Origin of the sequence: Variovorax sp. Root473 (assembly GCF_001426505.1) — a bacterium.
In the GTDB taxonomy this organism is placed as follows: domain Bacteria; phylum Pseudomonadota; class Gammaproteobacteria; order Burkholderiales; family Burkholderiaceae_C; genus Variovorax.
Window position 1 is genome coordinate 1263440 of the sequence record NZ_LMEV01000017.1, and the last position, 226254, is coordinate 1489693.

Sequence of the window (226254 nt, forward strand, 5' to 3'; positions counted from 1 at the left end):
AGGGCGACCGCATCAGCGGCATTCCGGCGGAAGCGCCCGATGCCGTGGTGTTCCATGCGGGCACCACGATTGAAAACGGCGAACTCAAGACCAGCGGCGGCCGCGTGCTCTGCGTGACCGTGCTGGCCGACAGCGTCAAGCAGGCGCAACAGCGCGCCTACGAAGTCGCGGCGCGCGTGCAGTTCGACGGTGCGCAGTACCGCAAGGACATCGGCTACCGCGCCGTCAACGCGCGCAACACGCCGCAATCCTGATGCCAGCCACCCAGCCGAAGGCGGTCGGCGACTACCTGCGCGGGCTGCAGCAATCGATCATCTCGGCGGTCGAGGCGGCGGACGGCGGCAGCGCGGTGCGCGATGCCTGGCAGAAAGAGCCCGGCGAGCCGCTGCAAGGCAGCGGCCTGACCTGCATCCTCGAAGGCGGCGCGCTGTTCGAGCGCGCCGGTGTCGGCTTCTCGCAGGTGCGCGGCGCCAAGCTGCCGCCCTCGGCCACGCAGAACCGCCCCGAGCTGTCGGGCGCGCCGTTCGAGGCCATGGGCGTGTCGCTGGTGTTCCACCCGCGCAACCCCTACGTGCCGATCGTCCACATGAACGTGCGCATGCTGGCCGCGCAGCCCGCGGGCGGTGGCGAGCCCGTGTGCTGGTTCGGCGGCGGCATGGACCTCACGCCGTGCTACGGCTTCGAAGAAGACGCGGTGCACTTCCACACCGTGTGCCGCGACGCGCTCGCCCCCTTCGGCGCCGACAAGTACCCGCGCTTCAAGACCTGGTGCGACGCGTATTTCTTTTTGAAGCACCGCAACGAACAGCGCGGCATCGGCGGCATCTTTTTCGACGACTTCGCCGAAGGTGGCATCGAGAACGGCTTTGCGCTGATCCGCTCGGTTGGCGATGCGTTCCTGCAGGCCTACCTGCCGATCGTCGAGCGCCGCCGCGGCATGCCGTACGGCGAGCGCGAACGCGCGTTCCAGCTGTACCGGCGCGGGCGCTACGTCGAGTTCAACCTCGTGTGGGACCGCGGCACGCACTTCGGCTTGCAGTCGGGCGGGCGCACCGAATCGATCCTGCTGTCGATGCCGCCGCTGGCGAGCTGGGCCTATCGGCAGCAGCCCGAAGCGGGCAGCCCCGAAGCTGCGCTGTACAGCGACTTCATCGTGCGGCGGGACTGGGTGTGAGTTCCTCCGGTTCCGCTTTGCGCATCGGCGTCTTCGGCGGGGCCTTCGACCCGCCGCACAACGCGCACGTCGCACTTGCTGATGCTGCCTTGGCGCAACTCGATCTGAGCGAACTGCACGTCATTCCCACGGGGCAGGCCTGGCACAAGAGCCGCACGCTCACGCCGAAGGAAGACCGCCTGGCGATGGCGCGGCTGGCCTTTGGCAACCTGCAAGGCAAGGTCGTCATCGACATCCGCGAAGTGTTGCGCGACGGCCCGACCTACACGCTCGACACGCTGCATGAATTGCAGAAAGAACAGCCCGGCGCACAGCTCGTGCTGGTGATGGGCGCAGACCAGGCCAGGGCCTTGCCGACCTGGCACGGCTGGCAGGATATACTCGGCATTGCTATCGTTTCTGTAGCGTATCGCGCACTATCGACGGGTGACGTCACTCGTTTTGATCCGAAACAGCTGCCCGGCCTCCCGGCTGGCGCGCGTTTCGAGGCGCTTGAACTGCCTGCCGCCATGGACACCAGCGCCACCGATATCCGGCGGCGTGTGGCGTCGGGTGTGGACATTTCCTCGCTGGTTCCGCCCACGGTTGCACGCTATATTGACCAACACCACCTCTACCGCCCTGCCTGATGACCACTGAAGCCGCCGCCAAAAAAGACATCCAAAAACTCCAGCGAGCCATCATCGATGGTCTCGAAGACGTCAAGGCGCAGGACATCCAGGTATTCGACACGGAGCACCTCTCGCCGCTGTTCGAGCGCGTGATCGTGGCGTCGGGCACTTCCAACCGCCAGACCAAGGCGCTCGCCTCGAGCGTGCGCGACGCCGTGCGCGAAGCCGGTTTCGCCAAGCCGCGCACCGAGGGCGAGGAAAACGGCGAGTGGATCATCGTGGACTGCGGCGCGGCCGTGGCGCACATCATGCAGCCCGCCATCCGTCAGTACTACCACCTCGAAGAGATCTGGGGCGACAAGCCGGTGCGCGCCAAGCTGGGCGCCACCAAGCCCGCGCTGGCCACCGCTTCGTCCGTGAAGGGTGCCGAAGAAAAGAAGACGGCCGCCGCCAAGACGCCGAGCCTGCGTCGTTCGAGCGCCGCCAAGACCGCGATCCGCGCGGCCGAGCAGGAAGCCAAGGCCGCCAAGGCTCCGGCGAAACGCGCGCCCTCGAAGACCGCGGGCAAGACCGCCGCCAAGAAGGCGCCTGCGAAGAAGTCCGCCACGGGCACCGCACGCGTGCCGGTGAAGGTCGTCGGCAAGCCGGCCGCCAAGAAGGTCGCTGCAAAGAAGGCGCCGGCCAAGAAGGCGCCAGCCCGCCGCGCATGAAGCTGCTGGTGGTCGCCGTCGGGCAGCGCATGCCCGACTGGGCGCAGACCGCCTGGGACGACTACGCCAAGCGCTTCCCGCCGGAGCTCAAGCTCGAGTTGCGCGCCGTCAAGACCGAGCCGCGCGGCTCCAAGACACTCGAGACGCTCTATGCCGCCGAGCGCGAACGCATCGAGGGCGCCATCGCCCGCGGCATGCGCATCGTCGTGCTCGACGAGCGCGGCACCGCGCTCACCACCAAGGCGCTGGCCACTCGGCTGCAGACCTGGCAGATCGAGGGCGACGACGTGGCGCTGGTCATCGGCGGTCCCGACGGGCTCGACCCGGCCTTCAAGGCCGCGGCGCACGAACGCATCCGCCTGTCCGACCTGACCTTGCCGCATGCCATGGCGCGCGTGCTGCTGGTCGAACAGCTCTACCGGGCGTGGTCGGTCAACGCGGGCCATCCGTACCACCGCGAATGATCTTGGGGCCGGCGGTGGGGCCCACCTCGGAGACCTGAACTTGCCTGACTTCATCTACCTCGCGTCGCAAAGCCCGCGCCGCGCCCAATTGCTCGGCCAGCTCGGCGTGCGCCACGAGTTGCTGCTGGCCGGCCCCGACGAAGACGCCGAGGCGCTCGAAGCCTTGCTGCCGAACGAATCGCCGACCGCCTACGTGCAGCGCGTCACGGCCCTCAAGCTCGATGCCGCCGTTGCGCGCCGCAAGCGCCTTGGCCTCGCCGACGCGCCTGTGCTCTGCGCCGACACCACGGTCGCGCTCGGCCGCACCATCCTCGGCAAGCCCGAGGACGCGCGCGATGCCGAGCGCATGCTGGCGCACCTGTCCGGCGCCACGCACCGCGTGCTCACCGCCGTGGCGCTGCAGCACGGCCGTCGGCGCCATGCGGCGCTCAGCGTGTCGCGCGTGCGCTTCGCAACGCTCACGAAGAAGCAGATCGCGGCCTACGCCGCCAGCGGCGAGCCGCTCGGCAAGGCCGGCGCGTATGCCATTCAGGGCGCGGCGGCGGCGTTCATCGAGCACATCAGCGGGTCCTATTCGGGCATCATGGGACTTCCCATGTTCGAGACCGCGCAGCTGCTTCGAAGCGCAGGTTTCAATACTTAAGACTTCCATGCAAGACATCCTGATCAACTGGTCTCCGCAGGAGACCCGTGTGGCGCTGGTCGAGCACGGCGCGGTGCAAGAGCTGCACGTCGAGCGAACGCTCGAGCGCGGGCTGGTCGGCAACATCTACCTGGGCAAGGTCTCGCGCGTGCTGCCGGGCATGCAGTCGGCCTTCATCGACATCGGCCTGGAGCGCACCGCCTTCCTGCACGTGGCCGACATCGTTTCGCCGTTCACGCCGGGCTCGCGCCCGAGCGCCACGCCGCCAGAGCGCGACCACCGCAACGGCGGTCCAATGGTGCCCATCGAGAAGCAGGTGTTCGAGGGCCAGTCGCTGCTGGTGCAGGTCATCAAGGACCCGATTGGCACCAAGGGCGCGCGGCTGTCCACGCAGATCAGCATCGCAGGCCGGCTGCTCGTGTTCCTGCCGCAGGACAACCACATCGGCGTGTCGCAGAAGATCCCGCCTGACCAGCGAGAGTCGCTGCGCAACCGCATGCTCGCGCTCATCGAAGCGGCCGCGGCCGCGGAGAGCGGTGGCGTGGTGCCCGTGAACACGGGTGGCTTCATCCTGCGCACCAACGGCGAAGACGCCGCCGACGCCGAGCTGGCCGAGGACATCGCCTACCTGCGCAAGACCTGGACGCGCATTCGCGAGGCCTCGAGCCGGATGCCGGCCATGTCGCTGCTGCACCAGGACCTGAGCCTGCTGCAGCGCGTGCTGCGCGACATGACCTCGGAAGACACGCAGACCATCCGCATCGACTCGCGCGAGCAGTTCGAGGTGCTGCTGAAATTCGGCCTCGAATTCATGCCGCAGGCGGCCGGCAAGCTGCAGCACTACAAGGGCGAACGGCCGATCTTCGACCTGTACTCGGTGGACGAGGAAATCGCGAAGGCGCTGGGCCGGCGCGTCGACCTGAAGTCGGGTGGCTACCTCGTGGTCGACCAGACCGAGGCACTGACCACGGTCGACGTGAACACCGGCGGCTTCGTCGGTGCGCGCAACTTCGACGACACCATTTTCAAGACCAACCTGGAGGCCGCGCAGGCCATCGCGCGGCAGCTGCGCCTGCGCAACCTGGGCGGGATCATCATCGTCGACTTCATCGACATGGCGCGCGACGACCACCGCGAGCAGGTGCTGGCCGAGTTCCGCAAGCAGCTCGCACGCGACCGCGTGAAGACCACGGCCGGCGGCTTCTCGCAGCTTGGCCTCGTCGAGATGACGCGCAAGCGCACGCGCGAATCGCTGGCCCACATGCTGTGCGAACCCTGCGTGGCCTGCGGCGGGCAGGGCATCGTGAAGACCGCGCGCAGCGTGGCCTACGACGTGATGCGGGAGATCCTGCGCGAGGCACGGCAGTTCACGCCGCGCGAGTTCCGCATCGTCTCCTCGCCGCAAGTCATCGAGCTGTTCCTCGACGAGGAGAGCCAGCATCTCGCGGGGCTGAGCGATTTCATCGGCAAGCCGATCTCGCTGCAGTCCGAGCCTGCGATTGGGCAGGGGCAGTACGACATCGTGCTGCTGTAGCGCGCCGCGTCAGAGCGTCGGGTCTTGTCCCGGGGCCGCGCTGCGCACTGCCAGCGTTTGCAGCCGCGCATAGAGCCCGTCGCGTGTCATGAGCTGTTCGTGGCTGCCTTGCTCGGCGATGCGGCCTTGCTCCATGACGATGATGCGGTCGGCGTGCTGGATGGTCGACAGGCGGTGCGCCACGATCAGCGTGGTGCGGCCCTGCATCAGGCGCTGCAGGGCGTCCTGCACCAGCCGTTCCGATTCGGTGTCGAGCGCCGACGTGGCTTCGTCGAGCAGCAGCACGGGCGCGTTCTTGTAGAGCGCGCGGGCAATCGCCAGCCGTTGGCGCTGGCCGCCCGACAGCTGCGTGGCGTTGTGGCCCAGCACGGTGTCGATGCCCTGCGGCAGCGTCTGGACGTGCGTGCTCAGGTTGGCCGCCTCAAGGCAGGACTGCACGCGCGCGATGTCGATGTCGCCGCCCAGCGCCACATTGGCGGCGAGCGTGTCGTTGAGCATGACCACGTCCTGACTCACCATCGCAAACTGGGCGCGCAGGCTCTTGAGCTGCCATTCGCTGGTGTCGTGGCCGTCGAGCAGCACCTGGCCGCCGCTGGGCTGCACGAAGCGCGGCAGCAGGTTGACCAGCGTGGTCTTGCCCGAGCCCGAGGGGCCGACGAAGGCCACCACCTGGCCCGGCTCGATGACGAGGTTCACGCCGTCGAGCGCGCGCTGTTCGTCGTCGCCGCGATAGCTGACCTGCACGTTGCGCAGTTCGATGTGACCTTGTGCGTGCTCGACGCGGTAATCGCCCTGCGATTCGGGGGCCACTTCGTCGATGAGGATCAGCCCGCGCTCGAGCGCAGCCAGGCCCCGCGTGATGGGGCCGGCCACCTCGGCCAGGCGGCGGATCGGCGCGATCAGCATCAGCATGGCCGTGATGTAGGCGACGAAGCCGCCCACCGTGAAGCCCTGCTTGCCGCTTTGCCACAGCGCGATCATCACCACCACCGACAGCGCCAGCGAGGCCATCATCTGCGTCAGCGGCGTGGTGGCGGCCTGGGCGATGGTGGACTTCACGGCCAGCCGGTTCAGGCGCTGGCTCAGCTGCTCGAAACGGCGCTCCTGCGCCTGCTCCGCGCCGTGCAGCCGCACCACGCGGTGGGCCAGCACGTTTTCCTCGACCACGTAGGCCAGTTCGTCAGTGGCCTGCTGGCCTTGCTGCGTGAGCTTGTACAGGCGCTTGGAGAACACCTTCATGATCCAGGAGATGCTGGGCACCAGGAAGGCGACGATGAGCGTGAGCTTCCAGTTCAGATAGACCAGGTAGCCCAGCAGCGCAATGAGCGTGAAGCCGTCGCGCGACAGCCCGAGCAGCGCCTGCACCAGCAGCATGGCACCGGTCTGCACCTCGTACACGACGGTGTTCGACAACGCACTGGCCGACTGCCGCGCGAACAGCGCCAGCTCGGCGCCGAGCAGCCGTTCGAACAGCACGCGGCGCAGCTTCTGCATGCCTTCGTTGGCGATGCGCGAGAGCGCGTACTGCGAAATGAACTGCGCGATGCCGCGCACCGCGAACAGCAGCAGCACGGCCGCCGGAATGAACCACAGCGGCATCTCGCCGCGCGTGAAGCCCCGGTCGAGCAGCGGCTTGAGCAGGGCGGCCATGAGCGGCTCGGTGAGCGCGGCCAGCAGGGCGCCGATCAGCCCCACGGCCCACCATTGGCGCGAGCTGCCGAACCAGGTCATGAGTCGCGCCAGCCGGCGCATGAGGGGAGGGCGGGCGCTCTCGCTGCCGGGGGATGCTTGCATATGGCGGCGGATTTTACGGGGCGGCACCCGCCGCCTTTCGGAGGCCCTGTAGGACCATTTCGCCGGATAAACGTTTTGTGACGGCGTGTCCAAACCAGTGTGTAACATGTGGCCCGTGAAACGCCGGGGAGAAACTTTTTACCCGGAAACCTCTCCGAACCGCATGAACAAGCCGTTGCCAGATCTTTCCCCAACTCCTTCTTCATCGTTGATTGCGCGCCGCAGCGTCATCGCGGCTCTTGCTGCCTCTCCCATGCTTCCTGCCATGGCCCAGTTCCGGGTCGAGGTGTCAGGTGTGGGGCTGACGCAGTTGCCGATTGCGCTCGTGCCTTTCCGGGGGCAGGACGCTTCCCCGCAGAAGATTTCCGACATCGTCCAGGCCGACCTCGAACGCAGCGGCCAGTTCCGTGGCGTCGATGCCTCGGGCCAGGCACTCGACGAATCGTCGCGTCCCGACCTCGCCCTGTGGCGCCAGCGCACCGCGGATTCGCTCGTGGTGGGCAGTGTCAGCCGCCTGGGCGACGGCCGCTACGACGTGCGCTTCCGCTTGTGGGACGTGGTCAAGGATCGCGACCTCGGCGGCCAGAGCTACACCGTGCCGCAGGGCGACCTGCGACTGGCGGCGCACCGCATCGCCGACTACGTGTATGAAAAGCTGACCGGCGACAAAGGCATCTTCTCGACCCGCATTGCCTACGTCACCAAGGGCGGCAGCCGCTACTCGCTGTGGGTGGCCGACGCCGACGGCGAGAACGCGCAGGCCGCGCTGGCCAGCCCCGAGCCGATCATCTCGCCCTGCTGGTCGTCCAACGGCCAGCAGTTGGCCTATGTGTCCTTCGAGTCGCGCAAGCCCGTGGTCTACGTGCACAACGTGGCCAGCGGCCAGCGCCGGCTGCTCGCCAACTTCAAGGGCTCCAACAGCGCCCCGGCCTGGGCACCCGACGGGCGCTCGCTGGCCGTCACGCTCAGCCGCGACGGCGGCTCGCAGCTGTTCACCATTCCGGCCAGCGGCGGTGAACCGCGCCGCCTCACCCAGAGTTCGAGCATCGACACCGAGCCGGTGTACTCAGCCGACGGCGGCACGATCTACTTCGTGAGCGACCGCGGCGGCGCGCCCCAGATCTACAAGATGGGCGCCGGCGGCGGCAACCCGACCCGGGTCACCTTCAGCGGCACCTACAACATTTCTCCATCTGTCAGCGGCGATGGCCGGTGGTTGGCCTACATCTCGCGGGTCGGCGGTGCGTTCAAACTCCACGTAATGGAGTTGGCCACCGGCAACGTCGCCGCAATCACCGACACCACGGCCGACGAGAGTCCGAGCTTCGCGCCCAACAGCAAGTTGATCGTCTATGCCACCCACCTGCAAGGCCGCGAGGCGCTCATGACGACCACGCTGGACGGAAAGATCAAAGCCCGTTTGGCTGGCCAGGCGGGAGACATCCGCGAACCGGACTGGGGTCCGTTTCAAAAGCAATAAGCATTGACCAGATAAATTTACTTGAGGAGTTCGAAAATGTTGAAACGTACGATCTATTCGCTCGCCATCGTGGCGCTCATCGCTGGTTGCTCGTCGGGCACCAAGCTCAACGAAACGCCGGTCACTGACCGCAGCGGCACGGCCGGCGGCCAGCAGGGCGGCGCTGCCGCCGTGGCGCCCGTGACCATCGACCCCAACGCCAACACGGCGCAAGGTCCGGTCGGCGTCGAGCGCATCGTGTACTTCGACTACGACAGCTACACGGTCAAGCCCGAGTTCCAGTCGGTGATCGACGGCCATGCGCGTTTCCTCAAGGGCGCCACGCAACGCCGCATCTCGATCGAAGGCCACACCGACGAGCGCGGCGGCCGCGAGTACAACCTGGCCCTGGGCCAGAAGCGTTCCGAGGCCGTGCGCCGTGCGCTCACGCTGCTGGGCGTGAGCGACAGCCAGATCGAAGCGGTGAGCTTCGGCAAGGAAAAGCCCGCGGCCCAAGGCTCGGGTGAAGAAGTCTGGGCGCAGAACCGCCGCGCCGAAATCCGCTACACCCGGTGATGCAGCCACGTGCACTGTGGCGAGGCGCGGCCCTCGCCGCTGCCTTGCTCTGCGCGTCGGCCGGCTCGCAGGCTGCGCTGTTCGAGGACGACGAGGCGCGCCGTGCCATCCTCGACCTGCGCCAGCGCGTCGAAGCCATGCGCCAGCAGACCGACCAGCGCCTGGCCGATGAAAACGGCCAATTGCGCCGCAGCCTCCTCGACCTGCAAAGCCAGATCGAGCAGATGCGCGGCGAACTGGCACGCATGACCGGCCAGAACGAGCAGCTCACGCGCACGCTGAGCGAAATGCAGTCGCGCCAGGCCACCATCGACGACAAGCTGCGCCAGAACGAGCCTTCCAAGGTCTCGATCGACGGCCGCGAGTTCAACGCCGATCCGAAGGAAAAGGCCGATTTCGAAGCTGCCCTGGGCATTTTCCGTTCGGGTCAGTTCGCACAGGCGCAAACCGCTTTTGCCGAGTTCGTGAAGCGCTACCCGCAAAGCGGCTACAACGCGTCCGCGCTCTTCTGGCTCGGCAATGCGCAGTACGCCACGCGCAACTACAACGAAGCCATTGCCAATTTCCGCTCGATGCTCTCGCTCGCGCCCGACCATGCCAAGGCGCCGGAAGCCGTGCTGTCGATCGCGAACTGCCAGATCGAACTGAAGGACACGCGCGCTGCACGCCGCACGCTGGAAGACCTGACCAAGGCCTACCCGCAATCGGAGGCTGCACAGGCCGGTCGCGAGCGTCTGTCGCGCCTGCGTTGACGCAATGACCGTTTCAGCGGAGCTTTCCGCTTGAGCGCCTTGCCCGAAGCCTCACCGCTCCCCATGGCCGCCGCGGATGTCTTGACCGACACCGCGGCGCCTGATTTTGCGCGCCGCTTCGGCGGTCTCGAGCGCCTGTATGGCGTGACCGGTGCCGCACGCATCCGCCATGCCCATGTGCTGGTCGTCGGCATCGGCGGCGTGGGCTCCTGGGCGGTCGAGGCGCTGGCGCGCAGCGGCGTGGGGCGCCTGACGTTGATCGACTTGGACCACGTGTCCGAATCGAACATCAACCGCCAGATCCACGCGCTCGACTCCACGGTGGGGCAAGCCAAGGTCGAGGCCATGCGCGAGCGCATCGCGCAGATCAACCCTGATTGCCAGGTGCTCGCCATCGACGAGTTCGTCGAGCCCGACAACTGGACCTCGCTGCTCGAAACCGCGCAAGCCGTCCACGGGCCGGTGCACGCGGTCATCGACGCCTGCGACCAGGTGAAGGCCAAGCTCGCCATGGCCGCATGGGCGCGCGCGGCGTCGCGCGGCACCGCGTTCATCACGGTGGGGGCAGCGGGCGGCAAGCGGCAGGCGCACAAGGTCGACATCGACGATCTGTCGCTCGTCACCCACGACCCGCTGCTGGCCCAGCTTCGCCAGCGGCTGCGCAAGCTGCATGGTGCGCCGCGCGAAGGCCGCAAGATCGGCCTGTCCTGCGTGTTCAGCCGCGAGAGCGTGGCACCGCCGGACGCGTCCTGCCAGATCGATTCGGGCGATGGCTCGCTCAACTGCCACGGCTACGGATCGGTGGTCAGCGTGACCGCCACCTTCGGTCAATGTGCAGCGGGGTGGGTGCTCGACGAAATTGCGAGAAACAGCACGCTATAATTCAAGGCTTTGCCGGATTCGACGCCGGCAAGAAGCAAGAAAAATGGTTCCGGGACGTTAGCTCAGTTGGTAGAGCAGCGGACTTTTAATCCGTTGGTCACTGGTTCGAATCCAGTACGTCCTACCAAACCTCTTGATTGCCAGAAGGCCGCTATTTCCAAGAATGGCGGCTTTTCTTTTTTCTGCGGCTCGGATCACGATGGCGCTCGAGTTGTCGTGCGCTGTGTCGGAGGCGTGGTCACCAAAGCAGCGGCCGCCTGCGTCGCAGGTGCTTCCCCTCGTTCAAGCTCCCGTGCTAGGCTGAAATCAGGAGGCCTGTCATGGTGATTGTTTCGCGCTTGTTCTCTGTCCTGGTGATCCTCATGGGGCTGGGCCTCGCGATCGGCGGCGCTCAGCTGGTCTGGCTCAAGGGCTCGCCTTACTACCTGCTGGCGGGGTTGGTCCTTGTCGTGGCCGCGCTGCAGATCTGGCGCGGCCGCCGCAGTGGCGCCTTGCTGCTGGCAGTGCTGGCTGTGCTCACGGTGCCATGGGCACTGTGGGAAAGCGGCGCCGATTTCTGGGCACTGTTTCCGCGCGTGATGGCGCCGTTCGCCCTGGCAGCGATCGGCCTGTGGCTGGCGCCTTCCGCGAGCGATGGGACGCGGCCTGCGCCGTGGCGTGTGGGGGGCGTGGTGTTCGCGTTGCTCTTCGTGATGGGCTTCGGCCTGGCCTTCATGCCGCATGGCGTGGTCCGCCCCGATGCATCGATGGCCTACCAGCCGCCCACCGGAGACAACCAACCCGTCGACTGGAGCGCCTACGGCCGCACCACCGAGGGCCGGCGCGATGCACCGTTCAACCAGATCAACCGCGAGACGGTCGGCAAGCTCCAGCTCGCGTGGAGCTATCGCACCGGTGACCTCAAGCCCGGGGTGGACCAGCACACGCCGCTGCAGCTCGGCGACACCGTGTACAGCTGCACACGCAACGACAAGATCATTGCGCTCGATGCGGACACGGGCAAGGAACGCTGGACCTTCGACCCGCAGGCCAAGTCGCCGTTCTGGCAACGCTGCCGCGGACTGGGGCACTACCGCGCCGAGGCGGCGGCCCCGGCCGCTGCCAGCACGACCGCTGAAGGCCAGTGCCGGGACCGCATCATCCAGACCACCATCGATGCCCGCCTGATCGCGCTGGATGCGCGCACAGGCAAGCCCTGCAAAGACTTCGGCGACAAGGGGACCGTGGCCCTGTCGCAGAACATGGGACTCGTACGGCCCGGTTTCTACTTCCAGACCTCGGCGCCGCTGGTGGCGCGCGACCTGATCGTCGTGGGTGGCTGGGTGGTCGACAACCAGATGCGCGGCGAGCCCTCGGGCGTGATCCGCGCCTTCAGCGCGCGCACCGGTGAACTCGTGTGGGCCTGGGACCTGGGCAACCCCGACACCACGCGCCTGCCGCCCGAGGGCCAGACCTACACCCTGGGCACGCCGAACATGTGGACCACCGCGTCCTACGACGACAGGCTGGGCCTCATCTATGCACCGCTGGGCAATGCCACGCCCGACTACTACGGCGTGGGCCGGCCCGCGCATTCGGATGCCTACAACGCCACGCTGGTCGCACTCGATGTGGCCACGGGGCGGCCGCGCTGGAAGTTCCAGACGGTGCACCACGACATCTGGGACTACGACTTGCCGTCGCAGCCGGCCCTGATCGACCTGCCCGACGGGCAGGGCGGCAGCACGCCGGCCGTCCTGCAGACGACCAAGCGTGGCCAGATCTTCCTGCTCAACCGCGCGACGGGCGAACCGCTGGCCGAAGTGACGGAGAAGGCCGTGACGCAGGAAGGCGCCGTGCCGGAGGAAAAGCTGTCGCCCACGCAGCCTTATTCGACCGGCATGCCCTCCATCGGCGCCGAGCGCCTGAGCGAGCAGCGGATGTGGGGCATGACGATGTTCGACCAGCTCCTGTGCCGCATCGAGTTTCGCAAGCTGCGCTATGACGGCGACTTCACGCCGCCGGGTCTCGTGCGCTCCATCCAGCATCCGGGCAACGTGGGCGGGCTGAACTGGGGCAGCGTGTCGGTCGACACGGCCAACCAGCGCGTGTTCCTCAACGACATCCGCGTGCCGAGTGTGTTCCAGCTCGTGCCGCGCGACGACTACGCAGCTTTCTCCAAGAAGTACCCGCCGGTCAGCGACGGCCACGGCCCGTCGGCGCAGCTCGGAACGCCGTACGGCATCTACACCAACATCTGGTTCTCCGCGCTCGGCGTGCCCTGCGTGCAGCCGCCGTTCGGCACCCTCACCGCGATCGACCTGAAGACGCGCAAGGTGGCCTGGCAGGTGCCCGCCGGCACGGCCCAGCAGTTGGGCCCGATGGGCGTGAAGCTGAACATGCCCATGCCCATCGGCATGCCGACGTACGCTGGCACGCTGTCGACGGCGGGCGGCCTGGTGTTCTTTGCGGGGTTCCAGGACTTCTACTTGCGCGCCTACGATGCACAGACCGGTGCCGAGGTCTGGAAGCACGAGATGCCGGTGGGCTCGAGCGCCACGCCGATGACGTATGTGTCGCCCAGGACGGGCAAGCAGTACATCGTCGTTTCGGCGGGCGGAGCGGCCTATTCGGCGGAGCGGGGCGACTACGTGCTGGCGTTCGCCTTGCCTTGAGTCGGGTAGTGCAGGCGACGGCAGGCGCTACGCCGAGGCGCGCCGGTCTTGCGCTGCTGTCTGCGTTGCGAGGTTGGCGGTGCCTTCATTGCAGGGCTGGACCTCCAACGGATCGCACGGGCTGCTGATCTGGCGCCCGTCGAACTTGATCCGGATGTGTGAATTGCTCGCGCCGGCGACGGTGCCGAGGCGGCCGCCGCAGATGACGCGGCTTCCTCTTTCAAAGCTCACGCCGTAGCGCTCGCGGATATCCTTGAGGCCCATGTGATTGATCCCTTTTTCCCTGTGCTGACAGTGGATGAATCATCCTTTGAGCCTGCGCGGAACCGCGTAAGCCGCATTCCGTTACATCGTGTAGGAAACGAGATGGGTGGACGGAAGGCGGGCGCCTCGCGGCAGCGTGGCAAACGCGCATGAAAAAGCCCTCGCGAGGAGGGCCTGTTCGGAATGTGGTCGTGAACTCTTACGCGGTCCACGCTACGGCAAAGATTCGTTTGCGGAAGTCGTTGTTGTTTTTCTCGTCGCTATGACTTCGACGCGCTGGTGTGAGATTCAGCTTGCCTGGCCAGGCAATGCCCGAGCAATTCGGGCAACCGACGATTATATACCAGGATCAGCCGATCTTTCCCCGAGCTGCCAACCGCGTAGCGTGCGGGCAAAAAACAGCCCGCACAAGGGCGGGCTGGAAGATGACCTGCTGGAGGAGGGAGGATCAGAGGTGCAGGCCACCGGGAGAAACCTCACTGTGCCCGGCGAATCTGTACGCAACCTGACCTCTCGAAGAGAAGCCCTTTGCGGCCTCAGTCTTCGTCCTCCCACTTGCCGATCACGGACCTCCGTGCGGTGAGGGGCACGCGCACCGCTTCGTGTGCGGAGGGGCTGTGGCAGCAAGCAGCGGCGCATCACGTCCCGCCTGCGGCGACTGAGAAGGCTCAGGCTGGCTTGAGCCGTTCGACAGGTTCGGGCGGCGTGAGAGCCAGTGTGGTGCTCACGCGCACGCAGTCCTTGATGTGCTGTTCGCCCAGCGCGCGCAGCGCGGCATACCCGAGCGCGGCCGACACGACCTGCCCGGCAATGGGCACGTACTTGGTGGCCTGCTTGGCGGTGAGGCGGATGCCGGCATGGCGGGCGAGCTTCATGAGAAGGTCGCGCGTGACGAGGCGCCCGACGAGCAGGGCGCCGAGCGTGGTGGCGGCCTTCTGGATGCGCTCGCGCTGGTGCGGCGCGAGCTTTTCGACCTGGGTGACCGAGAGGCCGAACTCGGCGCTGATCTGCGGCACGAGGCGCGAGAGCAGCGCTGCGTCGGCCATCCAGTCGATGCCGGGCAGTGGCACGGCGCTGGCGGCGGCGGCCATGAGGGCCTTGCGGCCGATCAGGCGTCGGCTGCGGTGGATGGCCGCGATGAGTTTTTCATCGCCCCGGGCGAGTTCGATGGCAGATGGCATGCAGCGTGGCTCCTTGGCGTTCCCTGACCTTGCCATGCTACCCGGCTCGCGCCGGCCGGCCGGTAGCCAGCCGCGCGCGGCCAGGGGGCTTAGGCGGCCAGCGCTTCGAGCTGGTCGGACAGTGCCAGCCAGCGCTCTTCGAGTTGCGCGATCTCGTCGTTGAGCGCCTTCAACCGCTTGCCGGCTTCGGCGATCTCGGCGGGCGGCAGCGGCTCGGCCAGTTTGGCTTCGAGCGTGCTGCGCTCGGTGCTGGCTGCCGTCATGCGCTCGTCGATCTTCGCGATCTCCTTCTTCAGCGGCTTGGCCTGCTCGCTGCGCTGCTGGCGTTCCTGGGCGTCCTGCTTGCGCTGCTCGGGGGTGTTGCTGCTCTTCACGGGCGCTGCTGCTGCGGCGGCCGCAGCAGCAGCAGCCACGGCGTCCGCCTCGCGCACGGCCACCTTGGCCTCTTCGCGCAGGCGCTTGGATTCGTCGAGCAGGTAGCGCTGGTAGTCGTCCAGGTCGCCGTCGAAGTCGGTGACGACACCACGGCCCACGAGCCAGAACTCGTCGCACACCGAACGCAGCAGCGCACGGTCGTGGCTCACCAGCATCAGCGTGCCTTCGAACTCGTTGAGCGCCACGGCCAGGGCCTCGCGGGTGGCCAAGTCCAGGTGGTTGGTGGGCTCGTCCAGCAGCAGCAGGTTGGGGCGCTGCCAGACCATCATCGCGAGCACGAGGCGGGCCTTTTCGCCGCCGCTCATGGTGCCCACGGGCTGCTTGACCATGTCGCCGCTGAAGTTGAAGCTGCCCAGGAAGCCGCGCAGGGCCTGCTCGCCGGTGGCTTCCTTGGCATTGCTGCCCAGCTCGCGCGCCATGCGCACCATGTGCTCCAGCGGGTTGTCCTGCGGGCGCAGCACGTCGAGTTCCTGCTGCGCGAAGTAGCCGATGTTCAGGCCCTTGCCTTCGGTGACCTGGCCGGCCAGCGCGCCCATTTCGCGCGCGATGGTCTTCACCAGCGTCGACTTGCCCTGGCCGTTGGCGCCCAGGATGCCGATGCGCTGGCCCGCCAGCACCGAGCGGCTGACACCGCGCAGGATGGTCTTGGGCGCTTCGCCTTCAACCTCATAGCCGAAGCTGGCGTTGTCGATCGAGAGCATCGGGTTCGGGATGTTGCCCGGCTCCTTGAACTCGAAGGTGAAGTCGGCCTCGGCCAGCAGCGGCGCGACCTTCTCCATGCGCTCCAGCGCCTTGACGCGGCTTTGCGCCTGCTTGGCCTTGCTGGCCTTGGCCTTGAAGCGGTCGATGAACTTCTGCAGGTGGGCGATCTTGTCCTGCTGCTTGCTGAATGCCACCTGCTGCTGCTCCATCTGCAGCGCGCGCATGTCTTCGAACTTGCTGTAGTTGCCGCCATAGCGCGTGAGCTGGGCGTTGGCGATGTGCAGCGTGACGTCGGTCACGGCGTCGAGGAACTCGCGGTCGTGGCTGATGACGATCATGGTGCCGGCGTACTTCTGCAGCCAGGCTTCCAGCCACACGAGGGCGTCCAGGTCCAGGTGGTTGGTCGGTTCGTCGAGCAGCAGCAGGTCGCTCGGGCACATCAGCGCGCGGGCCAGTTGCAGGCGCATGCGCCAGCCGCCCGAGAAACTGTTGACGGGCTCGTCGAGCTCGTGCGACTTGAAGCCCAGCCCCAGCACCAGCGCCTGCGCGCGCGGCACGGCGTCGTGCTCGCCGGCGTCGGCCAGGTCGGTGTAGGCGTGGGCCAGCTCCATGCCGATGTCGGCGTCGTCGGGGTTCTCTGCGTAGGCGGCCTCGATGGCGGCCAGCGTGGCGCGCAGCTCGGTCAGGCGGGTGTCGCCGCCGACCACGAAGTCGGTGGCCGACTCTTCGGTCTCGGGCATGTCCTGCGCGACCTGCGCCATGCGCCACTGCTTGGGAATGTAGAAGTCGCCGCCGTCTTCGTGCAGCGTGCCGTTGAACAGCGCGAACAGCGACGACTTGCCGGCGCCGTTGCGTCCCACCAGGCCGACCTTTTCGCCGGGGTTGAGATTGACGGTGGCGCCGTCGAGCAGTTTCTTGGCACTGCGGCGAAGAATGACGTTTTTGAGAGTAATCATGAAATAGGAACCGTAGGGGTGATTATCCCGCCCGGCCTTTGGCGAGCCGGCGCGAAGGGGCAAAGGCGGACATCACCCTGAGAAAGGTGGGCGCAGCGCGGGCGCTGCGCGCAAGGCTGTGAAGGGGGCTTGGGCAGGCGCCGCTAACGCACGCCGGCGCCGGCCAGTAGCGCCGTCCGGGTGACCAGCAACACCTGGTCTTCGCCGGCCGAGGTTTCGAGCCAGACCACCTCGAGCTGCGGAAACGCCGCCTCGAAGTAGTCGCGCTCGTTGCCGATCTCCAGCACCAGCACGGCCTGCTCGCTCATGCGGGCGGGCGCGTCGGCGAACAATTGCCGCACGAAGTCCATGCCGTCGGCGCCGCCGGCCAGCGCCAGTTCGGGCTCGGCGCGGTATTCGGCGGGCAGCGCAGCCATGCTGGCGCTGTTCACGTAGGGCGGGTTGCACAGTACGAGGTCGTAGGTGCCGGGCACGTTCTTCAGGCCGTCCGATTCGATCAACTTGATGCGGGCATCGAGCGCGTGGCGCGTGACGTTGATGGCGGCCACTTCGAGGGCTTGCACCGACAGGTCGGCCGCATCCACCGTCACATCCGGGTAGGTGAGCGCCGCGAGCACGGCGAGGCTGCCGTTGCCGGTGCACAGGTCGAGCACGCGCTGCGTGTGCTCGCCCAGCCAGTAGTCGATGCTGCCGTCGGCGATGAGCTCGGCAATGAAGCTGCGCGGCACGATGGCGCGCTCGTCCACGTAAAAGGGCACGCCCTGCAGCCACGCCTCTTTCGTGAGGTAGGCGGCGGGCTTGCGCGTGGCGATGCGTTCGTCGATGAGGGCCACGACCTTGGCAGCATCGGCCGGCGACACGGGGATGTCGGCCACGGCATCGATGTCGTCCAGCGGCTGCTTCAGGCGCCACAGCACGAGCCAGGCGGCTTCGTCGAAGGCGTTGGCGGTGCCATGACCGAACGCGACGCCGGCATCTTCGAGCCGCTTGGCGCCGGCCTCGATCAGTTCGATGACCGTGCTCATCGCGCGCCTTGGGCGAGCGCCGCGTCGAGCCGGCGCAGCGTGCGCAGGTAGATGTTCTTCAGCGTCTCGATCTCGGCGACCTCGATGTGCTCGTCGATCTTGTGGATGCTGGCGTTCACCGGGCCACACTCGACGACCTGCTTGCAGATCTTGGCAATGAAGCGCGCGTCGCTGGTGCCGCCACTGGTCGACAGCTCGGTGTCCAGGCCGGTTTCTTCGCGGATCGCCGCCTGCACCGCCGTGACGAGTTCGCCCGGCGTGGTCAGGAAGGGCAGGCCGCCGACGGTCCAGGCCAGCGTGCAGTCGACGCCGTGCGCGTCGAGCACGGCGTGCACGCGCTGCTGCAGCGACTCGGGCGTGGACTCGGTCGAGAAGCGGAAGTTGAAGTCGATCACCGCGCTGCCCGGAATCACGTTGCTCGCGCCGGTGCCCGCATGGAAATTGCTGATCTGCCAGCTGGTCGGCTGGAAGTAGGGGTTGCTTTGTGCGTCCCAGCCACCGGCGGCGTTGATCGCCACGAGTTCGGCCAGCGCAGGCGCCACCGCGTGCACCGGGTTCTTCGCCAGGTGCGGGTACGCGATGTGGCCCTGCACGCCGTTCACCGTGAGCTTGCCGCTCATGGTGCCGCGGCGGCCGTTCTTGATCATGTCGCCGCAACGCGCCACCGAGGTGGGCTCGCCGACGATGCAGTAGTCGATGGTCTCGCCGCGCGCGGCCAGCGCGTTGCAGACGATCACGGTGCCGTCGACGCCCGGGCCTTCTTCGTCGCTGGTCAGCAGCAGCGCCAGCGTAAGCGCCGGGTCGGGCTCGCCCTGCAGGAACTCTTCGATGGAGGTCACGAAGGCCGCGACCGAGGTCTTCATGTCGCAGGCGCCGCGGCCGTAGAGCTTGCCGTCGCGGTGCGTGGGCGTGAACGGGTGGCTGCTCCACTGGTCGAGCGGGCCGGTGGGCACCACGTCGGTGTGGCCGGCAAAGACCAGCGTTTTTGTCGACTTGCCGTTGGTGGGGCGACGCACGGCCCAGAGGTTCGTCACCCGGAAATCGGCCGGGCCGCTTTCGATGGTTTCCAGCGTGAAGCCCAGCGCGGCGAGACGTTCGCCCAGGATCTGTTGGCAACCCGCGTCGTCGGGGGTGACGGAAGGGCGCGAGATCAGTTGTTCGGCGAGCTGGAGCGTACGGGACATCGAGGGAGCGGGGATTAAGGGGCGGTCAGAACTTCACGTCGAGCGTGATGTCGGTGAAGGTGGGTTCGTCGAGCTGGTCGGTCAGGTCGCGATCCTCGGCCTGCTTCTTGGGCGCGTCGCGGTTCTGCAGGCGCCACATCAGGTTGGTGGGCGAGTCGGCGTTGGCCAGGCCTTCCTCGCGGGTCACGCGCTCCTCGGTGATGAGGCGGGCGATGTCTTCCTCGAAGGTCTGCGAGCCTTCGGCCATCGACTGCTCCATGGCCTCCTTGACGCCGGAGAAGTCGCCCTTTTCGATCAGGTCGGCCACCAGCGCGGTGTTCAGCATCACTTCGAGCGCGGGCACGCGGGCACCGGCCGGCGTGCGCAGCAGGCGCTGCGACACCACGGCGCGCAGCGCCGAGCCCAGGTCGCCCAGCAGGGTGGGGCGCACCTCGACCGGGAAGAAGCTCAGGATGCGGTTCAGCGCGCGGTAGCTGTTGTTGGCATGCAGCGTGGCCACGCACAGGTGGCCCGACTGCGCGTAGGCGATGGCGGCCGTCATGGTGTCGCGGTCGCGGATTTCGCCGATCTGGATCACGTCGGGCGCCTGGCGCAGTGCGTTCTTCAGGGCCACCTGCAGCGAGGTGGTGTCGCTGCCCACGTCGCGCTGGTTCACCAGCGATTTCTTGTTGGTATAGGTGAACTCGATCGGCTCCTCGACCGTGAGGATGTGGCCGCTGGCGTGCTCGTTGCGGTAGTCGAGCATCGAGGCCAGCGTGGTCGTCTTGCCTGCGCCGGTGGCGCCCACCATCAGGATCAGCCCGCGCTTTTCCATGATGAGCGACTTCAGGATGTCGGGCAGGTGCAGGTCGTCGAAGCTGGGGATGACCGAGGCGATGTGCCGCACCACCACCGCGTAGCTGCCGCGCTGGCGCATGGCGCTGATGCGATAGTTGCCGGCGCCTTCGAGGGCGACGGCCATGTTGAGTTCGCCCGTGTTTTCCAGTTCCTGGATGCGGGCTTCGGGCACCACTTCCGACAGCAGCGCCAGCGGCGCGGTCGGCGGCAGCACCTGCGCATTGATCGGCAGGCAGTTGCCGTTGATGCGGATCATCACCGGGGAGTGGGCCGAGAGGTAGATGTCGGAGGCCTTGCGCTCGGCCATCAAACGAAGAATCCGTTCCATCATGTTCATCGGTCTCTCTCCTCGGTTGTTCTCTGAATTATTCGCAGGCTGCGCAAGCACCGGATTCTTCGCGCGGAACGCCGCGGAACCGGCTTTGCCGGGCCGCTGGCGTTGCCCCCTGCAAGGGGGTGTGCGAAGCGACACGCAGTGCGCGCAGCATGGGGGTGTGCCTATAAGGTCAGTCGCGCAGCAGGTCGTTCAGGCTGGTCTTGGAGCGCGTCTGCGCGTCGACCGTCTTCACGATGACTGCAGCGTAGGTGCTGTAGTCCTGGCCCGACTTGGTCTTCTTGGGCAGGCTGCCGCTGATGACCACGCTGCCGGCGGGCACGCGGCCGTACGAGATCTCGCCGGTGTCGCGGTTGAAGATCGGGGTGCTCTGGCCCAGGTACACGCCCATGCCCAGCACCGAGTTCTCTTCGACGATTACGCCTTCGACGACTTCGGAGCGCGCGCCGATGAAGCAGTTGTCTTCGATGATGGTCGGGTTGGCTTGCAGCGGCTCGAGCACGCCGCCCAGGCCCACGCCGCCCGACAGGTGCACGTTGGCACCGACCTGTGCGCACGAACCGACGGTGGCCCAGGTGTCGACCATGGAGCCTTCGCCCACGTAGGCGCCGATGTTCACGTACGAGGGCATCAGGATCGCGCCCTTGGCGATGAAGCTGCCGCGGCGGGCCACGGCCGGCGGCACGATGCGCACGCCCGAGTCCTTCAGCTCGGCGGCCGACAGGTGCGAGAACTTGGTCGGCACCTTGTCGTAGAAGCCCAGCGAACCGGCCTGGATCTGCTCGTTGTCCTTCAGGCGGAACGACAGCAGCACGGCCTTCTTGATCCACTGGTGCACGGTCCACTGGCCCACGCCCTGGCGGGTGGCGACGCGCAGCTTGCCGTTGTTCAGCTCGGTGATCACGTGCTCGACGGCGTCGCGCACTTCGGCGGGGGCGGCGTTGATCGAGATGTTGGCGCGGTCTTCCCACGCGGCGTCGATGATTTGTTGCAGTTGCTGTGTCATGGAGAGAGTCTCGGGTGAAAAAGGGGGGCAGGGACGCGGGGCGACGGGGGTCAGCGGCGGCCGTCCCTGACGAACCGGACGATGCGCTGGGCGGCCTCGACGCACTCGGCGGTTTCGGCCACCAGCGCCATGCGGATGCGACCGCGGCCCGGGTTGGCGCTGTGGTCGGTGTCGCGCGCCAGATAGCTCCCCGGCAGAACCGTGACATTGTATTGAGCGTAGAGCGCGCGGGCGAAGGCTTCGTCGTCGCCAGCCCACACTTCGGGCACGCCGGCCCAGAGGTAGAAGCTGGCGTCGGGCAGGCGCACGTCGAGCGCGGATTCGAGCAGCGGCGTGACGGCCGCGAACTTGGCGCGGTACTGGGCGCGGTTGTCGACCACGTGCGACTCGTCGCCCCAGGCCGCGATGCTGGCGGCGGCCACGGTGCCGCTCATGGCGCTGCCGTGGTAGGTGCGGTAGAGCAGAAACTGCTTGATGAGGGCCGCGTCGCCGGCCACGAAGCCGCTGCGCAGGCCGGGTACGTTGCTGCGCTTCGAAAGCGAGGTGAGCGCGATGAGGTTCTTGAAGTCGGGGCGGCCGAGCTTCACCGAGGCTTCGAGGCCGCTCAGCGGCGGCTCGTCGCGGAAGTAGATCTCGCTGTAGCACTCGTCGGCGGCGATCACGAAACCGTGGCGGTCGGACAGCGCGAAGAGCTTGCGCCACTCGTCCAGCGGCATCACGGCGCCCGTGGGGTTGCCCGGCGAGCAGACGAACACGAGTTGCGTGCGTGCCCAGACGGCCTCGGGCACGCTGTCCCAGTCGACGGCGAAGTTGCGCGCGGGCACGCTGGGCACGTAGTACGGCTCGGCGCCCGAGAGCAGCGCCGCGCCCTCGTAGATTTGATAGAACGGGTTGGGAGACATCACCACCGGCTTCGGGTGGGCGCTGGCGTCGACCACGGTCTGGGCGAGCGAGAACAAGGCCTCGCGCGAGCCGTTGACCGGCAGCACCTGCGTGGCCGGGTCGAGTGTCAGGTTGTAGCGGCGATGCAGCCAGTCGGTGAACGAGGTGCGCAGTTTCAGCTCGCCGGCGGTGGCCGGGTAGGCGGCAAGGGCGCCGAGGCCGGCGCTCAGGGCGTCCTTGATGAAGCCCGGCGTGGCGTGCTTGGGCTCGCCGATGCCCAGGCTGATGGGCGCGAAGTCAGGGTTCGGGGTGACGCCGTGAAACAGGCGCTTCAGCCGCTCGAAGGGGTAGGGCTGGAGCTTGGAAAGCAGGGGATTCATGGGGTGGGATTATCGGCGACCGGCGCCGCCCGCTGCGGGCGTACGGGACCGGATCAGGTGCTGCCGCGCCGGTAGAACGCGAGCGAGCCCGCCAGCGCCAGCAGCATGCCGCCGCAGGTGCGGTCGATCCAGCGCGTGGCCGACACCGTGAGCAACCGGATCGCGCGTGCGCCGACGAAGGCATAGGCCAGCATCACCGCCATGTCCAGGCCCGCGAAGATCAGCGCAATGATCAGGTACTGCGGCGCCTGCGCGGCGACCGGGTCGATGAACTGCGGCAGCAGCGCCGAGCAGAAGATGTAGCCCTTGGGGTTGGTCACCGCCACCAGGAACGACTTGACGAAGATGCGCCGGCTTTCACCCACCGCCACGGTGGCCGCGCTGTCTGCATTCGGCAACTGGAAGCCGCCCTTGGAGCGCAGCATGCGCAGCCCGAGCCAGGCCAGGTAGGCCGCGCCCACCCACTTCAGCATCGAGAACCAGAACTCCGACGCCGCGAGCAGCGCGCCCAGGCCGAGCGCCACGGCGCCGACGAGCACGAAGTCGGACAGCACCGCGCCGAGCATGCCCGGCAGCGCCCGCCGCACACCGTGCCGCGAGCCGTTGCTCAGCGCCAGCAGCACCGTGGGGCCGGGCGTGGCGATGGCCGCGAAGGCCACGATGGCGAACAGCATTGCGGTGGCGAGCGTCATCGGGGCGCCTTTCTCAGATTTTCTTGACCAGCACCTGGCTCTTGCGGTCCCAGTTGTACTTGCGCTTGCGCGCCTCGGGCAGCCAGTCGGGGTTGACCTGCTGGAAGCCGCGCTTGAGGAACCAGTGCATCGTGCGCGTGGTGAGCACGAAGATGCTGTCCAGGCCCATGGCCTTGGCGCGGTGCTCGATGCGCTTGAGGATGCGTTCGCCGTCGCCCTGAGATTGCGACTGCGGCGACACCGTGAGCGCGGCCATCTCGGCGGTTTTCGCCTCGGGGTACGGGTACAGCGCCGCACAGCCGAAGATCACGCCGTCGTGCTCGATCACCGTGTAGTGGCCCACGTCGCGCTCGATCTCGGTGCGGTCGCGCTTGACCAGCGTGCCGTCGCGCTCGAAGGGCTCGATCAGCTGCAGGATGCCGCCGATGTCGTCCACCGTGGCTTCGCGCAGGCTCTCGAGCTTCTCGTCGATCACCATGGTGCCCACGCCGTCGTGCACGTAGATCTCGAGCAGCAGCGAGCCGTCGAGCGCGAACGGCAGGATGTGGTTGCGTTCCACGCCGCCCTTGCAGGCCTTCACGCAGTGCTGCAGGTAGAAGGCGGTGTCGGTCGGCTTCTGCGCGGGCGGCAGCGAGGCCAGCAGCTTCTCGGCGGCGGCCAGTGGCAGCTCGGTGTCGATCGGGTTGTCCTCGCTCTCGGGCAGCTCGCTGTCCACGCGGATGCCCGGCACTTCGGTCAAAAAGATCAGCTTGTCGGCCTGGATCGAGATGGCCACGCTGGTCGCCACTTCTTCCATCGTCAGGTTGAACGCCTCGCCGGTCGGCGAGAAGCCGAACGGCGACATGAGCACCATCGCGCCGAAGTCCAGCGTGCGGCGAATGCCGGCCGCGTCCACCTTGCGCACCAGGCCTGAATGCTTGAAGTCCACCCCGTCGACCACGCCCACGGGGCGCGCGGTGATGAAGTTGCCCGAGATCACGCGCACCGTCGAGCCGGCCATGGGGGTGTTCGGCAGGCCCTGGCTGAAGGCGGCCTCGATCTCGTAGCGCAACTGGCCCGCGGCCTCTTGCGCCGAGTCGAGCGCCACGGCGTCGGTGATGCGGATGCCGTGCGAGTACTTGGCCTCGTGGCCCTTGGCCGCGAGCTGTTCGTTGACCTGCGGTCGGAAGCCGTGCACCAGCACGATCTTGACGCCCATGCTCTGGATCAGGGCCAGGTCCTGCGCGATGTTCTGCAGCTTGCCCGCGGCGATGGCCTCACCCGCGAGCGCGACCACGAACGTCTTGCCGCGGTGCGTGTGGATGTAGGGCGCGACCGAGCGGAACCAGGGCACGAAGGTGAAATTGAAGACGGTGGACATGGGGCGTGATTGTGCATTCTTGGCAAGGTTTTGGTGCAGCGGTCATGCCAAGGCGCGCAGCAATCGGGCGGCCCCGGCCGCGGGCGGAGTGCCGCGGGCCTTGAAGGCTTCCAGTTGGTCGGCGTAAGTGTCCAGCGGCTCGACCGCCGCCTCGGCCGAGCCCGTCGGTGCGGTCGGCGTCAGCGGCAGCCCCAGCAGTCCCGCGAGCTCGTCCGGCGCAATCGAACCGTGCGCCATCAGCGCATCGACCACCGCCATGAAGGCGGTCGCGTGCGCTTCGAGCAGACCGAGCGCGCGCGTGTGTTCGCGCGCCAGAATCGCCTCGATCTCGCGGTTGGTGGCGGCCACGTCGGTGTTGAGGTTGTCGTTCGAATCGGTCGTCACGTCGGTGCGGCTCCAGCGCGTGCCGAAGCCCAGGTGGCGCACATGGCGCGCTGCCGTGGCGGTGGCCTGCATCAGGTCGCGCTCGGCGCCGGTGGTGCAGCCCGATTCGCCGAACACCAGCCGCTCGGCTGCGCGGCCGGCCAGGCTCACGCACACGCTGTCCAGCAGGTTGCGTTTGGACCACGCCTTGCGCTTCACGTAGCTGTTGTAGCCACCCTCGAACGAGGCCACGTTGATGCGGATCTCCTGCGGCGCGCGGCCGAAGAGCAGGGCGTACACCAGGCCATGGCCGGCCTCGTGCACCGCAAGCAGCGCACGGAAGTCGGCGTTGGCGCGCTGCTTGAGCCGGTTCAGCTCCAGCGCCACCGGGAACTCGCGCCGCGCCAGCCGGAAGCGCGCGACCAGGCGCGGGCCGCCGGGCGTGACCTCGCCGGGGTCGAGCATCAGCCACACAGGTTCGCTGCCGTGGGCGCCCTGTTCGAGCGCCCACAGCGCGGCGTTGACCAGCGTCGCGCTCAGGATCGCGTGGATCGACGAGAACAGCGGGCGCGTGCCTTGCGCCGGGAACACGGCGTTGGCGTAGATCTGCTCGTACACGCTCGCGTCGAGCACGAAGCGCACGCCCGAGCTTTCCTGGATCTCGCTCACGTAGCGGTCGCAGATCGACAGGATCAGGCGCACGTAGGTGGCGCGGCTGAACGACGGGTAGATCACGTGGTTGTTGCCCAGCCGCGCGACCTGCTCGGGCTTGAAGCGCTCGGCCAGCGCCTTCTTCACGTCGATGAGCGAGAGCTTCTTCGTCAGCGCGTGGAAGATGTCGGCGTCGGTGTCGCAGTCTTCCACCCGCTTGGCGGTCTCGGCGTACATCTCGTCGAGGTTGCCCGAGACGAAGACGAGCAGCTTGGAGTAGTCGGTTTCCCAGTGGTCCTGCGAGGCGCGGAAGGCGCGCAGCCGCGCCTGGATCTCGTCGGGCTTCCAGGTCATGATGTCGAGCAGCGATTCGCGCAGCTTCAGGCAGCGCTTGAACTCCTGCGCTTCCCAGGGCGAGAGCTGCAGGCGGCGCTTGCGCTTGGCTTTGCCAGTCTGGCCGGCCTTGGCGCCGTCTTCGTCGTCTTCTTCGTCGTCGTCATCGGTGCGGCGGTCCTGGTCGTACTCGGCCCAGGCCAGCGACGACTCGATCTCGCTGAGCACCGACAGCGACGGCGGCAGGCGACCGTCCGAGAGCAGCGCCCACACGTCCTGGTAGCGCTCCACGCGCGCTTCCTTGCCGTTGGCGTCCACGGTGCGAAAGCGCTGGAACTCGTCGAGCACGAGGATGCCGGGCGCACCCTCGGCGATGCCCGACTCGGCCAGCATGGCCGAGATGGAGCCGGCGGTGCGATGGCCCGAGCCGTGGCTGAAACCGTCCATCTGCACTTCGATGAATCGGTCGTAAAAGCCCAGGTGCTGCGCCAGCCGGCGCACGAGCTGCGTCTTGCCGGTGCCGGTCAGGCCCCACAGGCAGATGACGACCGGGCGGCTGATGAGCTGCGGCAGCACGTACCAGGCGCGCAGCGAATCGATCACGCGATCGATGATCTCGTCGATGCCGAACAGCTCGGCCTTCAGCGAATGGGCAATGGCCTGCAGGTGGCGCGTGCGCTCGGCCAGCGTGGCGTGCAGGTCACGGGAAATGTCTTGTTGCGACATGTGGTTCTTTTTCTTCGAATGATTCGGGGACACGGAAACAGGAATGCGGCCGCTTCTCCTCGCGAGATGCGAAGAGGGCGGGGTGCAGGCGCTGTGCGGGTCAGGCTGGCGCGCTTCGACCTGAACGGTGAAGCGCGAGCGGTGGGCGTTCAGTTCCGCGAAGGAAGCTGAAGCCGGCGCGCGGGGGCTTCGTCAGGCCGGGCGGGTCGCCTTGACCCCGCCACGTGCAGACACGTGGCTTGCGCAGCGGATGCGCATCGAGAGGGGGGCAAGGAAGGAGGTCATGGCCGCGATCGTAGCGGCGGCATGCGGTAGAGTAAAGAGTCTTTACGAAATTTCCTGCGTCACCCGCCGCCTGCGGCCTTGCTGTGGGCACCATGCAACAGCGACGGGGCCCCGCGATAATTGGCGGTTTGCCCGCCTGCCGCCGCGCGCAACGACCGACGACTGCCTTGCCTTGACGACCCTCACACCTCCCGCCCCCCTGCGCATCGAGTTCCCCGAATCGCTCCCGGTTTCCGGCCGGCGCGAGGAGATCATGGCCGCCATTGCGGCGCACCAGGTCGTGATCGTCTGCGGCGAAACGGGCTCGGGCAAGACCACGCAGCTGCCGAAGATCGCGCTGGCGCTCGGGCGCGGCAAGCTCAACGCCGAGCCCGGCAAGGGCCGCCTCATCGGGCACACGCAGCCGCGCCGCATTGCCGCCAGCTCGGTCGCCAAGCGCATCGCCGAAGAGCTGAAGACGCCACTGGGCGACGTGGTCGGCTTCAAGGTGCGCTTTCAGGATCGCCTGAGCCGCGATGCCTCGGTCAAGCTGATGACCGACGGCATCCTGCTGGCCGAGACGCAGACCGATCCGCTGCTCAAGGCCTACGACACGCTCATCATCGACGAGGCCCACGAGCGCTCGCTGAACATCGATTTCCTCTTGGGCTACCTGCGCGAGATTCTTCCGCGCCGGCCCGACCTGAAGGTGATCGTCACCTCGGCCACCATCGATGCCGACCGCTTCGCGCAGCACTTCGCTTCGGCGAAGGGGCCCGCGCCGACGATCATGGTGTCGGGCCGCACCTTCCCGGTGGAGCAGCGCTACCGTCCCTTCGAGGAATCGCGCGAACACGACCTGAACGACGCGATTGCCGATGCCGTCGATGAGCTCTGGCGCGACCCGCACAACGCGGGCGACATCCTGATCTTCCTGCCCGGCGAGCGCGAGATCCGCGAGGCAGCCGATCACCTGCGCCGTCATGTCAGCCACCAGCCGCTGTTTCGCAGTGCCGAAGTGCTGCCGCTGTTCGCGCGGCTGTCGGGCCCCGAGCAGGACCGCATCTTCGAAAGCCACCACGGACGGCGCATCGTGCTGGCCACCAACGTGGCCGAGACCTCGCTCACCGTGCCGGGCATCCGCTACGTGATCGATACCGGCACGGCGCGTGTCAAGCGCTACAGCTTCCGCAGCAAGGTCGAGCAGTTGCTGGTCGAGCCGATCAGCCAGGCCGCGGCCAACCAGCGCGCGGGCCGATGCGGGCGCGTGGCGAACGGCATCTGCATCCGGCTGTACGACGAGAAAGACTTCGCGGGCCGCCCGCGCTTCACCGACCCGGAAATCCTGCGTTCGTCGCTCGCGGGCGTGATCCTGCGCATGAAGTCGCTGCGGCTGGGCGATGTGGCGCGCTTTCCGTTCCTGGAGGCGCCGTCGCCGCGCGCCATCGCGGACGGTTACCAGCTGCTCAACGAGCTGGGCGCGGTCGATGACGGCAACGAGCTCACGGGCACCGGCGCCGAGTTGGCCAAGCTGCCGCTCGATCCGCGCGTGGGCCGCATGATTCTGGAAGCCCGCACGCGTGGCGCGCTCGAAGAAGTGCTCATCATTGCCTCGGCGCTCAGCGTGCAGGACGTGCGCGACCGCCCCATGGACGCGCAGCAGCAGGCCGACCAGGCGCACTCGAAGTTCGACGACGAGAAGAGCGAGTTCAGCGGCTACCTGCGGCTGTGGAAATGGATCGCCGACGCGCGCGGCGGCCACGGTGCCGCGCCGCGCGGTCGCGTGGCGCCTTCTGGCGCATCACCTGTGATGGGGGCCGAAGGCCCTCATCACAAGCTCAGCAACCGCCAGTACGAGCAGCTGCTGCGCCAGAACTTCATCAACATCCGCCGCGTGCGCGAATGGCGCGACATCCATTCGCAGCTGCTCACGGTGGTCACCGAGCACAAGTGGCGCATCAACGCCACGCCGGCGGGCTACGAGCCGCTGCACCTGTCGATGCTCGCGGGCCTGCTCGGCAACGTGGGCTGGAAGCTGGAAGACGAGGAAGCGTATCTCGGCGCGCGTGGCATCAAGTTCTACAAGCACCCGGGTGCGCACCTGAAGAAGAAGCCCGGCCGCTGGATCGTCGCGGCCGAACTGGTCGAGACCACGCGCCTGTTCGGGCGCGGCATTGCCAACATCGAGCCGCAGTGGCTCGAACAGGTGGCGGGGCACCTGCTGAAAAAGCAGCTGCTCGACCCGCACTGGGAGAAAAAGGGCGCGCAGGTCTCGGCGCTGGAGCGCGCGACGCTCTACGGCCTGGTGGTCTACAGCGGGCGGCGCGTCGACTTCACGCGTGTCGACCCGGTCGCCGCGCGCGAGATCTTCATCCGCGAAGCACTGGTCGGCGGGCAATGGGAAAGCAAGTTCCCGTTCCTCACGGCCAACCGCAAGCTGGTGCGCGAGGTCGAAGGGCTGGAGCACAAGGCGCGCCGGCAGGACGTGCTGGTCGACGACGAACTGATCTTCGCCTTCTACGACGCGCAGCTGCCACCCGACGTGGCCAGCGGCATCACCTTCGAGAACTGGTACCGCCACGCCTCGAAGGACCAGCCGCGCCTGCTGTACCTCACGCGCGACGAGCTCATGCGCCACCAGGCGGCTGGCATCACGACGCAGTCGTTCCCGCCCACGCTGCGCCTGGGTGGCGTCGACTGCGCGGCGAGCTATCTGCACGAACCGGGCGATGCGAAGGACGGCCTCACGGTCAGCGTGCCGCTGTTCGTGCTCAACCAGGTGAACGAGGAGCGCTGCGAGTGGCTGGTGACGGGCATGCTCAAGGACAAGATCCAGGCATTGCTCAAGAGCCTGCCGCAGCGCCCGCGTTCGCGGCTGGTGCCGCTGCCCGAGTCGGCCACGAAGCTGGCCGAGGAGCTGTCGGCGCCCGAGCTGTTCGGCACCGGCTCGCTCACCGACGTGCTGCTCAAGCGCGTGCGCGACCTGACCAGCATCGACGTGAAGCGCGCCGATTTCAAGCTCGACATGCTGCCGCCGCACCTGTTCATGAACCTGCGCGTGGTCGACGAGCACGGCCGCCAGTTGGGCATGGGCCGCAACCTTGGTGCGCTGAAGGCCGAGCTGGGCGCGCAGGCACGCGGCGCTTTCCAGGCGCTCGCGGGGCTCAACGTGAAGGCGTCGCCGACTCCCAAGGCTGCGCCCGCAAATGACGGTCGGGCACCAGCGAAGAACGCCGCACCCGAGAAGGCCACGCCCGCGCTGCCCGCCGGCCAGCGCTACACGACCTGGACCTTCGGCGAACTGCCTGAACTGATGGAAGTGCGACGCGGTTCGCAATCGCTCATCGGCTTCCCGGCCCTGCGCGACGAGGGCGATGCCGTGACCATCGAGGTGTTCGACGAGCCCGCCGTGGCCGCCGCGAAGCACCGCGCCGGCCTGCGCCGCCTGTTCGCGCTGCAGCTGAAGGACGCGCTCAAGTACCTCGAGAAGAACATCCCCGACCTGCAGAAGATGTCGGTCGCCTACATGCCGCTGGGCACGTCGGAAGAACTGCGCACGCAGATCATCGACGTGGCGATCGACCGCGCGTTCCTGCAGGAGCCGCTGCCGACCGACGAGTTCGCGTTCAAGAAGCGGCTGGAAGAAGGGCGCGGGCGGCTGACGCTGATCGCCAACGAGGTGGCGCGGCTCGCCGGCGTCATCCTCGTGGAATACGCGGCGGCCGCGCGCAAGATCAAGGACACGAAGATCCAGCCCGAGGCGGTGCAGGACGCGGCGCAGCAGTTGCAGAAGCTCGTCGGCAAACGCTTCATCGCCGATGCGCCCTGGACGCAGCTGCAGCACTTTGCGCGCTACCTGAAGGCGATCGTTTTGCGCCTGGACAAGCTGCGTGCCGACCCCGCACGCGACGCCGCCAAGCTGGCCGAACTGAAGCCGCAGGACCAGCGCTACTGGCGCCTCGTGGCCGAACGCAAGGGCGTGGTGGACGATCGCATGCTCGAGTTCCGCTGGCTGCTCGAAGAGTTGCGCGTGAGCTTCTTCGCACAGGAACTGCGCACGCCGCAGCCGGTGAGCGTGAAGCGTCTCGACAAGGCCTGGGCGCAGCTTCAGGCATGAAAAAAGCCCGCGGCGACGCGGGCTTTTTCATTGAAGGGCGGCGGCTATATGCGACCCATGAGCACGAGGATCACCACGATCAGTACCACCAGCCCGAGGCCGCCACTGGGCCCGTAGCCCCAGGACCGGCTGTAGCCCCAGCTCGGCAGCGCGCCGATCAGCAGCAGGATCAGGACGATCAGCAGAATGAACGAGAGGGACATGGTTTTCTCCTGGGACGTTTGTTGTTACGAGCTTTCATGCTCGACGTCCGGAGGCGCCGCAAGCGCCGGAGAGCCGCCCCTTCGGCGGTCAGGACTGTCCTACCGTGCGCGTCGGCGTTTGGCTTTCAGCCTCGCACGAATTCGATCGACAAGGTGCCCACGGCTGCGAGAACGAGGCTTATCGCCAGGAATGCCGCGGCCCCCAGCGTGCAGAGCAAAGCCCGTTGCCAAGGGCGTGTGCGGAAGAAGTAGACCGGAACGCCCAGCACCGGAAAAACGCCTGCGAGCAGTGCGGAGCGGCCGGGTGCGGGCACGCCGCGCGCGAGGCCATCGGCCCGGCACCACGTGTAGCACAGCGCCGAGATCAGGAACACATGCACCACGTCGAACGCCGTGTAGTCCTTGCCCCGCACTGGCGCCACGAAAGCATCCGCCACGCCCACCACGAGGAACGAGAGGGCCAGGGCCAGCAGGATCCAGCGCGGCCGGCTCATCGTCATCGCGGCGCCCGGATCGTGCCCGCTGGCGTCAGAGCTTCGCGAGCCGATCGAGCGCGGCGAGCAGCGTCTCGTCCTTCTTGGCGAAGCAGAAGCGCACCACGCGCTGGTCGAAGCCGTCGCCGTAGAAGGCCGACAGCGGGATCGCCGCCACGCCGATCTCGCGCGTGAGCCAGAGGCAGAACTCCGATTCCGACAGGTCGCTCACCGCCGAGATGTCCACGCACTGGAAGTAGCTGCCCTCGCTGCGCAGCAGCTTGAAGCGGGTCTTCTCGGCCAGGCCAGCCGCGAACAGGTCGCGCTTGCGCTGGTAGAAGGCCGGCAGCTCCAGGTAGGGCTCGGGCTGCGCCATGTACTGCGCCAGTGCGTGCTGCATCGGCGTGTTCACGGTGAACACGTTGAACTGGTGCACCTTGCGGAACTCGGCCATCAGCGGCGCGGGCGCGGCCACGAAACCGACCTTCCAGCCGGTGACGTGATACGTCTTGCCGAAGCTGCTGACGATGAAGCTGCGCGCCGCCAGGCCGGGGAAGCGCGCCACGCTTTCATGGCGCGCGCCGTCGAACACCATGTGCTCGTAGACCTCGTCGCTGATCACGAACACGTCGGTGGGCGCGAGCAGGTCTTCGAGCTTTCGCATCTCGGCCTCGGTCCAGACCGTGGCGCTCGGGTTGTGCGGCGTGTTGATGATGATCGCGCGCGTCTTCGGCGTGAGCGCGGCGGCGATCTTGTCGAAGTCGGGACGGAAGGTGCCGGGCACGAGCGGCACGCGCACGACCTTGCCGCCGGCCAGGTCGATGTTGGGCACGTAGCTGTCGTAGCAGGGCTCCAGCACGATCACTTCGTCGCCGGGCCGCACGAGGGCCAAGATGGCGGTGATGATGGCCTGCGTGGCCCCGGCCGTGACCGTGATCTCGGTCGCGGCGCTGTAGCTGCGGCCGTAGAGCGCTTCGATCTTGGCGGCGATGGCATCGCGCAGCGACGCAATGCCCGGCATCGGCGGGTACTGGTTGTGGCCGGCCGCCATGGCGGCGGTCACGTCTTCGAGCAGCTTCGGGTCACAGTGGAAATCAGGGAAGCCCTGGCCGAGGTTCACGGCATTCTTCTCGGCCGCGAGCGTGGACATCACGGTGAAGATGGTGGTGCCGACAGCCGGCAGCTTGGTGGTGATCTCGGGCGTGCGGGGAGAAGACGAAGGGGTGGCAGTGCTCATGGTCGGTCGTCGCGGGGGAAAAAGCGAAAGGTCAGAGTTCGTAATCTTGTTGATGGCCGCTCAGGGCCTTCGCGATCAGGTTGCGGTCGAGACGGTCGCTCAGCAGCTCGGCGAACTTGAAGACGAAGTTGCGCAGGTAGGCGCTGCGCTTGAAGGCGACGCGTGCGATGTTCTGGCCGAACACGTGGCCCATCGGGCGCACCACGAGGTCGGCGTTCGACTCGTCGCGCACGGCCATCTCGGCCACGATGCCCACGCCCAGGCCCAGGCGCACGTAGGTCTTGATCACGTCGGAATCGATGGCTTCGAGCGCGATGCGCGGCGTGAGCTTCTTCTGCGCGAAGGCGTGGTCGATGCGCGTACGGCCGGTGAACGACGGGTGGTACGTGATGATCGGCTCGAGCGCCAGGTCTTCAAGCGACACGCGCTCCTTGGCGGCCAGCGGATGGTCCTTGGGCAGCACCAGCACGTGCTGCCATTCGTAGCAGGGCAGCGTGACCAGTTCGGCATAGCCGTCGAGCGATTCGGTGGCGATGCCGATCTCGGCGATCTCGTCGATCACCATGCGCGCCACCTGGTCGGGCGAGCCCTGGTGCAGGCTCACGTTGACCTTCGGGTAGGCCTCGCGCAGGTTGGCCACAGGCACCGGCAGCACATAGCGCGCCTGCGTGTGGGTGGTGGCGATGGAGAGGGTGCCGCTGTCCTGCGCACTGAACTGCTCGCCGATGCGCTTGAGATTGCCCACCTCGCGCATGATGAGTTCGATGCTCGCGATGACGTGCTGGCCGGGTTCGGTGATGCGCTTCAGGCGCTTGCCGTGGCGGGCGAAGATCTCGACGCCGAGTTCTTCCTCGAGTTCGATGATCGCCTTGGAGACGCCGGGCTGCGAGGTGTGCAGTGCCTTGGCCGCCTCGGTGAGGTTCAGGTTGCGCCGCACGGCTTCCTGAACAAACTTGAACTGGTGCAGATTCATATCAAATTCCGTCTTATTGCGGAATTCATTATGCCTTTGAAGTCTATAAAAATGACCCGGACTTCAGGATTTGATGGCAAGCCGGGCCAGCAAAGCGACCAGTTCAGGCGATTCGCCGACGATGGGCGCCAGCAAGAACGCAACCTCGGGCCAACGCCGGCGCAGGGCATCGAGCTGCAGCGGCAAATCTTCGCGGGCGTGCTTGCCCATGCCCAGGAACAGCGGCACCACATGGACGGCGGTGGCGCCATCGGCAATCAGTGCGGCGGCGGCGGTGAGCAGGTCGGGCGCGGCCAGTTCCATGTAGGCGCAACTCACGCGCACGGTGGGGTCGTCCTCGCGCATGCGGGCAGCAACGGCCTCGATGGGCTCGCGCCAGCGCGCGTCGCGCGAGCCGTGCGCCAGCAGCACCGTGCCCCGCAGCGACGGCGCGGTCATCGCCTGAGAACCAGCCAGCTGAAGGCTGTGAGCGAGAGCACCGAATAGATGAGTCCCGGCGCCGCCGCCGTGAGCCAGGGCGACCAGTTGCTGAGGTTGCCGAGATAGCCGAACACGTTGTTCAGCAGGAAGAAGCTGATGCCGATCATCACGCCGCCGAACACGTAGGTCGTGATGCCGGCCTGGCGGAAGTGCAGGTAGGCGAAGGGCAGGGCGAGCACCACCATCACCAGGCACGACAGCGGATAGAACACCTTGCGCCAGAACTCGATCTCGTAGCGCTGCGCGGTCTGCCCGTTGGCGTTCAGGTGCCGGATGTAGTCGAACAGGTCGATGGTGCTCATGCGGTCGGGCCGCAGCAGCGCGACCGACACCATTTCGGCGGTGAGCGAGGTGGGCCAGTCCATCGTCTCGACATGGGTGGTCGTGATGCGGGCCTTGTCCGCGGCGCGGGTTTCGTAGTCCTGCTGCTCGACTTCGGACAGCACCCAGCGGTCCTCGTGGATGCGCGCCGACTTGGCCATGAGCTGCTTGCTCACGTAGCCGTTGCCGTCGAACTCGAAGATGCGCGTGTTCTGCAGCGTGCCGTCGCGCGAAATCGACAGCACGTTGACCGCGTACGACGTGTCGCCGCGCTTTTCCTTGAGCCAGGCGCCGGTGTTGCCCACCAGCGAATAGGTGCCCTGGTAGCGCGACTTGAGCAGCTGCCCGGTGCGCCCCGACAACGGCGCGATGTAGTCGCCGATGGCAAAGGTGAGCACCACGAAGCCCAGCCCCAGCAGCAGCAGCGTGCGCAGCGCGCGCCACGGTCCCAGGCCGCTGGTGCGCAGGATGGTGTATTCGGAGCTTTGCGCCAGCCGCGCCATCACGAAGATGCAGCCAATCAGCACCGTGATCGGCAGCAGTTCGTACAGGTGGCTGGGCACCAGCAGCAGCACGTAGATCAGCGCCTGCACCGGGCCGTAGGCCAGGCTTTCGGGCTTGCCCACGGACTGCAGCTCGTCGACGAAGTCGAAGAAGAAGAACAGGCTCAGGAAGCCGAGCGTCACGAAGGCCACGGCCTTCAGTGCCTCGACATAGATCAGTCGGCGGATGGTTTTCACGAGGACGGGTCGATGCGGGAAGGCGGCACGGCCGGCGGGTCGCCCGCGGTGGCTGCGCCGGCGCGGGCCTGGCGGCGGGCCGACCAGTTGTTGTTGCGCAGCGTGAGCCAGGCCGTGGCGAACAGGAACACGCCGCCGTGCAGCAGCAGCATGAAGGAGCCCATGCCGTAGCGGCCCGAGCTGATCCAGCTCTGGCCCAGGTTCAGCAGGTTGTAGTAGACGACGAAGGCGAACAGCGCAAACACGAGGTTGCCGCTGCGCCCCACGCGCGGGTTGACGCTGGACACCGTCAGCGCCAGCAGCACGAAGTTGATGGCGGCCAGCAGCATGCCGAAGCGCCAGCCCAGTTCACCCATGCTCGCGTCGCTGGGGTCGCGCATCAGCGAGAGCGTGGAGCGCGCGCGCGTGGGCGTGCTGTCGCCGGTGGCGTTCGAGCTGCCGCCGGCGCGCGTACCGTAGGTCTTGAACTCGCTGATCTTGAGGCCGGTGGCTTCGAACAGCGGGCGCTCCAGGCGCTGGCCGTTGCTCAGCAGCAGGAAGCGGTGGTTGTCGATGTCCTCGATGCGGCCGCTGCGCGCCGAGGTGGTGATCTGCAGGCCGCGCTCGACGGCCCAGATGAACACGTTGGTGGCGGTGGCGCCGTCGGGCGTGTCCTTGTCGATGAAGAACACGCGCAGCCGGCCCGAGGACTCGCGGAACTCACCCGGCGTCACGCGCTCGATGTCGCTGCGCGCCTCGTACTGCTGGCGCATGCCGATGGTCTGCGAGTTGGCCCAGGGCCAGCCCACCAGCGCCATGACCGCGATGAGCAGCAGCACCGGCCAGGCGAATCGGAACAGCGGCTGGACGAAATCGGCCAGGCCGCGCCCGCTGGAGAACCAGATCACCATTTCGCTGTCGCGGTACATGCGAGAGAGCGTGCCGACGATGGCGATGAACAGGCTCAGGCTCAGGATGGTCGGCATGTAGCCGAGCACCGTGTACGCCATCACGAGGAACACCTCCTGTGGGTTCACGCTGCCCTTGGACGCCAGCCCGAGCGTGCGGATGAGCATCATGGTCATCACGATGGTGACCAGGACGACGAGGGTCGCTCCGAAGCTGCGCGACAGCTCCTTGCGTAGGGAAGAATGGAATAACATCGTTCGAGGAAAAAAAGGATTATGGACTTTCAACTCAAGACCCTCACCGTCGCCCAGGCCGCCGCCGAGAAATCCGACCTCCTCATCGTGCTGGTCGGCAGCGCTCTCCCCACCGCCAAAGACCCTGTTTCCGTGCTCGCCGCCAGCGCCCGCAAGGCCGGCGACCTGCCCGACAAGGCCGGCAAGCTGCTCGCGTTGTATCGCCCCGAGGCCGTGGTGCCCTCGCGCGTGCTGCTCGCCGCCATCGGCGACGGCAAGGCTGTCTCGGTGCGCAGCGCCGTGAGCGCGGCGGTTTCAGCGGCCAAGGCCAACGGACCCAAGCGCGTGGTGATCGTCTTCGCGCAGCCGGCCGACGCGGCCGCGGTCGCTGCGGCCGTCACGGCCGCGGCCGACGCCAGCTATGTCTACACCACGACCAAGTCGAAGGCCGAGCCGCGCAGCATCCGCCTCCTGACGCTGGGCGTGCCCGACGCCGCCACGGCCGTCAGCAAGGCTTTCGACGACGCCCGCGCCACGGTCGCCGGCATCGAGCTGGCCAAGGAGTGGGGCAACCGTCCCGCCAACCATGCCACGCCCACGCTGCTGGCCGAAGCCGCCAAGGGATTGGCGAAGCTGCCGCGCATCAAGTGCGAGGTGCTGGGGCCCAAGGAAGTCGAGAAGCTCGGCATGGGCGCGTTCGCCGCCGTGGCCCAGGGCTCGGCCGAGCCGCTGCGCTTCATCGTGCTGCGCTACCAGGGCGGCGCCAAGGACGAGGCCCCCGTGGTGCTCGTGGGCAAGGGCATCACCTTCGACACCGGCGGCGTCTCGCTCAAGCCCGCGGCCGAGATGGACGAGATGAAGTTCGACATGTGCGGGGCAGCGAGCGTGCTCGGCACCTTCCGCGCGCTCGGCGCCATCCAGCCGGCGATCAACGTGGTCGGCCTCATTCCCTCGTGCGAGAACATGAACGACGGCAAGGCCGTCAAGCCCGGCGACGTGGTCACCAGCATGAGCGGGCAGACCATCGAGATCCTGAACACGGACGCCGAAGGCCGGCTGATCCTGTGCGACGCGCTCAGCTATGCCAAGCGCTTCAACCCCGCCGCCGTCATCGACATCGCGACGCTCACGGGCGCCTGCGTGGTGGCACTGGGCGGCGTGCGCAGCGGCCTGTTCGCGAGCGACGAGCCGCTGGCCTCGGCGCTCGAATCGGCCGGCGAAGCCTCGCAGGACCGTTGCTGGCGCCTGCCGCTGGACGACGACTACGCCGAAGGCCTCAAGAGCAACTTCGCCGACGTGGCCAACATCGCCGGCCGTGCCGGCGGCGCAATCACGGCGGCCAAGTTCCTGCAGCGTTTCACGGCCGACTACGCCTGGGCGCACCTGGACATCGCGGGCACGGCCTGGAAGGGCGGGGCGGCCAAGGGTTCGACCGGCCGACCCGTCGGCCTGCTGGTGTCGTACCTGACGAACCGTGCCGGCAGCAGCAATGCGGCTGCTGCACCGAAGGCCGAGAAGGCCGCCAAGCCGGCGAAGACAGCCTCGCCCAAGGCCCCGGCCAAGCCGGCCCGAAAGGCCCGGTCCGCGCAGTGACCGACATCGGCTTTCACTACAACGCGCCGGACAAGCTCACCTACGCTTGCCGGCTCGTTCGCAAGGCCGTGAACACGCGCGGCCTGCGCGTGGTGGTGGTGGGCGATGCGCGCGCGCTCGACACGGTCGATGCCGCACTCTGGCAGCTGTCGCCGGTCGACTTCGTCGCGCACTGCCGCGCTGATGCGCCAGCCCATGTGATCGCGCGTTCGCCCGTCATTCTGTGCGCCGAAGGTGCGGACGCGTCTTCGCTGCCGCATTGCGAGATGCTGGTCAACCTCGGCCTCGAAGTGCCCGCCGGCTTCGAGCGCTTCGAGCGCATGATCGACATCGTGAGCGACGAGGCCAACGACCGCCAGGTCGGCCGCACGCGCTGGCGCCATTACGCCGACCGCGGCTACGCGATCCAGCCGCACGATTTCGCAAGGAGCGCTTCCTGATGGCCAGCACGCTGCGAACGCCGCCGCGGTTCGTCCCCACGCTGACGACCGTGCTCGAGATTCCGGCCGAGCCCGTGCCGGTCGCCGAGACGGTGCGACCTACGGGCGCACCGGTGTCGCAGCCTGCGCCGCCCGAGCCTGCGAGCGCTGTTGCGTTGTCGCCTTCGGCGTCGCTCACGCCGGCTGAAATCGTCAGCCTCGAAGAGCAGCTGCTGCACCGCGTATTGCAGCGTGTCGACCTGTCGCTCGAAGAGCGATTGAGCGACGCCGTGTCAGCTGCCGTTCAGCATCAACTCGACGAAATGGTGCCGCGTCTGCGTGGCGAAATCGAGGCCGTGCTGCGTGCGCTCGTCATCGAATCCATGGCCGCTGAACTCTGTGAAAACACAGGGGAAAACACAGGGTCTACGCCAACTTCCGGCGCATAAATCCTCGGCTAAACTGCGCCGCAGGTCGGAAGGGCGTGAGGGTGCCGCTGGTCTGCGGCGCGAAACTTGCGTGGTCTGAACGCCCGGATCGAACGACCGGTTTTTATATCTTTTCATCCAAGTTCTGGAGGTTCTCATGCAATTGAAATGGACTGCGGTCGCACTGGCTGCACTCACGCTCGTGGCTTGCGGCAAGAAAGAAGAAGCTGCTGCGCCGGCAGCGACGCCGGCACCCACGGCTGCGGCCCCGGCCCCTGCTGCACCTCCTGCCGATGCCCTGATCGTCAAGATCGGCCACGTCGGCCCGACCAGCGGTCCCATTGCGCACCTCGGCAAGGACAACGAGCTCGGTGCCAAGATGGCCATCGAAGACCTGAATGCCAAGGGCATGAAGATCGGCGACAAGGTCGCCAAGTTCGTGCTGGTTCCCGAAGACGACGCAGGCGATCCGAAGCAAGGCACGGCTGTTGCCCAGAAGCTGGTCGATGAAAAGGTCAACGGCATCGTCGGTCACCTGAACTCCGGCACCACCATCCCCGCTTCCAAGCTGTACAGCGACGCCGGCATTCCGCAGGTCTCGCCGTCGGCCACGAACCCCAAGTACACCCGCCAGGGCTTCAAGACCACGTTCCGCGTGGTGGCTGACGACACGCAGCTGGGCGGCACGCTGGGCAAGTACGCCGTCGAAACGCTCAAGGGCAAGAACATCGCCGTGATCGACGACCGCACGGCCTACGGCCAGGGCGTTGCCGAAGAGTTCGAGAAGGCAGCCAAGGCCGCCGGCGCGACCATCGTGGGCCACGAGTTCACCACCGACAAGTCGACCGACTTCAACGCCATCCTGACCAAGCTGAAGGCTTCCAAGCCCGACGTGCTGTTCTTCGGCGGCATGGACGCCGTGGGCGGCCCGATGCTCAAGCAGGTCAAGCAACTCGGCCTGAACGTCAAGTTCATGGGCGGCGACGGCCTGTGCACCGGCGAACTGCCGAAGCTGGCAGGCGATGCCATCGGTGAAGACATGGTGGTCTGCGCTGAAGCCGGCGGTGTCGACGGCGACTTCAAGCAGCCGCTGGAAGACTTCAAGGCCAAGTTCAAGACCAAGAACGGCGTCGAAGTGCAAATCTACGCACCGTACGTGTACGACGCGGTCAACGTGCTGGCTGAAGCCATGGCCAAGGCGGGCTCGTCGGACCCGGAAAAGTACCTGCCTGAAGTCGGCAAGGTGCAATACAAGGGCGTGACCGGCCCGATCGCCTTCGACGAAAAGGGCGACATCAAGAACGGTGCCCTGACGCTGTACACCTACAAGGGCGGCGTGCGCACGCAGATCGCCGTGGTGCGCTGATCGCGGCAATGCAAACGGCCCTGTGGGTCGTTCAATGAAAAAGGGCCCTCGGGCCCTTTTTTTCATGGGTGCGCGCAACCGCCGCGCCGGCGTGTGGTCAGAGCGCGGCCAGGCCCGAGGGACGATCGGCGTTGCAGTACTCGATGAAGGCATCGAGGTCGCGCGACTTGTCGAACACCGCGTCGGCGCCCAACGCCAGGCAGCGCGTGCGGATGTCCGAGGTGATGTAGTTGCTGAGCACCACGATGCGCTGGTCGGGGCGGCGGTCACGGCAGCCCGACAGCACGCCGAGGCCGGAGCCTTCCTTGAGGAACAGGTCGACGATCAGCAACTGCCAGGCGTCGGGGTGGGCGGCGAGCCAGGCGAGGGCGCCCGATTCGGTTTCGGCGTAACCGACGACATGGCCGTTGACGAGGTCCTCGAGCGCTGGGACCAGGTTGTCCCTGATGGTCTTGTTGTCCTCGACGAGGAACGTGATGAGGGCCATGCCGCGGATTTGTTCTGTGAACCAATAGCGTAGCGTGCCGCAAGCGGTCTCCGCGTAGGAGAAGGGAGAACGACGCACGTAAACCGTGCGGAAACAACGGCGATCAGCGCTTGTCCGGCTGCCCCTGGGTGCGGATGCGGGCCTTGAGCTTTTCGGCCTGCGCCTGGCTCTCGTCGCGCTCGGCGGTCACCTCCCGGCGCTTCTTGATCTCCTTGCTGAGTGCCTCATTCACCTCGGCCAGTTTCTCGGCCGACTGGGCGAGCTTTTCCTCGAGTTGGCTGGTGTGCTCGATGGCTTGCGCCACCTCGCCGACCTGGACTTCTTCAGGCAGTTCCTGTTCCAGCACCGTGCTCACGACGGCAAGGTCGTCCGAGGCGCTCTGCACATCGGCGGCCACCTCTTCGCTCTTTTTCAGGGTCTTGTTCAGCGTGGTGGTGCCGCGCGTCAAGGTGGGGGAAGGTCCGGCCATCGAGGCTCCTTTTGCGGCAGGCGAAGTGGGGTGGAATGCGGCGGTCAACGTGGCGCATCGTACCGCCAGATGGGGTCTTGTTCATCTTTGACAACAGTTGTTGGGCGGCAACAGGTTCGGCCGCCGTTCTACGGGCGAGGCGGCGACCTTCGGACTGGGCTGGCGGCGCGGTGCCGTCGTGGCAAGGCCAAATCCGAAGAGGCGCTGCAGATCGCCGGGTGTCATGGTGCCCGTGTGGCCAGCCAGGGAGAAGATGCCCGTCATGGCAAGGCGCAGGCAGGCCGCGTCAACGGCCTGGTGGATCGAAGCGGTAGAACAGGTTGGGTTCGGACAGCAGGTAGAGCTTGCCGTCGGGGCCGATCGCCGCGCCTTCGGGCTGCGGCACCTTGCGCTGCAGGCCATTGAACCCGCGCCACAGCGGCAGCATGCTGACGGGGCGGCCGTCCGACGCGTACTCCGCCACCAACGCCGATTCATCGCTGAGCAGCAGCAGATGGCCGGTCTCGTCGTGCACCGTGACCGAGGAGAGATCGCTCATGAACAGCGACGACGCGCGGGAGGATTTCCATTCGCTGATGTCGATGTTGAAGCCACTGGACGTCGCGGCCGCCGGGTCCAGCCCGGTGATCACGAGTACGCGCATCGGCAGTTTCTCGCGCACCACGTACAGGCGCTTGTGCACGCCGTCCCACGAGATGCCCTCGAAGCTGCTGTTGTGCAGCTTGTCGATCCCGATGCCCAGGCTCGGCGTGCCGGCCACCGACACCCGCTGCGTGCCGTGGCCGATCTGCACCCAGTGCATGCGATGGCTGCCTTCGTCCGAGATCACATAGCGGTCGTCGTGCAGGTAGGTGATGCCTTCGGGATCGTTCACGCCGTCGAGCGCGATGACGCGCAGCAGTCGGCCGTCCGTGGTGAGCTCCGCGATCTGCGGCGGACGGTTGATCACCGTGAAGAGGGTGCCGGTTTCCGTGTTGAAGGTCAGCCCCGAGGTGTTGCGCGTGAGGCCCTGGATCGGCATGCCCTCGATGGCGACCTGGTAGCCCGGCAGCCACAACGATGCACCTGCCCACTGCGATGCGCCCATCGTCGTGCTCAGCCAGTAGTAGCCGAGTGTCAGCACCTTGAAATACCAGACGATTAACGCGCCCAAGCCCAGAGCGACGGCGTAGAAGAGGGGCTTGCGGGACCTCGTGCGCGTCATGCGGTCGAGTCTTGAGCCTTCGAAGAGGGCGGAAGGGAAGGTGCGCCACCAGGGGACGCTGAAGGGCGGGGGCCAAAGAAAAACGGGGCACAAGGCCCCGTTTTCATGACTTCTCTGGCGGAGCAGGCGGGATTCGAACCCGCGGAGGGCTATTAACCCTCACACGCTTTCCAGGCGTGCGACTTAAACCGCTCATCCACCGCTCCTGAGCCCACGATTGTAGCGCGGGTTTTCAGCGGTTTCAGTTCGGGCCGGCGCTTTTGCCGGTTTGGATCATGCGCATGGCCGAGGAGATCAGCGCGGCCGTCTCGGTCATGTTGCTCGGCACGATGAGCGTGGTCTTCGAGTCGGCGGCGACCTTGCCGTAGGCATCGACGGCGCGCTCGGCCACCTTCAGCTGCACGGCCTGTTCGCCGCCCGGCTGGCGGATGGCGGCGGCCACGCGCTCGATGGCGTCCGCGGTGGCCGTGGCCACTGCGGTGATGGCCGCAGCCTCACCTTGCGCGTTGTTGATCTGCGCTTGCTTCTCGCCTTCGGAGCGGGCAATGAAGGCTTCGCGTTCGCCGGTGGCGATGTTGATCTGTTCCTGGCGACGGCCTTCCGAGGCCGCGATGAGCGCGCGCTTGCCGCGTTCAGCGGTGATCTGCGCCTGCATGGCCAGCAGAATTTCCTTCGGCGGCGTCAGGTCCTTGATTTCGTAGCGCAGCACCTTCACGCCCCAGTTGAGCGCGGCCTCGTCGATCGCGGCCACCACCTGGGCGTTGATGACGTCACGCTCTTCGAAGGTCTTGTCGAGCTCGAGCTTGCCGATCACGCTGCGCAGCGAGGTCTGTGCGAGTTGGGTCACGGCCACGATGTAGTTCGACGAGCCGTAGCTCGCGCGCATCGGGTCGGTCACCTGGAAGTACAGGATGCCGTCGACCTGCAGCTGCGTGTTGTCGCGCGTGATGCAGATCTGGCTGGGCACGTCGAGCGGGATTTCCTTCAGGCTGTGCTTGTAGGCCACGCGGTCGATGAACGGGATCAGGAAGTTCGGGCCGGGCGTCATGGTGCCGTGGTACTTGCCCAGGCGCTCGCGCACCCACGCGTTCTGCTGCGGCACGAACTTGACGGACTGGCTGATGAAAATGATCGCGATGACCAGAATGATGAGAGGAACGGAAAATTCCATGGTGTGCTTCCTTTTCGAATGCGTTGTTCTGACTGACTGACTGAATGATTGAACTGCTAGATCTTGTCGACCACGAGCCGGCTGCCGACCACCTCGACCACGCGGTGCTCGCCGGTGGAGGGCGCATGGCCCGCGCGCAGCACGACGGTCCATTGCGAGCCGCGGTAGCGCACGGTGGCGGTGCCGTCGGGGTTCCAGGCATCGACGAACACGCTCTCGCCGATGTCCAGGTTAAGGTCGCTGGAGGGCGCAGCCGGACGGTTGCGCCGGATGAGGTACCACGTCACGACCGAGCCCACGCCGACCACGGCGGCCACGAGCAACTGCGTGACGAGCCCGAAGCCCAGGTGCGCGGCGATGGCGGCGGCCGCGAAGCCCGTGGCCAGCAGCAGCAGGTACACCGTGCCGGACAACAACTCGGCCACGATGGCCGCTCCTGCGATCAGCCACCAGACGGTGGGATTTCCCATGGCAACTCCTCTCTTGTTTTGTTACTTGGACCGTCGCCATTCTGCGGCATGGCGCGCCATGCGCCTGTGTCGCGTAGGGGTATGGTGCCCGCTGGCGCGCCCCCGGCCGCATGCCCCGCGGGGCTTGCACGGGGCCGGCGCAATGCGTCATCCGAATTCCGTACACTTCGCGCCTCGCTCATTGCCTGTCTGACCGCCTGTCCGGAGCCCCGCTCATGAAATTTCGCTTTCCCATCGTCATCATCGACGAGGACTTCCGCTCCGAAAACACTTCGGGCCTCGGCATCCGCGCGCTCGCGCAGGCCTTCGAAAGCGAGGGCTTCGAGGTGCTGGGCGTCACGAGCTATGGCGACCTGAGCCAGTTCGCGCAGCAGCAAAGCCGCGCCAGCGCATTCATCCTGTCGATCGACGACGAGGAATTCTCGGTCGGCCCCGACCTCGACCCGGCCGTGCTGAGCCTGCGCAGCTTCATCGGCGAGGTGCGCCGCAAGAACGCCGACGTGCCGATCTACATCTACGGCGAGACCAAGACCTCGCGCCACATTCCGAACGACATCCTGCGCGAGCTGCATGGCTTCATCCACATGTTCGAGGACACCCCCGAATTCGTGGCGCGCCACATCATCCGCGAGGCCAAGAGCTACCTGGAAGGCGTGCAACCGCCGTTCTTCAAGGCGCTGATCGACTACGCCGAAGACGGTTCGTACTCATGGCACTGCCCGGGCCATTCGGGCGGTGTGGCGTTCCTGAAGAGCCCCGTGGGCCAGATGTTCCACCAGTTCTTCGGCGAGAACATGCTGCGCGCCGACGTCTGCAACGCGGTGGAAGAACTGGGCCAGCTGCTCGACCACACCGGCCCGGTGGCGGCGAGCGAACGCAATGCGGCGCGCATCTTCAATGCCGACCATTGCTTCTTCGTGACCAACGGCACGAGCACCAGCAACAAGATGGTCTGGCACCACACGGTGGCGCCCGACGACGTGGTGGTGGTCGACCGCAACTGCCACAAGTCGATCCTGCACGCGATCATCATGACGGGCGCGATTCCCGTCTTCATGAAGCCCACGCGCAACCACTTCGGCATCATCGGCCCCATTCCGAAGAGCGAGTTCGAGCAAAGCGCCATCAAGGCCAAGATCAAGGCCAACCCGCTGCTGGCCGACGTGGACCCGAACAAGGTCAAGCCGCGCGTGATGACGCTCACGCAGTCGACCTACGACGGCGTGATCTACAACACCGAGACCATCAAGAACATGCTCGACGGTTACGTCGACACCTTGCACTTCGATGAAGCCTGGCTGCCGCACGCCGCCTTCCACCCGTTCTACGGCGCCTACCACGCGATGGGCAAGCGCCGCGTGCGCCCGAAGGAATCGCTGGTGTTCGCCACGCAGTCGACGCACAAGCTGCTCGCCGGTATCAGCCAGGCCAGCCACGTGCTGGTGCAGGATTCGCAGAACCGTGCGCTCGACCGCGACCTGTTCAACGAGGCCTATCTGATGCACTCGTCGACCAGCCCGCAGTACGCAATCATCGCGAGCTGCGACGTGGCCGCCGCCATGATGGAGCCGCCCGGCGGCACCGCGCTGGTGGAAGAAAGCATCCTGGAAGCGCTGGACTTCCGCCGCGCCATGCGCAAGGTCGAGGAAGAGTTCGGCAAGGACGAGTGGTGGTTCAAGGTCTGGGGCCCCGAGAAGCTCGTCGACGAAGGCATCGGCCGCGCCGAAGACTGGATCATGACGGGCGAGAAGAACGGCAAGCCGGGCAAGACCAGAAGCAAGAGCAGCAAGTCGCCGCGCAACTGGCACGGCTTCGGCGAACTGGCCGACGGCTTCAACATGCTCGACCCGATCAAGTCGACCATCGTCACGCCGGGCCTCGATCTCGAGGGCAACTTTGCCGAGACCGGCATCCCCGCCAGCGTGGTGACCAAGTTCCTCGCCGAGCACGGCGTGATCGTGGAGAAGACGGGCCTGTACAGCTTCTTCATCATGTTCACCATCGGCATCACCAAGGGCCGCTGGAACACGCTGCTCACGGCGCTGCAGCAGTTCAAGGACGACTACGCGCGCAACCAGCCGATGTGGCGCATCCTGCCCGAGTTCTGCCAGCAGCACCCGGGCTACGAGCGCCTGGGCCTGCGCGACCTGTGCCAGCACATCCACCAGCTGTACGCGCGCTACGACGTGGCTCGCCTCACGACCGAGATGTACCTGAGCGACCTGACGCCGGCCATGAAGCCCAGCGACGCCTTCGCCCACATTGCGCATCGCAAGACCGAGCGCGTGGAGATCGACGAGCTCGAAGGCCGCATTACCACCAGCCTGATCACGCCGTACCCGCCGGGCATTCCGCTGCTGATCCCTGGCGAAGTGTTCAACAAGAAGATCGTCGACTACCTGAAGTTCTCGCGCGAGTTCAACCTGCAATGCCCGGGTTTCGAGACCGACATCCACGGCCTGGTGGCGCGCATCGACGAGACGGGCAAGAAGCGCTACTACGCGGACTGCGTGCGCCGGGTCAGCTGATCGAGCGACGTGCCCCGTGAAATGTAGGGGCACGGCCCGCGAAGGCTGGTCTAGCCTTCGCGCACGCGCATGAAGCGCGCGAACTTCGGCAACCCGCTCGGGTGCGTGCCGTTGTAGCGGTAGGTCACCAGGCTGCCGATCGGCGGCGGGTGGTCGCGTTCGGCGTCGGTCAGGCCGGTGCCGAGCCGAAAGCGCAGGCCGCCCGGCATCTCGACCATCAACGCGCCGAGCCGGCCGTGGTGCTTGCCCTTGCCGGGCAGGTGCGCCACCACGCGGGCCTCCGCGTCTTCGAAGGGCTTGACCTTGAGCAGGTCGTTGTTGCGCTCTGCGCGGTACATCGACGTGCCCCGGTGCAGCATCAGGCCTTCGCCGCCCATCTTCACAGTCTTGTCGAGGAGCGCCTGCAGGTCCTCGTGCGTGGTCACGGGCTGCTGCGGTACGGCCACGACCCACGGGGCGTCAGTGATTGGCAGCAGTTTGCGCAATGCTGCGAGGCGGGTGTTGAAGTCGCCGCCCTGGGCCGGGAGGTCAAACACCATGAAGCGGATCTCCTGCCAGGCGGCGTCGTTGGGCGTCTGGCTGCGAACGGTCGACAGCGCGTGATTGAAGCGCCCGCGCCCGGCCCACAGTTCGCCGTCGAGCGGCTGCCTGGGCAGCGAGGCGGTGAACCAGATCGGTGCCACGACGGGCTCTCCACCACGCGTCCAGAGTTTCTGGCCGTCCCAGTAGCCGCGCAGGCCGTCGAACTTCTCGCTGACCCAATAGCCCGCGAGCGACATGCCGGGGCGATACACCTCGGCCAGCATCAGGGCAGGCGCGGCCGCGCGCGCGAAGGTGGCATGGCCGAAGAGGGCCGTGCCCAGTCCCGCGAGCAGGAGAAGGGAGCGTCGATTCAACACGGTGTTGCGCTGGAAGTGATGGCTGTTGGCGCCCGCTCGGCGGACTGTGCGAACGGGTACGAATTACTCCGCCATGCCTCCGACCACGTTGCTGAAGCCGCCGTCGACGTAGGTGATCTCGGCGGTCACGCCGCTGGCGAGGTCGCTCAGCAGGAAGGCGGCCACGTTGCCGACTTCCTCGATGGTCACGTTGCGGCCGATGGGCGATGCGTCGGCCACGGCCGCGAGCATCTTGCCGAAGCCCTTGATGCCGCTGGCGGCGAGCGTCTTGATCGGGCCGGCGCTGATGCCGTTCACGCGCATGCCCTTCGGTCCGAGCGACGCGGCGGTGTAGCGCACCGAAGCTTCGAGCGAGGCCTTGGCCAGGCCCATGGTGTTGTAGTTGGGCAGCGCGCGCGCGGCGCCCAGGTAAGTCAGCGTGAGCAGGGCCGACTTGGCGTTGAGGTAGGGCAGGGCCGCCTTGGCCATGGCCGGGAAGCTGTACGCACTGATGTCGTGCGCGATCTTGAAGCCTTCGCGCGAGAGGCCGTCCAGGAAGTCGCCGGAGATCGATTCGCGCGTGGCGAAGCCGATGCTGTGCACGAAGCCGTCGAAGGTGGGCCAGGTCTGGGCGAGGTCGGCGAAGAGCTTGTCGATCTGCGCGTCGTCGCTCACGTCGCAGTCGAAAATGAGTTTCGAGCCGAAGTCTGCGGCATATTCGGTGATACGGTCCTTGAATCGCTCGCCGACGTAGCTGAAGGCGAGTTCCGCGCCCTGGTCGTGACAGGCCTTGGCAATGCCATATGCAATGGAGCGATTGCTCAACACACCGGTGATCAACAGTTTCTTGCCGGAAAGAAAGCCCATGAAGTTGCCTCGTGAAAATCTTGGGCAGAATTCTCGCATGCGAGGTTGGCTGCTCTGGATGTTGGCGCTCCTGGCGCTGCCCTCGTGGGCGGCGCACGGGCTGGGCATGGGTTACGAACCCAAGTACCCGGCGTCGTTCACGCACTTCGACTACGTGAACCCCAGCGCACCGAAGGGCGGCGACCTCACGTTGTCGGCCGCCGGCGGCTTCGACAAGCTCAACCCCTTCACCCTGCGCGGCGTGCCGCCGGTGGGCATGGGCTACAGCGCCAATGGCTTCGTGTTTTCCGAGTACGGCCTGCTCTTCGACTCGCTGACGACGCCGAGCGAAGACGAGCCTTTCTCGCAGTACGGCCTGCTGGCCGAAGACATCCAGCTGGCGCCCGATCGCCTGAGCGTCACGTTCCGCTTGAACCCCAAGGCGCGGTTCTCCGACGGCTCGCCGGTGCTGGCGCAAGACGTGAAGTACTCCTTCGACACCCTGCGCAGCAAGGCGGCGGGGCCGACCTTCCGATCGTACTGGGCCGACATCAAGGAAGCCGTGGTGACGGGCGAGCGCACGATCCGCTTCGACTTCGTGCGCCAGAACGCCGAGCTGCACATGATCATCGGCGGGTTGCCGGTGTTCTCCCGCGCCTGGGGCAAGGGCAAGCCTTTCGACCAGATCGTGACCGAGCCGCCCATTGCGAGCGGGCCGTATGTCGTGGACAAGGTCGACTATGGCAAGTTCATCTCGTACCGCCGCCGCCCGGACTACTGGGCCGCCAACCTGCCCGTGCGCAAGGGGATGTTCAACTACGACACGGTGTCGTACCAGTACTTCAAGGACGCGCTCGGCGAGGAAGAGTCGCTCAAGGCCGGCGCGCTCGACGCGATGGAAGAGCGCTCCATCATCGCGTGGGTGCGCCGCTACAAGGGCCGCCGCTTCGACTCCGGCGAACTGGTCAAGGAAGAGATCGATCACCGCCGCTTCACCGGCATGCAGGGCCTGGCGCCGAACCTGCGGCAGCCCCGCTTTGCCGACATGCGCGTGCGCAGGGCGCTGGCGCTGGCCTTCGACTTCGACTGGCTCAACGCCCACCTGTTCTATGGGCGCCGCGGGCGCACGCAAAGCTATTTCCAGAACAGCGACGACCTCATGGCGCAGCCCGTGATCAGTGCCGAGGAGCAGGCGCTGATCGACAAGCTCAAGAACAGGCAGCGCTACATCGACAACACGAAGGGCGAACTGCCGCGTCCCGACAGCAGCGGCGACACCGCCGACGGCCTGCGGCGCAACCTCGTGAAGGCGCAGGCGTTGCTGAAGGATGCCGGCTGGACCTACCGCGACGGCGCGTTGCGCGACAAGGCCGGCGCGCCGTTCGTGATCACCATCGACATCGCCGACCGCAGCTCCAATGTGGTGTTGGCGCCGTATGCGCGCAACCTCGGCAAGCTGGGCATTCGCCTGGAGTACCGCCTGCGCGACCCGAGCCTGTTGAAGAAGAAGCTGGACGACTTCGATTTCGACATGGCCATCAGCCTCGTGGGTGGGTCGTCGAGCCCGGGCAACGAGCTGTACGACGACTTCGGCTCGAAATCGGCGAGCGAGAAGGGCAGCCAGAACCTGAGCGGCATCAGCGACCCCGTGGTCGACGAGATTGTCGAGGTGATCGTCAACAGCCACGACCGCGCCTCGCTTGCGGCGGCTGCGCGGCTGCTGGACCGCTACTTGCTCCACCAGCACTACATGACCCCGATGTACTACGGCAAGCAGTATTTCATTGCCCACAAGCGAAAGCTGCGCCGACCGGACGCGCCCCTGCCGCAGCGCCTGCTGGCAGGCTCGGCGATGCTGACGATGTGGTGGATCGACCCGAGCGCCAAGTAAGAGAACAAGAACACGCATGGCCGCCTACCTGATCCGACGCCTCCTGCTGATCGTTCCCACGCTGTTCGGCGTGCTGCTGCTCAATTTCGCCATCGTGCAGTTCGTGCCGGGTGGACCGGCCGAGCAATTGCTCTCGCAACTCACCAACAAGGAGAACCGCATCTCGGGCGGCCCCACCGGCCGCACGCTCGACGCCAAGCAGGTGGCCGAGATCAAGGCGCTCTACGGCTTCGACAAGCCGGCCCCCGAGCGCTTCTGGCAGATGCTCAAGCAGTTCGCCCGCTTCGACCTGGGCAAGAGCTTCTTCCAGAGCAAGGACGTGTGGCAGCTCATCAAGGAGAAGCTGCCGGTGTCGATCAGCCTGGGGCTGTGGACCTTCTTCATCAGCTACCTCATCGCGGTGCCGCTGGGCGTGGCCAAGGCCGTGCGCGCGGGCTCGCGCTTCGACTTCTTCACGACGCTGCTGGTGCTCGTCGGCTACGCCATCCCGGGCTTCGTGCTGGGCGTGGCGCTGCTGGTGATCTTCGGCGGCCAGCTGCAGTGGTTTCCGCTGCGCGGGCTGACCTCGCCGAACTGGGAGTCACTGAGCTGGGGCGCCCGCATCGTCGACTACCTGTGGCACATCACCTTGCCGGTGACGGCCATGGTGCTGGGCAGCTTCGCGATCACCGCGATGCTCACCAAGAACTCGTTCCTCGAGGAAATCCGCAAGCAGTACGTGCTGACGGCGCGGGCCAAGGGGCTGACAGAGCGGCAGGTGCTGTGGAAGCACGTGTTCCGCAACGCGCTGATCCCGATCATCACGGGCTTTCCGACAGCCTTCATTGGCGCCTTCTTCTCGGGCGCGCTGCTCATCGAGACGCTGTTCTCGCTCGACGGCATGGGACTGCTCAGCTACGAAAGCGTGCTGCGGCGCGACTACCCGGTGTTCCTGGGCACGCTTTATCTGTTCACGTTGATCGGGCTGGTGACCAAGCTCATCTCCGATCTTTGCTACGTCTGGGTCGATCCGAGGGTGAAGTTTGACTGAAGCCGCCGCCGTGTCCGTGAGCCCCGGGCGCCGTGCCTGGCGGCGTTTCCGCCGCAACCCGCTGGGGTTCTGGAGCCTCGTCGTCTTCTCGACGCTGGTGGTGCTGAGCCTGTTCGCCGAAGTGCTCTCTACCGACAAGCCGCTGGTGGTGCGTTATGAAGGCCAGACCTATTTCCCCGTGCTGCGCGACTATTCGGAGAAGACCTTCGGCGGCGATTTCGAATCGCCGGCCGACTACCTCGACCCCTTCATCGAGCAGCGCATCACTCAGGGCGACAACTGGGCGGTCTATGCGCCCAACCGCTACGGCCCGGCCACGCTCAACTATTTCTCGAAGCCGCCGAACCCCGCTGCGCCCTCGCACGAGAACCTGCTGGGCACCGACGAGCGCGGACGCGACCTGCTGGCCCAGCTGATCTACGGCTTTCGCGTGAGCGTGCTGTTCGCGCTGGCGCTCACGGTGGTCGGCGTGGTGCTGGGCATCGCGACCGGCGCCGTGCAGGGCTTCTTCGGCGGCAAGATCGACCTGACTTTTCAGCGCCTGATCGAGATCTGGAGCGCGATGCCCGAGCTGTACCTGCTGATCATCTTCAGCGCGATCTTCACGCCGAGCGTGTCACTGCTGCTGATTCTTCTGAGCCTGTTCGGCTGGATGGGGTTGTCGGATTACGTGCGCGCCGAGTTCCTGCGCAACCGCCAGATGGATTACGTGCGCGCCGCGCGCGCGCTGGGCGTGGGCAATCTGCAGATCATGTGGCGCCACATCCTGCCCAACAGCATGGTGCCGGTCGTCACCTTCCTGCCGTTTCGCATGAGCGCGGCGATCCTGGCGCTGACTTCGCTCGACTTCCTCGGCCTGGGCGTTCCGCCCGGCACGCCGTCGCTCGGCGAACTGCTGAGCCAGGGCAAGGGGAACATCGACGCCTGGTGGATTTCTCTGTCCACCTTCTGCGTGCTGGTCGTCACGCTGATGCTGCTGACCTTCATGGGCGACGCGCTGCGCGATGCGCTCGACCCCCGGAAGGCCGACAAATGACGACGAGGCGCGACACGACGAACAACGAGCCCTTGCTCGACGTGAAGGGGCTGCGCGTCGCCTTCGGCGGCAAGCCGGTGGTGCATGGCATCGACCTGCAGATCGCGGCGGGCGAAAAGCTTGCACTGGTCGGCGAGTCGGGCTCGGGCAAGACCGTCACGGCGCTGTCGTTGCTGCGGCTGGTGCAGAACGCCGACCTTGCGGGGGTGGCGACCCTGTCGGGTTCGCAGGACCAGCCCGGTGCGCGCGATCTGCTGTCGATTCCGGAGCGCGAGCTGCGCGGCATCCGCGGCAAGGAGATCGCGATGATCTTCCAGGAGCCGATGACCGCGCTCAACGCGCTCTACACCGTGGGTGACCAGATCGCCGAAGTGCTCGAGTTGCACGAAGGGCTGTCGGCCCGCGCCGCGCAAGAGGCGGCCGTGCAGCTGTTAGCTGACACCGGCATCCCCGAGCCGGCGCGGCGGGCGAGGGCGTTTCCGCACCAGCTGTCGGGCGGGCAGCGCCAGCGCGCCATGATCGCGATGGCGCTGGCCTGCAAGCCGCGCCTGCTGCTGGCCGATGAGCCGACCACGGCGCTCGATGTCACGGTGCGTGCGCAGATCCTCGAGCTGCTGGCCGACCTGCAGCGCAAGCACGGCATGGCCGTGCTGCTCATTACCCACGACCTGAACCTGGTGCGCCGTTTTGCCGACCGCGTGGCGGTGATGGAGCGCGGCCACATCGTCGAACACGGCCCGGTCGACGCCGTGTTCAAGGCCCCCCAACACGCGTACACCCGCAAGCTGATCGACAGCCATCCGGCGCGCGACGTGGCCGAGGTTGCAGCCGATGGCGCCGCGGCGCCGGTGCTCGAAGCGCGGGCATTGCGCGTGAGCTATCCCGTGTCGCGTCCTGGTTTTGCGGGCTGGTTCCGCAAGGGCGAGTTCGTCGCCGTGCAGGGCGCCGATTTCCGGATCGCGCCGGGCGAAACGCTGGGGGTGGTCGGCGAATCGGGCTCGGGCAAGTCGACGCTGGCGCTGGCCGCGCTCGGCCTGCTCAAGCACGGTGGCGAGCTGCAGGTGACGGGGAAGGGCTGGGCGGTGGACCGCGCGTCCGACCTGGCGTTGCGCCGAACGATGCAGGTGGTGTTCCAGGACCCGTTCTCGTCGCTCTCGCCGCGCATGACGGTCGAGCAGATCGTGGGCGAGGGGCTGCGCGTGCACGCGCCCGAGCTCGACGCCGCCGCCCGCCGGGCGCGCGCGCTCATGGCGCTGGCCGACGTGGGACTGAGCGAGGCGCAATTTCCCGCGCTGCTCGACCGCTATCCGCACGAGTTCTCGGGCGGGCAGCGCCAGCGGCTGGCGATCGCCCGGGCGCTGATCGTCGACCCACGGCTGTTGGTGCTCGACGAGCCCACCAGTGCGCTCGACGTGACCATCCAGAAGCAGGTGCTCGGCCTGCTTCAGCGGCTGCAGCGCGAACGGGGGCTGAGCTACCTGCTGATCACGCACGACGTCGAGGTGATCCGCGCGATGGCGCACCAGGTCATCGTGATGAAGGACGGCGCGATCCTCGAATCCGGCCCGGCCCTGCGCGTCCTCGACGCCCCTGAACATCCCTACACACAGAAGCTGGTCGCTGCGGCCTTGCTGGAATAAAAACACGGAGATTGCAATAAATGTCGGGAATCGGACACGACCGGCGCGGCGCGTGGCGCGCGGCGCTGGCCTGCATGGTCACGCTGGCGGTGGCCATGGGCCTGGGGCGCTTCGCCTTCACGCCCATGCTGCCCATCATGCTGAGCGAGGGAAAGCTCGAACTGGCCGGCGGCGGCCTGCTGGCCTCTCTCAATTACCTGGGCTACTTCTTCGGGGCGGTCAGTTGCGCGGCCATCGGCATCAAGGCATCGAGCATGGTGCGCGGCGGCCTGCTGGCCACGGCGGTGCTGCTGGTCGGCATGGGACTGCTGCACAGCTTCATTGGATGGGGCGTGCTGCGCGCGGCGGCCGGCGTGATGAGCGCCTGGGTCTTCGTGTTCGCCTCAGGCTGGGGGCTGCGCCGGTTGGCCGAGACGAACGCGCCCACGCTGGCCGGTGTGATCTACACCGGGCCGGGCATCGGAATCGCCATGACCGGCCTGCTGGGTGGCGCGCTCGGCCGTTGGGGTTCGGAGGCGGGCTGGATCGGCCTCGGGCTGCTGGCCGTGGTGCTGATCGCTGCGATCTGGCGGGTGTTCGATGACGGCGAGCGGGCGGGGGCGGTCGCAGGTGGGGCAGCGGCCAGTCCGGCCGCCGCGACGGGCGGCGCTTCGGGATCGGCTTCGGCCCGCGTTGACGCGATCTGGCTGGTCGCGCTCTATGGGCTGGCAGGCTTTGGTTACATCATCACTGCCACCTTCCTGCCAGTGATCGCCCGGCAGGCATTGCCCGGATCGCCATGGCCGGATTTCTTCTGGCCGCTGTTCGGCGCGGCCATCATTCCCGGCGCATTGATCGGCGCCCGTGCCCCGGTGCACTGGGACAACAGGTTGCTGCTGGCCGCCGCCTATGCCTTGCAGGCCCTCGGCGTCGTGTTTTCGGTGGTCTGGCCGACCATTGCGGGTTTTGCAATTGGTAGCCTGTTGCTCGGGATGCCTTTCACCGCCATCACGCTTTTCGCCATGCGGGAGGCGCGCCGGCTGCGTGGCAATGCGGCGGCCGGGCTGATCGGCTATGCCACGGCGTCCTATGGCGTGGGGCAGATCGTCGGGCCTTTGTTTGCCGCGCCGCTGGCGCAGCGCACGGGCTCTTTCCAGCTGCCTTTGCTGGTGGCTGCGGCCGCATTGGCGCTGGGCGCGGTGCTGTTTGCCGTGGTCTGGTCGAAATACCGCCGCTCTGCGTCGCTTGAATAGCGATGCCCTTCATTTATGCACGCGAATAGCATATAATTCGAGGCTCACGACCAAACGGGCGGGTACCAACCGCCCGTTTTTTTTGGTCTATGCATTCTCAAGCAGCAATTATTTGGCGTCGTGGCATCCGTGGTGGGCGGGCGCTGCGGCTTGGGTATTGATTCAGAAGGCGCTTTCAAACACGTGGCATTGCAGCAAACAGTAGAACAAACCGTGGCCGGTCTCGGCTACGACCTGGTCGAGGTCGAGCGCTCGGCCGGTGGATTGCTGCGCGTGACGATTGATTTGCCCTGGACGCCCCCCACCTCCGAAGCTGTGGCGGCCGGTGTGCCCGAGCCCTTCGTGACGGTGGAAGACTGCGAAAAGGTCACGCGCCAGCTGCAATTCGCGCTGGAAGTCGATGCGGTCGATTACAAGCGGCTCGAGGTCTCCTCGCCCGGTATCGATCGCCCCTTGCGCAATGAGCAGGATTTCGAGCGATTCGTGGGCGCGGTGATCGACATCACCCTCAAGGCGCCCATGGGGGCTGCCGCGGCAGGCCAGGTGTCGGCCACGCGAAAGAAGTTTCGCGGCACGCTGGAGCGTGCCGAAAGCGGTTTGGGCTGGCAGGTCGTCTGGAGCGACGAGCCCAAGGCCAAGCCCGGGCAAAAAGTGAGCAAGAAGCGCGCGCCTGCACCGTTGCATGCGCTGGGTTTCGTATTGGACGAGCTGCGCGACGCGCGGCTGGCGCCAATCGTGGACTTCAAGGGCCGCAAGGCCAAAACCCAACCGGGTTTTTCAGATATTGACGACGGAACGAGTGTTCCGGACTGAACAAGAGGAGTGGTGGCATGAATCGCGAAATGTTGATGTTGGTGGATGCGATCTCGCGCGAGAAGAACGTCGAGCGCGACGTGGTCTTCGGCGCAGTCGAATCCGCTCTGGCGCAAGCCACCAAGAAGCTCCATCAGGGTGACGTGGATATCCGCGTGGCGGTCGATCGCGACAGCGGCGACTACGAAACTTTCCGCCGCTGGCACGTCGTTCCCGATGAAGCCGGCCTGCAACTGCCTGACCAGGAGATCCTGCTCTTCGAGGCTCGGGAAGAGATGCCCGACATCGAGGTCGACGAATACATCGAGGAATCCGTCGATTCGGTGCCGATCGGCCGCATCGGTGCCATGGCCGCCAAGCAGGTCATCCTGCAGAAGATCCGTGACGCCGAGCGCGAGATGCTGCTCAACGACTTCATGTCGCGCGGCGACAAGATCTTCGTGGGCACCGTCAAGCGCCTGGACAAGGGCGACATCATCGTGGAAGCCGGGCGCGTCGAAGGCCGCCTGCGCCGCAGCGAAATGATCGCCAAGGAAAACCTGCGCAACGGCGATCGCGTGCGGGCCATGATCATGGAGGTCGACCTGACGCTGCGCGGCGCGCCGATCATCCTGTCGCGCTCGGCTCCCGAGTTCATGGTCGAGCTGTTCCGCCAGGAAGTGCCCGAGATCGAGCAAGGCCTGCTCGAGATCAAGAGCTGCGCCCGCGACCCCGGTTCGCGCGCCAAGATCGCCGTGCTCTCGCATGACAAGCGTGTCGACCCGATCGGCACCTGCGTCGGCGTGCGCGGCACCCGCGTCAACGCCGTCACGAACGAACTCGCCGGCGAGCGCGTGGACATCGTGCTGTGGAGCGAAGACCCGGCCCAGTTCGTGATCGGCGCCCTGGCGCCGGCGAACGTGTCGTCGATCGTGGTCGACGAAGAAAAGCACGCCATGGACGTGGTGGTCGACGAGGAAAACCTTGCGATCGCCATCGGCCGCGGCGGCCAGAACGTGCGCCTGGCTTCCGACCTCACGGGTTGGAAGATCAACATCATGGACGCCAACGAGTCGGCCCAGAAGCAGGCCGTCGAGACCGATGCCAGCCGCAAGCTCTTCATGGAAAAGCTCGACGTCGACGAGGAAATCGCCGACATCCTGATTTCGGAAGGTTTCAACAGCCTCGAAGAAGTGGCCTACGTGCCGATTTCCGAGATGCTTGAGATCGAGGCCTTCGACGAAGACACCATCAATGAGCTGCGTGCCCGTGCAAAGGATGCGCTGCTGACCATGGAAATCGCCAAGGAAGAAGGTGTCGAGACCGTTTCGCAGAACCTGCGCGACCTCGAAGGCCTCAATCCCGACCTGATTCCGCAGCTGGCTGAAGCGGGTGTGAACACCCGTGACGACCTGGCCGACCTCGCGGTCGATGAACTCACCGAAATCACCGGCCTGAGCGCCGATGACGCCAAAGCCCTCATCTTGAAAGCCCGCGAACATTGGTTCGCCGGCCAAGAGTGACGGTATGGAGGCACGAAAGCAATATGTCCAGTACCACTGTCGCCGAGTTCGCGAACGAGCTCAAGAAGACTCCCGAAACCTTGCTTGACCAGCTCAAGAGCGCAGGCGTGCCCAAAGCGGCCGCCACCGATGCACTCACGGAGGCCGACAAGCAGCGCTTGCTCGGCTTCCTGAAGGCCAGCCACGGCACGGCCGAGCCTGAGCGCAAGAAGATCACGCTGACCAAGAAGTCGACCAGCGAGATCAAGCAGGCCGACGCCACCGGTCGCGCCCGCACCATCCAGGTCGAAGTGCGCAAGAAGCGCACCTTCATCCAGCGCGATGAAGGCCATCCGGCTACGCCCGAAGGCTCGCAACAGCAGGCGGCAGAAACGTCCGCTGTGCCGAGCGCACCTCACATCGACGAAGCCGAACTGGCCCGTCGCGAGGAAGACGCACGCCGCCAGGCCGAGCTGATCCGTCGCCAGGAAGAAGAGCTGGCCGAGAAGCGTCGCCAGCGCGAAGAAACCGAAGCCCGCGAACGCGAACAAGCCGAAAAGGCCGAGCGCGCTGAACAGGCCGAGCAGGAAGCTGCGCGCCTCAACGCCGAGAAGAAGGCTGCTGAAGCCGCTGCTGCATCCGCCAAGGAAGCCGCGAAGCAGCCGGTGGCAGCCCCGGCTGCGCCGGCCGCCGTTGCTGCCGCTGCCGCCGCCGCGGAAACCGCTGCTGCTGCCGAAAAGCAGGCGGCCGACACCAAGCTGGCCGCACAGAACGCCGCCACGCAAGCCAAGGAAGACGCCAAGGCCAAGGCCGCCGCTGAATCGAAGGCCCGTGCCGACGAAGAGGCTGCCCGCGCCAAGGACCTCGACGAGCGCCGCCGCAAGGCCCTTGCCGAAGCCGAGGCCATCCGCGCCATGATGAACGCACCGGCCCGCGTGCTGGTGCCGCACAAGGCGCCCGAGAAGCCGCAACCCGAAAAGTCGGCGGTCAAGGGCACGCTGCACAAGCCGGCCACGCCACCCGCACGTCCTGGCGCGCCTGCCGCGGCAGGCGCTGCAGCAGCACCCGGCGCCGCGGGCGCAGGCAAGGAAGTCAAGTCCGCCAAGCTCTCGTCGAGCTGGGCCGGCGATCCTGCCAAGAAGAAGGAAATCAAGACCCGCGGCGACGCCAGTGGCGGTGTCGGTCGCGGCAACTGGCGCGGAGGTCCGCGTGGCCGTCGCGGCAACGACCGTGGCAGCCATGACGAGCAGCACGCACCGGCCGCACCGGTCGAGGCGCGCATCCTGGAAGTGCACGTGCCCGAGACCATCACGGTCGCCGAGCTCGCGCACAAGATGGCTGTGAAGGCACAGGAAGTCATCAAGCAGCTGATGAAGCTGGGCATGATGGCAACCATCAACCAGTCGCTCGATCAGGACACCGCGATGATCATCGTGGAGGAAATGGGCCACAACGCGGTGGTTGCCGCGCTGGACGACCCGGAAGCCTTCACCGACGAGGACGTGTCGGCGCAACAGGCCGAAGCCCTGCCGCGCGCACCGGTTGTGACCGTCATGGGTCACGTCGACCACGGCAAGACCTCGCTGCTGGACTACATCCGTCGCGCCAAGGTCGCCGCGGGCGAAGCCGGCGGCATCACGCAGCACATCGGTGCGTACCACGTCGAAACCGAACGCGGCATGGTGTCGTTCCTCGACACGCCGGGTCACGAGGCGTTCACCGCCATGCGTGCCCGCGGTGCGCAGGCCACCGACATCGTGATCCTGGTGGTGGCGGCCGACGACGGCGTCATGCCCCAGACCAAGGAAGCCATCAAGCACGCGAAGGCAGCGGGTGTGCCGATCGTGGTTGCGATCAACAAGGTGGACAAGCCCGACGCCAACCTGGACCGCGTGAAGCAGGAACTGGTGGCCGAAGAGGTCGTGCCCGAAGAGTACGGCGGCGACGTGCCGTTCGTGCCGGTGTCGGCCAAGACCGGCCAGGGCATCGACGACCTGCTCGAGCAGGTGCTGCTGCAGGCTGAAGTGCTGGAACTCAAGGCGCCGGTGGATGCCGCCGCCAAGGGCCTGGTCATCGAAGCGCAGCTCGACAAGGGCCGCGGCCCGGTCGCGACCGTGCTGGTGCAATCCGGCACGCTCAAGACCGGCGACGTGGTGCTGGCCGGCTCGACCTATGGCCGCGTGCGCGCCATGCTGGACGAAGACGGCAAGGCCACCAAGTCGGCAGGTCCGTCGATCCCGGTCGAAATCCAGGGTCTGACCGAAGTGCCGCAGGCCGGCGACGAGTTCATGGTGATGGCCGACGAGCGCCGTGCGCGCGAAATCGCCACGTACCGCGCGGGCAAGTTCCGCAACACCAAGCTGGCCAAGGCGCAAGCCGCGAACCTGCAGAACATGTTCACCGACCTGTCGGCCGGCGAGGTGCAGACGCTGCGCATCATCATCAAGGCCGACGTGCAGGGCTCGCAGGAAGCACTGGCCCAGTCGCTGCTCAAGCTGGCGACCGAAGAAGTCAAGGTGCAGATCGTGTACGCCGGCGTCGGCGGCATCAGCGAAAGCGACATCAACCTCGCGATCGCGTCGAAGGCGGTGGTCATCGGCTTCAACGTGCGGGCCGATGCCGGTGCGCGCAAGCTGGCCGAAGGCAATGGCGTGCAGCTGAACTACTACAGCATCATTTACGACGCCGTCGACGAGATCAAGGTCGCGATGTCGGGCATGCTGGCACCGGAGCGCCGCGAAGAGATCATCGGCTCGGCCGAGATCCGCACGGTGTTCGTGGCTTCGAAGATCGGCACCGTGGCCGGCTCGTACGTCACTTCGGGCTCGGTCAACCGCAGCGCGCATTTCCGCCTGCTGCGCGACAACGTGGTGATCTACACCGGCGAAGTCGACTCGATCAAGCGCATGAAGGACGATGTCCGCGAAGTCCGCGAAGGTTTCGAGTGCGGTATCAAGCTCAAGAACTACAACGACATCAAAGAGGGCGATCAGCTCGAGTTCTTCGAAATCAAGGAGATCGCGCGTACGTTGTAACGCGCGCCGCGATATCGAACTCATTGCCGCGTTGCAGCCGTCTTGCCGTACTGAAGTACTGCCTGCGACGGCGCGCCTTGCACTGAGTCCGATCTCGCGACGCTAGTGATTGATCAAATGCCCAAAAGAAAAGCTGCCACTCCCAACCGTGCGTTCAAGGTCGCCGACCAGATCCAGCGCGATCTGACGGAACTGATCGCGCGCGAGTTGAAGGACCCGCGCGTGGGCATGGTCACGATCCAGGCGGTCGAGGTCACGCCCGACTATGCGCATGCGAAGGTTTTCTTCAGCCTGCTCACGGGCGACGTGGCCGAGACCACCGAAGCGCTGAACCAGGCCGCGGGCTTCCTGCGCAACGGCCTGTTCAAGCGCCTGCACATCCACACCGTGCCGACGCTGCACTTCCTGTTCGACCGCACCACCGAGCGTGCGGCCGACATGAATGCGCTCATCGCACAGGCCGTTGCTTCGCGCTCGAAAGACGACTAGCGATGAACGCGCCACGCACACGGGTGCAGCGGCGCCCTGTGCATGGGGTGTTGCTGCTCGACAAGCCGCTGGGGTTTTCCAGCAACCAGGCCTTGCAAAAGGCCAAGTGGTTGCTGCGCGCCGAAAAGGCGGGCCATACCGGCACGCTCGATCCGCTCGCCACCGGCGTGCTGCCGCTGTGTTTCGGCGCCGCCACCAAATTCAGTCAACTGCACCTGGACGCCGACAAGACCTACGAGGCGATCGCGCGCCTGGGCATCAAGACGTCCACCGGTGACGCCGAGGGCGAGGTGATCGCCGAGCGCCCGGTGCAGGTTTCGCCCGCAGACCTGGCCCGCGTCGAGGCCCAATTCACCGGCCCGATCCGCCAGGTGCCGCCGATGCACAGCGCACTCAAGAAAGACGGCAAGGCGCTGTACGAGTACGCGCGCGAAGGCATCGACATCGAGCGCGCGCCGCGCGACGTCGTCATTCACCAGCTCACGCTGACGCAACTGGACGCGACCAGCATCCGCATCGTTGCGAGCGTGAGCAAGGGCACCTACATTCGCACCCTGGGCGAAGACATCGGCGAGGCGTTGGGCTGCGGCGCGCACCTGAGCTCGCTGCGCCGCACCGCCACGGGCGGTTTCGGGCAGGCGCAGTGCGTCACCATCGAAGCGCTCGAAGCCATGACCGAAGACGAGCGCCTGGCACGCCTGTTGCCTCCCGAAGCGCTGGTCGACGGCCACAGCCGCGTCACGCTCGCCGCCGAAGATGCGGCACGTTTTCTTTCGGGCCTGCGCCGCCGTGGCGGCTGGGCCGATGCCGAGGCGGTGGCCGTGTTCGGCACCGACCCGCAGGCGTTCCTGGGCACCGCCCACGTGAGCGCCGGCGAACTGATCCCGGGGCGCTTGCTGAACCCCATCGAAATTCAGCAAATTCTTTTGAACGCACCACAGACCGAAGCGACACCATGAGTACCAAGCAAATCCGCAATATCGCCATCATTGCCCACGTGGACCATGGCAAGACCACCATGGTCGACCAGCTGCTGCGCCAGTCGGGCACCTTCGCCGAGCACGAGAAGGTCGTCGACACGGTGATGGACAACAACGCCATCGAAAAGGAACGTGGCATCACGATCCTGGCCAAGAACTGCGCCGTGACCTGGGAAGGCACGCACATCAACATCGTCGACACCCCGGGCCACGCGGACTTCGGCGGTGAAGTGGAGCGCGCGCTGTCGATGGTCGACGGCGTGGTGCTGCTGATCGACGCGCAGGAAGGCCCGATGCCGCAGACGCGCTTCGTGACCAAGAAGGCGCTGGCCCTGGGCCTGAAGCCGATCCTGGTCGTGAACAAGGTCGACAAGCCGGGCGCCAACCCCGACAAGGTCGTCAACGCCGCTTTCGACCTGTTCGACAAGCTCGGCGCGACCGACGAACAGCTCGACTTCCCCGTGGTGTACGCCTCGGGCATCAATGGCTGGTCGTCGCTCGAAGAAGGCGCACCGGGCGAGCAGTGGGGCCCCGACATGTCGGCCCTGTTCAACACCATCCTGAAGCACGTGCCGTCGCAAAAGGGTGACCCGAACGCACCGCTGCAGCTGCAGATTTCCGCGCTCGACTTCTCGACCTTCGTCGGCCGCATCGGCGTGGGCCGCATCAGCCAGGGCACGCTCAAGCCCATGTCGGACGTGCTGGTCATGGAAGGTCCGGATGGCAAGACCATCAAGGGCCGCGTCAACCAGGTGCTGACCTTCCAGGGCCTGGACCGCGTGCAATCGACCGAAGCCGGCCCCGGCGAAATCGTGCTGATCAACGGCATTGCCGACATCGGCATCGGCGTCACCGTGACCGACAAGGACAACCCGGCGCCGCTGCCCATGCTCAAGGTCGACGAACCGACCCTGACCATGAACTTCTGCGTGAACACGAGCCCGCTGGCCGGCCGCGAAGGCAAGTTCGTGACCAGCCGCCAGATCTGGGACCGTCTGCAAAAGGAACTGCAGCACAACGTGGCGCTGCGCGTGAACGAGACCGACGAGGAAGGCATCTTCGAAGTCATGGGCCGCGGCGAACTGCACCTGACCATCCTGCTGGAAAACATGCGCCGCGAAGGCTATGAGATGGCTGTGTCCAAGCCGCGTGTGGTGTTCCGCACCATCAACGGCGAAAAGCACGAGCCTATCGAAATGGTCACGGCCGACATCGAAGAAGGCCACCAGGGCGGCGTGATGCAGGCACTGGGCGAGCGCAAGGGCGAGCTGGTCAACATGGAACCGGACGGCCGTGGCCGCGTGCGCCTGGAGTACCGCATTCCGGCGCGCGGCCTGATCGGCTTCACGAACGAATTCCTGAACCTGACGCGCGGCTCGGGCCTCATCAGCAACATCTTCGACAGCTACGAGCCGCACAAGGGCGACATCGGCGGCCGCAAGAACGGCGTGCTGATCTCGATGGACGACGGTGAAATCTTCACCTACGCGCTGGGCAAGCTGGACGACCGCGGCCGCATGTTCGTGAAGGCGAACGATCCGGTGTACGAAGGCATGATCGTGGGCATCCACAGCCGCGACAACGACCTCGTCGTGAACGCCACGCGCACCAAGCAGCTGACCAACTTCCGCGTGAGCGGCAAGGAAGACGCGATCAAGATCACGCCCCCGATCGACCTCACGCTGGAATACGGGGTCGAGTTCATCGAGGACGACGAGCTGGTCGAAATCACGCCCAAGAGCGTGCGCCTGCGCAAGCGCTTCCTGAAGGAAAGCGACCGCAAGCGCGCCGGCCGCGACACGTCGCAAGGCTGATCGCCTTCGATCGGCCATGCGCCTGACGCACGGCGCCGCAGTCGGGCTGATGGCCGTCGTGACCCTCATGTGGGGCACGGCGGGCGTCGTCACGCGGCACCTGGCGCAGGCGCACAGTTTCGAGATCACCTTCTGGCGCAGCTTCTTCACGATGCTGGCGCTGCTGGTGATCTTGCCGCTTTGGAGGGGGCGGGCGGTGTTCTGGCTGTTGCGCCACGGCGGGGTGCCGCTCTGGATCTCCGGCGTGTGCTGGTCCGTGATGTTCACGGCCTTCATGGTGGCGCTGACCCTGACCTCCACCGCGAGCGTGCTGGTCACGATGTCGCTCGGGCCGCTCTTCACTGCACTTGCTGCACGCCTTTTCATCGGCCACAGGTTGCCCGCGCGCACCTGGGCGGCCATCCTGGTCGCCGGGCTGGGCATTGGCTGGATGTACGGCACGCAACTGCTGGGCGGCAGTGGTGGTTCGCTCATTGGCACGCTGGTGGCGCTGTGCGTGCCGCTGGCAGGCGCGACCCAATGGACGGTGGTCCAGCATGCGCACGCCAAGGGACATGATGTTGATCTCGTGCCCGCGGTGTTGATCGGCGCGACTATTTCCGCTCTCGTCACGTTGCCGCTGGCCTGGCCGTTCCGCGCGGGCCTGCACGACCTGGGCCTGCTGGCGTTCCTGGGCGTCTTTCAGCTGGCGATTCCCTGCGTGCTCTCGGTTCTGTGCGCGCAGGTGCTCAAGGCGCCCGAGGTGGCGTTGCTGGCGCTGCTCGAGGTGATCTTCGGCATCGCGCTGGCCTGGCTCGGTGCGGGCGAGACGCCCGCGGCCCCTGTGCTGACCGGCGGTGTGCTCGTGATCGGGGCGTTGGTGTTCAACGAACTGCTCGCGCTGCGCGGACGTCGCACCACGTTGGCGGACAGCGCGCTACCGGGCGCGCACTGAGCCGCGGCTGCCTTCAGCGGCCGAAGATGGACCAGCCGATCACGGCCAGGATGGCCAGCAGGATCAGCCTGAACTTCCAGGTGGTGGTCTGGTTCTGACGCGCGAACTCGCGCTGCCATTCGGAAAACATCTGCGCATCGGCGGTGATCGCCGCCTGGGCCTCGTCGACGATGCGGCGGTGGTCGGCCGCCGTCGCGAACGGCGGCTCGGCCGCGACACGGGCGCGCGTGGCATCGAACACCTCCTGGTCGAGCAGGCCCTCGGTCACCATCCAGCCCAGCGCGGTGCCCAGGGCCGCAGGAGCACCGACGACCGGTGCCGACTGCAGCGCCATGTCGCGGGTCGCGGTGTCGATGAGACCTTCCTTGAAAAGCGCATCCACCGCCTCGTGGGTGACGCCGGTAGCGCCGATGTCCAGCATGTCTTCGGCGTCATAGGCGATGTCTTCCGCCTCGCTGAAGTCGGCCGATGGCTCTGACGTGTCCTCGTCCTCGAGTTCGTCGATGACGGCGTCCACTTCTTCTTCCGTGGTCAGTGCCTTCAAGCGCATCCAGGCCAGTGCATGCGTGGGGCCGGGCAGCACCGGGAGGGCAGCGTACTCGGGGTGCGCCAGCACGGCGTCGTGCTGCGCATCGGTGATCAGGCGGTGGGCGAGCAGCGCCAGGAAGGCGTCGCGGTTGGTGTCGCTGGAAATCATCGGGCCATTCTGCCGTGGCCGCGATCCCCCCCGTCCGGGCGGCGGGCGCCATGAAAAAAGCCTCGGCGGGGCCGAGGCTTTCATCACGGGTGCGAGGTCAGCGCGCCATCAGGGGCGGGCCACCTTCCAGGCACCGTTGGCGACGCCGTCGCCAGTCTTGTCACCGGCCTTGGTGTCCTTGGCCCAGTAGTACAGCGGCCAGCCCTTGTAGGCCCACTGCTTCTTGCCGTCTTCACGCACGACGATGGTGTAGCCGCCCATGGGCTTGGCGGTTTCGGCCACGGCGAGCGGCGGCCAGTTGGTGGCGCATTGGCCGTTGCAGGCCGAGGTGCCGGCATTGGCGGTGTCACGGGCGAAGGTGTAGAGCGTCATGCCGTTCGGGCCGACCAGCACGCCGTCGGCGGTGCGGGTGGGCGTGTCGGGCGCTCCAGCGGTCTTGGTGGACATGCCGCCGCAGCCGGCGAGCAGGGCCGCTGCGAGGATCGAGGCGCTGAGCAATTTCATGCAGTTTCTCCTTCAGTTGAAAAATCAATCGCGAAAACAAGCCAGGTGAATGCGCGAACCGGCAGTTTATGCCGTCGCTACGATAACTCGCGGTAGGCCAGGGTCGCGAGTCTCAGTAGCGCATCGCGCGGCAGGCGGCCGGCCACGGCATAGCCGAAACCCCGGTCGATCCAGTAAAAGCTCGGCACGGCGCCGTCCGAGGTGAAGCGAAAGGCGGTTTCACCCGATGCGGCAGCACCCGCGGCCTGCGCGTCGAGCGAGCCGATGTAGAGCGTGATGCGCTCGCCCGCCGCGTCCTCGAACATGAACTGCGCGCGCGCGCCGGCTTCGCCGGGCAGCAGGCGTCCGCCGACGAGCGTGTAGCCGAGCGAGGACAGGTCGGGTACCTTGAGCGGATGGTCGAGGCGCTTGGACAGCCACTGCAACAGATGCTGCTGCTCGGCAGCAGCCACTTCGACGGGATGCCGCTTCTCGGGGGTGTAGACGACGTGGGCCACCGAGGCGTCGCGCACGAACTCGCGCACGGCCGGTGCCCGCGCCAGTGAGGCGCTGGAGGCTCGCGGCGTGCCCGACCATTGGGCACTACCGAGCCAGCCGGCCGCGAAGGCGATCAGCAGGCCGGCGGCCATGCCACCCCAGCGCAACCAGGGAGCGCTGCGGCCGGCCTTCGTTTGATGCCGTTCGAGCACGCCCATCAGCGGCGTGGGCGGGAGTTCGTCGAGCAAACCGCCGTGCAGGCGGCGCAGAGCGTCGCGCTGGGCATGCCAGGCGGTTACGCGGGCGGCGACGGCCGGATCGCGTGTCAGCGCTTCCTCGACCGCTTCATGGCGTTCCGGCGGCAGCTGGCCGTCGACCCAGGCGTGCAGCTCGTCGTCGGTGGGAGGCAGGGTGGGGCGGTTCATGGCGGGGGGCTTCACGTCACTTGAGGCGGCGCAGGCCAGGGCGGCTGGGCGCGGCGGCGCCGTCCATCAGTTCCTGCAGGCGAAGGCGGGCGCGGGAGAGGCGCGACATCACGGTGCCGATCGGAATGCCGAGCACTTTCGCGACCTCGGCATAGGACAGGTCTTCGAGCGTCACCAGCAGCAGCACGGCGCGCTGCTCCTCGGGCAGCTGCATCAGGCAGCGCTGCAGATCAAGCCCGAGGCCCGCGTCGCGGCCCGGATCGGTGCCGCCCTGCAGCAGCTCGGGCGCCACGTCGTCCAGCGGCACGACCGCATGCGGCGGCGGCCGGCGCCGCACCTGGCTGGCGAAGAGGTTGTGCATGACCGTGAAGAGCCAGGCGCGCAGGTCGCTGCCCACCGCCCAAAGCCGCCACTTGCCGCAGGCGCGCTCGAGCGTGTCCTGCACCAGGTCGTCGGCTGCCCAGGCATCGCCCGTGAGCGCGCGGGCATAGCGGCGCAGGCTCGGGATGTGCGCGATCAACAGACGGGCGTCCATGGGCAGTGGCAGGGCGGCTCAGCGCCCGACAGGCCCGGAAGGGGAAGGGACAACAGCAGGGAACAGCGGCATGGGACACTCCTGGGCGATGGTGTCGTCACCGGCATGGTCCGATGTCGACAACCACACGAACGCTGCGAAGGCGTCTTTTATTCCCTGCGCGCGAAAAGAAAAAGGCTCAGCGGTTGCGGCTCTTCATGGCGCGTTCGACTTCGCGCTTGCCTTCGCGGTCCTTGATGGTGTCGCGCTTGTCGTGCTCGGCCTTGCCCTTGGCCAGAGCGATGTCGCACTTGACCTTGCCGGCCTTCCAATGCAGGTTGAGCGGCACCAGCGTGTAGCCCTTTTGCTCGACCTTGCCGACCAGCCGCTTGATTTCTTCCTTGTGCAGCAGCAACTTCTTGGTGCGGATCGAGTCAGGATTGACGTGCGTCGAGGCGCTCTTGAGCGGGTTGATCTGCAGGCCCACAACATAGAGTTCGCCGTCGCGAATCACCACGTAGCCGTCGGTCAGCTGCACCTTGCCTTCGCGCAGGGATTTGACTTCCCAACCCTCCAGGACCATGCCGGCCTCGAAGCGTTCTTCGAAGAAATAGTTGTAGGCGGCCTTCTTGTTGTCGGCAATGCGGGAGGAGGTGTCTTGTTTCTTGGTGGCCATGGCTCGAGAAGTTGGGGGCGCATGGCTTCAATACAATCCGTCGCGCACGCGGTGCCGATTCTATGAAAACAGTCCACAAGTCCGTCCTCATCTGGTACAGCGCCGAAGAAATGTATGCGCTCGTCACCGATGTGGCGAAGTACCCGCAATTTTTGCCCTGGTGCGACAAGTCGCGCGTCATCGAGCAGGACGAGGCCGGCATGACCGCCGAAGTCGGCCTGGCCTTTGCCGGGCTGCACCAGAGTTTCACCACCCGCAACACCCACATCCCCGGCCGTGAAGTCCAGCTGAAGCTCGTCGACGGGCCGTTCTCCAACCTCGACGGCACCTGGAAATTCCATCCCGTGGGCGAGCAGGGCGAACGCGCCTGCCGCGTCGAGCTGCAGATGAGCTACGGCTTCAGCAACTTCGCATTGCAGGCCCTGGTGGGGCCGGTGTTCGACACTATTGCATCGAGCCTTGTCGAGGCCTTCGTCAAGCGCGCCGAGCAGGTCTACGGCGAAGGCTGATGGCCGACAGCCGCATCGAAGTCACGCTGAGCTGCTCGCCGGCGGCGCGCGAGGTGTTCGAGCAGGTCCTGCAGCTCGCGCCCGGCACCGCGGTAAGCGAGGCGGTGAAGGCCAGCGATCTCGCGCAGCGCTTTTCGGATCTGGACTGGCGGCACACCCTGACGCCTGGTGTCTGGGGCCGGGCGGTGACATGGGAGCAGCCGCTGAAGGACGGTGACCGGCTCGAGCTGTGCCGTCCCCTCACGGTCGATCCGAAGGTGGCGCGGCGTGAACGTTTTCAACGCCAGGGTGCGCGGGGGACGGGCCTGTTCGCGAACAAGCGCAAGGGCGGCAAGGACGGCTATTGAGCCGCTGCCGTCGCCGGCTTATTTGCAGTCGCTGTCGATGACCGACTGAACGCGCTTTTGCTCGGCTGCGCGCGCTGCGTCGTCCATGATTTCGCGTTCGCCCTTGGCGTTGACCTTGGCAAGGCGGATGCCGCTGTCGATCGTGGCCTTGCCTTCGCGCGCGCGGGCGCAGCTCTCGGCCTTGGCTTTCGCGATCTTTGCCGCTTCAGCCGCTTCCTTGGCCTTCTGCTCGGCCTCGGCCTTCCTGGTCTTTTCCTCGAGCTCCTTGTCCACGCCCGTGGGCTTGGGCGGGGCGGGCTTGGGGGCCGCTGCGGTGTCGGTGGTTCCTTCAGGCCCTGGTGAAGCCGGAGTGGGTGCGCGGGCCGACGGCGAAGGGCCGGCGCGGCGCAGGATGTTCTTCTCGGGGATGTCGGTGGGCGGCGGCTGGTCGCTGAAGACCTTCTTGCCGCTGTTGTCGACCCATTGCCATTGCGCGCTCGCCGAAAGCGGCAGCGCGCACGCGCAACCCAGTACCAGCCAATGCAGGAAATTCATGCGCGGAGTTTAGCTGCGCCTTACGTTTGGCAACATCCGCAATAGGCGGTTTTGCAACGGTCAGAAAAAACCCGTGTCGGCGAAGCGGGCGGGCCCCTCGTTACAATCCTTCTTTTGGAGCCTCACCCATGCGCCTTCTAGGCAAAGCGCTCACCTTCGACGACGTGTTGTTGGTGCCAGCATTCTCCCAAGTCCTGCCCAAGGACACGTCCCTCGCCACCAAGTTCTCCCGCAACATCACGTTGAACCTGCCGCTCGTCTCTGCGGCCATGGACACCGTGACCGAAGCCCGCCTCGCGATCGCCATCGCGCAGGAAGGCGGCATCGGGATCGTGCACAAGAACCTCACCGCGCAACAGCAGGCCGCCGAAGTGGCCCGTGTGAAGCGCTATGAATCGGGTGTTCTGCGCGACCCGGTGGTGATCACGCCGACGCACTCCGTGCGCCAGGTGATGGCACTGTCCGACCAGCTCGGCATCTCGGGATTCCCGGTGATCGACGGCGGCAAGGTCGTCGGCATCGTCACGGGGCGCGACCTGCGCTTCGAGAACCGCTACGACGTGCCCGTCAGCGAAATCATGACGCAGCGCGACCGGCTCATCACCGTGCCCGACGGCACCACGCTGGCCGAAGCCAAGGCGCTGCTGAACAAGCACAAGCTCGAGCGCCTGCTCGTCATCAACGGCGACTGGGAGCTCAAGGGCCTCATCACCGTCAAGGACATCACCAAGCAGACCAGCTTCCCCAATGCCGCACGCGACGCCAACGGTCGCCTGCGCGTGGGCGCGGCGGTCGGCGTGGGTGACGGCACCGAAGAGCGCGTCGAAGCCCTGGTGAAGGCCGGCGTCGACGCCATCGTGGTCGATACCGCCCACGGCCACAGCGCCGGCGTGATCGAACGCGTGCGCTGGGTCAAGAAGAACTACCCGCAGGTCGACGTCATCGGCGGCAACATCGCCACCGGCGATGCAGCGCGTGCGCTGGCGGACGCCGGCGCCGACGCGGTCAAGGTCGGCATCGGCCCGGGCTCCATCTGCACCACCCGCATCGTCGCCGGCGTGGGCGTGCCGCAGATCATGGCGGTCGACAGCGTCGCCACTGCGCTGCAAGGCACGGGCATTCCGCTGATTTCCGACGGCGGCGTGCGCTACTCGGGCGACATCGCCAAGGCGATTGCCGCCGGCGCCAGCACCGTGATGATGGGCAGCATGTTCGCCGGCACCGAAGAGGCGCCGGGCGAAATCGTGCTGTATCAGGGCCGCAGCTACAAGAGCTACCGCGGGATGGGCTCCATCGGCGCGATGCAGCAGGGCAGTGCCGACCGGTACTTCCAGGAATCGACTACCGGCAACCCCAACACCGACAAGCTCGTGCCCGAAGGCATCGAAGGCCGCGTGCCCTACAAGGGTTCGATCGTCTCCATCGTCTACCAGATGGCCGGCGGCGTGCGTGCCAGCATGGGCTACTGCGGCTGCGCGACCATCGCCGACATGCAGAACAAGGCCGAGTTCGTTGAAATCACCACGGCCGGCATCCGCGAGAGCCACGTCCACGACGTGCAGATCACGAAAGAAGCCCCGAACTACAGGGCTGAATAAGCCCAATCTGGCCAGACCTTGGAAGTCAGGCCAGACTGGGATTAGAATTTGGGCCAGATTTGAAATTTCTGGCCCAAATGCAATCCATTGGTATCGCTGAAGCCAAGAACAATTTCTCGGCCCTGATCGACCTGGTCGAAAAGGGCGAGGAGGTTCGCATCACCCGCCACGGCAAGGAAGTCGTGCGCATGCTGCCAGTGCGCCGCAAGCCCGTCATCACCGACGAGCAGATCGCCCGCGAGCTCGGGCAGATCGACGCCCTGCACGCCACCATCCAGCCCGGCCCCACGACCCGCGAGCTTCTGAACGAAGGACGCCAGCCATGACCGCCTTCGTCATGGACGCCTCGGTCACCGCCGCCTGGCTGCTGCCCGACCAGGCCTGCGAACACACCCGCAGGCTCTACGCTGCCATCCGCCGCGACGAGGTCGAGCCGCAGGCGCCCAACGCCTGGCAATGGGAGTGCGCCAACATCCTCGCCAACGGTGTGCGCAGCGGCCGCATCCCGGCATCGGCCGTCGAGGGCCTGTGGAGCGTGCTCGACGCCATCCGCCACCGCGTGGAACTGCACGACCTCGCGCCGGCCCAGCACAAGGCCGTGCTCGCGGTGGCCATCGACGCGGGCGTCTCGCTCTACGATGCGGGCTACCTCTGGCTCGCCAAATCGCTCAACCTTCCGCTCGCCACCTTCGACGAGCACCTCATCCAGGCGGCGCCGCAAGCGGGCGTCAAGCTGTTCGACATTTCAACGCTCTGAGTCCTTTCGCCATGCAACACGACAAGATCCTCATCCTCGACTTCGGCTCGCAAGTCACCCAGCTCATCGCACGCCGCGTGCGCGAAGCGCATGTGCTCAGCGAAGTGCATCCCTGCGACGTCACCGACGAGTGGGTGCGCGAATACGCCGCCGACGGCCACCTCAAGGGCGTGATCCTCTCGGGCAGCCACGCCAGCGTGTACGAGGAAACCACCGACAAGTGCCCGCAAGCCGTGTTCGACCTCGGCATCCCGGTGCTCGGCATCTGCTACGGCATGCAGACCATGGCGCATCAGCTCGGCGGCAAGGTCGAGGGCGGCCACAAGCGCGAGTTCGGCTTTGCGGCCGTGCGCGCCCACGGCCACACCGCGCTGCTGAAAGACATCGCCGACTTCACCACGTCCGAAGGCCACGGCATGCTCAACGTGTGGATGAGCCACGGCGACAAGGTCACCGAGCTGCCGCCCGGCTTCAAGCTCATGGCCAGCACCGACAGCTGCCCGATCGCCGGCATGGCCGACGAGGTGCGCCGCTACTACGCGCTGCAGTTCCACCCCGAAGTCACGCACACCGTGCAGGGCAAGGCCATCATCGACCGCTTCGTGCTCGGCATCTGCGAGGCCAAGCCCGACTGGGTCATGCGCGATCACATCGCCGAAGCCGTGCAGAAGATCTGCGAGCAGGTGGGCGACGAAGAAGTCATCCTGGGCCTGTCGGGCGGCGTCGATTCGAGCGTGGCTGCCGCGCTCATCCACCGCGCCATCGGCGACCAGCTCACCTGCGTGTTCGTCGACCACGGCCTCCTGCGCCTGAACGAAGGCGACATGGTCATGGAGATGTTCGAAGGCAAGCTGCACGCGAAGGTCATTCGCGTCGATGCCAGCGACCTGTTCCTGGGCAAGCTCGCGGGCGTGAGCGACCCCGAAGCCAAGCGCAAGATCATCGGCGGCGAGTTCGTCACCGTGTTCAAGCAAGAGGCGGCCAAGCTCAAGGCCGGCGATGGCGGCCACAAGGGCGCGACCTTCCTGGCGCAAGGCACGATCTACCCCGACGTCATCGAATCGGGCGGCGCCAAGAGCAAGAAGGCCGTCACCATCAAGAGCCACCACAACGTGGGCGGCTTGCCCGAACAGCTCGGCCTCAAGCTGCTCGAACCGCTGCGCGACCTGTTCAAGGACGAAGTGCGCGAACTCGGCGTGGCCCTGGGCCTGCCGCCCGAGATGGTGTACCGCCACCCGTTCCCCGGCCCCGGCCTGGGCGTGCGCATCCTGGGCGAAGTGAAGAAGGAATACGCCGACCTGCTGCGCCGTGCCGACGCGATCTTCATCGAGGAGCTGCGCAACTTCACCGACGCCGAAACCGGCAAGACCTGGTACGACCTCACGAGCCAGGCCTTCACCGTGTTCCTGCCCGTCAAGAGCGTGGGCGTGATGGGCGATGGCCGCACCTACGACTACGTCGTCGCACTGCGCGCCGTGCAGACCAGCGACTTCATGACCGCCGACTGGGCCGAGCTGCCGTACGCGTTGCTCAAGAAAGTGTCGGGCCGCATCATCAATGAAGTGCGCGGCATCAACCGCGTGACCTACGACGTGTCGAGCAAGCCGCCAGCGACGATCGAGTGGGAGTGAGTTGACGTCCTTCGGGGACCATCGCCAGCGATCGAAAACCGCCGTAACGTTTGCGGCACCGTCAACAGCGCAGTCAGACTGGACACGTCGTTGACGTGATGCCGGTCCGACGTCTCGCCCGGCTTCTTGAACCGGCGCCTGCGATTCTCCAATTCCCCCGGGGACCCAACAACAATTCGGACCCGCCCGATCAGCGCGAAGGATCCATGCGCAACCTGTAGGCCACGCCATCGCGGCCCGGGTCGGCGCCGCCGTGCAGGCCATCGGCCTGCATCTGCACACCGTGCACCCAGCCGATGGTGTAGTTGTACGGGTTGCGGCCAATGGCGTAGCCCTGTGCCTCCAGCGCGCGCGTGGTGGAACGCGGAATGCGGTTGCACACGTCGATGGCGTTGCTGGTAGACGAGAAGCGCGGCGCCGACACGGCGGTCTGCATCTCCATGCCGTGGTCGATCACATTGAGCAGCACCTGCAGCACGCCCATGGCGATCTGCGTGCCCCCGGGCGCCCCGAGCACCACGTCGAGCTCGCCGTCCTTGAAGGTCATCGTGGGACAGGATGAGGTGAAGCGGCTCTTGCCAGGCCGAATGCTGCCGGCGCGGCCCGGGCGCGGGTCGAACACGCCCATGCAGCCGTTGTACAGGAAGCCCATGCCCGGGGTGATGATGCCCGAGGGCATGGCCAGCGAGTGGGTCAGCGAGACGGCGTTGCCGTCGGCGTCCACCACGCTCAGGTGGGTGGTGTCGCGCGGCACGGGCGCGCCGGGGTTCACGCGCTCCACGTTGAAGCGATGACCCGCGCGGATCTGCTCGGCCACGTCGCGGGCCATGTCCTTGGACAGCAACCGGTCGAGCGGCACGTCGAAGAATTTCGGGTCGCCGATGTTGCGGTCCTTGTCGATCGTGGCCCTCTTCATGGCCTCGCACACCGTTTGCAGGTAGGCGGGGCTGTTGTGCTCCAGGCCCGCCAGATCGAAGTGCTCGAGGATGTTGAGCATCTCCAGCAGCATGGCGCCGCCGCCCGGAGGCTGATTGGTGGTGATGGTGCGGTCGCGGTAGCGGCCCACCAGCGGCACGTTGCGCTGCACCTGGTAGCGGGCCAGGTCCTCGTGTGTGATCAGCGCGCCCAGGGACTGCAGGTGCGCCACCATCTTTTGCGCCAGGTCGCCCTCGTAGAAGGGGCGCGCGCCTTCTTCGGCAATCTGGCGCAGCACGGCGGCCATGCCTTCGTTGCGCAGCGGCGCACCGATGGGCTTGGGACGGCCGTCGGGGCGGCAGTACAAATGGCGGCTGTCCTCGCAGTACTGCAGGCGCTCCAGGTTGCCGACGCGGCCCATGGTGGGCTCGTCGATCCAGAAGGCGTGCATGCCGGGGCGCACGAAGTAGCCGTCCGCTGCCCAGCGGATGGCGGGCTCCACCACCTGCTGCCACGGCAGGCGACCGTGCGCCTGGTGCATGGCCTCCAGGCCCTTGAGCGTGGCCGGCGTGCCGATGGACTGGGGGCCGATGTCGTTGACGCGGCCCTTGAGGATGAAGCCGAACCCGTCCTTGGTTTCGCCCTCCAGCAGGTGCTCCCACATGTCTTCCCTGGCCGCCAGCGGCGCCGGCGAGTGGAAGTCGAAGTACTCGTGCACCTGCGCGCCGGGCAGGTACACGGCGGCGGTGCCGAAACCCGCGATGCCGCACATCAGCGGATCGACCACCGTCTGTGCCAGCGCGGTGGCAACGGCGGCATCCACCGCATTGCCGCCTGCGCGCAGGATATCGATGCCGGATTCGGCGGCCTCCGGCTGTGGGCAGACCACCATGGCTTCTTTTTTCATGACGTGTAGTGACGAGCCCCTGGCTGCATCGGCGATACGGCAAGGGGTGAGGGTAGAAGAAAAAGGGGCGGCGTTTGCGCGGGCCGCCGGCTTACTTGGCGCTGAGATTCAATGCCCCGAGCGTGGGTCCCCAGGCCTTGGCGTCGCGCGCCGCCGTTTCCATGACCAGCGTGGAAGGACCCGACATGGGGATCACACCCATGCTCTTGAGCTTGGCCTGGACGTCGGGACTGTTGTGAAAGGCCGCAGTCGCCTTGTTGAGCTTTTCCACGATGTCAGGTGGCGTGCCGGCACGCGCCACCACGGCACTCCAGCCCATGTTGTCGAAGCCCTTCACGCCCAGCTCGCCAAGGGTGGGCACATCCGGCAGCTCAGGCGTGCGCTGCGGCGACAACACGGCCAGCGGATTGAGCTTGTGGTTCTTGATGTGGGGCAGCGCGGTGCCATACACCGGTGCCATCACTTCGGTCTGCCCGCCGATGGTGGCCAGGATGCCGTCGGCCTCGCCCTTGTAGGGGATGTGGGTCAGCGACATGCCCAGGGCATTGGACACGAGCTCGACCGCCAGATGGGTGGAGTTGCCCAGGCCGGCGGACGCAAAGTTCAGTTTGCCCGGCGCAGCCTTGGCTTTTTCCGTCAGGTCCTTGAGCGTCTTGATGCCCGTGGCCGGGTTGGCCGACAGCACGAAGGGCACCGTGGTCAGCATGGTCACGCCCACGAAGTCCTTCTCGGGGTTGTAGGGCAGCGGCTTGTAGGTGAACTGGTTGAGCACCATCAGCGACACGCTACCCAGCAGCAGCGTGTAGCCATCGGCAGGCGCGTTCAGCGCCGTCTGCGCGGCGATGATGCCGCCCGCACCGGGCTTGTTCTCCACCACGATGGTGGCGCCAATCGCCTTGCCCGCATGCTCGGCCCAGAGGCGCGCGATCGTATCGCTGCTGCCGCCCGGGGCCTGCGATACGACCAGGCGCACCGGACGGCTGGGGTAGGAGGCTTGCGCGTACACGGTGGTGGCCGCGGTGACCGCGACCGCGGCACCCATCAGGATCTTGTAGACGTTCGTGATTGCTTGGGGCACTGGGATTCCTCAGAGGTCTGCCATGAAAGATGAGGTAATTTTCATGACAACCCAACCATCCACCTAGTGAAAATGCAAAATGGAACCATGAAGATTTACTCATGATTGAACGTTCGGAAGGCCTCTCCTGGGCGCGGGGCATCAAGGTGCGCCATCTGGAATCCTTTCTCGTGCTGGACGAGGCGGGCACGCTGACCGAGGCGGCGGTGCGCCTGCACATGACGCAATCTGCCATGTCGCACTGGCTGGCTGAGCTCGAACGCGTGGCGGGCACGCCGCTGGTGGTGCGCGGACGCAAGGTGCAGCTGACGCCTGCGGGGCATCTGCTCAAGCGGCTCGCCCTCACCGTGCTGGGTGACATCGCTCGCACCGGCCGCGAGATGCATGCGGTGGCCGCGGGGCGGGTGCCGCGTCTGAACGTGGGCAGCGTCTGGGCAGGCATCGCCGGCGGCCTGCCCGAAGCGGTGGCCGCGTTCCAGCAACGCCATGCCGATGTGGCCGTGTCCATCCATGACGGGCCGTTCGACAACCTGCTCAAGGGCCTGGAGACGCGTGCCATGGATGCCGTGATCGGCGTGCTGGATGCGCGGGCGCACCAGCCGCAGCTGGAACACCAGGTGCTCTTTGACGACCAGGTGAGCATCGTCGTCGGCCAGGGCAGCAGGCACTGGGACAGCAGCGAGGCGCTGGGCTTTGCCGACGTGCTGCGCGAGAAATGGGTCATGCCGCCTGTTGGCACGCTCACGCGCATCCAGATGGACGCCTATCTCATCGAGCAACAGGCATCGTGGCTGGTGCCCAAGGCAGAAACCGCCTCGCTGGCCATGATGCAGGCACTGCTGCAAAAGGGCGACTATGTCGGCGTGTGTTCGGAATCCATGGCGGACTACATGGCCTCGCTGGGGCTGTTCAGGAAGATCGCCACTGACTCGAACATCCGATTCGGTCCGATCACCGTGGTGTGGAACCGCGAACATGTCTCGGCCACCCTCATGGATTTCATCGCCTGCCTGAAGGCGCATGCGCGGAGCTCGCCTGTCGCGCCAGTGCAGGCGCTGCCCCGCGCGTAGCCCCGCGCCAGCGCTGTGGCCAGCGTCGCTGGTTTGGGGATGGTTGGCGCACTCAGGTCATGCGTTCCGACCTTGGAGGATCTACGCCAGAGAACATGCCGCAGGCATGGCGACAGGGTTCAGACGCGCCTTCAGTTGGCGGCGTTGACGGCGTCCTTCAGGGCCTTGCCCGCAGAAAACTTCGGCGCCTTGCTTGCCTTGATGGTCATGGGCTCACCTGTCGACGGATTACGGCCCGAGCGCTCCGGACGGTCCGACACCGTGAAGGCGCCGAAGCCGATCAACTGCACGGAATCGCCACGAGCCAATGCGCGCGAGAGGTTGTCGAGGACGGAATCAAGTGCTCGAGCAACATCGATCTTGCTGAGGTTGGTGTCTGCGGCAACGGCTGCAACGAGGTCGGTCTTGTTCAAAATGGGGGCTCTTTCGATGGAGTGGTGAAGAGGAAATCAGCGACGCGAATGCGTGCAGCGTCGAGTCTAAGCATGACCACGGCCGAGTTGTCCGTTGGAAGCGTTTCGACACAGAAAGAGCTGGATCGTCTCGGGCATCTGGCATGACGATCGACAGCAACCGGGGAGGGCGAGGCACTCGCGGCCGGAGGGGAATTTCTCCCGGATATCTCAACAACCGCCCGAGTCGTGGCCACCCTGGCGTTCGTCAGCCCAGCAACTCGATGGCTGCCTGGACAATGGGACGAGCCCAAGGCGGTGTCGCAGCGAGCGCGGCTTGGTCCTCGGGCTGCGGAAAAATGGGTTCTCCCGAGCTCAATTCGAGCACCAGGACCGGATCCGCGATGTTTTCTCCTGTCGCCGCTTCGGCACTGTTGTCGAAGACCTGCAGCCGCGTGAGCTTCGGCAGCAACTGGATGAGATTGGCGCGTGATGCGATCCAGCGCTCGCGGATCTTGGCTTCGGGAATGTCGTGCCCTCCACGTGCCACCCTCGCTCGCACACGGGCCATATGTTGCTCGGGCGAAGAAAGACCGCAATAGATCATGATCAAGTCATGGCTTGTTGCGGCGCGAGCGAGCAGTGCGGGAATGGTGTTTGCACCCAGCGTGGTTTCGAATGCGTAGCTGGAACCTTGCGCAATCGCCGCCTCCAGTCGCTCACGCCCCAGGTGCCATGCGCGGGCATTCGCTTCCTCTTGGGTCAGCCCGAGCTGCGCGACCAGCTCCCGCGCGCAGGTGTCCGGGTTGAACCAGGTCAGGCCGTGCGCTTCGAGCAAGGCGCCTGCGACCGAGCTCTTGCCGGCACCATTGACGCCGGCCAGCACCAGAATGAACGGGCGCGCGGCCACCGCGATCAGAACGTCTCGCCCGCCTTGGGACGTCGCGCCAGCCTGCCCTTGGCGGCAAACAGGCTGTCCACCTTCGCCGCGGCATCCGGCTGTTGTAGCGCGCCAAGACGTGCGTCGAAGCGTCGGCCGAGTTCATCGAGCACCGACTGCTCACGTGCCTTGAGCGCGTGTGCGTCTTCCACCAGTTGGTTGTACGTGGCTGCGGTCAGGAGCACCATCTCCACCGTCGAGTGGTTGGTCACCGCCACGCTGCCCGACTGCTGGACCTGGCGCACCACGTCGCCCCACCGATTCTTGACGTGGGAGGCGTTCTGACGGGGCAGGTCGTTGAGGCTGGGAAGAACGGCGGCCATGAAGTGCTCCTTTTCGGTCATTATGGCAAAAATGGCAAAAATGGACAATTTCCAGCAATAGAGGCCGCGCCTCGACGCGCCTCGGTTCGAGTGGGGGCTTCGGCACGTTGAAGGCCGGGCATTCCCAACTTGCAGCCCCCGACAGCATCGATGCGCTCGAAGCAAGCAAGGCCGGGAGGGACGGGTGCGTCGCCTTGCCGCCATCGTCCGACGGCTCTCAAAAACCAGGATGAAGACGGGCTTCACGTTTGCTGAAGGCCTCTTGAAGCACGCTGGCCATGGGCGATGATCGAGGCATGTCAGTCCAGCTTCTTCTTCCCGGAATCGATCCTCCGCCGCGCCCCCTGCCGCGGCCGCGCGGTACCAAGGCACCTCGCAAGGCGCCGCTGCCGCACTCGCTTTTCTTCGCACTGCTTCCCACCCCGCAAGACGCTGCGACCGTCGCCGCGCTCGGTGAGCGCATGAGCTCTCGGCACGCCCTGAAGGGCACGGTGGTCGAGGCACAGCGCCTGCATGTCACGCTCTTCGACCTCGGCGACCACGACCAGGTGCCGGCCGACAAGGTGACCCAGGCGTCGACTGCGGCCGCTGCTGTGCCCGTGCCGGTGCTCAATGTCGTTTTCGAGAAATCCATGAGCTACGCCAAGGGCGCGCTGGTGCTGTGCGCCGACGACGAAGCCCACGTGTCAGCGCTGCGGGCGTTCCGGCAGCGCCTGGGCGAGGCGCTGGCCGATGTCGGCCTGAAGCCTTCGCGCGCGTTCACGCCGCACATGACCGTCGCCTATGCGCGGCGCAAGCTCGAGAAGCACGCGCTCGAAGCGCCTCTGCGCTGGACCGCCCATTCGCTGGTGCTCATCGACAGCCATGTGGGCGAGGGCGTGCACGAAGTGCTGGGCCGATGGCCCGCAACCGCTGCGGCTTAACTGCCCTCGTCGTCCGTGAAGGTGTCGAACAGCAGCCCGCGCAGCCACTGGTTGCCCGGATCGCGGTGCACCTTCGCATGCCAGAACAGGTTGATCGCGATCTGCGGCAGTGCCACCGGGTGCGGGCGCCACACCAGGCCGAAGGGTTCGGCAATGCTCCGGGCCAGGCGCTCGGGCACGGTCGCGATCATGGCGCTCGACTGCAGGATGTGGCCGATGGCCACGAAGTGCGGCACCTTGAGCCGGATGCGGCGCTGGATGCCTTGCGCCGCCATCACGTCGTCGGCCTTGCCGTGGCCCGTGCCGGCGGCCTGCACCTGCACGTGGTCGGCCGCGCTGAAGTCCTTCAGTGACACGCTGCGCTTGCGCGCCAGCGGGTGCGTATCCGCGAACAGGCACACATAACGCTGCAGGAACAGCCGGCGCTGGAACACGCCCGACTTGAGCTGCGGCAGCAGGCCGATGGCGATGTCGACCTGGCCGGCCTCCAGCTCGTCGCGCAGGTGGGTCGCGGTGTTGTTGCGCAGCGTGCTGATGGTCACGCCCGGCGCGACGGCCGAGAGCGTTTCCATGAGCCGTGGCGTGAAGTAGATCTCGCCGATGTCGGTCATCGCGAGCGTGAAGCTGCGCGTGCTCGTGGCGGGGTCGAACACCACCTGCTGGTTGAGCGCGGTGTGCAGTGCGCCCATGGCGTAGGCCACGGGTTCGGCCAGCTGCAGCGCGAACGGCGTGGGCTCCATGCCGCGCGCGGTGCGCAAAAAGAGCTCGTCGCCCAGCAGCTTGCGCAGGCGCGCCAGCGCGTTGCTGATGGCGGGTTGCGACAGGCCCAGCGACTCGGCCACGGCCGACACGCGCTTCTCGGCCAGCATGCGGTCGAACACCAGCAGCAGGTTGAGGTCGATGTCCTTGAGTTGCATGGGGCACCTTTATTCATGCCGGTGATACAGCCGATTCACCAGATTCTATTGGTCAATCGGAAGAGGCCGCGCATCATCCGTGCCCAGAGACAAGCCGGCCCCGCCGCCGGCGCCAGAAAAAGAGACCCCGACGATGGACCTGCACATTCACCCCCTTGCCCGCACCCTCGAGGTCCGCCCCGGCGCGAACCTGCTCGAGGTGCTGCGCGAGCACCAGGTGCCGGTGTCGTACAGCTGCATGTCGGGGCGCTGCGGCACCTGCCGCTGCAAGGTGGTGTCGGGCCAACTGCTCGACGGCGGCCAGGACGCGATCCGGCCCGACGGGCAGGGCGAGCGCTACGTGCTGGCCTGCCAGAGCACGCTGACCGAAAGCTGCACCATCGAGATCCCCGAGCCCGACGAGGTGGTGGTGCACCCGGCGCGCGTGCTCAAGGCCACGGTCACGGGCATCGACGTGCTCACGCACGACATCCGCCGCCTGCGCCTCAAGCCCAACAAGCCGCTGGAGTTTTCGCCGGGGCAATATGCGCAGCTGCAGTTCGGCCCCGAGCTGGCGCGGCCGTATTCGATGGCCGGGCTGAGCCGCGACGCGGAGCTTGAATTCCATGTGCGCCGCGTGCCGGGCGGCCGCGTCACCGCCCACATCTTCGAACAGCTGCGCGTGGGCGACACGGTGCGCGTGAGCGGCCCGCTGGGCACTGCCTACCTGCGCACCAAGCACCGCGGGCCGCTGCTCTGCGCGGCGGGCGGCACGGGGCTCGCGCCCATCCTGTCGATCGTGCGTGGCGCGGTCGCGGCGGGGCTGATGCAGCCGATCCACCTTTACCTCGGCGTGCGCTCCGATGCCGACGTGTACGGCCTGCCCGAGCTGAGCGAATTGCAGGCGCAGCACCCGGGCCTGAAGGTCCACGTGGTGGTGGTCGCCGGCCCCGCGCGCGACGGCCAGCGGCTGGGGCTCATCACCGACGCGATCCGCACCGACCTGCCCGCGGGGCTCGAAGGCTGGCGCGCCTACCTGTGCGGCTCGCCGCCGATGGTGGAGGCCGCGAGCCGGCTGGTGCAGGCGCACGGCCTGGCGCCCGAGCAGACGCATGCCGATGCCTTCTACCTGCAAGGCACCTGAAGAACCGAACAAGAGAAAAGGAGACCCGATGACCACGCCAGCCGTCTTCCCCATCGAACTGCGCTGGGAGAGCGAAAAGACCAGCCGCATTCCCTTCATGGCCTACACCGACGAGGCGCTGCACAAGAAGGAGCTGCAGCGCTTCTTCTACGACAAGCACTGGTGCTATGTCGGCCTGGAGGCCGAGATCCCGAACCCGGGCGACTTCAAGCGCACCGCCATCGGCGAGCGCTCGGTCATCCTGTCGCGCGACGAAGAAGGCGCCATCCATGTGTTCGAGAACGTCTGCGCGCACCGCGGCATGCAGTTCTGCCGCGAGCGCCACGGCAACAAGAAGGAGTTCGTCTGCCCCTACCACCAGTGGAACTACACGCTCAAGGGCGACCTGCAGGGCGTGCCGTTCCGCCGTGGCGTGAAGCAGGACGGGAAGGTGCACGGCGGCATGCCGGCCGACTTCAAGACCGAAGACCACGGCCTGAACAAGCTCAAGGTCGCGTCGCGCGGCGGCGTGGTGTTCGCGTCGTTCGACCACGACATCGAATCGTTCGAAGACTTCCTCGGCCCCGACATCCTTCATTACTTCGACCGCCTGTTCGACGGCCGCAAGCTCACCATCCTGGGCTACAGCCGCCAGCGCATTCCGGGCAACTGGAAGCTCATGCAGGAGAACATCAAGGACCCGTACCACCCGGGCCTGCTGCACACCTGGTTCGTGACCTTCGGGCTCTGGCGCGCCGACAACAAGTCGGAGCTGAAGATGGACGCGCGCGGCCGCCACGCCGCCATGATCTCCACGCGCGGCAGCGCCGGCAAGGCCGCGCAGGTGACGCAGGTGTCGAGCTTCAAGGAGAGCATGCAGCTGAAGGATCCGCGCTTTCTGGACATCGTGCCCGAGCCCTGGTGGGGCGGACCGACGGCGGTGATGATGACGCTGTTCCCCAGCCTCATCCTGCAGCAGCAGGTCAACAGCGTGTCGACGCGCCACATCCAGCCCGTGGGCCACGATGCCTTCGATTTCGTGTGGACGCATTTCGGCTTCGAGGACGACACGCCCGAGATGACGCAGCGCCGCCTGCGCCAGGCCAACCTGTTCGGCCCGGCGGGCTTCGTGTCGGCCGACGACGGCGAGGTGATCGAGTTCTCGCAGGAAGGCTTCGAGCAGAAGCCCTACCACCGCACGCTGGCCGAACTCGGTGGGCGCGAGGTGGAGAACACCGACCACATGGTGACCGAGACGCTGATCCGCGGTATGTACCGCTACTGGCGCGAGGTGATGGAGGCCGCATGAGCACGCTCGACACCGCCACCTACCTCGACCTGTCGCGCCTGTATGCGGCGTACGCGCACGCCGTCGATTCGGGCGACTGGGACCTGTGGCCTGCGTTCTTCACCGAGCAGTGCAGCTACCGCCTGCAGCCGCGCGAGAACCATGAGCGCGGCCTGCCGCTGGCCACGCTCTCGTTCGAAAGCCGGGGCATGCTTGAAGACCGCGTCTACGGCATCAAGGAGACGTTGTTCCACGACCCGTACTACCAGCGCCACGTGGTGGGCCTGCCGCTGGTGCACCGTGTCGACGACGACGGCACCATCCACAGCGAGGCCAACTACGCGGTGTTCCGCACCAAGCTCGACGGGCCGTCGACCGTGTTCAATGTGGGGCGCTACATCGACAAGGTCGTGCAGACACCCGAGGGCCTCAAGTTCGCGTCGCGCCTGTGCGTGTTCGACAGCGAAATGATCCCGAACTCCATCATCTATCCCATCTGAAATAGAGCCATGCCAGAAAAAGAACCAGAGACCCACGGTGCCCCGTTGCGCCGCTTCACCGACCCGGCCTACGTGCCGCTGTGCGCCAACCTCGCTGAAGTGCGCGAGAACATCGATCGGCTCGACCGCCAGATCGTCGCGCTGCTGGCCGAGCGTGGCCGCTACGTGAAGGACGCCGCGCGCTTCAAGCGCGACGCCTTCCAGGTGTCGGCGCCGCAGCGCCAGCAGGAAGTGATCGACAAGGTGAAGGCGCTCGCCGAGAAGGAGGGCGCCTACCCCGAGGTGGTCGAGGCCGCCTACCGCGCGCTCATCGCGGGCTTCATCGCGCGCGAGCAGCAGGACCACCTGGGCATGGTCGACGTGGAGGGGCAGCCATGACGCGCGCACGCCTGTTCGTCGCCTTCACCGTCGTGGCCATGGCCGCGGCCGCGGCCGCCCATGCGCAGGACTGGCCCCAGCGCCCCGTGCGCATCGTGGTGCCGTTCGCGGCGGGCTCGTCGCCCGACATCCTCGCGCGCATCGTCAACGACAAGCTCGCGGCGCGCATCGGCCAGCCGCTGATCGTCGAGAACAAGCCCGGCGCGGGCGGCAACAGCGGCACCGACGCGGTCTCGAAGGCGCAACCCGACGGCTATACCTTCCTGCTGTCGGTGAACGCGCCGCTGGTCTACAACACCATCCTCTACAAGAACCTGCCGTACGACCCGTTCAAGGACCTCATGCCCGTGTCGCTGGCCGCGACCACGCCGAACGTCTGCGCGGTCTCGAATTCGATGGGCGTCGATTCGGTCAAGGGCTGGCTGGCCGCGATGAAGAAGAACCCCGGCAAGTTCAACTTCGCCTCGACCGGCAACGGCTCGATCTCGCACCTGGGCGTGGAACTCATCAAGGCCAAGACCCAGTCGTTCGCGGTGCACATCCCGTATGCGTCGTCGGGCCAGGCCGTCACGGCCATCGTGCAGGGCGACGTGCAGTACGCCTGCCTGCCGCCGGTCACGGTGATGCCGCAGGCCAAGGCCGGGCGCATCAAGGCGCTGGCCGTCACCTCGGCCGAACGCTCGGCCTTGCTGCCCGAGCTGCCGACGCTGCGTGAATCGGGCCTGCCCGACATCCAGGCCGTGCCGTGGTTCGCCTACATGGCGCCCAAGGGCACGCCGAACGACGTGGTGCAGCGCATGAGCCGCGAGATTGCTGCCACGCTGAAAGACCCCGACACGGTCAAGCGCCTGCAGACCGCGTACTTCGACCCCGTGGGCAGCACGCCCGACGGCCTGTCGAAGTTCATGGACGAGGAACTGCGCCGCTGGAAGCCGGTGATCGAGCGCGCCGGCCTCAAGCCCGATTGAGAAAAGGGAGCACACGATGAGCACGATGACCTGGGTCGACGCCGCGGCGGTCGACGACGTTCCCGCCGACGACGTGGTCGGCATCGAGGTGCAGGGGCGCGACATCGCCCTGTACGGCACCGACGACGGCATCCACGCCACCGACAACATCTGCACGCACGGCCATGCGCGGCTGTGCGATGGTTTTCTCGAAGGCCACGAGATCGAATGCCCGCTGCACCAGGGCCGCTTCGACGTGCGCAGCGGCAAGGCCATGTGCGCGCCGCTCACGGAAGACCTGCGCACCTACCCGGTGAAGATCGAGGGCGGGCGGGTGTTCCTGGCGTTCGAGGGCTGAACTGTTCTGCCTGCGGCCGGCGTGATCTGTATCGGTTCGCGCCGAACCGGTTGGCGACAATGGCGGCCCGTTTTCCTGGACATCCGATGACAGAACCACACAGCCGCGACCAGATCGCCGACCTGATTGCCGCCGAACTGGGCCACCGCTTCGATGGCGAGATCCTGGCCGGCGGCCACTACGTGCCGCTGGTGCGCGACGGCCGCACCGTCTACCTCAGCGGCCAGGTGCCGCGGGTGGGCACCACGGTGGTCGTCACCGGCCGCGTGGGCGATGCCGTGTCGCTCGACACCGCGCGCGAAGGCGCCCAGATCTGCGCGCTGCGCAGCCTCGCGCTGCTGCGTCGCGCGCTCGGCTCGCTCGATGCGGTCGAGAAGGTGCTGCGCGTGGGCGTGTTCGTGCAGTGCACGGCCGACTTCACGCAGCAGAGCGAGGTGGCCGATGCCGCGTCCGACCTGTTGCATCGTGTGTTCGGCGAGGCTGGCGTGCATGTGCGCACGGCGGTCGGCGTCTATGCGTTGCCGAAGAATGCCACGGTCGAGGTCGAGATGTCCGTCGCCGCCACGAACGCCGCCTGAGCCTGACACGCAGGCGTTCGCGGCGCTCGGGTCGTGGTGGCTGGTGCCGGTGCGCCGCCGGCGAATCAGTGCTCGCCGAGCATCCAGCGCGTGCGCTCGCCGCGTCCGGGCAGGTGCAGCGCGGCGGTGGCGGCGGGCGTCTCGGCCATCAGCCGGCCCTTGCGGAACACTTTGAGCCGGGTCGCGCGCAGGCGGATGGCCTCGACCGGGTCGCGTGCCTGCAGCAGCACGAAGCTGGCGTCGCACCCAGCCTCCAGCCCGTAGCCGTCCAGGTGCATCACGCGCGCCGCGCGCGTGGTCACGGCCTCGAAGCACTGGTGGATGCCGGCCTGGCCGGTCATCTGCGCCACGTGCAGGCCCATGTGGGCCACCTCGAGCATGTCGCCCGAGCCCATGCCATACCACGGGTCCATCACGCAGTCGTGGCCGAAGGCGACGTTGACGCCGGCCGCCAGCAGTTCGGGCACGCGTGTCATGCCGCGGCGCTTCGGGTAGCTGTCGTGGCGGCCCTGCAGCGTGATGTTGATGAGCGGGTTCGACACCACGCTCACGCCGCTCTCGGCGATGAGCGGCAGCAGCTTGCTCACGTAGTAGTTGTCCATCGAGTGCATCGACGTGCAGTGCGAACCCGTCACGCGGCCCTGCAGGCCCAGGCGCAGCGTCTCGGAAGCCAGCGTCTCGATGTGGCGCGAGAGCGGGTCGTCCGACTCGTCGCAGTGCATGTCGACCAGCTTGCCGCGCTCGGCCGCCAGCTCGCACAGCAGCTTCACGCTGGCGGCGCCGTCGGCCATGGTGCGCTCGAAATGCGGAATGCCGCCGACCACGTCCACGCCCTTGTCGAGTGCGCGCGTGAGGTTGTCGACGCCGCCCGGCGAGCGCAGCACGCCATCTTGCGGAAAGGCGACCAGCTGCAGGTCGAGATACGGTGCCACCTGGCGCTTCACCTCGATCAGCGCATCGACCGCGAGCAGGCTGGGGTCGCTCGTGTCCACGTGCGAGCGGATCGCCAGCAGGCCCTTGGCCACGGCCCAGTCGCAGTACGCGAGCGCGCGTTCGATGAGCGCGTCGGCCGTGAGCAGCGGCTTGAGCTCGCCCCACAGTGCGATGCCTTCGAGCAGCGTGCCGCTCTGGTTGACGCGCGGCTGGCCGTAGCTCAGCGTGGCGTCCATGTGAAAGTGCGGGTCGACGAAATGCGGCGCGAGCAGCAGGCCCTGGGCGTCGAGCGTTTCGTGCGCGGGCGCGGCCAGGCCGGGCGTGACCTCGGCGATGCGGCCGTCCTGCACGGCAACCGACATGCCGGTGCGGCCGTCGGGGAGGGTGGCGTGGGTGATGAGGAGGTCGAGCATCGGTGGGGTGTCTTTTTTGAGGGGCGCTCAGCGCGTGCGCTGCGCGCGGAAGCGGTATTGCCCTGCGGCCGGCCCGACCTCGATGGTCACGCGGCGCAGCTTGTCGTCGTGGCCCGAGTCGGCCTTGGCCGTCACCACGATGCCGCGCGGCGTGGCGCGGCAGGTGAGTTCGCTCAGGGAGATTTCCGCGTGGTCGTTGTCGAGCTCGGCGATGGCGGTCGTGTGCACGGCGTACAGGCTGTAGCTGCGGTTGGCCTCGCCGCGCACCATCCACTGCACGTAGAGGAACGACTGCGCGAAGGCCTCGGCGTGGATCACGCGGTAGGTGCCGTGGTGGTCGGGGCCCCAGGTGCCGCAGGTCTGCACCCAGGTGACGGCGTCGTGGGTGGCGAAGCGCTCGGGGCCGTAGTCGGCGCCGAGTGCATGGGCGCGGCTGCCGGCCAGGGCGAGCAGCGCGGTGGCCAGCAGGCGACGGAGGCGGGGCCGCGTCATCGGCATGTCAGCGTTCTCCCTTGCGGTAGGGTTTCATCAGCGCCTGCGGATAGCTGGCCTTGCGCGCCACCAGCACCAGCGCCAGGATCGACAGCAGGTAGGGCAGCATCAGGTACAGCTGGTAAGGCAGCACGGCATCGCCCGATTGTTGCAGTCGCAGCTGCAGCGCGTCGAAGAACGCAAACAGCAGCGCGCCGAGCAGGGCCTTGCCGGGCCGCCACGAGGCGAACACCACCAGCGCCACGCAGATCCAGCCGCGCCCGTTCACCATGTTGAAGAAGAAGGCGTTGAAGGCCGACAGCGTGAGGAACGCGCCCGCCACGCCCATCAGCGCCGAGCCCGCCACGATGGCGCCGGTGCGCGTGGCCGCGACCGACACGCCCTGGCTCTCGGCCGCCTGCGGGTTCTCGCCCACCATGCGCAGCGCCAGGCCGAGCGGCGTGCGGTACAGCACCCAGGCCACGGCCGGCACCAGCAGCAGCGCGAACAGCGTGAGCGCGGTCTGCGCGCCGAGGATGGGCACGGGCAGCCAGTCCATCGGCGCGAAGGGCGTGATGGTCGGCGGCGTATTCACCTTGGGAAAGCTGACGCGGTAGCCGAAGTAGCTCAGCGCCGTCGCCAGCAGCGTGATGCCCAGCCCCGAGACGTGCTGCGACAGCGCGAGGCCGACGGTCAAAAAGGCGTGCAGCAATCCGAACCCCATGCCCGTGAGCGCGGCCACGCCGACCCCGGCCCACAGCGGCGCGCCGGCGTACACCGCGAGCCAGCCGGTGAAGGCGCCCGCGACCATGATCCCTTCGATGCCGAGGTTGAGCACGCCCGCCCGTTCGCACAGCAGCACGCCCAGCGTGCCCAAAATGAGCGGCGTGGCGATGCGCAGCACCGCGACCCAGAAGGCGGGGTTGGAAAGAATGTCGAGCAGGTCGGTCATTTCGTCACCCGCACGCGGTACTGCGTGAGCAGCGTGGCCACCAGCACCGCGATCAGCGAGGCCGCGACGATCACGTCGGCGATGTAGGTCGGCACGCCGACGGCGCGGCTCATGGTGTCGGCCCCGACGAGCACGCCGGCCACGAACACGCCGGCGGCGATCACGCCCAGCGGGTGCAGGCCGGCGAGCATCGCGATCACGATGCCGGTGTAGCCATAGCCCGGCGACATGTCGAGCGTGACGTAGCTGGTGCGGCCCGCCACCTCGATGGCCCCGGCCAGCCCGGCCAGCGCGCCCGAGAGCAGCGCCACCATGACCACCGTGCGCGTCACCGGCACGCCGGCGAAGGCGGCGGCGCGCGCATTGGCGCCCACCGCGCGGATGTCGAAGCCCAGCACCGTGTACTTGAAGATCGCCCACACGCACACCGCGAGCGACACGGCCCACAGCAGCCCGGTGTGCACGCGCGTCTGCGCGATGAGCTTGCCGAGTTCGAGGTCAGGCTGCAGCGACACGCTCTGCGGCCAGCCCATGGCCGTCGGATCTTTCATCGGCCCGTCGAGCAGCGCCGACACGCCGAGCAGCACGATGAAGTTGATGAGCAGCGTGGTCACGACCTCGTCGACGCCGAGCTTGTTCTTCATGAGCGCCGGGCCCAGCAGCATCAGCGCGCCCGCCACCGCTGCGGCCAGCATCATCAGTGGGAACAGCAGCCAGGGCGAGAGTTCGAAGCCCGTACCGCCGTGCATGCCACCCACGGCCACGGCAGCGAGTGCGCCCGCGAACAGCTGCCCCTCGGCGCCGATGTTGAAGAGCCGCGCCTTGAACGCGACCGTCGCGGCCAGGCCGGTGAGGATGAGCGGGATGGCCCGCGTCAGCGTCTCGCTCCATGCGAACACCGAGCCGAAGCCGCCCTGCAGCAGCAGCGCATAGGTGCGCCCGACCGGCGCGCCGGCCCAGCGCACGAGCAGCGCGCTCACCAGCAGCGTGAACACGACCGCGCCGATGGGGGCCAGCACCAGCGCGGCGCGCGAGCTTTCGTGGCGTCGTTCGAGGCGCATCATGCGGCGGCTCCCGGGCGTTGCGGCGCCGTGGCGCCGGCCATCGCCAGGCCGATGGCTTCGCGCGTCCAGGCCGCGGCCGGGCGCGCTTCGCCGAGGTGGCCGCCGTGCATCACGGCCACGCGGTCGCCGAGCGCGAGCACCTCGTCGAGGTCGTCGGAAATGACGAGCACTGCCGCGCCGGCGTCGCGTGCGGCAATGAGCTGCTGCTGCACGTAGGCGACGGCGCCGATGTCCAGGCCCCAGGTCGGCTGGTGCGCGACGATGAGGAACGGCACCCCCACGCTCCCCGCTGCGCGTGGTTCGCTGCCCCCCGAGGGGGCTGCTTCGCCTTGGGGCGGCCCGGCGGCGAGGCGCGGTGCGCGGTTCGGGTATTTCTTGTTGTCGGTGTCTTGTTCCACTTGCTCGGGCGCCAGCAGCGCCCGCCCCAGGATCAGTTTCTGCATGTTCCCGCCCGAGAGCGAACGGGCCGGCGACATCAGGCCGGCACCGCGCACATCGAAGGCTTTCTCGATGCGCCGGGCGTGCAGCCGCGCGGCGGCACGCCGGACGATGAACGACCAGCGCGAAAAGACAGGGCTGCGCAGCCGCTCGGACACGGCGTTCTCCCACACCGGCAGGTCGTCGACCACGCCGACCGCGTGCCGGTCTTCGGGGATGCGCGCCACGCCGCGCTGCACCAGCCGGGCGGGCGAGGGCGGCAGCGCGCGGCCCATGAACTGCGCGGTGCCGGAGACGGCGCGGCGCGTGCCGCTGAGCAGCTCGGCCAGCGCGACCTGGCCGTTGCCGGAGACGCCGGCGATGGCGGTGATTTCGCCCGCGCGCAGCGTGAGCGACACCTCGCGCAGGCGGTCCTGTCCGCCGTCTTTGGTCGATGCGGTGCTCACGTGGTCGAGCACGCAGACCGCATCGCCCACCGACTTCGCAGGCCGGCGCTGCGGCGCCTCGACCGCATGGCCGACCATCCACAGCGCGAGCTGCGCCTGCGTGGTGTCGGCCGTGCGCGCCTCGGCGACCAGCTTGCCGCCGCGCAGCACCGCGATGCGCTGCGACACGCGCAGCACCTCGCCGAGCTTGTGGCTGATGAAGATGACCGACAGGCCCTGCGCCACCATCTGCGCGAGCGTGGCGAACAGCGCTTCGCTCTCCTGCGGCGTGAGCACGGCCGTCGGTTCGTCGAGGATCAGGATGCGCGCGCCGCGGTACAGCGCCTTGAGGATTTCCACGCGCTGGCGCTCGCCGACCGAGAGGCTGCCGATGGTCGCGTCGGGTTGCACCGGCAGGCCGAAGCGCTGCGCCACCTCGAGCAACCGCGCACGGGCCGCCGCACGGCGGGAGACCGGGCGCCACAGCGGCTCGGTGCCCATCGTCACGTTGTCGAGCACGCTGAGGTTGTCGGCCAGCGTGAAGTGCTGGTGCACCATGCCCACGCCGGCGGCCAGCGCGGCCTTGGGGTTGCCGGGCGGTAGGGGCGAGCCGAACACTTCGATGCGGCCTTCGTCGGCGACGTAGTGGCCGAACAGGATCGACATCAGCGTCGACTTGCCGGCGCCGTTCTCGCCGAGCAGCGCGAGCACTTCGCCGGCCTGCAGGTCGAGGGAGATGGCGTCGTTGGCCACGAGCGGGCCGAAGCGCTTGGTGATGCCCTGGAGGCGGAGCACGGTGGGGTTCATGGGCAGACAGGTGGCGACGGCAGGTCGCGGCAGAAATTCTCGATGGCCCGGGCGGACGCGGCGGGCGAGGCCTGCAGCAGGCCGTGGGGGCCGTCGAGCTGCACCAGGTGCAATGCCGACAACCCGCGCTGGAGGGCGGCCACTGCGCGGCGCGGCACCACGCGGTCCTGCAGCGCCTGCAGGTACATCGCCGGCACACGCACCAACGGCAGTTTGTCGCGCACGTCGACGCGCTGCACTTCCTTCATGCGGTGGGTCATCACGGCGACCGACACCTGCTTGAGCGACGCCTGGAGCATGTCCGACAGGTGCGGCGACGCCGATCCGCCCAGCAGCAGGTGCCGCATCGGCGCGCGCATGAGCTTCGAATGCAGCAGGCGCATCGACAGGTCGAGCAAGCCCGCGCGCATCAGCGCCAGGCCGGGCGCTGGCCGGCGCGCGAAGCTGCAGCACAGGATGAGGCCTTGCAGCCCCGGCGGGCGCAAGGCCGCGATCGAAATGGCCAGTGGCCCGGAAAACGATTCGCCGAGCAGAACGAAAGGCTGCTGCGTCGGCAGTTGAGCGCGCACCAGCGCCTCGAGCTCGCCGTAACCCAGCACCTCGCGGCCCGGGTAGCGCACGACGTCGATGGCGGCCTGCGGCCCCAGGGCCTGCGCCAATGGCGCGAAGAGATCGCCGGTGCCGTCCATGCCCGGCAGCAACACAAGACGAGGCAGGCGCCCGAGCGCCACCGTCACTTCCACGCGGCCAGGAAGGCCAGCATGACCTTGGCCGAGTTGTCGGCCGCGATGCTCATGAAGGTGCCCATCTCGTTCTCGCCGTCGCCGCCACCCGCGAGGTCGCTGAGCGAGCGGAAGGCGATGTAGGGCACGCCGTTGCTGTAGGCGACCATGCCCACGGCGGCGGTTTCCATGTCGAGCACGTTGGCCTGGAAGGTCTTGTAGGTGTATTCGCGGTAGGCCTTGTTGTCCATGAAGGCCTGGCCCGACACGCCGTTGCCGCCCACCACCAGCTGCGGCTTGCGCGGCAGGCACTTGCCGGCGCCGCAGTTGGCCAGCTCGACGTTGCGGATGCTGCGCGCCACCTCGAGCATCTTCGGATCGGCCGCGAACCAGAACTTGCGTTCGATGCCCGGCCTGGCGGCCGAGCGCACCTCGACGGGGCGAGGGAAGTTCATGCCGAAGTTGGGCAGCGTGGCGTCGGTGATGAAGGGCGGTGCGCTGTACTTGCCGGGCGCGGTTTCGCGCGCCATGAGCACTTCGAGGTACTGGCCCCACTGGGCCGGCACCGTCACGTCGCCCACATGCAGCGACGGGTTCACGCCGCCCGCGATGCCGCTGAACACGATGCCGCTGATGCGAAAGCGGTTGAGCACGAGCTGCGTGTTCATGGTCGCGTTCGTCATGCTGATGCCCGAGAGGAACAGCACCACGGGCTTGCCTTCGAGCGTGCCGGTGGTGAACTCGACGCCGTTCACGCTGTGTTTTCTAGGGCCTTGCACGCGCGTCAGCAGCAGCTTGAGCTCAGGCTCGAAGGCCGAGATCACGGCCAGGCGCGGCGTGTCGTCCAGCCGCGTGCTGCTGTTGATGCTGACGACGTCCGACGACTTGTAGACGCCGACGCAGCCCGTCAGCACGAGGCCGAGCGCAGCGGCCAGGACCGGGGCGCGCAGGCGCTGGAGAAGCGAAGAGGTGTTCGTCATGGTCGTCATGAGTTGGTGGGCGGGAGTGGGGGGCGGTGTTCGGCGTCGGGCGTGGCGATCCAGGCCTGCAGCGCGGCGACGCGCGCGTGCTTCGGTGCCAGGCCGACGAAGGTGGTGTAGGCGGCGAGCGCCTTGGCGTCGTTGCCGGCCTGCAGGTAGGCATCGCCCAGGTTCAGGTAGGCGAGGGCGCGGCTGCCGTCCATGTCGATGGCCTGCTCGAACCAGCGCGCGGCCTCGACCGGCTTGCCGCGCTTGAAGTACACGAAGCCCAGGTTGTTGGCCGCCAGCGCAAAGCGCGGCTGCAGCTTCAGCGCCTCGGTGAAGGCGGCTTCGGCCTCGTCGTAGCGGCGCTCGCGGTACAGCTGCAGGCCGCGGTCGTTGGCGCGCTGGGCCGCCACGCGCGGCGTGAGCGGCGCGGCGGCCGGCATGGTCAGCCTGGTGTCGGCGCCTTCGAGGTTCTTCACCACCACTTCGACGGCGGCCGGGCCGGCCTTGGCCGCCTTGGGTGTTGCCGCCGCATGCACGGCCTGCTCGTTGGCCTGGTCGATGCGCTTGTTGACCTGGCTGGCGGCGGCGTCGAGCTGCAGGCTGTCGCCGCTGAGGCCTTCGCGCTCGACGGGCAGCGCGAACACGAACTCGCCGCCTTCCGAGCCCGGCAGGCTGCCGAAGGCCGGCGTCTGCCGCGCGATGGCCGAGACGGCCGGTGCCACGTAGGCCGCGAGTTCGGTGCCGGTGATGACGCTGTCGCCGTTCATGTCGGCCTTGCCCGACAGCGCCTGCAGCATCGTCCAGGTGAAGACCGAGTGGCCGCCGGGACCGTCGTCGGCCACCTGCTGGTCGGCGCCGCCGGCGGTGAGCATCTGGCGGCCGATGCGGCGCGCGTTGTCGGTCAGGAAGTTCTTGTTGCCCTGCGACGCGCCGCCGCGCGTGAGGCCCAGGCCCGAGTAGCAGGCGTCCACGAGGAACAGCACGTGCTTGGCCGACAGCGCCTCGGCCACCTCTTGCAATTGCGGCATCGAGATGGCGTCGGACGGCAGGTTGTCCAGCGTGGCATCGACCGGCACGATGTAGCCGACGTCGCGCCCGCTCGCGAGCTTGCGGGTGCTGCCATGGCCGGCAAAGAACACCAGCACGCGGTCGTCGCGCTTCACGCGCTTGCCGTCGGTCAGCTTTTCGTTCAGCGCGCGCAGGATGTTGGCGCGCGTGGCCTGCTCGTCGTACAGCGCCGTGATCTGCTCGGGCTTGAAGCCGAAGCGCGTCACGAGCAGCTGCTCCATGGCCTTGGCGTCGGGCACGGCGTGGTGCAGGCCGGGCCATTGGGCGTACTTGTCGATGCCGATCACCAGCGCGTGGCTTTCGCGGTAGAGCGTGTCGCCCGAGGTGGCGGCCACGCCGTCGTCGGGCGCCGCCTTTTTCGATGCGCTGACGACGAACTTGCCGTCGCGCCAGGTGGCGAAGCGGTAGCCGTCGGCCACCAGCTGGTCGAGCACCGTGGGCAGGGCCTGCACGGTGCGGCCCTGGATGTCGTGGAACAGGATGACGCCGCGCTTGGCCTTGTCGACCTCGGCCAGCACGCGGTCGGCGATCGACTTGGGCACCGGGTCGGCCCAGTCCATCGAGTCGACGGTCCACATCATCGAGCGCAGCTTGAGCGCCTCGACCGAGCTCAGCTTGGCCTCGTTGCGCGCGCCGTACGGAAAGCGAAAGAGGGTGGACTGCGGCCGGCCGGTGGCGTCGAGCAGCGTTTCGGTCTCGGTGGCTTCGATGCGCACTGCGTCGTCGGTCATCTTGGCCATCATGCCGTGGCTGAAGCTGTGGTTGGCAAGCACATGGCCGGCGGCCAGCACGCGCTTGGCCGCTGCGCCGTTGGCGCTGAGGTGGGCCTTGCCCTGCGCGTCGAGCTTGCCCAGGTTGCGCCCGAGCTGGAAGAAGATGGCGGGCGCGTCGTAGCGCTTCAATATCTCCAGGATCTCGTCGGTGTGCCTGGCGTGCGGGCCGTCGTCGAAGGTCAGGACCACGGTCTTGGCGGGCAGCGAGGTGCCGAAGATCTCGCGTGCGTCCGCGCTGTCCTTTTCCCTGGCGCCGCCCGGGGGCTGCGTGTAGGGAACGATGGCGCCGAAGTCTTTCAGGATCTGCTCGCGCGAGTACAGGCCCTGCAGCTTGGCCACGTAGTCGGCCCACTTTTCGCGCTTGGGCTCGATGCCGCGCTGCGCGAAGCGGCCGAACACGTCTTTCAGCTCGCGGTCGTAGGCCTGCTCGATCTCGGCGAGCACAGCCAGGTCTTCACTGGCGCGGCGGCCGAGCTTGAGCCCGGACAGCGACTGCGCCTGGCTGTAGCGCGTGCTCAGCTCGCCCAGGAACTCCTTGAACGCCAGCCGGTCGGCGTCGAACCAGCTGGGCTCGCTCTCGATGCGGTCGAGCAACGCGTTCAGGCCCGCCACAGCGGCGGGGTCCGTCATGTCGGCGGCCTGCGCGATCAGCGCCTGCTGGCGCTCCTGCATCTCGTGAAACAGCTGTTGCCCGACCGCGCTGACGGCGCGCTTCTCGGCCGCGTCGAGCGCGCGCTCGCCGGTCATGAGCACGATCATCTGGCGGTGTGCGGCGAGCAGGGCGTCGGCGCGCGCCTGCAGTGCGGCCGGAATGCCGACCGGTGCCGCGACCACCGGCGGTGCAACGGCAGCGGGTGCCGAGGCGGCCGATCCGGGCACCTCGGCCGCCGGGGCCGTGGCCGCCGGCTCAGGTTGACAGGCGGCGAGCCCGGCGGCCAGCGCCGCGATGGCCACGCCATGGATTGCGGTCTGCCATCGCGCACGCTTCATGGGTTCGGGTCTGCTCGCTTGCCTGTTTTACTTGGCGGTGGACTTCGGCTGGGCGTCGTCCACCTTCACGGTGAACTTGCCGGCCAGGATGTCGGCCTGCTTGGCCTTCACCTTGGCCACGACGTCGGCCGGCACCTTCTTCTCGAAGGTGCCCAGCGGCGCCAGCTCGGAGCCCTTGTGCTTCATGTGCGAGTACACGCCGTAGTCTTCGGCGGCGAACTTGCCTTCCTTCACGAGCTTGATGGCGCGGTCGGCCGAGGGCTCGAAGTTCCACAGCGCCGAGGCCACCACCGTGTCGGGGTACTGGGCCTGCGTGTCGATCACGTTGCCGATGGCGAGCTTGCCCTTTTCCTTGGCCGCGTCCGACACGCCGAAGCGCTCGGCGTACATGATGTCGGCGCCCTTGTCGATCATCGCGAAGGCCGCTTCCTTGGCCTTCGGCGGGTCGAACCAGCTGTTGATGAAGCTCACGCTGAACTCCACCTTCGGGTTCGTTTCCTTCGCGCCCGCCATGAAGGCGTTCATGAGGCGATTGACTTCGGGAATCGGGAAACCGCCGACCATGCCGATGCGGTTGCTCTTGGTCATCCCGCCCGCGACCATGCCGCTGAGGTAGGCCGGCTCCTGGATGTAGTTGTCGAACACCGAGAAGTTCGGCGCCTGCGGCTTCAGCGACGAGCCCATGAGGAACGCCACCTTGGGAAAGTCTTTCGCGACCTTGCGCGCCGCCGCTTCCACGCCGAATACCTCGCCCAGGATCAGCTGGTTGCCGCCCGTGGCGTACTCGCGCATCACGCGCTCGTAGTCGGCATTGCTCACGTTCTCGGTCGCCTTGTATTCGATCTCCCCACGCGCCTCGGCCGCCTTCAGCGCCTTGTGGATGCGGCCCACCCATTGCTGCTCGAACGGCACCGTGTACACGGCCGCCACCTTGAGCTTGGCCTGCGCGAGCGCAAGGCCCGGGGCGCCCGCCGCAAGCGCTGCGGCAACGGCGATGGAACGAACGATCAACTGACGGCGTGCTGTCACGGTCTTCTCCTCGATTGAAATGAAAGAAACCAGCGCTGCAATCCCCATGCCCACCAACAGAGCCCGCCCTCGCGGCGGGCTCCCTTCCAGCAAACACCGAGGAACCGGCTCCGCCGGGCCTCAGGTGTTGCCCCCGGTAGGGGGTTGGCGAAGCGACACGAAGTGCGCGAAGCCTGGGGGCGAGCCTACTTCGTGCCGAAGATGCGGTCGCCGGCGTCGCCCAGGCCCGGCAGGATGTAGCCGTGGCTGTCCAGCTCGCGGTCGATGGCGGCGGTGTAGATTGGCACGTCCGGGTGCGCGGCCTGCATCGTCTTGATGCCTTCGGGGCATGTCAGCAGGCAGACGAACTTGATCGACTTGGGGTTGAGTTCCTTCAGGCGCTCGACCGCGGCCACGGCCGAGTTGCCGGTGGCCAGCATGGGGTCGACCACGATCACGTCGCGGCTGTCCATCTCGCCGGGCATCTTGAAGTAGTACTCGACGGCCGTGAGCGTCTTGGGGTCGCGGTACAGGCCGATGTGGCCGACGCGTGCGCCCGGCACCACCGTGAGCATGCCGTCCAGGATGCCGGTGCCGGCGCGCAGGATCGACACCAGCACCACCTTCTTGCCGTCGATGACCTTGGCCTGCATGGTCTCCAGCGGGGTCTCGACCTCGATGTCCTGCATCGGCATGTCGCGCGTGACCTCGTAGGCCATCAGCATGCTGATTTCGTTCAGGAGCCGGCGGAAGCTGTTGGTGGAGGCGTCCTTGCGGCGCATCAGCGTGAGCTTGTGCTGGACGAGGGGGTGGTCGACGAGGTGGACGTTGCTCATTGGAGTCTTCTTTTGGTGTGCCGTTGCGGAAAAACAGGAGAGTCTAAAAGACTGAAAGCCTAGAAGACGGTGCCGTCGCTCTCGATCAGCAGCGGTGGTGCACCGTCTCGCAAGCGCTGTGCCAGCACCCGGCCCGCGGCCCAGGTGCCGCCTTCGAGCACGCAGGCCAGGGGCAGTTCTTCCTCGGTGCGGTCGAGCACCTTGCGCACGCGCGGCGCGATCTCGTCGAGCAGCGCCACGGTGAGGGCGCGCCATTCGACGATGAATTCGTCGCCTGCTTTCCAGCGGCGGGTGAGAAACGCCGCCTCGCGCGGCACGATCACGCCGCTGTCGATCAGCAGGCCGCCGTTGCGGTACTCGGGCAGGGCGGTGAGCGCGTCGAGCTGGCGCACCTTCACCCCGGCCCACTCGAAAGGTTCGAGCAGCGAATACGTGAGCCACTGTGACAGCTTGTGGAACGGCATCCAGCCATTGGTGAGCCCGGGGCCGCGCACGGCGCTGTGGCGCCAGCAGTCGCCCAGCGCAAAAGCCGGGTCGCCGGTGCCGCCCAGTTTGTCGCTGCCATCGGCTGCCAGGCTGTCGATGGCATTGGCCGCGGGCCAGATGTGCGAGAGGGTCTCGAGCAGCAGCGACAGGATCTGGTGTGCGGTGATCTCGGCCGTGGGCGGCGAGGCAGCGCCGAAGGGCGCCACGAGCGCGTCGAACATTCCGGCGGGCCGGCCGTCATCGCCGAAGGTCTCGGGCTGCTCGCTCATCGCTTCGCCGAGCCGGCGCAGCAGCACGGCGCGCCCGGCCAGGCCGACCAGCGGATTGACGTCGCTCACCTGGAAGGCGTCGCCCAGCCGGTCGGTCACGAGGCCACGCAGGCCCGCCGCGTCGACCTGCAGCGGATGGTCGGGGTCGGACGAGAAAAGCCCGCTCGTGAACGCATGGAAGCACGCCACGCCCAGGCCTTCGGAGCGTGTGAAGCGCTGGCCGGTGGCCGATTCGGTGTAGTGCCAGGTGGGGCCGGCACCCGCGTCGAGCAGCACGCTCACGAGCACGAGGTCGATGTGGGCGCGGGCGCGCTGGCGGGCGTCGATGCCCTTGCCGAGCAGCGCGTCGAGTTGCTGGCGGCGGTCGACGCCGCCGGCCTCGAAGTGGCGCCAGCGGCTGTGGTACGGGATGGTGTCCCAGGGGTAGCGCTCGCGCGTGACCTCGGCCACGGTGCGCGCCGCGTCTTCGAGCGCGTCGTCGCTGCCGATGCGGAACCACTGCGATTCGTCGCGCCGCGCGCGCGCCAGCAGGGCGCCGGCGCGCTGGCGGATGGCGGCGGTGGTGCGCAGCAGGCTGGCGGCGCCGGCCGGGTGGGCGGTGTCGGGCGCGAACTCAATCGACGGATCGACATCGCCCGCGCCGCCGGGGCGCAGGCTGCCGGAACCGTCGGCGGGCAGGTGGATGTCGTCGGTGCTTCGGCTCATTCGCTCAGTCCCCGGCCCTTGGCCTTTTTCAGTTCCTCTGCGTCCGGCACGGGGCCGGGGGTGAAGTAGCCGGCCGCCATCTTGGCGTCCATCTCGACGCGGGCGTCGGCCGGGATCAGTGCGTCGGGAATGTTCACGCGCTCGCCGATCTCGATGCCCGAGCCGGTGATCGCGTCGAACTTCATGTTGCTCATCGACACGAGGCGGTGGATCTTCTTGATGCCCAGCCAGTGGAAGACGTCGGGCATCAGCTCCTGGAAACGCATGTCCTGCACGCCGGCCACGCACTCGGTGCGCGCGAAATACTGGTCGGCCGTGTCGCCGCCGACCTGGCGCTTGCGGGCGTTGTAGACGAGGAACTTGGTCACTTCGCCGAGCGCGCGGCCTTCCTTGCGCGAGTAGGCGATGAGGCCCACGCCGCCGCGCTGGGCGCCCTGGATGCATTCCTCGATGGCGTGCGTGAGGTAGGGGCGGCAGGTGCAGATGTCGGAGCCGAACACGTCGGAGCCGTTGCACTCGTCGTGGATGCGGGCGGTAAGTTCGACGTCGCGATTGGCCAGGTCGCGCGGGTTGCCGAAGATGTAGAGCGTCTGCCCGCCGATGGGTGGCAGGAACACCTCCAGGTCGGAGCGCGTGACCAGCTCGGGGTACATGCCGCCGGTTTCCTCGAAGAGCGTGCGGCGCAGGTCGGTCTCGGAGCAGCCGAAGCGGCGCGCCACCTCGGGCAGGTACCACACGGGTTCGATGGCCGCCTTGGTCACCATGGCCGCGCCGCCCGTGGTGAGGAAGTGGCCGTCGGCCTTGAGGCGGCCGCTTTGCAGCGCCTCGATCACCTCGGGCAGGATCACATGCGCCTTGGTGATTGCGATGGTCGGGCGGATGTCGTAGCCGGCCGCGAGTTCGGTGGAGAACACATCGGCCACCAGCGCACCCCAGGGGTCGAGCGAGACGATGCGCCCGGGCTCGCTCCATTGCGGATAGGGGCCGATGACATCGGTGGGCGCGGTGTTGGTGAGGTCGGCCTTGTGCTCGCGCTTCAGGGCGCCGGCCGCCACGGCGAGCGCGCGGTACACGCTGTACGAGCCGCTGTGCGTGCCGATGACGTTGCGGTGCGCGCGCTTGGTGGTGGTGCCGACCACGGGCCCGCGCTCGGTGGCGGTGGTCGCGCCCCACTGGATGGGCAGGGCGCCGAAACCGCCGGCATGCGAGGTCAGGCGGATGTGGCCTGTCGACGTGGAGGGATGCAGCGCAGGGTGGGGTGCCGGGCCAGCCGGCAATGCGGAAGGGATCGCGGTGCTATCTACGGACATTGGGAGCCCTCAAAAAATGCAATGTACCGAGCACTTGTGCGGCTGGCAAGCGAGGGCTCGCGCGGCCTGGCCGCACTTTCGCGCACTGGCGTTCAGGTGGGCGACGAGCGCAGGCCGTAGGTCTTGCCGTGCACGAACAGGTACTCGGCGCGCAACACCGCGTCGCCTTTTTCGCCGGTGAAAGTGAAGCCGAGCACCGCGACCGGCGTGCCGGGCTTGATCTCCTCGACGCTCCAGGCCTGCAGCCGCGTGAGCGGAGCCAGTTCGACCTGCCACTTGCGATCGCGCCGCGTCGGCAGTTGCGCCTTCGCCAGCAGCGCGGCGCCGTCCACCGACGCGCTCTGCCTGGGCAACGCGCGCTGCTTCAGGTCGGGCGGCAGCGCGGGGTTTTCGGGCAGCTCGATCTCCAGCTCGCCGTGCGGATTGCGCCAGCTCACCTTGGTGGCGCGGCCTTCCAGGTACAGCGGGCGCTCCTGGTCAAAACTGCTCCAGCCGTGGTGGGCCCAGGCGGGCAGGACCAGGCCAATCGAACCGGCCACGAACATGCGTCGATGCAGCATCGCGTTCTCCTTGGTCAGACATAGGCAATCCAGCGCCCGCAGATGATGACAGCGAGCCAAAACCCCAGCGAAAGAAGGCATTGCGCCTGGCCGAAGCGGTCGATGGCGGCGGCGCCGCCACGCAATTGAAAGAGCGCCGCATTGGCGCCGGCCAGTGCGATCAGGCCCAGTTTGACGCGGAAGGCGTTGTTCGCCAGCAGTTCGTCGGGCTGGCCGGAGAACATGGTGAGTCCGGTGACGGCGCACAGTCCGAAACCGACGAGGGCCGGCCGCAGCGTGAGGCGGGCCAGCAGCGGCGCCGGCAACTCGCGGCCCAGGCCGAGCGCGCGCAGCTCGAACACCAGCAGGCCGCCGAACAGCAGCGCAATGCCCACGATGTGCACCGCTTCCAGCGCCGGGTAGGCCCAGGGGTGCGAGACGAGTCCGGCCAGCATCGGCGCAGCTTAGCGGAGCCCCCCGCCGGGGCGGGCACAATCGCTTGCAATCTTTTTTGACAACGGCTGTAACCGGCCCGCCGGATGGCACGAACCACTGTAGGACGCAGAACGGAATGGGGCGACGCAGAAGCGGCGCTGCGCAGCCTGTTCCTTCGCGGGCTCGACGGCGACGCCGGCGCGTACCGCGAGTTCCTGCAGCGACTCAGCGCGCACCTGCGCGCCTTTCTGGGCAAGCGCCTCTTCGGCTGGCCCGATGACGTGGAAGACCTTGTCCAGGAATGCCTGCTCGCCATGCACAACCAGCGCCATACGTACCAGAGCGACCAGCCGTTGACGGCCTGGGTGCATGCGATTGCACGCTACAAGATGATCGACCTGCTGCGCGCCAAGTCGGTCCGCGACGACCTGCATGACCCGCTGGACGACGACCTGGCCGTGTTCGCCGATTCCGCCACCGACGCCAGCGATGCGAAGCGCGACCTCGGTGGACTGCTGCAGACCCTGCCCGAACGCCAGCGGCTGCCGATCGTGCACGTGAAGATCGAAGGCCTGTCGGTGGCCGAGACCGCCAGCCTCACGGGCATGTCGGAGTCGGCCGTGAAGGTCGGCATCCACCGGGGCCTGAAGGCCCTGGCCGCGAAATTCGGAGGCGCGACGTCATGAAGACGGACGACCTCGTCGACCTGCTGGCCACCGGCGACGTGGCCGTGCCGCGGCGCAGCGCCAGCGGGCGCATCGGGTGGGCGGTGCTCGCGGCGCTGCCGCTGTCCTTCGTGATCCTGCTCGCCGAGTACGGGCTGCGGCGCGACCTGGTGCAGGCGATGTTCTGGCCGATGTTCTGGGTCAAGGTGCTGTTTCCGCTGTGCATCGCGGCGGCCGCCTTCGTGACGCTGCAGCGGCTGGCGCGGCCCGGCGTGCGCGTGCGGCACGCGTGGTGGGGCGGGGTCCTGCCGGTGCTCGGAATCTGGGGGCTGGCGGCGTTCGCCTGGATTTCGCTGCCGGCCGAAGAGCGCATGCCGTCGCTGATGGGGCAGTCGTGGCGCATCTGCGCGTTGAGCATCGGCTTGATGGCGCTGCCCGTGTTCGCGGCCACGTTCGTGGCGCTGCGGGGATGGGCGCCGACGCGGCCTGCCCTGGCGGGTGCCGCAGCCGGCGCGCTGGCCGGCGGCATCGGCGCCGCGGTCTATGCGCTGCACTGCGCCGAACTCACGGCGCCGTTCCTGGCCGTCTGGTACGTGAGCGGGATCGCCGTGCCGGTGCTGCTGGGCGCGGCACTGGGGCCGCGCCTGCTGCGCTGGTAACGCTGGCGGGCCTTCAGCGCTTCTTGCTGCCGAAGATCCCGCCCAGCACGCCGCGCAGGATCTCCTTGCCGACCGACGTGCCCATGGTGCGAACCGCCGACTTGGCCATCGTCTGCACGAGGCCGTCGCGCTTGCCGCCACGTGGGCCGGTGCTGCCGAAGAGCATGTCGTTGAGCATGCCGCCCATGCCGGACGATTCTTCCGCGGCGGTCCCGCCCTTGGCGCCGGCGGCCGGTGCATCGGGCGCGCTCTCGGCGCGGCCCTTGAGCTTTTCGTAGGCCGATTCGCGGTCGGCCGTCTTCTCGTACACGCCGGCCACCAGCGAGCCTGCGATGAGCGCCTTGCGCTGGTCGGGCGTGATCGGGCCGAGCTGGCTGCCCGGCGGCAGCACGTACACGCGCTCGGTGACGCTCGGGCGGCCCTTGGCGTCCAGGAAGCTGACCAGCGCTTCGCCCACGGCGAGTTCGGTGATGGCGGTCTCGATGTCGAGGCCGGGCTTCTGGCGCATGGTGCTGGCGGCGGCCTTGACGGCCTTCTGGTCGCGCGGCGTGAAGGCGCGCAGCGCGTGCTGCACGCGGTTGCCCAGTTGGGCCAGCACCGAGTCGGGAATGTCGAGCGGGTTTTGGGTGACGAAATACACGCCGACGCCCTTGGAGCGCACCAGCCGCACCACGAGCTCGATGCGTTCGACCAGCGCCTTGGGCGCCTCGTTGAACAGCAGGTGGGCCTCGTCGAAGAAGAAGGCCAGCTTCGGCTGCTCGGGGTCGCCGATTTCGGGCAGTTGCTCGAACAGCTCCGACAGCATCCACAGCAAAAAGGTGGCGTACAGGCGCGGCGAGTTCATGAGCTTGTCGGCCGCCAGGATGTTCACCACCCCCTTGCCGCCGACCGTCTGCATGAAGTCGGAGATGTTGAGCATCGGCTCGCCGAAGAACTTGTCGCCACCCTGGGTCTCGATCTGCAGCAGGCCGCGCTGGATCGCCCCCACGCTGGCGGCGCTGATGTTGCCGTACTCGGTGGTGAACTGGCTCGCGTTCTCGCCCACGTGCTGCAGCATGGCGCGCAGGTCTTTCAGGTCGAGCAGCAGCATGCCGCTGTCGTCGGCGATCTTGAACACCAGGTTCAGCACGCCGGCCTGGGTTTCGTTCACGTCGAGCATGCGGCCCAGCAGCAGCGGGCCCATGTCGGACACTGTGGCGCGCACCGGGTGGCCTTGTTCGCCGAACACGTCCCACAGCGTGACGGGGCAGGCGGCCGGCTCGGGCACGTCGATGCCGCGTTCCTTGAGCGTGGCGGCCAGTTTCTCGCCGACGCTGCCTTTCTGGCTGATGCCGGTCAGGTCGCCCTTGACGTCGGCCATGAACACCGGCACACCGATGTTCGACAGCTGCTCGGCAATGGTCTGCAGCGAGACGGTCTTGCCGGTGCCAGTGGCGCCGGTGATGAGGCCGTGGCGGTTGGCCAGGCCGGGCAGCAGGGCGCACTCGATGGTGTCGTGGCGTGCGATCAGAAGGGGGTCGGCCATGGGGTGCTCCGGGTCGTATCGAAGCGCGCAGTCTAATCAAGAGCCACTCCTATAATTCACGACCCCGCACGGTCGTCCAGGAAAAAAGTTCAGGAGGTTTTTTTGTCATCGACTGCTCAGCCCCCCATTCCCGCCACTGGCGATGCATCCGAACAGTCGCCGATCGAAAAAGAGCTGGCTGTGCTGCTCGTGAACGCGCTCAATCTCGAGGTCGCGCCTGAAGAGATCGTTCCCACCGACCCGCTGTACGGCGAAGGCCTGGGCCTCGACTCCATCGACATCCTCGAAGTCGCGCTCGAAGTTTCGCGCCGCTACGGTTTCCAGCTGCGTTCGGACGACGAGCGCAACCAGCAGATTTTCCAGTCGCTGCGTACGCTGGCGGCCCACGTCGCCGAGCACCGCAGCGCCACCTGATCCATGTCTCGATGGCGACTCGTCCTCCTGCTGCTGGTGGGGGTCACGTATGCCGGCCTCTCCCACTGGATGACGCTGTTCCACGCCACCGAGCCGTGGGCCGTGGTGGTGTTGCTCGGGCCGCTGTGGATCGCGGCCATGGGCTGCGCCGCCAGCTGGTTCGGCCGCTGGGGCCTGGCCGTTGCGGCAGCGCTGGGCATCGGCGGCTTCTCGCTCGTCTTTCTCGGTGAGGCGGGCGACACCAATCGCCTGTATGTGCTGCAGCACATCGGCATCAATGGCGCGCTCTGCGGCTGGTTTGGCTCGACGCTGCGCGGCAAGGGCTTACCGCTGATCACCCAGTTCGCGCAGCGCGTGCACCCGCTGAAGGGGCACATGCTGTCGTACACCACGCACCTGACGCAGATCTGGACGGTGTACTTCGCCGTGGTGGTCGTGTCATCGATCGTGGTCTACCTGACGATGTCGTTCTCGGCCTGGTCGCTGCTGGCCAACGTGCTGTCGCCACTGAGCGTGGCGCTGCTGTTCGTGGGCGAGCACCTCGTGCGCTACCGCCTGCATCCCGAATTCGAACGCACGCGGCTCGTCGATGCGGTGCGCGCGTTCTATGGCACCTCGACGGTGGACAACGGCGCCGGCGGCCGATGAAACAGGTGCAGGCAGCCCGCGTGACGACCGACACCGCTTCTTCCTCTTTTCTGCCGCTGCTCGCGGACCGCAACCCCGACGCCCCGCTGGCGTGGCGTGGCGGCCAACCGGTCAGCACGCGCCAGTTCCTGGCCGATGTCGCGCGCCTGGCGCCCGTGCTGCCCGCGGAAGGTCCGGCCGTCAACCTGTGCCTCGACCGCTACGCCTTCGCCGTCAGCCTGGGCGCCGCGCTGGTGCGCGGCCATGCCAGCCTGCTGCCGCCCGACGCGCGGCCCGACACGCTGGCACGCCTGACCGAAACCGGCGGCCCGCACCTGTTTGCGCTGACCGACGACATCGGGCTCGAAACACCCGGCATGCAGCGTCTGCCGGTCGAACCCGTTCCGGGTCCGGCGGCCGATGCGCCGGTGCCCGCCATCGACGGCGGCCGGCATGCGGCCAGCCTGCTCACGTCGGGCTCCACCGGGGTGCCGCAGCCGCACGCGAAAGCCTGGCGCACGCTGGTCGGCGATGTCGAGGTTGCGGTCGAGCGGCTGTGCCGTGTGCTGCAGCGGCCCACGCTCGAAGGGCTCACGCTGGTCGCGACCGTACCGGTGCAGCACAGCTACGGGCTCGAATCGTCGGTGCTGCTCGCGATGCTCGGCGGCGCGGCCTTCGAAACCGGGCGACCGTTCTTCCCGGCCGACGTCGCGAAGGCGCTGGCCTCGGTGCCGCGCCCGCGCGCGCTGGTGACCACGCCGTTCCACCTGAAGACGCTGCTGCTGTCGGGCATCGAGTTGCCGCCGGTCGACCTGATCCTGTCGGCCACCGCGCCGCTGTCGCCGCAACTGGCTGCGCAGGCCGAGCAGGCGCTGGGCGGGGTGCTGCTCGAAATCTACGGCAGCACCGAGTCGGGCCAGGTGGCCACGCGCCGCACGACCGACAGCGAGATTTGGGAAACCTTCGGCGAGATCCGCGTGCACGCCGAGCCGGGGGAGGGCGATGGCCCCGAGCGCTTCATCTTCAGCGGCGACTTCATCCCTGAACCGACGCCAATGGCCGACGTGCTCGAACTGCTCGATGCGCGCCGCTTTCGGCTGTTCGGCCGCGCCAACGACCTGATCCACGTCGCTGGCCGACGCAGCTCGCTGGCGCACCTGAACTATCACCTCAACAGCATTGCCGGCGTCGAGGACGGCGCCTTCTGGCTGCCCGACGAAGTGGCCGACGGCGTGGTGCGGCCGGTCGCGTTCGTGGTCGCGCCCACGCTGTCGGCAACCGACATCATTGCTGCATTGCGGCAACGCCTGGAGCCCGTGTTCGTGCCGCGCCGCGTGGTGCAGGTCAAGGCCTTTCCGCGTGAAGGCACGGGCAAGCTCACGGTGCGGGCGCTGCGCGAATTTGCGCTGGCCCAGCTGGCCGACGACCAGACGTCGGTGCAGATGGCGCACACGGTGCCGGTCGACCATCCGGCCTTTGCCGGCCATTTCCCCGGTCAGCCGCTGGTGCCCGGCGCGTTGCTGCTGGCCGAAGTCATGGAGGTCGTGCGGCGCGTGCCGGCCTTGTCGGCGCGGCTCGGCCCGAGCCCGACGCTCGCGGCGGCCAAGTTCCTCGCGCCCGTGCGCCCTGGCAGTACGCTCTCCATCGCGCTGCAGCCGGAGGCCGGCACAGGCCGCGGCGTGCGCTTCGACGTGCGCTGCGACGGCGTGGTGGCTGTCACCGGCCGCTGGACGGCTGTGCCAGAGTCGGCGGGATGAAGCACACCGACGCCGAAACGCGCGCCGTGGACGAAGCGGCGCGGCAGACCGCCCGCCCGGCGGCCCAGCAGGGCGACTGGGCGCGCGCGCCCGAGCGCAGCAACATGCTGGCGCTGCGCTTCATCTGCCTGATGGCGCTGGTGTGCGGGCGCCATGTCACGCGGCTGCTGCTGCCGCCGATCAGCCTGTACTTCCTGCTGTTTGCGCCGGCGCCGCGCCGCTATATCAAACGCTACCTGTTTCGCGCCATCGGTCCGCGTGCGGGCTGGATCGACGGCTACCGCTTGCTGCACGCGTTTTCTTCGACGGTGCTCGATCGCGTGTACTTTCTGCGCGGGCGCATGGACCTGTTCAAGGTGAAGATCGAAGGCAACGAACCCGTCGAGGCCGAGGCGGCCGAAGGGCGGGGTGCTTTCTTGCTCGGCGCGCACATCGGCAGCTTCGAGGTGCTCGGTGCCTGCAGGCAGCAGGCGCACCAGAACCGCATGCGGCTGGCGATGCTGATGTATCCCGACAACGCGCAGCGCATCACCGCCATCCTGAATGCGATCGCGCTGCCCGAGATGCGGCCGCACGTGATCTCGCTGGGACGGCCGCATTCGATGCTCGCGCTGCGCGACTGGCTCGATGGCGGCGGCCTCGGCGGCATGCTCGCCGACCGCACGCTGCCGGGCAGCGAGGAACAGCCGGCGAACCAGCGCGGCAACAACATCGTGCTGCCTTTCCTGGGGCAGCCGGCGGTCTTCAACGACGGCCCGTTCCGGCTTGCGGCGCTGTTGCGCCGCAAGGTGTTCTTCATGGCCGGCATGTATGGCGGCGGTGACCGCTACGATGTCCGGTTCGATCCGCTGGCCGATTTCGGCACGCCGTTCGCCGATGCCGCGGAGCGTGAACGCCGCATCCGAAGCGCCGTCGAAGCCTATGTGGCCCGCCTCGAGGCGCTGTGCCGCGCCTACCCGTACAACTGGTTCAACTTTCATGATTTCTGGCTCGAAGATGCGGCTTGATTGGCTTTGCAGGGTGTTGGTGCTCGCCGTGGCTTTCTGCGCCGCGCCGGCCTGGGCGGCGTTCGACCTGCCTGAGTTGATGGGCCTGCTGTCCAGGCAGAAGAGCGGCGAAGCGCGCTTTACCGAACAACGCTTCGTGCACGGCCTGGAAGGCCCGCTCGACGCGAGTGGCACGTTGAGCTTCGAGGCGCCCGACAAGCTGGTGCGCCGCACGCTCTCGCCGCGCATCGAAACGATGGCGGTTGATGGCAACACGCTGACCTTGTCGCGCGGCAACCGCAATCGCACGCTGGCGCTGGACAGCATGCCCGAGCTGCTGGGGCTGGTCGAAGCCATGCGCGGCACCCTGACCGGCGACGGCACCACGCTGCAGCGCTATTTCAAGAGCACGGTGACGGGCGTTGCCAACCAATGGACGCTCGACCTGGTCCCCAATGACAGCCGGCTGGCGGCGCAGGTGCGCAGCATGCGCATCACCGGCCGCGGCGGTGAGGTGCTGGGGTTGGAGATGGAGTTCGTGGGCGGCGACCGATCGGTCATGAACATCTCGCCCAACTCGCCGCCGTCGGCGGTGCCGGCCGGCGCTCCCCGGCGCGCGACGCCGTGAATCTGGCGCAGGCGGGCGGCCCGCCGGGGTGGTCGCGCCGCATCGTCGTCCTGCTGGCATGGCTGCTGGTCGTGGGCCTGGGCGCGGTCGTCATCGCGCGCACGCAGATCGGCGCCGACCTGTCGGCTTTTCTTCCCAAGAGCCCGGACCTGCGCCAGCGCGTGCTGATCGAGCAGCTGCAAAGCGGCATCGCCTCGCGCACGCTGATGCTGGGTTTCGAGGGGGGCAGCGTCGAACAGCGCGCCGAAGTCTCTCGCGCTGTCGGCAAGGCGATGCGCGACAGCAAGCTCTTCGACCTGGTGCAGAACGGCGACGTGAGCGACTGGAGCGAGGCCGGCACCTGGGTGTTCGAGCACCGCTACCAGCTGTCGCCCGGCGTGATGCCGGGGCAGTTCACGGTGGCCGGGTTGCGCGACGCCATCATCGACACGCTGTCGATGCTCGGCACACCGGCTGGCAACGCGATCAAGCCGTTGCTCGACCGCGACCCGACCGGCGAGACCCAGCGCGTCGCAATGGAACTGGTGCCGGCAAGCGCGCCGCGCAGCGAGGGCGGCGTGTGGATGTCGCGCGATGCGCCGCGTGCGCTCATGATCGCCACCACGCGTGCGGCGGGTGGCGACCTGGATGCGCAGGCCCTCGCCATCGCGCGCGTGCAGGCCGCCTATGAAGCCGCCGTGCGCAGCATGGGTGAAGCCACTCCCAAGCTGCTGCTGAGCGGACCGCCCGTGTTCTCGGTGATGAGCCGCGAAAAGATCAAGACCGAAGCCATCCATCTTGCAGTGGTCGGCGGCATCGTGATGAGCGTGCTGCTGCTGCTGGCTTTTGCCTCGCCGCGCGCGCTCGTCATCGCCTTCCTGCCGGTGGCCACGGGCGTGGTCGTCGGCACGGCATCGGTCAGCCTGGTGTTCGGCTCGGTGCACGGGCTCACACTGGGCTTCGGCAGCACGCTGATCGGCGAGACGGTCGACTACGCCATCTACTACCTGATCCAGGCGCGCGGTGCGGCCATGGCCGGCACCGGCTGGCAGCGCTGGCGCGAGGTGCATTGGCCCACGGTGAGGCTCGGCCTGCTGACGTCTGTGTGCGGCTTTGCGGCGCTGGTGTTCTCGGGCTTCCCGGGGCTGGCGCAACTGGGGGTGTTCTCGATCGCGGGGCTCGTGTCCGCCGCGTTGGCCACGCGCTACGTGCTGCCGGTGCTGGCGCCCGATGGCGCGACCGGCATGGGCATGCGCCGGCACATGGCGAGGCTGGCGGGCCTGTTGGTGCGCGGCCTGCCGCGCCTGCGCTGGCCGTTGGCGGCGCTCGGTGTGGCGGCGCTGGCGCTGGTGCTGTGGCAGGGCGGCCATCTGTGGCGCGCCGACCTGAGCGCGATGAGCCCGGTGCCGCGCTCGGCCCAGCAGCTCGACGAGATGCTGCGCAAGGACATCGGCGCCAGCGACGGCGGCGTGCTCGTGGTGGCCTTCGGCGACGACGAACAGGCTGCGCTGCGTCACACCGAGGCCGCGGCCGCGCGCCTCGATGCGCTGGTCGACAAGGGCGAGCTCAGCGGCTACGAGACGGTGACCCGCGTGCTGCCGAGCGTGGCGGCGCAGACCGCGCGCCTGGCCAGCCTGCCCGATGCCGACACGCTGCGCGCCAACCTGGCTGAGGCGACCAAGGGCCTGCCGCTGCCGGCGTCCCGGCTCGGCGCCTTCGTGACCGACGTGGAGGCCGCGCGCACGCAGGCGCCCGTGCAGCGCGCCGACCTCATGGGCGGTCCGCTGGGTTCCGTGGTCAACACGCTGATGTACGAGCGGCCGGGTGGTGGCTGGTCCACGCTGGTCGTGCTGCATCCCGGTCCGGGCTTCGACCAGGGGCGCCTCGAAGCTGCGCTGGCCGGCCTGCCCGAGGTGCAGGTGGTGGACGTCGGACGCGAACTCGGCGGCCTCTACAAGCGCTATCTGCATGAGGCCTTCGTGCAGGTGCTGCTGGGTGCGCTGGCAGTGGTGGTGCTGCTGGGCGTGTACCTGCGTTCGTGGCGCCGTCTGCTGGCCGTGTGCCAGCCGCTGCTGTTCGCGGTGGTGCTCACGCTGGGCGGCATGGCCCTGGCGCAGGCCGCGCTCGGCATCCTGCACCTTGTGGGGCTGTTGCTGATCGTCGCCGTGGGCTCGAACTACGCGCTGTTCTTCGACCAGCTGCGCACGACCGGGCGTGCCGACGAAGACACGCTGGCCTCGCTGATGCTGGCCAACCTCACGACGGTGGTGTCGTTCGGACTGATCGCGATCTCGGACATTCCGGCGCTGTCGTCCATCGGCCGCGTGGTGGCGCCGGGCGCCTTGCTGGCGTTGCTGCTGTCGGCTGCGTTCGCACGCAACGTGGCGCCCGGCAAGGGCCCGAGCCCGCAGCGACCGCGCTGATGGGAAAATCCGGCCCCACCATGTCGTCGCCTTCCGCCCCTGTCGCCGCCTCCGAGTCCTGGCCCTGGCCGCCGGCCATGCGCGCCAGTGTGGCCGTGCATGCGGCGGCCTTGGGCGCCGGCGTGCTGGTGCCGGGGGCATGGCCCTGGGCCCTTGGCGCGGTCGTGCTGAACCATGCGCTGATCACCGGGGCGGGCCTCACGCCGCGTAGCAACCTGCTCGGCCCGAACGTCACACGCCTGCCCGAAGCGGCCAGTGCCCGCCGCGAAGTGGCGATCACCATCGACGACGGCCCAGAGCCCGAGGTCACGCCTCGCGTGCTCGACCTGCTGGACGCGCACGGCCAGCGCGCCACCTTCTTCTGCATCGCCGAGCGCGTGCAGGCGCATCCGGCGCTGGCGCGCGAGATCGTCGCGCGCGGCCACAGCATCCAGAACCACACGGCGCAGCATCGGCACAACTTCTCCTTCCTCGGCCCGCGCGGCTTCGCGGCGGAGATCACCCGGGCACAGGACATCCTGACCGACGTGACCGGCCAGCGACCGACCTGTTTCCGTGCGCCCGCCGGCCTGCGCAACCCGTTCCTCGAACCCGTGCTGCACCGCCTCGGCCTCTCGCTGGTGAGCTGGACGCGGCGCGGTTTCGACACCCGCGAAGGCGACGCCACCAAGGTGATGGCGCGCCTCGCCCGCAACCTGCAGGCACGCGACATCCTGCTGCTGCACGACGGCAACGCCGCGCGCACCGCGGCGGGTCAACCCGTTCTGCTCGAGGTGCTGCCCTTGTTGCTCCAGCGCCTGCGCACCGACGGCTTGCGTGCCGTGACCCTGCCTGAAGGATTGAAGACCGCATGAGCGCCGTGATGCCCTCGACGATGACCACCGACCAAGCCTGGCGCGAACTCCACGAAGCCGCGACCGTTCCCTACAAGAAGGGCGGCACCTTCGCCTGGCAATTCGCACGCGGCAAGCTCGGGCGCGACCCGGTGTTCCGAGGCTTGCTCGAGCGCGGCCTGATCGACGCGCAGCACCGGCGCGTGGTCGACATCGGCTGCGGGCAGGGCCTCTTCGTGAGCCTGCTGGCATCGATGAGCACGATGCAGCAACAAGGGCGCTGGCCGGCCTCATGGGCCGCCACGCCGGCCGCCGCGGACTACACGGGCATCGAGCTGATGCCGAAGGACGTGGCGCGCGCCGAGGCGTCGGTCGGCCACCTGAAGCCCACGCCGCGCCTGGTGTGCGCCGACATGTGCTCGGCCGCCTTGCCCGACTGCGATCTGGTCGTGATCCTCGACGTGCTGCACTACGTGGACCTCGCCGCGCAAGAAGGCGTGCTGACCCGCGTGCGCGACGCGCTGCGGCGCGGCGGCAACCCGAAGGCGCGCCTGCTGCTGCGCGTGGGCGATGCATCGAGCACGCGCGGTTTCGCGATCAGCCAATGGGTCGATCGCACCGTGACGCGCATCCGCGGCCACAAGGTCTCGCCGACCTGGGGCCGCCCGCTGGCCGAGTGGATCGCCGTGCTGCAGCGCCTGGGTTTCCGCGTGCAGAGCATGCCGATGAGCGAAGGCACACCCTTCGCCAACGTGCTGCTGGTGGCCGACCTGGAGACCGTCGCTTGACGGCACCGCAGACGCTCGACCGCGCGGGCATTGCCGCGCGCATTCCGCACAGCGGCAGCATGTGCCTGCTGGAGCGCCTCGAAGGCTGGGATGCCGGGTCGATCCATTGCAGCACCACGACGCACAGCCAGGCGGACAATCCGCTGCGCACCGAGAGCGGCCTGCTTGCACCCAACGCCATCGAGTACGCGGCGCAGGCGATGGCGCTGCACGGCGGCCTGCTGGCGACGGAGGGCAGCACGCCGTCGGCCGGCTTCCTGGCCAGCGCGCGCAACGTGAAGCTGGCGGTGGCGCGGCTGGACGACATCGACGGGGCATTGCAGGTGCGCGCCCAGCGACTGTCCGGCGACGACCGGCAGGTCTTGTATGAATTCACGGTGGCGGCCGACGACGGCCGCCTGCTGGCCGAGGGCCGCGCCGTGGTGGTCTTGAACACGCCGCTGGCGGACACGGAAGGCACACCGTCATGAGTTTCGAAGGAAAACGCACACTGATCACCGGCGCCAGCGGCGCGCTCGGAGCGGCCATGGCGGAGCGCTTTGCACGCGACGGCGCGACGGTACTGCTGCACGCGAATTCGCGGCCTGAGGCGATCGAGCAACTGGCCGCGTCGATCACGGCGGCCGGCGGCAAGGCGGAATGCCATGTGTTCGATCTGCGCAGCGACGAGGCCTGTGCGGCCGGCTGCGCACGCATCCTCGAAGGCGGGCCGGTGCAGATCCTCGTCAACAACGCGGGCGTCCACGACGACGCCGTGCTGCCCGGCATGCGCGCCGAGCAATGGCACAAGGTGATCGACGTCTCACTGAACGGCTTCTTCCGCGTCACCCAGCCGCTGCTGCTGCCGATGATGCGCACCCGCTGGGGGCGCGTGCTGAACATCTCGTCCGTTGCCGCCATCGCGGGGAACAAGGGGCAGGTGAACTACGCTGCGGCCAAGGGCGCGTTGAACAGCGCGACCAAGGCGCTGTCGCTCGAAGTGGCATCGCGCGGCGTGACGGTGAACGCGATTGCGCCAGGGATCATCGCTTCGCCGATGGCCGACGCGGTGTTCGACCCTGCGCTCATCAACCAGATGGTGCCCGTGAAACGCGCCGGCACGCCGCAGGAAGTGGCGGCGCTGGCGGCGTTCCTGGCCGGTGACGAGGCCGGCTACATCACGGGGCAGGTGATTTCCGTCAACGGCGGGATGATCTGATTCCGCCCGTTGCCGCGGTCAGAGCGGCAGCGTATCGAACGCGGCATATGCTGTCGCCAGCCATGATTTCACGCGCTGACGCTCCAGCAGGCCGAGTGCATGCGGTCCTTCGCGGTCGTTCACCGCCTTCCAGAAACTCGTGTTCTGCGCATCGATCTTGCGCATGCTGGCCTCGTGCAGGCGCGGCAATGCAATGACGCGCGCGCCGTTCGCATTGGCCTTCGACAGCGACTGCGACGCCAGCAGCATCCCGAAGTCGCTGCCGCGTCCGTAGTTCTGCACCACGATGTAGTTGGGGCGGTTGCCGAAGGTGTCGATCAGCGTGCCGAGCAGGTCGGTGGAGTCCTTGCCATCGTCCAGCACGTGCCAGAAGTTGACCGTGACGTCGATTTCCTCGAACACGTCGAACAGGTCGGATTCCTTGATCCAGCGCGACAGCGGCGCCAGCGTTTGCGCCGCGAGGTCGACGATCACGCTCTGCTTCGGGTTGCTCTCGAAGCCGTTCACCACCGTGTCCAGGCCCTCGAAGCTGTCGACCACCACGGGCGAGGCAAAGCCCTCGTAGAAGCGGGTGAAGGAGCTGTGCGAACGGTCGGTGTCGAAGCCGGTGAAGGGCCGGCTGCGATCGATGAAGTACTGGGCCAGCACGCGTGCGGTGACCGATTTGCCGACACCGCCTTTTTCGCCGCCGATGAAATTGATGGAGCTCATGAGTGGTTGCTGCCTCGAATGGGTTGAGGGGAGGGGGAGGGCGGATTCATTCTAGGGTTCGCTTGCTGCGCCACTGTGGCTAGCGACCCCGCTTGCTCATGCTCTGCAGCAAGGGATGTGCCTGCAAGCGCTGCTGCAGCCGTTTCTTCCACGGGGCCGGCAGCGACGAACCGTCGATCATCGCGGGCCAATGGTCGCGCGCGAGGCGGGTCGTGTCGGCGACCACGCGTCGCATGCGCGGCTCGTGCAAGCCAGCCGAGAAGCAGAAGGCGCGCACATTGGCCGGCGTGAACATCGCGGTGCGACGCACAGCGGCTGCGCCCACTGGGGCCGGCAGCAGTGGGAGCGCATGGCCTTCAACGCCCTGCAGCGCCGCGTAGGCCACGATGTCGTAGGCCGGCGCCAACCGTGGCGCGATGCCGTCGGGGTACAGCACGCCGAAGTTCTTCAGGTGGGCGTCCGGGTTGCCCAGCAGGTCGTTGACCACGAGTCGCCGCACCAGTTCGAGCACGGCGTCTTCGCCCAGCGACGGAAAGGCGCGCATCGCGAGCGCCATGTCGAGGTAGCTTCCGCTGTACTTGTGCATCGGATCGACCGCGAGTACCTGAGCGAAATCCTCGAAGTGGATGCGGCGCGCGCCGTCGCGGTCGAAGCGCGTGACGGCCAGGAACTCGGGCTCGTCCGGCAGCGCATAGCTGTGCTCCGCCGCGATGGCCGACAGCGGCGCGAGTTCGGCGTGGCACACCTCGACGCCCGCCGCACCGGCCATCTGCAGCGAAAGCATTTCAAGTTGCGGCATGTGGGGCCGGCCCGCCACCGGCAGCTTGGCGATCACGCGCGTGCTGGCGCCGGCGCGCACGCGCGCCACGTAGCGGCCGCCCTGGCGGCGCAGGCCCAGCTTGGGTTGCACGCCCGAGACCGAAATGCCCTGCGGCATTGGCAGCTCGACCACCGACATCTCGAGCGCGTCCTGGTCCTGCGTGATGAGCCGCTGCAGCGTGCCGCGGTCCACCGACACCGGGCGGGCAGCCACGGCGCCGGGCAGGTCGCCGCCGCAGGCCGCCAGCAATTCGAAGTGATCGTTGTCGCGGCAGCCGCGCAGCTGCGCGATGTGGCTGCGCAGCACGCCTTCGGGCAGCAGGTTCTGGAAGAAGCCGGGCAATTGGCCCCCCTGGGCATTGAACAACGGGTTCTTCACGTCGCTCCACAACGCGGCCTGCGCTGCCGGGTCGCTCGCGACCATCGACAGCGAGAGCACGCCCGGCGGCGGGTTGGCGATCAGCTCAGGCTCCGCCACGAAGCGGCACAGGTCGGCGTACTGGAACAGCTTGCCGAGGCGGTGCGCGCCGAGCGAAATCTCGAGGATCTTGACGTTCATGGCAGTGAGCGGCGGCCTCGCACGTAAGGTGGCGCGGCGGGCGCTTCAGCCAGCGCCCGGCCGACGCGCGTGGCGACCGGGCGGTAGCCGGGATCGACCGCGGTGCCTTCGCCGAAGCCCTTGGGTGCGAGTTGCAGTTCGAGCCCCAGCGCATCGACCAGCGCCAGCAGCGACGACAGCTGCGGATTGCCCTTCAGGCTCAGGGCATTGCGCACCGAGCGCTCGGTGAGCCCCGAGCGCAGCGCGATCTCGGCGTTCGTGAGGCCGGTGGCCCCGCGTCGCGCCGTGAGGGCGTTGATGAGTTCCTGCTTGTCCACGGAAAGATATTACCGCAAATGCCTATTTGGGAAACATATTTCCGATGTGAAAGACTACTTGGGGATCAGCGTGAAGAGCGGCATGACCACGCCCATCACCCAGTTCTGGCCGAAATCGAGGGCCGCCCGGCGGTATTTTTCGTCGGCCTGCGCGGCCAGCAGGTCGAGCCGTGCCACCACCTTCGACAGCTCGCGGTCGGCCACGAGGTTGCGCCCGCGCTCGCTGATCTCGGTGGCCAGCAGCAGTGGCTGGCCGTCGGGGCCGGTCTTGGAGGAAATGAGCCAGAGCGAAATCTCGAAGTTGCGCGCCGTGCGGTAGCTGTTCTCGGCGTCGACCCCGTCGATCATGGTCTGGTCCCAGGTGTTGCCGTTGGCCTGCTTGAGCATCGAGGCCCAGCCGACGACCAGCGCCGCCACGCGGTCGCCCTGGTAGCCCTGCGGCCCGGTTTCGAAGGCCAGGCGGATGGCGTCGATGCCGGTGGCACCGCGCAGCTCGGGCAGGGGCGTGCCCTGCATCACTGCGTCCCAGGTGCGCTGCGTGGCTTCTTCCATGCTGGCGGCCGCTTTGCGCCATTCGCGCGGGTTGCGCCGGTACAGCGTGGTCTGCACGCGGCGCACCGATTGCAGGTTGTCGCGCAGCGACAGGTTGGCAATGCGGTTGGTGCCCGATTGCAGCCATTCCTGGTTGCCGTAGGGCTCGGCGCGCTCGGTGGATCGGAAGGACGAACAGCCCGTCAGCGCCAAGGGGGCAAGCAGGGCAGCAGCGGTGCCCGCCAGGAGCCAGGTGCGTCGCGCCGCGAGGGGAGAAGCCAGGGAATCACTCATGCCCTGACGTTATCATCCACGGCTGGGGCGGCGGCCCGCTTCAAGCTGCGGGTCCGTGCAATTTTCCTTACAAATCAATACCTTGGCGCTAAGCCAAGGCAGGGCGACAAGTCGTGCGTCTTAACTCCATCAAGCTCTCGGGCTTCAAGTCGTTCGCCGAACCCACCAACTTCCTGCTGCCGGGCCAACTGGTCGGGGTGGTGGGGCCGAACGGCTGTGGCAAGTCGAACATCATGGATGCCGTGCGCTGGGTGCTCGGCGAGTCGCGTGCGTCGGAACTGCGCGGTGAGTCGATGCAGGACGTGATCTTCAACGGCACGACCACCCGCAAGCAGGCCAGCCGTTCGAGCGTCGAACTCGTGTTCGACAACGCCGACCACCGCGCCGGCGGCCAGTGGAACCAGTTCACCGAAATCGCCGTGCGCCGCGTGCTCACGCGCGACGGCACCAGCAGCTACTACATCAACAACCAGCCGGTGCGCCGCCGCGACGTGCAGGACGTGTTCCTGGGCACGGGTCTCGGGCCGCGCGCCTACGCCATCATCGGGCAGGGCACGATCAGCCGGATCATCGAATCCAAGCCCGAAGAGCTGCGCCTGTTCCTCGAAGAAGCCGCGGGTGTCTCCAAGTACAAGGAGCGCCGCCGCGAAACCGAGAACCGCCTGGGCGACACCCGCGAGAACCTCACGCGCGTCGAAGACATCCTGCGCGAACTCAACGCCAACCTCGAAAAGCTCGAGAAGCAGGCCGAAGTGGCGGCGCGCTACAACGCGCTGCAGGGCGAGGCCACGAAGAAGCAGCATCAGCTGTGGTTCCTCAAGCGCAGCGAAAGCGATGCCGACCAGGCCAAGATCAAGGCCGATTCGGAAAAGGCCATCAATGACCTCGAATCGCGCACCGCGGACCTGCGCCGCATCGAGTCCGAACTCGAAACCGTGCGCCAGGCCCACTACGGCGCCGGCGACCTGGTGAACCAGGCGCAAGGCAAGCTCTACGAAGCCAGCGCCGAAGTCGGTCGGCTCGAAGGCGAGATCCGCTTCGTGGTCGAAGGCCGCCAGCGCGTCGAGCAGCGCCTGGTGCAGTTGCGTGAACAGATGGGCCAGTGGGGCCGTCGCCGCGAAGAAGCCGAGGCCGAGATCGAGACGCTGGCCGGTGCCGGCGTCGATGCCGAAGAGCAGGCCATCCTGCTGGCCGCGCAGCTCGAAGAGCACGACGCGCGCCTGCCCGACCTCGAAGAGGCAGTGCAGCGCGCACAGAACGAAGCCAACACCCAGCGCGCCACGGTGTCGCAGGTGCAGCAGCAGATTCAGGTGCTGGCCGCCGACCAGCGCAACATCGAAGACCAGAGCCGCCAGCTCACCTTGCGCAGCGAGCGCCTGCGCGCCGACCAGAACGCGCTGGCCGCGCCTGATGAGGATCGGCTGACCGAAATGCAGGAGCAGCTGGCCGCGGCGCAGGAAGCCGCCAGCGAATCCGACGCCCGCCTGCAGGAGCTGCAGGAGGCCGTGCCGCAACTCGACGACGACCGTCGCGCCAAGCAGCAGGCCGTCAACACCGAAGGCGCGCGCCACGCCGAGTTCTCCGCCCGCCTCGAAGCGCTGCGTGCGCTGCAGGAAAAGGTCAAGACCGACGGCAAGCTCGCGCCCTGGCTGGCCAAGCACGGCCTGGACGGGCTGCAGGGCCTGTGGAGCCGCATCCACATCGAACAGGGCTGGGAGAACGCGCTCGAATCCGCGCTGCGCGAGCGCCTGGGCGCGCTCGAAGTCAGCCGGCTCGACATGGTGCGAGCCTTCGGCAACGACGCGCCGCCCGCCAAGCTCGCCTTCTACAGCCCGCCTGCCGCTGGCGTGCCGCAGGACGCGGGCGCGCTGCCGAAGCTGTCGAGCCTGCTGCGTCTGAACGATGCCGGCCAGCAAGCGCTGCTGAACGACTGGCTGCATGGCTGCTTCACGGCCGAGACTTTCGAAGAGGCGCTGGCGCAGCGCGCCACGCTGCAGCCCGGCGAAGTGATCTACGTGCGCAGCGGCCATGCCGTGTCGTCGCACAGCGTGAACTTCTACGCACCCGATTCCGAGCAGGCCGGCCTGCTGGCCCGCCAGCAGGAAATGGAAAACCTCGAGCGCCAGCTCAAGGCCCAGACGCTCATCAACGAAGAGGCGCGCACCGCGCTGGTCCGTGCCGAAGCGGCTTACGGCGACGCCGCGCAGCGCCTTGTCACGGCGCGCCGCGAAGCCGCCGAAACGCAGTCGCGCGCCCATGAGCTGCAGGTCGAGACGCTGCGCATGACGCAGCTCGCCGAACAGACCCGCGCGCGCAGCCAGCAGCTGGCCGCCGACCTCGGCGAGGTCGATGCCCAGCTCGAAGAACTGCAAGAAAAACGCATCGCTGCCGAAGGCCGCTTCGAAGAGCTCGACATGCAACTGGCCGACAGCCAGGAGCGCCATGCGCAGCTCGATGAGCGCGTCATCGAAGCCGCCCGCGCGCTCACCGCCAGCCGCGAGCAGCACCGCAGCCTCGAGCGGCAGGCACAGGAAGCCACGTTCTCGCAGCGCACGCTCGAGGCGCGTCGCGGCGAACTGAACCGCAGCATCGAAACCGCCGCGCAGCAGACCGTTGCGCTCACCGACGAAGACGAGCGCGCCCGCGCCGAGCTGAGCCGCCTGTCCGACGCCGCTGCGCAAGCCGGCCTGCAGGATGCGCTGTCGCTCAAGCTGGAGCGCGAGACCGCCCTGGGCGCGGCCCGCAGCCAATACGACGATCTCACGCTCAAGCTGCGCGCCAGCGACGAACGCCGGTTGCAACTTGAGCGCGAACTCGATCCGCTGCGCCAGCGCATCACCGAGTTCCAGCTCAAGGAACAGGCCGCGCGCCTGGGCGTCGAGCAGTACCAGCAACTGCTGGACGACGCCGGCGCCGACCTCGAAGCCGTCGCGCAATCGATCGAGACCGAGAAGGTGCGCCTGACGGGCCTGCAAAGCGAAATCGACCGCCTGAACCGCGAGGTGGTCGCGCTCGGCGCCGTCAACCTCGCCGCGCTCGACGAACTCGCGATTGCGAGCGAGCGCAAGATCTTCCTGGACGCGCAGTCGGCCGACCTGAACGAAGCCATCGGCACGCTCGAGGACGCCATCCGCAAGATCGACGCTGAAACGCGCGACCTGCTCGGCGGCACTTTCAAGATCGTCAACGAGCACTTCAGCCGCATGTTCCCCGAGCTGTTCGGCGGCGGCAACGCGCGGCTCGTGATGACCGGCGACGAAATCCTCGATGCCGGCGTGCAGGTGCTCGCGCAACCGCCCGGCAAGAAGAACCAGACCATCCACCTGCTCTCGGGCGGCGAGAAGGCGCTCACGGCCATTGCGCTCGTGTTCGCCATCTTCCAGCTCAATCCGGCGCCTTTCTGCCTGCTGGACGAAGTGGACGCGCCGCTGGACGATGCCAATACCGAACGCTATGCCAAACTCGTGAGCGCCATGAGCCGTGAAACCCAGTTCCTCTTCATCAGCCACAACAAGATCGCCATGGAAATGGCCGAACAGCTGATCGGCGTGACCATGCAGGAGCAAGGCGTGTCGCGCATCGTGGCGGTCGACATGGAGTCGGCGGCCTCGATGGTCGAAGCGGCATAGGGCAGGCGCGCGCATGAGCAATCTCACCCTCGCCCTGGCGATCCTCGGCGGCCTCGTTCTCGCGGCCGTCGTGGCCTACAACACCCTGATGTCGCGCCGCAATGCGCCGCGCCAGCCCGACGCGGTCGATGTCGCCCTGGCCGAAGCCGAGCGAGCGCTGGCCGGCGGCAGTGACGGCGGCGTGGAGCCGATGCTCCATGCCGACCCGAGCCAGGTGGCCGCCAGCGACCGCCATGAGCCGCTGTTCGATCCCGACCTGCCGGCGCCCAGCGGCGTGCCCGTGCCCACGGGCGAACGCCGCGGCGGACTCGATCCGCTGATCGACGTCATTGCGCCCATTTCGCTCGAAGGCCTGGCCTCGGGCGATGCCGCGCTTGCGGCGATGCCATCGACGCGCCGTGCCGGCAGCAAGCCGGTCGCCATCGAGGGCCTGAACGACCTCACCAGGCAGTGGGAGCCGCCGGCACCGGGGCAACGCTACCGCGCCTTCCAGGTCGGTGTGCAGCTGGCCAACCGCACCGGGGCGCTCAACGAGATCGAGTACTCCGAGTTCGTGGTCAAGGCGCAGGCCTTTGCCGACGCCGTGAACGGCGCACCCGAGTTTCCCGAGATGCTCGACGAAGTCGCGCGTGCCCGTGAGCTCGACCAGTTCGCCAGCGCGCACGACGCGCAACTGGGCTTCGTGCTGCGTGCGCTGCATGCGGCCTGGAGCCCGGGCTACGTGCAGCAGAACGCCGCGCGGCTGGGTTTTGTCGCCGGGATCATTCCCGGCCGCATGGTGCTGCCGACCAGCGAGGCCGGCCTGCCGCCGATCCTCGGGCTCTCGTTCGACACCCAGGCCGCGCTGGCCGACGATCCGGCGCAATCGGCGATTCGCGAACTCAGCCTGAGCCTGGACGTGCCGCAGGTCGATCGCGGCGAAGAGCCGTTCCGCCGCATGCGCGAAGCCGCTGCCACGCTCGCCCGCGAGATGGACGGCGTGGTCACCGACAGCGACGGCCAGTTGTTGCGCGACGAAACCATGGACGTGATCGGCACCGACCTCGAGCAGTTGTACGACACGCTCGATGCACGCGATCTCGCGGCCGGCTCGCCGCTGGCGCGACGCCTCTTCAGCTGATCCGTCTTTTTCCCCGAGGGACACCCCATGACAACGCGCGACGAAGCGGCACGCGAAGCCGCCGCACTGAGCGAGCAGTTGCATCGCCACGCCCACCTGTACTACGTGCTCGACGAACCCGAGTTGCCCGACGCCGAATACGACAGGATGTTCCAGCGTCTGCAGGTGCTGGAAACCGAGTTTCCCGAGTTGCGCACGCCCGATTCTCCGACGCAGCGCGTGGGCGGTGCCGTGCTCGACAGCCTGGCCAAGGTGCGCCACCGCGTGCCGATGCTGTCGATCCGCACCGAGACCGACATCACGCCCACCGGCGCCAGCGCCTTCGATGCGCGCGTGCGCCGCGAACTGGGCCTGGCCGAAGACGCGCCGCAGATCGCCTACGTCTGCGAACTCAAGTTCGACGGACTGGCCATGAGCCTGCGTTACGAGCACGGCGTGCTGGTGCAGGCCGCCACGCGCGGCGACGGCGAGGTGGGCGAAGACGTCACGCAGAACATCCGCACCATCCGGGAGATTCCGCTGAAGCTCAAGGGCGCGGCGCCGCCCGTGGTCGAGGTGCGCGGCGAGGTCTACATGAAGCGAGCCGATTTCGACGCGCTCAACGAGCGCCAGCGCGAGAAGATTGCCGCCGGGCAAAAGAACGAGAAGGTGTTCGTCAACCCGCGCAATGCCGCGGCCGGCGCGGTGCGCCAGCACGACCCGGCGATTGCGGCGGCGCGGCCGCTGAGCTTCTTCGCGTACGGCCTGGGCGAGGTCTCGCCTGCGAGCGAAGGCGGGCCTGAACTCGCCACGCAATTCGACTGGCTGCAGCAGTTCCACGCCTGGGGCTTCCCGGTTGCCACACAGACCGCGCGCGCGACCGGCGCTATTGAACTGATAGCATTCCATGAAGCCATCGGCCGCCAGCGCGATGCGCTGCCGTACGACATCGACGGCGTCGTCTACAAGGTCGACAGCCTGGAACTGCAGCGGCAGCTGGGTTTTGTTTCGCGGGAGCCGCGCTGGGCCGTGGCCCACAAGTACCCGGCGCAGGAGCAATTGACCCAGGTGGTCGGCATCGAGATCCAGGTGGGCCGCACCGGCAAGCTGACGCCTGTGGCCAAGCTGGCGCCTGTGTTCGTCGGTGGCGTGACCGTGACCAACGCCACGCTGCACAACGAGGACGAAGCGCGACGCAAGGACGTGCGCATCGGCGACACGGTCATCGTGCGCCGCGCGGGCGACGTGATTCCCGAAGTGGTGGGCGTTGCGCCCGACAGCCTGGCCAAGCCCGACGACCAGCGTGGCGCCGTCTTCACCATGCCGCACACCTGTCCCGTGTGCGATTCGGAAGCCGTGCGAGAGGAGGGCGAAGTCGACTACCGCTGCACCGGCGGCCTGTTCTGCGCGGCGCAGCGCAAGGAAGCCATCCTGCATTTCGCGGCACGGCGCGCGGTCGATGTCGACGGGCTGGGCGACAAGCTGGTCGAACAACTGGTCGATGCCAACCTGATCCGCACCTTGCCCGATCTGTACAAGCTCGGCTTCGTCACGCTGGCGGGCCTGGACCGCATGGCGGAAAAGTCGGCCAAGAACCTCGTCGACTCGCTGGAAGCTTCGAAGAAGACGACGCTGCCGCGCTTCCTGTTCGGCCTGGGCATCCGCCACGTGGGCGAGAGCACGGCCAAGGACCTCGCCAAGCATTTCGGCAAGCTCGACGCGATCATGGATGCAACCGAGGAGCAACTGCTCGAGGTGAACGACGTCGGCCCCGTGGTGGCGCAAAGCCTGCGCACCTTCTTCGACCAGCTGCACAACCGAGAAGTGGTCGAACAGCTGCGCGCCTGTGGCCTGACCTGGGAAGAGCACGAGCCGGAAGCCCGCGCGCCCAAGCCTTTGGCGGGGCTGACCTTCGTCATCACCGGCACCCTTCCTACGCTGAGCCGCGACGATGCGAAGGATAAATTGGAGGCAGCCGGTGCCAAGGTGGCCGGCTCCGTCAGCAAGAAAACCCACTACCTCGTGGCCGGGGAAGAGGCTGGCAGCAAGCTCGACAAGGCGCGCGACATCGGCGTCCCGGTGATCGATGAGGCGCGTATGCTGGAGATCCTCGCGAACGGGGTTGCGCCGGCACCCGAGACCTGAAGCGGCCGGCATCGGTGGCGGGGGGCTTTACCCCCCGTTACGCGACTTCACACCAGCGCAGTCAACAGGGTCTACAAGCGGACGTTGAATGACAACAGAAGGCCGACAAGGAGTCCCTCATGCAAAGAATTCGTGTTCTCGGTACCAGCCTCGCCCTCGGCGGCATCGTGCTGCTGGGCGGCTGCGTGGCCGTTCCAGGCGATCCGTACTACTCCGGCGGCTATTCCGATCCGTACTACGCTGACCCCGTGGTCGTGCCGGCGCCGGTCTACATCCAGGGTGGCGGCTACTACGACAACGGGCGCCGCTACTACGACCGCCGTCCTTACTATGGAAGGCCGGGCTATCCAAACCATGGCGTGCGGCCCACGTATCCGACGACACGTCCGCCCTGGGGCGGTGGCCGTCCACCGGTCGCCGTGGTGCCGCGGCCCGGCGCGGGAGGCGTGCCCGGAATCACGCCGTCGCAACCGCAACAGATGCCGCGCGGTCGCGCTCGGTTGTGGACCTCGCCCGACTCGCAAGGCACCACGCCTCCCTGATCACGGCGTGCAACTGAGTTTCGTGCAAGGCTGTCGCGATAATCCCGCCATGGCCTTCCGCGAAATTCTCAAAATGGGTGATCCCCGGCTGCTGCGCACCGCGCAGCCGGTCACCGCTTTCGACACCGACGAACTGCATCTGCTGGTGCGCGACATGTTCGAGACCATGAAGGCGGTCAATGGCGCCGGTCTCGCGGCGCCGCAGATCGGCGTTGATCTGCAACTGGTGATCTTCGGCACCGACACCGTCAATCCGCGTTACCCCGACGCACCGCCGGTGCCGCGCACCGTGCTGCTCAATCCCGTCATCACGTCGCTGGGAGATGAAGAGGAAGAGGGCTGGGAAGGCTGCCTGTCGGTCCCCGGCCTGCGCGGCGTGGTGCCCCGCTTCGCCCACATCCGCTACACGGGCTTCGACCTGTACGGTGACCCGATCGACCGCATCGCCGACGGCTTCCATGCGCGCGTGGTGCAGCACGAGGTCGATCACCTGTTCGGCAAGCTGTACCCGATGCGGGTGCGCGATTTCTCGCGCTTCGGCTACACCGAGATCCTGTTTCCGGGCCTCGATGCGGCGGACGACGACTGAGTCGCCAGTCGCCTCTTCGCTTACTTGTTGTTGAGCCCGAAGCGCCCGCCGCCCGTGAGCGCGAGCGAGATGGCCGCGAACAGGAACATGCCCTGCAGTTCCAGCGCCCAGCCGCCTTGCGCGTTGAGCGCGCCGAGGTCCTTGCGGTGCGCCAGCCAGATCGCCACGATCATGTTGATCGCCACGACCAGCGCGGCTGGCCGTGTGAACAGGCCGACGATCAGCAGCACCGGCGCCAAAATCTCGCCCACGTAGACCAGGTAGGCCAGCGCCGCGGGCACGCCGTGCGACGCGAGCATGCCGCCGATGCCGTCGACGCCCTTGCCGACCTTGGCAATGCCGTGCAGCAGGATGAGGATGCCCAGCGCAACGCGCAGGATGAGCTTGCCGGTGTCGTCGGACTTGACCATGGTGTGATTCCTGTTCAGGAGTGGTGAAAGGGCCGTATGGTAGTGAAACTCGCCGCGCCGCCAACCGATCACCCGCAAACGGATCGACATATGCATCCAACGCGGGGTTCTTTGTCGTCGGTCCGCGTCGCCCCGTACACTGCCTTTCGCCTACTGTTGAGGAGCACCGACCGATCATGAAAAAACCAAACAACCCAACCACCCGACTGCGCCCGGCATTTCTGGCCGCCGCCTGCGTTCTCGCGCTGGCCGCCGCGGCCCCGGCCTTTGCCGGCAAGACGCTCGACGCGGTCAAGCAGCGCGGCACCGTCAAGTGCGGCGTGACCAACGGCGTGGCCGGTTTCTCGGCCCCCGACACACAGGGCAACTGGTCGGGCCTGGACGTCGATACCTGCCGCGCCATTGCCGCGGCCGTGCTGGGCGATCCGAAGAAGGTCGACTTCGTGCCGCTCAATTCGCAGCAGCGCTTCTCGGCCCTGCAGGCCGGCGAGATCGACATCCTCGCGCGCAACACCACCTGGACGCTCACGCGCGACGCGTCGCTGGGCTTCAACTTCACCACCATCACCTACTACGACGGCCAGGGCTTCCTGGTGCCCAAGAAGCTCAAGGTGACCAGTGCCAAGCAGCTGAAGAACGCCACCATCTGCACGCAGTCGGGCACCACCAACGAGAAGAACGTCTCCGACTACTTCCGCGCGCAGAACATCCCGGTGAAGACCGTCGTCTTCGAGAGCTTCGAGGCCTCGTTCAAGGCCTTCTTCTCGGGCCGCTGCCAGGCCTTCACCACCGACGCCTCGGCGCTGGCGGGCCTGCGCAACAAGGAAGCGCAGAACCCCGACGACTACACCATCCTGCCCGAGCTGATCTCCAAGGAGCCGCTGGCGCCGCTGGTGCGCCGCGGCGACGACGAATGGTTCGCCATTGCCAAGTGGGTACCCAACGCGCTCATCGAGGCAGAGGAATTCGGCATCACCCAAGCCAATGCCGAGCAGCTCAAGGCCGGCAGCAAGGACCCGGCGCAGCAGCGCCTGCTCGGCGCCGGTGAAGACCTCGGCAAGCTGCTCGGTCTCGACAAGGACTGGTCGTACCGCGCCATCAAGGCCGTGGGCAACTACGGCGAGATGTTCGAGCGCAACGTCGGACCGAAGTCGGTGCTCAAGCTGCCGCGCGGCTCCAACAATCTGTGGAGCAAGGGCGGCCTGATCTACGCACCACCCGTTCGATGAGTCGCCAGGCCTCGCGCCGCGGCGCCTGGCTGGCCTGGCTCGTGCAGGCCCTGCTGGTGCTGGCCGTCGTGGCCGGCGCCGTCTGGGTGGGGAACCATGCGCTCGAAGTGCTGCGCGCACGCGGCGTGCGCTCGGGCTTCGACTTCCTCACCGAGCCCGCGGGCTTTTCGATCAGCGAAGGCTGGCTCGATTTCGATGCCAGCCAGCCCTCGTGGCGCGCGTTCCTTGCGGGCCTGATCAACACCGTGCGTGCAGCCGTGCCGGCGGCCATCTTCGCGGTGGTGCTCGGCACGTTGATCGGCATCGGCCGCCTCGCGCCGCACGTGCTGGTGCGCGGCATCTGCACCGCCTACGTGGAACTGCTGCGCAACGTGCCGCTGCTGGTGCAGCTGCTGATGCTGGCCTTCGCGATGGCCAACCTGCTGCCCGACCCGACCGAGCCCGTGCACCTGTTGCCGGGCGTGTGGCTCAGCAAGGGCGGGCTCAGCGTGCCCTGGCCCGTGGCGGGCGAGGGCGGTGGGTGGCCCACGCATTTCGAATGGCCCGAGCGCGGTGATTTCGGCGTGAGCGGCGGCGCCGCACTCAGCCCGGAGTACGTGACCATCGTCGCCGGGCTGTCGCTGTACTCGGCGGCCTTCGTCGCCGAGATCGTGCGCGCCGGCATCCTCTCGGTGTCGCAGGGGCAGGTGCTGGCGGGCGAGGCGCTGGGGCTGTCGCCGGTGCAGCAGTTGCGCATCGTGATCCTGCCGCAGGCGCTGCGCGTGATCGTGCCCTCGCTCACCAACCAGCTGCTGAGCCTCACCAAGAATTCGTCGCTCGCCGTGGCCGTGGGCTATCCGGAACTGGTGTCGGTGGCGAACACCACCATCGGCTCGAACGGACGCGCCTTCGAATGCATCGCGATCATCATGGCGGTGTACCTGCTGCTGTCGCTCGTGATCTCCTTCGGCATGAACCGCTACAACGCGCGCGTCGCGCTGCGAGGCTGGCGATGAGGCGCGTCGCGCAAGGCCCCATTGCATGGCGCAGCGAGCTGTGGGGTTCGCCGCTGCGCGCGCTGGCCACGGTGCTGCTGCTGGGGTTGCTCGCGTGGGCCGGCTTCCACGCGTTCGAGTGGGGCGTGGTGCACGCGGTGTTCCGCCCCGACGCGGATGCCTGCCGTGCCGCGCAGCACGGCGCCTGCTGGGGCGTGGTGGCCGAGAAGTGGCGGCCGATGCTGTTCGGTCGCTTTCCCTATGAGGAGCAGTGGCGTCCGGCCATCGCGGTGGTCGTGTTGTCCGCAGTGACCGTGCTCAGCGCCTGGCCGCGCAGCTGGCGCTGGTGGCTGGCGCCGTTGTGGCTGGCAGCGCTGCTGCTGTTCGTCGGGCTGATGCACGGCGGCGTGGCGGGATTGAGCACGGTGCCGACCAGCCGCTGGGGCGGGCTGCCGCTCACCATCGGGCTGGCGGTGGTCGGACTGGCGCTGGCCTTTCCGCTGGCGTTGCTGCTTGCACTGGGACGTCGGTCGGAATGGCCCGTTGTGCGCACTTTGAGCGCGAGCTATATCGAGCTGGTGCGCGGCGTGCCGCTGATCTCGGTGCTGTTCATGGCCTCGTTCCTGCTGCCGCTCCTGTGGCCCGCGGGCTGGCAGCCCGACGTGCTGGTGCGCGTGCTGATGGGGCTCACGCTGTTCGTTGCGGCCTATCTGGCGGAGATCATCCGTGGCGGCCTGCAGGCCGTGCCGCGCGGGCAGACCGAGGTGGCGATGGCGCTGGGCTTCGGCCGCTGGCCGGTGCAGCGCGACATCGTGCTGCCGCAGGCGCTGCGCCTCGTGGTGCCCGCGCTGACCAACAGCGTGGTCGGCACGCTGAAGGACACCTCGCTGGTCACCGTGGTCGGCCTGTTCGAACTGACCGGGGCGCTCGGGCTGGCGCTGGGCGGCGACCCGGTCTGGCGGCCGTTCTACCTCGAGGGCTACCTGTTCGTGGCGGTCGTCTATTGGCTGCTGTGCTTCGGGCTGTCGCGCTACAGCGTCTGGCTGGAGCGGCGCCTGGGCGCCAGTTCGGCGTAGCCGGTCTGCGCATCGGGCTCGCGCGAGAAACGCCATTCGGGCAGCACCGCGACGAGGACCTCGGCCGTGGTGCGCACCACGCAGCCGGGCGCGGCGTGGCCGCCCGACACGCGCCCCGTCGCATCCGACACGCTGAGATGCAGGTGCGAGCCATCAGGCGACAGCGTGCCGGCGAGCGTGAGGATTTCAAGATCTCCGTCGATCCGCGTTGCTTCGTCAGCGCCCGCGAAACGGATGCGTGCGCCGCGCAGGCTGCCGATGCCCGAGACCACGAAGGCCGCGTCGCCGATGCCGTCCTGCTTCAGCACGGCATCGAGCGCCGCGCGCAGGTCGTCGCCCGATTGCAGCCGCAGCACGAGCGTGTCCATGCGCCGTTGCCTCGCGTCAGCTCGCCGACAGCGCCTTGTCGACCACCTGCTGCGCCTCGCCGAGGATGCGCGCGAGGTGGTCGTCGCCGAGGAAGCTCTCGCCGTAGATCTTGTAGATGTTCTCCGTGCCCGAAGGCCGCGCGGCGAACCAGCCGTTCTCGGTGACGACCTTCACGCCGCCGATGGCCGCGCCGTTGCCCGGGGCGTGGCTCAGCACGTTCTCGATCTTCTCGCCCGCGAGGGTGGTCGAGGTGATCTGCTGTGGCGACAGCGCGGACAGGCGCTTCTTCTGCTCGGGCGTCGCCGGTGCGTCGACGCGGTCCGACACGGGGCGACCCAGCGCCTGCGCGAGTTCGTTGAAGCGTTCGCCGGGGTCGCGCCCGGTGCGCGCGGCGATCTCGGCCGAGAGCAGGGCGGGCACGATGCCGTCCTTGTCGGTGGTCCACGCATTGCCGTCGTGGCGCAGGAAGGTCGCGCCCGCGCTTTCCTCGCCGCCAAAGCCCAGCGAGCCGTCGACCAGCCCGTCGACGAACCACTTGAAGCCCACGGGCACCTCGTACAGCGGGCGGCCCAGCTGCGCGGCCACGCGGTCGATCATGCGGCTGCTGACCGCTGTCTTGCCGACGGCCGCCTGCGCCGGCCAGTGCGGGCGGTGCGTGAAGAGGTAGTCGATCATCACCGCGAGGTAGTTGTTCGGCTGCAGGAGGCCCGCGCTGCGCGTGACCACGCCGTGGCGGTCGTGGTCGGTGTCGCAGGCGAAGGCGATGCCGAAGCGGTCCTTCAGCGCGACCAGCCCGTGCATCGCGTCGGGCGACGAGGGGTCCATGCGGATGCGGCCGTCCCAGTCGAGCGACATGAAGCGGAAGGTCGGGTCGACCGCCTGGCTCAGCACGTTCAGGCGCTTGAGCTTGTAGCGCGCGGCAATGGCCGGCCAGTAGTGCACGCCGGCACCGCCGAGCGGATCGACGCCCAGGTCGATGGTGCCGCCGCGGATCGCGTCCATGTCGAGCACCTGCGCCAGGTCTTCGACGTAGGTGTTCAGGTAGTCGTGGCGATGCGTGGTGGAGGCCTTCAGCGCCCGTGCGAGCGGCATGCGCTTCACGCCTTCGAGCTGGTTCGCCAGCATCTTGTTGGCAGCCGCTTCGACGGCGGAGGTGATGTCGGTGCCCGCCGGTCCGCCGTTCGGCGGGTTGTACTTGAAGCCGCCGCTTTCGGGCGGGTTGTGCGAAGGCGTGATCACGATGCCGTCGGCCAGGCCGCTGGTGCGGCCGCGGTTGTAGACCAGGATGGCATGCGACACGGCCGGCGTGGGCGTGTACTCGTCGTCCTTCGACAGCATCAGCTCGACGCCGTTGGCCGCCAGCACCTCGACCGCGCTGGCAAAGGCGGGCGTGGACAGCGCGTGCGTGTCGATGCCCAGGAACAGCGGACCGTCGATGCCCTTGTGCTTGCGGTAGTCGCAGATGGCCTGGCTGATCGCCAGCACGTGCCATTCGTTGAAGGCATCGTCGAACGAGGAGCCGCGGTGGCCCGAGGTGCCGAAGGCCACGCGCTGGCTCGGCACCGCCGGGTCGGGGCGCCCGGTGTAGTAGGCCGAGACGAGGCGCGGCGCGTCCACCAGCAAGTCAGACGGGGCCGGCTGGCCCGCGAGGGGATGGGAAGAAGTGCTCATGTCGAAAGCGGGTGATGAAAGGAGCGTGCCGGCGATGCCGTGCACGGGCTTTCAGCATACGCCATGGGCAGCTTGGGCTCGCCGCTCGCGCGCCCGTTGGCAGCACTTCGCTTACAACCGTTTCAATGTGAGCGCGGTGCGCGGACCCGCCCTGGGCCGTACAAGCCAAAAGTCGAAAGGGGGGTGCCATGCGACAGGGGTCATGAGCAGGCCGCCGCAGGCGGCTAAGCTTCAGGCTGGTTTCAAGGAGCAAGACAAGATGCGCATGACATTTGGCCGGCACGGGTTTCTTCTGACGGCTGCGGCCCTGGCTGCGGTGCTCGCGGGCTGCGAGGCCCCGCCCAAGGACCGGCCGCTCACTTCCGAAGTGCCGGCACCGCCGAGCTTCGCGCCCCCGCCCGAAAGTTGCCAGGCCCCGGAAGTGCGCTTTGCGCTCGGCATGCAGGCGACGCGTCCGTTGCTCGAAGAAATGCGCCAGCGCGCCGGCGCGAAAACCGCGCGCACCGTGCCGGCCACGGCGCCGGCCGACCCGGCCCAGGACGCGACGCGCCTCAACGCACAGGTCGATCCCACGGGCCGCATCCTCGGCGCGTACTGCGGCTGAGCTGCAGCGACCCGCAGGCTCAGAGCAACGTCCTCACTGCGAGGCCAGCGCCGCCATCAGCTCGGTCTCGATGGCCAGCTGCGTCTTCTGGCCCTGCAGTTCCGGCCCGCTGATCAGGAAGGTGTCTTCCACCCGTTCGCCCAGCGTCGTCACCTTCGCCAGTTGAAGGTTCAGGTGATGCCGCGCCAGCACGCGCGCCACCGAATACAACAGCCCCGCGCGGTCGCTGGCGGAGATGCTGAGGAGCCAGCGCTGCGCCTTGTCGTCGGGCACGAGGCTGATGCGCGGCTTGATCGGAAAACTGCGCACCCGGCGTGACACGCGTCCCATGCTCGGCGCGGGCAGGGCGCCGGCCTCGGTGAGCGTTTGCGCCAGGCCCGTCTCGACCATGCTGATCAGGTCGCGGTAGTGATCGGGCTGGAAGGTCGTGACCACCTGGAAGGTGTCGAGCGCGTAACCGTTGCTCGTGGTGTGGACCTTGGCGTCCAGGATGCTGAACGACGACTGATCGAAGTAGCCGCAGATGCGCGCGAACAGGTCGGACTGGTCGGGCGTGTAGACCACCACCTGCAGCCCTTCGCCCACCGGCGACAGGTGCGCGCGCACGATGGGCGGCGCCTTCGGGTCGATGGGCACGTTCTTCGGCGGCACGAAGCGAGAGAGCTGCTTGGCGTGCCAGGCGATCTCGGTGGCGTCGTGGCGCATGAAGTAGCCGACGTCCAGCGTGTCCCACAGCGCCTTGTGCGCCTCGAAACGCTGGGCGTGCAGGGCCAGCAGCACCAGGGCCTCGCGCTTGCGGGCTTCGACCTCGGCATCCGGGTCGGGCATGCGACCGCCGAGGGCGCGCAGCGTGAAGCGGTACAGGTCCTCGAGCAGCTTGCCCTTCCAGGCATTCCACACGCGCGGCGAGGTGCCGCGGATGTCGGCCACCGTCAGCAGGTACAGCGCCGTGAGGTAGCGCTCGTTGCCCACGCGCCTGGCAAAAGCGCCGATGACCTCGGGGTCGCCCAGGTCCTGCTTCTGCGCGACCTGGCTCATCACCAGGTGCTCGGCCACGAGGAACTCGATGAGCTTGGCGTCTTCCTTTGCGATGCCATGCTGCTTGCAGAAGCGCTGCACGTCGCGCGCGCCGAGCGTGGAGTGGTCGCCGCCGCGGCCCTTGGCGATGTCGTGGAAGAGGGCGGCGACGTACAGAATCCAGGGCTTGTCCCAGCCCGCTGCGAGCTGCGAGCAGCCCGTGTATTCATGCGCGTGTTCGGCGATGAAGAAGCGTCGCACGTTGCGCAGCACCATCAGGATGTGCTGGTCGACCGTGTACACATGGAACAGGTCGTGCTGCATCTGCCCCACGATGCTGCGGAACACACGCAGGTAGCGCCCCAGCACCGAGGTCTGGTTCATGAGCCGGAACGCATGCGTGATGCCGTAGGGCTGCTGCAGGATCCGCATGAAGGTCACGTGGTTGACCGGGTCGTTGCGGAACTTGCTGTCCATGACGTGGCGCGCGTTGTACAGCGCGCGCAGCGTGCGCGCCGACAGGCCCTTCACGCCGATGGTCTTCTGGTACAGCAGGAAGGTCTCGAGCACGGCATGCGGCTCGCGCTCGTACAGGTCGTCGCTGGCAATCTCGATGAGGCCGGCGCGCTCGTAGAAGCGCTCGTTGATCGGCGTCGGCTCCTCCGCCACGGGCTGCAGCCGCTCGGAAATGTTGAGCAGCAGGATCTGGTTGAGCTGCGACACCGCCTTGGCCGCCCAGTAGTAGCGGCGCATCAGCGCCTCGCTCGACTTGCGCTGCGATTCGCTCTCGTAGCCGAAGCTCGCGGCCACGGCCGTCTGCAGGTCGAACACCAGCCGGTCTTCGCGCCGGTTGGCGATCACGTGCAGGCGGGCGCGAATGAGCGAGAGCAGGGCCTCGTTGCGCTTGATCTGCTGCGCCTCGAAGGGCGTGGCCAGGCCGTTTTTCGCCAGGTCGTCCCAGCGGCTGCCGAAGCCGGCGGCCTTGCTCATCCAGAGGATGGTCTGCAGGTCGCGCAGGCCGCCCGGCGATTCCTTGCAGTTGGGTTCGAGCGCGTAGGGCGTGTTGTCGAGTTTCTGGTGGCGATGCCGCATTTCCTGCGACTTGGCCACGAAGAAGGCCTGCGGGTCGATGGCCTGCGTGAACTGGCGGCGGAAGGACGCAAAGAGCTTCTTGTCGCCGGTGATGAGGCGCGATTCGAGCAGCGAGGTCTGGACCGTGATGTCCTTGGCAGCCTCGTCCAGGCACTCGTCGAGCGTGCGCACGCTCGAGCCGATTTCCAGGCCGGCGTCCCAGCACTGGCCGATGAAGGCCTCGATGCGCGCCGGGTCGATGCCGCTGTCCTGGCCGTCGGGTGGCAGCAGCAGCAGCACGTCGACGTCGGAGTAGGGGAACAGTTCGCCGCGCCCGAAGCCGCCGACCGCGGCCAGCGCGAAGGCGTCGCCGAAGCCGGCTTCGTTCCACAGCGCGGCCAGCGTCTGGTCGGCCAGCGCCGAGAGCTGGCGCAGCACCGTGTGGACGCTGCGGGTGGGCGCGCGTGCGAAGCGCAGGGTGTCGAAAAGGGCGAGCTTTTTCGCGCGATAGGCTTCGCGCAGCGTCGCCACGTCGATCTTGGCTGCTTCGATCACGGCGGGGGCGCGCTTCGGCGCGTCAGGTTTTGGTCGAGGTGACGAAGGACGGCAGCGGCGGGCTGCCTTCGGAGAGCGTCAGCACCTCGTAGCCGGTTTCGGTGACGAGCACCGTGTGCTCCCACTGGGCCGACAGCGAATGGTCGCGCGTGACGATGGTCCAGCCGTCGTACTGGCCGCCCTTGAAGTCTTCCTTCACGTCGCGCTTGCCGGCGTTGATCATCGGCTCGATCGTGAAGATCATGCCGGGCTTGAGCTCTTCCAGCGTGCCCGGGCGGCCGTAGTGCAGCACCTGGGGTTCCTCATGGAAGCGCTGGCCCACGCCGTGGCCGCAGAACTCGCGCACGACCGAGAAGCCCTGGCCTTCGGCGAACTTCTGGATCGCGTGGCCCACGTCGCCCAGGTGGGCGCCTGGGCGCACCTGCAGGATGCCGTGCCACATGGCTTCGTAGGTGATGCTGCACAGGCGCTTGGCGGCGATGGAGGCGTCGCCGATCACGAACATGCGGCTGTTGTCGCCGAACCAGCCGTCCTTGATGACGGTGACGTCGACGTTCATGATGTCGCCCTTCTTCAGGGGCTTGTCATTGGGGATGCCGTGGCACACCACGTGGTTCACCGAGGTGCACAGCGACTTCGGGAACGGCACGCTGCTGGCACCCATGTAGCCCACCGTGGCCGAGGTCGTGCCCTGCTTGACCATGTATTCGGCGGCCAGCCGGTCCACGTCGTTGGTCGTGATGCCGGGCTTGATGAAGGGCGTGAGGTAGTCCAGCACCTCGGAGCCGAGGCGGCAGGCGACCCGCATGGCTTCGATGCCTGCGGCGTCTTTGTAGGTAATGCTCATGCCCCGAATTATCCCATTCGGCAAGCTAAAATTCCGGGTTAACGCGGATGACCCCAGTCAGCGGCCCTCCGCCCAGATTCCTTGATTCCCAACGCGGCCCCCAGGCCCCCATCGACCGTGACGCAGCCCGCACCTCAAGCCCTTCCTGTCGTAACCCTGTTCGAGGGCGGCAGCGCACTCAGCGACTTCCGTGCACGGCAATTGCTGCCGAAGCTGCAGGCCATCGAGCCACGCATCGAGGGCATCTCGGCCCGTTTCGTGCACCTGGTGGTCACCGATGCGTCGCTGGGCAACGCCGACCGCGAGCGCTTTGCCGCGCTCCTGACCTACGGCGAGCCCTTCGAGGCCCCGGCGGCCAAGGCGAGCGCCTCGGTGGTCGTCACGCCCCGCCTGGGCACCGTGTCGCCCTGGGCCTCCAAGGCCACCGATATCGCCCACAACTGCGGCCTGGCGCTGCGCCGCGTGGAGCGCGTCACCCAGTACCACCTGAAGCTCAAGGCGCCGCTGATTGGCAAGGCCCCCGTGCTCGAGGGCGATGCGCTGGCCGCCGTGGCCGGCCCGCTGCACGACCGCATGACCGAATCGGTGCTCGCCGCGGTCGAGCAGGCGGCCAGCCTGTTCAGCGAACTGCCGGCCCAGCCGATGGCGCAGGTCGATGTGCAAACGGGCGGCCGCGACGCCCTGGTGGCGGCCAACACCGGTTTCGGCCTGGCGCTGGCGGAAGACGAAATCGACTACCTCGTCGAAGCCTTCACCCGCCTGGGCCGCAACCCCAGCGATGTCGAGCTGATGATGTTCGCGCAGGCCAACAGCGAGCACTGCCGCCACAAGATCTTCAACGCCAACTTCACCATCGACGGCGTGGCCCAGCCGCAGAGCCTGTTCTCGATGATCCGCCACACCGAGAAGCAGAACCCGCAGCACACGGTGATCGCCTATGCCGATAACGCCTCGGTGATGGAAGGCGCGACCATCGAGCGCTTCATTCCCGTCGAAGGCTCGCAGAGCTATCAAAAAGATAGCGCCCTGAGCCATGTGCTGATGAAGGTCGAGACCCACAACCACCCGACGGCCATTTCCCCGTTCCCCGGCGCCTCGACCGGCGCGGGCGGCGAGATCCGCGACGAAGGTGCCACCGGCCGCGGCTCCAAGCCAAAGGCGGGCCTGACCGGCTTCACCGTCTCCAAGCTCTGGCCCGAAGAGGGCCACTACGGCAAGCCCGAGCACATCGCCAGCCCGCTGCAGATCATGACCGAGGGCCCGCTGGGCGGCGCCGCGTTCAACAACGAATTCGGCCGTCCCAACCTGCTGGGCTACTTCCGCGAATACGAGCAGGCGGTGACCAGCGACCTCGACACGGTGCAACGCGGCTATCACAAGCCCATCATGATCGCGGGCGGCCTGGGCAGCATCGACGCCACGCAGACCAAGAAGATCCAGTTCCCGGCCGGCTCGCTGCTGATCCAGCTCGGCGGCCCCGGCATGCGCATCGGCATGGGCGGCAGCGCCGCCAGCTCGATGGCCACGGGCGCCAACGCGGCCGAACTCGACTTCGACTCCGTGCAGCGTGGCAACCCCGAAATCGAGCGCCGTGCGCAAGAGGTCATCAACCATTGCTGGCAGCAGGGCGCGGCCAACCCGATCCTGGCGATCCACGACGTGGGCGCCGGCGGCCTGAGCAATGCCTTCCCCGAACTGACCAACGATGCCGGCCGTGGCGCGCGCTTCGACCTGCGCGCGGTGCCACTCGAAGAGTCGGGCATGGCGCCCAAGGAAATCTGGTGCAACGAGAGCCAGGAGCGCTACGTGCTGGCCATAGCGCCGGAGTCGCTCGAACAGTTCAAGGCCTTCTGCGAGCGCGAGCGTTGCCCGTTCTCGGTGGTCGGCGTGGCGACCGAAGAGCGCCAGCTGCTGGTCGCCGACGAAGGCGCCGCCGTGCAGCCGGTCGACATGCCCATGGACGTGCTGCTCGGCAAGCCGCCCAAGATGCACCGCGACGTGACGACCGTCGCGCGCAGCTTCAAGCCGCTCGATCTCACGGGCGTCGACCTGCAGAAGGCCGCCATCGACGTGCTGTCGCACCCGACCGTGGCCTCCAAGCGCTTCCTCATCACCATCGGCGACCGCAGCGTGGGCGGCCTGACGCATCGCGACCAGATGGTCGGCCCGTGGCAGGTGCCGGTGGCCGATTGCGCCGTGACGCTGGCCGACTACAAGGGCTTCGCCGGCGAAGCCATGAGCATGGGCGAGCGCACACCGCTGGCCGCGCTCGACGCGCCGGCCTCGGGTCGCATGGCCGTGGCCGAGGCCATCACCAACCTGCTGGCCGCGCCGATCGAACTCTCGCGCGTCAAGCTGTCGGCCAACTGGATGGCCGCCTGTGGCGAGCCCGGCGAAGACGCCGCGCTGTACGAAACCGTCAAGGCCGTCGGCCTGGAACTGTGTCCGGCGCTGGGCGTGTCGATTCCGGTCGGCAAGGATTCGCTGTCGATGCGTACGCAGTGGAAGGACAACGGCGAAGCCAGGAAGGTCACCTCGCCCGTGAGCCTGATCGTCACCGCCTTCGCCTCGCTGGCTGACGTGCGGGGCACGCTCACGCCGCAGCTCGATGCCACGGAGGACGACACCACGCTCGTGCTCATCGACCTCGGCCGTGGCCAGCACCGCATGGCCGGCAGCATCCTGTCGCAGACGCTCGACCAGAGCGGCGACACCGTGCCCGACCTCGACGATCCGGCGCAACTGGTCGCGCTGGTCAACGCCGTCAACGCGCTGCGCGCCGACGGCAAGATCCTCGCCATGCACGACCGCAGCGATGGCGGCCTGTTCGCCACCGCCTGCGAAATGGCCTTCGCTGGCCACGTCGGCGTGGCGTTGAATGTCGACATGCTCGTCACCGAAGGCGATGGCATTTCCGACAGCCGCATGGAAACCGGTGACGCCAAGAACTGGGCGCAGCAGGTCAGCGCGCGCCGCGAAGAGCTCACGCTCAAGGCGCTGTTCAACGAAGAGCTGGGCATGGTGCTTCAGGTGCGCACGGCCGAGCGCAACGACGTCATGCAGGTGCTGCGCGCCCACGGCCTCAGCACGCACAGCCATTTCGTCGGCAAGACGCGGCCCGCCAGTTCCACCATGGACGCCGGCAAGGGCAAGCTCGAAGTCTGGCGCGATGCCAAGTCGGTGTTCAGCGCCAGCCTGCACGACCTGCACCAGGTGTGGGATTCGGTCAGCTGGAAGATCGCCCGCGAGCGCGACAACCCGGCCTGCGCCGACGCCGAGCACGCCGCGGCCGGCGTGCCGAACGACCCGGGCATGCACGTGTTCCTGCCGAACGCACAGCCCGCAGCGCCGGCCCTCCTGCAGTCGCGCCCCAAGGTCGCGATCCTGCGCGAGCAGGGCGTCAACTCGCACGTCGAGATGGCCTATGCCTTCACCGAAGCCGGCTTCGAAGCCTTCGACGTCCACATGACCGACCTGCAGACGGGCAGGGCGGACCTGGCCGCGTTCAAGGGCGTGGTCGCCTGCGGCGGCTTCAGCTACGGCGACACGCTGGGCGCGGGCATCGGCTGGGCGCGCAGCATCACCTTCAACCCGAAGCTGGCCGAGCAGTTCAAGACCTTCTTCGGCCGCGAAGACACCTTCGGCCTGGGCGTGTGCAACGGCTGCCAGATGTTCGCCGAGCTGGCGGACATCATTCCGGGCGCCGAAGCCTGGCCGCGGTTCACCACCAACCAGAGCGAGCGCTTCGAGGCGCGCCTGTCGATGGTCGAGGTGCTCGAGTCGCCCAGCATCTTCTTCGCGGGCATGGCCGGCAGCCGCCTGCCGATCGCGGTGGCGCACGGCGAGGGCTATGCCAACTTCAAGCACCGCGGCGACGCGGCCAAGGCCATCGGCGCGATGCGCTTCGTGGACAACCACGGCCAGCCGACCGAGCAGTACCCGTTCAACCCGAACGGCAGCGCGGGCGGCCTGACCTCGGTGACCACGCCGCACGGCCGCTTCACCGCGGTGATGCCGCACCCCGAGCGCGTGTTCCGCAACATTCAGATGAGCTGGACGTCGGGCGACAAGAGCGCCTTGAGCCCGTGGATGCAGATCTGGCGCAATGCGCGCCGCTGGGTCGGCTAAGGCTTGCAGAAGCGCGCGAAGAGGGCGCGCGACAGGTTACGGTCCGTGGGGCGGTCGGGCTCCCAGCTCCACAGGGCCAGCGTGCCCATGATCGACGTGCGCTCGACGCCGCCCGCCTGCGCGTACAGGCGCGTCTGCACGTCCTGGGCGCGGCGCTTCGCGCAATCGATGGCGACCGTCAGGACCATGGAGCGGTAGCCGCCGAGCAGGCCTGCATCGCGCTCCTGGGCGAAGTCGACCAGCACCAGCGCCGCGGGGTAGGGGCGATCGTCGTCCCGGTTGTGGTTCGCGATCTCCATCAGGCCGCGCTGGTCGACCTGGATGCCGGTCACCTCGGAGCCGAAGCGGACGCCATCGAGCGGAACCCATCGCGACGGCTGCGCACTCGCACTGCCGATCAGGCCGACCCAAAGCACAAGGGCAAGGCTGCGTAACGCGGGGATGGGCATGGGCTGGCTCCTGGCAATGTTCAAGAGGGGGCGGACAAGAAAGCAAAAAGCGACCCACAGGTCGCTTTGAACGGGAATGCCGACGGCGCTTACTCCACCTTGGCCTTGGCGCGCAGCTCTTCCTGGTACTTCTGCAGGCGCTGCTGCTGCAGCTGCTGCGTGATCTGCGGCTTCACTTCTTCAACCTTCGGCAATTGGGCCTGACGGATGTCGTCGACGCGAATGATGTGATAACCAAACTGGGTCTTGATCGGGGCCGGGGTGGTCTCGCCCTTCTTGAGCTTGATCATCGCTTCCGAGAACTCGGGCACGAAGCTCGCCGGGTTGGCCCAGTCGAGGTCGCCGCCGTTGGCGCCCGAACCCGGGTCCTTGCTCTGCTTCTTGGCGATGTCTTCGAACTTGGCGCCCTTCTTCAGGTCGGCCATGATCTTCTTGGCCTGGTCTTCGGTCTCGACCAGGATGTGACGGGCCTTGAATTCCTTGCCGCCGTTGGCTGCCACGAATTTGTCGTACTCGGCCTTCACGTCGGCGTCGGACACGGCGTTGGTCTTGCGGTAGTTCTCGAACAGCGCGCGGATCAGGATGGCCTGGCGGGCGAGCTCGAGCTGGTTCTTGTAGTCCTCGGTGGCGTCGAGGCCTTGTTTCTGAGCTTCCTGCATGAACACTTCGCGCGCCACGATTTCCTCGCGCAGCTGGCCTTGCATCTCGGGCGTCACCGGACGGCCGGCGGCAGCCAGCTGCTGGGCCAGGACGTCCATGCGGGCTTTGGGCACCGGCTTGCCGTTGACGATGGCTGCGTTCTGCGCCACGGCCGACAGGGGAAGTGCACCGATCAGCGCTGCGGCCGCAACGGCCTGCAAGATGTGTTTTTTCATGAAATGAATATCAGGCTGGAGAGGAAATGCGCGTGTAGGAAAAGGCGCGGGAAAGAAAGCAGGAATCAGGAGGAAAGGGAGGAAGGGTGGGCGGCCGCGGCGAACGCGGCAAGCAACCGATTGGACGACTCAGAGCACCTCGATGGCGATGGCGTGCAGACCCTGTGCGATAAAAACTTGGAGGGCATCATACACAAGCCGATGCCGCGCCACGCGGGGCTTTCCGTCGAACAGCGGGGACGCGATGCGCACCCGGAAATGCGTGCCATAGCCCTCGGCATTGGCGCCCGCATGGCCAGCGTGGGCGGCGCTTTCGTCGATCACTTCGAGCTGCGTGGGCGAAAGCGATGCGCGCAGCGCCGCCTCGAGCGCGGCCACGGTGGGCAGGGGGATGGTGGTGGTGGTCATGCGGTCGGCTTGTCTTCCTTGAGGTGCGGCGCGATGTACAGGCCCTGCGCCACCAGGAAGACGATCGGGAACACGTAGCCCCAGAGCTTGAAGTTGACCCAGGCCTCGGTCGTGAAGTACGCCGCCACGTAGCCGTTGATGAGCGCCATGAACAGGCAATAGCCGATCCACGCCACGTTGAGCCGGCCCCAGATGCGCTCGGGCAGCTCGAGTTGCGCGCCCAGCAGCATCTTCAGGAAGTTCTTCTTCAGCGCCCACAGGGCCACCGCCAGTGCGATCGCCATGGCGCCGTACAGCGCCGTGGGCTTCCACTTGATGAAGCGGTCGTCGTGCAGCACCAGCGTGAGCGTGCCGAACAGCAGGATCAGCACCAGCGTGGCCTTCTGCATCGCCTGCAGCTTGCGTTCCATGGCGTAGATGACGGCCATCTGCACCACGGTAGCGGCCATCAGCACGCCGGTGGCGGTGTAGATGTCGGCGAACTTGTAGGCGCCGAAGAACAGCAGGATCGGGAAGAAGTCGAGGAGCAGTTTCATTTCTTGTGGAAGTCGAGCGACGCCGAGTTCATGCAGTAGCGCAGGCCGGTTTCGGTGGGGCCGTCGGGGAACACGTGGCCCAGGTGGGCGCCGCAATTGGCGCACACGTTCTCGGTGCGCACCATGCCGTGCGAACGATCGACGATGTTGCGGATGGCGCCGGGCACGGCCTCTTCGGAGAAGCTGGGCCAGCCGCAGCCGGCGTCGAACTTGGTGGCGGCTTCGAACAGCTTGGCGCCGCAGCAGATGCAGTGGTAGGTGCCGTCGTCCCAGTGGGCTTCGTACTTGCCGGTGAAGGGGCGTTCGGTGGCGGCGTGGCGCGTCACCTCGAAGGCGGCGGGTTCGGCGCCCTTTTCAGCGAGCAGGGCTTTCCATTCGGCGTCGGTTTTCTGTACGGGCGTGGTCATGATGAGCAGCTGATTTCGATCGTGGAGGCCCAGTCGGGCGGGAAGCCGGCGTAGTCGTCGGCACCGGGGTGTTCTTCACATGGGGTTTGGAGCAGCGTCAGCAAGGTTGCCACACCCGCGTGGTCCTTTTGCTGACTGGCTTCGATGGCCTGCTGGCCCAGGTGGTTGCGCAGCACGAACTTGGGGTTCGTCCGCAGCATCAATTCTGCCGCTGCGGCGCGTGGCAATGGTGCATGCCGCTCTGAAAAAGAGAGCATCCAGGCATCGAAGCCGGCCCGGTCGAGGAACAAGTCGCGCACCGGCTCGACGTTGCCGTCGGCCATGTGGTTCGACAGGCGGCGCCAGAAGATCGTGTGGTCGATCTTCTCGGCGGCCATGAGCTTGAGCACACCTTCGATGAGCGCGCGGTCGCCCTCGGCGGGCGTGGTCAGGCCCAGCTTGGCGCGCATGCGGTCTTCGAAGGCGTTGGGGAACACGGTCTTGTACGACTCCAGCGCGGCCACGGCGATGTCCTGGTCGCCGATCAGCGGCAGCAGCGCCTGCGCCAGGCAGAACAGGTTCCAGTAGGCGACGTTGGGCTGCTGGTTGAAGGCGTAGCGGCCCTGGGTGTCGCTGTGGTTGCAGATGTGGCGCGGGTCGAAGCCATCGAGGAACTGGAACGGCCCGTAGTCGATGGTGAGCCCGAGGATGCTCATGTTGTCGGTGTTCATCACCCCGTGGCAGAAGCCCACGGCCTGCCACTGGGCGAGCAGGGCGGCGGTGCGTTCGCTCACGGCCTCGAGGAAGGCGGCGTAGGCATTGCCGTTGAAACGCGCGGTGGCGCGGCACTCGGGGTAGTAGCGGTCGATGACGTAGTCGGCCAGCGCACGCAGCTCGTCTTCGCGCTGGTTCGCGGCGAAGTGCTCGAAGTGGCCGAAGCGGATGAAGCTGGGCGCCACGCGGGCCACGACGGCGGCGCTCTCGGGAGTCTCGCGATAGATGGGCGCATCGGAGCCGGTCACGCACAGCGCGCGCGTGGTCGGAATGCCCAGGCCGTGCATGGCTTCGCTGCACAGGAACTCGCGGATGCTCGAGCGCAGCACGGCGCGGCCGTCGCCGCCGCGCGAGTAGGGCGTGCGCCCCGCGCCCTTGAGCTGCACCTCGAGCCCGCTCTCGGTCTCGCCGAGCAGGATCGCGCGGCCGTCGCCCAGTTGCCCGGCCCAGACGCCGAACTGGTGGCCGCTGTACACGGTGGCAAGGGGCCGCGTGCCGGCGACTGGCAGGCTGCCGGTGAGCGCGGCGAGCGTGGTGTCCGACTCGTGCCATCCGGGCGGCAGGCCCAGCTCGCGGGCCACGGCGTCGCTGTGGCCGACCCAGTACGGGTCGGGCAGCGGCGTGGGGCGCAATTCGGTGAAAAAGGCGGGGCCCAGCGTCGAGAAGCCGGGCTTCCAGCGCAGGCCCAGGTCGGCGACCGGGGTGTCTTCGGCTAACAAGCTCATGCCCGGATTGTCCGGCAGCGCGCGAAACCCCGGGCCACAGAGGCCATCGGGTGCGTGGGGTGGCTCCTGGCCTCCGGGGCGATCGGCTACGACAGCGCGCCGCGCAGCGCCCCGGCGCCGTCGAGCCCGAGGCTGGCGCGGTACTGGGCCGGCGGCAGGCCGAACCAGCGCTTGCAGGCGCGAAAGAAGTTGCTGACGTCCACGAAGCCCAGCCGGTCGGCCACGTCCGCGAGCGTGTGGCGCTGCTCGGCCAGGTACTGCTTGGCGAGTTCGCGGCGCGTGCGATCGAGCAGCGCCTGGAACGACACCGACTCTTCCTGCAAGCGGCGCTGCAACGTGCGGTCGGCCAGCCCGAGGCCCGAGGCCACGTCCTGGCGGCGCGGCTCGCCGTGCTGCAGCCGGCGCGCGATCTCGGCGCACACCAGGCTGGCGGTGGTGGTCTGGCCCAGCAGGTTGAGCTGGTCGTCGAGCAGGTGCTCCTGCATCTCGCCCAGCGCCGCGTGGTGGGTCGGCAGCGGCATGGTCATGTCGGCCGACGAGAGCAGCAATCGGTTGGCGGGCGCGTTGAAGCGGATCTCGCAGCCGAAGGCTTCGCGGTGCAGCCGGTCGTCGGCCGGTGGCGGGTAGACGAACTCCATGGCCAGCGGCTGCAGCTCTCGGCGCGTGAGCCACTGGCACTGCATGAAGACGGTGAGCAGGGCGTATTCGACGCGCTGACGCGGAATCGGCAGGCTGCCACCGGTGTGCTCCATGACCATCCAGCAGCCGCGCGCGTCGGACTGCAACGAGAAGGCGGTGGCGTCGGAGATCACGGCCATGTAGCGCGTGAGCCGCGTGAGCGCCGCGCCCAGGCTCGGGCTGCAGGCCATGGCGTGGCCCACGGTGCCCAGCTTGCTGTGCGTGGCGGCCAGGTTGCGGTCCAGGCCCAGTGTGGGCCGGCCGGCGTGGGCCATGGCCACCTGCCACAGCACCGAGATATCGTCGACCGGGAAGCGCGCGTTCTGGCGGTGCAGCGATTCGGGGTCGAAGCCGGCATCGCGCAACAGCGAAGGCACGTTCAGGCCCTCGGCCTGGAACATCGACAGCACGCCTTCCAGCCACGCCGCCGAGCTGGTGCGCAGTTCCGGCTGCGGGCAGCCGGGGCGGCGCGACGGCCGGCGCGAATGGCGTGGCAGGGAGGCTTCTGAAGTCATTGGATTGGCTCGCTTGCGATAGCGGTGAAAACGGCGCCGGTTCCTAGAATTTTTCCAGTGCACGGCGGCCCGGAGTATGGGTGTCGCGCGCCAAGCCAGGAATTCCGATTAACCCGGTGTGGAGACAAGGCATGAAGACAACGACAACAGCACAAAACCAGGGTGCGGCAGGACAAACGGTGATGGCGCGCGCCATAGCGACGCTGGCCGCCGCGGCGGCGCTCGCGGCCTGCGGCGGCGGCTCGTCGGGGCCTGTGGGCTTTCCTTTGCTGCCACCGGCGCCCGCGCCGGCGCCTGCTCCCGCGGCGGACGGCCCCATGGTGCGCCAGACCACGGCCGGCAAGGTCGAGGGCGTGGACGACAGCGCCAGGACCGGCACCTGGTCCTGGAAGGGCGTCCCGTTCGCGCAGCCGCCGGTCGGCGCGCTGCGCTGGCGCGCACCGGTCGAGCCCGAGGCGTGGGCCGGCATCCGTCCGGCCAAGGCCTTCGGCAACGCCTGCCTGCAGATCGGCCGTCTCTTCAGCCCCGGCACCCACAACACCTACGACGCCACCATCGGCACCAACCTGGGCAAGCCGGTCGGCAGCGAAGACTGTCTGTTCGTCAACATCTGGCGCCCGGCCACGACCGACAAGAACCTGCCGGTGCTGCTGTTCATCCACGGCGGCAGCAATATTTCGGGCTACACGGCCGATCCGCTGTACGACGGCGCGGCGCTGGCCAAGGCCACCAACGCGGTGGTCATCACCGCCAGCTACCGGCTGGGCATCCTGGGCTTTTTGAACATGCCGCAGCTGCGGCCGGGCGGCACCGCGGGCGACGACTCGGGCAACTTCGCGCTGCTGGACAACATGGCGGCGCTGCGCTTCATCCAGAGCAACGTCGCCAACTTCGGTGGCGACCCGGGCAACGTCACGCTGTCGGGTGAATCGGCCGGCGCGACCAACCTGCTGGCAGTGATGACTTCGCCGATGGCCAAGGGCCTGTTCCACAAGGCCTTCGAGATGAGTGGCGGCATTTCGCTGGCCAGCAACCTGCCGGCGAAGACGCTACCGACGCTGCAGCCAGCTTCGGTGTCGCTGGCGCAGGGCCAGGCGATCCTCGAAAAGCTGCTCGTCGCCGACGGCACCGTGGCCGATGAAGCAGCGGCCAAGGTCTACATCGCCACGCGCACGCCGGCACAGATCGCCGACTACCTGCGTGCACAGGCGGGTGGGGCGCTGCTGACCAAAGTCACCGCAGCCGGGCTCGGCGCCGTTGCGCCCATTCCCGACGGCACGGTGTTGCCGGCGGACCCGATCGGCGCCATCGCAGCCGACAAATACGTCAAGGTGCCCATGCTTGCGGGCAATACGCGCGACGAGGGCAAGCTCTTTGCGTCGCTGCTGAAGACCATCGGCTATCCGGACCCCGGCTGGATCGTGACCGACGCCCAGCGCTTCTCGATGATGTTCGACTTCGACCCCGATGCCGCGCCCACGCTCACCGTAGCCGACATCATCCACCCGACCTACCTGCCGGTAGGTGCGGTTGGCCTGGGCTACAACGCGGCCACCGACACCATCACGCAGGGCCTGTTCGGCGCCAACCGCGACAACCTGCTCAACACGATGAAGACGCGCCAGTCGAACATCTGGCACTACCGCCTCGACTGGGCGCAGGAGACAGCGCCGTGGGGCGACATGTACGGCGCCGCACACGCCTTCGACCTGCCGTTCGTGTTCGGCAACTTCGAGGGCTCGCTGCTCAGCAACGTGATGGGCGGCAAGGCCAACGAGAAGGGGCGCGTGGCGCTGTCGAAGGCCGTCATGGCCAGCGTCGGTGCCTTCATGCGCAACGGCGATCCAAACACGCCCGAACTTGGTGCGACATGGGGAACATGGCCTTCGCAGATGCTGCTCGACGCCACGCCGACGGCCGCCAGGATCACGCCGGTGACCGCGCCTTGAAGAGCCGCTTCGTTCAATCATGCAGTGCGGGTTTGTGTCATTGTGCGAGTGGCCGAAGCTTGCGTGAATCTCTCGTTCGCAAAGCTTTCTGAAGTCATTTCACATAGGAGTCCGTAGATGCTGGGTTTGATGCAAGACCAACCGCTTTTGATCTCGTCGCTGATCGAGTTCGTCGAGCGCCACAACGGCGACGGCGAGATCGTCTCGCGCCGTGTCGAGGGCGATATCCACCGCTGCACCTGGAGCGACATCGCATCGCGCGCCCGGCAGGTGGCCAATGCGCTGGACGGCGAGCAACTGCTGTTCAGCGACCGCATCGCCACCCTGGCCTGGAACGGCTACCGCCACCTGGAGCTGTACTACGGCGTGAGCGGCAGCGGCCGTGTGCTGCACACCATCAACCCGCGCCTGCACCCCGACCAGATCGCGTGGATCGCCAACCATGCCGAAGACCAGATCCTGTGCTTCGACCTGAGCTTCCTGCCGCTGGTGCAGGCGGTGCATGCACGTTGTCCCACGATCCGGAAATGGGTTGCACTGTGTGACGCCGACAAGCTGCCGGTCGACAGCGGCGTGCCCAACCTCGTGAGCTACGAGGTCTGGATGGGCGCGCAGTCCACCGACTACGACTGGCCCACCTTCGACGAGAACTCGGCCTCGAGCATGTGCTACACGAGCGGCACCACGGGCAACCCGAAGGCCGCGCTGTACAGCCACCGCTCGACCATGCTGCACGCCTACGCGGCCGCGCTGCCCGACGTCATGCGCATTTCGGCGCAGGACTCGGTGCTGCCGGTGGTGCCGATGTTCCACGTCAACGCCTGGGGCATTCCGTACTCGGCCGCGCTGGTGGGCTGCAAGCTCGTGTTCCCGGGCCCGTCGCTGGACGGCAAGTCGGTGTACGAACTCATCGAAGCCGAAGGCGTGACTTTCGCGGCCGGCGTGCCTACCGTCTGGCAGATGATGCTGGGCCACATGCAGGCCAACGGCCTGAAGTTCAGCAAGCTCAACCGCACCGTCATCGGCGGCTCGGCCTGCCCGCCGGCCATGATCACGGCCTTCCAGGAGCACTACAACGTCGAGGTGCTGCATGCCTGGGGCATGACCGAGATGAGCCCGCTGGGCACGCTGTGCACATTGAAGAACAAGCACCTGTCGCTGCCGGCCGATGCGCAGCTGCAGATCCGCATGAAGCAGGGCCGCGCCATCTTCGGCGTCGACATGAAGATCGTCGATGGCAACGGCGACGAACTGCCGTGGGACGGCAAGGCCTACGGCGACCTGCTGGTCAAAGGCCCCTGGGTCGTCAAGGAATATTTCAAGGGCGAGGGCGGCAATCCGCTGGTCGTCGACGCCGCGGGCCGGGGCTGGTTCCCCACCGGCGACGTGGCCACCATCGACGCCGAAGGCTACCTGCAGATCACCGACCGCAGCAAGGACGTGATCAAGTCGGGCGGTGAATGGATCAGCTCGATCGACATCGAGAACATCGCCGTCGCGCACCCGGCCATTGCCATGGCGGCCTGCATCGGGGTGTTCCATCCCAAGTGGGACGAACGTCCGATCATCGCGGTCATGAAGAAGCCCGGTGCCGAAGTCACCCGCGAGGAACTGCTGAAGTTCTACGAGGGCAAGACCGCCAAGTGGCAGATCCCGGACGACGTCGTGTTCGTGGAGGCCATTCCGATCGGCGCCACCGGCAAGATCCTCAAGACGAAGCTTCGCGAACTGCTCAAGGACTACAAGCTGCCGGGTCTTTGAAGCACGGCCAACGCCCACCCGCACTGTCGCGCACGCGATAGGAAGGCCGCTTCGGCGGCTTTCCTTCCGGGCAATCCCTGTGCGGCGAAGAAAAGGGCGCTTGTACGCTGGCGTCCCCCGGCTCTTTCACTCAGGAGACTCTTCATGCACTTCGGTATCAAGTCAGTGGCAGCCTGTGCCATGTTGGTGAGCGTTTCAGCGTCCTTCGCCCAGAAGGGCGAGACCGTCAAGATCGCCTGGCTCGACCCGTTGTCGGGTCTCATGGCGGCCGTGGGCACCAATCAGCTCAAGACCACGCAGTTCCTGGCTGAAGAGTTCAACAAGAAGAATGCGTCGGGCGTGAAGTTCGAGATCATCGCGATCGACAACAAACTGAGCCCGCAGGAAACCACCGCCGCGCTGCGTTCGGCGCAGGACCAGGGCGCGCGCTACATCACCCAGGGCAACGGCTCGGGTCCGGCGCTCGCGATCATCGATGCCATCGAGAAGAACAACGCGCGCAATCCCGGCAAGGAACTGCTCTACCTGAATTACGCGGCGGTCGATCCCGACCTCACCAACAGCAAGTGCAGCTACTGGCACTTCCGCCTTGATGCCGACACCTCCATGAAGATGGAAGCCCTGACCACCTGGATGAAGGACCAGGCCGACATCAAGAAGGTCTACATCCTTGGCCAGAACTACTCCCACGGGCAACAGGTGTCCAAGTTCGCCAAGGAAGACCTGAAGATCAAGCGCCCCGACATCCAGATCGTGGGCGACGACCTGCACCCGCTCGCGCAGGTGCGAGATTTCTCGCCCTACATCGCCAAGATCAAGGCCTCGGGCGCCGACACGGTCATCACCGGCAACTGGGGCTCCGACCTGTCGCTGCTCATCAAGGCGGCGAACGACTCGGGCCTGGACGTCAAGTTCCTCACGTACTACGCACCGGGCGCCGGCACGCCCACGGCCATGGGCGCCACGTCGGCAGGCAAGGTCTACACCGTGGCCTATGCCCACTACAACATGGGCGGCGAGATCCAGCGACTGCTCAACGGCTACAAGAAGAAGATGAACGACGACCTGACGCAGTCGTCGATCTATCACACGTTCGCATTGCTCGATGCCGCCTTCGTGCAGACCAAGTCGACCGACCCTGTCAAGGTGGCCGCTGCACTCGAAGGCATGAAGATCAAGAGCTTCAATGGCGAAGTCGAGATGCGCAAGGCCGACCACCAGCTGCAGCAGGGCCTGTACATCTCGCGCTGGGAGAAGGCCAGCGCCAAGTACCCCTACGACGCCGAGAACACCGGCTACACCAACGTTCCCGTGAAGTATTACGAGTCGTATGTGGCGAGCACGCCCACGACCTGCCAGATGAAGCGCCCCTAGGGGGCTTTGTGAACGCATTTCCTACCCATCAGTAGAAAAAACCTACCGATGGGTAGCAAATCAGGAAATGCACTGTCGCCTGCGCGATAGATACGTGCCCTTGCCGCCCCTTCCTTACGGGCATTCCCTGAGGGGTGGGGTGGCAAAGACTTGTACGCTTGTGCAGCGTTTTTGATATCGGTTCTGACCAGGAGATATAGATTGAAGTTCGCTCTGAAGATCGCTACCGCCGCCGTGCTCGCGGCAACTGCCGCCGGTGCCTTTGCCCAGAAGGGTGAGACCGTCAAGATCGCTTGGCTCGACCCGCTGTCGGGCCTGATGGCGGCGGTCGGTACCAACCAGCTCAAGACCTTCCAGTTCCTGGCCGAAGAGTTCAACAAGAAGAACGCGGCCGACGTCAAGTTCGAGATCATCGGCATCGACAACAAGCTCAGCCCGCAGGAAACCACCGCCGCGCTGCGCTCCGCCATGGACCAGGGCGCGCGCTACGTGGTGCAGGGCAACGGTTCCGGCCCGGCCCTGGCCATCATGGACGCGCTCGAGAAGCACAACGCCCGCAATCCGGGCAAGGAAGTGCTGTACATCAACTACGCGGCCGTCGATCCCGACCTGACCAACAGCAAGTGCAGCTACTGGCACTTCCGCCTGGACGCCGACACCTCCATGAAGATGGAAGCACTGACCACCTTCATGAAGGATCAGGCCGACATCAAGAAGGTCTACCTGATCAACCAGAACTACTCGCACGGCCAGCAGGTCTCGAAGTACGCCAAGGAAAACCTCAAGAGCAAGCGCCCCGACGTGCAGATCGTCGGCGACGACCTGCACCCGTTGGCTCAGGTGCGCGACTTCGCTCCCTATATCGCCAAGATCAAGGCTTCGGGCGCCGACACCGTCATCACCGGCAACTGGGGTTCCGACCTGGCGCTGCTCATCAAGTCGGCCAACGACTCGGGCCTGAACGTCAAGTTCTACACCTACTACGCCGTGACCAACGGCACGCCGACCGCCATGGGCGCGGCCTCGGACGGCAAGGTCTACCAGGTGGGCTACAGCCACTACAACGCGCCGGGTCCGGTCCAGCCGCTGATGGGCGAGTTCAAGAAGCGCTTCAACGACGACATGTACACCACGGTGGTCTATACCGTGTACGCGATGCTCAGCGAAGCCTTCGTGCGCACCAAGTCGACCGATCCCGTCAAGGTGGCTGCGGCCATGGAAGGCATGAAGTTCAAGAGCTTCAACGGCGACGTCGAGATGCGCAAGGCCGATCACCAGCTGCAACAAGGCCTGTGGATCTCGCGCTGGCAGAAGGCCGACGCCAAGAACCCGTACAGCCCGGAAAACACCGGCTACACGCTGGCGCCGGTGAAGTACTACGAGCCCTACGTCTCCAGCACGCCCACCACGTGCCAGATGAAGCGACCTGGCGGCGCCTCCTGATCGGCGTCTGATCGCCCCCTGACCGGTCGAGGCCCGACTTCAACACTCGGGCCTCTTTCTTTTTCAACCGACACGGAAGACCGATGAACGTCGAATTCTTCGTCATCTCACTGCTCAACGGCGTCAGCTATGGCCTGCTGTTGTTCATGCTGAGCTCTGGCCTTACGCTGATCTTCAGCATGATGGGTGTGCTCAACTTTGCACACGCCAGTTTCTACATGCTGGGCGCTTATTTCGCCTACACCCTGTCGGGCGTCGTTGGCTTCTGGCCGGCGCTCTTCCTTTCGCCGCTGCTGGTGGGTGCGCTCGGTGCCGCCTTCGAGCGCTACAGCCTGCGCCGGGTCCACAAGTTCGGCCACGTGCCCGAGCTGCTGGTGACCTTCGGCCTTTCGTACCTCATCCTCGAGCTGGTCCAGCTGGTCTGGGGCCGCTCCACGGTGCCCTACGGCCTGCCCGAGGCGCTGCAGGGGCCGCTCTTCACGCTGTACGGCACGCAGTTCCCCAAGTCGCGCTCGTTCATCATGCTGGTGGCGTTGCTGATGCTGGTGTCGGTGTGGCTGCTGCTCACGCGCACGCGCATTGGCCTGGTGATCCAGGCGGCGCTGAAGCACCCCGACATGGTCGAGGCGCTGGGCCATAACGTGCCGCGCGTGTTCATGCTGGTGTTCGGCGGCGGTGCCGCGCTGGCCGGCCTGGCGGGCGTGGTCGGCGGCAATACGTACGTCACCGAGCCGGCCATGGCGGGTTCGGTCGGCTCCATCATCTTCGTGGTGGTGGTGGTCGGCGGCATGGGCTCGCTGGCCGGCGCCTTCCTGGCGTCGCTGCTGATCGGCATCATCCAGACCTTCGCGGTCGCGCTGGACCACTCGCTGGCCACCGCGCTGCAGGCGCTGGGCGTGGCCGTGACCGACCAGACCTTCGGCTACGAGCTGCTCAAGCTCACGATCTCGCAGGTCGCGCCGATCCTGCCGTACCTGTTCCTCGTGCTGATCCTCATCTTCCGCCCGAAGGGTCTTCTGGGCACCCGGGAGGACTGACACCATGACCACTGCAACCACCACTTCCCCGACCCCGACGCGGTACTACCGCTTCAAGCCCTGGAACATCGGGCGCTACCTGATCTGGGCGCTGTTCGCGCTGGTGCTGATCATCTCGCCGATGCTGTTCAAGAGCAGCCTGGCGCTGACGATGCTCTCGCAGATGGGCTACCTGATCATCATCTGCCTGAGCTACAACATCCTGCTGGGGCAGGGCGGCATGCTGAGCTTCGGGCATGCCGTCTACACGGGCCTGGGCTCGTTCATCGCCATCCATGCGATGAACATGCAGGGCATTCCGCTGGTGGCCATTCCGCTCGTCGGCGGCCTGGCGGGGATGTTCTTCGCCATCCTGCTCGGCTACGTGACGACCAAGAAGGCGGGCACCACCTTCGCCATGATCACCATGGGCATTGGCGAGCTGGTGGCCTCGATGGCACTGATGTTCCCGAGCTTCTTCGGCGGCGAGGGCGGCATCACCACCAACCGCGTGTACGGCCCGACCTTCTTCGGCTTCAACTTCGGTGCGCAGATCCAGGTGTACTACCTGATCGCCGTGTACTGCTTCGTGTGCACCGCGCTGATGTATGCCTTCACCGGCACACCGCTGGGCCGCATGCTGAACGCGGTGCGCGACAACCCGGAGCGCGTGGAGTTCATTGGCTACAACACGCAGCGCGTGCGCTACTTCGCGTTCATCATCGCGGGCTTCTTCGCCGGCATCGGCGGCGGCCTGGCCTCGATCAACTTCGAGATCGTGAACGCGGCCGACAGCCTGAACGCCATCCGCTCGGGCGGCTACCTGCTGTTCACATTCCTGGGCGGCGCGGTGTTCTTCTTCGGACCGATCATCGGCGCGGTGTTGCTGGTGTTCGCCTCGATCCTGCTGTCCGAACTGTCGAAGGCCTGGCAGCTGTACTTCGGCCTGGTGTTCGTGTTCATGGTGATGTTCGCCCCCGGCGGCATCGCCAGCCTGATCATGATGAACCTGCGCGTGGCCAAGTTCGGCAAGTTCAAGCGCTTCTGGGGCCTGTACGCCGCGCTCGCCGTGGCGCTGGTGCCGGTGGTGGCCGGCGCTGCCGCGCTGATCGAGATGATCTATCACATCCAGCTCAACGCCGCGATGGGCCCGGACCTGAAGTTCTTCGGCACCACGCTGAACACGGCGGGCATGAGCAACTGGCTCGGCGCCATCGCGATCCTGGCCGTCGGCCTGGGCCTGCTCGAGGTGGCTCGGCGCCGCTTCGTGCAGGCCTGGGGCCAGGCGCAGGAAGAGATCGAAGCAGAAATCAAACGTCGGGAGGCGGCGTAAATGAGCGCGCAATACGCATTGGAACTGAGGGCGCTGCGCAAGAATTTCGGCAAGACCGAAATCATCCGCGGCGTGGACCTGGCGGTGAAGGCCGGAGAACGCATCGCAGTGATCGGACCGAACGGCGCGGGCAAGTCGACGCTGTTCAACCTGATCAGCGGGCGGCTCACGCCCACCAGCGGCGAGGTGCTGCTCAACGGCCAGCGCATCGACGGCAAGAAGCCTTTCGAAATCAACCGCCTGGGGCTGTCGCGCAGCTTCCAGATCACCAACATCTTCCCGAAGCTGAGTGTCTTCGAGAACCTGCGCTGCGGCGTGCTCTGGAGCCTGGGCTACAAGTACACCTTCCTGCGCTTTCTCTCGAACCTGGACGACGCCAACGCGCGCACCGAAGAGCTCATCAAGCAGATCGGCCTGGAGCGCAAGCGCGACGTGCAGGCGGTGAACCTCACCTATGCCGAACAGCGCGCACTCGAGATCGGCGTGACGATCGCCGGTGGCGCCGGCGTCATCCTGCTGGACGAGCCCACGGCCGGCATGAGCAAGACCGAGACCTCGCACTTCATCTCGCTCATCAAGCACGTCACCGTCGGCAAGACGCTGTTGACGGTGGAGCACGACATGGGCGTGGTCTTCGGGCTGGCCGACAAGATCGCCGTGGTGGTCTACGGCGAAGTCATCGCCTTCGACACGCCGGCTGCCGTGCGCGCCAATGCCCGCGTGCAGGAGGCCTACCTGGGTTCCTCTGTAGCCGATGCACAGGGAGCGGGACACTGACATGCTGAAGCTTCACGACATCCACGCCTACTACGGCAAGAGCCATGTGCTGCATGGCGTTTCCTTCGACGTCCGCCCGGGCGAAATCGTGGCCCTGCTGGGTCGCAACGGCTCGGGCCGCTCGACCACCGCCAAGGCCATCATGGGCCTGGTGCATGCCGAAGGCACGCTGCAGTGGAAGGGCAACGACATCCTGCGCCGCAAGGCCTACGAGATCGCGCACATGGGCATCGGCTACGTGCCCGAGAACCGCGAGATCTTCCCCAAGCTCACGGTGCACCAGAACCTGCTGCTGGGGCAGAAGGGCACGGGCAAGGGCAGTCGCTGGCAGTTCGACGACATGTACAACATGTTCCCGCGCCTGAAGGAGCGCCAGCACACCGAGGCCGGCGTGCTCTCGGGTGGCGAGCAGCAGATGCTCACGCTGTGCCGTACGCTCATGGGCGACCCCGACCTGATCATCATCGACGAGCCGACCGAAGGCCTTGCGCCCAAGATCGTCGAGCTGGTGGGGCAGTACCTGCGCACGCTCAAGGACAAGGGCATCTCGGTGCTCCTCATTGAGCAGAAGCTCACCATCGCGATGCAGATTTCGGACCGCGCGCTCGTCATGGGCCACGGCAGCATCGTGTTCGACGGCACGCCCGACAGCCTGCGCGCCGACGGCAATACCCGCAGGGAATGGCTGGAGGTCTGATCCAGCCGGGAGTCCGGGCCGCGCCCCGGATTCCCCTTGTCCCGACAGCGACTGCGTGCCATTGTTGCGCCGCGCAAAACGCCTAAAATCTTCGAAAAAGAACACTCGTGCTTTTTCTTCTTTTTCTTCACACACCAAGGAACGCAGCATGACGGCTGAATACAAAGTGCTCGGCGATGTCGCCGTGATCACCCTGACCAACCCGCCGGTCAACGGTCTCGGCTTCTCGACACGCATCGGCATCACCGACGGCCTGTCCAAGGCCAACGCCGACGGCGCCGTCAAGGCCATCGTCATCACCGGCGCCGGCAAGGCGTTCTCGGGCGGTGCGGACATCAAGGAGTTCGGCACGCCCAAGGCGCTGCAAGAGCCCAACCTGCTGAGCGTCATCCTCTCGCTCGAAGCCTCGCCCAAGCCCGTCGTCGCAGCCATCCACTCGGTGTGCATGGGCGGCGGCCTCGAGCTGGCACTGGGCTGCCATTACCGCGTGGCCGCTCCTGGCACCAGCGTGGCACTGCCTGAAGTCAAGCTCGGCCTGTTGCCGGGCGCCGGTGGCACGCAGCGCCTGCCGCGCGTGCTCGGCGTGGAAACCGCCCTCAACATGATCGTCAGCGGCGAGCCGGTGAAGAGCGAACTGCTCGCCAGCCTGCCGGGCCAGAAGCTGTTCGACAAGCTGGCCGCCTCGGCCGAGTCGGTGTTCGACGAAGCCGTCGAGTTCGCCAAGTCGGTCGCGGCCAAGGGCGGCGAGCTGCCGCTGGTGCGCAACCTGCCGTGCAAGCACCCGCAAGGCGATGCCTACTTCCAGTTCGCCAAGAACATGGTCGGCGGCATGTCGAAGAACTACCCCGCGCCGCTGAAGTGCGTCGACGCCGTGCAGGCCGCGACCAAGATGAAGTTCGACGACGGCATGGCCGAAGAGCGCCGCCTGTTCACCGCGCTGATGTTCACGCCCGAATCGCTGGCCCTGCGCCACCTGTTCATGGCCGAGCGCGCTGCAAGCAAGATTCCCGACGTGCCCGAAGACACGCCCAAGCGCGAGATCAAGGCCGTGGGCGTGATCGGCGCCGGCACCATGGGCGGCGGCATCTCGATGAACTTCCTGAACGCGGGCATCCCCGTCAAGATCCTCGAGATGAAGCAAGAGGCGCTCGACCGCGGCATTGCCACCATCAAGAAGAACTACGAAGCCCAGGTCAAGAAGGGCAAGCTCAAGCAGGACAAGTACGAGCAGCGCATGGCGCTTCTGAGCACCACGCTGAGCTACGACGACCTGAAGGACGCCGACCTCATCATCGAAGCGGTGTTCGAAGAAATCGGCGTCAAGGAAAAGGTCTTCAAGGAACTCGACCGCGTCGCCAAGAAGGGCGCCATCCTGGCCTCGAACACCTCGACGCTCGACGTCGACAAGATCGCCTCGTTCACCGACCGTCCGCAAGACGTCGTCGGCATGCACTTCTTCAGCCCGGCCAACGTGATGAAGCTGCTCGAAGTGGTGCGCGGCAAGGCCACGTCCAAGGACGTGCTGGCCACCGTGATGGCCATCGGCAAGAAGATCAAGAAGACCTCCGTCGTGTCGGGCGTGTGCGACGGCTTCATCGGCAACCGCATGATCGAGCAGTACAGCCGCCAGGCCGGCTTCCTTCTGGATGAAGGCGCTACGCCGCAGCAGGTCGACAAGGCCATCGAGAAGTTCGGCTTTGCCATGGGTCCGTTCCGGATGGGCGACCTGGCCGGCAACGACATCGGCTGGGCCATCCGCAAGCGCCGCGCCGTCGAACGCGCCGACATGAAGTACAGCCGCACGGCCGACAAGCTGTGCGAGCTGGGCCGCTTCGGCCAGAAGACCGGAGCAGGGTGGTACGACTACCAGGCCGGCAAGCGCGACGCCATTCCGTCGGAACTCGTCAACAAGATGATCGAGGACCACCGCAAGGAACTGGGCATCACGCCGCGCAAGATCTCCGACACGGAAATCGTGCAGCGCCTGGTGTTCGCCCTCGTCAACGAAGGCGCGCACATCCTGGAAGACGGCATTGCCTCCAAGTCGGGCGACATCGACATGGTGTACCTCACCGGCTACGGCTTCCCGATCTACCGCGGTGGCCCGATGCACTACGCCTCGCAGGTCGGCCTGTACAACGTGGCCGAAACGATGAAGCGCTTTGCGCAGAACCCGCGCGACGACGCCGAGTTCTGGCAGCCCGCACCACTGATCCAGAAGCTGGTGGCCGAAGGCAAGTCCTTCAGCTGAGACGTCTGAACCGGGATCAAGACCGCCCATGTTGAAACGCATCTTCCTCGGGCTGCTGCTGGTGCTCCTGGCACTCGTGGCGGCCGTGGCGGTCAAGACCTGGACCACGCCATCGCAGCAACTTGCGGTGGCGCCCGCACCCAAGCTGGACATCGACCTGCAGGCCGCCGCCAAACGGCTGTCTACGGCGATCACGTTCCGCACGGTGTCGAGCATGGACGACTCGGCCGCCAACGCGGCCGAGTTCGACAAGCTCCACGCTTACCTCGAACAGCAGTACCCCAAGGTCCACGCCACCCTGAAGAAGGAAGTCGTGGGCAACAAGGCGCTGCTCTACACATGGGCCGGCACCGACCCGTCCGCCAAGCCCATCGCACTGATGGCGCACCAGGACATGGTGCCCATCGCCCCCGGCACTGAAAAAGCCTGGACGGTCGACCCCTTCGCCGGCGAGATCAAGGACGGTTTCGTCTGGGGCCGCGGCACGCTCGACAACAAGAGCAATCTTTTCGCGCAGATGGAAGCCATCGAGCTGCTCATCGGCGCCGGCTTCAAGCCGAAGCAAACCGTCTATCTGGTGATGGGCGACGACGAGGAGGTGAGCGGCCTGCGCGGCGCGCTGCCCATCGCCGAACTGCTCAAGTCGCGCAACGTGCGCCTGGACTGGGTGCTCGACGAAGGCCTGCTGGTGCTCGACGGCGTGCTGCCCGGGCTCTCGAAGCCCGCGGCACTCATCGGCCTGGCCGAGAAGGGCTACGGCACGTTCTTCCTGTCGCTCGACACCGCCCCCGGCCATTCGTCGATGCCACCGCAACACAGCGCCATCGGCCGCATGAGCGCCGCGCTGGCCCGGCTCGAAGCCAACCCGATGCCCGGCGGCATCAAAGGCGTGGCCGGCCAGATGTTCGGTGCGCTGGCGCCCGAAATGAGCGGGGTCAACCGCGTGATGCTTTCCAACCTGTGGCTCACCGAGTCGCTGGTGCGCGGCCAGCTCGAGAAGAGCCCGAGCAGCAACGCCATGCTGCGCACGACCACGGCGCTGACCATCGTGCGCGCAGGCAACAAGGACAACGTGCTGCCAGGCCGCGCCGAGGCGGCCGTCAACTTCCGCATCCTGCCGGGCGACAGCATCGCGAGCGTCGAGGCTCACCTGCGCAAGACGCTGGCCAACGACGACATCAAGATCAAACAGTACCCCGGCAACTCGGAGCCCTCGCCGGTATCGCCCACCGACAGCACCGGCTACCGCGCGATCCAGCAGGCCGTGCGCCAGAGCTTCCCCGACGCCGTGGTGGCGCCCGGTCTCATGACCGCCGCCACCGATTCGCGTCACTTCAGCCTCGTGAGCGACGCCGTCTTCCGCTTCTCGCCGTTCCGCGCGAAGGGCGAGGACCTGGCGCGCTTCCATGGCAACAACGAACGCCTGGCCATCTCCAACTACGGCGAGATGATCGGCTTCTATCACCAGCTCCTGAGCAACACCAACGCTGCTCCGGTGCAATGACGACCACCTCTTTTCCCTTCCATCTTCAAAGGACCTCACCATGACCAGCGCCGTCATCGTTTCCACCGCCCGCACGCCGCTCGCGAAGAGCTGGAAGGGTGCCTTCAACATGACGCACGGCGCCACGCTGGGCGGCCACGCCGTGCAGCACGCGATTGCGCGCGCCGGCATCGAAGCTGCCGAGGTCGACGACGTCATCATGGGTTGTGCCACGCCCGAAGGTGCCACCGGTTCGAACATCGCGCGCCAGATCGCATTGCGCGCCGGCTGCCCCGTGACCACCTCGGGCATGACCATCAACCGCTTCTGCTCATCGGGCCTGCAGACCATCGCCACCGCCGCCCAGCGCATCATCGCGGGAGAGGGCGACGTGTACGTGGCCGGAGGCGTCGAGAGCATCTCGTGCGTGCAGAACGAAGCCAACACGCACATGCTGGCCGACCCGTGGCTCGTGAAGCACAAGCCCGAGATCTACTGGAACATGCTGCAGACCGCCGAGCAGGTCGCCAAGCGCTACAACATCGGCCGCGAGGCCATGGACGAGTACGGCGCGCAGAGCCAGCAGCGCGCCACCGCCGCGCTCGAAGCGGGCCTGTTCAAGGCAGAAATCGCTCCCATCACCGTGCTGGCCGGCGTGGCAGACCCCGTGATGGGCCTGCGCACCAAGGAAGTCACGATCGAGAACGACGAAGGCATCCGCCCCGGCACCACCAAGGAAGGCATCAGCGGCATCCGCCCGGCCATCCCCGGCGGCTTGATCTCGGCCGGCAACGCCAGCCAGTTCTCCGACGGCGGCGGTGCCTGCGTGGTGGTCGACGAGAAGTACGCGCAGCAGAAGGGCCTGAAGCCCCTGGGCCGCTTCCTCGGCTTCGCCGTGGCCGGCTGCGAGCCCGACGAAATGGGCATCGGCCCGGTCTTCGCCATTCCGAAGGTGCTCAAGCGCCTGGGCCTCACGGTCAACGACATCGACCTGTGGGAGCTGAACGAAGCCTTCGCCGTGCAGGTCATCTACTGCCGCGACAAGCTCGGCATTCCGGGCGACCGCCTGAACGTGAACGGCGGCGCCATCGCCGTGGGCCACCCCTACGGTGTGAGCGGCCAGCGCCTCACGGGCCACGCGCTCATCGAAGGCAAGCGCCGTGGTGCCAAGAAGGTCGTGGTCACGATGTGCATCGGCGGCGGCATGGGCGCCGCGGGCGTGTTCGAGGTCCTGTAACCATGTCCGGCTTGGGTCCGGACCAGGAGGTCTCGCCCGAAGCCGTCCTGGAATACGGGCGCAGCGTGCTCGCTGCGCAGCCCTTCAGTGTGCTGATCGGCGCCGAGCTGCACGCGCTCGCGCCGGGCCATGCGGAGCTTCAGCTGCCGCTCACCGCGCAGCTGAAGCAGCAGCACGGTTTCGCCCATGGCGGCATCGTGAGCTACATGGCCGACAACGCGTTGACCTTTGCGGGCGGCAGCGCCTTGCGCGTGCCGGTCGTGACCTCCGAGTTCAAGATCAACTACGTGCGGCCCGCCATCGGCCAGCGGCTGATCGCGCGCGCCCGCGCCGTTCACACCGGCAGCTCGCAGGCCGTGTGCACCTGCGAGGTGGTGGCGGTGGCCGACGACGGCACCGAGAAGCTTTGCGCATTGGCGCAGGGCACCATCGCCACGCTGCCCGATTCCCCGAAGAAGAAGACTTCGCCGCCCGCGAAGTCGTAGCCTGAAGAAGACATCACCATGAGCCTGCGTCCCACCCTCGACTTTCTGCTCTACGACTGGCTCGACGCCGAGAAGCTCAACCAGAGCGAGCGTTTTGCCGACCACTCGCGCGAGACCTTCGATGCCGTGCTCGATACCTGCGAGCGCATTGCACGCGAAAAGTACGCGCCGTTCAACCGCACCGTCGACACGCAGGAGCCGCATTTCGACGGCGAGAAAGTCATCCTGCCGCAGGCCACGCACGATGCGCACAAGGCCTTCGTCGAGTCCGGGATGATGAGCGCCGCGCAAGACTACGAGATCGGCGGCATGCAGTTGCCGTACACGGTGCAGGCCGCCGCCAACAGCTTCTTCGCGATGGCGTCGGTGAGCATCGGCTCGAACATGCTCACCAGCGGCAACGCCAACCTGCTCATGGTGCACGGCACCGACATGCAGAAGGAGGTCTTCGCCAAGAACGAGTTCTCGGGCCGCTGGGCCGGCACGATGTGCCTGTCGGAACCGCAGGCCGGCTCGTCGCTGAGCGACGTGGCCACGCGCGCCGTGCCCGATGGCGCCGACTACCAGAACGATCCGCTGGGCCCGCGCTACCGCCTCACGGGCAACAAGATGTGGATTTCGTCGGGCGACCACGAGCTGACCGAGAACATCGTGCACATCGTGCTCGCCAAGATCCCCGACGAGAACGGCAAGCTGGTGCCGGGCACGCGCGGCATCTCGCTGTTCATCGTGCCCAAGCGCATGGTCGACACGCAGGGCGAACTCACGGGCGAGCGCAACGACGTGGCGCTGGCCGGCCTGAACCACAAGCTGGGCTGGCGCGGCACCACCAACACGCTGCTCAACTTCGGCGAAGGCAAGTACCCGGTCGGCGGCAAGGCCGGTGCAGTGGGCTACCTGGTCGGCGCGCCCGGCAAGGGCCTGCACTGCATGTTCCACATGATGAACGAGGCCCGCATCGGCGTCGGCACTGCCGCGACCATGCTCGGCATGGCGGGCTACTACGCCTCGCTCGAGTACGCCAAGAGCCGCCCGCAGGGCCGGCTGGTGAAGAAGCCCGAAGCGGCCGGCGCCGCCGTGGTCAAGGATTCGGCCGCGCCGCAGGTGCGCATCATCGAACACGCCGACGTGCGCCGCATGCTGCTGGCCCAGAAGGCGTACTGCGAGGGCGCGCTGGCACTGGAGCTGTACTGCGCGCGCCTGGTCGACACGCAGAAGACCGGCGATGCGCAGACGGCCGACGACGCCCGACTGCTGCTGGAGGTGCTCACGCCCATCGCCAAGAGCTGGCCCAGCGAGTGGTGCCTGGAGGCCAACTCGCTCGCGATCCAGGTGCACGGCGGCTACGGCTACACGCGCGACTTTCCGGTGGAGCAGTACTGGCGCGACAACCGCCTGAACATGATCCACGAGGGCACGCACGGCATCCAGGCGGCCGACCTGCTGGGTCGCAAGGTGCTGATGGAAAAGGGCCGCGGCCTGCAGCTGCTGGCGGGCCGCGTCACTGACACCATCGGCCGCGCCGCCCAGGTGCCCGCGCTGGCGGCGCACGCGAAGGCGCTGGGCGCCGCGCTGCAGCGCATCGGCAGTGCCACCGAGGCCGCCTGGTCCACCGGCGACCCGGCCGACGCGCTGGCCAACGCCGTGCCCTACATGCAGGCCTTCGGCCACACGGTGCTGGCCTGGATCTGGCTCGACGTGGCGCTGCGGGCCCTGGAAATCGACGCACAGAAGGCGAGGGCGGTAACAGCTGGCAAGATCGGCGCCACGGACTATTTCTTCCACTACGAGCTGCCGAAAATCGGTGCCTGGCTCCAGGTGGTCGAAACCCGCGACCCGACCTGTACTGCTTTGCCCGAGGACGCTTTCTGACAATGGCCAACGCCGCCCCGAACTCACCCCCGCCCGCCGCCCAACCGCCGAAGCCATCCAAGCCGCATGCGCGGCTCGAGAAGTGGATCTGGATCCTGATCTACGGCGGCCTGTTCCTCGTGATCCTGGGGGTGGCCACGGGCCGCACCGAGCCTGCGCTGGGCTGGTCGATGGCCGCGCCCGGTGTCGTCGTCACCGCGGTCGGCATCGTGCTCATCTACGTGCGTTCGCGGCTCAAGTAGACAACAAGACAAGGACCCGACCATGCTCAAGCACATCGTGATGTGGAAGTTCAAGGAACACGCCGAGGGCGCCGACAAGGCGACCAACCTGCGCAAGGCCAAGGCGCTGCTCGACGCCTGCGCCAGCCTCTCGCCCGGCACGCACCGTTTCGAGGTGGCCATTGCCCAGCCCGGGCTCGAGGCCACCTACGACCTGATCCTCAATTCGGAGTTCACCGATGCCGCCGCGCTCGCGGCCTATGCGGACCATCCCCAGCATGTGGCGCTGAAGCCGTTCATCGGCGCGGTCCGCGAAGCCCGCCAATGCATGGACTACGTGACATGACTCACCCCCAGGCTACGCGCACATCGTGTCGCTTCGCCAACCCCCTTGCAGGGGGCAACGCCTGCGGCCCGGCAAAGCCGGTTCCGCGGCATTCCCTGACCTGAAAAACCAGCCCCCACAGGAGACCTCTCGCCATGACCGTCCGCACCACCCAACAACTGTTCGACCTCACGGGCCAGACCGCCCTCATCACCGGCGGCTCGCGCGGCCTCGGACTGCAGATGGCGCATGCGCTCGGCGAAGCCGGCGCGAAGATCATGCTGAGCTCGCGCAAGGCCGACGACCTCGAACAGGCGGCTGCCGAACTGCAGGCCGCCGGCATCGATGCACGCTGGATCGCCGCCGACTGCTCCAAGGAAGAAGACACCCGCCGCCTGGCCGACGAAACGCTGGAGCGCCTGGGCGGCGTCGACATCCTCATCAACAACGCGGGCGCGAGCTGGGGATCGCCGGCCGAGAGCCACCCGGTCGAGGCCTGGGACAAGGTGATGAACCTCAACGTGCGCGGCTACTTCATCCTCGCGCAGCAGATCGCCAACGGCTACATGATCCCGAAGAAGCGCGGCCGCATCATCAACATCGCCTCGATCGCGGGCCTGAACGGCAACCCGCCGGGCATGCAGACGCTGGCCTACAACACCTCGAAGACCGCGGTGATCGGCTTCACGAAGACGCTGGCCGCCGAATGGGGCAAGTACAACATCAACGTCAACGCGATCTGCCCGGGCTTCTTCATGACGAAGATGGCGGCCGGCCTGATCAAGACGCTGGGCGAAGAGCACATGGCCGCCTCGGCGCCGCTGGGCCGCCTGGGCGACGACGAAGATCTGAAGGGCCTCACGCTGCTGTACGCGAGCGATGCCGGCAAGCACATCACCGGCCAGTGGGTCGCGGTGGACGGCGGTGTCAGCGTGGTGCTGGGTGCGGCCTGACATGTCCGAATCGTCCGAAACGTCCAGCGACATCAACATCCGCTCGTACACGACCCAGATTCCGTTTGCGCGCCACCTGGGCTTCGAGCTCACGAAGTTCGAGGGCGGCGAATCCGAGATCCGCTACACGGCCAAGCCCGAGCACCTGAACACCTTCGACGTGACGCACGGGGGCGCCTGCATGACGCTGCTGGACATCGCCATGGCCGCCGCTGCGCGCAGCGTGACGCCCGAGACCGGCGTGGTCACCATCGAGATGAAGACCAGCTTCATGCAGCCTTCGGTCGGCCCGCTGCAAGCGCGCGGCACGCTGCTGCATCGCACCGCGACGCTGGCCTTCACCGAAGCCAGGATCTACGACGAACAGGGGCGCGTGTGCGCCCACGCCACCGGCACCTTCAAGTACGTGAAGCGCCGGCTGCCCACCGGCCCCGCGAGCGCGAACGCCATGCGTCCGCCATCGACCGACTGACCGACCCACATCCCCTTTCCGGAGACACCTTCATGCCTACCAACAAGCAGATCCACCTCGACAATCGCCCCGAGGGCGAAGCCGTTGCCAGCAACTTCAAGCTCGTGACGAGCCAGACGCCCGCGCTGCAGGACAACCAGGTGCTGGTGCGCCACCACTTCATGAGCCTCGACCCGTACATGCGCGGCCGCATGAACGACGCCAAGAGCTACGCGCAACCCCAGCCGCTGGGCCAGGTGATGCAGGGCGGCACGGTGGGCGAGGTGGTCGAGAGCAAGCACCCGAAGTACGCCGTGGGCGACAAGGTCGTCGGCTTCGGCGGCTGGCAGGAATACAGCGTGGTCGACGGCTCGCAGCCCGGGGCGCTGAAGAAGGTCGACACCACGCATGTGCCGCTGTCGCACTACCTCGGCGCGGTCGGCATGCCCGGTGTGACGGCCTGGTACGGCCTCGTGAAGATCATTGCGCCCAAGGCGGGTGAAACCGTCGTCATCACCGCCGCCAGCGGCGCCGTGGGCAGCGCCTTCGGTGCGCTGGCCAAGGCGCGCGGCTGCCGCGTGGTCGGCATTGCGGGCGGCCCCGACAAGTGCAAGTACGTGACCGACGAGCTCGGCTTCGACGCCTGCATCGACTACCGCCAGCACCCCGACGTGAAGACCATGAGCGCCGCGCTCAAGGAAGCCTGCCCGAACGGCATCGACGGCTACTTCGAGAACGTCGGCGGCTACATCTTCGACGCCGTGCTGCTGCGCACCAACGCCTTCGCGCGTGTGGCGCTGTGCGGGATGATCGCCGGCTACGACGGTGCGCCGCTGCCGCTGGCGAACCCGGCGCTGATCCTCATCAACCGCCTGAAGATCGAGGGCTTCATCGTCAGCGAGCACATGGAAGTGTGGCCCGAGGCGCTGACCGAACTCGGCACGCTGGTGGGCACGGGCAAGCTCAAGCCGCGCGAGTCGATTGCGCAGGGCATCGAAGCCGCCCCTGAAGCCTTCCTGGGTTTGCTCAAGGGCAAGAATTTCGGCAAGCAACTGGTGAAGCTCATTTGATGCTTTGAAACGCACGGCAAGGAGGCCGGTCATGCGCGCCGCGCCGGGCCGCCCCAAGCAAGCGCGCACCGCAATGCGAAGCATGGAGGTATGCGAATGAACTCGACTCACGAGGTCTTCAACCAGCCCACGCCGCTGGTCGACTACAACCTCTTCGACACCCACCGCCCCCTGCGCGATGCGCTGAAGTTCAATGCGCCCGCACTGCAGACCACACAGCTGCACGAGCTGGGCGCGACCCTCGGCTCGGCCGCCATGCAGACGCATGCGCGGCTGGCCAACACCCACACACCACAGCTGCACACGCACGACCGCTTCGGCCGGCGCATCGACGAGGTGGAGTTCCATCCGAGCTACCACGCGTTGATGCAGACGGCCGTGGGCGCGGGCCTGCACGGCACGCCATGGACCGGCCTATCGGCCTCGCCGCACGTGCTGCGCGCGGCGGGCTTCATGCTCTTCACCGAGCTGGAGCCGTCCATCCTGTGCCCGATCTCGATGACCTACGCGGTCACGCCCGCCTTGCGCGGCAACGCGGGCGTGCATGCCGATTGGGGCCCGAAGCTCGCCAGCCTCTGGTACGACCCCGCGCTCAAGCCGCTGCACGACAAGCCCGGCGTGACCATGGGCATGGGCATGACCGAGAAACAGGGCGGCTCCGATGTGCGGGCCAACACCACGCAGGCTGTGCGCGAAGGCAGCGACGCCTGGGGCGAGCGCTACGCCGTCACCGGCCACAAGTGGTTCTTCTCTGCGCCGATGTGCGATGCCTTCCTCATCCTCGCGCAGGCGCCGGCCGGGCTGTCGTGCTTCTTCCTGCCGCGCGTGCGGCCCGATGGTTCGCGCAATGCCATCCACATCCAGCGCCTGAAGGACAAGCTCGGCAACAAGGCCAACGCCAGCTCCGAGGTCGAGTTCCAGCGTGCCAGTGCCTGGCTGGTGGGTGAGGAGGGGCGCGGCATTCCGCAGATCCTCGAAATGGGCACGATGACGCGGCTGGACTGCTCGCTCGGCACCAGCGGCCTCATGCGCCAGGCGCTGGGCATTGCGCTGAACCACACGGCGCAGCGCCACGCCTTCGGCAAGCCGCTGGTCGAACAACCGCTCATGAAGAACGTGCTGGCCGACCTCGCGCTCGAAAGCGAAGCCGCCACCGCGCTGGCCATTCGCCTCGCCCGGGCCTTCGACCAGCAAGGCGCCGAACACGAGCGGCTGATGGCGCGCCTGCTCACGCCGGTCGCCAAGTTCTGGATCTGCAAGCGCGGCAGCCATTTCGCGCAGGAAGCCATGGAGTGCCTGGGCGGCAACGGCTACGTGGAAGAGGGCGGTGAGGGCGTCATGGCGCGCATCTACCGCGAGATGCCGCTCAACTCCATCTGGGAAGGTGCCGGCAACATCATGGCGCTCGACCTGCTGCGCGGCCTGCGCAAGGGCGACGCCGTGGCCGCGCTGGTGCACGAACTGGCGCCGGCGCGCGGCCAGCAAGCCGCGCTCGATCGCCTGGCCGACGCCTTGCCCGCACGCATCGAGGCCATGGCCTCCGAGGCCGAGGCGCGCCGCCTCGCGCAGGACGTGGCACTGGCCGTGCAGGCGGCCTTGCTGGTGCAGACCGCACCCGCCGCCGTGGCCGACGCCTTCTGCGCCTCGCGCCTGGGCGGCGACTGGGGCCAGGCCTTCGGCACGCTGGGCGCGGGCACCGATTTCGATTCGATCATCCAGCGGGCGCAGCCGCGCTGACCGCCGGACGACAAACCAAGAACACCTCCACGAAAGACGCCATGGCCGACCTCATCCTCCACCACTACACCACCTCGCCGTTCTCGGAAAAGGTGCGCCTGATCCTCGGCGCGAAGAAGCTGCCGTGGAAGTCGGTCTTCATTCCGCCGATCATGCCCAAGCCCGATGTGGAAGTGCTCACCGGCGGCTACCGCAAGACGCCGTTCCTGCAGATCGGCGCCGACATGTACTGCGACAGCGCGCTCATCGCCGACGTGCTGGAGCACCTGCAGCCCGAGCCCACGCTCTACCCGGAGCCCGAGAAGGGCATGTCGCGCATCCTCGCGCAGTGGGCCGACACGACGCTGTTCTGGGCCGCGATGGCCTGGAACCTGCAGCCCAGGGGCGCGGCCGAGGTGTTTGCCAAGGCGCCGCCCGAAGCCATCAAGGCCTTCGGCGAAGACCGCGGCAAGATGAGCGCCGGCAACATGACGCGCCTGCGCCCGGCCGACGCCACCAGCGCCTACAAGTCGTACCTGCGCCGCCTGTCGGACATGCTCGACGACAAGCCCTTCCTGCTCGGTGAAGTGCCCAGCATTGCCGACTTCTCCGCCTATCACCCGCTCTGGTACACGCGCCGCATCGAGGCGGTGAAGGGCATCCTGGAGCTCACGCCCGCGGTGCTCGACTGGATGGACCGCATGGCGGCCATCGGCCACGGCGCGTCGGCGAAGTTCTCCAGCGACGAGGCCATCGCCGTCGCCAAGGCCGCCGCGCCGCACACGCTGCTCAGGGACAGCACCTTCCAGGACGACCACGGCATTGCGCTGGGCAGCGCCGTCACCATCCGCGCCGAGAGCTTCGGCCTCGAAGAAACGCCGGGCACGCTGGTGGCCGCCACGCGCACGCACTACACGCTGGAGCGCAGCAGCGAGCGCACGGGCACGGTGCATGTGCACTTTCCGCGCATCGGCTACGTGCTGAAGAAAACAGAGGCCTGATGACCGAAAGATCCGCGCACGACGGGCACCTTCGTGACTGCGCGCGCGACTGTTCCGTATTTCAATAGCGGCTTCCGCTTCAACGTCAGACACATTCAGCAAGAAGGACACCGGCAAATGATCCAGGACTTCAAGGGCAAGACCGCCGTACTCACCGGCGCAGGCTCGGGCTTCGGCCTCGAATGCGCGCGCATCGGCGCCGCCCGCGGCATGAACCTCGTGCTGGTCGATGTGCAGCAGGACGCACTCGACAAGGCCCAGGCCGAAATGGAGGCCCTGGGCGTCCAGGTGCTGGCGCGCAAGGTCGATGTGTCCGACGCGGCCCAGATGGAAGCGCTGGCCGCGGCCGTCAAGGAGCGCTTCGGCGCGCCGCACTTCGTGTTCAACAACGCCGGCGTGGGCGCCGGTGGCCTGGTGTGGGAAAACACCGTGGCCGACTGGGAATGGGTGCTGGGCGTCGACCTGTGGGGCGTGATCCACGGCGTGCGCCTGTTCACGCCGATGATGCTGGAGGCCGCCGCCAAGGACCCGAGCTACCGCGGCCACATCACCAACACCGCCAGCATGGCCGGCCTGCTCACGCCGCCCAACATGGGGATCTACAACGCGGCCAAGGCCGCCGTCGTGAGCCTGACCGAAACCATGTACCAGGACCTGAACCTGGTCACCGACCAGATCGGCGCCAGCCTGCTGTGCCCGTACTTCGTACCCACCGGCATCACCAGCAGCGAGCGCAACCGCCCGAACGCGCCGAAGGACACCGAGCTCACCAAGAGCCAGCTCATCGGCCAGGCCATGAGCAACAAGGCGGTGAGCAGCGGCAAGATCACGGCCGCCGAGGTGGCGCACAAGGTGTTCGAAGCCATCAGCGACAACCAGTTCTACGTGTTCAGCCACCCGAAGGCGCTGGGCAACGTGAGGAGCCGCATGGAGAACATCGTGTCGATCACGAACCCGGCCGACCCGTTCCTGGAGCGCCCCGAAATCGGGCAGAAGCTGCGCGAACAGCTGCGCGGCTGATCTTCGCGCTCAGGCGGGTTGCAGCGACGCCTGCAGCCCGCGCACCAGCTGCTCGATGCCCGACAGCGCCTCGGCCATCGAGCGATCCAGCAGATCGCCGCGGTCTTCCGCATGCTCGACCGCGATGTCGTACACCTCGCGCAGCCCGATCAGGCCCAGCGCGGCCTTGACGCCCGGCACCAGGAAATTCAGGTGCGCCTGCATGCCGCCGGGCCCGAAGCCGCTGCTGCCGTGCACGGTGAGCAGCACGGTGTGGCGCGGGCGCTCTGCCAGCAGCGGCACATAGGGGTAGTCCAGGCTCGGGTCCATGTCGAAGGTTTCGCCGACACGCACGATGTTGTCGATCCACGCCTTCACGGTGGCCGGGGCGCCGTAGTTGTACATGGGCGTGCCCATCACGATCACGTCGGCACGGCGCAGTTCGGCAATGAAGGTGTCGCTTTCGGCCAGTACCTCGTGCATCCAGGGCTCGCGCGCTTCGGTGGGCGTGTAGGCGCTGTGGATCCAGTCGCCGGTGACCGCCTGCGGCGGGGCCGTGCCGAAGTCGCGATAGATCACCTCGTCGTGCGGGCGGCCCGCCTGCCAGGCGCTGACGAAATGGTGGCTCAGGCGGCGCGAATGCGAGCCGTGGACGACGGCGCCCGAACGGCCCGAACGCGGGCTGGCATCGATGTGGAGCAGGGTGGTGGTCATGGCGTGGTCCTCGATTGGATGAAGGAAATTCAGCTGTTTGCTTGACACGGTTCCCAATCTATCCAAGCATCCGGCGTCGAACAAACGACGAATTCTTCTCGCTGCAGAAAATTCAATTCATCCATCAACGCGCCATGGCCCTGCTGCATTCCCTTCCTCCGCTGGCCTCGCTGCGCGCCTTCGAGGCCGCGGCGCGCCATTGCAGCGCCAAGCTCGCGGCGAACGAGCTGTCAGTCACGCCCACGGCCATCAGCCACCAGGTGCGACAGCTCGAAGAGTCGCTGGGCGTGGCGCTGTTCATCCGGCAGCCGCGGCAACTGGTGCTCACGCCGCAGGGGCGCGAGCTGCAGGCGGTGCTGAGCGAATCGTTCGGCGCCATGGCGCATGCGGTCGCGCGGCTGCGCGCACCGCCTGCGCGCCAAGCCATCACGCTGTCGGCCACGCCGGCCGTCGCCGCACGCTGGCTGCTGCCGCGCGTGAGCACGCTGCGTGCACTGCACCCCAAGCTCGACCTGCGCATCCACGCCTCGCACGATGCCGTGGCGCTCGATGGCGTCACGGCCGACATCGCCATCCGCTACGGCCGTGGCCAGTGGCCCGGCATGGTGGCCGAGAAGCTGTTCGACAACGTCTTCGCGCCGGCCTGCAGCCCCACGCTCAAGCTGCGCCGTCGCGGCGACCTCACGCGGCACACGCTGCTGCATTTCTCGGCGCCCCACAGCAAGAGCCCGCCGGGCACCTGGTTCGAATGGCAGCAGCAGGCGCAGGTGCCGGGCCTCGACGTGTCGGCGGGCCCGGTGTTCTCGGATGAGACGCACACCGTGTCCGCTGCGCTGCAGGGCCAGGGCGTGGCGTTGATGAGCCTGGCGCTGATCGCCGACGAGCTGCGCGCCGGCAACCTCGTGCAGCCCTTCGGGCCCGAGCTGCCGGGGCTGCCGTTCTTTCTGGTGTGCCAGGAGGGGCGACGCTCGGAGCCGGCGGTGGCGGCGGTGTTCGAGTGGGTGAGGGGGTTGCAGCCGTTGGGCGGCGCCTCGCCCTGAGCCGCGGCGGCGACACAATCGCATCCACTGTTGTTTCGATGTGCCCTTCCCCATGAGACCTTCCCCGGCTTCCTCCCTCCTGCAGATCGAGGATCTGCACTTCGCCTACCCCGACCAGCCCGCGCTGGCCAACGGCTGGTCTGCCACCATCGGCGAGGGCGTCACGCTGCTGTATGGCGACACCGGCAGCGGCAAGTCGACCTTGCTGCGCGTGCTCGCGGGACAGCAGCCTGCATCGGGCGGGCCACTGCGCGTGGCCGGCGTGGCGCTCGACGCCGCGCCCGAGGCCTACCGGCGCCAGGTCTTCTTCTGCGAGCCGGCGTCGGAGGCTTTCGATCAGCTCAGCGTGCACGCCTGCACGGCCCTGCTGGGCGAAGGTGATGCAGGTTTCGACGAGGCCGAGTGGCAGCGCCTCGTCGAGGCGTTCTCTCTCACGCCGCATCTGGAGAAGCAGATGTTCATGCTGTCGACCGGCTCCCGTCGCAAGGTCGGGTTGGCCGCCGCGCTCGCGTCGGGGCGGCCCGTGGTGCTGCTCGACGATCCGGTCGGTGCGCTCGATGCGCGTTCGATCCACGGTCTGTGGCAGGCGATCGAGCGGCGCATCGCACAGCAGGGGCGGGCGGTGGTCGTGGCCAGCAGCGAGCGCATCACGCAGGTGCCGCTGGCGGCGTGCATCGAGCTGCCGCTGGGCTGATCAGTTTCGCGGCGTTGCCATCACGTGGTTGTCGTGCCGCGCCTCGCCGAGCACGAACTGCGTCAGCCCCGTCGCGGCCAGCCCGTGCTTTTCGTAGAACGCACAGGCGCGCAGGTTCTGTACGTTCACAGTGAGCCACAGGCCATCGCTGCCGGTCCGCGCGTGTGCAGCGCTGCGGGCTTCGCGCAGCAGCAGCGACCCGACGCCGCTGCGTTGGAAGGGGGACTGCACATAGAGCGTGCGCAATTCGGTATCACGGCCCGGCGCCAGCGGCTGGGCGGCGCCGAACTGCAGCAGCGCATAGCCCACGAGATGGCCGTTGGCGTGCGCCACCTGCAAAGCGACATCGGGGGATTCCGACCACGCCGCAAAGGCTGCCGGCGTGAAGGTCGACAGCACGTAGCGCCCGAGCAGGTCGTTCACGCCGTCGGTGGCGTAGGTGTCGAGCCACACCTGGATCGCCAGCGCGGCGAGCGTGTGCGCGTCGGCCGCGGCGGCGGGACGAACGGTGACAAGCGGACGGGTCATGGTGCGGCGCATTCTGCGGCAACGAGGTCACGAAGTCTGCAGCGCCGACCGGAAGCGGCTGGGTGGCGCGCCGGCCGACTTGCGCATCAGCCGTCGCAGCGCCGTGGCGTCTTCATAGCCAACCTGCGTTGCGACCTGGTCGATGGTCATGCGGCTGCTCTCGATGAGCATGCGCGCGCGGTTGAGCCGCACGCTCTGCACCAACGCCAGTGCGCCCAGGCCGGTGGCGGCGCGCACGCGCCGGGCCAGTGTGCGCTGCGACATCGCGAACTCGTCGGCCAGCGCCGCCACGCTGGGCGGCGTGGGCAGCGCGGCTTCGATGCGCTGCGTGAGGCGCGAAATTAGCTCGTTGCCGTTGGACAGCATCGACGGCACGACGAACGGCGCCTGCGCCTGGCGGCCGTCGATCAGCAGCACCTTGCTCACGGCCTCGGCCAGCGCGGGGCCGAAGCGCGTGCGCAGCAGATGCAGCATGAGGTCCGACTGCGCGAAGGCTGCCCCTGCGGTGCTCACCGGCCCGTCGGCGCAGACCATGCGGTCGGCATCGACGTGGCAGGCCGGTTCGAGGCGGCGCAGCTCGGGCGCAAGCCACCATGACGTGGTGACTCGGCGCGCGTGCAGCAAGCCGGCCGCCTGCAACAGGAACACCGCCGAGCACGACGCCGCCACCGCGCCGCCGCGTGCTGCATGGCGGCGCACAGCGTCGATGGCGGCGCGGGCGTTGTCGTCGGTGAGGCGCCGTGCGAGGTCGGCGGGTTTGTCGACACCGAGCCCGGGCACGATCCACGTTGAGCCGTCGGCGCGTGCGCGGCGGGGCATGGCCACCGTGTCGACCCGCAGGCCATTGCTCAGCGGCACCGGGCCGCCCTCGGGCGACACCACGCGCCAGGTCGGGCGGGGCATCTTGTGGCGCGGTGCGAGCGTGGCGGCTGCGGCGAGCACGTCGAGCGTGACGGCGGTGCTGGTGCCGAAGCTGCCCGGAAGGACAAGGACGGTGAAATCGTGCATGGCTGAAAAGGCTCGATCAACGTCAAAATAGACACTGCCAGTCTAGCGCTGCACGAGGTGCAATGGCAGCCATCGCAAGCTCTTGCTCCTGACCATGACACAGTCCCCGCACACGCCCGATCCGCTCGACGACTTCACCCGCCGCGAGATCACGCTCGACGGCGCCACCAAGGCGGTCTACATGGCCGGCACCGGCCCGGCCGTGATCGTGATGACCGAAATGCCGGGCATCAGCCCCCATGTGGCGCGCTTCGCACGCTGGGTGCGCGACGCCGGCTTCACGGTCTGCATGCCGTCGATGTTCGGCCGCGACGGCGCCGTGCCCGACGCGGAAGAGGGCAGGGCCGTGTTCCAGCGCGCCTGCGTGAGCGCCGAGTTCCGCGCCTTCGCGGGCAACGTCTCAAGCCCGGTGACGCAGTGGCTGCGCGCGCTGGCACGACTGGCGCATGCGGAATGCGGCGGGCCGGGGGTGGGCGCGATCGGCATGTGCTTCACCGGCAACTTCGCGCTCACCATGATGCTGGAGCCGGCGGTGCTGGCGCCCGTGCTGTCGCAGCCGTCGCTGCCGCTGGACAATCCCGGCGGCATCGAGATCTCGCCGGAAGAAATCGCCCAGGTGCGGCAACGCCTGGAACGCGAGGACCTGACCGTGATGGCCTACCGTTTCGAGGGCGACCGCTTCTGCCGGGCCCAGCGTTTCGCGGCGTATGCAGACGCGCTGGGCGAGTGCTTCGTGGCCCGCGTGCTGCCCGACAGCGCGGCCAACACGCGCGACCTGCCGTCCTTCTTTTCGCAGGTGGTCGCGAGTCCGCACAGCGTGGTGACGGCGCACCTGATCGACGAAGCCGGCCAGCCGACGGTCGCGGCGCGCGACGAGATCCTTTCGTTCTTCGCGCGCCGGTTGCTGGGGGCGCCGGGTCAGGCCCGTGCCGAGGCGCTGTCGGCGGGCAGCTGACCGCTCTTCTGCGCACGCCGGTCGATCGCGCGGCTCCACAGCGCAATCGCCAGGCCCACGAGCGTGAGCAGCGCGGCCACCCAGCCGAGGGCGTGCAGGCCCGGGCCGTGGTCGATCGTCACGCCGCCGACCCAGGCACCCAGCGCGTTGCCGAGGTTGAAGGCCGCGATGTTGAGGCTGGACGCGAGGTTCTGGCCCGCGCCCGAGGCCTTCTCCAGTACGCGCAGCTGCATCGGCGCCACGGTGGCGAACGAGGCCACGCCGAGCAGGCCGACGAAGACCACAGCGGTGAACGGCGTGCCGATGGTGAACTGCATCGCGCCGAGCACCACGGCCAGCGCCACCAGCGTGCCGAGCACGGCGGCCATCGGTGCGCGGTCGGCCAGCTTGCCGCCGAGGATGTTGCCGACGGCCAGGCCGCCGCCGAACACCAGCAGGACCGGCGACACGGCCGATTCCGACAGCCCGGTGACCTGCGTCAGCAGAGGCTGGATGTAGGTATAGACCACGAACACGCCGGCAAAGCCGAGCACCGTCATCGCCAGGCCCAGCAGCACCTGCGGGCGGGCGAGCACGGCGATCTCTTCGCGCAGCGGTGCCGGCGTGGCCTCGCTCTTCATGCGGGGCACGAAGGCCGCGAGCACCACGAAGGCCAGCACGCCGATCAGCGTCACGGCCCAGAAGGTCGAGCGCCAGCCCAGTTGCAGGCCCAGCCAGGCGCCGGCAGGCACGCCCAGCAGCGTGGCGGCGGTGAGGCCGGTGAACATGATCGCGATGGCCGAGGCGCGGCGCTCGGGCGCCACGAGGCCGGTGGCCACCACCGAGCCGACGCCGAAGAAGGTGCCGTGCGCCAGCGAGGTGATGACGCGCGCGGCCATCAGCATCTCGTAGTTGGGCGCGAGCGCGCAGGCGAGGTTGCCGAGCGTGAAGATCGCCATCAGCGCGAGCAGCACGGTCTTGCGCGGCAGCTTGCGGGTGGCGATGGTGAGCACGGGGGCGCCGACCGCGACGCCGAGCGCATAGCCGGAGATCAGCAGGCCGGCGGCCGTGATGGAGACCTGGAGGTCCGTCGAGACCTGCATGAGCAGGCCCATGATGACGAACTCGGTGGTGCCTATTCCGAAGGCACCGGCGGTGAGGGCGAGAAGAGCGATGGGCATGATGCCTGTACTGTGCGGACGATTGGCTTCGATGACTAGAATGCCGCGAGTACATGCACTTGTGAGTTCAAGTCACAATCGAAGGAAAGCCATGCCGCGCATCGACGTCAACCGCTCCGGCGAAATGGAGGCCTTCGTGCAGGTGGTGGAGGCGGGCGGTTTCTCGGCGGCGGCGCGCCTGCTCGACATGACGCCCTCGGCGGTCAGCAAGCTGGTGGCGCGGCTCGAACTGCGCCTGGGCATCCAGCTGGTGCACCGCTCCACGCGCAAGCTGCAGCTCACGCCCGAGGGGCTGCATTTCTACGAGCGCAGCACGCGCGTGCTGGCCGACATGGACGAGGCCGAGCGATGCGCCGCGGCCGGTGCGGCGCCGCGCGGGCGGGTGAGCATCAACGCCAGCGTGTCCTTCGGGCATCACAGGCTGGTGCCGCTGGTGCCGCGCCTGCTCGAGATGCATCCGCAGATCACGCTCGACATTGCGCTGACCGACCGCATCGTCGATCTGATGGACGAGCGCGCCGACATCGCGATCCGCTGGGGCCAGCTGCCGTCGTCCGACCTGGTGGCGCGGCGCCTGGGCGAAACCAGCCAGTCGATCGTGGCTGCGCCGGACTACCTGGCGAAATACGGCACGCCGCGCACGCCGCAGGAGCTGGAGGCGCACAACCGGCTGGGCTGGAGCTACCGGCGCAACACGCCCGACTGGCCGTTGCGTGTCGACGGCCGCATGGTGATGCTGCCGGTGGCGGGGCCGGTGCGCGCGGGCGACGGCGAGACGCTGCGGCAACTGGCGATTGCAGGGGCGGGCGTGGCGCGGTTGTCGCTGTATCACATCCAGCACGACATCGATGCCGGCCGGCTGGTGCCGCTGCTCGAAGAGTTCAACCCGGGCGAGATCGAGCCGATCCACGCGGTGTACATCGGCAAGGCCGGCACGCTGCCCGCGCGGGTGCGGGCGGTGCTCGACTTTCTGGTCGCGTGCTCGGGCGTGGGCGGCGGGCGTTACACGCTCAAGCGCACGGCGCCGATGCCGGGAAACTCGGCCGTCACCTGATCACCGCGGCGGCAGGGCAGCACGCCGACCCACGAGCCGGTGGTGACGACGGTGCCGGCGGGCACGGTCTGGCCGTGGCGCGTGAGGTGGCGCAGCCAGATCGGCAGCAGCCAGGCCGGGTCGGCCAGCGGATGCGTGCCTTCGCGCACCACCGTTTCGGCATCGCCGATCTTCGTTTCGCAGCGCTGCGAGGCCCAGTCGACGGCGGCGTACGGTTGCCAGTCGCCGAGCACGAGTGCGCCGTGGACCTGCGAGTCGGCCAGGCGCAGCAGGGCGGGCGTGGCGGCCAGGTCTTGCCAGCGGGCATCGACGATTTCGACGGAGACGGCCATGGCGTCGATGAGGGCTGCCGAGTTGTCGTGGTCGAGTGCGGCGGCTTGCGCCGGCGTGACGTCCTGGCCGAGTCGCAACGCAATCTCGGCCTCGATGCCGGGGGTGTGGAAGGTGAGGTCGCTGAAGTCGGCGGGGCTCTGGCGCACGCCGGACGGGGGCAACGGGGCGTGCGTGAGCGTGGCGCCGCGGGAGCCGCCGCCGGACTTCCAGGTCTTTGGAACACCGTCGAACCAGCCGAGGGCCGCGGCTACGGCGTCTTGCACTTCATACGCTTGAGGTGCGTCTGGCAGGGCATCGATCCAGGGCGTGGCGTCGAGCGTGCGATTGGCTTGGCGTGCGGCGATGAGGGCTTCGGTGAGGGCTTTTGGGTCGGGCGTCATGCTTGGGATCTTCTCAGTTTCTCTTGGGCTCGTTTGTTCAGGGCGCGTGCCCAGGCCACCGGGTACTTCCCTTCGCGAATGTCCCCCGCCAAGGTACCCCGTCGGCGGGAGCGTCGCCCTGAAAGAAAGCCCTCAGGTCTCAACTTGCACCTTGCCGTCCTTCACCACCTTCGCCCACTTGGCGATCTCGGTGCTGATGAACTGCTTGAACTTGTCCTGCGAACCGCCGCCGTCTTCCGCGCCGTAGGTGTCGAGCCGTTCCTGCACATCGGGCATCGCGAGCACGGTGTTGACGTCGCGGTTCACCTTCTGCGCGATGGCCGGGGGCAGCTTGCCGGGGCCGGCCAGACCGTACCAGGTGGTGGCCTCGAAACCTGCGAAGCCTTGCTCCTGCATCGTCGGCACGTTCGGATGGCCCTTGGCCCGCTTGGTGCGCGTTTGCGCGACAGCGAGCACGCGGCCGTTCTTCACGTGCGGGGTGGCGGCGGTCATGGTCTCGAAGCTGAACTGGATCTGTCCGCCCATCAGGTCGGCCAGCAGCGGGCCGCTGCCCTTGTACGGCACATGCAGCGCATCGACGCCGCCCTGCAGCTTGAACATCTCCAGCGCCAGGTGCTGGGCCGAGCCCGCGCCGGCGGAGCCAAAGCTCACGGTGCCGGGCGCGGCCTTGCACGCGGCGACGATGTCTTTCACGCTGAGGGCCTTCTGCGCCGGGTTGGCGATGAGCAGGTTGGGCGTGACGCCCACGAGCACGATCGGCACGAAGTCGCGCTCGACGTTGTAGCGCAGCTTGGGCTGCAGGCTGGGCGCGAGCGCATGGCTGTTGATGTGGGCCATGAGCAGCGTGCTGCCATCGCTGGGCTGCTGCGCCACGTAGTCGGCCGCGAGCACACCGGCGACACCGCCCTTGTTCTCGACGATGACCTGCTGGCCCCACATGGTGGTGAGCTTCTGCGCGACCACGCGCGCCAGCGCGTCGGTGCCGCCGCCCGGTGGAAAGCCGACGACGATGCGCACGGGGCCGGTGGGCCACTCCTGCGCGAACAGCCGGGGTACGCCCAGCGTGGCGGCCGCGCCGGCGGCGGCCTGGATCAGGGAACGTCTTTGCATCTTCTTTGTCTCCGTCGGTTGGGGAATCCGATGCGTGCCGGGAGCCGCTTGCGCGGGCCCGGCAGGGTGGTGGGCCGCCGCATCGTTCGAGCGATGCGCTGCGGCCCGTGTCGTGTTCTGCGCGTTCGGCTCAGGCTGCTTTTTGCAGGCCGACCGGTGCGGCCTGGTGGCTCGCGAAATAGTCCATCGCCGCCTGCACGCCACTGCCCGCCAGCTTGATGCCGCTGAGCTTCATGCCCATCTCGACACCCGCGACCATGGCCACGAGCGTGAGGTCGTTGCTGTCGCCCAGGTGGCCCATGCGGAACATGCGGCCCTTGAGCTTGCCCAGGCCGGTGCCCAGCGACAGGTCGAAGTGCTGGTGGATGAGGCGGCGCACGGCGTCGGCATCGACACCTTCGGGTGTGATCACGCCGGTGAGCACGGGCGAGTACACGGCCGGGTCGACGCACTGGATGGGCAGGCCCCACGTGTTGACTGCGGCGCGCACGCCGGCAGCCCAGCGCTGGTGGCGCGCGAACACGTGGTCCAGGCCTTCGCCGAGGATCATGTCCAGCGATTCCGAGAGGCCATACAGCAGGTTGGTGTTCGGCGTGTAGGGCCAGTAGCCGTCCTTGTTCATCTCGACGATCTCATCCCAGGCCCAGAAGGCCTTGGGCAGCTTCGCAGTCTTGGAGACTTCGAGCGCACGCGGCGAGAGGGCGTTGAAGCTGATGCCGGGCGGCAGCATCAGGCCCTTCTGCGAGCCGCTCACGCAGACGTCGACACCCCATTCGTCATGGCGGTAGTCGGCGCTGGCCAGGCCCGAGATGCTGTCGACCATGAGCAGGGCGGGGTGGCCGGCCGCGTCGATGGCCTTGCGCACCGAGGCGATGTCGGAGGTGACGCCGGTGGAGGTTTCGTTGTGCACCACGCACACGGCCTTGATCTTCTTCTCGGTGTCCTTGCGCAGGCGCGCCTCGATGAGTTCGGCCTGCACGCCGCGACGCCAGCCGGGCGCGTTGGGCAGGTGAGTGTCGGTGCCGGTTAAGGCCAGGAACTCGGTCGACAGGCCCAGGCGCGTGGCCATCTTCTGCCACAGCGACGCGAAGTGGCCGGTCTCGTACATGAGCACGTGGTCGCCGGGGCTGAGCGTGTTGGCGAGCGCGGCTTCCCATGCGCCGGTGCCCGACGCGGGATAGATCGCGACCGGGTGCTTCGTCTTGAAGATCTCCTTGATGCTGCCGAGCACCTTCAAACCCAGCGTGCCGAACTCGGGGCCACGGTGGTCGATGGTCGGCAGGCTCATGGCCCGCAGGATGCGGTCGGGCACCGGGCTGGGGCCCGGAATCTGGAGGAAGTGACGGCCGGTGGGGTGGATGTCGAGTTGCAGCATGGGCTCTCCTTTTGTGCTCAGTTTTGCATTCAAAATTCATTTATGTATGCTGGTTTATACCTATAAACCCCGGTTGTATCGGCTATTTTTTGCATTCAAAATGCAAGCAAGGGAACATCACATGACCGCTGAAATCATCGAAATCTCCAGGCTCGCCTTGCATGACCAGGTCGCGTCGCGCCTGCGCACCATGCTGGTCGAAGGGCGCATTGCGCCGGGCGCCAAGCTCAACGAACGCGAGCTGTGCCTGCAGCTGAACGTGTCGCGCACGCCGCTGCGCGAGGCCATCAAGCTGCTCGCGGCCGAAGGGCTGGTCGACCTGCTGCCCAACCGCGGCGCGGTGGCGGTGAAGCTCACCGAGGCCGACGTGCTCAACACCTTCGAGGTGCTGGCGATGCTCGAGGGCATGTCGGGCGAGCTGGCGGCCAAGCGCATCACCGACGAGGAACTGGCCGAGGTGCGCGCGCTGCACTACGAAATGATGGCCTGCTTCGCGCGGCGCGACCTGTCGGGCTACTACCGCCTGAACGCGCGCATCCACACGGCCATCAACGACGCGGCGGCGAACCCGGTGCTGTCGAACACCTACCGCTCGATCAACGCCCGCGTGCAGTCGCTGCGCTTTCGCACCAACCAGGACGAGGTGAAGTGGAAGCACGCGGTCGAGGAGCACGAGCAGATGGTGCAGGCGCTGGCCGCGCGCGACGCGCAGGCCATGCGCAAGGTGCTCACGGCGCACGTGCTGCGCAAGCGCGACACCGTGCTGGAGCTGCTGCGCGCCGGGCAGATCTATCCCACGGCCCAGAGCAAGACCAAGAGCAACAACGCGAGCTAAGCACCCACATGCGCATCGACCCTGCCAGCCACATGCAGCCAGCCGGAACCGTCCTTCCGCCCAACGACACCTGCGAATTGCTGGCGCGCCGGCTGCGCACCGACACGCAGGGCGAGGTGCTGTTCGACGACGGTTCGCGCGGGCGCTACGCCACCGACGCGTCGATCTACCAGATCACGCCGGTGGGCGCCTTCGTGCCCACGAACGAGCGTGACATCGCCACCGCCATCGACATCGCGCGCGACCTGAAGGTGCCAGTGCTGGCCCGCGGCGGCGGCACCAGCCAGTGCGGCCAGACCACGGGCGCGGCGCTGGTGATCGACAACAGCAAGCACTTTCGCAAGGTGCTCGAGGTGAACGTGGAGGAGGGGACGGCGACGGTCGAGCCGGGCCTGGTGCTCGATCACCTGAACGCGCAGCTCAAGCCGCACGGGCTCTGGTACCCGGTCGACGTGTCGACCAGCGCGCAGGCCACGCTGGGCGGCATGGCGGGCAACAACTCCTGCGGCTCGCGCTCCATCGCCTACGGGAACATGGTGCACAACGTGCTGGGCGCGAGCGCGTGGCTGTCGAGTGGCGAGCTGGTCGAGTTCGGCCCGCTGGGCCAGCTGGGCGCACGCGCGGCGGGCATCGCGCAGTTCGTGCACGGGCTGGCGCAAGAGCACCGCGACGCCATGGCGCAGCACTGGCCCAAGGTGATGCGCCGCGTGGCGGGCTACAACCTCGACATCTTCGACAACCAGAGCGAGAAGCCGTACACGGCCGACGGCAGCGTGAACCTGGCGCACCTGCTCATCGGCGCCGAAGGCACGCTGGCCTACACGCGCAGCCTGAAGCTCAAGCTGGCGCCGCTGCCACGCGCCAAGGTGCTGGGCATCGTGAACTTCCCGACCTTCCACGCGGCCATGGACGCGGCGCAGCACATCGTGAAGCTCGGGCCGACGGCGGTGGAGCTGGTCGATCGCACGATGATCGAACTGAGCCTGGCCAACCCCGCCTTCAAGCCGACGGTGGAAACCGCGCTGATCGGCAAGCCCGCCGCCATCCTGCTGGTCGAGTTCTCGGGCGCCGACAAGGCTGCGCTGCTGCCGCAGCTGAAGCGGCTGGTCGAGCTGATGGGCGACCTCGGCCTGCCCGGCAGCGTGGTCGAGATGGCCGACGACGCGCGGCAGAAGAACCTGTGGGAGGTGCGCAAGGCCGGTCTCAACATCATGATGAGCCTCAAGGGCGACGGCAAACCCGTGAGCTTCATCGAGGACTGCGCCGTGCCGCTGGAGCACCTGGCTGAATACACCGACGCGCTGACCGAGGTGTTCGCGAAGTACGGCAGTCGCGGCACCTGGTACGCGCACGCCTCGGTCGGCACGCTGCATGTGCGGCCGATTCTCGACATGCGCGCCGACGGCGCGGCCAAGATGCGCGCCATCGCCGAAGAGGCCAGCGCGCTGGTGCGCAAGTACAAGGGCGCCTTCAGCGGCGAGCACGGCGACGGGCTGTGCCGCGGCGAATGGATCGAATGGCAGTTCGGCCCGGCAATCAACGAGGCCTTTCGCGCGATCAAGCGGCAGCTCGACCCGATCGGCTTGTTCAACCCCGGCAAGATCATCGACCCGCCGCGCATGGACGACGGCGCGCTGTTCCGCTTTGCGCCACCCACCGCGCCCAAGCCGTATCGCCGCATCGAACTGAAGCCGGTGCTCGACTGGTCGGGCTGGAACGTCAACGCCGACCCGGTGACCGAGCTGACCACCGCGCCCGGCACCGGCGGCGACAGCACCGGTGGCCTCGCGAAGGCCGTCGAGATGTGCAACAACAATGGCCACTGCCGCAAGTTCGACGCCGGCACCATGTGCCCGAGCTACCGCGTGACGCGCGACGAACAGCACCTGACGCGCGGGCGCGCCAACACGCTGCGCCTGGCGCTGTCGGGCCAGCTCGGCGCCGACGCCTTCACCAGCGAAGCCATGCACGAGACCATGGACCTGTGCGTGGGCTGCAAGGGCTGCAAGCGCGACTGCCCGACGGGTGTCGACATGGCGAAGATGAAGATCGAGTTTCTCGACCACTACAAGAAGCGCCACGGCCACACGCTGAAAGACAAGCTGGTCGCCTACATGCCCGACTACGCACACCGCGCCAGCCGCATGCCGTGGTTGCTGAACCTGCGCAACCGCGTGCCGGGCGCGGCATGGCTGGGCGAGAAGATGCTGGGCTTTTCAGCCAAACGCTCGCTGCCCGAATGGCGCACCGACACCTTCTGGCGCGCGAAGGACGCAGTGGCGGCGGGCCTGTTTTCCGACCAGGCCTCGGTGCTGGCTGCCGCAGCGCGCGGCGAAAAGGTCGCCGTGCTGTTCGTCGACACCTTCAACGGCACCTTCGAAAGCGAGAACGTCTTTGCCGCTGCGCGCGTGCTGCACGCTGCGGGCTATGCGCTGCACACCGTGGAGAAGGGCGGCGGGCACCACTGCTGCGGCCGGACCTTCCTGGCCAGCGGCATGGTGGACGAGGCCAAGATTCGCGCCGGGGCACTGATCGATGCGCTGCTGCCGCTGGCGCAGGCCGGCGTTCCCATCGTCGGGCTCGAGCCCTCGTGCCTGCTCACGCTGCGCGACGAAACGCTGGTGATGGGCTTCGGCGACAAGGCGCAGGTCGTCGCCAAGCAGGCGCTGCTGTTCGAAGAGTTCCTCGCCCGCGAACGCAAGGCCGGCCGCTTCGAACTCGCGCTGAAGCCGGCCACCGCGCCGATCCTGCTGCACGGCCACTGCCACCAGAAAGCCTTCGGCGCGGTGAGCCCGATCATGGAGGTGCTCAAGCTGATTCCGGGGGCCGAGCCCGAGCTGATCGAAAGCTCATGCTGCGGCATGGCCGGCAGCTTCGGCTACGAGGCCAGCCACTTCGAGGTGTCGATGCAGATGGCCGAGGCGAGCCTGCTGCCCGCCATCCGCGCCCGGCCCGATGCGATCGTGGTGGCGGACGGCACGAGCTGCCGTCACCAGATCGGCGATGGCGCGCAGCGCGAGGCGGTGCATGTGGCGGTGCTGCTGGCGCGGCACATGGTGCTTTGAGGCGGCTGCGGTGTTCTCTTTCGGTACTCAGAAGGGGGGCGAGACCACCTGGCGCCAGCTGCGGCGCCAGGTGCGCGACACCCCGCAGCCGTCGCCGATCTTCTGCGTGTCGCCCACGCCGGTCAGGAAGCCCGTTTCATTGGTGCAATTGACTTCGGGCTTGCCGTCGGGGCGGCCTTCGTTGGGCTGGCCGACCATGTTGCGCGAGTTGACGTTGCCGCGCGTGAAGCCGCCCCTCGAGATCGAGACGACCGAGTACGCGTCGAAGCTGCCGTTGCCATCGACATCGAAGGAGTTCTTGTTCTTGCCGGTGAGGGCGTCGAGCACGTAGATGTTGTTGGGCAGGCTGCCTGTGGCTGTGCAGGACTCGATGCCCTGCGCCTTGTCCTCCGGAAGGAAGGACGAGACGACCACGCTGCTGCCCAGGTTGGCCAGGTCGCCGACGACGCGCTCGCCGTTGAGCATGGCGCCGAGGTGGGTGATCGTGCCGAGGTTCAGCAGCCATCCCTTCTTGCTCTTCCAGTCGACGGCGTTCGAGCTGAGCTGGTAGAAGTTCTTCCCACTCTCGAGACCGGCCCCGGACTTGACTACCGGATCGAGGGTCTGCGTCAGCAGGTTTCCGACGGTGACCGGAATGTCCCCGGCCTTGTCGTCGCCGCCGATCGGTGTCTGGTCCCAGATGCCGTAGAGGGCCTGCTTCGTGGCGGGCATCGCCAGATCTTCCTCGTCCAGCAGGATGCCGGTGCCGATCACCACGATGGCGCCGCACGACGAGGTGGCGCTGTAGGTGCAGGTGCTGCCGTCGCCAGGGTGGACCTGCCATGCCGGGGCGGCGTAGATGGGCTGCGCCTTGCCGCCCGATGTGGTGAACAACCGCCTTGGCACGCTCGTATTCAGCTTGGCGCTTCGCAGATCGAAACGCCACAGGTTGCCATTGGCGTCGCCGGCGTACGCCGCCACGATGCGGCGGGCGGTGTCACGCACTGCGACCACGCCGCCCAGGCCGCGGTTGCCACCCGTGGCCCCGCTGCTGAACGCCGAGGGAAGTTCAACAAAGGCCTTCCTTTTTCCGGTGAGCGCCTCCACCACATACAGCCCGACCTTCTTGGTTTCCGGGTAGTGACCGTTGCCGGTCAACATGACCCAGGTGCCGTCGTCGAGTTGGCCCGCGGCAGGGTTGTTGGTGATGTGGGCCAGAGCGAGGTAGTCCTCGTGCTTGTTGTTCACTTCCCAGAGAAAGTGGTTCTGGGTAGGCGCTCGGCTGGCGGTGTCCAAAGGCGACTCCAGGCCGTACATGAAGGGGCCCGCGCGGCCCCCCGTGCCGAGCACCAGTTGGCGCCATGTGTTCTTTCCGCCCGCCGGGGTATCGCCGGCCTTGTCGTACACATCCTGCTCGACCAGCGGGCCGTCGAGCGTGTAGCGGAAACGGAAGTTCGGGTTGGCCAGATCGATCTGCGAGGCCATGGCGCCCTTGGGCATGAACGCGGCCAGCTCGGTGCCCCCTTCGTCGTTCCTGGCAGCGTTCAGCACGTGGACCTTGCCGTTGTTGGTGGCGGCAAAGATGGTGGGCGGTTGCGTGGTCTTGAGCTCCTTGTAGGCGACATAGCTGTCCTTGCCATCGACCGAACTGGGAGAAGCGCCATAGCCCATGTCGAACCGACCGCCCACGAACACCGGCGGTGAGTTGACCGAGGCGCCGATGGGCTGCTTGCGCAGCCGGTAGACCGAGCCGGCAACATCCTTCTGCGGGTCCTGTCCCAGCAGGTAGCGCACAAAGCTTTCGTCGGTGGCTTGCTGCTTGTCGGCATTCAGCAGGGCCTGGAAATCGGCTGGCAGGTTGCCCAGTTTCGTGCCGAAGGTCAGTGTCGTGCGCTGGGCCGTGGCAGGGGTGTTGGGGTCGTAGTTCGACAGAGCGAAGATCGTTCGCTTGTCGACGGCCGGCATCCTGGCGTTGGCGGACCAGGCTGGCTTCGGCTTGCCAGCCTCGATCGTCTTGTAGCCGCCATTGGCATCCAGCTCGAAGGCCTCGATGTCGCCGCTGTTGTCCGACGTCTGGTACTCGGTCGTGTACTTGTACTGGCCTTCCAGCGTCTGGAATTCGTTGCTGTTGCCGGACACCGCCACGCCCGCGTCGTTGCCGGAACCGACCATGCCGCTCAGCGCGTTGTCCAGGGCCCGGCGTACATCGTCGCCCGAGTAGACGCTGTAGGCGCGGCCACCGCCGGTGAAGCCTGCGCGGATGAAGTCGTCCACGCGCAGCGCATCGACGGTGCCTCCGGCGTTCAGGTTGCCCGTGGCCCAGTTGGGTCTTGTCGCCGTGTTGCCGGCGAGCCAGTCGTTGTTGTAGCTGTCGATCTGCGCCCATTTGAGCCCCCCGAACCGGCCGGCATCGCCGGAGGGCGTCAGGCCCCAGCCGATGGTGAACGTGGTCATGTTCTGCCAGAACGTGGGGTTGTGCTGGCCGCTCACCGGGGGAACGTCGTTGGTGAGGGAGCTGGAGAAATCGGTGTGCCAGAAGTAGCGTGCAGTCAGGTCGGCGAACCCGTTGCTGCTGGCGGTGGCGCCGTCGCTGTAGGGGATGTACAGGTTTCTGGCGATCAGCCTCTGGGCCGGGTCTGCGCTGTCGTAGCCCGCAGCGCCTCTCGGGTCATAGCGGAATGCTTCGGTGTTTCCGGACGGCTTGCCGTCGAAGTTGATGCTTCCCTTGCTGGCGGTGTAGCGCGAGTCGATGCCTTGCGCGGTGTTGAAGTTCCAGGCACCGTCGGACAGCACGATGCTGTAGGCGCGCCGGCAGCTCAGCTCTCCGCTGTTCGGGTTGTTGGGGTCGTTCTTCCAGGGGCGGCTCAACACGGCGTCTGTGGCGCTCCTGGTTTCCTCTCCGGCGTAATAGTCGGCTGCGAGCTTCAAAGCGCTGTGGCTTGGCGTTCCCCCTTCGGGTTCGATGCCGTAGATCCAGTCATAGAACCAGGTTTTCCACTTCTTGCCTGAAGCGCCGATTTCGTCCTTGAAGTAGTTGACGCCGCTCACGACGCGCTCTGCGCGCCGTCCGTTCCGGTTGTACTGGACGTACCCGACCCTGAACTTGTTGTCGTAGCTCTGCATGGCCAGACCGAGCGCGGTACTGACTGCCAGCGTGCGGGTGCGATACCACTCGTACCAGTTGGCGATGTTCTGGCGCTCCAATGTTGCGGAGCATTCGTTGGCGTTCTCGCAGTCAGTGCGCCGGTGCCCATCCGGCAATGGAACAGTGCCGGCATCGGATGACTGGATGGTGCGGACTGTCCTGTTCGCCTCGCTGGCACAGTCATTGTTCTTGCAGATGACGTAGGTGAATTTCCTGGTGCCTGTCGTCCCTCCTGGGGTGTGCTGGGTTCTTGCCCCAGAGGACGACTGGTTGTCCACGAACGCTGTCGGGTTGTCTTTCTGCTTGCCATTCGCCTCCACCCGGGCGCTATAGGTAATGGCCGGGTTGTAGTACTGCGTGTTCATACTGCTGGACCGCATGGCATACCAGCCGTACTTGGTTCCGCAAGACGAGCCAGTTTGCGGGCAGTTGTCCTTGACGCCATAGCCGTCCTGGGCTTCCTCCGCCATCGAGCCGGAGTTGTCCAGCACAAACATCAGGTTGGGCTTGGCCCCCGGCACGGCGTTGTACAGGGGAGCCTGGCTCGGCGTCGTTGCGGAATGCACGTCGTCGATGGGCAGAAGCGCCGCGCTGACGGCGGCAGCGAGACCCATGAACGTTCGCATGCCTGCGGCGTTGGCGAAGGCAGGAACAAGAAGCTGGCGCAGGACTGTCATGCGATCTTTCGGATGCGTTGGGCGTGGGGACTTCATGAGACGTGCGAGATTCATTTCCAACAATCCGTTGTCACCAGTCCTGCCACCTCGTCTTCCATGTCTCTCACGCCCAGACCGCTCAAGGTCAGCGTGCCGCATCGGTCGCCGCGCATGCTGCCGGTGCGGGTCGCCCTCAGCGTGTAGCTGGGCGGGGTGTCTCGTGCAAAGACGGTGATGGTGTAGGTGGCTGCACCGGATACGGGTGATTGCTGCAGGCGGTCGGGCAACAGGCTTTTAGCGCCCTTTTTCTGCTCGGACTCCACGCCGGTGTCGCCTGCGACAGCGGTGTAGCGGTCGTTGGCCGAGTAGTAGCGCTGCATGAACTGCGCAGCTTCCATCAGAAGGCCCTGCGCCTCGGTGCGCTTGGAGCGGCGCACGTGCTCCTGGTAGTTCGGTAGTGCAATGGCCGCCAGGATGGCAACGATCGCGACGACGACCATGACTTCGATCAGCGTGAAGCCGGGGCTGTTGCGTGGGAAACCGGAGCGTGGATGTGCCATGGCGGTAGGAGGGTTGTGCATGAGGTCACTTGTCGCGTGTCAGCACCGACTGCAGCCATGCTTCGGCGCCTTGGGTGGCGATGCCGGTCGGCGCCAACTTGGCGTTGTTGGCAAAGCCCCGTGCGGTGATCAGGTAGCCGGTCAGCTTGGGCGCCGAGGTGCTTTCGATCTTCTGGATGAGGCAGCGCGGCGCGATCTTCAATTGCGTGGCATCGACGGTGGTGCCAGTGGGTTTCTTGTTGTAGTAGTCCGGCGGAAGGACGATCACGCGGTTGCCCGCCCAGTTGGCACTCTTGCGCCATGCCGCGTTTGGGTCGAATTCCGAGCCGATGGTGGTCGTGATGATCTGGGCGCGCATGCCGTTGGAGCCGTACTCGGTGTAGTCCTTGCCGTCACCATCGAACATGGCCACTTGCTCGCAAAAGCGCAGTGCGGTTTCGGCGGCCTCGCGGGCCACTTCTGTCGAGCGGATGCCGTTCACGCTACGTTCGCTCTGCGTGGCATTGCGGATCGCGAAGGTGCCGAGCAGCGACAGGATCACGACCAGGACCAGCGTGACAACGAGCACCACGCCACGCTCGCGCGGCCTGCCGCCGGTGCGGCGCGAAGGAGAGCCAGGATTCGTGTTCATGGCGCGATCAGCCGGTTGCGCAGCAGGACCGTGGTGGTGTACGTCCGGCGCAGGTAGCCGTCGGTGCCGGTCTCGTCGGCGTTGTCGCATCGCTTGTAGGTCATGCCACCTTCGGGCGCGTCGCGCACGGGCCGGTCGCTGCGCATGAGCAGGCACACGCGCACGCTCAGCACACGACCCCAGCGGTCCTCGATGGTCTCGGACAGCTTGTCGACGTCCGAGGCCTCGTGGTAGTCGACGATCTGGTGCAGCAACGGGTCGTAGGTGGCCGCGAGTTCGGCGCTCGGACGGCTGGCCACGCCGTAGAGGATCTGCATGCTTTCGACGTTGGCAAGCAGCGGCTGCGGCGCACCGATGATGTTGGCGGTGTTGCGCTTCTCCATGCCTCTGCAGGACAACATCGGGGTGGTCTTCGCGTCGATCACCAGGTAGCGGTTGTCGGCCAGCGTGTAGTGGTCCGCCAGTGACGTGCCGGCGGCAGGCGTGGGGCGCGGACTCACCTGCGTCGGCGTCAAGGGGAGGATGCTGTTGCCCAGGCAGTTCGTTGCCACCGTCGGATCGGTGAGCAGCGGGATCGTGTTGTCGGGGGTGGCTTCGTAGCGGATGGCGATGGCATCGCTGCCGTCGCCCTTGACGCACGAGAGCTGGTCGAAGGCGGCTGCGGCGTCGACGAATCCGCCGTCGCAGCCGCGCACGGCGGGGCCGGCGTAGTTGCCCATCACCGTCGCACCGTTGCTCGGGATGAGTTGCTGTGAAAAGCCCGCCTGCTTGAGCTGCTGCTGGATCAGGTTGAGCGCGAGGATGCCGTCTTCGTTCATCTGCGTCTCGACTTCCGACAGCTGGCTGCTGCGGCTGGAGGTGGCGAAGACCGACAGGCCGGCGGCCAGGATCACGAGGCCGATCGCCAGGGAGATCAGCAGTTCGATCAGCGTGAACCCGCGAGCCGGGTGGCGCATGCGCGCGCAAGGATTGGCGGTGGCGCTCATAGCGTGATCCGGAAGTACATGCAGTTCACGGAAGCCTCGTCCGCAATGTTGGCGCCGGCGGGGCACAGCTGCTGCAGCTGTTCCTGTCGCCCGAATCCAGAGCCTTCTTCGATGGCGCTCCAGATCAGCCAGATGTTCAGCACGCGCGTGGCGGGCAGGCCGCTCACGCCTGAGGGGGCGGCGGTCAACTCGGGCGTGATGTACGCCGTGCCGCCAGGCAGGCGGTTGGCCAGGTTGGTGAGCCACTGCGACTGGTCATACGCGGCGATGGCTGCGCCGCAGGTGTTGACCGGGCTCGTGGGGTCGGACGTGTCGACAAGGCAGGCGCCGCGCGGCGACGTGGGGTCTTCGGAGGCCGCCGCTCGCGTGCTCGGGTTGTAGGCCTTGGTGTAGGCATAGTCGGCAAAGCCGACAAGGTTGGCGCGGGCGCGCTCCGCGTAGTCGGTCACCAGGCTCAGGCCCGTGGCTCGCAGGCGGGTGAACTGGTTGTACTTGAGGGCCGCCGAAGTCAAACCCGCCATGCCAAACAGCGCAATGGCCAGGATGACGATGGCCACCAGCACCTCGATGAGGGTGGCGCCGCGTTGTGTGCCGTGAGTGCGGGACTTCATTCGTCACCGCCGCTGGAGCAGTCGTTGGTATCTGTGAGGTGCCGCACGCGGCCGTGCTTGCTGATGCATAGCACCTTGCGCGCCCACGATGGGATGTTGGTCTTGTCGAAGCCGCTCGCATCGAAGGTGATGCCGTTGGCGCCCGAACGCATCAGTCCGTTGGGCAGGAAGACAAAGCGCCCTGGGTTCCCGAGCTTGATGTGCGAAAGACCGGGCAGGGCGTCCTGCCGCAGCAGCAGTTCGTCGCCCTTCAATTCGGAATACACGGAAGAGGCGTCACGGTCGTTGTCGACAAACACGATCCAGCCGCCCGCAAGCTCATCGGCACTTGCACCGGTTTCGCAAGCAACGGCGGTTGTCGCTTTCAGTTGGCAGACGACGACCGGCCGTGCACGCGCAATGGCCTCGGTGCGCGCGATGCGCAGGGAACCGGTCAGTGCGTTGACAGCATTGGAGAGCCGCCATTGCACGATGAAGCGCGACATCGACGGCGCGGCCAGTCCGACAAGAATTGCCAGGATCGCGAGCGTGACCATCAGCTCGATGGCCGTCAGGCCGCGTTGGTTGCGCCGGTCGCGCCGCCTCGCCGGCCGCGAAGAATCGCGTCGCCTCATGTGCATCTCCTCCCTGTTGTTCTGGAATTTCAGCCGACAACTTCCGGGCGCAAGACTAGTGGCCGATGCACATGTCCGACAACGGCTTGCCGACGTTCGGTCCGTTGGAAACGATGAGCGGAAACGCCTTGAAACGCCAAAGGAAAGTCCGGTATTTCGGGGTGTTTGGCTGGTACTTTTCCTCTTCTGCGGAAGAGGGTTTCACGCGCTTGCTCGCGCGTCGTTCTTCAACCTTGAATCACAATGCTTCGATGACTGCCGCATCCCCTGTCGAATCCGGCTTTGCCTTGTTCCCGACCGTCATCGGCGCCTGCGCGCTGGCGTGGGGTCCGCAAGGGCTCGTCGGCGTGCAACTGCCTGAAGAGCGTGGCGAAGCCGCGACGCGTGCGCGCATGCGCCGGCGCTTTCCCGACCTGGAGGAAGCCCCGCCATCGGAGCGCGCGCAGCACGCCATCGCGGGCGTGCAGGCGCTGCTCGAAGGCGCGACCGATGACCTGTGCGGCATCGAACTCGACATGCGCAGCGTGTCCGAATTCCACCAGCGCGTCTACGCGATCGCGCGGCGCATTCCGCCGGGGCAGACGCGCACCTACGGCGAGGTGGCAGAAGAACTCGGCGACAAGGGCCTCGCGCGCGCGGTCGGCCAGGCGATGGGCCACAACCCCTTCGCGCCGGTCGTGCCTTGCCATCGCGTGCTGGCCGCGGGGAACAAGCCGGGCGGCTTCTCGGCGGGCGGCGGTGCGTTGACCAAGCTGCGCATGCTCGACATCGAAGGCGCCACGCCGAGCGGAACGCGTTCGCTGTTCTGAACGGCAATGCTCAGGCTGCCGGCACGGGCAGGCGGTGCAGCCCCGCAATGCGCGAGCCGAAGATGACCGCGGCCTGAAGCACGAAGCCCGCGAGCGCCAGCAACAGGCAGGCGGGTTCGCCCCAGGTGGCGCCGACCAGGCCACCGAGCGCCGCACCGATCGGACGCGCGCCCGCGTTCACCGTCAGGAACACTGCCGACACACGGCCCAGCATGTCCGACGCCGTCACGCTCTGGCGCAACGTGGTCGAGGTGATGACCCAGACCATCGGTCCCGCGCCGAACAGGAAGAACGACAGCGCGGCCAGCGAGGCCGTCGGCACGACGAGCGTGGCCGCCATCATCGCCGCGGCGGCGACGGCCACCGCCGGCCCGACCTGGATCGCGCGCCCGAACGGCAGCCGTGCCGTCACGCGCGAGGTCAGCAGCGCGCCGACGACCATGCCCGCGCCGTACATCGCAAGCGTGAGGCCCACGGCCTGCGCGCCGAGGCCAAGCACGCGCACGGCGTAGGGCACGTAGCCCGCCTGCAGAACGAACCACGAGATGTTGAAGACCGCGCCGGTCATCAGCATCGGCCGCAGGAACGCGTGCTGCCAGACGAAGCGCGCGCCGTCGTGCACCTCGCGCACCGGATGGCGCGATGGGGCCGTGGGGCGGGGCGCTTCGTTCAGGCGCAACAGCAGGCCGACGGCTGCCACTGAAAGAACCGCCGCCAGCACGAAAGCCGAGGACGCGCCGGCCCATGCGACCAGCGCACCCGCGAGCGCAGGCCCGGCCGTGAAGGCTGCACTGCGCGCCAACTCGAGCCGCCCGTTGGCGCGCGCCAGCGCGTCGCGAGGCACGAGCGCCGGCACCAGTGCGGGCGCCGCGACGCTGAAGCCCACCGTGCCGACCGCGCCGAGGAACCCGAGCACGGCCAACCCTCCGATGCCCAGCGTCGACGACAGCGCCATGCCGAGCAAGGCCAGCAGCGACACGGCGCGCAAACCTTCGGCCCACACCATCAACCGGCGGCGCGACATGCGGTCCGCGAGCAGGCCCATCGGCAGTGAGACCAGCAGGAAGGGCAGCGTCTGCACCGCCGCCAGGAAGCCGACTTCGCCCGGCCCGGCGCCGAGCGCGAGCACGGCCACCAGCGGCACGGCCGCGAGGCTCAGCTGTTCGGCGGACTGGGCTGCAAGGTTGGCCCAGGCGAGGTGGGAGAAGGAGCGAGGCAGGGAGGAGGGCATGCAGCAGGACACGAAAGTGAAGACTGCATCGTGCGGTTCGCTCCTTGCTGCCGCTGGCCGTTTACGGACGTGGAAGTTTCAACGCCGATTCATCTGCTCGAACCACTCGGCGACGCAGACCGCTTCGGGCGCTGCATCGGGCGCGACTCCGTAGTAATAGCGCTCCAGTGTCATGCGTAGCGCAGGCAGCGGCGACTGGAGCCGGCCCGAGGCCAGGTCATGCGCGATCAGTGACGTCGGCGCCAGCGCAATGCCCAGCCCGTCGACCGCGGCCTGCAGCACGAAGTGCAGGTGATCGAACTGCAGCCGACCGGCCGGCCGCGCGCGCGGTGCGCCGACCTGTTTCTTCCAGTCGTCCCAGTCGTCCTTGCGCGTGCGGGCCGACAGCAGCACGTGCGAGGCGAGGGCGCGCAGGTCCGCCAGTGGTTGGGTCTTGAACAGCGCGGGCGCGCCGACCACCAGCACCTCGTCTTCCAGGAAAGGACGCACCTTGATCGACGAGGGCCAGCCTTCGAGGCCGCGGCGCACGGCAATGTCGAAGCTGCCTGCCGCCTGCTCTGGCATGACGGTGCTGGTGACGACCTGCGGCTCGATGTCGGGATGGCGTTCCACGAACGACGGCAGCCGGGGAATCAGCCAGCGCACCGCAAACGAAGGCCGCACGTTGATGCGCACCGCGCGCGCTGGGCCCTGCAACTGCAGGGCCCGGGCCGCCGCGTGGATCTGCGCGAGCGCGGGTTCGGTTTCCGCAAAGAACTGCTGGCCCTCGGGCGTCAGCATGACCTGCCGGATGCGGCGCTCGAACAGCGCCACGCCCAGGCAGGCTTCGAGGCTCTTGATCTGCCGGCTCACCGCGCTGTGTGTCACATGCAGTTCGACCGCGGCCCGCGTGAAGCTCAGGTGGCGGGCCGCGGCGACGAAGGCGCGCACAGCATGAAGGGGCGGTTCGCGAAGCGGCATGCGTGCGATTTTCTCACGCATGCCGCGCGGGAATGTCGTTTGTCGGCGGGCGGTGCGAGCGGGCACGATGCGGGCTCGATGTCTGCTGCACCACCGCTTTCTCCCGCCGNTCCACCGACCTGGATGCCCGCCACGCCGCCATGGCGCTCGGCCTGTCGCTGCCGGCCGACGTGGTGCTGTACCTGCTGCTACCCATGTATGCGTCGCAGTTCGGCGTTTCGCTGGCCGAGGTCGGCCTGCTGCTGGCGGCCAACCGGCTGGTGCGCATCGCGGGCTACGGCTGGGTGGCGCGTTTCTACGCGCGCCACGGCGACCGGGCGAGCTGCTCGCTGGCCGTGGTGGCTGCCGCATGCTGCGCGCTGGGCTACGCCACGCTCTCGGGTTTCTGGGCACTGCTGCCGTTGCGGCTGACCTGGGGCCTGTGCTTCGCAGCGCTCAACCTGTCGACGCAGGCGCTGGCCACGGCCGATCCGCTCGGCGCAGCGCGGCGCAGCGGGCGTTCGCGCGCCTTCATTGCCACCGGGCCGGTGCTGGCGTTGCCGCTCGGTGCGCTGCTGGCGTACACGGTCGGGCCGCGTGCGATCTTCGGTGTGCTGGCGGTGGTGTCGTTGCTGGCGGTGTTCGTCACGCGGCGCCTGCCGTCGAAGCCGCACCACAGCGCAACATCTGGAGTTGCGACACGTCGCTTCTCGCGGCCGAATGCGCTCGACGGCTGGTCTTTCATGGAAGGGCTGGCGCTCGATGGCCTGTTCATCGTGGGCCTGTCGTACCTCGGCAAGGACCTGCTGCCCGGCGGCGCGGTGCTGGTGGCCGGTGTGCTGCTGGCGCTGCGCTACCTGGCCGAAATCTTTCTCGGGCCGGTGGGCGGGCGCATGGCGGAGCATTTCGGCGCCGAGCGCTTGCTCGTGAGCCTGTCGCTGGTGACGGCCCTCGCGCTCGTGGGCTTCGGCCTCGGCTGGCTGTGGAGCTGCGCGGCCCTGATCGTCGTGCTGCGCGCCTTGCAGCTGCCGCTCCTGCCGCCCATCGTGGCGCGTCGCACGCCAGGGCCGGAGCGCGTGCGGGCGCTCGCGGCCCGCGCGGTCTGGCGCGACATCGGTGCGGGCGCGGGGCCGTTGCTGGCCGGCGTGCTGTTGCCGATCGCTTCGCCGCCGTGGATCTACGGCACCGCCGCGCTGTTGCTGGCGGTCGCGGCGCTGGCGTGCGTGCGGCGCGCCTCGCCACCCACCCCAATACAGGAGAACATCGCCCCATGACCACCATCGACACCATCGCGCAACTCGAAGCCCTGTTCGGCCAGCCGGGCGAGGCCTCGCTCAAGAAAGAGGTGCCGTACCTGCACCCGAGCTACCAGGCGCTGATCGCCGCGTCGCCGTTCGCGGTGCTCGCGACCACCGGCCCCGGCGGGCTCGATGCCTCGCCGCGCGGCGACGCCCCGGGCTTCGTCGCGGTGCAGGACGAGAAGACCTTGCTGCTGCCCGAGCGGCGCGGCAACAACCGCATCGACAGCCTGCGCAACATCGTGGCCGATCCGCGCGTGGCCTTGCTGTTCCTGATTCCGGGCGTGGGCGAAACGCTGCGCGTGAACGGGCGCGCACGCATTTCCGCCGCGCCCGATTTGCTGGCGCGCTTCGCAGTGGAAGGGCGCGCGCCGCAGTGCGTGATCGAGATCACCGTCGAGACCGTGTTCTTCCAGTGCGCCCGCGCGATCCAGCGCTCGAAGCTCTGGGCGCCGGTGCCGGAAGGCGTGCCGCGCACCGTGCCGACGCCGGGCGCCATCCTGTCCGCGCTGACGGATGCCGCCTTCGACGGCGCCACCTACGACCGCGAACTGCCGGCGCGGCAGCGATCGACGCTGTATTGAACGGCGCAGCGTATCGCCCGCTAGAACGAACGCACTAGCGGCCAAAGCGGCGACCCCACGCCTGCACCGATTGCGAGCCTTCGCCACAATCGACCCAATGCGTTCTTCTCCGTTCTTCAAGATGGCCCTGCTGCTGGGCCTGCTCTCCGCCATCGGGCCTTTCGCGATCGACATGTACCTCCCGGCGCTGCCTGCCATCGGGCAGAGCCTGCGTGCGGACATCGGCGCGGTGCAGATGAGCCTCACCGCCTTCTTCCTGTCGCTCGGCGCGGGCCAGCTGCTCTACGGCCCGATCTCCGACATGGTCGGGCGCAAGCCGCCGCTGTATGCCGGGCTGGTGCTGTTCGCGCTCGCCAGCGTGGGCTGCGCGCTGGCAACCGACATCCAGACCCTGATCGCGCTGCGTTTCGTGCAGGGCCTGGGCGCCGCCGCCGGCATGGCGATTCCGCGTGCCGTGGTGCGCGACCTGCACACCGGCACCGACGCCGCGCGGCTGATGTCGCTGCTGATGCTGGTGTTCAGCGTGTCGCCGATTCTTGCGCCGCTCGCGGGCAGCGTGGTCATTGCGTTTGCCGGCTGGCGCGGCGTGTTCTGGGCCGTCACCCTCGCCGCGGTGGCGGGCCTGGCCATGATGGTCAAGCTGCTCGACGAAACGCGTCCGGCCTCCGAGCGCGTCGAAAGCAGCCTGGGCAGTGCGCTCTCGGCCTACTGGCTGCTGCTGCGCGACGGGCACTACCTCGGGCTGGTGTTCATCGGCAGCTTCGCGATGGCGGGCTTCTTCACCTACCTGGCGAACTCGTCGTTCGTGATGATCGACCACTACGGCCTGTCGCCCGCGATGTACAGCGTGGCCTTCGGCGTGAACGCGGCGGCCTTCATTGCCGCCTCGCAGTTCACGGGCTCGCTGGGCGAGCGCTACGGGCTGGTCAACCTCGTCAAGTTCGGCGTGGTCTGCTGCGGCGTGGCGATGATTGCGATGTTCATCTACTTCGCAGCGGGCGGCGACAACCTCTGGGTGCTGATCGTGCTGTACTTCATCGCCTCGGGCTTCATGGGCCTCGTGATCCCGACCACCGGCGTGTTGGCGCTCGAGATGCACGGCGCCATCGCCGGCACTGCCTCGGCATTGCTGGGCACGCTGCAGATGCTGACGGGCGCATTGGCGATGGCGGTGGTCGGCCTGTTCTCGAACGGCCGTCCACTGCCGATGGTGGCCGGCATGGCGGCCGGCGCGCTGATCGCGCTGGTGCTGACCTGGCTCACGCTCGGCGGTGTGCGCTCGGAGCCGACCGGGGGCAGGGCGCAGGAGGCCTGACATGACGGCCGCCACAGCAAGCGACGCCAAGCCGCTTCCCCTCGACGGCCTGGCTGCGCCCGCGCGCGGCTGGGCGATGCTGGTCATCATCCTCGGGCTCACGGTGTCGGTGCTCGATGGCACCATCGTCAACCTGGCGCTGCCGGGCATTGCGCGCGAGCTGCAGGCCAGTCCGGCGCAGGCGATCTGGGTGGTCAACGCCTACCAGATCGCCACGCTGGTGATGCTGCTGCCGCTGGCGTCGCTCGGCGATCTCGTGGGCTACCGGCGCGTGTACCTCGTGGGCATGGCGGTGTTCACCGTGTCGTCGGTGGCCGCGACCTTCGCCGATTCGCTCGCCACGCTGATCGCGGCACGCGCCGTCCAGGGACTGGGCGCGGCCGGCATCATGAGCGTCAATGCGGCGCTGGTGCGGCTCACGTACCCGTCGGCGCAACTGGGCAAGGGCATGGCCATCAACTCGCTGGTGGTCGCCACGTCGTCGGTGGCCGGGCCTTCGGTGGCGGCGGCGATCCTGTCGGTGGCGTCGTGGCCGTGGCTCTTTGCCATCAACGTGCCGCTGGGCATCGTCACCTTCGCGCTGGGCATGCGGGCGTTGCCGTTCAACCGCACCGCGCCGGCCGCCGGTGCGCGTTTCTCGCTGCTCGACGTGACGCTCAACGTGCTGATGTTCTCGCTGGTCTTCCTCGGCGTGGACCACCTGGGCGTGCGCGAGGGCGGGGTGCAGGCCACGGGCACGCCGTGGTCGGCCTGGGCCGCGCTGGGGGCAGGGCTGGCGGTGGGCTTCGTCTACCTGCGGCGCCAGCGCAAGCTGACGGTGCCGCTCTTTCCCATCGACCTGCTGCGCATTCCCGTGTTCGCGCTGTCGATGGGCACCTCGGTGGCGGCGTTCTGCGCGCAAATGCTGGCCTACATCGCGCTGCCGTTCCTGCTGCTCGACGTGTACGGCCGCAGCCACATCGAGGCCGGGCTGCTGATCACGGCGTGGCCGCTGGCCATTGTGGTGATGGCGCCCATCGCCGGTCGGCTCATCGGACGCTACCCCGACGGACTGCTGGGCGGCATCGGCCTGGGCCTGCTGGCCGCCGGTCTCGCGCTGCTGGCGGCGCTGCCGGCGCATCCGGGCAATGCCGACATCGCCTGGCGCATGGCGCTGTGCGGCCTGGGCTTCGGCCTGTTCCAGTCGCCCAACAACCACACGATCGTGAGCTCGCCGCCGTCGCACCGAAGTGGTGCAGCCAGCGGCATGCTCGGCACGGCGCGGCTCACGGGGCAGACGCTGGGGGCCGTGGTGCTGGCGGCGGTGTTCAGTGTCTGGAGTCCGCACGGTGGACACGGCCCGGTGGTGGCGCTGGTGCTGGCGGCGGGGTGCGCAGCGGTGGCGGCGGTTTTCAGCAGTCTGCGGCTGAAGACGACAAGTCCGCACGCCTGAATAAGGTAGGGTACGGCCTCATGAAGGAAGTACCTGACACCGTGGTCTGCCCCGGCTGCGACGCGGTCTACGCGCGTGCGCCGCTGGCGCCGCGCGACGTGGCCGAGTGCCCGCGCTGCGGCACCGAACTCGACCGGCACCCGGGCGCGCAGCAGCGCCGCATCCTGCCCCTGACGGTCGCGAGCCTGATCATGTTCGCCATCGCCAACCTGTTTCCCATCGTCGAGATCGAGCTGCAGGGCCTGCGCAGCCAGACCACGCTGGCCGGCGCGGTGGTGGTGCTGAGCGCCGAGGGCATGTCGCCGGTGGCGCTGCTGGTGCTCGCCACCACCATCCTGTTTCCGCTGCTGCAGCTGTGCATCCTGGCCTACCTGCTGGTGCCGCTGCGTCGCGCGCACCGGCCCTGGGGTTTCGCGATGCTGGTGCGGATGATGCAGTCGCTGCGGCCCTGGGGAATGATCGAGGTGTTCCTGCTCGGCGTGCTGGTGGCGATCGTCAAGCTGTCGAGCATGGCGACGGTGGTGCCGGGGCCCGCGCTGTGGGCCTTCGTGGCGCTCACCGTGACGCTCACGGCGGTGCTGTCGTTCAACCCCGGCGCATTCTGGGAAATGGCCTTCGAGCAGCTCGATGAAGAAGAAGCAGACGCGCCGGAGGTGCGCGCATGAACATGCGCGGGCTGCCCGCCCGCCTGGCCTCGACCCGCCCCTGGGAGGCGCAGGCCGACGACGAGCACGACCACGAGAACCCGGTGCCGACGGCCGCCGCGCTCGGCCTGCACGTCTGCACGCACTGCACGGCCGTCTGGCGCGATGCGGAAGATGGCGAGGCCTGCGCCCGCTGCGGCACGCACCTGCACACGCGCAAGCCGCAGAGCCTGAACCGCACCTGGGCCTTCCTGATCGCGGCCTGCATCATGTACATCCCGGCCAACCTGCTGCCGGTGATGATCACGCGCACGCTGTTCGGCGCGCAGTACGACACCATCCTGAGCGGTGTCATCTACTTCTGGGTGTCAGGCGCGTGGGGGCTGGCGGCCATCGTGTTCATCGCGAGTTTTCTGGTGCCGCTGTTCAAGCTGGCGGTACTGCTCTTGCTTGTGGTGCTGGCGCAGCGGCGCAGCAACTGGCGCCGGCGCGAGCGGGCCAAGCTGTACCACATCATCGAGATCATTGGCCGCTGGTCGATGCTCGACGTGTTCGTGGTGTCGCTGCTCACCGGGCTGGTGCAGATCCAGGGCTTCGCGGTCATCACCGCGGGCGTGGGCATTGCGGCCTTCGGCGCGGTGGTGGTGCTGACCATGCTGGCGTCGCTGAGCTTCGACCCGCGCCTGACGTGGGACGGCCCGGTGCCGCAAGCCGACACGGACGAACGACAGATTGAAAGCAGGGAAGAAAAAATCGCATGAGTGAAGAAGACACGCAACCGCAAGACCGTCCGGCAGCATCTGCCCCGCCCGCGCTGCCGAAGCCGAAAGTGGCGCGCCGCCGCGAGTGGCTGCCTTCGCTGATCTGGTTGATCCCGATCGTCGCCGCGCTGGTCGGCGTGACGCTGGTGGCCCGCATCCTCATGGAGCGCGGCCCCGAGATCGTGCTCACCTTCAAGACGGCCGAGGGCCTCGAAGCCGGCAAGACCGCCGTGAAATACAAGGACGTGCAGATCGGCCTGGTGCAGAGCCTGCGGCTGGCACGCGACCGGTCGCACGTGCGCGTGCTGGTGCAGCTCAACAAGGAGGCCGAGGGCTTCACCTCGGCCGATTCGCGCTTCTGGGTGGTGCGGCCGCGGCTGGACACCTCGGGCATCTCGGGCCTGGGCACGCTGCTGTCGGGCGCCTACATCGGCGCCGACGCGGGCGTCGAGAAGGAAACCGCGGGCGAGTTCACCGGCCTCGAAGCGCCGCCCATCGTCACGCGTGGCGACTCGGGCCAGCAGTTCCTGCTGCGCGCACGCGACGTGGGCTCGCTCGACGTCGGCTCGCCCGTGTACTTCCGGCGCATCAAGGTCGGGCAGGTCGCAGCCTACGAACTCGACGGCGATGGGCGCGGCGTCACGCTGCGGGTGTTCGTGAACGCGCCGTACGACAAGTTCGTCGGCATGAACACGCGCTTCTGGCAGGCCAGCGGCATCGACGCGCAGCTGAGCGCCAGCGGTTTCACGCTGCGCACGCAATCGCTGGCGACCATCCTGCTCGGCGGCATCGCGTTCCAGGCGCCCGACGACGCCATGGGCCCGCTGGCCAAGGAGAACACGGCCTTCGTGCTGGCGCAGGACGAGGTCACCGCCATGAAGGAGCCCGACGGTCCTTCGCAAACGCTGCTGATGTACTTCAACCAGTCGCTGCGCGGCCTCACGCCGGGCGCGCCGGTCGACTTCCGCGGCGTGGTGCTGGGCGAGGTGAAATCCATCGGTGTCGAGTTCGACCGCGCCGAGCGCGAGTTCCGCATGCCGGTGCTGGTGCAGATCTACCCCGACCGCCTGCGCCGCCGGGAAGCGGGCGCCGGTGCGCGGACTGCAGAGTCGGGTCCGACGCAGCAGGAACGGCTGCGCTTCCTGGCCGAGAAAGGCCTGCGCGCCCAGCTGCGCAACGGCAACCTGCTGACCGGCCAGGTCTACGTGGCGCTCGACTTCTTCCCGAAGGCGCCGGCCGCGAAGATCGACCTGTCGAAGAGCCCGATCGAGTTGCCGACCGTCGCCAACAGCCTGGACGAGATCCAGTCGCAGGTGCAGGAGATCGCGACCAAGCTCAACAAGGTGCCCTACGAGCAGATCGCTGCCGACCTGCGCACCACGCTGGCCACGCTCAACAAGACGCTCACGAGTGCCGAGCAGACCGTGAGCCGCATCAACACCGACGTGACGCCCGAGCTGGCTGCGGCTATGAAGGACGTGCGCAAGACCGTCAACACGGCCGAACGCACGCTGGCCGACGACTCGCCGCTGCAGCAGGACATGCGCCAGACCTTGCGTGAACTGACGCGCGCTGCAGGCTCGGTGCGTGTGCTGACCGACTACCTCGAGCGCCATCCCGAATCGCTGCTGCGCGGCAAACCGGACGACAAGAAATGAAGACGACGACCTTCGCGCTCGCGTGTGCCGCCGCTGCGGTGCTGCTGGCAGGCTGCGCGAGCAAGCCCGACAACTACTACACGCTGGCCAGCCCGCCCGCGCTCACCGACGCCGCGCCCCGTGTTCCCAACGCGGCGTCGCCGCTGTACATCGAGCTCGCCCCGGTGGCCGTGCCCGAGCGGCTCGCGCGCCCTCAGATGGTCGTGCGCCGTCCGACCGGTGGTGTACAGGTCGACGTGCTCGAGCAGCACCGCTGGGCCTCCTCCTTCGAGAACGAGCTGCGCGATGCGCTCGGCAGCGGCATTGCCGGCCGGCTCGGCGCGCTCGACGTGACCCAGGGCGGTCGCCAGACCTCGCAGCCCGTGTGGCGCGTCGCGGTGCAGGTGCGCCAGTTCGACCTGGTCGACGGCGGGCGCGTGGACGCCGGCTTCAGCTGGACCCTGCGACGCTCCGACGAGGCGCGCACGCTGGTGTGCCGGCTCGACGCGGGCGAGGCCACCGGCGGCGGCATCGATGCACTGGCGCAGGGCGCCCAGCGCGTGACGGCGGCGGCTGCGGCAGCCATGGCACGCAGCGTGAACGCAGCGCAGGCCAACCCGGGCGCGACGGCGTGCGCGATCTGACTTTTTGCGTTTCTCCCTCCCCCTCCGGGGGAAGGAGTCATACCGGCAACCCTTGAACCGGAGGCCCCATGGCACAGATTGGCAAGGCGCCCTGCGACGACACGCTGATCCTGCATGGGGCGAATCCACCCACGGAAGAGGGCGCCTGCCCCGACGCGTCCAAGCCCTGGGTGCTTGCCGCAGCCATCATTGGCTCGAGCATGGCCTTCGTCGACGGCACCGTGGTCAATGTCGCCTTGCCGGCGATCCAGTCCGACCTGCGCGCCACGGCCTTTCAGGCGCAATGGGTGGTCGAGTCGTATGCCTTGCTGCTCGCGGCGCTGCTGCTGGTGGGCGGCGCACTCGGCGACCACTACGGGCGGCGGCGCATCTTTGCCATCGGTGTCGTGGTGTTCGCCGTGTCGTCGGTGGGCTGTGCGCTGGCGGCCAATGTGCAGCAGCTCATCGCGGCGCGTGCGGTGCAGGGCATCGGCGGCGCGCTGCTGGTGCCGGGCAGCCTGGCACTCATCAGCGCGTCGTTTCCCGAGAAGGAACGCGGCAAGGCCATCGGCACCTGGTCCGGGTTCAGCGGCATCACGGCGGCGGTGGGACCGGTGCTGGGCGGTTTTCTCGTCGATCACTTCTCGTGGATCTGGGCTTTTCTCATCAACGTACCGATGGCGCTGCTGGTGCTGTGGATCGTGCACCGCCACGTGCCCGAGAGCAAAGGCGCCGCGGCGCGCGGCGGGCTCGACCTGTGGGGCGCGCTGCTCGCGACGGCCGGGCTGGGCGGCATCGTCTACGCCTTCATCGAGGCGCCGACGCAGAGCTGGCGCTCGCCGGCCGTGCTCGCGGCGCTGGCGATCGGTGGGGTGGGCAGCATGGGCTTCGTCATCGCCGAACGCCGGGCGCGCACGCCGATGCTGCCGCTGTCGCTGCTGCGCATCGGCAACTTCAGCGGCGCCAACCTGCTGACCTTGCTGCTCTATGCGGCGCTGGGCGGCGGGCTGTATTTCTTTCCGCTCAACCTGATCCAGGTGCAGGGCTACTCGGCCACGGTGGCGGGCGCGGCGCTGCTGCCGTTCATCTTCCTCATGTTCGCGCTTTCGGGCTGGGCCGGGCAGCTGGTCGACCGCTTCGGGCCGCGCCTGCCGCTGGTCATCGGGCCGGCCATCGCGGCCGTGGGCTTTGCGCTGTTCGCATTGCCGGACGTGGGCGCGAGCTACTGGAGCGGCTTCCTGCCCGCCGTGGTGGTGCTGGGCTTCGGCATGACGGTGACCGTCGCGCCGCTCACGACCACGGTGATGAATGCCGTCGGGCCCGACCTTGCGGGCGTGGCCTCCGGCGTGAACAACGCGGTGTCGCGCGCGGCGGCAGTGCTGGCGATTGCGGTGTTCGGCGCGGTCATGGCCTGGGCCTTCGATGCGGCGCTGGCCGAGCGCCTGCAGGCGATGGGTGCGTCGCCCGAGGTGCGGAGCTTTCTGGCCGCCGAACGCGACCGGCTGGCCGCGGCCGGTGCACCACCGGGTGCCGATGCGGCCACCGCCGCTGCCGTGAAGCGCGCCGTGGCCGAATCGTTCGTCGCGGGCTTTCGCTGGGTGATGCTGCTGAGCGCCGGCCTGGCCGTGCTGAGTGCGGTGAGCGCCTGGCTGATGATCCGGCGCGTGCCCACGGACACCTCGGCCAACAAGCCATGAGCCAGGAGACACGCGTCCGATGCCGCCAGAACAACGGCCCACGCGCCCGCCTTACGTCGATGTCCTGATCGTCGGCGCCGGCCTCTGCGGTGGCCTTCTCGAATCGCAGCCTGACCGCGTTTCGCGGCACGGCGATGCATGGCCCGGCTGAATACGGCCCCGAAGCACAACGCCGACAGGCAGAAGCACCCGGCGTGCAGCAACTGAGGCCGGGCGGATCTGAGGAGCGCCGAAAGGGAGGTTAGCCCGCGCCCATGCCGTCAGCGGCAAGCGAAATGCCTACCCTTTGGTGAAAACAACTCAGCGACGCTGCGCTAGCAGGTGCCGCCCCAGCGCCTCGACGGCCATGGGTTGACAACGCGCCGTTCGGGCTTTGATACTGAACCCTTCAGTTCATCATCACCCCCCCCAAGGAGATCCCATGCAGAAGATCATTCCCTGCCTCTGGTTCGACGGCAACGGCGAGGAGGCGGTCAAGTTCTACACCGCCATCTTTCCGAAGTCGCGACTGACCGACACGCTGCTCTGGGGCGACGTCAATCCGGCCAAGAAGGGCCAGCTGCTCACGGCCACCTTCGAGCTCGACGGTCAGTCGTTCATGGTGCTCAACGGCGGGCCCGAGTACAAGATCACCCCGGCCATCTCGCTCATCGTGACCTGCGAGACGCAGGAGGAGGTCGACTATTACTGGGACAAGCTGCTCGAGGGCGGCGGCCAGCCCGTGCAGTGCGGCTGGCTGACGGACCGCTTCGGCGTGTCGTGGCAGGTCACGCCGATGCCGCTGATCCGCATGTTCCAGGACAAGGATGCGGCCAAGGCGGCCCGTGCGATGGCGGCCATGATGAAGATGATCAAGCTCGACATCGCCACCGTGAAGAGGGCCTTCGACGGGGAGTGAACCCCGCCGAGGTGCACGATCAGACCAGCCGGCCGATCGCCTTCTTGCGCCACACCAGCCGGTAGTACGCGGTCTGCAGCAGCAGCATCGCGCCGAACGTGACCGGATAGGCGATCCAGATCCCGTCCAGGCCCAGGCCGAAGTGGCGGCTCATGAGCCAGGCCACCGGCACTTCGACGCCCAGGATGCAGACGATCGAGATGAGCGTCGGCACCAGCACCGAGCCGCTGGCGCGCATGATCCCCGAGATCGCCGAGGCCATGCCGAACAGCACCAGGCTCCACAGCATGATGTGCAGCAGGTTCTGCGCAATCTCGATCACCGGTGCGCTGGTGATGAAAAAACCCATCAGCGGGCGCGAGAACAGGTAGCCCAGCAGCACGAGCCCGCCCGTGAGCACGAGGTTCATGCCCAGCGCGGTCTGCACGATGGCGCCGAGCCGGTTGGCGCGGCCCGCGCCGATCGCCTGCGCGCCGAGGATCGACGTGGTGATCGCGATCGAGATGGCCGGGAACTGCACGTAGGCCACCACCTGGTTCACCGCGCCGTAGGCGGCCGTGGCGTTGGAGCCGTAGCTGTTGACCATCGACAGCAGCACCACTTCGGCCAGCGCCACCACGATCATCTGCACGCCGGTGGGCACGCCGATCTTCAGCACCGCCTTGAGCAGGTGCGGCTGGATGCGCAGGCAGCGCACGAACTCCGCGTCGGGCGCGAGCGGGCTTTTTTTCTGGCGCAGCCGGAAGCCCAGCCACGTGGTCGCGACCGCGAACGAGAGCACCGAGGCCCACGCGCCGGCTGCCACGCCCAGCTGCGGCAGGCCGCCCCAGCCGCGGATGAGCGCAGGCGTGACCACCAGGCCGATGGCGGTGGAAATCAGCAGCGTCAGCAGCGGCGTGATGGTGTCGCCCACGCCGCGCAGCATGGCGGTGGCCAGCAGGAACAGGAACACGCCGGGCATCGCGATCAGCATGATGCGGGCGTAGCGCGTGGAGTCGGCCAGCACGTCGGGCGGCGTGCCCAGCATGGCCAGCATCGGCGTGGTGAACAGCCCCCCGAACACCGCGATTGCCAACCCCAGCAGCAGGCCCACGGTGAGCGTGGTTCCCGCCACCGCCTTGGCCTTGGCCGCGTCGCGCGCGCCCCAGGCCTGGCCGATGAGCACCGAGGCGCCGGCGCCCAGGCCGATGATGAAGGCGATGAAGAAGAACATCACCGGGAAGAAGCTCGAGACCGCCGCCAGCGCGCTCACGCCGAGCATCTGCCCGACGTAGATGTTGTTGATGGTGCCGGAGAGCGACTGCAGGATGTTGCTGAGCAACATCGGCGCCAGGAAGAACAGGAACACCTTCCACAACGGACGCGGCGCACCCACCGGCGCCACGGGCACGCCGCGCAGTCCGCTCGAGTTGCCGGGGCTGGTGGTGGTGTTGCTGTTGTCGGGCGCCGCGCTCATGCAGCACCCCAGCCACCGGCCGACAGCTTGTGCAGGTGCACGCGCAGGTCGGTGGGCCAGGGTTCCACGAGGTCGGTGAAGCGTTGGTGCTCGCCCGCGAACAGCGCGCGCGTGGCTTCCTCGAAGCCGGGCAGGTTGCCCGCGATGGCGGTCATGAAGCGGTAGGTGGCTTCGCGCGCGGCGCGCACGGTGTCGCGGTCGGCGTGCACGTGGCGTGCGTCGTCCACCAGCTTGCGCAGCGCCACGGAGGCGCCGCCCGGCTGGCGTGCGAGCCAGTCCCAGTGGCGCGGCAGCAGCGTGACTTCGCGCGCGACCACGCCCAGGCGCGGACGGCCGACGCCGCGGGGCGCGTCTTCGTGTTTCTCGGCTTCGAGCGCGGAGGTTTCGATGGCCTTCGGGTCGCGCAGATCGACATCGAGCTGCTCGCCGGTCTGGTCGTCGAACACGAGGCAGGCGGCGGCATCGCCACGCTCGCGCAGTTGCGTGAGCACCTGGGCCTTGGTGCCGGCGGCGACACGCTGGAAGCCGGCAAACGCAGTGAATGTGGTCGGTAGTTCGTCGGGTGACATGCGGATTCTTTTCGGGTTGTCGATCCGGGCGGAACGAAACGAGGTTCGTAATCTACCCGCAGGACGGTTCAGGCGTGCGGCGTGTCGTGATCGCACAGCGCCCGCAGCGCGGCATGCAGGTCTGGCAGGCGTTGCGGGTCCAGCGATTTCACGGCGTCGACGCAGATCGCTTCGACGGTGGTGATGGCGGCTTGCATCAACTTCTTTCCGCCGCTGCGAATAATCGCATGGCGTCGGGGGTCGCCATCGGTTCCCGTCGTGCGCTCGGCCAGGCCGGTCTTTTCGAGCAGCACCATCTTGCGGATGAGCGCGGACATTGGCAACCCCAGCGTGTGCGCGAGTTCGGCCATCGGCATGGCGCCGCTGCCGCCCCGCAGCAACAGGTGGAGCAGGGTGAAGTCGTCGTAGTCCAGCCCGTGGAAGGCGCCCAGGTCTTCGTTGAGCTTCAGGCTCAGGCTGGCGTGGGCGCGGCCGAGGTCGAGGCAAAAGCCCAGTGCGTCGGTGCTCATGGCGTGTTGTAGCCCTTGTCGGTGGTGCACTGGAGCTCCTCGCGCCAGAGCTCCAGCAGCTTTTCCAGTTCGGCCGCGCGGTCGAAGGCGGGTTCGTCGCGCTCCTTTACCCGGTCGATCACCTCGAAGCTGAAGTGCGTCGCGCCCTGCGCGACCCAGTCGCGCTGCAGCGCCTTGTTGCGGTGCGAGCGCAGGTTCAGCTCGAAGCGGGCGCGGTTCATGGCGCCTTCGACGTCCAGGCTGCCGGCCACGTAGACGCGGCCGTCCATCAGGTTGCGAATGACGAAAACGCCGGCGGGGCGCACGCTGTCCTTGTATTGCTTGACGAGGGTACGCCGCGCTTGAGGAGACGGATTCGGAGAGGGGTTCATCTCCAAATATTACCCGGGCAAAATATAAAACACAATACACCCGGGTAAAAATAAACTCAGCCGGCGCGCAGCCGGTGCCAGCCGCGCAGCACCCGCCGGTGCACCGCCCGCACGATGCGCCAGGGGCGACTTTCGCGCACCCGTGTCAGCACCTGGTCTTTCCATGCTTTCCAGCGCGGGTACCAGCGGGCGAACCAGGCCAGGCGCATCAGCGAGCCTTCGACCAGTTGGAAGATCCGCGCGACCACGGCCGTGCCCGCGAGCTTGGCCAGCAGCAGCACGGCCATGCCGCTGAACGCGTGGCCGCGCCCGAACAGGAACAGCGCCAGCAGCTTCACCGGAAAGAGCAGCAGCATCGGCACGAAGAACGCGAGCAGGGCGCCCCAGGGCGGCAGCGCGCGCAGCAGGTTCTCGAGCCGCGCCCAGAAAGGCAGGCGCGCCAGCCGCGCGACCAATGCCGCGAGCGGGGCCCAGCCCCATTCCTCGAACAGCAGCACCGGCACGAGGATCGTGGTGGCAACGGCGCGAAACAGGGCGCGCAAGGCGCGCACGAGGGGGTTGTGCATGCGCGAAGGGTATACGCACACGGCCGCGCGCCGCCGGAACCTTGCGGACCCGGCGGCGCATCGTTCGAAAAGCGGCGTCTGCGCGCCTGCCTACTTGCGGCCGACGCTGCTGTCTTCCGCCGGCCGGAAGAACAGGTATTCACCCCGGCCCAGTTCAGGCGTCACTTCGTAGCCGCTGCACCGCGTGACGCTGCACTGGATGATCACGACGCGCGGCCAGATGGTGGCCGAGGTCGGAAACCCCGGCATGTACTGCGGCACGTGCCAGACGCCGTAGTCGCCCACCGGCTCGGCGTTTTCCGTGCCGCTGGCGTTCTGCAGGCCGCTGCCCATGGGCATCCGCTCGATGGGGATGATCGGCGTGGCGGCCATCGACGCCGTTGCCACGCAACAGGCGGCCAGCCAGAGAGGAATGGTCCTGGTGTTCATGGTGATGGACTCCAGATCCGACCTCATTGCGCGTCGGCCGGTGCTGCAGCTACCTCGTCGGCCGAGTCAGCCAGGCGGCGCGTGAGGCGCGCTTCCAGGATGTCCTGCGGCGGGGCCAGCGCGACCGGTGCCACGGTGCTCACCATCACCGGTGCCGGTTCCGCGGCAGGTGCAGCGGCTTCTTCGGTAGACGCTGCAGCCACGGGGGCCGGTGCCACCTCCGGCGCAGACGCCGGGACGGCGGCCGCGGCGGGCGCGGGTTGCGGTGCGGGCTGTTCCTGCACCGGGGCCGCCATGGGCATCGCCTCGACCAGCGTGGCCGGTGCGGCGGGCTGTTGCACCGCCACGACCGGCGCGGGGGCCGGGGCCAACGCGACAGGCGCTGCCGGTGCCACAGGCGCCACCGGCTGGGGCACGGCCACTGCCACGGGGGCCGGCACCGGCACGGGCGCTGCGGCCACAGGCGCCGCCGGACGTGCCGCCACCGGTGCACCGCTGCCCGATGCCTGCGGTCCGAACGCACTCACGCGTTCTTCGGCGGTCATCGACTGTGGGCACTTCGAGCCGGTCATCTCCAGCGCTGCCTGGGCCTGCGGGTCCATGCAGTCCATGGCCAGCGACGCTGCCTTCATGCCCTTGTTCCAGAGCTCGCGGCTCATCTTCAGGCGCTTGCAGTGTTCGTCCGTCCAGGTGGTGCCGAAGCTCACGCCGATGCCCGCGCTGTTCGCGCTGGCGCTGGAGCTGCCCATGCAGGTGTCATTGCTGGTCGTCAGATTCGGGCCGCTCACGGAGGGCACGTTCTTGACGGTGTAGCTGCCACGGTAGTCGACGACGCTGGTCGTCGCACCCGTGTTGTTGATGTTCTGTGTGCTGTTGCTGTCCACCGTGGCTCGGCTGGTGACATCCGAGGGGGCAGAGCTGTTGAAGTTCACCGCCTGGGTATTGCCCTGTGCGTTCGTGGTGGCCGAGCTCGACGACTGGTTGTTGGCGCCACCCGCCGTTGTTTGCGCCAAGGCGCCCGCGGACAAGCCCAGCAAGGTCAGGGCGATCAATGTTTTCATTTTTTCGACTCCTTTGGGAAGCAGGGGAAGGGCGTGCCCCTCCCCGTTTCTGGTCCAACAACCGATCTACCCGATCGCTCAGGGAGCGTTGGCGGTTGCGCCAGCGATCGCGCCGCCAGCCGTGCCGCCACCGTTGCTGAAGGTCGCTGCATTGCCGAGGTGGAAGTTGACGACGCCCGTCGAACCGCCGGTCGAACCCGCCGTGGCCGAAGTGGTCGTGCCGTTGACGATGCCGTTGACTGCGCCGGAACTGGCGTTGAAGCCAGCCGTCGTGCCCGAGGTGCGTGTCACCACAGCCAGACCACCGCCAGGACCTGCAGCCGTTGCTGCGGTGTTGTTGGTGGTCGAGCCGGCTGCGCCGCCAGCAGAACCGCTCACCGGATTCGCACCGCCGCCGGCGTAGTTGGCATTGGCTGACGAAGTTGCATTGGCCTGTGCATTCGCACCGCCTGCTGCGGCGCCGTTGCCGGTCGTTGCTGCCACGCTGGTCACGCTACCTTGGGTCGTTGCCGTGCCGCCTGCCGTTGCGCCGCCGACGCGCAGGAATGCGTTGCCTGCTGCGCCGCCCGCTGCGTTGGCCGTGGCCGACGAGCTGGAGTTGGCCGCGTTGTAGCTCAATGCACTACCCGTTCCGGAGCTGGCGGCCGTCGAGCCAGCCGAACTGGAGGAGCCGGTCGTGGTGTTGGTGACGGCGAGCGCCACGCTGCTACCGGTTGCGGTCCCGATGCCAGCCACGAGAACCACTGCCATGGCGATAAGAGTCTTCTTCATGATGCTTCCTCGATAGTGTTGAAACGAACCCGATCGCCGGCGAATCCGGCCATCAGCTAACGGTCAGCGAGCACGGATTGAATGGATTCCGTTGCGACCGGGATGCAGTTTCAGTGGGGGGGAGCGAAGCCCAAATGCCCCAGGCTGGGTAGAGCATGGCTATGGCGAAAGCAATGTCCGAAGCCACTTCCGGGGGCGGTACCGAATCGGTTTTCCGCCGTGTCTCCCTCGTGGTGACTATCACTTTCGTTCACACTCAGGCAATATTGCAACGAAATGAAACCAAGGTAATCAAAAAAGCCGCCAGCCAAAAAAAGAGTAGATATCGATTAACTTTTGTTCACGAAGTCGAGACTTTTTTCTGTGACAAGGGGACTTAAATGGAAAACGAACACGACATTTCATTGACCGAAGTAGGTGGTGGTGCTAGGAAATTCTCAAATCCTGGTCAATTTGGCGGCCTTTTGGCCCCCTCGGCAGATTCCCTGCCGTGGCCCGACTACCTCACCGGTCAGGAAACCAAGCCCGTTCGTGTCGTGCTCGTCGACGACGATCCCTTTGTCCGCCGCGTCATCGCCCAGGAACTGCTGGGCGACCTGCGCATCCAGCTGGAAGGCCAGGCCGGTTCCCTGCGCGAGGGGCGGCGCCTCTTGATGCAGCATGAGTTCGATGTGCTCATGGTCGACATCCGCCTCGGGGACGGCAGCGGATTCGAGCTCATCGAGGAAGCCAAGAAACACCGCAGCGCCGCCGAGATCATCGTCATTTCCGCGCTGGAAGACGAACCCCAGGTGCTGCATGCGTTTGAACTCGGCGCCTCGGGCTACCTGGTGAAGAACGCCTGGTTCCAGAGCTACGCCCAGGCCGTGCTGCAGGTGGTCAACGGCGGCGCCGCCATCACCCCCCGGCTGGCGCGCCGGCTGCTGGTGCACCTGGACCACCAGCGCTCCAATCCGAGCCCGGTGCGCCCGCCCGACAGCAAGGCGACCCTGTCGGCACGCGAGCGCGAAGTGTTGCGACTTGTAGCCACCGGATATGTGACGGAAGAGATCGCGCTGCAGCTCACCATCAGTGCCCAGACGGTGAACGCGCACGTGAAGAACATCTACCGCAAGCTGCACGCCCACACCCGCGCGCAGGCAGTCAGTTTCGCCTCGCACCGGGGGCTGCTCTAGGGCGCGCCTGGGGCGCACCGCGTTCGCAGCGGAGCCATCGATGCCCGCGCCGTTGCCTCCGCTGCCGCCGTATTTCCTGGAGGACCAGTTCGTGTGGCTGTCCATCGCCGCGTGGTGCGTGCTCCTGGTCTGGCTGTGGCCGCGTGCCTCGCGCCAGCGCATGCTGCTATGGGTTGGGCTGGCCTGCGCGCTGCACCTGACGCCCGTGGTGGGGCAGGTGATCCGCGCCACCTCGGCGATCACCGCGCTGGGCACGGAGATGCCGGCTGCCTTCTGGGCCCTGCAGGGCGTGAATATCGCCGTGCTCTGCATGATCGTCGGCACCTGGTACCTCTCGCGCCGACGCCTCGTGCGGTATCGCCAGGCCCAGGCCGTGCTCGCCGAGCGCCGCCGCATCGCCAGCGACCTGCATGACGGCGTCGGTTCGCGGCTGGTGGCGCTCATGGCCAGCTACGACCCGCGCTCCGCCGACGCCCGGGAGTTGTCGATGGCCCTGCAGGCCTGCCTGCTCGAACTGCAGATGACGGTCGACTCCCTCGACGACCAGGCCGACACCCGCATCGGCGAACGATTGGGTCACTTGCGTTACCGCCTGCAGCCGGCGTTCGACCGGCTCGGCATCGCGCTCGTCTGGAACGTACAGGATGTGGCGCTGTCGCCGCCGATGAGCTCCGAGGTCGCGATGCAGCTGTGCCGCATCGCGCAGGAGGCCTTGTCGAACGTGCTGCGGCATTCGCAGGCGACCCGCGTGGAAGTGCGCTTTGGCCCGCGCGAACGTTCGCACGGGCTGGTGCTGGAAGTGCTCGACGACGGCCGCGGCCTGGATACCGCAACCGGCGAGCCCGGCGGCAAGGGACTGCGCAGCATGCGCGAGCGGGCCGACGCATTGCACGGGGAACTGGAGGTCATGGACGTGGCGCCGCACGGGCTGCGCATTCGGCTCGTCATGCCCGGCGAAGTGCAGCGGCCGGCAACGGTCGCGGCGGAGGTTGAAAGTACGTTGTAACAGCGCCGCAAGGGCGGCTGGCAGGAGGCGCCTTCGCCTATGGCAAACTTCCGCGCTTTGCCAGGGACGCGCTCAAGACATGCAGAAAATCATTCGCCAGCTCGCCGTTGAAATCAAGGTCGGCGAGCACCAGGTGAAGGCCGCCGTCGAACTGCTCGACGAAGGCGCCACGGTTCCGTTCATTGCCCGCTATCGCAAGGAAGTCACGGACGGCCTCGACGACATCCAGCTGCGCGAACTGGAAGCCCGCCTGTCTTACCTGCGCGAACTTGAAGACCGCCGCGTGGCGGTGCTCAAGGCCATCGACGAGCAGGGCAAGCTGACCCCCGAGTTGCGCGCCGCGATCGAATTCGCACCCACCAAGCAGGAACTCGAAGACCTGTACCTGCCGTTCAAGCAGAAGCGCCGCACCAAGGGCCAGATTGCCCGCGAGTTCGGCATCGAGCCGCTGGCCGACAAGCTGCTGGCCGACCCCACGCTCGACCCCGCCGTCGAAGCCCAGGCTTTCCTGCAGCCCGCCACCACGCTGGACGACGGCAAGCCGGGTCCCGATTTCTCCACCGTCTCGCTCGTGCTCGACGGCGTGCGCGACATCCTGTCCGAGCGCTGGGCCGAAGACGCTGCCCTGGTGCAGGGCCTGCGTGAATGGCTCTGGAACGAAGGCCTGCTCAAGTCCAGCCTGATGAGCGGCAAGGACGAGAACAACGCCGACGTCGCCAAGTTCCGCGACTACTTCGACTACGACGAGCCTATCGGCCGCGTGCCTTCGCACCGCGCCCTGGCCGTGTTCCGCGGCCGCGCGCTCGAAGTGCTCGACGCCAAGCTCGTGCTGCCCGTCGAGCCCGAGCCGGGCAAGCCCAGCATCGCCGAAGGCAAGATCGCGCTGCACCTGGGCTGGAGCCACGCCGGCCGTCCGGCCGACGACCTGCTGCGCAAGTGCGTGGCCTGGACCTGGCGTGTGAAGCTGGCGCTGTCGACCGAGCGCGACCTGTTCACCCGCCTGCGCGAAGACGCCGAAAAAGTCGCCATCAAGGTGTTCGCCGACAACCTGCGCGACCTGCTGCTGGCGGCGCCTGCCGGCCGGCGCGTCGTGATGGGCCTGGACCCCGGCATCCGCACCGGCGTGAAAGTGGCCGTGGTCGATTCGACCGGCAAGCTGGTCGAGACCGCCACCGTGTTCCCGCACGAGCCGCGCAAGGACTGGGAAGGCTCGCTGCACACGCTGGGCAAGCTGTGCGCCAAGCACGGCGTGAACCTGATCGCCATCGGCAACGGCACCGCCAGCCGCGAAACCGACAAGCTCGCCGGCGACCTCATCAAGCTGCTGGCCAAGATGGCCGCGCAGGCCGGTGCGCCCGAAATGACGGTCGACAAGGTCGTGGTCAGCGAAGCCGGCGCGTCCGTGTATTCCGCCAGCGAATTCGCCTCGCAGGAAATGCCCGACGTCGACGTGAGCCTGCGCGGCGCCGCCTCCATTGCGCGCCGCCTGCAGGACCCGCTGGCCGAACTCGTGAAGATCGACCCGAAGAGCATCGGCGTGGGCCAGTACCAGCACGACGTGAACCAGAGCGAACTCGCGCGCACGCTGCAGGCCGTGGTCGAAGACTGCGTGAACTCGGTGGGCGTCGACCTGAACACCGCCAGCGTGCCGCTGCTCAGCCGCGTGTCGGGCCTGTCGGCCAGCGTGGCCAAGGCCGTCGTGCGCTGGCGCGAAGCCAACGGCGCGTTCTCCACGCGCAAGCAGCTGCTCGACGTGACCGGCTTCGGCCCCAAGGCCTTCGAGCAGAGCGCCGGCTTCCTGCGCATCCGCGACGGCGCCGACCCGCTGGACATCACCGGTGTGCACCCCGAAACCTATCCGGTCGTCGAGCAGATCATCGTGAAGACCGGCAAGCCGATCGCCGAGCTGATGGGCCGTGCAGACATGCTCAAGACGCTCAAGCCCGAGCTGTTCGCGAACGAGAAATTCGGCGTCATCACGGTCAAGGACATCCTGGGCGAACTCGAGAAGCCCGGCCGCGACCCGCGCCCCGACTTCAAGGTCGCGCGCTTCAACGACGGCGTGGACGACATCTCCGACCTCACCGAGGGCATGATCCTCGAAGGCACCGTGAGCAACGTGGCGCAGTTCGGCGCCTTTGTCGACCTCGGCGTGCACCAGGACGGACTGGTCCACGTGAGCCAGCTGAGCCACAAGTTCGTCAACGACGCCCGCGAAGTCGTCAAGACCGGCGACATCGTCAAGGTCAAGGTGATGGAAGTCGACGTGGCCCGCAAGCGCATCGGCCTGTCGATGAAGCTCGACGCCGCCCCCGCGCGCCGCGACGGCCCGCGCGACAACCGCTTCGAAGGCGCAGGGCGCGGCCAGCAACAAGGCCGGCGCGACAACTCGCCGCAGCCTGCCGGGCAGATGGCCAGTGCGTTTGCGAAGCTGCAGGGGTTGCGCAAGTAACCGCCAGCAGATCGAAGGTCACTCCGTTAAACTAGTCATCTAACTAGTCTGATGGGGTGGCGCCAATGAAAACCTGGCCGGTACAAGACGCGAAAGCGCGTTTCAGCGAATTCCTGGAGGCCTGTCTGAATGACGGGCCGCAAATGGTCACCCGGCGCGGTGCCGAGGCGGCCGTGCTGGTGCCGGCCGCGGAATGGCGGCGGCTGCATGCCATCGCCAAGCCCTCGCTCAAGGAGCTGCTGTGCACCGACGAGGCGCGCACCGAGTTCCTCGTGCCCGAGCGCGGCGCCGCGCGCAGGCGACGCGTCACCCCGGCCCGTTGAAGGCGCGCGCGGCATGTACCTTCTGGACACGAACGTCATTTCCGAACTGCGCCGGCTTCGTCCTCATGGCGCCGTCCTGGCGTGGCTGGCGCCCATTCCCGACAGCGAGCTTCACCTGTCGGCCGTGACGCTGGGAGATATCCAGGCCGGCATCGAACTCACGCGCGAACAGGATGCCGCGAAGGCGGACGAGATCGAGCAATGGGTCGAGCTGGTCGCTGCGTCGTACAACGTCCTGCCGATGGATGCGAAGACCTTCAGGCTGTGGGCCCGGCTGATGCACCGCAGCTCCGTCACGCTGTACGAAGACGCCATGATCGCCGCCACGGCGAAACAGCACGGGCTGACCGTCGTCACGCGCAACGTCGGCGACTTTGCCGGCTTCGGTGTCGAGGTCTTCAATCCTTTTGAAACGGGTGCCGCATGAAGGCCCTGCGCATCTACGCCGGCCCCGCGGCCCGCGCGCACATCGAACAGCACGGCCTGCGCCCGCAGGACGTGCGCACCATCCCCGGCGCGGCGGGCGGTCCGAAGGGGCTGATCCTCGGGCCGCTCGACCGCTTCATCTTCGGACGCTGGCTCACGCAGTCGAGCCAGCCGGTGGACCTGGTGGGGGCGTCGATCGGCGCGTGGCGGCTGGCGACGGCGTGCCTGTCGGACCCGGAGGCGGCGTTCGGGCGCTTCGAGCACGACTACGTGCGCCAGCAATTCGAAGTGCCGCCGGGCCAGAAGCGGCTCAGCCCGCATCAGCTCAGCGAACGTTTCGCGGAGAGCCTGGACGCTTTCTACGGCGGACGCATCGGCGAGGTGCTGGGCCATTCACGCTACCGGCTGCACGTGGTGACCTCGCGCGGGCGCCACATCCTCGGGCGCGAGGGCAGGGCGCGCACGCCGGTCGGCTACCTGGGTGCCTTCGCGAGCAACAGCCTGCACCGCAAGAGCCTGGGCGCCTGGCTGGAGCGTTGCGTGTTCTCCACGCCCGGCGCGGCCTTGCCGTTCGGCACGACCGACTTCCGCACGCGCCAGCACGCACTGAGCGAGGCCAACTTCAACCGGGTGCTGCAGGCCTCGTGCTCCATTCCGTTCCTGCTGGCCGCGGTGCACGACATTCCGGGCGCGCCGCGCGGTGCCTACTGGGACGGCGGCATCACCGACTACCACCTGCACCTGGACTACCAATCTGCCCATGACGGGGCCGACGATGGCATCGTGCTCTACCCGCATTTCCAGCAGGCGGTGGTGCCGGGCTGGCTCGACAAGGGGCTGCGCTGGCGCCACAAGTCGACGCGCTTTCTCGACCGCATGGTGGTGCTGGCGCCCAACCCCGAATGGGTGAAGACATTGCCGCACGGCAAGCTGCCCGACCGCAAGGACTTCATCCGCTTCGCGAACGACGCGCAGGCGCGCATCGCGGCCTGGGGCCAGGCCACGCGCGAGGCCACGCGGCTGTCGGACGAGTTCGAGGCCTGGCTCGGCGACGACGGGCGTTCGCGCGACATCCTGCCGCTCTGAGCCCGCGCGGCCACGTCGGGGACAAACCCTGAGCATCTGCGTGCGAGGGCGCTTCGAGAATGGTCCGGACCATTCATCGACGCAGCCACTCCAGGGAGTCCCAACCATGCCGCACGCCGTGCTCTCACGCCGCCGTTTTTCTCTTGCCACCGCTGCAGCTGCCGCCAGTCTTGCGGCGCCGTCCTTCGCGCAGAGCACCTGGCCCAACAAGCCGATCCGCATCGTCGTGCCCTACACACCGGGCGGCTTCACCGACCAGATGGCACGGCTGGTGCAGGCGGGCCTGCAGACGCGGCTCGGCCAGCCGGTGGTGATCGACAACAAGCCGGGCGCCAACAGCCTCATCGGCGTCGATGCCGTGGCCAAGGCCGCGCCCGATGGCACGACCTTCGGAGTCGTCATCGCCGCCTACGCGGCCAACACCACGCTGTACCCCAAGCTGCCCTACGACCCGCGCAAGGACCTCGTGGGCGTATCGCTGATGGGGGTGTCGCCGCTGCTGGCGGCGGTCAACAACGACGCGCCGTTCAAGACCGCGCGCGAGCTCATCGACTACGCACGCAAGCATCCCGGCAAGATCAGCTTCGGCTCGTCGGGCAACGGCTCGGCCGCGCACCTCACGAGCGAGCTGTGGAAGTCGCTCACGCAGACCTACATGATCCACATCCCGTACCGCGGCGCGGTGCCTGCGCTGACCGACCTGATGGGCGGGCAGATCCAGCTGTTCTTCGATGCGCCCACGGGCCTCATCAACCAGGGCAAGGCCGGCAAGGTGCGGCTGATCGGCGTGGCCGGCGACAAGCGCCTGCCGGCCGTGCCCGACGTGCCCACCTTCATCGAACAGGGCTTCGCGGGCTTCACCGGCAGCACCTGGGCCGGCATGCTGGCGCCGGCGGGCACGCCACGCGACATCGTCAAGCGCATGTCGGAGGAGGTGGCGCGCATCATCAAGAGCGACGAGACGCGCGCCAAACTCGACGCCATGGGCACCTTCCCGGCGGGCAGCACGCCCGAGGAGTTCGACGCCTTCATCGCCGCCGAGACCACCAAGTGGGGCAAGGTGATCCGCACCGCGGGCGTCAAGCTGGAGTGATCGCCCCGCGCGGTCTCAGGGCGCCAGCACCAATACCTTGAACTGGCTGGGCACGATGCGCATGCCCACGATGTTGCAGCGGTTCTGCACCGCCAGGCTGGTCATGCGGGTGCAGGGCGTGCCCTTGAGCAGCACCGTGAACGCGCCGGTGATGTGGCGCGACGGTCCCATCACCGTCTGCGACACCACGCCCATCAGCACGCCGGCGTTGTCGCCATTGGTGATCGGCGTGGTGGTCGCCATGTTGTGTACGGGCGTGCCGCCGTACAGGATGTTCCAGGCGTTGGGCAGGGCCGTCGGCCCCAGCGCGATGTTGGGGTAGGGCACGGGCAGCGCGGGCGGTGTCTTGCAGACATCGGGAAATGCGAGGTCCATTCCCATCATCTGTGCGTTGGCGAACATGGTTCAGCTCCTTTTCTGCATCAACCCATGTGGATCTGTTCGGCGTCGACCTTCACCAGCGCCTGGCTGGTGACGAAGGTGTTCTTGGCGTGCAGGCGCAGGCTTTCCGAGGCCTGCATGTCGATCTGTCCCGCGCGCACCTGCTCGACCTCTTCGGTGAGCCGAAAGCTCGAGCGCGTGAGCAGGCTCAGGCGGTCGAGCACGGTCTCCAGCGTGCGGCCCACGAAGCGGGCGACCAGCGTGGTCACGCGCACCTCGGCGCCGCGGTAGGCCATGTCGGTGATGTCGACGGTCGCCTTGTCGGCCTGAAGTGTGAACGCCGAGGCGTGCAGCGCAATGCCGCCGCGGCGCGAGCGGATCGTGAGGTCGCCGTCGGCCACGAGCTGCGACTGGCCCGGGTCGGCCTGCGTGACGACGGCGATCAGGAACAGCTGGTCGCGCTGCGGTCCGGCCACGAGCACGACATCGCCGGTGGCCGGCTGCAACAGGCAGCTGGCGGCGCGCGGGCAATGCCACGGGGCACCGCCGACCTGTGGTTCGACGACAAAGCGGCCATCGGGCAGCGCCTGCACGACGGTGCCGAGCGCGCTGCCGGTCCAGGCCGGCGCGGCGGCCGAAGGCAGCGGCTTGCGCAGCAGCGCGTGCATCTCGGTGATGCGAACGTCGAAGGTGTCCGATTGCGACGAGGCCGGTTCGCGGAAGGCTGGCTGGTTCATGGCGAGGTGTCCTGTGGATCGATCGGCAGCGGCCGGCCGAAGGTGTCGCGGCCGGCACGCTGGGGACGGCTCGCACGGGCCGCGGAAAAGCGTTCGGCCTCGAACAGCGCCGGGTCGCTGTCGAGCACGCCGAGGCGGTCGCTCCAGCGCACGCCGGTCTGGATCGCGCGGTGCATCTGCGTGCGATGGAAGGTGGCGCCGCGCAGGTCGGCATCGCCGAGGTCGGCGTAGGAGAAATCCGCGTACACGAGGTGGCTGCGGGCGAACGCGGTGCGGCGGCAGCTCGCGCGGTGGAACACGCATTGTTCGAGCCGTGCGTCCGACAGGTCGGCGTCGTCGAGCCGCGCACCGACCCACAGGCTCTGGTCGAAGTGACCGCCGCGCGCGTCGGCCCGTCGCAGGTCGGCTTCAGGGAACAGGCACTGCGGCGCCTGCACGCCCGACAGCACCGCGCCTTCCAGCTTGGCACCCTTGAAGTTGCACTGGCTCAGCCTCGCGCCAGCGAAACTGCAGCCCGTCAGATCGGCGTCGATGAACTGGCACAGATGAAACGACTGCGCCGCGAAGTCCTGCCCCGCGAGGTCGGCCTCGCCGAAGATCACGTTGTGAAAGCTCGCGCCCTTGAAGTGCGTGCCGCGCAGCGCCGCGCGGTAGAAGACGGTGGTGTTCAGCGCGACCTCGTCGAAGCGCGTGCCGTCGAGGCGGCACTCGCCGAACACCGACTTCGTGAGGTCCGCGCGCATGAAGCCCGCGCCGTCGAGCGTGCTCTGGTGAAAGGTGGCCTGGCCCGCCTGCGCTTCGGTCATGTCGGCACCGCACAGATCGGCCTCGTTGAAGACCGCGTGCGCCATCGCCGTGGACCGCAACCGTGCGCGGGGCAGGGCGCAGCGGTGGAAGGCGGCGTGCTGAAGGTCGGCGGCGTCGAGCATCGCGTCGTCGAAGCGGCAGCTGTCGAACACCGATTCGCCCAGACGCGCGGCCTGCAGGTTGGCGCGGCGGAAGTCGCAGGCGCCGAAGCTGCCGCCACGCAGGTCCATGCCGTCGAAGTTCATGCCCTGGAAGTCCTGGTCCTGGATGTGTTCGCCGCCGCGGATCTTCGCTGCCAGCTCGGCCGGCGTCATCGCACCGGATCCGAGGCCCGGCGCGGGAGGGTCTTGGCCTGTTCGAGGTGCGCGCCGCGCGTTTCGGTCACGCCGTCGATCAGGGTCTGCGAGACATCGGCGCGGAACAGGTTGGCCCCGCGCAGGTCGGTGCGGACCAGGCGGGCTTTCTGGAGGCTGGCGTGCATGAGGTTGGCGCCGCGCAGCGAGGCCTGCGTGAAGTCGGCGCGGATGAAGAGGCTTTCGGGCGCATCGCAGTCGCTCAGGTCGGCGCCCGTGAGGCTGCAGGCCGAGAGGTCGCAGGTGTCGAGCGTGGCACGCACGAAGCGCGCGCCGTCCAGCGGCATCTCGCGCAGGCCGCACTGCACCAGCGTCGCATCTTCGAAGTCCATGGTGCGCAGGCTGCTGGTGCCGACGAAGCAGGTGGTGTGCAGGGTCGCACCCCGAAAGACGATGCCGGTGTCGCCCGGTGTGTGGGCCCAGGCGCAGGCTTCGAGCTTGGCCGCGCTGAAGTCGAGCCGCTCGGCGATGCACGAGATCAGGCCGACCTTGTGGAGCACGGCGTTGCGAAAGCTGCAGTCCTGGAGGCGGGTCTGTTCGAGGAAGGTCACGTAGGAAAGGCGCGCTGCATCGAAGCGGCAGTGTTCGACCTGCAGGCCGAGCACGGTCAGGTGCTCCAGCGAGGCTTGCGAGAAGTCGCAGTGGTCGAAGTGCGTCTGCTCGAGCGTGGTGTGGTGCAGCTGCGCGCCGGCGAACACGGTGCCGACGCAACGGGCCAGGCTGAGGTTCGCGCGGTGCAGCACACAGCCCGCGAGCGAGGCGCGCGAAAGGCGCGCACGCACGAGCACGGCCTCGGTGGCATCCGCGCCATCGAGCCGGGCGCCTTCGAGGTTCGCGTGTTCGAGCAGCGTGCGATGCAGGCGCGCACCGCGCAGGTCCATGCCCGACAGGTCGGCGCCCGTGAGGTCCATCTCCGAGAGGTCGCGCGTGGTGGCCATCGCGTCCTGGACGCGCCGGCGCGCCTCGGTGGCGTGTTCGCCTTCGAGCACGTCGGCGGGCGACTGGTGCTGCGCGCCCATGCGGTACATGTCGATCAGTCCGCGCTGGCCTTTCTCGACCACCGCCGCGAAGGCCTGCTGCTGGGCAGGCGGCAGCGCGGACGTGCCCGTCGCGGCGGCGATGCCGAACATGCCCTGCAGCACGGCCTGCGCATCGAAGGCGGGCGGGCCCTTGGCCGTGGTGCGCTCGACGCCGGCCACCAGCGCACCCGAGTCGAAACCGACCTGGCGCGACTCGGCCGCGTTGAGCCGTCCTGCACGTTCGAGTTCGCGCCGCCCGTCTTCGAGCGCCTGGCGCTGGTCTTGCGTGAAGCGCCGAGTGCGCTCGACGAACTCGGGCAGCTCGGCCAGCGTCGGCATCTTTCGGAATGGCTCTGGCATCGGCCGTTCGCGCAGCAGGCGCGGATCGTGGCCGGCCTCGCGCGCCTGCTGCATCATGTCCGCGCGCAGCCGGTCGCCGCGCTCGCGCATGTTGCGCACCATCGCGGATTCCTCGCCGTCGTCCAGCGTGTCGAGCCAGGGTCCGAGGGCCTGCGTGGGCAGCAGTTCGTCGTCGCGGGCCGCATGCAGCGCGCCGGTCTCGGGATCGCAGCGGCGCTGGAGGAGGGCGAAGTAGTGCGCCAGCGGACGCGGCGCATCGCTCGCGGCCTCGATGGCCGGCATCACGTGCGTCACGTCGTCGGCGTCGTCTTCCACGATGTCGATCTCGCCGTGATGGATCAGCGCCACCTGTCCGCGGTGCGGAAAGAACCACGCCGTGGTGAGACGCATGGGCACCTCGTCGAACTGCTCGGGCTCGCGGCCGCGACCGCTTCGACGTGCGATGAAGGCGCGCGCACGCCAGTCGGGCAGCCGCCCGCGCTGCACCGGTTGCGTGGGGTGCATGTGCCAGATCTCGTAAGGCGTGCCGCCGGGGATGTGGTCGCGCGCGGGCCAGCGCTGTTGCGGGGGCGCGGCGTTGAAGAAGCGCCAGTCCATGTCCTCCGCAAAACCGGGGAACAGGTGCTCGCGCCAGTGGCCGTCGTACTGCCGGCCGATCAGGCGCATGCGGCTGGGCCGGGTCAGGTCGATCGCGCCGAAGCCGGCGGGCTCGGTCTCGCGATCGGGCCGGTCGATGCGCTGCTGCGGGTCTTCGATGTTCGGCAGGCGCTGCACCTGCAGGCCGTTGACGGTCTCGAGTGCGTGGCCGATGCCTTGCGGGTTTTCGGCGAAGCCGGGGCCGCCATAGGCGCGCTTGGCGTCCAGCCTCATCGATTCGAAGGGCTGCGGCGCGGTGGCGCGGCCGTCGAGCCAGAAGCGGTCGCCGAACACCAGCAGCTGGCGCGAAAGCTCACCCACGCGCATCGCGACCGCGCACGCGGTCTTGTCGTCCTGGTGGTGCGTGTAGGCGTGGCCGGTGGCCAGGAACTCGGCGTCGGGCTTCGGAATGCCCAGGTCGATGGCGCCGGTGGGACCGAGCTCTTCGGCGGCGATCTTCCAGAACTCCGGCTCGGGCAGCAGCACGGGCGCGTCGTCCATCGACACCATGCCGATCAGCGTGACGCCCAGGCGCTGTTGGCGGCCCCGCAGGAAGGGGCGCGTGATGACGCTCAGCCGCAGCGGCTTGACGGTTTTCAAGGCGCGGCTAGCTCCGTGCGGGCGCCATTTCGAGCGGCGTGCGCTGCCGGTCGACCGCCACCACGTCGGGATGCGCCGGGTCCTGGACCAGGTGCAGCGTCGCGCCCGGCACCGCGAGGCGGGGCAGCAGCAGCTCGTCGACCAGCGTGCACAGCACCACGCTCGGCACCGGGGACGACGGTGGCATCTGCAGCGTGAATTCGAGCGCCACCATGCGCTGGCCATGGCTGCCCGGGCTCGTGAGCTGGTGTTCGGAGCGCCGCACCTGCGCCACCACGCCGTGCGTGGCCACGCCCGAGAGACCCAGGCGCTCGCCGATGCGCCGCTCCTGCGTGTACTTGCGCTGCTCGCGCGTGGCCGTGATGACCACCGCGACGCCGGCCAGCAAAGCCCCGCCCATCATCACGGCGAAGACGCTCCAGAGGACCTGTTCCCAGATAGGCATTGGCGATGCGATCGATCGGCGGCTCAGACCTTCACGGTCATCGCCTTGGCGGCGAAGGCCAGGCCGCCGCTGGCGATCTTCATGCCGATGTTCGCGACCTTGAGCATCTTCCCCTCGATCTCGGTGGCCGAGTTCTGCGAGCGGAACACCGCCACGTCGAGCCGGATGCCCGAGAACTGCGAGTTGAGGATGTAGTTCTGCTGGCGCAGTCCCCACAGGTCGAGCGCCAGCCCGACCGCCGAGAAACGCATGCCCACGCCGCCCGCGCGACGCCAGCGCCAGTCGTTGCTCTGCGCGTAGTTGTTGATGTAGGTCTTCGAGTTGTTCGTGTAGTCGTTCGTGATGTTCTTGTAGGTGTTCGACGTCGTGTTGTAGACGTTGGTGTTGATCACGTGCTGTGTCGTGTTGTGGATGTGGTTCGTGGTGTTGAAGGTCACGTCCGGCGAGGTGTGCACGGTGGGGCCGGTGACGGTGGTGGTCGACGGGCCATTGACGAGCACGGTGTTCGAGGTGTTGATCGTGTCGTTGCGGCCCGCGCTCACGAAGCGGATTTCCTGCCCGTCGATGGTGCCGTTGAAGCCGCCGCTGATGGCGAGCGTCACGCCGCCGGAGATGGTGTCGCTGAGCCCGCCGCTGAGCGTGCGCGTCTTGCCGCCCGTGATGCGCTGCGTCACGCCGCCGCTCACGGTTTCGCTGAAGCCGCCCGTCACGTCGCGCGTGTCGCCGCCGGTGATGGTCTCCTTGGCGCCCGCGGTGATGTCGCGCGTTTCGCCGTCCTGGTAGGTGGCCGACTCGTGGCCCTTGATGAGCGTGGTGCGCGTGCCGTCGGTGGTGTGGGTTTCGTCGGCTTCCACTTCGACGTCGAGATTGCGTTCGGCGTGCAACAGGATCTGCTCGGCGCCCGTGCGGTCCTCGAAGCGCAGCATGTTGGCCTGGTTGGCCGCGCCGCCGGTGCTGGAGCGCGTGAGGATGCCGCTGGCCGTGGCGTTGGCCGGCAGTTCCCACGGCGGCATCTGGTCGCTGTTGTAGACGCGCCCGGTGATGATGGGACGGTCGGGCTCGCCGCCGATGAAATCGACGATCACTTCCTGGCCCACCCGCGGCATGTGCATGGTGCCGTAGTTGGCGCCGGCCCAGTTGCTCGACACACGCACCCAGCACGAGCTGTTCTCGTCCGACTGGCCGTAGCGGTCCCAGCGGAACTGCAGTTTCACGCGGCCGAAGCGGTCGGTCCAGATTTCCTCGGGGCCGACCACGGTGGCGGTCTGCGGGCCATTGGTGCGCGGGCGCGGCGTGGTACGTGCGGGCCGGTAGGGCACACCCGAAGGCAGCACGGTGAAGTCGAACTCGCACACCGACTCGCTGCTGCCGCCGCTCGAGTACTCGGGCTCGCGCAGGTCGTAGCGCGTCTCGGTGACGAGGTACTCGCGGTTGTCGGCCTCGCGCGGACAGTGCGTCATCTCGAACAGGTGGCCCGGCGCCATGCCCACCACGTTGGTGTGGCCCGAGGCCAGCTCGTGCGCGCACTGCAGCTCCTGCAGGCGGATCTTCGCGTACGTGTCGCCTTGCTGGTGCTCGCTGTAGCCGCCGAGCCACTCATAGACTTCGTAGGTGGCGTGCTCGTGGCCCTTGGGGTCCTGCTGCACGCTTTGCAGCGAGGCGCGCGACTTCTTGAAGTCGAAGTCGTCGAGCATCACGCGGCCCGAGGTGATCTGCTCGGCCACGCGCCAGCGGTCGATGCAGGGTTCCAGCGCATTCACCACGCGATCACGCGGGCGATACGGAATACGGGCATGACCCGGCAGCTTGCGGTAGCCGCCCGCATCGTCGGTCAGCACGAGCAGGTGCGACCCGTTGCCGTGCTCGAAGTGGTACGCAATGCCTTCATGCTCCATGAGACGGCTCACGAAGGCGAAGTCGCTCTCCTGGTACTGCACGCAGTATTCCCACGGGCGGTAGCTCCCCGTGAGGCGCTTCTCGAACTGGAAGCCGTACTTGCCCAGCACGGCATCGAGCACCTCGGGCACGCTCTGGTTCTGAAAGATGCGGCAGTCGCTGGTGCGCGTCAGGTACCACAGCCAGGGCTGCACGAGCGCGCGGTAGATGTAGTGGCGACCGGTTTCATTGGCGCGACCGACCAGCTCGAAACGAACCACGGTGCCGTTGAGGTAGCGCGGCGCGCCGTCGTCGGCAATGGCCAGCGTGAGGGAGGTGCCGAGCAGGCGCTTGAGGTCGAGGTTGAAGCTGGTGCTGACCATGTCGACCTCGAACTCGAAGAGTTGCGAGAGTCCTTCGTGCCCCCGCATTGCGCGGAACTTGAGCTGCTCGGGGCTCAGGACGGTATGGACTTGAACGGTACGCGGCATTCGGCACTTCCCTGACCCCTCGGGCTTTCACGGATGCGAAGCCTCTGCGGATGGGTCGTGGACAGTATGAAAACGCCGCGTGTCACATCCATGACGCGCCCATGCAAAAGGCCGTCGAGAACGGCCTTTTGTGAAACGGATTGCACGCCTGCGCAGCAGGAGTGACGCAAAGGTTTTACATCGACGTTTCGAGCATCGCCTTGTAGTCGTCGCGCGTGGCCAGCCGCGGGTTGGTCTTGTGGCAATGGTCGGCCATGGCGCCGTCGATGATCTGTTCGAACATCGCGGGCGTCACGCCCACTTCGGCCAGGCCCTTGGGCAGGCCCAGGCGCGCGTTCATGTCGCGGATCGCGTGGCCGAGGTCGCCGGCCGAGTCCAGGTGCATGGCCTGCGCCATGCGCTGCAGGCGCTGTTCTTTCTGTACCGACTCGGCGCCGGCGTTGAAATGGATCACCGCGGGCAGGAAGAGGGCGTTGAGCGTGCCGTGGTGCAGGCGCGGATCGACGCCGCCCAGGCTGTGGCTCAGCGAATGCACGCAGCCCAGGCCCTTCTGGAAGGCCATGGCGCCCTGCATCGACGCGCTCATGAGGTTCAGGCGCGCCTCGCGGTCGCTGCCGTCTTTGGTCGCGCGTTCGATGTGGCCCCAGGCGCGCTCCAGGCCGTCCAGGCCGATGCCGTCGGCGGGCGGATTGAAGGCGGCCGACATGAAGGTCTCCATGCAGTGCGCGATGGCGTCCATGCCGGTGGCCGCGGTGAGGCGGGGCGGCAGGCCGAGCGTGAGTTCGGGGTCGCAGATGGCGGCCTTGGGCATGAGGAACCAGCTGTGAAAGCCCAGCTTGCGGTGGTCGTCGACGATGACGATGGCGCCGCGCGCCACCTCGCTGCCGGTGCCGCTGGTGGTGGG

The 226254-nt window shown here is 67.5% G+C and carries 210 protein-coding genes, 2 tRNA genes and 1 pseudogene (2 of these 213 only partly in view); 113 read left to right on the forward strand and 100 right to left on the reverse strand.

Features of this window, described 5'->3' with window-relative positions; genetic code table 11:
* The 7 genes in view from purD to rng are tightly spaced (at most 40 nt apart) and all read left to right on the forward strand, a layout consistent with a single transcriptional unit that may run on beyond the window.
* Positions 1-254, forward strand: partial view of a phosphoribosylamine--glycine ligase gene (gene purD, locus ASD34_RS19275; protein ID WP_056580428.1) — the end only. The gene continues 1045 nt to the left of window position 1, outside the view; the window shows 254 of its 1299 coding nt (coding positions 1046-1299); the start codon falls outside the window, past its left edge; the stop codon is at positions 252-254.
* Positions 254-1174, forward strand: a complete 921-nt coding sequence (gene hemF / locus ASD34_RS19280; protein WP_056580431.1) for an oxygen-dependent coproporphyrinogen oxidase — start codon at positions 254-256, stop codon at positions 1172-1174. Before purD ends, hemF begins: the two co-directional genes overlap by 1 nt.
* Positions 1171-1803 (forward strand): nicotinate (nicotinamide) nucleotide adenylyltransferase, encoded by a 633-nt coding sequence (gene nadD, locus ASD34_RS19285; protein WP_056580434.1) that lies wholly within the window; start codon positions 1171-1173, stop codon positions 1801-1803. The genes hemF and nadD overlap by 4 nt, the downstream gene beginning before the upstream one ends.
* Complete coding sequence (gene rsfS, locus ASD34_RS19290; RefSeq protein WP_056580436.1) at positions 1803-2495, forward strand: ribosome silencing factor; 693 nt, start codon at positions 1803-1805, stop codon at positions 2493-2495. Before nadD ends, rsfS begins: the two co-directional genes overlap by 1 nt.
* Complete coding sequence (gene rlmH, locus ASD34_RS19295; RefSeq protein ID WP_056580440.1) at positions 2492-2959, forward strand: 23S rRNA (pseudouridine(1915)-N(3))-methyltransferase RlmH; 468 nt, start codon at positions 2492-2494, stop codon at positions 2957-2959. The genes rsfS and rlmH overlap by 4 nt, the downstream gene beginning before the upstream one ends.
* Before the next feature lie 40 nt (positions 2960-2999).
* Entirely contained in the window at positions 3000-3602 is a 603-nt protein-coding gene (locus ASD34_RS19300; protein ID WP_056580443.1) for a Maf family protein, read from the forward strand.
* A gap of 7 nt (positions 3603-3609) precedes the next feature.
* Positions 3610-5136 carry a ribonuclease G gene (rng, locus tag ASD34_RS19305; RefSeq protein ID WP_056580445.1) on the forward strand — a complete coding sequence of 509 codons (1527 nt, stop codon included), beginning with the start codon at positions 3610-3612 and terminating at the stop codon, positions 5134-5136.
* A 9-nt stretch (positions 5137-5145) separates the two neighbouring features.
* On the opposite strand, the gene msbA is transcribed toward rng, so the two are convergent.
* On the reverse strand, positions 5146-6930 hold the full coding sequence (msbA, locus tag ASD34_RS19310; protein ID WP_056580447.1) for a lipid A export permease/ATP-binding protein MsbA: 1785 nt from the start codon (positions 6928-6930) through the stop codon (positions 5146-5148).
* A gap of 253 nt (positions 6931-7183) precedes the next feature.
* Between msbA and tolB the strand changes: the two genes are divergently transcribed.
* The 6 genes from tolB (at position 7184) to ASD34_RS19340 (ending at position 13253) form a co-directional block, all read left to right on the forward strand.
* Positions 7184-8410, forward strand: coding sequence for a Tol-Pal system beta propeller repeat protein TolB (gene tolB / locus ASD34_RS19315; RefSeq protein ID WP_056580449.1), 1227 nt, complete (start codon positions 7184-7186; stop codon positions 8408-8410).
* Between the two features lie 36 nt (positions 8411-8446).
* Entirely contained in the window at positions 8447-8965 is a 519-nt protein-coding gene (gene pal, locus ASD34_RS19320) for a peptidoglycan-associated lipoprotein Pal (RefSeq protein ID WP_056580452.1), read from the forward strand.
* Entirely contained in the window at positions 8965-9717 is a 753-nt protein-coding gene (gene ybgF, locus ASD34_RS19325; RefSeq protein WP_056580455.1) for a tol-pal system protein YbgF, read from the forward strand. The genes pal and ybgF overlap by 1 nt, the downstream gene beginning before the upstream one ends.
* Before the next feature lie 63 nt (positions 9718-9780).
* Positions 9781-10599, forward strand: coding sequence for a ThiF family adenylyltransferase (locus ASD34_RS19330; RefSeq protein WP_056580459.1), 819 nt, complete (start codon positions 9781-9783; stop codon positions 10597-10599).
* A 51-nt stretch (positions 10600-10650) separates the two neighbouring features.
* Positions 10651-10726 (forward strand) — tRNA-Lys (locus tag ASD34_RS19335).
* Between the two features lie 193 nt (positions 10727-10919).
* A complete protein-coding gene (locus tag ASD34_RS19340) occupies positions 10920-13253 on the forward strand; it encodes a membrane-bound PQQ-dependent dehydrogenase, glucose/quinate/shikimate family (RefSeq protein ID WP_056580462.1) in 2334 nt (777 codons plus the stop codon).
* Positions 13254-13280: 27 nt separating this feature from the next.
* Here the strand turns inward: ASD34_RS19340 and ASD34_RS19345 are convergent, their stop codons facing one another.
* From ASD34_RS19345 to ASD34_RS19395, 11 genes are all read right to left on the reverse strand, one after another.
* A complete protein-coding gene (locus tag ASD34_RS19345) occupies positions 13281-13517 on the reverse strand; it encodes a hypothetical protein (protein ID WP_056580465.1) in 237 nt (78 codons plus the stop codon).
* Between the two features lie 668 nt (positions 13518-14185).
* Positions 14186-14698, reverse strand: coding sequence for a hypothetical protein (locus ASD34_RS19350; protein WP_056580469.1), 513 nt, complete (start codon positions 14696-14698; stop codon positions 14186-14188).
* An 89-nt stretch (positions 14699-14787) separates the two neighbouring features.
* A complete protein-coding gene (locus tag ASD34_RS19355; protein ID WP_056580472.1) occupies positions 14788-16791 on the reverse strand; it encodes an ABC-F family ATP-binding cassette domain-containing protein in 2004 nt (667 codons plus the stop codon).
* A 143-nt stretch (positions 16792-16934) separates the two neighbouring features.
* Positions 16935-17816: a 50S ribosomal protein L3 N(5)-glutamine methyltransferase gene (prmB, locus tag ASD34_RS19360; protein ID WP_056580474.1), complete on the reverse strand. Its 882-nt coding sequence runs from the start codon at positions 17814-17816 to the stop codon at positions 16935-16937.
* Positions 17813-19000, reverse strand: a complete 1188-nt coding sequence (gene dapE / locus ASD34_RS19365) for a succinyl-diaminopimelate desuccinylase (RefSeq protein WP_056580477.1) — start codon at positions 18998-19000, stop codon at positions 17813-17815. The genes prmB and dapE overlap by 4 nt, the downstream gene beginning before the upstream one ends.
* Before the next feature lie 25 nt (positions 19001-19025).
* Positions 19026-20174, reverse strand: coding sequence for a PilT/PilU family type 4a pilus ATPase (locus ASD34_RS19370; RefSeq protein WP_056580480.1), 1149 nt, complete (start codon positions 20172-20174; stop codon positions 19026-19028).
* Positions 20175-20343: 169 nt separating this feature from the next.
* Complete coding sequence (gene dapD, locus ASD34_RS19375) at positions 20344-21177, reverse strand: 2,3,4,5-tetrahydropyridine-2,6-dicarboxylate N-succinyltransferase (protein WP_056580482.1); 834 nt, start codon at positions 21175-21177, stop codon at positions 20344-20346.
* 50 nt (positions 21178-21227) lie between these two features.
* On the reverse strand, positions 21228-22439 hold the full coding sequence (gene dapC / locus ASD34_RS19380) for a succinyldiaminopimelate transaminase (RefSeq protein ID WP_056580485.1): 1212 nt from the start codon (positions 22437-22439) through the stop codon (positions 21228-21230).
* A gap of 53 nt (positions 22440-22492) precedes the next feature.
* On the reverse strand, positions 22493-23131 hold the full coding sequence (locus ASD34_RS19385) for a LysE family translocator (protein ID WP_056580488.1): 639 nt from the start codon (positions 23129-23131) through the stop codon (positions 22493-22495).
* Between the two features lie 13 nt (positions 23132-23144).
* Positions 23145-24491 (reverse strand): amino-acid N-acetyltransferase, encoded by a 1347-nt coding sequence (argA, locus tag ASD34_RS19390; RefSeq protein WP_056580490.1) that lies wholly within the window; start codon positions 24489-24491, stop codon positions 23145-23147.
* Positions 24492-24533: 42 nt separating this feature from the next.
* The gene (locus tag ASD34_RS19395) at positions 24534-26564 is read right to left on the reverse strand and encodes an AAA family ATPase (RefSeq protein WP_056580493.1); all 2031 of its coding nucleotides are present in this window, start codon (positions 26562-26564) and stop codon (positions 24534-24536) included.
* 538 nt (positions 26565-27102) lie between these two features.
* Here ASD34_RS19395 and hrpA point away from each other — a divergent pair.
* The gene (gene hrpA, locus ASD34_RS19400; RefSeq protein WP_235510185.1) at positions 27103-30945 is read left to right on the forward strand and encodes an ATP-dependent RNA helicase HrpA; all 3843 of its coding nucleotides are present in this window, start codon (positions 27103-27105) and stop codon (positions 30943-30945) included.
* Positions 30946-30989: 44 nt separating this feature from the next.
* Here hrpA and ASD34_RS27195 read toward each other — a convergent pair whose 3' ends face one another.
* The 7 genes from ASD34_RS27195 to lptF form a co-directional block, all read right to left on the reverse strand.
* Positions 30990-31148, reverse strand: coding sequence for a DUF3309 family protein (locus ASD34_RS27195; RefSeq protein WP_082548839.1), 159 nt, complete (start codon positions 31146-31148; stop codon positions 30990-30992).
* A 125-nt stretch (positions 31149-31273) separates the two neighbouring features.
* Positions 31274-31648: a hypothetical protein gene (locus ASD34_RS19405; protein WP_056580499.1), complete on the reverse strand. Its 375-nt coding sequence runs from the start codon at positions 31646-31648 to the stop codon at positions 31274-31276.
* A 28-nt stretch (positions 31649-31676) separates the two neighbouring features.
* On the reverse strand, positions 31677-32858 hold the full coding sequence (locus ASD34_RS19410; protein ID WP_056580501.1) for a pyridoxal phosphate-dependent aminotransferase: 1182 nt from the start codon (positions 32856-32858) through the stop codon (positions 31677-31679).
* 31 nt (positions 32859-32889) lie between these two features.
* Positions 32890-33831, reverse strand: a complete 942-nt coding sequence (locus ASD34_RS19415) for a CysB family HTH-type transcriptional regulator (RefSeq protein WP_056580504.1) — start codon at positions 33829-33831, stop codon at positions 32890-32892.
* Between the two features lie 63 nt (positions 33832-33894).
* The gene (locus tag ASD34_RS19420) at positions 33895-34269 is read right to left on the reverse strand and encodes a sirohydrochlorin chelatase (protein WP_056580508.1); all 375 of its coding nucleotides are present in this window, start codon (positions 34267-34269) and stop codon (positions 33895-33897) included.
* Complete coding sequence (gene lptG / locus ASD34_RS19425; protein WP_056580510.1) at positions 34266-35372, reverse strand: LPS export ABC transporter permease LptG; 1107 nt, start codon at positions 35370-35372, stop codon at positions 34266-34268. The genes ASD34_RS19420 and lptG overlap by 4 nt, the downstream gene beginning before the upstream one ends.
* Positions 35369-36514, reverse strand: a complete 1146-nt coding sequence (gene lptF, locus ASD34_RS19430) for an LPS export ABC transporter permease LptF (RefSeq protein WP_056580511.1) — start codon at positions 36512-36514, stop codon at positions 35369-35371. The genes lptG and lptF overlap by 4 nt, the downstream gene beginning before the upstream one ends.
* Before the next feature lie 21 nt (positions 36515-36535).
* On the opposite strand from lptF, the gene ASD34_RS19435 reads away from it, so the two are divergent.
* The 4 genes from ASD34_RS19435 to ASD34_RS19450 all read left to right on the forward strand — a co-directional run bounded on the left by ASD34_RS19435 (position 36536) and on the right by ASD34_RS19450 (position 40299).
* Entirely contained in the window at positions 36536-38086 is a 1551-nt protein-coding gene (locus ASD34_RS19435) for a leucyl aminopeptidase (RefSeq protein WP_056580514.1), read from the forward strand.
* On the forward strand, positions 38083-38526 hold the full coding sequence (locus ASD34_RS19440; RefSeq protein WP_056580517.1) for a DNA polymerase III subunit chi: 444 nt from the start codon (positions 38083-38085) through the stop codon (positions 38524-38526). The genes ASD34_RS19435 and ASD34_RS19440 overlap by 4 nt, the downstream gene beginning before the upstream one ends.
* A complete protein-coding gene (locus ASD34_RS19445; protein WP_056580520.1) occupies positions 38526-38954 on the forward strand; it encodes a hypothetical protein in 429 nt (142 codons plus the stop codon). The genes ASD34_RS19440 and ASD34_RS19445 overlap by 1 nt, the downstream gene beginning before the upstream one ends.
* 136 nt (positions 38955-39090) lie before the next feature.
* Positions 39091-40299, forward strand: a complete 1209-nt coding sequence (locus ASD34_RS19450; protein WP_056580523.1) for a branched-chain amino acid ABC transporter substrate-binding protein — start codon at positions 39091-39093, stop codon at positions 40297-40299.
* A 97-nt stretch (positions 40300-40396) separates the two neighbouring features.
* On the opposite strand, the gene ASD34_RS19455 is transcribed toward ASD34_RS19450, so the two are convergent.
* The 6 genes from ASD34_RS19455 to ASD34_RS19480 form a co-directional block, all read right to left on the reverse strand.
* The gene (locus ASD34_RS19455; protein WP_056580526.1) at positions 40397-40786 is read right to left on the reverse strand and encodes a response regulator; all 390 of its coding nucleotides are present in this window, start codon (positions 40784-40786) and stop codon (positions 40397-40399) included.
* 103 nt (positions 40787-40889) lie between these two features.
* Positions 40890-41255, reverse strand: coding sequence for a hypothetical protein (locus ASD34_RS19460; protein ID WP_056580529.1), 366 nt, complete (start codon positions 41253-41255; stop codon positions 40890-40892).
* 286 nt (positions 41256-41541) lie between these two features.
* Positions 41542-42459, reverse strand: coding sequence for an SdiA-regulated domain-containing protein (locus tag ASD34_RS19465; protein ID WP_056580532.1), 918 nt, complete (start codon positions 42457-42459; stop codon positions 41542-41544).
* 115 nt (positions 42460-42574) lie between these two features.
* Positions 42575-42665: transfer RNA gene (locus tag ASD34_RS19470), tRNA-Ser, on the reverse strand.
* A 35-nt stretch (positions 42666-42700) separates the two neighbouring features.
* Complete coding sequence (locus tag ASD34_RS19475) at positions 42701-43630, reverse strand: SPFH domain-containing protein (protein ID WP_056580537.1); 930 nt, start codon at positions 43628-43630, stop codon at positions 42701-42703.
* Positions 43631-43686: 56 nt separating this feature from the next.
* Positions 43687-44100 (reverse strand): NfeD family protein, encoded by a 414-nt coding sequence (locus ASD34_RS19480; RefSeq protein WP_056580540.1) that lies wholly within the window; start codon positions 44098-44100, stop codon positions 43687-43689.
* Positions 44101-44315: 215 nt separating this feature from the next.
* Here ASD34_RS19480 and ASD34_RS19485 point away from each other — a divergent pair, with 215 nt between their 5' ends.
* Positions 44316-46628 carry an arginine/lysine/ornithine decarboxylase gene (locus ASD34_RS19485; protein WP_056580543.1) on the forward strand — a complete coding sequence of 771 codons (2313 nt, stop codon included), beginning with the start codon at positions 44316-44318 and terminating at the stop codon, positions 46626-46628.
* A gap of 50 nt (positions 46629-46678) precedes the next feature.
* Here ASD34_RS19485 and ASD34_RS19490 read toward each other — a convergent pair whose 3' ends face one another.
* Complete coding sequence (locus ASD34_RS19490) at positions 46679-47527, reverse strand: DNA ligase (protein WP_056580546.1); 849 nt, start codon at positions 47525-47527, stop codon at positions 46679-46681.
* Between the two features lie 63 nt (positions 47528-47590).
* Positions 47591-48373, reverse strand: coding sequence for an enoyl-ACP reductase FabI (fabI, locus tag ASD34_RS19495; RefSeq protein ID WP_056580549.1), 783 nt, complete (start codon positions 48371-48373; stop codon positions 47591-47593).
* A 37-nt stretch (positions 48374-48410) separates the two neighbouring features.
* Between fabI and ASD34_RS19500 the strand changes: the two genes are divergently transcribed.
* The 12 genes from ASD34_RS19500 to ASD34_RS19555 all read left to right on the forward strand — a co-directional run bounded on the left by ASD34_RS19500 (position 48411) and on the right by ASD34_RS19555 (position 64727).
* Positions 48411-50243 (forward strand): extracellular solute-binding protein, encoded by a 1833-nt coding sequence (locus tag ASD34_RS19500; protein WP_056580553.1) that lies wholly within the window; start codon positions 48411-48413, stop codon positions 50241-50243.
* Between the two features lie 16 nt (positions 50244-50259).
* Positions 50260-51273: a microcin C ABC transporter permease YejB gene (locus tag ASD34_RS19505; protein WP_056580557.1), complete on the forward strand. Its 1014-nt coding sequence runs from the start codon at positions 50260-50262 to the stop codon at positions 51271-51273.
* Positions 51266-52309: an ABC transporter permease gene (locus ASD34_RS19510; protein WP_056580559.1), complete on the forward strand. Its 1044-nt coding sequence runs from the start codon at positions 51266-51268 to the stop codon at positions 52307-52309. The genes ASD34_RS19505 and ASD34_RS19510 overlap by 8 nt, the downstream gene beginning before the upstream one ends.
* On the forward strand, positions 52306-53949 hold the full coding sequence (locus tag ASD34_RS19515) for an ABC transporter ATP-binding protein (RefSeq protein ID WP_056580561.1): 1644 nt from the start codon (positions 52306-52308) through the stop codon (positions 53947-53949). The genes ASD34_RS19510 and ASD34_RS19515 overlap by 4 nt, the downstream gene beginning before the upstream one ends.
* Positions 53950-53969: 20 nt before the next feature.
* A complete protein-coding gene (locus tag ASD34_RS19520) occupies positions 53970-55181 on the forward strand; it encodes a YbfB/YjiJ family MFS transporter (protein WP_056580564.1) in 1212 nt (403 codons plus the stop codon).
* 183 nt (positions 55182-55364) lie between these two features.
* Positions 55365-55994 (forward strand): ribosome maturation factor RimP, encoded by a 630-nt coding sequence (gene rimP / locus ASD34_RS19525; protein ID WP_056580565.1) that lies wholly within the window; start codon positions 55365-55367, stop codon positions 55992-55994.
* 17 nt (positions 55995-56011) lie between these two features.
* A complete protein-coding gene (nusA, locus tag ASD34_RS19530; protein ID WP_056580568.1) occupies positions 56012-57496 on the forward strand; it encodes a transcription termination factor NusA in 1485 nt (494 codons plus the stop codon).
* Positions 57497-57519: 23 nt separating this feature from the next.
* Positions 57520-60510 (forward strand): translation initiation factor IF-2, encoded by a 2991-nt coding sequence (gene infB / locus ASD34_RS19535; RefSeq protein ID WP_056580571.1) that lies wholly within the window; start codon positions 57520-57522, stop codon positions 60508-60510.
* Positions 60511-60627: 117 nt separating this feature from the next.
* Entirely contained in the window at positions 60628-60999 is a 372-nt protein-coding gene (rbfA, locus tag ASD34_RS19540) for a 30S ribosome-binding factor RbfA (protein ID WP_056580574.1), read from the forward strand.
* 2 nt (positions 61000-61001) lie between these two features.
* Positions 61002-61958 (forward strand): tRNA pseudouridine(55) synthase TruB, encoded by a 957-nt coding sequence (gene truB / locus ASD34_RS19545; protein ID WP_056580577.1) that lies wholly within the window; start codon positions 61002-61004, stop codon positions 61956-61958.
* On the forward strand, positions 61955-63793 hold the full coding sequence (gene typA, locus ASD34_RS19550) for a translational GTPase TypA (protein ID WP_056580579.1): 1839 nt from the start codon (positions 61955-61957) through the stop codon (positions 63791-63793). Before truB ends, typA begins: the two co-directional genes overlap by 4 nt.
* 16 nt (positions 63794-63809) lie before the next feature.
* A complete protein-coding gene (locus ASD34_RS19555) occupies positions 63810-64727 on the forward strand; it encodes a DMT family transporter (protein ID WP_056580582.1) in 918 nt (305 codons plus the stop codon).
* Between the two features lie 13 nt (positions 64728-64740).
* On the opposite strand, the gene ASD34_RS19560 is transcribed toward ASD34_RS19555, so the two are convergent.
* The 5 genes from ASD34_RS19560 to smpB form a co-directional block, all read right to left on the reverse strand.
* The gene (locus ASD34_RS19560) at positions 64741-65424 is read right to left on the reverse strand and encodes a hypothetical protein (RefSeq protein WP_056580584.1); all 684 of its coding nucleotides are present in this window, start codon (positions 65422-65424) and stop codon (positions 64741-64743) included.
* A 108-nt stretch (positions 65425-65532) separates the two neighbouring features.
* Complete coding sequence (locus ASD34_RS19565) at positions 65533-65928, reverse strand: ATP-binding protein (RefSeq protein WP_056580587.1); 396 nt, start codon at positions 65926-65928, stop codon at positions 65533-65535.
* A gap of 77 nt (positions 65929-66005) precedes the next feature.
* Positions 66006-66830, reverse strand: coding sequence for an anti-sigma factor family protein (locus ASD34_RS19570; protein WP_056580590.1), 825 nt, complete (start codon positions 66828-66830; stop codon positions 66006-66008).
* 16 nt (positions 66831-66846) lie between these two features.
* Positions 66847-67365, reverse strand: a complete 519-nt coding sequence (locus ASD34_RS19575) for an RNA polymerase sigma factor (protein WP_056580593.1) — start codon at positions 67363-67365, stop codon at positions 66847-66849.
* Positions 67366-67543: 178 nt separating this feature from the next.
* Complete coding sequence (smpB, locus tag ASD34_RS19580; RefSeq protein ID WP_056580596.1) at positions 67544-68020, reverse strand: SsrA-binding protein SmpB; 477 nt, start codon at positions 68018-68020, stop codon at positions 67544-67546.
* A gap of 62 nt (positions 68021-68082) precedes the next feature.
* Here smpB and ASD34_RS19585 point away from each other — a divergent pair, with 62 nt between their 5' ends.
* A complete protein-coding gene (locus ASD34_RS19585) occupies positions 68083-68529 on the forward strand; it encodes a type II toxin-antitoxin system RatA family toxin (RefSeq protein ID WP_056580600.1) in 447 nt (148 codons plus the stop codon).
* A complete protein-coding gene (locus tag ASD34_RS19590; protein ID WP_056580604.1) occupies positions 68529-68876 on the forward strand; it encodes an RnfH family protein in 348 nt (115 codons plus the stop codon). Before ASD34_RS19585 ends, ASD34_RS19590 begins: the two co-directional genes overlap by 1 nt.
* Before the next feature lie 18 nt (positions 68877-68894).
* On the opposite strand, the gene ASD34_RS19595 is transcribed toward ASD34_RS19590, so the two are convergent.
* Positions 68895-69410, reverse strand: a complete 516-nt coding sequence (locus tag ASD34_RS19595) for a DUF4124 domain-containing protein (protein WP_056580607.1) — start codon at positions 69408-69410, stop codon at positions 68895-68897.
* Positions 69411-69538: 128 nt separating this feature from the next.
* On the opposite strand from ASD34_RS19595, the gene guaB reads away from it, so the two are divergent.
* From guaB to guaA, 4 genes are all read left to right on the forward strand, one after another.
* Positions 69539-71008, forward strand: a complete 1470-nt coding sequence (guaB, locus tag ASD34_RS19600; RefSeq protein ID WP_056580609.1) for an IMP dehydrogenase — start codon at positions 69539-69541, stop codon at positions 71006-71008.
* 77 nt (positions 71009-71085) lie between these two features.
* Positions 71086-71334 carry a type II toxin-antitoxin system Phd/YefM family antitoxin gene (locus ASD34_RS19605; protein ID WP_056580613.1) on the forward strand — a complete coding sequence of 83 codons (249 nt, stop codon included), beginning with the start codon at positions 71086-71088 and terminating at the stop codon, positions 71332-71334.
* Positions 71331-71765 (forward strand): type II toxin-antitoxin system VapC family toxin, encoded by a 435-nt coding sequence (locus tag ASD34_RS19610; RefSeq protein WP_056580616.1) that lies wholly within the window; start codon positions 71331-71333, stop codon positions 71763-71765. The genes ASD34_RS19605 and ASD34_RS19610 overlap by 4 nt, the downstream gene beginning before the upstream one ends.
* A gap of 11 nt (positions 71766-71776) precedes the next feature.
* Entirely contained in the window at positions 71777-73396 is a 1620-nt protein-coding gene (guaA, locus tag ASD34_RS19615) for a glutamine-hydrolyzing GMP synthase (protein WP_056580618.1), read from the forward strand.
* A 190-nt stretch (positions 73397-73586) separates the two neighbouring features.
* On the opposite strand, the gene ggt is transcribed toward guaA, so the two are convergent.
* Both ggt and ASD34_RS19625 read right to left on the reverse strand, forming a co-directional pair.
* Positions 73587-75218 carry a gamma-glutamyltransferase gene (ggt, locus tag ASD34_RS19620; protein WP_056580621.1) on the reverse strand — a complete coding sequence of 544 codons (1632 nt, stop codon included), beginning with the start codon at positions 75216-75218 and terminating at the stop codon, positions 73587-73589.
* Between the two features lie 91 nt (positions 75219-75309).
* Entirely contained in the window at positions 75310-76296 is a 987-nt protein-coding gene (locus tag ASD34_RS19625) for a Bug family tripartite tricarboxylate transporter substrate binding protein (RefSeq protein WP_082548842.1), read from the reverse strand.
* A gap of 101 nt (positions 76297-76397) precedes the next feature.
* On the opposite strand from ASD34_RS19625, the gene ASD34_RS19630 reads away from it, so the two are divergent.
* A complete protein-coding gene (locus ASD34_RS19630; RefSeq protein ID WP_056580624.1) occupies positions 76398-77366 on the forward strand; it encodes a LysR family transcriptional regulator in 969 nt (322 codons plus the stop codon).
* A gap of 131 nt (positions 77367-77497) precedes the next feature.
* Here ASD34_RS19630 and ASD34_RS19635 read toward each other — a convergent pair whose 3' ends face one another.
* The 3 genes from ASD34_RS19635 to ASD34_RS19645 form a co-directional block, all read right to left on the reverse strand.
* On the reverse strand, positions 77498-77779 hold the full coding sequence (locus ASD34_RS19635) for an HU family DNA-binding protein (protein WP_056580628.1): 282 nt from the start codon (positions 77777-77779) through the stop codon (positions 77498-77500).
* Between the two features lie 247 nt (positions 77780-78026).
* Positions 78027-78668: an AAA family ATPase gene (locus ASD34_RS19640; protein WP_235510126.1), complete on the reverse strand. Its 642-nt coding sequence runs from the start codon at positions 78666-78668 to the stop codon at positions 78027-78029.
* A gap of 5 nt (positions 78669-78673) precedes the next feature.
* On the reverse strand, positions 78674-79021 hold the full coding sequence (locus ASD34_RS19645) for a type II toxin-antitoxin system prevent-host-death family antitoxin (protein ID WP_056582544.1): 348 nt from the start codon (positions 79019-79021) through the stop codon (positions 78674-78676).
* A 461-nt stretch (positions 79022-79482) separates the two neighbouring features.
* On the opposite strand from ASD34_RS19645, the gene ASD34_RS19650 reads away from it, so the two are divergent.
* Positions 79483-79944 carry a 2'-5' RNA ligase family protein gene (locus ASD34_RS19650; RefSeq protein ID WP_235510128.1) on the forward strand — a complete coding sequence of 154 codons (462 nt, stop codon included), beginning with the start codon at positions 79483-79485 and terminating at the stop codon, positions 79942-79944.
* On the opposite strand, the gene ASD34_RS19655 is transcribed toward ASD34_RS19650, so the two are convergent.
* The gene (locus ASD34_RS19655; protein WP_056580638.1) at positions 79941-80861 is read right to left on the reverse strand and encodes a LysR family transcriptional regulator; all 921 of its coding nucleotides are present in this window, start codon (positions 80859-80861) and stop codon (positions 79941-79943) included. The two genes, ASD34_RS19650 and ASD34_RS19655, sit on opposite strands and share 4 nt — an antisense overlap.
* Before the next feature lie 133 nt (positions 80862-80994).
* On the opposite strand from ASD34_RS19655, the gene ASD34_RS19660 reads away from it, so the two are divergent.
* From ASD34_RS19660 to ASD34_RS19690, 7 genes are all read left to right on the forward strand, one after another.
* Positions 80995-81984, forward strand: coding sequence for a 2Fe-2S iron-sulfur cluster-binding protein (locus tag ASD34_RS19660; protein WP_056580641.1), 990 nt, complete (start codon positions 80995-80997; stop codon positions 81982-81984).
* Between the two features lie 28 nt (positions 81985-82012).
* Positions 82013-83272 (forward strand): aromatic ring-hydroxylating dioxygenase subunit alpha, encoded by a 1260-nt coding sequence (locus tag ASD34_RS19665; RefSeq protein ID WP_056580645.1) that lies wholly within the window; start codon positions 82013-82015, stop codon positions 83270-83272.
* Positions 83269-83751 (forward strand): aromatic-ring-hydroxylating dioxygenase subunit beta, encoded by a 483-nt coding sequence (locus ASD34_RS19670; RefSeq protein WP_056580648.1) that lies wholly within the window; start codon positions 83269-83271, stop codon positions 83749-83751. Before ASD34_RS19665 ends, ASD34_RS19670 begins: the two co-directional genes overlap by 4 nt.
* Before the next feature lie 9 nt (positions 83752-83760).
* Positions 83761-84129, forward strand: a complete 369-nt coding sequence (locus ASD34_RS19675; RefSeq protein ID WP_056580651.1) for a chorismate mutase — start codon at positions 83761-83763, stop codon at positions 84127-84129.
* The gene (locus tag ASD34_RS19680) at positions 84126-85097 is read left to right on the forward strand and encodes a Bug family tripartite tricarboxylate transporter substrate binding protein (RefSeq protein WP_056580654.1); all 972 of its coding nucleotides are present in this window, start codon (positions 84126-84128) and stop codon (positions 85095-85097) included. Before ASD34_RS19675 ends, ASD34_RS19680 begins: the two co-directional genes overlap by 4 nt.
* 16 nt (positions 85098-85113) lie before the next feature.
* Entirely contained in the window at positions 85114-85434 is a 321-nt protein-coding gene (locus tag ASD34_RS19685) for a non-heme iron oxygenase ferredoxin subunit (protein WP_056580656.1), read from the forward strand.
* Between the two features lie 86 nt (positions 85435-85520).
* Positions 85521-86012 carry a RidA family protein gene (locus ASD34_RS19690; RefSeq protein ID WP_056580658.1) on the forward strand — a complete coding sequence of 164 codons (492 nt, stop codon included), beginning with the start codon at positions 85521-85523 and terminating at the stop codon, positions 86010-86012.
* A gap of 65 nt (positions 86013-86077) precedes the next feature.
* Here the strand turns inward: ASD34_RS19690 and ASD34_RS19695 are convergent, their stop codons facing one another.
* From ASD34_RS19695 to ASD34_RS19760, 14 genes are all read right to left on the reverse strand, one after another.
* The gene (locus ASD34_RS19695; protein ID WP_056580660.1) at positions 86078-87358 is read right to left on the reverse strand and encodes an amidohydrolase family protein; all 1281 of its coding nucleotides are present in this window, start codon (positions 87356-87358) and stop codon (positions 86078-86080) included.
* 27 nt (positions 87359-87385) lie between these two features.
* Positions 87386-87850 (reverse strand): hypothetical protein, encoded by a 465-nt coding sequence (locus tag ASD34_RS19700; RefSeq protein WP_056582546.1) that lies wholly within the window; start codon positions 87848-87850, stop codon positions 87386-87388.
* Between the two features lie 7 nt (positions 87851-87857).
* A complete protein-coding gene (locus tag ASD34_RS19705) occupies positions 87858-88781 on the reverse strand; it encodes an ABC transporter permease (RefSeq protein ID WP_056580662.1) in 924 nt (307 codons plus the stop codon).
* Complete coding sequence (locus ASD34_RS19710; RefSeq protein ID WP_180288712.1) at positions 88778-89842, reverse strand: ABC transporter permease; 1065 nt, start codon at positions 89840-89842, stop codon at positions 88778-88780. Before ASD34_RS19710 ends, ASD34_RS19705 begins: the two co-directional genes overlap by 4 nt.
* Entirely contained in the window at positions 89842-91515 is a 1674-nt protein-coding gene (locus tag ASD34_RS19715; protein WP_056580668.1) for an ABC transporter ATP-binding protein, read from the reverse strand. Before ASD34_RS19715 ends, ASD34_RS19710 begins: the two co-directional genes overlap by 1 nt.
* Positions 91512-92258: an alpha/beta fold hydrolase gene (locus ASD34_RS19720; protein ID WP_235510130.1), complete on the reverse strand. Its 747-nt coding sequence runs from the start codon at positions 92256-92258 to the stop codon at positions 91512-91514. Before ASD34_RS19720 ends, ASD34_RS19715 begins: the two co-directional genes overlap by 4 nt.
* Positions 92249-93217, reverse strand: coding sequence for a 5'-methylthioadenosine/S-adenosylhomocysteine nucleosidase (locus ASD34_RS19725; RefSeq protein WP_056582548.1), 969 nt, complete (start codon positions 93215-93217; stop codon positions 92249-92251). Before ASD34_RS19725 ends, ASD34_RS19720 begins: the two co-directional genes overlap by 10 nt.
* Before the next feature lie 5 nt (positions 93218-93222).
* Positions 93223-96036 (reverse strand): polysaccharide deacetylase family protein, encoded by a 2814-nt coding sequence (locus ASD34_RS19730; RefSeq protein WP_056580673.1) that lies wholly within the window; start codon positions 96034-96036, stop codon positions 93223-93225.
* A 27-nt stretch (positions 96037-96063) separates the two neighbouring features.
* Positions 96064-97065, reverse strand: a complete 1002-nt coding sequence (locus ASD34_RS19735) for a BMP family protein (protein WP_056582550.1) — start codon at positions 97063-97065, stop codon at positions 96064-96066.
* Positions 97066-97250: 185 nt separating this feature from the next.
* Positions 97251-97880 carry a uracil phosphoribosyltransferase gene (gene upp, locus ASD34_RS19740; RefSeq protein ID WP_056580676.1) on the reverse strand — a complete coding sequence of 210 codons (630 nt, stop codon included), beginning with the start codon at positions 97878-97880 and terminating at the stop codon, positions 97251-97253.
* A 59-nt stretch (positions 97881-97939) separates the two neighbouring features.
* The gene (locus ASD34_RS19745; RefSeq protein ID WP_056580679.1) at positions 97940-99340 is read right to left on the reverse strand and encodes a URC4/urg3 family protein; all 1401 of its coding nucleotides are present in this window, start codon (positions 99338-99340) and stop codon (positions 97940-97942) included.
* A complete protein-coding gene (locus tag ASD34_RS19750) occupies positions 99337-100650 on the reverse strand; it encodes a GTP cyclohydrolase II (protein ID WP_056580682.1) in 1314 nt (437 codons plus the stop codon). The genes ASD34_RS19745 and ASD34_RS19750 overlap by 4 nt, the downstream gene beginning before the upstream one ends.
* A 92-nt stretch (positions 100651-100742) precedes the next feature.
* Positions 100743-101210 (reverse strand): DUF6152 family protein, encoded by a 468-nt coding sequence (locus ASD34_RS19755; RefSeq protein ID WP_056580685.1) that lies wholly within the window; start codon positions 101208-101210, stop codon positions 100743-100745.
* A 14-nt stretch (positions 101211-101224) separates the two neighbouring features.
* The gene (locus tag ASD34_RS19760; RefSeq protein ID WP_056580688.1) at positions 101225-101644 is read right to left on the reverse strand and encodes a hypothetical protein; all 420 of its coding nucleotides are present in this window, start codon (positions 101642-101644) and stop codon (positions 101225-101227) included.
* A gap of 84 nt (positions 101645-101728) precedes the next feature.
* Here ASD34_RS19760 and ASD34_RS19765 point away from each other — a divergent pair, with 84 nt between their 5' ends.
* Both ASD34_RS19765 and ASD34_RS19770 read left to right on the forward strand, forming a co-directional pair.
* The gene (locus ASD34_RS19765) at positions 101729-102310 is read left to right on the forward strand and encodes a sigma-70 family RNA polymerase sigma factor (protein ID WP_056580689.1); all 582 of its coding nucleotides are present in this window, start codon (positions 101729-101731) and stop codon (positions 102308-102310) included.
* Entirely contained in the window at positions 102307-102948 is a 642-nt protein-coding gene (locus tag ASD34_RS19770; protein ID WP_056580692.1) for a DUF1109 domain-containing protein, read from the forward strand. The genes ASD34_RS19765 and ASD34_RS19770 overlap by 4 nt, the downstream gene beginning before the upstream one ends.
* Positions 102949-102961: 13 nt before the next feature.
* Here ASD34_RS19770 and ASD34_RS19775 read toward each other — a convergent pair whose 3' ends face one another.
* Positions 102962-104473, reverse strand: coding sequence for a helicase HerA-like C-terminal domain-containing protein (locus ASD34_RS19775; RefSeq protein WP_056580694.1), 1512 nt, complete (start codon positions 104471-104473; stop codon positions 102962-102964).
* Positions 104474-104575: 102 nt separating this feature from the next.
* Here ASD34_RS19775 and ASD34_RS19780 point away from each other — a divergent pair, with 102 nt between their 5' ends.
* Genes ASD34_RS19780 through fabG form a run of 10 tightly spaced genes read left to right on the forward strand, consistent with a single transcriptional unit; the run spans position 104576 to position 114106 of the window.
* Positions 104576-104887, forward strand: a complete 312-nt coding sequence (locus ASD34_RS19780; RefSeq protein ID WP_056580697.1) for a phosphopantetheine-binding protein — start codon at positions 104576-104578, stop codon at positions 104885-104887.
* Positions 104888-104890: 3 nt separating this feature from the next.
* The gene (locus ASD34_RS19785) at positions 104891-105535 is read left to right on the forward strand and encodes a hypothetical protein (protein WP_056580701.1); all 645 of its coding nucleotides are present in this window, start codon (positions 104891-104893) and stop codon (positions 105533-105535) included.
* A gap of 20 nt (positions 105536-105555) precedes the next feature.
* The gene (locus ASD34_RS19790; protein WP_235510131.1) at positions 105556-107271 is read left to right on the forward strand and encodes an AMP-binding protein; all 1716 of its coding nucleotides are present in this window, start codon (positions 105556-105558) and stop codon (positions 107269-107271) included.
* Positions 107268-108278: a hypothetical protein gene (locus ASD34_RS19795; protein WP_056580706.1), complete on the forward strand. Its 1011-nt coding sequence runs from the start codon at positions 107268-107270 to the stop codon at positions 108276-108278. The genes ASD34_RS19790 and ASD34_RS19795 overlap by 4 nt, the downstream gene beginning before the upstream one ends.
* Before the next feature lie 28 nt (positions 108279-108306).
* Positions 108307-108885 carry an outer membrane lipoprotein carrier protein LolA gene (locus tag ASD34_RS19800; RefSeq protein ID WP_235510134.1) on the forward strand — a complete coding sequence of 193 codons (579 nt, stop codon included), beginning with the start codon at positions 108307-108309 and terminating at the stop codon, positions 108883-108885.
* Positions 108882-111287, forward strand: coding sequence for an MMPL family transporter (locus ASD34_RS19805; RefSeq protein ID WP_056580712.1), 2406 nt, complete (start codon positions 108882-108884; stop codon positions 111285-111287). The genes ASD34_RS19800 and ASD34_RS19805 overlap by 4 nt, the downstream gene beginning before the upstream one ends.
* Before the next feature lie 20 nt (positions 111288-111307).
* Entirely contained in the window at positions 111308-112141 is an 834-nt protein-coding gene (locus ASD34_RS19810; protein ID WP_414929883.1) for a polysaccharide deacetylase family protein, read from the forward strand.
* Positions 112138-112908, forward strand: a complete 771-nt coding sequence (locus tag ASD34_RS19815) for a class I SAM-dependent methyltransferase (RefSeq protein ID WP_056580718.1) — start codon at positions 112138-112140, stop codon at positions 112906-112908. The genes ASD34_RS19810 and ASD34_RS19815 overlap by 4 nt, the downstream gene beginning before the upstream one ends.
* Entirely contained in the window at positions 112905-113378 is a 474-nt protein-coding gene (locus ASD34_RS19820) for a hypothetical protein (protein ID WP_056580721.1), read from the forward strand. The genes ASD34_RS19815 and ASD34_RS19820 overlap by 4 nt, the downstream gene beginning before the upstream one ends.
* On the forward strand, positions 113375-114106 hold the full coding sequence (gene fabG / locus ASD34_RS19825; protein ID WP_056580725.1) for a 3-oxoacyl-ACP reductase FabG: 732 nt from the start codon (positions 113375-113377) through the stop codon (positions 114104-114106). The genes ASD34_RS19820 and fabG overlap by 4 nt, the downstream gene beginning before the upstream one ends.
* Before the next feature lie 18 nt (positions 114107-114124).
* On the opposite strand, the gene ASD34_RS19830 is transcribed toward fabG, so the two are convergent.
* The 4 genes from ASD34_RS19830 to ASD34_RS19845 form a co-directional block, all read right to left on the reverse strand.
* Positions 114125-114817, reverse strand: a complete 693-nt coding sequence (locus ASD34_RS19830) for a hypothetical protein (protein WP_056580728.1) — start codon at positions 114815-114817, stop codon at positions 114125-114127.
* A 79-nt stretch (positions 114818-114896) separates the two neighbouring features.
* Complete coding sequence (locus ASD34_RS19835; protein WP_056580733.1) at positions 114897-116195, reverse strand: type II toxin-antitoxin system HipA family toxin; 1299 nt, start codon at positions 116193-116195, stop codon at positions 114897-114899.
* Positions 116192-116512, reverse strand: a complete 321-nt coding sequence (locus ASD34_RS19840) for a helix-turn-helix domain-containing protein (RefSeq protein ID WP_056580736.1) — start codon at positions 116510-116512, stop codon at positions 116192-116194. The genes ASD34_RS19835 and ASD34_RS19840 overlap by 4 nt, the downstream gene beginning before the upstream one ends.
* 54 nt (positions 116513-116566) lie before the next feature.
* Entirely contained in the window at positions 116567-117337 is a 771-nt protein-coding gene (locus tag ASD34_RS19845) for a hypothetical protein (RefSeq protein ID WP_056580739.1), read from the reverse strand.
* A gap of 113 nt (positions 117338-117450) precedes the next feature.
* On the opposite strand from ASD34_RS19845, the gene smc reads away from it, so the two are divergent.
* The 5 genes from smc to def all read left to right on the forward strand — a co-directional run bounded on the left by smc (position 117451) and on the right by def (position 125341).
* Positions 117451-120966, forward strand: a complete 3516-nt coding sequence (smc, locus tag ASD34_RS19850; protein WP_056580742.1) for a chromosome segregation protein SMC — start codon at positions 117451-117453, stop codon at positions 120964-120966.
* A gap of 13 nt (positions 120967-120979) precedes the next feature.
* Positions 120980-122086 carry a cell division protein ZipA C-terminal FtsZ-binding domain-containing protein gene (locus ASD34_RS19855; RefSeq protein ID WP_056580744.1) on the forward strand — a complete coding sequence of 369 codons (1107 nt, stop codon included), beginning with the start codon at positions 120980-120982 and terminating at the stop codon, positions 122084-122086.
* Between the two features lie 27 nt (positions 122087-122113).
* Complete coding sequence (ligA, locus tag ASD34_RS19860) at positions 122114-124210, forward strand: NAD-dependent DNA ligase LigA (RefSeq protein ID WP_056580747.1); 2097 nt, start codon at positions 122114-122116, stop codon at positions 124208-124210.
* A 119-nt stretch (positions 124211-124329) separates the two neighbouring features.
* Positions 124330-124752 carry a hypothetical protein gene (locus tag ASD34_RS27200; RefSeq protein WP_082548845.1) on the forward strand — a complete coding sequence of 141 codons (423 nt, stop codon included), beginning with the start codon at positions 124330-124332 and terminating at the stop codon, positions 124750-124752.
* Between the two features lie 49 nt (positions 124753-124801).
* A complete protein-coding gene (gene def / locus ASD34_RS19865; RefSeq protein WP_056580750.1) occupies positions 124802-125341 on the forward strand; it encodes a peptide deformylase in 540 nt (179 codons plus the stop codon).
* Positions 125342-125361: 20 nt separating this feature from the next.
* Here the strand turns inward: def and ASD34_RS19870 are convergent, their stop codons facing one another.
* Positions 125362-125751: a DoxX family protein gene (locus tag ASD34_RS19870; protein ID WP_056580752.1), complete on the reverse strand. Its 390-nt coding sequence runs from the start codon at positions 125749-125751 to the stop codon at positions 125362-125364.
* A gap of 176 nt (positions 125752-125927) precedes the next feature.
* On the opposite strand from ASD34_RS19870, the gene ASD34_RS19875 reads away from it, so the two are divergent.
* From ASD34_RS19875 to ASD34_RS19885, 3 genes are read left to right on the forward strand one after another with little or no spacing between them, the layout of a single operon-like run.
* Complete coding sequence (locus tag ASD34_RS19875) at positions 125928-126980, forward strand: amino acid ABC transporter substrate-binding protein (RefSeq protein WP_056580756.1); 1053 nt, start codon at positions 125928-125930, stop codon at positions 126978-126980.
* Positions 126977-127975 (forward strand): amino acid ABC transporter permease, encoded by a 999-nt coding sequence (locus ASD34_RS19880; RefSeq protein ID WP_056580759.1) that lies wholly within the window; start codon positions 126977-126979, stop codon positions 127973-127975. Before ASD34_RS19875 ends, ASD34_RS19880 begins: the two co-directional genes overlap by 4 nt.
* Entirely contained in the window at positions 127972-129030 is a 1059-nt protein-coding gene (locus tag ASD34_RS19885) for an amino acid ABC transporter permease (RefSeq protein WP_056580762.1), read from the forward strand. The genes ASD34_RS19880 and ASD34_RS19885 overlap by 4 nt, the downstream gene beginning before the upstream one ends.
* Here the strand turns inward: ASD34_RS19885 and ASD34_RS19890 are convergent.
* Positions 128985-129398, reverse strand: a complete 414-nt coding sequence (locus ASD34_RS19890) for a PPC domain-containing DNA-binding protein (protein ID WP_056580765.1) — start codon at positions 129396-129398, stop codon at positions 128985-128987. The genes ASD34_RS19885 and ASD34_RS19890 overlap by 46 nt on opposite strands.
* A 16-nt stretch (positions 129399-129414) precedes the next feature.
* Entirely contained in the window at positions 129415-131070 is a 1656-nt protein-coding gene (gene pgm / locus ASD34_RS19895) for a phosphoglucomutase (alpha-D-glucose-1,6-bisphosphate-dependent) (protein ID WP_056582552.1), read from the reverse strand.
* A gap of 259 nt (positions 131071-131329) precedes the next feature.
* On the opposite strand from pgm, the gene ASD34_RS19900 reads away from it, so the two are divergent.
* Positions 131330-131674, forward strand: coding sequence for a hypothetical protein (locus ASD34_RS19900; protein WP_056580768.1), 345 nt, complete (start codon positions 131330-131332; stop codon positions 131672-131674).
* Between the two features lie 33 nt (positions 131675-131707).
* Here ASD34_RS19900 and ASD34_RS19905 read toward each other — a convergent pair whose 3' ends face one another.
* Both ASD34_RS19905 and map read right to left on the reverse strand, forming a co-directional pair.
* On the reverse strand, positions 131708-134317 hold the full coding sequence (locus tag ASD34_RS19905; RefSeq protein WP_056580773.1) for a [protein-PII] uridylyltransferase: 2610 nt from the start codon (positions 134315-134317) through the stop codon (positions 131708-131710).
* A 22-nt stretch (positions 134318-134339) separates the two neighbouring features.
* The gene (gene map, locus ASD34_RS19910; RefSeq protein ID WP_056580776.1) at positions 134340-135164 is read right to left on the reverse strand and encodes a type I methionyl aminopeptidase; all 825 of its coding nucleotides are present in this window, start codon (positions 135162-135164) and stop codon (positions 134340-134342) included.
* A gap of 117 nt (positions 135165-135281) precedes the next feature.
* Between map and purL the strand changes: the two genes are divergently transcribed.
* Positions 135282-139292, forward strand: a complete 4011-nt coding sequence (purL, locus tag ASD34_RS19915) for a phosphoribosylformylglycinamidine synthase (RefSeq protein ID WP_056580779.1) — start codon at positions 135282-135284, stop codon at positions 139290-139292.
* Here the strand turns inward: purL and ASD34_RS19920 are convergent.
* The 7 genes from ASD34_RS19920 to ASD34_RS19950 form a co-directional block, all read right to left on the reverse strand.
* Complete coding sequence (locus ASD34_RS19920; RefSeq protein ID WP_056580782.1) at positions 139289-139741, reverse strand: hypothetical protein; 453 nt, start codon at positions 139739-139741, stop codon at positions 139289-139291. The two genes, purL and ASD34_RS19920, sit on opposite strands and share 4 nt — an antisense overlap.
* 89 nt (positions 139742-139830) lie before the next feature.
* On the reverse strand, positions 139831-140616 hold the full coding sequence (locus ASD34_RS19925; protein ID WP_056580785.1) for a peptidylprolyl isomerase: 786 nt from the start codon (positions 140614-140616) through the stop codon (positions 139831-139833).
* Between the two features lie 129 nt (positions 140617-140745).
* The gene (locus ASD34_RS19930) at positions 140746-141024 is read right to left on the reverse strand and encodes a BolA family protein (RefSeq protein ID WP_056580792.1); all 279 of its coding nucleotides are present in this window, start codon (positions 141022-141024) and stop codon (positions 140746-140748) included.
* A complete protein-coding gene (locus ASD34_RS19935; protein ID WP_056580794.1) occupies positions 141021-141560 on the reverse strand; it encodes a septation protein A in 540 nt (179 codons plus the stop codon). Before ASD34_RS19935 ends, ASD34_RS19930 begins: the two co-directional genes overlap by 4 nt.
* Positions 141557-141967 carry a peptide-methionine (R)-S-oxide reductase MsrB gene (gene msrB / locus ASD34_RS19940; protein ID WP_056580797.1) on the reverse strand — a complete coding sequence of 137 codons (411 nt, stop codon included), beginning with the start codon at positions 141965-141967 and terminating at the stop codon, positions 141557-141559. Before msrB ends, ASD34_RS19935 begins: the two co-directional genes overlap by 4 nt.
* Positions 141964-143445 (reverse strand): protein adenylyltransferase SelO, encoded by a 1482-nt coding sequence (locus ASD34_RS19945; protein ID WP_056580801.1) that lies wholly within the window; start codon positions 143443-143445, stop codon positions 141964-141966. Before ASD34_RS19945 ends, msrB begins: the two co-directional genes overlap by 4 nt.
* Before the next feature lie 86 nt (positions 143446-143531).
* Positions 143532-144620 carry an AraC family transcriptional regulator gene (locus tag ASD34_RS19950; protein ID WP_082548966.1) on the reverse strand — a complete coding sequence of 363 codons (1089 nt, stop codon included), beginning with the start codon at positions 144618-144620 and terminating at the stop codon, positions 143532-143534.
* 200 nt (positions 144621-144820) lie between these two features.
* Here ASD34_RS19950 and ASD34_RS19955 point away from each other — a divergent pair, with 200 nt between their 5' ends.
* The 21 genes from ASD34_RS19955 (at position 144821) to ASD34_RS20055 (ending at position 169073) form a co-directional block, all read left to right on the forward strand.
* Entirely contained in the window at positions 144821-146587 is a 1767-nt protein-coding gene (locus ASD34_RS19955) for a carboxylesterase/lipase family protein (protein WP_056580805.1), read from the forward strand.
* A 117-nt stretch (positions 146588-146704) separates the two neighbouring features.
* On the forward strand, positions 146705-148348 hold the full coding sequence (locus tag ASD34_RS19960; RefSeq protein ID WP_056580809.1) for a 3-(methylthio)propionyl-CoA ligase: 1644 nt from the start codon (positions 146705-146707) through the stop codon (positions 148346-148348).
* A 144-nt stretch (positions 148349-148492) separates the two neighbouring features.
* On the forward strand, positions 148493-149722 hold the full coding sequence (locus ASD34_RS19965; RefSeq protein WP_056580812.1) for a branched-chain amino acid ABC transporter substrate-binding protein: 1230 nt from the start codon (positions 148493-148495) through the stop codon (positions 149720-149722).
* Between the two features lie 201 nt (positions 149723-149923).
* Positions 149924-151165 (forward strand): branched-chain amino acid ABC transporter substrate-binding protein, encoded by a 1242-nt coding sequence (locus ASD34_RS19970; protein WP_056580813.1) that lies wholly within the window; start codon positions 149924-149926, stop codon positions 151163-151165.
* Positions 151166-151248: 83 nt separating this feature from the next.
* Entirely contained in the window at positions 151249-152202 is a 954-nt protein-coding gene (locus tag ASD34_RS19975; RefSeq protein WP_056580816.1) for a branched-chain amino acid ABC transporter permease, read from the forward strand.
* A 4-nt stretch (positions 152203-152206) separates the two neighbouring features.
* Positions 152207-153514: a branched-chain amino acid ABC transporter permease gene (locus ASD34_RS19980; RefSeq protein ID WP_056580819.1), complete on the forward strand. Its 1308-nt coding sequence runs from the start codon at positions 152207-152209 to the stop codon at positions 153512-153514.
* Complete coding sequence (locus tag ASD34_RS19985; RefSeq protein ID WP_056580823.1) at positions 153515-154291, forward strand: ABC transporter ATP-binding protein; 777 nt, start codon at positions 153515-153517, stop codon at positions 154289-154291.
* A gap of 1 nt (position 154292) precedes the next feature.
* The gene (locus tag ASD34_RS19990) at positions 154293-154988 is read left to right on the forward strand and encodes an ABC transporter ATP-binding protein (RefSeq protein WP_056580826.1); all 696 of its coding nucleotides are present in this window, start codon (positions 154293-154295) and stop codon (positions 154986-154988) included.
* 148 nt (positions 154989-155136) lie between these two features.
* Positions 155137-157239, forward strand: a complete 2103-nt coding sequence (locus tag ASD34_RS19995; RefSeq protein WP_056580829.1) for a 3-hydroxyacyl-CoA dehydrogenase NAD-binding domain-containing protein — start codon at positions 155137-155139, stop codon at positions 157237-157239.
* Positions 157240-157267: 28 nt separating this feature from the next.
* Complete coding sequence (locus ASD34_RS20000; RefSeq protein ID WP_056580831.1) at positions 157268-158743, forward strand: M20 family peptidase; 1476 nt, start codon at positions 157268-157270, stop codon at positions 158741-158743.
* Between the two features lie 40 nt (positions 158744-158783).
* Positions 158784-159959, forward strand: a complete 1176-nt coding sequence (locus ASD34_RS20005; RefSeq protein WP_056580834.1) for an acetyl-CoA C-acyltransferase — start codon at positions 158784-158786, stop codon at positions 159957-159959.
* Positions 159960-159961: 2 nt separating this feature from the next.
* The gene (locus ASD34_RS20010; RefSeq protein ID WP_056580837.1) at positions 159962-160444 is read left to right on the forward strand and encodes a PaaI family thioesterase; all 483 of its coding nucleotides are present in this window, start codon (positions 159962-159964) and stop codon (positions 160442-160444) included.
* An 18-nt stretch (positions 160445-160462) separates the two neighbouring features.
* A complete protein-coding gene (locus ASD34_RS20015; protein ID WP_056580840.1) occupies positions 160463-162316 on the forward strand; it encodes an acyl-CoA dehydrogenase in 1854 nt (617 codons plus the stop codon).
* Positions 162317-162318: 2 nt separating this feature from the next.
* Entirely contained in the window at positions 162319-162558 is a 240-nt protein-coding gene (locus ASD34_RS20020) for a hypothetical protein (RefSeq protein WP_056580843.1), read from the forward strand.
* A 22-nt stretch (positions 162559-162580) separates the two neighbouring features.
* Positions 162581-162883 carry a Dabb family protein gene (locus ASD34_RS20025; RefSeq protein WP_056580846.1) on the forward strand — a complete coding sequence of 101 codons (303 nt, stop codon included), beginning with the start codon at positions 162581-162583 and terminating at the stop codon, positions 162881-162883.
* A gap of 134 nt (positions 162884-163017) precedes the next feature.
* A complete protein-coding gene (locus ASD34_RS20030; protein ID WP_056580849.1) occupies positions 163018-163815 on the forward strand; it encodes an SDR family oxidoreductase in 798 nt (265 codons plus the stop codon).
* 1 nt (position 163816) lies between these two features.
* The gene (locus ASD34_RS20035; protein ID WP_082548848.1) at positions 163817-164287 is read left to right on the forward strand and encodes a PaaI family thioesterase; all 471 of its coding nucleotides are present in this window, start codon (positions 163817-163819) and stop codon (positions 164285-164287) included.
* 32 nt (positions 164288-164319) lie between these two features.
* On the forward strand, positions 164320-165336 hold the full coding sequence (locus ASD34_RS20040; protein ID WP_056580852.1) for an NADP-dependent oxidoreductase: 1017 nt from the start codon (positions 164320-164322) through the stop codon (positions 165334-165336).
* A gap of 96 nt (positions 165337-165432) precedes the next feature.
* A complete protein-coding gene (locus ASD34_RS20045) occupies positions 165433-167073 on the forward strand; it encodes an isovaleryl-CoA dehydrogenase (RefSeq protein WP_056580855.1) in 1641 nt (546 codons plus the stop codon).
* A gap of 41 nt (positions 167074-167114) precedes the next feature.
* Positions 167115-168053, forward strand: coding sequence for a glutathione S-transferase family protein (locus ASD34_RS20050; RefSeq protein ID WP_056580858.1), 939 nt, complete (start codon positions 167115-167117; stop codon positions 168051-168053).
* Positions 168054-168170: 117 nt separating this feature from the next.
* Positions 168171-169073 (forward strand): SDR family oxidoreductase, encoded by a 903-nt coding sequence (locus ASD34_RS20055; RefSeq protein WP_056580862.1) that lies wholly within the window; start codon positions 168171-168173, stop codon positions 169071-169073.
* A 9-nt stretch (positions 169074-169082) separates the two neighbouring features.
* Here the strand turns inward: ASD34_RS20055 and ASD34_RS20060 are convergent, their stop codons facing one another.
* Entirely contained in the window at positions 169083-169766 is a 684-nt protein-coding gene (locus ASD34_RS20060; RefSeq protein WP_056580865.1) for an FMN-dependent NADH-azoreductase, read from the reverse strand.
* Between the two features lie 134 nt (positions 169767-169900).
* Here ASD34_RS20060 and ASD34_RS20065 point away from each other — a divergent pair, with 134 nt between their 5' ends.
* Together ASD34_RS20065 and ASD34_RS20070 are read left to right on the forward strand one after the other, a co-directional pair.
* Entirely contained in the window at positions 169901-170806 is a 906-nt protein-coding gene (locus ASD34_RS20065) for a LysR substrate-binding domain-containing protein (RefSeq protein ID WP_157609716.1), read from the forward strand.
* Positions 170807-170858: 52 nt separating this feature from the next.
* A complete protein-coding gene (locus tag ASD34_RS20070) occupies positions 170859-171500 on the forward strand; it encodes an ATP-binding cassette domain-containing protein (protein WP_056580868.1) in 642 nt (213 codons plus the stop codon).
* On the opposite strand, the gene ASD34_RS20075 is transcribed toward ASD34_RS20070, so the two are convergent.
* On the reverse strand, positions 171501-172028 hold the full coding sequence (locus tag ASD34_RS20075; RefSeq protein WP_235510135.1) for a GNAT family N-acetyltransferase: 528 nt from the start codon (positions 172026-172028) through the stop codon (positions 171501-171503).
* A 27-nt stretch (positions 172029-172055) separates the two neighbouring features.
* A complete protein-coding gene (locus ASD34_RS20080) occupies positions 172056-173036 on the reverse strand; it encodes a GlxA family transcriptional regulator (protein ID WP_056580871.1) in 981 nt (326 codons plus the stop codon).
* 94 nt (positions 173037-173130) lie between these two features.
* Between ASD34_RS20080 and ASD34_RS20085 the strand changes: the two genes are divergently transcribed.
* Positions 173131-173991 carry a dienelactone hydrolase family protein gene (locus ASD34_RS20085; RefSeq protein ID WP_056582562.1) on the forward strand — a complete coding sequence of 287 codons (861 nt, stop codon included), beginning with the start codon at positions 173131-173133 and terminating at the stop codon, positions 173989-173991.
* Here ASD34_RS20085 and ASD34_RS20090 read toward each other — a convergent pair.
* Positions 173955-175151 carry an MFS transporter gene (locus ASD34_RS20090; protein ID WP_056580874.1) on the reverse strand — a complete coding sequence of 399 codons (1197 nt, stop codon included), beginning with the start codon at positions 175149-175151 and terminating at the stop codon, positions 173955-173957. The genes ASD34_RS20085 and ASD34_RS20090 overlap by 37 nt on opposite strands.
* A 91-nt stretch (positions 175152-175242) precedes the next feature.
* Here ASD34_RS20090 and ASD34_RS20095 point away from each other — a divergent pair, with 91 nt between their 5' ends.
* Positions 175243-176205, forward strand: coding sequence for a LysR substrate-binding domain-containing protein (locus ASD34_RS20095; protein ID WP_056580876.1), 963 nt, complete (start codon positions 175243-175245; stop codon positions 176203-176205).
* Here ASD34_RS20095 and ASD34_RS20100 read toward each other — a convergent pair.
* The 3 genes from ASD34_RS20100 to ASD34_RS20110 all read right to left on the reverse strand — a co-directional run bounded on the left by ASD34_RS20100 (position 176154) and on the right by ASD34_RS20110 (position 179403).
* Positions 176154-176918: a fumarylacetoacetate hydrolase family protein gene (locus ASD34_RS20100; RefSeq protein ID WP_056580879.1), complete on the reverse strand. Its 765-nt coding sequence runs from the start codon at positions 176916-176918 to the stop codon at positions 176154-176156. The genes ASD34_RS20095 and ASD34_RS20100 overlap by 52 nt on opposite strands.
* 132 nt (positions 176919-177050) lie before the next feature.
* Positions 177051-178028, reverse strand: coding sequence for a Bug family tripartite tricarboxylate transporter substrate binding protein (locus tag ASD34_RS20105; RefSeq protein ID WP_056580882.1), 978 nt, complete (start codon positions 178026-178028; stop codon positions 177051-177053).
* A gap of 130 nt (positions 178029-178158) precedes the next feature.
* Positions 178159-179403, reverse strand: a complete 1245-nt coding sequence (locus ASD34_RS20110) for a pyridoxal-phosphate-dependent aminotransferase family protein (protein WP_056580885.1) — start codon at positions 179401-179403, stop codon at positions 178159-178161.
* Between the two features lie 121 nt (positions 179404-179524).
* On the opposite strand from ASD34_RS20110, the gene ASD34_RS20115 reads away from it, so the two are divergent.
* On the forward strand, positions 179525-180238 hold the full coding sequence (locus tag ASD34_RS20115; RefSeq protein WP_056580887.1) for a GntR family transcriptional regulator: 714 nt from the start codon (positions 179525-179527) through the stop codon (positions 180236-180238).
* An 8-nt stretch (positions 180239-180246) separates the two neighbouring features.
* Positions 180247-183303: an FAD-binding and (Fe-S)-binding domain-containing protein gene (locus tag ASD34_RS20120; RefSeq protein ID WP_056580890.1), complete on the forward strand. Its 3057-nt coding sequence runs from the start codon at positions 180247-180249 to the stop codon at positions 183301-183303.
* A 27-nt stretch (positions 183304-183330) separates the two neighbouring features.
* On the opposite strand, the gene ASD34_RS20125 is transcribed toward ASD34_RS20120, so the two are convergent.
* From ASD34_RS20125 to ASD34_RS20150, 6 genes are read right to left on the reverse strand one after another with little or no spacing between them, the layout of a single operon-like run.
* Positions 183331-187104 carry a pilus assembly protein gene (locus ASD34_RS20125; protein WP_235510136.1) on the reverse strand — a complete coding sequence of 1258 codons (3774 nt, stop codon included), beginning with the start codon at positions 187102-187104 and terminating at the stop codon, positions 183331-183333.
* A gap of 50 nt (positions 187105-187154) precedes the next feature.
* Complete coding sequence (locus ASD34_RS20130) at positions 187155-187643, reverse strand: type IV pilin protein (protein WP_157609717.1); 489 nt, start codon at positions 187641-187643, stop codon at positions 187155-187157.
* A 25-nt stretch (positions 187644-187668) separates the two neighbouring features.
* Positions 187669-188274: a PilX N-terminal domain-containing pilus assembly protein gene (locus tag ASD34_RS20135; RefSeq protein ID WP_235510138.1), complete on the reverse strand. Its 606-nt coding sequence runs from the start codon at positions 188272-188274 to the stop codon at positions 187669-187671.
* Positions 188271-189260, reverse strand: a complete 990-nt coding sequence (locus ASD34_RS20140; RefSeq protein ID WP_056580896.1) for a PilW family protein — start codon at positions 189258-189260, stop codon at positions 188271-188273. Before ASD34_RS20140 ends, ASD34_RS20135 begins: the two co-directional genes overlap by 4 nt.
* Complete coding sequence (pilV, locus tag ASD34_RS20145) at positions 189257-189871, reverse strand: type IV pilus modification protein PilV (RefSeq protein ID WP_056580899.1); 615 nt, start codon at positions 189869-189871, stop codon at positions 189257-189259. Before pilV ends, ASD34_RS20140 begins: the two co-directional genes overlap by 4 nt.
* The gene (locus tag ASD34_RS20150; protein WP_235510140.1) at positions 189868-190485 is read right to left on the reverse strand and encodes a GspH/FimT family pseudopilin; all 618 of its coding nucleotides are present in this window, start codon (positions 190483-190485) and stop codon (positions 189868-189870) included. Before ASD34_RS20150 ends, pilV begins: the two co-directional genes overlap by 4 nt.
* Before the next feature lie 251 nt (positions 190486-190736).
* Between ASD34_RS20150 and ASD34_RS20155 the strand changes: the two genes are divergently transcribed.
* On the forward strand, positions 190737-191294 hold the full coding sequence (locus ASD34_RS20155; protein ID WP_056580902.1) for a methylated-DNA--[protein]-cysteine S-methyltransferase: 558 nt from the start codon (positions 190737-190739) through the stop codon (positions 191292-191294).
* Positions 191295-191304: 10 nt separating this feature from the next.
* Here the strand turns inward: ASD34_RS20155 and ASD34_RS20160 are convergent, their stop codons facing one another.
* Both ASD34_RS20160 and ASD34_RS20165 read right to left on the reverse strand, forming a co-directional pair.
* Complete coding sequence (locus tag ASD34_RS20160; RefSeq protein WP_056580905.1) at positions 191305-192525, reverse strand: MFS transporter; 1221 nt, start codon at positions 192523-192525, stop codon at positions 191305-191307.
* Positions 192526-192603: 78 nt separating this feature from the next.
* Entirely contained in the window at positions 192604-193485 is an 882-nt protein-coding gene (locus tag ASD34_RS20165) for a LysR substrate-binding domain-containing protein (protein ID WP_056582569.1), read from the reverse strand.
* Between the two features lie 110 nt (positions 193486-193595).
* Here ASD34_RS20165 and ASD34_RS20170 point away from each other — a divergent pair.
* The 10 genes and pseudogenes from ASD34_RS20170 to ASD34_RS20215 form a co-directional block, all read left to right on the forward strand.
* Positions 193596-194738 (forward strand): annotated as a pseudogene (locus ASD34_RS20170) (MFS transporter); the annotation flags it as partial.
* A complete protein-coding gene (locus ASD34_RS20175; protein ID WP_056580911.1) occupies positions 194735-195346 on the forward strand; it encodes a pyridoxamine 5'-phosphate oxidase family protein in 612 nt (203 codons plus the stop codon). The pseudogene ASD34_RS20170 and the gene ASD34_RS20175, both read left to right, overlap by 4 nt.
* 97 nt (positions 195347-195443) lie before the next feature.
* Positions 195444-196661 (forward strand): multidrug effflux MFS transporter, encoded by a 1218-nt coding sequence (locus tag ASD34_RS20180; RefSeq protein WP_056580913.1) that lies wholly within the window; start codon positions 195444-195446, stop codon positions 196659-196661.
* Between the two features lies 1 nt (position 196662).
* The gene (locus ASD34_RS20185; RefSeq protein WP_056580916.1) at positions 196663-198093 is read left to right on the forward strand and encodes an MFS transporter; all 1431 of its coding nucleotides are present in this window, start codon (positions 196663-196665) and stop codon (positions 198091-198093) included.
* Positions 198094-198113: 20 nt separating this feature from the next.
* Entirely contained in the window at positions 198114-198758 is a 645-nt protein-coding gene (locus ASD34_RS20190) for a paraquat-inducible protein A (RefSeq protein WP_056580919.1), read from the forward strand.
* 2 nt (positions 198759-198760) lie between these two features.
* Positions 198761-199498, forward strand: a complete 738-nt coding sequence (locus tag ASD34_RS20195) for a paraquat-inducible protein A (RefSeq protein WP_056582571.1) — start codon at positions 198761-198763, stop codon at positions 199496-199498.
* On the forward strand, positions 199495-201156 hold the full coding sequence (locus ASD34_RS20200; RefSeq protein WP_056580923.1) for an intermembrane transport protein PqiB: 1662 nt from the start codon (positions 199495-199497) through the stop codon (positions 201154-201156). The genes ASD34_RS20195 and ASD34_RS20200 overlap by 4 nt, the downstream gene beginning before the upstream one ends.
* Entirely contained in the window at positions 201153-201779 is a 627-nt protein-coding gene (locus ASD34_RS20205) for a membrane integrity-associated transporter subunit PqiC (protein WP_056580925.1), read from the forward strand. Before ASD34_RS20200 ends, ASD34_RS20205 begins: the two co-directional genes overlap by 4 nt.
* Before the next feature lie 68 nt (positions 201780-201847).
* The gene (locus tag ASD34_RS20210) at positions 201848-203455 is read left to right on the forward strand and encodes an MFS transporter (RefSeq protein WP_056580928.1); all 1608 of its coding nucleotides are present in this window, start codon (positions 201848-201850) and stop codon (positions 203453-203455) included.
* Positions 203456-203876: 421 nt separating this feature from the next.
* Positions 203877-204353: a VOC family protein gene (locus ASD34_RS20215; RefSeq protein ID WP_056580931.1), complete on the forward strand. Its 477-nt coding sequence runs from the start codon at positions 203877-203879 to the stop codon at positions 204351-204353.
* Between the two features lie 19 nt (positions 204354-204372).
* Here ASD34_RS20215 and ASD34_RS20220 read toward each other — a convergent pair whose 3' ends face one another.
* The 8 genes from ASD34_RS20220 to ASD34_RS27205 all read right to left on the reverse strand — a co-directional run bounded on the left by ASD34_RS20220 (position 204373) and on the right by ASD34_RS27205 (position 210085).
* Positions 204373-205809: an MATE family efflux transporter gene (locus ASD34_RS20220; RefSeq protein ID WP_056580933.1), complete on the reverse strand. Its 1437-nt coding sequence runs from the start codon at positions 205807-205809 to the stop codon at positions 204373-204375.
* Positions 205806-206378, reverse strand: a complete 573-nt coding sequence (locus ASD34_RS20225) for a DUF2239 family protein (RefSeq protein ID WP_056580936.1) — start codon at positions 206376-206378, stop codon at positions 205806-205808. Before ASD34_RS20225 ends, ASD34_RS20220 begins: the two co-directional genes overlap by 4 nt.
* 68 nt (positions 206379-206446) lie before the next feature.
* Positions 206447-206887, reverse strand: coding sequence for a MarR family winged helix-turn-helix transcriptional regulator (locus ASD34_RS20230; RefSeq protein WP_056580939.1), 441 nt, complete (start codon positions 206885-206887; stop codon positions 206447-206449).
* Positions 206884-207258: a GIY-YIG nuclease family protein gene (locus ASD34_RS20235; protein WP_056580942.1), complete on the reverse strand. Its 375-nt coding sequence runs from the start codon at positions 207256-207258 to the stop codon at positions 206884-206886. Before ASD34_RS20235 ends, ASD34_RS20230 begins: the two co-directional genes overlap by 4 nt.
* A gap of 56 nt (positions 207259-207314) precedes the next feature.
* Complete coding sequence (locus ASD34_RS20240; RefSeq protein WP_056580945.1) at positions 207315-207824, reverse strand: hypothetical protein; 510 nt, start codon at positions 207822-207824, stop codon at positions 207315-207317.
* A 90-nt stretch (positions 207825-207914) separates the two neighbouring features.
* Positions 207915-208253: a hypothetical protein gene (locus tag ASD34_RS20245; RefSeq protein ID WP_056580948.1), complete on the reverse strand. Its 339-nt coding sequence runs from the start codon at positions 208251-208253 to the stop codon at positions 207915-207917.
* A gap of 23 nt (positions 208254-208276) precedes the next feature.
* On the reverse strand, positions 208277-209314 hold the full coding sequence (locus ASD34_RS28330; protein WP_235510141.1) for a hypothetical protein: 1038 nt from the start codon (positions 209312-209314) through the stop codon (positions 208277-208279).
* A gap of 78 nt (positions 209315-209392) precedes the next feature.
* Positions 209393-210085, reverse strand: a complete 693-nt coding sequence (locus ASD34_RS27205) for a hypothetical protein (protein ID WP_082548854.1) — start codon at positions 210083-210085, stop codon at positions 209393-209395.
* 380 nt (positions 210086-210465) lie between these two features.
* Here ASD34_RS27205 and ASD34_RS20260 point away from each other — a divergent pair, with 380 nt between their 5' ends.
* The 7 genes from ASD34_RS20260 (at position 210466) to ASD34_RS20290 (ending at position 217646) form a co-directional block, all read left to right on the forward strand.
* Entirely contained in the window at positions 210466-211260 is a 795-nt protein-coding gene (locus tag ASD34_RS20260; RefSeq protein ID WP_056580951.1) for a LuxR C-terminal-related transcriptional regulator, read from the forward strand.
* 40 nt (positions 211261-211300) lie between these two features.
* Positions 211301-212266 carry a sensor histidine kinase gene (locus ASD34_RS20265; protein WP_056580954.1) on the forward strand — a complete coding sequence of 322 codons (966 nt, stop codon included), beginning with the start codon at positions 211301-211303 and terminating at the stop codon, positions 212264-212266.
* A 79-nt stretch (positions 212267-212345) separates the two neighbouring features.
* Positions 212346-214718 carry a Tex family protein gene (locus ASD34_RS20270; protein ID WP_056580957.1) on the forward strand — a complete coding sequence of 791 codons (2373 nt, stop codon included), beginning with the start codon at positions 212346-212348 and terminating at the stop codon, positions 214716-214718.
* A 65-nt stretch (positions 214719-214783) separates the two neighbouring features.
* Positions 214784-215041, forward strand: coding sequence for a type II toxin-antitoxin system Phd/YefM family antitoxin (locus ASD34_RS20275; RefSeq protein ID WP_056580961.1), 258 nt, complete (start codon positions 214784-214786; stop codon positions 215039-215041).
* Between the two features lie 13 nt (positions 215042-215054).
* Positions 215055-215468, forward strand: a complete 414-nt coding sequence (locus ASD34_RS20280) for a type II toxin-antitoxin system VapC family toxin (RefSeq protein WP_056580964.1) — start codon at positions 215055-215057, stop codon at positions 215466-215468.
* Positions 215465-216553, forward strand: a complete 1089-nt coding sequence (locus tag ASD34_RS20285; protein ID WP_056580967.1) for a hypothetical protein — start codon at positions 215465-215467, stop codon at positions 216551-216553. Before ASD34_RS20280 ends, ASD34_RS20285 begins: the two co-directional genes overlap by 4 nt.
* A 106-nt stretch (positions 216554-216659) precedes the next feature.
* Entirely contained in the window at positions 216660-217646 is a 987-nt protein-coding gene (locus ASD34_RS20290) for a tripartite tricarboxylate transporter substrate binding protein (RefSeq protein ID WP_056580970.1), read from the forward strand.
* 15 nt (positions 217647-217661) lie between these two features.
* Here ASD34_RS20290 and ASD34_RS20295 read toward each other — a convergent pair whose 3' ends face one another.
* The 7 genes from ASD34_RS20295 to ASD34_RS20325 all read right to left on the reverse strand — a co-directional run.
* Positions 217662-218048 carry a DUF4150 domain-containing protein gene (locus tag ASD34_RS20295; RefSeq protein ID WP_056580973.1) on the reverse strand — a complete coding sequence of 129 codons (387 nt, stop codon included), beginning with the start codon at positions 218046-218048 and terminating at the stop codon, positions 217662-217664.
* Positions 218049-218068: 20 nt separating this feature from the next.
* On the reverse strand, positions 218069-218764 hold the full coding sequence (locus ASD34_RS20300; protein WP_082548857.1) for a DUF3540 domain-containing protein: 696 nt from the start codon (positions 218762-218764) through the stop codon (positions 218069-218071).
* Positions 218761-219885, reverse strand: a complete 1125-nt coding sequence (locus ASD34_RS28500; protein WP_056580975.1) for a pentapeptide repeat-containing protein — start codon at positions 219883-219885, stop codon at positions 218761-218763. Before ASD34_RS28500 ends, ASD34_RS20300 begins: the two co-directional genes overlap by 4 nt.
* Positions 219882-222539, reverse strand: a complete 2658-nt coding sequence (locus ASD34_RS20310; protein ID WP_056580979.1) for a DUF2169 domain-containing protein — start codon at positions 222537-222539, stop codon at positions 219882-219884. Before ASD34_RS20310 ends, ASD34_RS28500 begins: the two co-directional genes overlap by 4 nt.
* Before the next feature lie 7 nt (positions 222540-222546).
* Positions 222547-222984: a hypothetical protein gene (locus ASD34_RS20315; protein ID WP_056580982.1), complete on the reverse strand. Its 438-nt coding sequence runs from the start codon at positions 222982-222984 to the stop codon at positions 222547-222549.
* Between the two features lie 23 nt (positions 222985-223007).
* Complete coding sequence (locus tag ASD34_RS20320; protein WP_056580985.1) at positions 223008-225350, reverse strand: type VI secretion system Vgr family protein; 2343 nt, start codon at positions 225348-225350, stop codon at positions 223008-223010.
* Between the two features lie 175 nt (positions 225351-225525).
* On the reverse strand, positions 225526-226254 hold the 3' portion of the coding sequence (locus tag ASD34_RS20325) for an iron-containing alcohol dehydrogenase (RefSeq protein ID WP_056580987.1). 408 nt of this gene lie beyond the right edge of the window; only the last 729 of its 1137 coding nucleotides appear in the window; its start codon lies beyond the right edge, outside the window — the gene reads right to left on this strand; it ends in the stop codon at positions 225526-225528.

Coding starts and splice junctions, on each gene's coding strand:
- ASD34_RS19845 (WP_056580739.1), bottom strand. CDS start 117,337: ATGAGTGATTCCCTGGCTTCTCCCCTCGCGGCGCGACGCACCTGGCTC.
- ASD34_RS19590 (WP_056580604.1), top strand. CDS start 68,529: ATGGCCGACAGCCGCATCGAAGTCACGCTGAGCTGCTCGCCGGCGGCG.
- ASD34_RS20000 (WP_056580831.1), top strand. CDS start 157,268: ATGTTGAAACGCATCTTCCTCGGGCTGCTGCTGGTGCTCCTGGCACTC.
- typA (WP_056580579.1), top strand. CDS start 61,955: ATGAGTACCAAGCAAATCCGCAATATCGCCATCATTGCCCACGTGGAC.
- ASD34_RS27200 (WP_082548845.1), top strand. CDS start 124,330: ATGCAAAGAATTCGTGTTCTCGGTACCAGCCTCGCCCTCGGCGGCATC.
- ASD34_RS19465 (WP_056580532.1), bottom strand. CDS start 42,459: ATGACGCGCACGAGGTCCCGCAAGCCCCTCTTCTACGCCGTCGCTCTG.
- ASD34_RS20040 (WP_056580852.1), top strand. CDS start 164,320: ATGCCTACCAACAAGCAGATCCACCTCGACAATCGCCCCGAGGGCGAA.
- truB (WP_056580577.1), top strand. CDS start 61,002: ATGAACGCGCCACGCACACGGGTGCAGCGGCGCCCTGTGCATGGGGTG.
- fabI (WP_056580549.1), bottom strand. CDS start 48,373: ATGGGCTTTCTTTCCGGCAAGAAACTGTTGATCACCGGTGTGTTGAGC.
- ASD34_RS20300 (WP_082548857.1), bottom strand. CDS start 218,764: ATGAACCAGCCAGCCTTCCGCGAACCGGCCTCGTCGCAATCGGACACC.
- ASD34_RS19355 (WP_056580472.1), bottom strand. CDS start 16,791: ATGATTACTCTCAAAAACGTCATTCTTCGCCGCAGTGCCAAGAAACTG.
- ASD34_RS20260 (WP_056580951.1), top strand. CDS start 210,466: ATGGAAAACGAACACGACATTTCATTGACCGAAGTAGGTGGTGGTGCT.
- ASD34_RS19925 (WP_056580785.1), bottom strand. CDS start 140,616: ATGAAAAAACACATCTTGCAGGCCGTTGCGGCCGCAGCGCTGATCGGT.
- ASD34_RS19960 (WP_056580809.1), top strand. CDS start 146,705: ATGCTGGGTTTGATGCAAGACCAACCGCTTTTGATCTCGTCGCTGATC.
- ASD34_RS19645 (WP_056582544.1), bottom strand. CDS start 79,021: ATGGCCGCCGTTCTTCCCAGCCTCAACGACCTGCCCCGTCAGAACGCC.
- ASD34_RS19515 (WP_056580561.1), top strand. CDS start 52,306: ATGACGACGAGGCGCGACACGACGAACAACGAGCCCTTGCTCGACGTG.
- ASD34_RS19830 (WP_056580728.1), bottom strand. CDS start 114,817: ATGAGCTCCATCAATTTCATCGGCGGCGAAAAAGGCGGTGTCGGCAAA.
- ASD34_RS19770 (WP_056580692.1), top strand. CDS start 102,307: ATGAAGACGGACGACCTCGTCGACCTGCTGGCCACCGGCGACGTGGCC.
- ASD34_RS19945 (WP_056580801.1), bottom strand. CDS start 143,445: ATGAGCTTGTTAGCCGAAGACACCCCGGTCGCCGACCTGGGCCTGCGC.
- ASD34_RS20225 (WP_056580936.1), bottom strand. CDS start 206,378: ATGTCACCCGACGAACTACCGACCACATTCACTGCGTTTGCCGGCTTC.
- ASD34_RS19585 (WP_056580600.1), top strand. CDS start 68,083: ATGAAAACAGTCCACAAGTCCGTCCTCATCTGGTACAGCGCCGAAGAA.
- ASD34_RS27205 (WP_082548854.1), bottom strand. CDS start 210,085: ATGAAGAAGACTCTTATCGCCATGGCAGTGGTTCTCGTGGCTGGCATC.
- ASD34_RS20150 (WP_235510140.1), bottom strand. CDS start 190,485: ATGAGGCGACGCGATTCTTCGCGGCCGGCGAGGCGGCGCGACCGGCGC.
- ASD34_RS19370 (WP_056580480.1), bottom strand. CDS start 20,174: ATGAACATGATGGAACGGATTCTTCGTTTGATGGCCGAGCGCAAGGCC.
- ASD34_RS27195 (WP_082548839.1), bottom strand. CDS start 31,148: ATGTCCCTCTCGTTCATTCTGCTGATCGTCCTGATCCTGCTGCTGATC.
- ASD34_RS19420 (WP_056580508.1), bottom strand. CDS start 34,269: ATGACCGCGCCGTCGCTGCGGGGCACGGTGCTGCTGGCGCACGGCTCG.
- ASD34_RS19765 (WP_056580689.1), top strand. CDS start 101,729: ATGGCACGAACCACTGTAGGACGCAGAACGGAATGGGGCGACGCAGAA.
- ASD34_RS28500 (WP_056580975.1), bottom strand. CDS start 219,885: ATGACGCCGGCCGAGCTGGCAGCGAAGATCCGCGGCGGCGAACACATC.
- ASD34_RS19565 (WP_056580587.1), bottom strand. CDS start 65,928: ATGAAATTGCTCAGCGCCTCGATCCTCGCAGCGGCCCTGCTCGCCGGC.
- ASD34_RS20155 (WP_056580902.1), top strand. CDS start 190,737: ATGACTGCCGCATCCCCTGTCGAATCCGGCTTTGCCTTGTTCCCGACC.
- ASD34_RS20050 (WP_056580858.1), top strand. CDS start 167,115: ATGGCCGACCTCATCCTCCACCACTACACCACCTCGCCGTTCTCGGAA.
- pgm (WP_056582552.1), bottom strand. CDS start 131,070: ATGAGCACTTCTTCCCATCCCCTCGCGGGCCAGCCGGCCCCGTCTGAC.
- ASD34_RS20245 (WP_056580948.1), bottom strand. CDS start 208,253: ATGAACACCAGGACCATTCCTCTCTGGCTGGCCGCCTGTTGCGTGGCA.
- ASD34_RS19935 (WP_056580794.1), bottom strand. CDS start 141,560: ATGAAACTGCTCCTCGACTTCTTCCCGATCCTGCTGTTCTTCGGCGCC.
- ASD34_RS20195 (WP_056582571.1), top strand. CDS start 198,761: ATGCGCGGGCTGCCCGCCCGCCTGGCCTCGACCCGCCCCTGGGAGGCG.
- ASD34_RS19810 (WP_414929883.1), top strand. CDS start 111,308: ATGTCGTCGCCTTCCGCCCCTGTCGCCGCCTCCGAGTCCTGGCCCTGG.
- ASD34_RS19560 (WP_056580584.1), bottom strand. CDS start 65,424: ATGATTTCCAGCGACACCAACCGCGACGCCTTCCTGGCGCTGCTCGCC.
- ASD34_RS20095 (WP_056580876.1), top strand. CDS start 175,243: ATGCCGCGCATCGACGTCAACCGCTCCGGCGAAATGGAGGCCTTCGTG.
- msrB (WP_056580797.1), bottom strand. CDS start 141,967: ATGACCACGCCCGTACAGAAAACCGACGCCGAATGGAAAGCCCTGCTC.
- ASD34_RS19690 (WP_056580658.1), top strand. CDS start 85,521: ATGACAGAACCACACAGCCGCGACCAGATCGCCGACCTGATTGCCGCC.
- ASD34_RS20185 (WP_056580916.1), top strand. CDS start 196,663: ATGACGGCCGCCACAGCAAGCGACGCCAAGCCGCTTCCCCTCGACGGC.
- ASD34_RS20165 (WP_056582569.1), bottom strand. CDS start 193,485: ATGCCGCTTCGCGAACCGCCCCTTCATGCTGTGCGCGCCTTCGTCGCC.
- ASD34_RS19890 (WP_056580765.1), bottom strand. CDS start 129,398: ATGGACACGCTCGTGCTGCGGCTGCAATCGGGCGACGACCTGCGCGCG.
- ASD34_RS19480 (WP_056580540.1), bottom strand. CDS start 44,100: ATGGGAAATCCCACCGTCTGGTGGCTGATCGCAGGAGCGGCCATCGTG.
- ASD34_RS19445 (WP_056580520.1), top strand. CDS start 38,526: ATGGCCAGCACGCTGCGAACGCCGCCGCGGTTCGTCCCCACGCTGACG.
- ASD34_RS20110 (WP_056580885.1), bottom strand. CDS start 179,403: ATGCTGCAACTCGACATCCACCCCACCGGCCGTCACTTCCTCCAGATT.
- ASD34_RS20055 (WP_056580862.1), top strand. CDS start 168,171: ATGATCCAGGACTTCAAGGGCAAGACCGCCGTACTCACCGGCGCAGGC.
- ASD34_RS19410 (WP_056580501.1), bottom strand. CDS start 32,858: ATGAGCACTGCCACCCCTTCGTCTTCTCCCCGCACGCCCGAGATCACC.
- ASD34_RS20120 (WP_056580890.1), top strand. CDS start 180,247: ATGCGCATCGACCCTGCCAGCCACATGCAGCCAGCCGGAACCGTCCTT.
- ASD34_RS19665 (WP_056580645.1), top strand. CDS start 82,013: ATGACCACGCCAGCCGTCTTCCCCATCGAACTGCGCTGGGAGAGCGAA.
- ASD34_RS20045 (WP_056580855.1), top strand. CDS start 165,433: ATGAACTCGACTCACGAGGTCTTCAACCAGCCCACGCCGCTGGTCGAC.
- ASD34_RS20205 (WP_056580925.1), top strand. CDS start 201,153: ATGAAGACGACGACCTTCGCGCTCGCGTGTGCCGCCGCTGCGGTGCTG.
- ASD34_RS20065 (WP_157609716.1), top strand. CDS start 169,901: ATGGCCCTGCTGCATTCCCTTCCTCCGCTGGCCTCGCTGCGCGCCTTC.
- ASD34_RS19405 (WP_056580499.1), bottom strand. CDS start 31,648: ATGACGATGAGCCGGCCGCGCTGGATCCTGCTGGCCCTGGCCCTCTCG.
- hrpA (WP_235510185.1), top strand. CDS start 27,103: ATGGCCGCCATTGCGGCGCACCAGGTCGTGATCGTCTGCGGCGAAACG.
- ASD34_RS19715 (WP_056580668.1), bottom strand. CDS start 91,515: ATGAACCCCACCGTGCTCCGCCTCCAGGGCATCACCAAGCGCTTCGGC.
- ASD34_RS19995 (WP_056580829.1), top strand. CDS start 155,137: ATGACGGCTGAATACAAAGTGCTCGGCGATGTCGCCGTGATCACCCTG.
- dapC (WP_056580485.1), bottom strand. CDS start 22,439: ATGAATCCCCTGCTTTCCAAGCTCCAGCCCTACCCCTTCGAGCGGCTG.
- ASD34_RS19760 (WP_056580688.1), bottom strand. CDS start 101,644: ATGCTGGCCGGACTCGTCTCGCACCCCTGGGCCTACCCGGCGCTGGAA.
- ASD34_RS20160 (WP_056580905.1), bottom strand. CDS start 192,525: ATGCCCTCCTCCCTGCCTCGCTCCTTCTCCCACCTCGCCTGGGCCAAC.
- ASD34_RS19920 (WP_056580782.1), bottom strand. CDS start 139,741: ATGCCCATCCCCGCGTTACGCAGCCTTGCCCTTGTGCTTTGGGTCGGC.
- rng (WP_056580445.1), top strand. CDS start 3,610: ATGCAAGACATCCTGATCAACTGGTCTCCGCAGGAGACCCGTGTGGCG.
- ASD34_RS19435 (WP_056580514.1), top strand. CDS start 36,536: ATGGACTTTCAACTCAAGACCCTCACCGTCGCCCAGGCCGCCGCCGAG.
- ASD34_RS19330 (WP_056580459.1), top strand. CDS start 9,781: ATGGCCGCCGCGGATGTCTTGACCGACACCGCGGCGCCTGATTTTGCG.
- ASD34_RS20005 (WP_056580834.1), top strand. CDS start 158,784: ATGACCAGCGCCGTCATCGTTTCCACCGCCCGCACGCCGCTCGCGAAG.
- ASD34_RS19930 (WP_056580792.1), bottom strand. CDS start 141,024: ATGACCACCACCACCATCCCCCTGCCCACCGTGGCCGCGCTCGAGGCG.
- ASD34_RS19730 (WP_056580673.1), bottom strand. CDS start 96,036: ATGAAGCGTGCGCGATGGCAGACCGCAATCCATGGCGTGGCCATCGCG.
- guaB (WP_056580609.1), top strand. CDS start 69,539: ATGCGCCTTCTAGGCAAAGCGCTCACCTTCGACGACGTGTTGTTGGTG.
- ASD34_RS19340 (WP_056580462.1), top strand. CDS start 10,920: ATGGTGATTGTTTCGCGCTTGTTCTCTGTCCTGGTGATCCTCATGGGG.
- ASD34_RS19630 (WP_056580624.1), top strand. CDS start 76,398: ATGATTGAACGTTCGGAAGGCCTCTCCTGGGCGCGGGGCATCAAGGTG.
- ASD34_RS20220 (WP_056580933.1), bottom strand. CDS start 205,809: ATGAGCGCGGCGCCCGACAACAGCAACACCACCACCAGCCCCGGCAAC.
- ASD34_RS20115 (WP_056580887.1), top strand. CDS start 179,525: ATGACCGCTGAAATCATCGAAATCTCCAGGCTCGCCTTGCATGACCAG.
- ASD34_RS20175 (WP_056580911.1), top strand. CDS start 194,735: ATGACCACCATCGACACCATCGCGCAACTCGAAGCCCTGTTCGGCCAG.
- ASD34_RS19485 (WP_056580543.1), top strand. CDS start 44,316: ATGAAATTTCGCTTTCCCATCGTCATCATCGACGAGGACTTCCGCTCC.
- ASD34_RS19775 (WP_056580694.1), bottom strand. CDS start 104,473: ATGGCCGACCCCCTTCTGATCGCACGCCACGACACCATCGAGTGCGCC.
- ASD34_RS20035 (WP_082548848.1), top strand. CDS start 163,817: ATGTCCGAATCGTCCGAAACGTCCAGCGACATCAACATCCGCTCGTAC.
- pilV (WP_056580899.1), bottom strand. CDS start 189,871: ATGAAGTCCCGCACTCACGGCACACAACGCGGCGCCACCCTCATCGAG.
- ASD34_RS20230 (WP_056580939.1), bottom strand. CDS start 206,887: ATGAGCACCGACGCACTGGGCTTTTGCCTCGACCTCGGCCGCGCCCAC.
- ASD34_RS20020 (WP_056580843.1), top strand. CDS start 162,319: ATGGCCAACGCCGCCCCGAACTCACCCCCGCCCGCCGCCCAACCGCCG.
- ASD34_RS20235 (WP_056580942.1), bottom strand. CDS start 207,258: ATGAACCCCTCTCCGAATCCGTCTCCTCAAGCGCGGCGTACCCTCGTC.
- ligA (WP_056580747.1), top strand. CDS start 122,114: ATGACAACGCGCGACGAAGCGGCACGCGAAGCCGCCGCACTGAGCGAG.
- ASD34_RS19680 (WP_056580654.1), top strand. CDS start 84,126: ATGACGCGCGCACGCCTGTTCGTCGCCTTCACCGTCGTGGCCATGGCC.
- infB (WP_056580571.1), top strand. CDS start 57,520: ATGTCCAGTACCACTGTCGCCGAGTTCGCGAACGAGCTCAAGAAGACT.
- ASD34_RS20025 (WP_056580846.1), top strand. CDS start 162,581: ATGCTCAAGCACATCGTGATGTGGAAGTTCAAGGAACACGCCGAGGGC.
- guaA (WP_056580618.1), top strand. CDS start 71,777: ATGCAACACGACAAGATCCTCATCCTCGACTTCGGCTCGCAAGTCACC.
- nusA (WP_056580568.1), top strand. CDS start 56,012: ATGAATCGCGAAATGTTGATGTTGGTGGATGCGATCTCGCGCGAGAAG.
- ASD34_RS20315 (WP_056580982.1), bottom strand. CDS start 222,984: ATGCCTATCTGGGAACAGGTCCTCTGGAGCGTCTTCGCCGTGATGATG.
- ASD34_RS20090 (WP_056580874.1), bottom strand. CDS start 175,151: ATGCCCATCGCTCTTCTCGCCCTCACCGCCGGTGCCTTCGGAATAGGC.
- ASD34_RS19785 (WP_056580701.1), top strand. CDS start 104,891: ATGTCTCGATGGCGACTCGTCCTCCTGCTGCTGGTGGGGGTCACGTAT.
- ASD34_RS20290 (WP_056580970.1), top strand. CDS start 216,660: ATGCCGCACGCCGTGCTCTCACGCCGCCGTTTTTCTCTTGCCACCGCT.
- ASD34_RS20190 (WP_056580919.1), top strand. CDS start 198,114: ATGAAGGAAGTACCTGACACCGTGGTCTGCCCCGGCTGCGACGCGGTC.
- ASD34_RS19655 (WP_056580638.1), bottom strand. CDS start 80,861: ATGCAACTCAAGGACATCGACCTCAACCTGCTGCTGGTGTTCGACCGC.
- ASD34_RS19415 (WP_056580504.1), bottom strand. CDS start 33,831: ATGAATCTGCACCAGTTCAAGTTTGTTCAGGAAGCCGTGCGGCGCAAC.
- ASD34_RS19705 (WP_056580662.1), bottom strand. CDS start 88,781: ATGACCGACCTGCTCGACATTCTTTCCAACCCCGCCTTCTGGGTCGCG.
- ASD34_RS19505 (WP_056580557.1), top strand. CDS start 50,260: ATGGCCGCCTACCTGATCCGACGCCTCCTGCTGATCGTTCCCACGCTG.
- ASD34_RS19990 (WP_056580826.1), top strand. CDS start 154,293: ATGCTGAAGCTTCACGACATCCACGCCTACTACGGCAAGAGCCATGTG.
- ASD34_RS19675 (WP_056580651.1), top strand. CDS start 83,761: ATGCCAGAAAAAGAACCAGAGACCCACGGTGCCCCGTTGCGCCGCTTC.
- ASD34_RS20215 (WP_056580931.1), top strand. CDS start 203,877: ATGCAGAAGATCATTCCCTGCCTCTGGTTCGACGGCAACGGCGAGGAG.
- ASD34_RS19650 (WP_235510128.1), top strand. CDS start 79,483: ATGAGCTCTCGGCACGCCCTGAAGGGCACGGTGGTCGAGGCACAGCGC.
- ASD34_RS20125 (WP_235510136.1), bottom strand. CDS start 187,104: ATGACAGTCCTGCGCCAGCTTCTTGTTCCTGCCTTCGCCAACGCCGCA.
- ASD34_RS19710 (WP_180288712.1), bottom strand. CDS start 89,842: ATGCGCCTCGAACGACGCCACGAAAGCTCGCGCGCCGCGCTGGTGCTG.
- ASD34_RS20075 (WP_235510135.1), bottom strand. CDS start 172,028: ATGACCCGTCCGCTTGTCACCGTTCGTCCCGCCGCCGCGGCCGACGCG.
- ASD34_RS19570 (WP_056580590.1), bottom strand. CDS start 66,830: ATGAACCGCCCCACCCTGCCTCCCACCGACGACGAGCTGCACGCCTGG.
- ASD34_RS19395 (WP_056580493.1), bottom strand. CDS start 26,564: ATGTCGCAACAAGACATTTCCCGTGACCTGCACGCCACGCTGGCCGAG.
- ASD34_RS20265 (WP_056580954.1), top strand. CDS start 211,301: ATGCCCGCGCCGTTGCCTCCGCTGCCGCCGTATTTCCTGGAGGACCAG.
- smpB (WP_056580596.1), bottom strand. CDS start 68,020: ATGGCCACCAAGAAACAAGACACCTCCTCCCGCATTGCCGACAACAAG.
- ASD34_RS19455 (WP_056580526.1), bottom strand. CDS start 40,786: ATGGCCCTCATCACGTTCCTCGTCGAGGACAACAAGACCATCAGGGAC.
- ASD34_RS20280 (WP_056580964.1), top strand. CDS start 215,055: ATGTACCTTCTGGACACGAACGTCATTTCCGAACTGCGCCGGCTTCGT.
- ASD34_RS19880 (WP_056580759.1), top strand. CDS start 126,977: ATGAGTCGCCAGGCCTCGCGCCGCGGCGCCTGGCTGGCCTGGCTCGTG.
- ASD34_RS20180 (WP_056580913.1), top strand. CDS start 195,444: ATGCGTTCTTCTCCGTTCTTCAAGATGGCCCTGCTGCTGGGCCTGCTC.
- ASD34_RS20070 (WP_056580868.1), top strand. CDS start 170,859: ATGAGACCTTCCCCGGCTTCCTCCCTCCTGCAGATCGAGGATCTGCAC.
- ASD34_RS19750 (WP_056580682.1), bottom strand. CDS start 100,650: ATGTCCGTAGATAGCACCGCGATCCCTTCCGCATTGCCGGCTGGCCCG.
- rbfA (WP_056580574.1), top strand. CDS start 60,628: ATGCCCAAAAGAAAAGCTGCCACTCCCAACCGTGCGTTCAAGGTCGCC.
- dapD (WP_056580482.1), bottom strand. CDS start 21,177: ATGACACAGCAACTGCAACAAATCATCGACGCCGCGTGGGAAGACCGC.
- ASD34_RS20015 (WP_056580840.1), top strand. CDS start 160,463: ATGAGCCTGCGTCCCACCCTCGACTTTCTGCTCTACGACTGGCTCGAC.
- ASD34_RS19795 (WP_056580706.1), top strand. CDS start 107,268: ATGAAGCACACCGACGCCGAAACGCGCGCCGTGGACGAAGCGGCGCGG.
- ASD34_RS20320 (WP_056580985.1), bottom strand. CDS start 225,350: ATGCCGCGTACCGTTCAAGTCCATACCGTCCTGAGCCCCGAGCAGCTC.
- ASD34_RS19475 (WP_056580537.1), bottom strand. CDS start 43,630: ATGGAATTTTCCGTTCCTCTCATCATTCTGGTCATCGCGATCATTTTC.
- upp (WP_056580676.1), bottom strand. CDS start 97,880: ATGAGCAACGTCCACCTCGTCGACCACCCCCTCGTCCAGCACAAGCTC.
- ASD34_RS19815 (WP_056580718.1), top strand. CDS start 112,138: ATGAGCGCCGTGATGCCCTCGACGATGACCACCGACCAAGCCTGGCGC.
- ASD34_RS20200 (WP_056580923.1), top strand. CDS start 199,495: ATGAGTGAAGAAGACACGCAACCGCAAGACCGTCCGGCAGCATCTGCC.
- ASD34_RS19575 (WP_056580593.1), bottom strand. CDS start 67,365: ATGGACGCCCGTCTGTTGATCGCGCACATCCCGAGCCTGCGCCGCTAT.
- ASD34_RS19980 (WP_056580819.1), top strand. CDS start 152,207: ATGACCACTGCAACCACCACTTCCCCGACCCCGACGCGGTACTACCGC.
- ASD34_RS20275 (WP_056580961.1), top strand. CDS start 214,784: ATGAAAACCTGGCCGGTACAAGACGCGAAAGCGCGTTTCAGCGAATTC.
- ASD34_RS19695 (WP_056580660.1), bottom strand. CDS start 87,358: ATGCTCGACCTCCTCATCACCCACGCCACCCTCCCCGACGGCCGCACC.
- ASD34_RS20270 (WP_056580957.1), top strand. CDS start 212,346: ATGCAGAAAATCATTCGCCAGCTCGCCGTTGAAATCAAGGTCGGCGAG.
- ASD34_RS19875 (WP_056580756.1), top strand. CDS start 125,928: ATGAAAAAACCAAACAACCCAACCACCCGACTGCGCCCGGCATTTCTG.
- ASD34_RS19885 (WP_056580762.1), top strand. CDS start 127,972: ATGAGGCGCGTCGCGCAAGGCCCCATTGCATGGCGCAGCGAGCTGTGG.
- ASD34_RS19460 (WP_056580529.1), bottom strand. CDS start 41,255: ATGGCCGGACCTTCCCCCACCTTGACGCGCGGCACCACCACGCTGAAC.
- ASD34_RS19350 (WP_056580469.1), bottom strand. CDS start 14,698: ATGCCATCTGCCATCGAACTCGCCCGGGGCGATGAAAAACTCATCGCG.
- ggt (WP_056580621.1), bottom strand. CDS start 75,218: ATGAAAAAAGAAGCCATGGTGGTCTGCCCACAGCCGGAGGCCGCCGAA.
- ASD34_RS19595 (WP_056580607.1), bottom strand. CDS start 69,410: ATGAATTTCCTGCATTGGCTGGTACTGGGTTGCGCGTGCGCGCTGCCG.
- ASD34_RS19660 (WP_056580641.1), top strand. CDS start 80,995: ATGGACCTGCACATTCACCCCCTTGCCCGCACCCTCGAGGTCCGCCCC.
- ASD34_RS19745 (WP_056580679.1), bottom strand. CDS start 99,340: ATGAGCCGAAGCACCGACGACATCCACCTGCCCGCCGACGGTTCCGGC.
- argA (WP_056580490.1), bottom strand. CDS start 24,491: ATGTCCACCGTCTTCAATTTCACCTTCGTGCCCTGGTTCCGCTCGGTC.
- ASD34_RS19605 (WP_056580613.1), top strand. CDS start 71,086: ATGCAATCCATTGGTATCGCTGAAGCCAAGAACAATTTCTCGGCCCTG.
- ASD34_RS20295 (WP_056580973.1), bottom strand. CDS start 218,048: ATGTTCGCCAACGCACAGATGATGGGAATGGACCTCGCATTTCCCGAT.
- ASD34_RS20140 (WP_056580896.1), bottom strand. CDS start 189,260: ATGAGCGCCACCGCCAATCCTTGCGCGCGCATGCGCCACCCGGCTCGC.
- ASD34_RS19870 (WP_056580752.1), bottom strand. CDS start 125,751: ATGGTCAAGTCCGACGACACCGGCAAGCTCATCCTGCGCGTTGCGCTG.
- ASD34_RS20135 (WP_235510138.1), bottom strand. CDS start 188,274: ATGAACACGAATCCTGGCTCTCCTTCGCGCCGCACCGGCGGCAGGCCG.
- ASD34_RS19965 (WP_056580812.1), top strand. CDS start 148,493: ATGCACTTCGGTATCAAGTCAGTGGCAGCCTGTGCCATGTTGGTGAGC.
- fabG (WP_056580725.1), top strand. CDS start 113,375: ATGAGTTTCGAAGGAAAACGCACACTGATCACCGGCGCCAGCGGCGCG.
- ASD34_RS20100 (WP_056580879.1), bottom strand. CDS start 176,918: ATGACGCCCGACCCAAAAGCCCTCACCGAAGCCCTCATCGCCGCACGC.
- ASD34_RS20285 (WP_056580967.1), top strand. CDS start 215,465: ATGAAGGCCCTGCGCATCTACGCCGGCCCCGCGGCCCGCGCGCACATC.
- hemF (WP_056580431.1), top strand. CDS start 254: ATGCCAGCCACCCAGCCGAAGGCGGTCGGCGACTACCTGCGCGGGCTG.
- ASD34_RS20010 (WP_056580837.1), top strand. CDS start 159,962: ATGTCCGGCTTGGGTCCGGACCAGGAGGTCTCGCCCGAAGCCGTCCTG.
- ASD34_RS19700 (WP_056582546.1), bottom strand. CDS start 87,850: ATGACGCGGCCCCGCCTCCGTCGCCTGCTGGCCACCGCGCTGCTCGCC.
- lptF (WP_056580511.1), bottom strand. CDS start 36,514: ATGTTATTCCATTCTTCCCTACGCAAGGAGCTGTCGCGCAGCTTCGGA.
- ASD34_RS19855 (WP_056580744.1), top strand. CDS start 120,980: ATGAGCAATCTCACCCTCGCCCTGGCGATCCTCGGCGGCCTCGTTCTC.
- ASD34_RS20060 (WP_056580865.1), bottom strand. CDS start 169,766: ATGACCACCACCCTGCTCCACATCGATGCCAGCCCGCGTTCGGGCCGT.
- ASD34_RS19385 (WP_056580488.1), bottom strand. CDS start 23,131: ATGACGCTCGCCACCGCAATGCTGTTCGCCATCGTGGCCTTCGCGGCC.
- ASD34_RS19725 (WP_056582548.1), bottom strand. CDS start 93,217: ATGACGAACACCTCTTCGCTTCTCCAGCGCCTGCGCGCCCCGGTCCTG.
- ASD34_RS20085 (WP_056582562.1), top strand. CDS start 173,131: ATGACACAGTCCCCGCACACGCCCGATCCGCTCGACGACTTCACCCGC.
- ASD34_RS19520 (WP_056580564.1), top strand. CDS start 53,970: ATGTCGGGAATCGGACACGACCGGCGCGGCGCGTGGCGCGCGGCGCTG.
- ASD34_RS19975 (WP_056580816.1), top strand. CDS start 151,249: ATGAACGTCGAATTCTTCGTCATCTCACTGCTCAACGGCGTCAGCTAT.
- ybgF (WP_056580455.1), top strand. CDS start 8,965: ATGCAGCCACGTGCACTGTGGCGAGGCGCGGCCCTCGCCGCTGCCTTG.
- dapE (WP_056580477.1), bottom strand. CDS start 19,000: ATGTCCCGTACGCTCCAGCTCGCCGAACAACTGATCTCGCGCCCTTCC.
- ASD34_RS19670 (WP_056580648.1), top strand. CDS start 83,269: ATGAGCACGCTCGACACCGCCACCTACCTCGACCTGTCGCGCCTGTAT.
- ASD34_RS19755 (WP_056580685.1), bottom strand. CDS start 101,210: ATGCTGCATCGACGCATGTTCGTGGCCGGTTCGATTGGCCTGGTCCTG.
- ASD34_RS19450 (WP_056580523.1), top strand. CDS start 39,091: ATGCAATTGAAATGGACTGCGGTCGCACTGGCTGCACTCACGCTCGTG.
- msbA (WP_056580447.1), bottom strand. CDS start 6,930: ATGCAAGCATCCCCCGGCAGCGAGAGCGCCCGCCCTCCCCTCATGCGC.
- def (WP_056580750.1), top strand. CDS start 124,802: ATGGCCTTCCGCGAAATTCTCAAAATGGGTGATCCCCGGCTGCTGCGC.
- ASD34_RS19985 (WP_056580823.1), top strand. CDS start 153,515: ATGAGCGCGCAATACGCATTGGAACTGAGGGCGCTGCGCAAGAATTTC.
- ASD34_RS19955 (WP_056580805.1), top strand. CDS start 144,821: ATGGCGCGCGCCATAGCGACGCTGGCCGCCGCGGCGGCGCTCGCGGCC.
- ASD34_RS19555 (WP_056580582.1), top strand. CDS start 63,810: ATGCGCCTGACGCACGGCGCCGCAGTCGGGCTGATGGCCGTCGTGACC.
- map (WP_056580776.1), bottom strand. CDS start 135,164: ATGAGCATTACCTACAAAGACGCCGCAGGCATCGAAGCCATGCGGGTC.
- ASD34_RS20210 (WP_056580928.1), top strand. CDS start 201,848: ATGGCACAGATTGGCAAGGCGCCCTGCGACGACACGCTGATCCTGCAT.
- tolB (WP_056580449.1), top strand. CDS start 7,184: ATGCTTCCTGCCATGGCCCAGTTCCGGGTCGAGGTGTCAGGTGTGGGG.
- rlmH (WP_056580440.1), top strand. CDS start 2,492: ATGAAGCTGCTGGTGGTCGCCGTCGGGCAGCGCATGCCCGACTGGGCG.
- prmB (WP_056580474.1), bottom strand. CDS start 17,816: ATGAGCACGGTCATCGAACTGATCGAGGCCGGCGCCAAGCGGCTCGAA.
- ASD34_RS20080 (WP_056580871.1), bottom strand. CDS start 173,036: ATGCACGATTTCACCGTCCTTGTCCTTCCGGGCAGCTTCGGCACCAGC.
- ASD34_RS20130 (WP_157609717.1), bottom strand. CDS start 187,643: ATGGCACATCCACGCTCCGGTTTCCCACGCAACAGCCCCGGCTTCACG.
- rsfS (WP_056580436.1), top strand. CDS start 1,803: ATGACCACTGAAGCCGCCGCCAAAAAAGACATCCAAAAACTCCAGCGA.
- pal (WP_056580452.1), top strand. CDS start 8,447: ATGTTGAAACGTACGATCTATTCGCTCGCCATCGTGGCGCTCATCGCT.
- ASD34_RS28330 (WP_235510141.1), bottom strand. CDS start 209,314: ATGAAAACATTGATCGCCCTGACCTTGCTGGGCTTGTCCGCGGGCGCC.
- ASD34_RS19900 (WP_056580768.1), top strand. CDS start 131,330: ATGCGCATGACATTTGGCCGGCACGGGTTTCTTCTGACGGCTGCGGCC.
- ASD34_RS19835 (WP_056580733.1), bottom strand. CDS start 116,195: ATGAACGTCAAGATCCTCGAGATTTCGCTCGGCGCGCACCGCCTCGGC.
- ASD34_RS20240 (WP_056580945.1), bottom strand. CDS start 207,824: ATGCACAACCCCCTCGTGCGCGCCTTGCGCGCCCTGTTTCGCGCCGTT.
- ASD34_RS19500 (WP_056580553.1), top strand. CDS start 48,411: ATGCGAGGTTGGCTGCTCTGGATGTTGGCGCTCCTGGCGCTGCCCTCG.
- ASD34_RS20105 (WP_056580882.1), bottom strand. CDS start 178,028: ATGCAAAGACGTTCCCTGATCCAGGCCGCCGCCGGCGCGGCCGCCACG.
- ASD34_RS20030 (WP_056580849.1), top strand. CDS start 163,018: ATGACCGTCCGCACCACCCAACAACTGTTCGACCTCACGGGCCAGACC.
- ASD34_RS19345 (WP_056580465.1), bottom strand. CDS start 13,517: ATGGGCCTCAAGGATATCCGCGAGCGCTACGGCGTGAGCTTTGAAAGA.
- ASD34_RS19685 (WP_056580656.1), top strand. CDS start 85,114: ATGAGCACGATGACCTGGGTCGACGCCGCGGCGGTCGACGACGTTCCC.
- ASD34_RS19610 (WP_056580616.1), top strand. CDS start 71,331: ATGACCGCCTTCGTCATGGACGCCTCGGTCACCGCCGCCTGGCTGCTG.